The sequence below is a fragment of the Halorubrum rarum genome, assembly GCF_048380895.1.
In the GTDB taxonomy this organism is placed as follows: Archaea; Halobacteriota; Halobacteria; order Halobacteriales; family Haloferacaceae; genus Halorubrum.
On the sequence record NZ_JBLWMN010000002.1, the window covers coordinates 1 to 225724 of the forward strand.

The window sequence follows — 225724 nt, forward strand, 5'->3', positions numbered from 1 at the left end:
AACGGAGTGAGCGGGGGCTCGGGAGACGGAGTCTCCCGGTGGGGCGAAGCCCGCCGCAGCAAGCAGCGTGGCGCGACGCGCCACGGGCAGCCGGCGGCAGAGCCGCCGGCGACACCGCACCGGGCTGTGTGGAGAGGGGCGGCGCGCAGCAAGGCGCGCGAGTCGTCGTGGCTGGGGCTTTGCAGGTGTTCACCGCCAATCCGAGGAAGACCGCTTATAAGCGAGCGGCTGGGGCTTTGCAGGTGTTCACCGTCGATCCGAGCGAGACCACTTATAAACATCCGCCAGCAACACCCCAGTTCCACGTATAAACAACCGCGCCACCGATCTGCGTCACGTACTCCCGCTATCGATCACGAAGCACCGTTCAAACATCGGCTGTTGCATGCTGTCTCATGTCTGAATGATACGATCTCAACGAAGCCAAGCGACCGAGATCGAGACGGACGATGTTCTCCAGAACGCGATGCCGATGAACTCGTACGTTTCGGAGATCGCGTCCCGTTTCGTCGATGAAAAGTAACCCGTCACCCGACGACCGTGGACAGGGGTCAGCTGAAAGGGGGGATGGTGTCGATCCTCGGGTGCTCGGGCAGTAGTTCGAATGACCCCGACCCGTTTCGTTATCCACGTCCTACTCCGGAGAGTCCGTTCCGTTCGTTGCGTACCGGGACGGCTCGACTCGATCCGGACCCGCCCGCTGAGGTATCACCCGACTAACCAAACGGGTGTCCGCGAATCGAGGAGCCATGTCCGACCGACGGTACTCGACGGATCCGAACCGGCGATGTGAGCGCTGCGGCTCGGCAGTCAGTACGCAGTTCGTTCGCGTGTTCGGCACGGAAAACGCCGTCCATGGCTGTCTCGACTGTCTAACGCGACATCAACTCGCTATCGGCGAGGCGGCGATCCGGCCGGACGTCAACGCCGATACGGGGAACGAGACGGTCGGAACCTACCTGCAGTGGGACCGCGACGGGCGGTCATCGATGGAGGAGCGATAGCCGGGCAGCCGGTCCGAACGGCGGATCGAGACGGGACGGGACGGAACGGATCGTCGATCGATCGAATCGATCACTCAACGGTGACGCTTTTCGCGAGATTTCTCGGTTTGTCGATCGCCCGGTCGCGGATCTCCGCGGCGTGATACGCCAGCAGTTGGAGGTGCACGTTCGCCAGCATACCGGCGAGCTCCGGGTCCGTATCGGGAATCGGGAGGTACTCGTCGACCGCGTCACGGATCTCGGTCGCGGACTCCGGGCCGACACCGATGATCGGCGCGCCACGGCTCTGAGCCTCACGGACGTTGTGCAGCGTCCGGTCGTCGTCCTGCCCCGTGAACACCGCGACGATCACCGTCGAGGGAGTCACGAGCGCGAGCGGACCGTGTTTGAGTTCGCCGGCGGCGAATCCCTCCGCGTGTTCGTACGTGATCTCTTTGAACTTCAGCGCGCCTTCGAGCGCGACCGGATAGCCGACCCCGCGCCCGATGAAGAAGTACGAGTCGGCGTCGGCGTACTGTTTCGCCAGCCGCGCGGCGCGGCCATCGTTGACGACGGTTTCGACGTCGTCCGGCAGCGACCGTATCGTACCGGCGTCGACCCCGCCGTCGGTCGTACTCGCCCGTGCGGTGGCCTGTTTCGACCGGGGCTCGCGGCCGAACTCGATACCGGCTCCGTCCTCCTCGAAACGGTCCGCCAACAGCGCCAGCGCGGCGACTTGCGAGGAGAACGTCTTCGTCGCGGCGACGCCGACCTCGGGACCGGCACGGATGAACATCGCGTCGTCCGCCTCGCGCGCTGCGGTCGATCCGACGACGTTCGTGACGGCGAGCGTGCTCGCCGGTGACTCGTTGGCGACCCGAAGCGACGCCAGGGTATCGGCCGTCTCGCCGCTCTGCGTGACCGCGATCACCAGCGTCCGGTCGGACATCGGCATCGGGTCGTGTGCGAACTCGTTCGCGCGCATCGCCGTTGCGGGGACTCCCCGACGTCGAAGCAGCGTGCTCCCGTACATGGCTGCGTGATACGAGGTCCCACAGGCGACGAAGACGACGTTCTCGATCGATGCAAGCGATCCCGGCGGGAACGCGTCCAGGACGGTTCCCGTGGAGTCGGTACGGCCCTCGATCGTCTGTCTGAGCGAGGTCGGCTGCTCGTCGATCTCCTTGCGCATGAAGTGGCTGTACACGCCCTTCTGTGCGTCACCGGCGGCCCAGTCGACCGTCTCTGCCTCCCGATCAACCGGGTCGCCCGCGGTGGTCGTGATTCGATACCCGGCGTCGTCGAGGACGACGACGTCGTCGTCCTCCAAGTAGACGACGCGGTCCGTGAACTCCAAGAACGCGGGGACGTCGCTGGCGAGGTAGTTGGCGTCATCGCCGAGTCCGAGCACGAGCGGCGACCCGTGGCGGGTCGCGTAGACGGCGTCCTCGTCGGCAACGACCATCGCGAGGGCGTAACTCCCCTCGAGCCGGTCCGTTGCCGCCCGAAACGCGGTCTCGGCGTCGGCACCAGCGTCGAGCTCGCGAGCGACGAGATGGGGGACGACCTCCGTATCGGTCTCGCTGGTGAACCGATGACCGTCCTCGCGTAGCTCGCGTCGAAGGGATTCATAGTTCCGGATGATCCCGTTGTGGACGACGGCGACCCGTCCGTCGTCGTCCGTGTGTGGGTGTGCGTTGGCGTCGGAGGGCGGTCCGTGCGTGCTCCAGCGGGTGTGTCCGATACCGACGCTGCCCGGGAGGTGGCGCTCGACCAGCGCGGCGTCGAGCACGTCAGTTTCCCCTTCGCGCTTGCACACGTCGATCCCGTCTTCGCACCGGACCGCAACCCCCGCGGAGTCGTAGCCGCGGTACTCGAGGTTTCGGAGACCGGTCATGAGCTCCGCGAGCGCGTCGCCGTCGCCGACGCGAGCGATGATCCCGCACATCTCACGACCTCGCTCGGTCGGTGCTCTCGCTGCGAAGCGATCGGGGGTCGTCTGCTTTCGTCTGTGGATTCATGAGTTGAGTCCGTCCGTTCCGATATCGTCGGAACGACGAGGCGAGATCCACGAGATCGATGCTTTGTTATGGAGTGACAACCGGCTGACGCCACCGGTAGGGACTCACTGTGGGACTCGAAGAAACGGAGGCGTCTCGATCGAACGGTGATCGACACTCGGCGTTATATCCGCTACTGCTCGACCGTACACGACCGGTGGTACGCCGCGAGGCTGGCGAGTGCGACGAGCGTCGCGAGGAAGACGATCGATATCAGCCCGCTGGACAGCGTTACTGCCGCAACGAGTGCAACCGACGAGACAGCCGTGAGACCGCCGTAGTATCGCGGCCACGACCGACGGGACTCGAACTCGCGTTCGAGATAGGTGTGGTACGTGTCGGCCATCGGTCCTCGCTCGACGGTCCCACGGTTCTTGTCGAACTCGACGGCACCGGCGTCGTTCATCTTGGGGAGGTGGCACTGGTAGAGCCCGACGTACACCCGCTTTCGCTCCTGCGCGTTGAGCGCGGCGGGAGGCTTGTCGTTTTCGATCCCACCGATGTGTTCGGCGAGGTCGCTGAGCGTAGTGGAGCCGTCGTGGTCCTCGATCGCCTTCAGTACCAGCCGCCGACGTTGGTTTCGAAGGACGTTGAACACGACGTCGAGGGACAGTTCGGACACCGATCGTCCATCGTCACCTCGTTCGTCGGGAGATGACTCTATGTCGGTACCGTCGGCCTGTGTGGTTTCGGGGGTGTGTTTGGCAGCACTCATGTTCGAGTTAGTTCGTTCGGAAGCTCGTTCGTCGTTTCGTACGCCTGAGAGAGATCATACTCCGTCGCGTCACGTGGGGACCGTTCAGTCCGTCCGACTGACGGACCGACCGTAACGCCCCTGAAAAGGTACGACCGAGCCCGATCGAGGTACCGGTCGTCGAACCGTTCCGACCGAAAACCGTCGATCTTTGGTAATGTGGTCGGCATTGTGACACCTCATCCATTCTGAAGGAACGTATTAAAACCCACAGACCCTTTCGGCCAATATCGGCCGGTAGGCGTCCATTACTGCGCACATACACGAGCCGATCTCCCCGTGGAACTGCAGGAATATCGTCCACGAACCGTTCACGCCCCCGGATATCGAGGCCCGTGGACCTCGGTCGCTGACTGAGTCGCGGTCCCAGCACCGCCGGCACCCGGTGTCGGATCCCACCTTCGGGCACGGTCGAGCGCAACGGGGTCCACCCCGATCGGATCGATCCCAGCCACATACACACGATCTGATAGCGTGGTTACCAGTCACGTACGTCACGCCGGATCGGCTGTGGTCGGTCGTCGATCGGAGACGACAGCACCGCTCGGGGCGGGGAGTTGAGCACCCGGTCCGGCGCTTTCGCTCGGCTTACTGCAGTGACGCGCCCGCATCCGACCGTACTCGATCCCGACGATCGAGGGCACCATCACTGAACCGCTTCGAGGAGCCAGTAAGCTCGGCATCGTCCGAGGTAATCCGATTAAACCGAATCGGCCGCGAGAGTAACCCTAGGCAATGTTTACGGCACTTTACGATCGCGACAAATAACAATACGACGAACTGTAGAAGGGACGTTTGGTCGGACAGGCGGACGGTCGGCGAACGACGCTTACCGAACGATCGGTCCGACGCCCGAGACAAACATGATTGAATCAGACACGATGCACGAACGTGCAGAGCGGATCGCGGAATCGATACAAACACGGATCGCGGACGACGAGAGCTCCCGCCGGAGCTTCTTGACGCAGTCCGCCGTCGCCGGCGGGGCGTTGCTGGCACTCAGCGGCGGGACGGCCGTCGCCCAGGAGGAAGAAGAGGAGGAAGCCGAAGAGGAGATGACGCCGTTCGCGGAGGATCGCGGTACCGACGTGGACGTGTTGAACTACGCGCTCACACTGGAGAACCTGGAGGACGCGTTCTATCGCGAGGCGCTCGAGGAGTTCGACACCGACGACTTCGTCGAGGCGGACGCCCTCGCAGACCTCGACGAGGATGACCGCGTGGAGGTGTACGAGTACGTCAACGTCGTCAGCGACCACGAGTCCGATCACGTCGACGTTCTCACCCAAGTCGTGGAAATTCTCGGGGGCGAGCCGCCCGCGGAGATGGAGTACGACTTCGGCATCGAGAGCGTCGGGGACGTCCTCGAACTCGCACAAGTGTTCGAGAACACGGGTGTCGCCGCCTACGCAGGCGCTGCACCGTACATCGAGAGTCCTGATCTCGTAAGCGCTGCCGTCTCCATTCACAGCGTCGAGGCCCGCCACGCAGCGGTGTTCAATCACATCAACGGCGAGTCGCCGTTCCCGGACGCCTTCGACCCATCGATGTCACAGGAAGAGGTCATCGATGCCGTCAGTGACTTCATCGTGGGTCCCGCTGACGAAGAGGAGGAAGAGGAGGAGGACGAAGAAGAAGAAGACGAGGAAGAGGAGGAGGAGGAGGAAGAAGACGAGGAAGAGGAGGAAGAAGTTAACGGCGATCCCGATGACGAGGTCAACGGCGACCCCGATGACGAGGTTAACGGCGACCCCGACGACGGTCTCAACGGAGACCCCGACGACGAGGTCAACGGCGAACCCGATGACGGTCTCAACGGAGACAACGGCAACGACACCGACACCGGTGACGATATCCTGAACGGCAACGACACCGACACGAACGGTGACGGTATCCTAAACGGCAACGACACCGACACGAACGGTGACGGTATCCTAAACGGCAACGACACCGACACGAACGGCAACTAAGTCGGTCACCGGCGAGGGAGACCCTCGTGGGGGGGAACGTGTCGAGTCGACGTCCGTATCGATGCCAGCGAACCTCTGCACGGACCGTGACGGAACCACCAGCGATACGATTTTTCGCCGACGCTCAGCAACGAGACGGTTCTCCACATTCATCTCACTGACTGCGTGCTGATTTTCGAGGCAACGACTCGCGTTCTGCCCTGATCAGCGACGCCATTCGTTCGACGGTTCCGTCGTCGAGTTCCTGGTGAGTCGGGAGCACGAGCAGCCGATCGCGAAGGGTTTCGGCTCCCGACGACGACCGAACTTCGTCGTGGCGATACACCGCCGGCCACGTGAACGCCTCACAGGGGAGTCCCCGGCTCCGAAGCGCTCGGAGGTAGCGCTGGCGGGACTCGGGATCCGGGGCCAGTGCCGCGACACCGTACGGCGACGCGCCGACGGGGGCGGGCGGAGTGACGACTCGGAGAGCGGGGTCGTCGACGAGCAGTGACCGGAGCGTACGGTATCGGTCGTATCGAGCCGACTGAACGGACTCGGGCCGACAGCGAGCAAGCCCCCGATCGGTGAGTGAGCCGGGCGATCGTCCCGAATCCTCGGGGGCGACCGACTCGACGGTCGCCTCGGTCACCCGTTCGATCGTCGGTTCCGGGTCCAGCGGAACTCTCAACCGGTGTGCGACCGCCAGCGCTGCGACCCGGGGGATAGTCCCCCGTTCGCGGCGGCGACCGTCGGGGCGAGGAACCGGCGCGTGACGGGCGACTATCAGCCCGCCGTTCGGAACCGGGAGCGTCTTGTGGAGACAGAACAGCGCGACGTCGCCCGTCGACCCCAACAGTCGCCCGTCGTGGTCACGGCCGAACGCCGCACGCGCGCAGTCCTCGATGACGAGTGTGTCCCGTGAGCGGGCGAGCGAAGCCAAGCCGTCGAATCCCTCGTCCGCGAAGCCGAAGTAATGGATGAAGAGGATCGCGGCGGGATCGACCTCGTCGATGCGATCGGCGACGTCCGTCACGGGGAGGGAGAGGTCGGGATTCACGGGGTAGTACCGTACGTCGAACCCGCCGTCGAGGACCGCCCACGTCACGCCTCCGGGTACGTACGCCGGAAGCAACACCGTCCCCTCGCGGTCCGCCGCCCGGAGCATCGCAGACAGACCGTGTTTCACACGGGCGTACAGCGCCCTGTCCCCGGGCGGAACGAGCTCCTCGTCGTCGAACCACGCCGGCGTGCTCCCGCCGCTCCGACTGTGACCCCGATCGAACAGCCAGCGGAGCCGAAATCGGGGGTGATCGACCGCGTGAGCGTCACGCATCGTCGTCGGATCGGGGCCCCCGCGTTATCGGTCCCGGCGTGCTCCCGGATGCCGAGCCGTCTCGTCCGTTGATCAGGTCCACGAGACCCGCTCGGAGCGAAACGCGTGTCTCGAACCCCAGCATATCCCGTGCCCGTTCGGTCGCCGCCCGACTGTGTCGAACGTCACCCTGTCGGGCGGCTTCGTGGCGGACGTCGACGTCGGTCGCGGTCTCCTCGCGAACGATCGCGGCGAGCTCGTTCACGGTGACGCTCTCGCCGGTCCCGACGTTGTACGCGGTGCCGGTGTGCTCGGTCGTCGCCGCCGCGAGGTTCGCCCGAACGACGTCCGAGACGTGGACGAAATCGCGCGTCTGTTCCCCGTCTCCGTGTACGGTGAGCGGCTCGCCCGCGATCGCCCGCCGGAGGAACGCCTCGATCACGCCGCTGTACGGGCCGCGTTGACCGGGTCCGTACGCATTGAAATAGCGCAGGGCGACGACCGGGATCCCGTACGACGCCTCGTAAGCGCGGGCGTACGCGTCGGCGGCGACCTTATCCGCCCCGTAGGGCGACTGCGGCGTCATCGGCTCGTCGATCGTGACGGGCAACGAGTCCGGATCGCCGTAGACGGCGGCGCTCGACGCGAGGACGACCCGCGCCTCGGCATCGCGGGCGGCCTCCAACACGGCGAGGGTTCCGTCGACGTTCACCCGGTGGGACCGCGACGGGTCCGCGACCGACTCCTCGACGCTGACGACCGCGGCCTGGTGAAAGACGACGTCGACGTCCGACATCGCTCGTTCCACCGTCGCCCGGTCCGTGACGTCCCCCTCGATCAGGGTCGCGTCGTCGGGAACCGCAGTCGAGCTCCCGGTCGTGAGATCGTCGAGGACGCGCACCTCGTTGTTCGCAGCGAGTCGCCGGGCGAGGTGGCTTCCGATGAAGCCCGCACCACCCGTCACGAGGACCGTCCGACCGCGGAGACGCGCGTCGGAGGTGTCGAGAGCGTCGGCCTCGTCACTCCTCTGTACGTCCGTCCCGCCGTCCATCCGCACGTTCGTCCCACCGTCCATCCGCACGTTCGTCCCGCCGTCCGCCCGCACGTCCGATCCGCGACGAAACCCCGTCATCGTCGGAAGCGCGGGACGTCGTGGCATTGCACCGATCGTCGTACCGTTGCTGACGGGATCACAGATCGCCGTGTATCCAGGAGGACTCGACCGCTCGGGCGTCGATCCAGTGTCGCGCGTCGCCGGCGTCGACGTGGATCAGTCGTTCGTCCTCGAGGATCATCGGTTCGTCCCCGAAGCGCACGTTGTGTACGTGACGCTCGTACGTGGCACCCGACGCGATTCATATCAGCAGCTCGCCGTTCTCCGCCAGCGTCGTTCGGATCCGTTCGTACATGTACTCGCAACACGGTCGGGAAGCGGTATTGTTACGCACCGGATACGGGGCGGTCTCCGTGGACAGCGGGCGGCCTCTCCGCTCACTTCACCAGCTCGTACAGGCGCTCCGCGATAGTCATCCGATAGCCGGCCGTCCCGACGCTATAGTATGGGACGAGCTCCGCGCCGAACTTGCTTTTGTACCGGCAGAGCCGTTCCGTGTTCGCACCGTACAGATCGTACGCAGTGACGGTGTCACGCGGCGGATCGGTCGCGATCTCCTCGAGGATCCGCCAGTGGATGAGACTGTTGACGGCGACGCCGTCGTGGACCGTTCGTCCGCCACCCTGCCAGAAGTACGCCGCGTCGGGCGAGTAAAACACCGTGACGCCGGTGAGGAACTCGCCGTCGTCCGACCGCGCCACGTACACGCGTGCCATCTCGCCGAGCGCGCGGTAGAGGTCACGGACGTAGGACCACTCTTGGGAAAACGGCCGGTCCTGTTCCGCGTATCGGTCCCGCGTCTGTTCGAACACGTGGCGGGCGGCGTCGATCCCTTCGCGTGTGACCGTCACATCGAGTTCGGTGGCGTCGCGTACCTCCCTGCGGAGGCTCTTGCTGGCCTGCCGGAGCAGGTCGTCGGGATCGCTCTCCGACACGTCGAGGCGGTACGTGAATTTGGTGTCGAGCGAGAGATCCTTCCAGACGTACGGTCTCGGGTCCTCGAACCCCGTCCGACAAGTTATCTTGGACAGGGTTCCGTAGCCGTCGAGCCCGAACTCATCGACGACGAGGTTCGTGAACGTCCGAAACACCTTCTCCCGTTTTCGCTGTTTGGGACTCGCGGGCATCATGACCGGCCCCAATCGCGGGACGCCCATCCCGGGCGGCGGCGACGTGACCACGGTTCCGATCGGCAGCGACTGGACGAACACCGGCAGCAGCGCGACCGGTCTCTCGCCTTTGAACCCGCCGACGAGCTGGAGGTCGCTCGCGGTGTGATCGTCGAGAACGGATAGCGCGTCCGGCGTGTGAAACGCCTCGATCCCCGTCTCCGGAAGGGCGTCGTCCCACTCCCTGAGGGAGAGTTGTCGAAGCTCCATTGATACCCGGTGGTCGGGATCCAATCTGCTTTGTTAATCCTGCCATACCACTCGCCGGAACGACGATCACGGAGACGATGTCGAACGTGTCTGAGGATGCAGAAAACCGTCTCGTCTCCGAGACCCGTCCACCGAGAAGCGCCGTCGACGAGCTACCGTCGCCCGTTGATGAGTCACCGTCCCACGCAGATGAGCCACCGTCTCACAGCGAACGGACGGGAGAAGGCGCATCCTTACAAAGGGATTACTCCGCTCAGACTGGTACGAAACGGGACTTGACGCTCATGATCTCGACTCATCACCACGTCACTGACGACCGCCGAGAGCCGATGCGCGTCTCGCCCCAAGAATGTCGATAGCCGATCGTATCTCGAGGGGCGTCAGCGCTTCGCTCGGTGCGAACCTGATCGACACGCTCGCCAACGCGCTTCTCATCGTCGTGCTCGCGCGCTACCTGTTGACCCCCGAGGAGTACGGCCTGCTGTTTTACGCGCTCTCGATCGTCGGTGCGGTCGCCATTCTAGGCACGCTCGGGATCCCGTCGTCGGCCGGTCGATACGTGACCGAGTACGGGGAGGTGAACCGCGATCAGGTGCGCTACGTGATCCGGTCCTCGCTCGGGTACCTGCTCGCGCTCTCGGCGGTCGTCGGAGCCGCCATCTCGCTGGGAAGCCCGCTCATTGCGGCGCTACTCGACGAGCCGGGACTCGCACCGATCCTGGCGTTGGGGGCCGGCTACGTCGTGTTTCAGTCGCTCCGGAAACTGATCTCGAGCGTGTTTCAGGGACTGAACCGGGTCGATCTGAGCGCACTCGTCGCCGCCGTGTCGGCGGTCGCCCGGTTCGTCTTCGTGGTCGTCCTCGTGTCGATCGGTCTCGGGGCCGTCGGCGCATTCCTCGGGTACGTCCTCGGGTTCGCGGTGTCGGCCGCGCTCGGCGGGACGCTGTTGTATCGGCGGTTCTACCGGACGTACGACGCGACGGTCGACCGCGCGGACGACCTCGTCCGGCGGCTGCTCGAGTACAGCATTCCACTCACTGCGACGCGGGGTGCGACCGTGCTCGACAAGCGCGTGGACACGATCCTCGTCGGGTTCCTGGTCGGCCCGCTCGGCGTCGCGTACTACACGGTCGGCAAGCAGGTGTCGCAGGTCGCGGTCGCACCGGCGACGTCGCTCGGAACCACCATCTCGCCGACCGTCGGCGAACAGAAGGCGGGCAAACGAACGGACCGGGCTGCACGAATATACGAACGCTCCTTCGAGGCGATCGTGATCCTGTACGTGCCCGCAGCCGTCGGGCTCCTCCTCGTTGCGGGACCGCTCGTTCGGGAGGTGTTCGGCCCCGACTACGGGGGTGCCGTGATCGTCGTCCAGATATTCTCGCTGTACGTCCTCGTCAACGCGGTGTCCCGGATCACCAGCGACGCGCTCGACTTCCTCGGGCGGGCTCGCGAACGGGCGATCGTCAAAACGACGATGGCCGTCGCGAACGTCGGATTGAACCTGCTTTTGATCCCGATCGTCGGCGTCGCTGGTGCCGCCATCGCGACCGTCATCACCCATTCCGTGTACGTGGGTGCGAACGTGGTCATCATCTCCCGCGAGCTCCCGCTCTCGTTCGAGCGGATCGTTCGCTCGGTCGTCGGCGTCACGGCCGTCTCGGTCGTGATGGGGGTCGGCGTCGCAGCGCTCGTCCCGTACGTGTCCGGGATCCCCTCTCTCCTCGGCGTCGTCGGTCTCGGCGTGGCTATTTGGGGACTGCTGTCCGTGCGAACCGGCCTCGTCGACGTCGCGGAACTCCGCGGGTACTTCGCGTGAACCACCGTTTCGCGGCGTACGGAGGGCATAACAAACCGTACTACGGAAGTTCCTTCGAGTATCGATGATTAGCAACGCCGACGTACGGGGAGGGACGTACGGCCGCCGGTCGAACGACCGCCGAGTGAACTGCGGAGAGTCGAACGACCGCCGAGTGAAGCGGGGGGAACCGATGACGCAACGAACGGAATCGATCTCCACAGAGGGTTTATAACGGTGATTCCGTTCATCGAGGCGACTCATCGAGGGAACCGCTTCCAGACGACCGATTCGCCGCCGACCGTATCCTCGCCGATCTCCGTTCTAACAGTCGGCGGACCGCATCCGGACCGATTCGGCCCGAAGGTGGGCTGGTGACGATGCGAGTCCTCAACCTCGTCACGAGCGACGAGGCCCGATTTTTTAACCAGCAGGTCGAGATCCTGGAGGGTCGAGGAGTCGAACAGACCACCATCTCGCTTCCGACGTCGTCCGTCGAGGGGAACGGACGCCGATCGGTCGTCGACTATCTCCGGCTGTTGCCCCCGACGATCTATCGCTCGATGGGCGAGTACGACCTGCTACACGCCAACAGCGGGCTCACCGCACCCGCCGCCGTGCTCCAGTGCCGACTGCCGACCGTCGTTTCGCTGTGGGGAACGGACCTGATGGGACGATACGGACCGATCACGAAGCAATTCACGAAGCGGTGTGACTCCGTGATCGTGATGTCCGAGGAGATGGAAGAGCAGTACGGTCACGACTGTCACGTCATCCCACACGGCATCGATCTCGAACGGTTTACGCCACAACCGCGGGAGGAATCGGCCGAACGGCTCGAATGGGACCCCGACACCAAGCACGTACTGTTCCCGTACCCGCGAGAGCGCGCGGTGAAGGACTTCCCGCGCGCAAAGCGGATCGTCTCCGAGGCGAGTTGCCGGATCGACGACGACGTCGAGCTTCACACGGTGACCGGCGTCCCCCACGAGTCGATGTCGCTGTACATGAACGCGGCGGACGTGCTGCTTTTAACCTCCGAACGGGAGGGCTCGCCGAACTCGGTGAAGGAGGCGATGGCGTGTAACCTCCCGGTCGTTTCGACGCCGGTCGGAGACGTCCCCGAGCGACTCGTCGGCGTCTCGCCGTCCGTCGTCAGCGACGACGATGCGACGCTCGTCTCCGGCGTCACCGACGTGCTCGCGAGCGGACGTCGCTCGAACGGACGCGAGAAGGCACACGAGGTCAGCATCACTCGGATGGCGGATCAGCTGATGGACGTGTATCGAGACGTCGCGACGAGCTAGCCTCGTCCGGCGGTCGGAGACGTGTGAGCCACGAACGGTGACGGGAGCGACCGGGAGATCGGTCACTGTCAGTCGTTAGTTGTCGGTCGTCGTCTCGTCAGTGATCGTCTCGGTGGTCGTTCGTCACGTCAGCCATCTCGTCAGTAGTCGTCTCGTCAGTGGTCTCCCCCGTCTCAACCGGTTTCCCGCCATCCCCGAGCACGGCGTCCTCGGAGTCGACGACTTCCTGTATCGCCTCCACGAGATTCACCTCTCTCCCCTTGAACGCTTCGACGAGACGGAAGCAAACGACGTAGCCGGGCACGGCGGCAACGACGGCGAGTATCAGGTTGCCCACCAACAGACGGGCGACGATCTCCGGACCGGCCGAAAGGGATATCTCTGTTGCGCTTGCGCCCGGAACGGGTCCGAGGATCGCCACCCCGAGCGTGAAGCTCGCCGCGTACACGCCCCACTTCACGACCGGATTGAACACGACGACGGACGCGAACAGTGCGACCTTGTTGATCCGATCGAAGAGCCACGCGAGCAGAACGAAGAGGATCAGCCCCGTGCCGAGCGTCGGCAGCATCGTAATGAACACGCCGATCGCGAAGCTCCCCGCGGTCTCACGGGAGCTGTACTCCTCCGCGAACGAGCGCTGAAGCTCCGTCTTCATTCGCCCGCCCCACGCCTCCAACCGAGCCACGATCATCTCCCGACGGTAACGTCCCGCGAGGAAAGTAGCTGTCGGCGAGCCGCTCGGCGTCGAGCGACGAGATGAACCCGGTCCGGGTTCACTTGAACAGCCAGTAGAACGGTCGTACCAGCAGGAAGTGGTAGTCTTCGTCGGGCGTCCAGCGCCGGAACGCGAGGCTGTTCGTCATCACGGACACCGAGGAGCCGGCCATCGCGAGCCCGGCCAGCGCGGGGTTGAGAAGCCCCAGTGAGGCGATGGGGATCAACGTCACGTTGTACGCGAACGCCCAGAAGAGGTTCTGTCGCACCTTCGCGATGGTCGCCTCGGAGATACGTAGCGCCTTCAAGACGTCTCGCGGGTCGTCGCGCATCAGCGTCACGTCCGCGGACTCGATGGCGACGTCGGTGCCCGAGCCGATCGCGATGCCGACGTGGGCGGTCGTGAGCGCGGGCGCGTCGTTGACCCCGTCGCCGACCATCACCGCGCGGCTCCCGTCGGCCTGGATCGCGTCGATGGCGTCCGCCTTGTCCTCGGGCAGCACCTCCGCGCGCACGCGGTCGGGATCGACCCCGACCCGCTCGGCGACCGCGCGGGCGGTACGCTCGTTGTCCCCGGTGAGCATCGACACCGCGATCCCTCGGTCACGGAGCGTCGTGACGGTCTCGCGGGCGCTCTCGCGGACCGTGTCCGCGGTCGCGACGACGCCCAACAGCTCGCCGTCGAGCGCGACGAGCATCGCCGTCTTCCCTTCGGACTCCAGACGCTCCATCGTCGCCGCCGCCGGTTCGGGATCGACCCCGGCGTCCCGTAGGAGCTTCCGGTTCCCGACGAGCGTCTCGCCGACGGGCGTGTCCGCGCGGACCCCGTGGCCCGGCACGTTCTCGAAGTCGGACGGCTCCGCGACGTCGACGCCGCGCTCGCGTGCGCCCTCGACTATCGCCTGCCCGAGCGGGTGTTCACTGCCGGACTCCGCGGCGGCGGCCGCGCGCAGGAGCCGGGATTCACGCTCCTCGGCCGCCGAGGCCGCTGCCGGTTCGACGGCAACGCCGCCGTCCGAAACGCTCCCGCCGTCGGCGGTCGGGGTCCCATCACCGCCGTCGGCGATCGGTGTTCCATCGCCGCCATCGACAGGTCGACCGTCGACGAACGCCACCACGTCGGTCAGTTCCATCTCGCCGTGGGTGAGCGTCCCGGTCTTATCGAACACGACCACGTCGACGTCGCGGACGCGTTCGAGGATGTCCGCTCCTTTAAACAGCACGCCGTTGGTCGCCGCGATGGTCGATCCGACCATCGTCGCCGCCGGGGTCGCGAGCCCGAGCGCGCAGGGACACGCGATGAGCACCGCCGAGGCGAACACGACCATCGAGAACTCCAAGACGCTCACGCCGCCCACGACGGGGCCGCCACCGACGGGCGTCCACAGCGGCAGCCAGTTCACGAACGCGGCGAGCGTCTCGGGAAACAGCGCCCAGACGATCGCCCAGAGCATCGCGTTCGCGATCACGAGCGGGACGAAGATCCCCGACACCCGATCGACGAGCCGCTGGATGTCGGGCTGACGCGACTGCGCCTCCCGCACGCGTTCGACGATCTGCTGGATCGCGGTGTCCTTGCCGACCTTGGTCGCCTCGACGAGCAACACGCCGTTCTCGTTGACCGTCGACCCGACGACCTCGTCGCCGGGGGCCTTCTCGACGGGGACCGACTCACCGGTGAGCATCGATTCGTCGACCGCGCTTTCCCCGTCGATCACGACGCCGTCGGTCGGTATCTTCTCGCCGGGTCGGACCTTCATCGTGTCGCTGACCTCGATCGCCTCGATATCGATCGTGCGTTCCTCGCCGTCGACGACGATCGTCGCCTCGTCGGCGCTCATTCGGAGCAGTTTCCGGAGCGCGTCGCTCGCTTGCGCCTTCGAGCGGACCTCCAGCCAGTTGCCGATCGTGATGAACCAGAGGATGTACGCGACCGCCTCGAAGTAGAGGTCACCGACCAGCGGATAGCCGAACAGCGGGCCGACGAGAACGGCCGTACTGAACAGGTAGCCGGCGGACGTGCCGGTCGCGACGAGCGTGTCCATGTTGACGTCGCGAGCGTTCGACCACGCGCGCCACGCCCCGGCGAGGAACTCTCGGCCGAGCGTCGCCATCAGGACCGTCGCGACGGCGAACTCGATCCAGCCGACGTCGATCCCGACGACCGTCTCGGGGACGCCGTACAGTCCGAACATCCCACCCATCAGGTACCAGAAGGGGAGCGTCAGGATCCCCCCGCCGATCACGAGTCGACGCTGTCGTGCGAGTTCGCGTTCCGCGGCGCTCCGACGCCGTTCGCCGCCCGTCCCGGTGGCGTCGGGATCCGAGCCACGGGACCCGGCTCCGTCGGAACCGCTCCCGGCCGTCCCGTCGCCCGACTCCCGAACCGGCTCGAAGCCGGCATCCTCGACGGCCGCGTACACGTCCGCGAGGTCGGCGTCGACGGGGTTGTACTCGACGCGCGCCTCGTCGGTGGCGGCGTTGACGTTCACCTCGATGACGCCGTCGACTGCCCCGATCGCCTCCTCGTTGGTCGCGGCGCAGGTCGAACAGCTCATACCCGCGATCCCGACAGTCGCCGTCTCGGAGACCGGATCGTAGCCCGCCTCCCGGATCGCGTCGTAGATCGCCGCCAGTTTGACGTGTGCGGGATCGTACGACACCGTCCCCTCGTCGGTCGCAAAGTTGACGGACGCCTCCTCGACCCCCGGAAGCGCCTCCAGCGCCTCCTGAACCGTCCCGGAGCAGGTCGAACAGGACATCCCGCCGATCTCGAGATGTGCGCGGCGAGTACTCATACGTGTACACGTACGGGGTCCGTGTTCATTCAGCTTGTGATTGTGAACACACCGAATATTCCCTTCGAAAGATTCAGATCCGAAGCACAGTTGCTCCCGGACTTAGCTATCTAAATCGGCACGGTTCGGTGATCGACGCGAGCGTGTCCGGAACGGGACGGAACAGGACGGCTCCGTTAAATATTCAATTTCTAATGTATGCGGATCCGATCGCGGCCAGTATCGGGAATACGTGAATCAGATCGATGGCGCGGGTGTTTATACGTGAAGCTGGGGTGTTGCTGGCGGGTGTTTATAGGTGATCGACGACTCTGCGATGACCGCCTGCAAAGCCCCAGCCGCGACGGCTCGCGCGCCTTGCTGCGCGCCTCGCTCAGTCGCTGCCGCTCCCTCGCTGCGGTGTCGCCGGCGGCTCTGCCGCCGGCTGCCCGTGGCGCGTCGCGCCACGCTGCTTACTGCGGCGGGCTTCGCCCCACCGGGGGACTCCGTCTCCCGAGCCCCCGCTCACTCCGTTCGCGGGGATCACGGCTGCCCCGTTGAGTCCCACCCCGCACGGCACCGCAGCCGCACAGCACCCGCACCTCACGCCTCCCCAGCCACGTCAGGGGCGGTCGCCGGAACCGCTCGGTGACCGCCCCTGACTCCCTCGCACGCGCTCCTCGCGCCCGTCGGGCGCTCGGAGGCGCGCAGGGCGAGAGCGAGGCTCTCGCGTGCAGCCGGCGCGTCGTGCCGGCGACGCCACCGCGTCGTTCGTTTATAAGCGTCCGTCGCCGCTACTCACGGTCGTTTAACTACTATATCGCGACCGACGACCTCCAACACCCACTCCCGTCATCGATCAAGGAGCACTCCCCAACAACCGACCGTTTCATGTTGCATCGTGTCTGAAGGGTGGGATCTCGACGGAGCCGTTCACTCCTGTGCCGCGCCCGCGTCGGTCACGCGTCCGAAGAAGAGCACGGCGTCGGTCGGTCGGTCACGGATACAGAAGAGGAACGGCCGATCGAGCGTCAGATCGAACGACTCGGCGGGCGCGCTCTCGATCATGTCGACGGCGGTCGCGGCCGCGGCCTCCGTGCCCTCCTCGTCGACGCTCACGAACGCCTCGTGGAACACGTCGTCGATGCCGGGACCACCGCCGCTCTCGACCATGTTCGAGAAGTCGGCTCCGGGGCCGAACGCCGCCGCCATCCCCAGGTCCTCGAGCGCCTCGCTCAGCTCGGCGTCGAACTCGTACTCGAACCGAGGCATTCGGAGGTCGCCGCTGGCGTCGCCGAGCGCCTCGAAGACTCCGAACAGCGTCGGCCCCGATAGCTGCGCCTCTATCGCCTCGAACTCTCCGGCGTCGGGGACGACGAGGACCATCGACACCTCGCCGCCCACGTACGGGAGTTCGATCGCCTGCGCACCGGGGAGATCCGCGTAGTCCGTCCGGAGGTTCTGTGCCATCATGGGGACGGTCGACTCCGTCCCGTCGAGCGCGGTGAACGTCGCGTCCGCCGTGTCGTCCGGGTCGAACTCCCGTTCCCAGCCGGCCATGAAGTAGATCGCGTTCGTCAACACGAGCACCGTCGACGACGACAGTCCGTTCTCCGGAATCAGCTCCTCGATCCGCTGTTCCGTCGCGTCGGCGACCCACTCGTTGATCCGCTCACGTTCCGCCTCGTGGTCGTTCGCGAAGTCGGCCTCGTTGAATCCGCCGCCGTAGTGCTCGTCGACGAGATCGAGGTAGTCGGCGGCGAAGGGATAGCCGGCGTCGCCCCACAGCGCGTTCGCGACGTCGAGCCGGAACGCGTCGACCTCGTCGTCCTCGTCGTCGCCGGACCCGCCGCCGGGTCCCGCGTCGGTCGTCGCACGGTCGTCGAGTTCCCCCTGTAGCTCGGCGAACGCCGGGTGCGTCTCCTCGCCGAGCGAGAACCCGAGGGTCTCGCGCATCGCTGCCTCGGCGGAGCCGGCCGCGCCGGCATACGTCATCGCGAGCGCCATCGAGACGCTGTACGGGGAGACGAACACGTTGTCCGCGTCCTCGTCTGCGACGAGTCGGTCGTGCAGATCGAGCGCGAACCCCGCGTTCCCCGCGACGAGTTGGCGCAGCCGATCCGTCGGCGACGAGGGCGACCCCTCCGGGAGCGATCCGTTCGGCTCCGGCGGCGGCGTCTCCGTCGGCTCGTCGGTGGGGGTGTCGGTCGGCTCCGCCGTGCCGTCCCCGTCATTCGGTGCGTCGTCGCTGCATCCGGCGAGCGCGGCGGCCGCGGCCATCCCCGTCGCGGCGAGAAGAGCGCGACGGTTCATCGGTCGCCGGTCGCGAGCGGAGGGTCGCGGGTTGTCCGTGATGGATCGGTCGTTCATACTCGACGGGACGTCAAGCGCGTATAAGTGTCTTGTAGAGGCACAAACGGCTCTTTGTGGTATCTCGGCGCGACGTCGTCGATGTCGGGCGACGGGGTGGACGCCGAGCGTCACGGTCGGCGGCGCGACCGACCGGAAGGGCAAGAGTCAGGCCGTCGGGCGACGACGTTCGACCATGAGCGACGACACACCGGACGCGCCGGACGACTATCGGATCGAGACGCGGGCGATCCACGCCGGACAGGAGCCGGACCCGGAGACCGGCGCGCTGATGACGCCGATCCACGCCAACTCAACGTACGAGCAGGACGCGCCCGGCGAGCATCGCGGGTACGAGTACTCCCGGACGGGGAACCCGACCCGGTCGGACCTCGAAGCGAACCTCGCCGCCCTCGAGTCCGGGAGCCACGCCCGGTGTTTCTCCTCGGGGATGGGCGCGATAAACACCGTCCTCAACCTGCTCGATGCGGGCGACCACGTCGTCGCCGGCGACGACGTGTACGGCGGCACGCACCGGATCTTAACGCAGGTGTACGAGCAGTACGACCTGGAGACGTCGTTCGTCGACACGACCGACCTCGACGCGGTCCGCGAGGCGATGCGCGAGGAGACGGAGCTCCTGTGGGTGGAGACCCCGACGAACCCCTTGCTGAACGTCAACGACATCGGTGCGCTCGCCGACGTCGCCCACGAGCACGACGCGCTGTGCGCCGTCGACAACACGTTCGCGACGCCGTACCTCCAGCGACCGCTCGAGCACGGTGCCGATATCGTCACCCAATCGCTGACGAAGTACCTCGGCGGGCACTCGGATACGATCGGTGGCGCGCTGATCGTCGATGACGCGGCGCTCGACGAGCGGATCGGCTTCTACCAGAACGCCGTCGGCGCGACGCCCGGCCCGTTCGACTGCTTCCTCGTGCTCCGGGGAACGAAGACGCTCCCCGTGCGGATGGACCGACACTGCGAGAACGCCGCCGAACTGGCCGCGTGGCTCGACGACCACGCGGACGTCGAACGCGTCTACTATCCCGGACTGACGTCGCATCCGCAACACGAACTGGCGGCCGAACAGATGGACGATTTCGGCGGAATGTTGTCGTTCGAGTTCGACGGCAGCCTCGAGGAGGCGTCGACGGTCGTCTCCGAGACGGACGTGTTCACGCTCGCGGAGTCGCTCGGCGGAGTCGAGAGCCTCATCGAGCAGCCGGCGGCGATGACCCACGCCGCCATTCCGCGCGAGGAACGGCTCGCGGCCGGCCTGACCGACGGGCTGATACGCGTCTCCGTCGGCGTCGAGCACGTCGACGACCTGAAAGCGGACCTGCAAGCGGCGTTCGAGACGGCCCGGAACGACTGATTGCCCAGTTGTGACGGCGAGTCGGCAGCCGGAAACGGTTACCTTCCGTCGCCCGAACGACGAGGTATGACCGAGAGCCCGGCGGTCGAGGACGCGACACACGTCGACCGTGCGATCGAACTCGCCCGCGAGGCCGTCGACGACGGTAACACTCCGTTCGGCTCGCTGCTCGTCGTCGACGGCGACGTCGTCAGGGAGTCGCGGAACACCACGCGGAGCGACGACGACATCACCGCCCACCCGGAACTGAAGCTGGCTCGGTGGGCGGCACGCGAACTCGACGCGGACGAACGGGAGAACTGCACGATGTACACGAGTACGGAGCCGTGCTCGATGTGTGCGAGCGCGATCGTCTACGCGGGGCTCGATCGGGTGGTGTTCTCCGTCCGAGGCCGCTCGCTCGCGACGCTCTCCGACGGCGTGATCGATATCCCGTGTGAGGAGGTGGTCCGGCGAGGGGACGGCGATACGACGGTTGACGGGCCGGTGAACGAGGCGGCGGGCCTCCGGGTCCACGAGACGTTTTTCGGGGACTGAGTCACTATTTCCGGGGACTGGGCCACTATTTCAGGGGACTGAGTCACGACGGAGCCGGCGGGAACCGCGGGTAGCTTCCGGCACCCTCGGTGTGCCAGCCGCGGAGCGTGACCCACTCGCCGGCGGGGTCGACCGGGGCCTGGTTCCCCGCGACCGACGTCTCGTAGGTGTTCCAGTTCCAGCCGAACGTCCACCACTCGTTTATGCCCTCATAGCGGACGATGAACCCGAAATCGACGTCGTCGTCACCGCCGTGTTCGACGTACGCCGCACTCGTGGCGTCGAAGTTCCGTCGATCCGGCCGCCGGTCGGCTCCCGACTCGTCTTCGGGGTCGGGTTCGGAGAGCTCGAGCGGCGAGAGCACCGGCTCGGTCCCGCGCGGCGTCCTCGTTTCGACGGTTCGGTCCGATTCGATCCGTGCGTCGATCCAGAGGTCGTCGCTGCCCGCCCGTATCTCGTCGACCTCGACCCGCACCATCGGTCCGCGTTCCGTCTCCACGACCTCGTGTGTCACGCCGTGGAACCGGTCGCTGTCCGCGACGTACACGTCCTCGAGAACGGCTCGGTCGTCGTGGACGCCCACCGGGAGCAGGAACACGGCGTCCTCCGTCTCGCCGTCGACGTCGATGCTCACGTCGTAGTGGTACGACGAGGCGTACGAGTCGTAGAACAACACCGTTCCCAGCGCGTACACGCCGCCGAGAACGATCAGCCCGACGACGAGCAGTGCGATGACGACGATCGCAAGCGTGACCACGAGACGCCGGCGCGTGAGCGAGGTGCGTCCGTTTTCGGCGACCATGCTCCGTATTCGTCCATCACGCTGATAAAACCGACCCGCTCCCCGCAGCGGTTTATATGTCGGTCGAGGATCTACGGGACGGTATGACCGAGGTTCCAGTCGACGTCACGCCGAGCGTGACGATCCCGCGCGACGAGATCCCCGATGAGGTCCCGGGCGAGTCGCGTATCATCGAGACGAACGGGGTGCGCCTCCACGTCGTCGAGGCGGGCCCGGAGGACGGGAAGCTGCTCGTCCTGCTTCACGGTTTTCCCGAGTTCTGGTACGGCTGGCACGAGACGATCGCTCCCCTGGCGAACGCGGGCTACCGCGTCGTCGTCCCGGACCAGCGCGGCTACAACCTCTCGGAGAAACCCCCGCGCGTGAGCGACTATCGAATCGACGAACTCGTCCGCGACGTCCTCGGACTGATCGACGCGTACGACCGGGAGACGGCGGCGGTCGCCGGTCACGACTGGGGCGCGGCGGTCGGCTGGTGGCTCGCGATCCACCACGCCGATCGGCTCTCGGAGCTCGTCGCCGTCAACGTCCCTCATCCGACCGTCTTCGAGCGCACGCTCCGAACCTCGTGGGACCAGCGGCTGAAGAGCTGGTACGTGCTGGCGTTCCAGCTTCCGCTGCTCCCGGAGGCGGTCGCTCGCGCCGGCAACTGGCGGCTCGCGGTTCGCGGGCTCCGGGACACCAGCCGCCCCGGAACCTTCGACGAGGAGGACGTTCGACGGTACCGTCGGGCGTGGGATCGAGACCAGGCGTTCGAGTCGATGGTGAACTGGTACCGTTCGATCGTTCGCGACCGGCCGACCCCCGAGACGCCCCGCGTCGAGGTGCCGACGCTCGTGATCTGGGGCGCGAACGACCGGTTCCTCCGGAAACCGATGGCGAGCGAGAGCGTCGCCCACTGCGTCGACGGACGCCTCCACACTGTCGAGGACGCGACTCATTGGGTGATCCACGAGGAGCCGCACCGCGTCGCCGACGCGATCGACGACCACGTCGACCCGCTCCCGCCGGGCGCACGAGAATGAGACAGGATGGGTCCCACCGGTCCGTGGATCGCTCCAGGGGAACATGTTCCCGGAAACGCTCACCCTCGTCCACGCCGTCGCTCCGGTCGCATGAGCACCTCTGAATCCGTCCTCGACGCCCGTGACCTCGACGAACCGCCGTTCGCGGCCATCAGCGATGCACTCGGGGATCTCGACGACGGTTCGACGCTCACCCTGATAAACGCCTTCGAGCCGCGGCCGCTGTACGACGTGTTGGAGGACCGTGGGTTCACCTACGAAACGGAGCGGGTCGCGGACGACGAGTGGCGCGTCGAGATAGCACACGCCTGATCCGACGCTCGGTTTATATACTCCGCCCGAACCGGTTCGGTGTTCCGCCCGAGTTGACGGGAATCGTCGGAGGGGGTATCTCTCCGTGTCGCCTACCGACGTCCGTATGACCCGATACACCCTCGACCGACGAACGTTCATCGAAACCACCGCCGCACTCGGGACGACGGTGCTGCTCGCCGGCTGTGCGGGTGGCGGGGACGGCGGCGACGAGTTCCTCGCGGACGAGCCGAACTACGACGGCTGGCTCGACGACGTGGAGAACTACGAGGGAACCGTCGACCGGACCGACGCCGACGAGGCTCGCGTCGACGTCGGCTCCGAGGGCGGGCTGGCGTTCACCCCGCCCGCGGTGGCCGTCTCGCCGGGAACGACCGTCGTGTGGGAGTGGACCGGCGAGGGTGGCGACCACGACGTCACCGCGGAGGACGGGCCGTTCCAGTCCGACCAGTCCGCCGACGAGGGCCACACGTTCGAACACACGTTCGAGGAATCGGGCACCTTCAGGTACGTCTGTACGCCCCACGAGGCGGTCGGAATGAAAGGTGTTGTGTACGTGGAGTGAGACGCGTTCAATGATGCCGATACGCATCGTTCAGCCGTCGACTACTGCGCACGACCGATCGCCCGTCGCGGGTGCCTGAGCCATGGCACAGGCACGCCTTCTCGTCGATCTCCCGGACGGACCGTGGGTCGCGGACGTCTCGCGGGCGTTCCCGGACACGAGGTTTCAGGTTCTCACGGCGACGCCCGGGGACGATGCGGGGTTCGCGCTCGTCAGGATCACGTCGTCCGACCTCGATGCCGTTCTGACGGCGATGCGAGCCCACGAGACGCTCGCCGAGGTGTCGGTGATGGCGAACGACGGCGACGTGGCGACCGTCCAGATCGAGGCGGGTACGCCGCTGCTGCTGGTCGCCGCCCAGCGCTCGGGCGTCCCGATCGAGATGCCCGTCGCGATCGAACGCGGCGTGGCACGGATCGACATCACCGGCGACCACGAGCGCGTCGCCGAGTTCGGCCGCCAGCTCCGAGCGATCGGGCTGGAGTTCGACGTGGAGTACGTCCAACAGCGCATCAATCCCGGCGGGTCGCTCACGGAGCGCCAGCGCGAACTCCTCTTTGCGGCCGTCGATCGGGGGTACTACGACGTCCCGCGCCGAACCACCCTGACGGAGCTCGCCGACCACGTCGGGATCGCGAAATCGACGTGTAGCGAGACGCTCCAGCGCGTGGAGCGAACCATCGTTCGCGAGTTCGTCTCGGATCTCCCCCGCCAGCCCCTCGAGACGGACGCCGACGCGACGGACTCATAGTCGCCACGTACGTTCTTGTCGCTATGTCGACCGCATCGTCCCGCTGGTCGCGCCGGTTCGTTCTCGTCGGCGTGGCGTCGCTGTGCCTCTGGCAGGTAGCCACGCTCGCGGGCGCTCCCCGACGAACGGTCGTGACGCTGGGACTGTTCGGCTTCGCGTTCCACGTCGTGTTCGGGAAGGCGTACACGCTCCTTCCGGCGTATTTCGGCACCGATCTCGCGTTCGATCGAGCACCGGCCGTCCAGTTCCCCCTCGTCGTCGTCGGGACCGCGTGTCTCGCGGTCGATCCCCTGCTGCCGGGTTCCGTCCTCAGTGGCCGTTCGGCTGCTGTCGGGGGACCGCTCCACGGAACCATCGACCTCGCCGCCGTCGGGAGCGTCCTCTGGCTGTTCGGGGTCGTCGTGTTCGTCGGCACGCTCGTCGCGACGGTCGCCGGACCGCTCCGACGCGGGGAGACGGGAACGGGAGACCACAACGCCGATCGCCGACCCCTCGATCGCTTCGCGAACGCGTTCGTCCCCGTCGTACTCGGGTACCTGCTCGTCGGTTCCGCCGAAACCGCTGCGATCCGGATCGACGCGGTTCCAGCCCTGATCGGTGTTCCGGCCGCCGCGACGCATCTCCTCGCGGTCGGCGCGGCGGCGCTGCTCGTGTTCGTGCTCGGCTTCCGGTTGCTCCCACGGTTCTTCGGTGCGCACCCGACTCGCCGGTCGGCCGTGGTCGTCCTCCCGGCGGGTGCCGTCGCACCGCTCCTCCTCGCCGTCGGGTTTCTGGACGGCCGGCTCCTCGCCGCGGGAGCGGCCCTGCTGTCGCTCGCCGTCGTCGCGTTCGCCGTCGTCGTCGTTCGGATCGGAGTCGCGGCGAAACGACGCCGTGTCGGCGTGATCGCCGTGATCGCCGGTGTGGCGTTCGGGATCGTCGGCGTCGCGCTCGGCGTCTTCTTCGCGTTCGCGGGCGGCTCCCTCTCGCTGGTCGAAACACACCTGCGAGTCAACCTCCTCGGGTTCCTCGGGCTACTGATCGTCGGCGTCTCCTTCCAGTTCAACCCGCCGTCGGTCGGTGTGTTCCCCGGATCGTCCGATCGCCTCGCGACGCTCGTCGTCCTCGCGATCGTAGCGGGGCTCGCGATCGAGACGCTCGCGTCCCTCGCGATCGCGAGCCCGTCATCGACGGTGACGGGCTCCGCCGCGAGCGTGCGGACCGTCGGCCACTGGCTCGCCCTCGTCGGCGCGGTCGGTTACGGCTATCTCGTCGCGAGCACGTTCGCGGCGCGATCGTATTGAACTCGGTCGAGAGCGGTCGCGATGCGGTGCTCGAAGGGGCCGACGCGTCACATGAAGTCGGTGAGTCCCGACTGGCCGTCGTCCTCGTCGTCGGCCGAAGTGCTCTCCGACCCGCCGCCTCCGTCCGGGGCTGACCCCTCCGAGGCCGCCGTCGAGCCGTCTCCCGCTGCCGAACCGCCTCCCGCCGACGAGGACGTTCCGCCGACGGATGCGTCTCCGTCATCCCCGGAGACAGCGGCATCGCGAACGCCGCCCGCGAACGCTCCGTCCGCGTTGTCCTCGACGAGCTGTTCGCGGCGTTCGCGTGCGTCCTCGACTATCGACTCGACCTTGTTGGTCGACTCGCCGGATCCGGTAACGAAGGCGACGCCGGCCGCGTCGAGGTCGTACGCCGCCGCCATCGAGACGGTCAGTTCGCGCGGCTTGCAGTGATGGGTGACGGCCGAGAGGAACGGCAACACCTCGCGGCGGGCCGTCTTCATGCTGCAGCCGCTCGCGTCCGCGATCCGGCGAACGACCTCGTCGGCGGTGGCGTCCGACGACGGCCAGAACTGCGGTCGCCCGTACCGTGTCCATCCACCCTTCGTCCCGTCGCGGGCGGCGGCGACGCCGGCCGCGGCGTTGTCGGTCGCGTACCGCCAGTACGAGTAGTTCTGCGTGGCGCGTACTCGGCCGAGCCACCGGTCGGCGTTCGCGAGGAAGTCGTACGCCCGGGTCGCCTCCATCGGGTCGTACACGTCGAGCATGTTGTCCTCTATCCATTTCGTCAGGTCGTCCGGCGTCTCGTCGACGGCGTACGCCGACCGAAGCGCCTCCTCCGCCGACTCCTCTTTGAGGACCGCATCGAGGAACGGGAAGATCCCCATCGCCTTGTCGCGGTCCGCGGTGACCACGTCCTCGACGGCGATCGAGTCTCGTCCCTCCGTGGCCGCCTGCAGGTCGTTGATCGCTCCCCTGAGATCGCCGCGGTTGCGCTCGGCGATCCGATCGAGCGCGTCCGACTCGAACTCGATCCCCTCCTTCCGACAGATGTCCCGGAGGACGGGAACGATCGATCGCGCGGAGACGTCCCGGAACTCGATGTCCTGACAGGCGCTCCGGAGCCCTCGCGAGATGTCGTAGAACTCGTTGGCGATCAACACGATCGGCTGACCGGACTCCGCGACGAGCGTCGTGATCGCCGACGCGCCGCCGCGGTCGTAGTTGCCGTGGATGTTGTCCGCCTCGTCCAGGATCACGAGCTGGCGGGACGCCGTGTCCCCGCCGGTCGCACCGCCGCCGGCCGCGCTGCCGCCGAGCGTCGCGTTGCGTGCCGCGCGTCCGGCGAACCGCTCGATGACGTCGGCGGTCCGCTGGTCGGAGGCGTTCAGCTCGACGGTTTCCCAGTCCATGTCGTTCGCGAGCGCGTGGGCCGCGCTCGTCTTCCCGACGCCCGGGCTGCCGTGGAGGATGACGGCCTCGTGATGCTCGTCCCACGAGCGAGCCCACTCCGCGAACGCGTCGCGGGCCTTGTCGTTGCCGCGGACCTCCGAGAGCGTGCTCGGGCGGTATCGCTCCGTCCAATCGGCCATTACCCGCGATTGGCGCGTCCGGCGTTTAGTGGTTCCGGAGCGTTACGCCTCGACGCGCTCGGCGGGGGCGAACAAGGACTCGGCGAGGTCGAGTAAGGGCTCGGCGGGATCGGTCAAGGACTCTCGGACCGGCGATGTCGTCCGAACGACCGGATTCCGTCGGCGTCCCGAAGCCGTAGCTCCCTTATATACCGCCGTCCCAGTGGCGCGTATGAGCGACTCGTGGTACGACCGGTACGGGCGGCACGTGATCGGCGGACTGATCCTCGCGTTGGCGCTGCTGTCGGTCGTCGGTGGCTACATCCAGATCGACCGGTACGGCCGCACGGCGCTCGGTGACGTCGGCGTGAGCGTGTACATCGCGGGGCTCGTGCTCTGGGGCTTTTTCCGTGAGGGGTTCGACACCATCCGATTCCGGATCCTGTTGTACCTCGGGCTCGTGCTGTGGGGAACCGTCGATTACCTCTCCGGCTCCGACTCGCCGTTCACGTTCGTGCTGCTGATCGGTGGGTCACTGCTGCTGGCACGGGCCGCGTACAACTACTCCGAAACGCAGCGAAAGCCGGTGTACGACCGCTGAGTCACCCGCACACGGCTCACAGCTCCGTCCGTCGACCGACGATCGTATCGACGTCGAGTTCGAACAGAACGAGTTCGATCTCCTCGATCGGCTCGTCGAACACGCGGAGCGGACCGAACCGCTCGGCGATGGCCGCGTCGTCGAATCCCCGCGCGTGCGGGTCCGACACCGCTCGCAGCGTCCCTCTCACGAGGACGCTCCACGACTCCTCGTCCTCGACGTCGAAGACCACGAAACAGGCCTCGTCGGTCGACTCGACGAACGCCATCTTCCGGCTCTCGTCGCCGCCCTCGCCGAGCCGGACGAAGACGGACGTCCCGTCGTAGAAATACGAGACCGGGACCGCGTACGCGTCGTCGTCGGACGCGAGCGACAGCACGCCCGCCTGCCGACCGCGCAGATAGCTCTCGACCTCCGCTGCGGTCATCCCGACGGTGTACACGTGATCGGTTGCGTCCACGGCCGATCGTTCGGCCTCATCCGTGGTAACTGTTCGCTCAGTCTCGTTGGCTCGGCCCGGGTATCACGACGCCGTTCGGCGGACTCCGTTCGGCCGTTCATCCGGGCCCGGTTCGGCCGCTCACCCGGGCCCGGTTCGGCCGTTCATCCGGGCGGATCGCTCGGGCCCGCTCGGATCGCCAGAACACCTTTTATCTCACACGCGGTCGGTAGTCGTACGCGTCATGTCATCGATCGTACGGACCGACGATATTCCGACCTGGGGATGGCGGTATCGGATAGGGGTCCTGCTGTCCGTCGGGATCGCGGCGATCAACCTGTACGTCGGGTACGTCGCGGCCGGGCCACCGATGTTCGCGGTCGGCTGTAGCTTCCTCGTCGGGGTCGGACTGTTCTTCACGCGATTCTGGAACCCGGTGTTGTACCTCCTCGGTGTGCTTCACATCGGGGTCCTCGGCGTGATCTGGATCCTCTCCGGACTGCAGTTTCTCGCGATCGGACTCGTCAACGGTGTGCTCAGTCTCGGACTCGCTGCGATCGCGCTGTCGCTGTTCTTCGAGGAGGAGCGATCGATCCAGCGGTGACCGATACGCTCATGGGTGTGGGTTTATAAGTAACGACCGTCATGCGCGTTCGAGACTGGCAGGATATCCTCGCGGACGTCGCGAGCGACTCGACCGATCCCGACGGCTGGCGTGCCGTCGCCGGCTCCCGTCGCGAGGGACTCGGAGAGGACCTGTACTTCGGGCACCCGAACGTCGGCGTGTACCACTTGAAAACGTACGCGAAGAACCCTCGGGAGCTCCGCGGCGTCGGTGCACGCGTCGCGCGCACGGTCGACGACGGACTCGATCCGCTCCTCCCGGACACCGAGTCGTCCGGACGGTTCGCGGTTCGAACGCCGCCCGAGAGCGAGGACGCCGCCGAGGAGATGGCGACCCGGCTGGCGGAGACGCTGAAAGTACACGCGGATGCTCCAACGGAGCCCGACCACCTCTTCGAGGACGTGATGGACGCGCTCGACTCGCCTGCGTTCGGACCGATGTCCTACGAGTTCGACGGTCGCCCCGACGAGCTCGACGAGCTGACGGACACCTTCGAGGAGGCCGAGGAACTGCTCTCAACGGAGCTCGACGAACTGATCGAGGCCGACGACGTCGACCGTGGCTTCCACTGAGCGGCTCTGTTGACGTCCTCAATGAGGCCCGTATCAGCCGTTAGAATGTGTCTGCTTCTTGATCGATGACTCTGCGATGAACACCTGCAACGCCTCGTCGCTCACTCCGTTCGCGACTCCCTCGCACGCGCTCCTCGCGCCCGGTGGGCGCTCGGTGGCGCGCACGGCGAGAGCGAGGCTCTCGATTGCATCCGGCGCATCGCGCCGGCGACGCCACCGCACCGTTCTTTATAAGCGACTGTCGCCGCCGTTCACGGCCATTTAAACACCCTGATACACACGACGTACCGCACCGTCGTCACGTCCACTCGAAGCGGGCTCAAAAGGGGTTCGTCGGGTCCGTCAGCTCCGTCCCAGTCGGACTGAGCCCCTCGTCGATATCGACGTCGTCCGATTCGAGCCGTGCGAGGCGATCGTTGACCGCCGCGCTCCCGTTGAGCGTCGGATCGACTCGGACGCGGACCAGCTCGTACCCGTGTGCGTCGACCGCGTTGAGCGCGCGGAAGGCACCGACGGCGAGCGGCTCCGCTTGGGGACAGAAGGCGGTCGTCGGCGTGAACGCCGCGCGCAGCGTCGTCGGGTCGCCCGCCTCCTCGGCGTAGCGGAACCCGGCATCGGGGTGTCTCGGATCGCGGTTGAGCCGGGCGAGGTTGTACCCGAAGGTGGCGTCGTACACGCCGTGCTCCTCGAACGCGGTCGCGGCGTGGCGGTGCACGACGAGGTGGTCGTCGCCGACGAGGACGTCGTGGTCCCGGAGGAAGATCCCGGGGCTCGGAACGTGATCCGAGACGAACTCGTCGGCCGGATCGAACTCGGGGGCGCTCCCGCCGAACGGATTCATTCTCTCGCCTCCGTCCAGACGACCGTCCACGTCGCGTCGTCGTCCTCGACGGTCTCATAGGCGTAGCCGCGCTCGTCGAGCTTCGGGTAGAGGAACTGCGGTGCGCGGTCGTTCCGCTGGGCGAGGACGACCTCGTCCGACAGCTCGGCCAGCAGTTCGAGGGTGCGCTGTAACGGCTCCGGCGGCCCGAGTTCGCGGACGTCCAGCGTTTCGACCGGTCGGTCCGCGGGAGCGTCCGTCTCGGCGAGCACCGTCGCGTCGTGGGACATACGAGAGGCTACGGTCCCGATCCCCCCGTGATTTGTTCCGAACGTGTTCGGACACAGCCTCAGGGGCGGGCAGCGACAACGGTGACGCATGCGAAACGTCTCCGACGAACTCACGACTGCGACGCGTCCGCCGACGACGATCCCGCTCCGTCACTTCCTCGTGGCGCTCGCGTTCCTCGTCGGCGGGGTCACCCTCGGCCTCTTACACCTCGCGGGCGGACCGCTCTCGGGATCGGCGCTCGGCGGGATCGCGATCGCACACCTGCTTTTGATCGGGTGGGTGTGTCTCACCGTCCTCGGCGCGATGACGCAGTTCGTCCCCGTCTGGGCCGGCGTCGAACTGCACTCCGAGCGGCTCGCGACCCTGCAACTGCTCCTCGTCTCGGTCGGCCTCGCGGGATTCGCGGGGGCGCTCTGGCTCGGTCGCCCCGTCGCCGGAAGCGGCTTCGCGGCGCTCGTCGTCACGGGCTTTGCCGTCTTCGTCTACACGCTCTCCCGGACCTTGCACCGAGCGCGTCCCTTCGACGTCACCGAGCGGCACTTCGCGCTCGCGCTGGCGTTCTTCGCGCTCGCAGTCGTCCTCGGCGGAACCCTCGCCGCGGACTACCGATGGAACGTGCTCGGGACCGTCGGGATCGCTCGACTCGAGGTCGTGGACGCACACGTCACCCTCGCCGTCCTCGGCGGGGTGTGTACGACCGTCATCGGCGCGCTGTATCAGCTCGGCCCGATGTTCACGCAGAGCGACCCGACCCCCTTCGACGACCGGATCGCGGGGATCGAGACGGTGGCGTACCCCGTCGGAGTGCTGGCGCTGGCCGCGGGACGATTGTTCGGACACGCGCTCCTCGCGTCGGGCGGCGGGGTGCTCGTTGCCGCGGGGATGCTGGCGGCGGGCATCGTCCTCCTGCGACGGCTTCGGGACGCGACCGCGACGGGAACGCCGATGCTCTCGCGGTACGCGGTCGTGGCGGTGGCAGCCGTCGCGTGGAGCCTGACGGCGGGTGCGACGTGGGTCGTTCAACCGCTCGGCACGGCCGTACGGTTCGGCCACCCGATCGTCGGAAGCGTCCTGCTCGGAGCCGTCATCGGTTTCGTCGTGATCGGAACGCTGTACCACGTCGTTCCGTTCGTCGTCTGGCTCGACCGCTACAGCGATCGCGTCGGCCTCGAACGAGTGCCGGCGATCGACGACCTCTACGACGGCCGCGTCGCCGCCGCGGACTTCACCGCGACCGTCGCCGCCGGCGTCCTCGTGCTCGCCGCCGCCGTCGCCCCGCTCGGCGGATACGCCGGCGGCGTACGACTCGCGGGCGGTGGACTGCTTCTCGTCGGCGTCGCGCTGTTCACCGGTAACGTCGTCTCGACGGTCGCTCGTCACGCCGGCTCGTCGATACTCGGTCGGTTGGAGAAGTGACCGGTCGGGGACGCAGTCGGTCGGTGGTTCTTCGCGAGCGCTACACGCGTTTCACGCGGAGCGCGACCGCGGCGGCGACGGCGGCGACGGCGATCCACGCCAGGAGGACCCCGACGAGCGAGCCGACCGTGAGCCCGCTCCCGTCGAGCGCCGCAGCGAGCCCGGCACCGCCCGCGTCGGTCGGCGCGAGCGCGAGCAGGCGATACGTCGCCACCGGGTTGGCGGCGACGGCGACGGCGACGAGACCGCTGGCACCGTCGACGGCCGCGAGGACGCCCAGCGCGAGCAGGTCGTGAACGAGCGCGACCCACACCCACACGAGCAGCGCCCCCGCGAGCGCGAACGTCGACGTGGGCGCGATCGCGGAGATCGCCACGCCGATACCCAACAGCGCGACCGCCACGGCGACGGTCGCGAACAGGAACCACGCGAACGTCGGCCAGCCGGCGAGCCCGAACTCCCGGAAGAGCAGCAGCCCCGGGAGACCGAATCCGAGGACGACCGCGCTCGCGATCACGACAGCTCGCCCGACGAACACGCCCACCGCCGTCTCCGCGCGCGAGACTGGCAGCGTCAGGAGGACGCCGAGCCGCCCGCGCTCGGCCGCGCCGACGATCGCACCGTGGCCGAACGCCAGCGCCGCCAGCGGAACGAGGAACGTCGCGAGTTCGACGTAGCTCGCGACAACCGGCTCGTAGCCGTCCGGCGCGACGCTCGCCCCGCTGAACGTCGCCAGCAGGACTCCGAAGACGGCGAACAGGACCGTCAGGCCGGTCCCCCACCCCCGCCGGACCGTCAAGCGCGCTTCGCGCCGGGCGAGCCGCACGACGATTCCAGGGCGCGGCAGGTGGCCGGCAACGCGGGCGATCGGCGATCCCGTCGCGGTCGCCGTCGTCGCGGTCGCCGTCGTCGCATCCGCCGTCTCCGTGGTCGGACTCGCCGCCGCCTCCGCGGCGGCGTCCTCGACGGCGACCCCGCCGTCCGGAACGCCCTCCACAGCGTCCGTCCCGGAGCGCTCAGGCATCTCGACCACCGCCGGTGAGCGAGACGAACGCCCCTTCGAGTCCGTCCTCGTGGTCCGCACCGAGTCCGTCGGGCGTCCCCTCCGTGACCAGCCGACCCCCGTCGATGACGCCGACCCGGTCGCACACCCGATCGACCTCCCGGAGCGCGTGCGACGCCATGAGCACGGTCACGTCGGTTTCATCGCGAACGCGCGTCAGGACCGATCGCAGCGCGGCGACGCCGTTCGGATCGAGGCCGGCGGTCGGTTCGTCCAGCAGGAGGACGGAGGGGTTCGAGAGCAGCGCGGCGGCCAGCCCGAGCCGTCGACGCATCCCCTTCGAGTAGCCGTCGATGTGGCGGTCTGCGGCGTCCGCGAGGCCGACGGTCGCGAGGGCGTTATCGATGCGATCGGTGGGGTCGTCGTCGGGACCGGACCCGACTCCGCGGATATCGGCGTGGAACGCGAGCGTCTCGCGTCCCGTCTCCCCCGGCGGGAACCCCGGCCGCTCCGGGAGGAACCCGATCTCCTCGCGGATACGCCAGCCGGCCGCCGAGACCGCTCTTTCCCCGACCACGACGCGTCCCGCGTCGGGTCGCTCGTGGCCGGCGATCAGGCGGAACAGCGTGGACTTCCCCGCGCCGTTTGTCCCGACGAGACCGTACGCGTCGCCGGGTTCGACCGTGAGATCGACCCCAGCGAGGGCCGCAACGTCGCCGTACCGTTTGTGAACGTCCGTGATGTCGATGTGCATGGTTAGTGGTGGTCGTCCTCGTGGTCGTCGCCAGCGTGGCCATCGTCTCCAGCGTGGTCATCGTCTCCAGCGTGGCCATCGTCGCCAGCGTGGTCGTTGCCCCCGGCGTGGTGGTCATCTCCGGGGTCGTCATCGTACTCGACGGTCGGGTCGACCGCCGTCGCGTACGTCCGATACGGCTCGATGTCGTGGGTCGGGTCCGTGAGCGGCTTCTCGTCGACGATCCCCGCGGTTTCGACGAGGGGGAACCGGCTCTCGACGAGTCGGATCGCGTCGAACGCCGGGCTGTCCGCGAACACGGCGACGGTCGGGTGTTCCTGGACCAGCCGCTCGGCCGCGCCGGCGGGTCGATGGCGAGTGTCGCTCAGGCCGTCCCCGTCGGTGTCCGCCACCTGCGCGTCCGACCAGTAGTTCCCACGCTCCGTGTCGTTCCACGACACCAACTCGCGGGTCGTCGTCAGCACCTGCTCGTCGTTGTCGACGAAGTCGTTGCCCGAGACGACCGTCCCCTCGGTGCCCGCGCTGTGGTGGACGCCGACGCCGTTGGCGTACACGAGGTTGTCGGTCACCGCGTTGTCCTGTGCGTTGTACAGGAAGATGCCGCGGTCGTTGGCGACGAGGTGGTTTCCGCGGACGACGGTGTCATCGATCTCCTTCAACAGGATCCCGTGACCGCTGCCGCCGCGGTTGGCGACCGCGGTGTTGTTCACGACTTCGATCCCCTCGCTCACCATCAGCGCGTACCCCACGTCGTTCTCGAAGGCGACGTTGTCCGCGAGGCGGTTGTCGTCGGAGTACATGTAGTGAACGCCGTACCGCAGGTCCCACATCGTGTTCCCCGTCGCCTCGACGTCCTCGGCCCACGAGTAGTAGATCCCGTCGCGCGTCCGGGTGATCTCCGTGTCGCGGATCGTCGTCCCGGTCGTCTCCCAGAGGTGGATCCCGTTGCCGCGATCGGCGAACCGCGGGGCGTCAGCGCCCTCGATCCGCGAGTCGCGGACGGCCACCTCGTCGGCACCGTTCACCCAGACGCCGAAGGCCACGTCGGTGAGGTACAGGTTCGCGAGCGTCGTCTCGTCGGCGTTTTCACCGACGAACACGCCCGCGTCCTCCGATTCGAGATCGTTCCCGCTCTCTGCGATCCACACGTCCTCAACCGTAACGTTCGACGCCTCGACGGCGAGAACGGTGCCCTCGCCGCCGCCGTCGATCAGTGCGCCGTGTGGCTCCGCGGCCCGGACCCGCACGTCCGGCACGTCGACGACGACCGCCTCCTCGGGCTCGAAGACGCCCGACAGCTCGACGACGTCTCCGGGCTCCGCCGCGTCGACGGCGATCGACGGATCGTCGTATTCGACGCGTTCGCCGTCGCGTATCAGCGTCGCGGTCCCCGGCTCGGTCGGCGGTTCCGGATCGTACGCCGGCGGCTCGACGACGCGATCAGCGTCGCCGTCCGTGGCGGCCGCGCCGACCTCCGACTCCGCGACCGCGACGCCGCCGATAACGACGGCGAGGACGAGCAGCGCGGCGACGAGGTATCCTCTCGTCGAGACGAGCCGAGCAGCCGACGGACCGCGGATCATCGCTTCGCCTCCGTCGGGGACTCGGTGGTCCCACCGTCACCCGTGAGACGTGCGCCGACGGCGTCGACCACGTCGCGGATCGTGACCCGTGATCCCCGCAGCAGGAACGCGGCCACGAGCAGCAGGAAGCCGACCCCGGCGAGGTAGCCGCCCGGGCCGAACCACGCGACGCCGCTGATGTTGGCGATCTCGTAGCCGCCCAAAAGCGGCGGAGTGAACTCGTCGACGCCGACGAGCGGCGCGCCCGGGTCGAGCGCGTGGCCGGCCTGGTGCAGCCGGTACTGGACGATCGCGAACGTTCCCACGAACGCCAGCCCGGCCCCGGCCAGTTGACAGAGCAGCCCCAGCCGAAGTTTTCGCTCGGTCGGTGCGAGCGCGACGAACACGCCCGCCGCCGCCACAGCGAGGAACACGACGGGACCGAGGATCCACTCGGGGGCCGCGATCGCGTTCGGGTGGACGGCGTAGTTCGGGTCGACGTACACCGGATCGGGATAGTAGAAGCCGACGTACTGGTTGAGCGCCTGTACCTCCGCGTAGTCGCCGCCGAGCCGGGGATACGCGTACAGCTCGACGAGCAGCCCCTCCGGGTACTGCGGTGCCTCGAAGGCGATCCGCCACACGGGCACGAACAGCGCGAGGACGAACGACGCGGCCGCCGCTATGGGAAGCGCCCGACGGAGCTCCGTCAGTCGATCGAGTGGGATCGTCATGGTGTGGTCTCCGGTTCGGTGGCGATCAACGGTCTCAGTCCCTCGGTTCCACGAGGATCCGGGAGCGCATCTCGAGGTGAAGCGCGCTACAGAAGTACGCACAGTACGCCCAGAAGACGCCCGGCTTGTCGGCCGTGAACGTCACCTCCCGAGTGTCCTGTGGGGCCAACGCGAGGTTGATGTCGTACTCCGGGATCGCCATCGAGTGGATGATGTCGCTGGTCTCCTCCACGTTCGTGATCCGGATCGTCACCTCGTCGCCCTCGCGAACCGTGACCTCCGGAAACGCGTACTCGTTGCGGCGCGTCCACATCTCGATCTCCACGGTCTCGTCGTCGATCCGCTCGAACGACTCCTCGCCCTCGGCGACGTACTCGTGATCGTAGTCGTCCCGATCCCACACCTTCGCGGGATCGATCTTGTCGCGGTGGACGATCGTCGCGTCGTGCGGCTCCGGATACGACGGTTTGTCCTTCAACAGCTGCATGCCCCCCTCGTCGTCGCCGATGTGGAACAGCTGGTCGTTCTCGGGGTGGATCGGACCGACCGGGAGGAACCGGTCTTTCGACAGCTTGTTCAGCGAGACGAGGTAGTCGCCCTGCGGCGACGCCGTGTACGACTCCGCGGCGATGAGGTGGCCGGGATTGTAGTGGACGTCGTGTTTCTCGATCACCGGCTCCTCGGAGCCGGGTTCGGCCTCGACGGCCGCCTCGTAGTCCCACTTGACGACCTGTGAGTCGATGAACGTCGTCGTGTAGGCGTGGCCCCGACCGTCGTACGCGGTGTGAAGCGGACCCATTCCGATCCGGGGCTGGCCGACGATCGCGTCCTGCGGGTCGTCGACCTCGGCGATCGCCTCGACGTCGATGACCGTACAGGTCGGATCGAGCTTGCCGGACGCGATCGCGTAGCTTCCGTCCGGCGTCACGCTGATCCCGTGCGGGCTCTTCGGCGTCGCGACGTACCGGACGATCGGACGCTCCGCGTCGTTGAGGCTGCTGTCCATGGTGCCGTCGACGACGGGGACGCCGCTGATCTCCTCGTACTCGCCGGCCTCGACCGCGTCCCAGATCGCGGGGATGTCGAACGCCTTCACGTAGTCGCGATCGGGTCGAGCCATCTCCCCTTCCGTGACGCCCTCCTCGCTGTTGTAGCCGGTCGCGAAGAACCAGCGGCCCTCCTTGCCGCCGTCCCCGTTGTCGAGGTTGCCGTCGATCTGGACTTGCCACTCGACGTCCATCGTCTCGGGATCGAGCGCCGTGAGCACGGATCCGTACGAGTCGGGGTCGTCGACGTCGCGGCCGTCGTTCGGTATCGGGACGCGGAACTCTCCGACGCCGAACACGAGCTGCGTATCCGGCAGCTGCATACACGCACCGTGGACACCCTGGCAGTTCGGAATGTTCGTGACGGCGTCCGTCTCGAAATACTCCAGATCGACGCGAGCCATCCGACCGTTCGCCTTGTCGTTGACGAACAGCCACCGGCCGTCGTAGTCGTTGTCCGTCTGGGACACGCGCGGGTGATGGGTGTCCCCCCACGTGTAGCCGCCCGACTCCGCCAACAGCTCGCTGGAGCGGGCGTCGTAGCCGAATCCCTTCGCGCTCTCCGTGTTGAACACCGGGATCCGCATGATCTCCCGCATCGACGGGATCCCGACGACGCGAATCTCGCCGGTGTGGCCGCCGCTGAGGAAGCCGTAGTACTCGTCGTGTTCACCCGGCGGGACACGGTGGTCTGCGTCGCCACTCGCCGTGACCGTGTCGTCACCGTCACCCGAAAGCAGTTCCGTACAGCCGGCGAGACCACTCATCGCGCCGACCGCCGCACCCGCCTTCATGAAGTTGCGTCGACCGATCTCCAGCCGAGGGAGATCGAGGTTCGGACGCCGTGCGGCGGTCGCGTCCGTCCCCTCCGCGGTCGCCGCGATGTCGCGTTCGTGGTCGGTCAACAGGTGTTCTATCGACCGACCGTCGACGATCTCGGGACTGTCGTCGGTCGGCTCATTCGCGGCCGACTGCTCGTCCGCGGTCGACTTCGCGGCCGACTGCTCGTCCGCGGTCGACTTCGCGGCCGACTGCTCGTCCGCGGTCGTCTGTTCGTCCGTCCGTTCCGTCGTGTCGTCGGTCGTGTTCGGATCAGTAGTCATCGTCGTGAGATTGGTCGCCGCCACGGGTGGCGTCAGTCGAGTCGTCCTCCGCACAGCGGGCGGTACTCCCATCACTCTCGGTTCGGACCGTCCGTGCGAGTCGCTCAACCGCCGGGTCGCCGAGTATCGTCCGGAGTTCGTCGGCGAACTCCGGAACGAGCCGGTCACGGGCGCGTTCGACGTCGAAGCGGTAGCGGTGACGCGTCGTCCCGCGATGTCGCTCGGTGTCGCGCTCGACGAGTCCCTTCTCGACCAGTCGGTCGACCGTCCGCTTGACCGTCGTGTACGCGACCGCATCGCCGCGACGCCGCACCGCGTCGAGCAGGTCGCGGGCCGTCAGGGAATCGTCGGCACGTCGCAGGACGGCGAGGAGCTCGCGTTCTCGCGGTCCGAGCTGTGTCCACTGGGTCATGATCGGAGAGGCCGAACGGTCGTTCGACCCCGCTACTGATCACTCCGGTCGAAGGCGACAGGTATCTGCTGCCGGACTGTTCGGGGGTTTAACTACCGTCGTCCGCGAACAGCTGCGAGAAGAGGGTGGCCGTCACCAGCCGGAGGTGCTCGGAGACGGTCGACTTCGCGAGATCGAGATCGGCGGCGATCTCCTCCGCGGAGGCACCGTCCGGCTCGAAGTACCCCCGTTCGGCCGCCACGGCGGCCACCTCGGCCTGTCGATCCGTCACGGCGGCGAGATCGACGGGGACGACGTCAGCCCGCTCGTCGTCGCCGCCGCGGTCGACGAGGAGCCGACGGAGTTCGACGCAGAGCCCGGCGTCCTCGAACCCGTCGACGATCGCTTCGAGCTCCTCGTGACCCGTCAACACGAACGAGACGATCAGCTCTCCGTCACTCATGTGCGCTTCGCGCGGGGAAACCGGAAACGCCGCGAACGCCGCCGAAAGCCCTCCACACGAGCAGTCACCGCACGTGCTGTCGGCATCGGCCGTCCGTTGGTTAGCTACCCGTTGGTCGGCTGTCCGTTGGTCGACGGAGTCATGAGCCATCCGCACGCCGCCGTCGGTCGCCGCCGCCTCCCGTGGGAGGTCGTATCGCCCGTGAGCCTGCCCCGCGAACTCGACTATCTCCAGCGTTGTCGGCGGGTCGGTAGGCGGATCCGCGGCGACGAACTCGACCGTCTGGTCGACGGGATCGACGCGGAGATCCTCTACCGCGGTCCCCTTCGAGAGCGTCGCTACCGGACAGCGATCGCAGGCGGACACGGCCAGTTGAACGTGGATCCCGTCGGTCATTACGGGCGGACGTACCATCTCCCGACACAAGTACCTGGTAGGCGTTTCCTACCGGATGAAAACGGATCAAACGGCACGCACCGCTAGCGACGGGCCGCGACGCGCTCGACGAGAGGTGATCGCGCTCGGTCCGGACGGGATCGCGCTCGGTCCGGATGGGGTTCGCGTTCGATCCGGATGGGGGGATCGCGTTCGGTCTCGACCGGCGTTAGCGCTCGACCCGGTAGACGTACCCGCCACAGCCACACTGATCGACGAGCTCCGTGGTGGCCTCCGAGTGACTGTCCCGGATCGGCTTCCGGAGGTACTCCTCGGGGTTCCCGTGGTTCGGGTGGGTGACCAGGTTCACGTGGTGTCCGGCCGCCGTCCGGTCCACCGCGACGAGCGCGTGATCGACGAGGCGCTCCCGGTCGTCGGCGTACTGGTCGAGTTCGAGGTTCGCCGACCACGACCCGGCGTGTTCCGCGTCGAGGAACGCCGGGCGCTCGCCGGCGGTCGTCTCGGTTGCGTCGCGTCCGTCCATGAGCGACGCTTCGCTGCCGACAGCCCTGTCTCTCACGCCGAACGTGTTCGGGATCGCTCTCGCATGACGACGATCGGCTCCGCACGGAAGCGGAGTCAGATCCCGGATCCCCGATACACGGCCGCGACGACGACCGACGCGGCGGCGACGAGCAGGCCCCCTACGAGGACGAACGCCGCCGACACGGACCACGCATCGATGACGGCACCGAGGAGGACGGGGCTGATAACGGCACCCAACGACAGTCCCGTGAAGAAGAACCCGAAGCTCTTCCCGACCGCTTCGGGGTCGGCCACGCTGTTCGCGAACTTGTCCCGCGACGGGAGCGCGAGTCCGAACAGCAGCCCGATCAGCGCGACCAGCGCGACCGCGACCGTCAGCGAACCGCCGGGGACCGCCACCACGAGAAACCCGACTCCGACGGCCGACAGCACGAACGTTCCGACCACGATCCACCGGAACGAGGTGCGGTCGGCGAGCGGGCCGCCGGCGACGACGCCAACCGCCGTAGAGGCGAGATGAACCGTCAAGAGCGTGTTCGCCGTCGATTCGGTGAATCCGAACCCGTTGACGGCCAGCACCGTCGTGAACGACTGTAGCCCGACCAGTGCCATCATGCTGACCAGATAGAACGCGAACACGAGCAGCAGGTCGGCCCGCTTGACGAACGCGGCCATCTGCCGGATCGTGCCGCCCGCATCACCGTCGGCGCTCGGCTCGACGCGCCGAGCGTGAACCGGCTCGGTCGTCGCCGCGATCCCGACCGCGGTGAGGACGCCGATCGCGCCGGCGGCGACCAGCGCGGTCTGCCACCCGTACGCGATGCCGACCGTTCCGATCCCGAGCGGTGCCGCCGCGAAGCCGGCGTAGCCGCCGAAGGTGTGGACGCTGAACCCGGTTCCTTCGTTGTCCGGCGTGGTTACGGCTTCGAGAAGCGCGTAGTCGGCCGGGTGGAACACCGACTGGCCGATGCCGGACGCGAACGCGAAGCCGAGAAGCATCCAGTACGACGTCGACAGTCCCGACCCGCCGATGCTGAGGGACGTGAGCAGGAGCCCGGCGACGAGCACCCACTTCGCGCCGATCCGATCGACGACCTCGCCCAGGGGAACCTGTAAGAGGAGCTGTGGAACGTAGATCGCCGTCACGAGCAGTCCGAGCCGGGTCGTCGAGACGCCGAACTCCGTCGCGAGCAGCGGAAACAACGGCGGATACGCCAACAGGAACACGTGCGAGAGGAAATGTGCGATCGACACGATGCCGACGACGAACGATGCGCTTCCTCGTCGGTATCCGGCCATGGGCGGCGTACGAAAGCGGGCCGTTTAATTCTAGCTACAGCGATAGCGCTTCGTCCCATCAGTTAAACCCCTCCGCTTTTTTCGGTGGGTATGGAGTACGCCGACCACACGATCCGCGAGTTCCTCTCGAGTGTCGCCTCGGAGCACGTCGCCCCCGCCGGCGGGACGGTAGCGGCCGTTGGCGGCGCGTTCGGAACGGCGCTCTGTGAGATGGCCTGTATCCACACGATCGAGACGGACGGGTACGCAGACGTCGTGCCGGAACTGGACGGGATCGAGACCGATCTCCGTCGACAGCGGTCCCATCTGTTGACGCTCGCGGAGGCGGACGCGAGCGTCGTCGCGGACTCGTTCGCGTCGACGGCGGACGTCCCGGGCGAGACCGGCATGAAACGCTCGGTCGGAGTGCCGCTCACGATCGCGGAGGCCTGCTCGACCGTGCTCGAACTGGGGGCGACAGTCACGGAGCGCTGTGCCCGTAGCGTCGTCGCCGACGCCCGGGTCGGACTCGTGCTCGTTCACGCAGCGATTCGCGCCGCCGTACTCGTCGTCCGAACCAATCTGGAGCGGGTCTCCGACGCGGAGTTCGCCCGCCGGATCGACGCCCGACTCTCGGCGGTGACGGCGTCGTCGGAAGCCGCCTTCCAGCGAGTGGATCTCCACCACGGCTGACGTCGTGTGAGCCGCTTTTCGATCGGACGGTCACCGAGCGCGAAGCGGGAGGTGGCGGGCATCGTCATCGATCGTCTCCGTTCTCTGCGCCGATCGAGCACCGAACGACCACCGAACGACCACCAACCGATCTCCTCGACGTCGCGATCGACAGGGCGCGGAACGGTCGACACCATCCAGTTCGCCGTTCGACGCAGAGCGGTATTGACGCGTTCCGATGAAGAGATACATAAAAGAAGAAGTATACTATGAAATAGTATATATAAATATTGGGCTAGAGTTGTACAGATCGTTGTCGTCGGATATGCCTTATCGATATCTTATATACTATATTTTATACGGAATATACAACCGATATCCGTACAAAATCGGCGTGTTATTATATATTTATTAAGATCTTTCATCACCCGCGGGACGCAGCGACCGTGACAGCGTCGATCAAATAATGGGATAAAATTTATCGGTGCGAGTTAAAAACAATATACCGACATGTACTTCGGTAGCGCGCTCTCGCCGACGTCGGGACCGGGAATCCGCGTCCGTTACCGTTTCCGGCCCTTCAGCAGTCCGATCGTCGCGAGTAGCGCGACGAGCGCGACGACGGCTCCGAATCCGGGGACGGAATCGTCGGTCGGTCCTGCGGCCTGTTCGGCGGGTGCCTCCGTGGTAGCGTCCTCGGTCGTTTCAGTCGTCGTCGATCCGGTTTCCGTCTCGGTCTCGGTCGGCTCCGGCGTCTTCTCGTCGACCGTCGCCACGAACGTCTCGCGATCGTCGCCCATCGCGACCGAGAGGTTCAACTCGCCCGTCACCCACTCGTTGGTCCGGTACGTGAGGGTGACCGTGCTCGATTCGTTGGCCGCCACGGTCACGTTTCGCGTGTCCATTCGCTGGTCATCGAGGAACAGCGTGACCGCCTGCTCGTCGCTGATGTCGCCGGTGTTGTTCACCGTGACCGTCACGTTGAGCCACTCGTCCGCGGTCACCGGGCCGTTGGTCTCGACGTCGTCGATCGTGAGGTTGCTCCGCAGCGGCATGACCTCGACCGACCGATCGACCCGGTCGTCGGGCGTCTGTGCCGAGAGGTTCCACTCCCCGGACCGGTTCGCGGTCGTGTTGTGAGCGTACGAGAGCGTCGTCTCCGCGTTCATGTCGAGATCGACGACCGTTTCGTTGATCGTGTGATCCTCGACGGTGAACCAGACGAGCCGCTCGCCGCCGGCGGTTCCGGTGTTCGTAACGGTGGCGTTCATCCGGAGCGTTTCGCCGGCCTTGATCGGCCCGTCGACCTCGAACTCGTCTATCCGGAACTCGGGCTGGCCGACCGTGTACGTCGAACCGCCACTGCTCGAACTGCTCGATCCGCTCGATCCGCTACTCCCCGAGTCTCTCGACGGCTCCTCGACCGTAACCGTCCGCGTATCGTCGTCATCCGGGGTTTCGACCGTCAACGCCCAGTCTTTCGCGTCACCGCTTTTGGTGACGTACGTGAGGGTTACCGACTTCGTCTCGCCGGCGTTCATTTGCACGTCCATCTCGTCTTTGAGGTACTCGTCCAGACTGAATCGGACCTCCTTCGTTGCCGATTCATCCCCCGTGTTCTCCAGTCCGACCGTCACCTCGACCGTCTCACCGACCGTGGTTGGGGTGTTCGTCTCGACGTTCGTGATCATGAACTCCGCGGGCGCGGGCTCGGGCTCGGACGTCCCCGTGTCATCGGAGTCGTCCGAGTCGCCCGTGTCCGAATCATCAGTATCCGAGTCGTCCGTGTCCGAATCATCAGTGTCCGAATCATCAGTGTCCGAATCATCAGTGTCCGAATCATCAGTGTCCGAATCATCAGTATCCGAGTCGTCCGTGTCCGAATCATCAGTGTCCGAATCATCAGTGTCCGTGTCATCGGTGTCCGAATCGTCCGTGTTGAAAACGATCTGATCGGCATCGGCCGCGGTCGCTCCCGCGACGGAGCCGCTTGCGACACCGACGACGGCGATAACCAGTATCAACGCGAGTGCCCACCGCTGTAATCGTGGCATAGTCCACGTGGGGAGAGCTTACTTCAAAAGTATGGAGCCGTTACATGTGTTACGAGTTTACTACTCCGTCAGGAGCCCGGTTCACCCGTCCTTTGGAGTGTCGCGGCCTCGAATCCGAGCCCGACGAAGGACGTTCACTCACGAGACCGATCCAACGACGGTCACGTGGAAATCAACGGCAGAGAGGAGACAAAAGAAGACGGAGCGGACGCGCTCGTCCGTGCGGTCCATGCGGCTCCCGATGCCCCGAACGTCGACGTGTACGTCGATGACGACCCGGTGTTGGAGGACGTACCGTTCCGAGCGGTCAGCGACTATCTGTCGCTGCCCGAAGGACGTACGACGCGACCATCACCGCAGTGGGGGACGCGGACACGGTCGTCTTCGACGACGCGATCGACGTGGCGGGCGACACGGCGACCTCGTTGGTCGCGCTCGGCCAGCTGGACGACGACTCCTTCGAGGTGCGTGCACTCGAGGACGACGTCTCTCCAGTTGGTGGCGACGAGTCACGGATCAAGGCCGTCCACGCTTCCCCGGACGCACCGGCCGTCGACATCGTCCCGGAGGGTGCCGACGAACCGTTGGATCTCACGGCCGCCGTCGACACCGACGCTGCGTGATCGCGGTCGGCACCGACGGAGACCGATTCCTCCGGACGTCGGTCCGCCCCGACGTCACCGGAGCTCGTGGACGGTACAGAACGATCCTTTTTCGGCGGAGATCCACGCAGTCAGTTCCTCGTCGTCGTCGGGATCGACCGGATGGAGCGTACAGACGTCGACCTCGCCGTCGTACCGCTCGACCGTCGCCGTCACCTGCTCGGCATCCGTCTCCTCTTGACGTGCGTTTCTCATCGTCTCGCAGGAACGCGTGGGGTGAGTATTGTTATTACGCGGATACTCCGGCCGCGTTTCCCTCGGTACCGGACGGGATCGACGCCGATCGACCGTGTACTTCCGCAACACACGCTCTCAGCCTCGTTCCGCCGGTCCGCTCGCGTCGAGTCGCTCGAACCGATCCGACGTTCGCCGTAGTAGGTGTATACTAAACCCGGCTGACGGGCGAGTGACGGAGCATGCAAGTCGTCATCCTCGCGGCAGGACGTGGCACGCGAATGGGGCCGCTCACGGAAACGATCCCGAAACCGATGCTCCCCGTCGCGGACCGACCGCTCGTCGCACACGTCGCGGACGCCGCGGTCGACGCCGGGGCCGAGGAGCTCGTCCTAACCGTCGGCTACGGCGGGGATCAGGTCCGGGAGTACTTCGGCGAGCGGTACGCTGGCGTCCCGGTCCACTACGCGGAACAGTCCGACCAGCTCGGCACCGCGGACGCCCTGCGGGTCGCAGTCGATCACGTCGACGGCCCGTTCGCGGTCCTGAACGGGGACAACCTCTGTCGTGCCGCGGATCTCGACACGCTGTTCGACGCGGTCCCCGCGGTCGGCGCGTACCGCGTCGACGATCCGTCTTCGTACGGCGTACTCCGGACGGAGAACGGCGTCGTTACCGAGGTGGTCGAGAAGCCCGACAACCCCGAGACGAACACGATCAACGCGGGGGCGTACGCCTTTCCCGCGGACGTGGTCGATCTCCTCGACGTGCCGCGAAGCGAGCGCGGGGAGCGAGAACTGACGGACGTCCTCGATCGGGTCATCGAACGGGACACCGTCAGCGCCGTCGACTTCGAGGAGTGGATGGACGTCGGTCACCCGTGGGAGCTCCTGGCCGCGAACGAACGACGGCTCCCCACACCCGACAGGGGTCGCGCGGACGGAGGGACCGAGACGACGACGACCGGCGGGATCCGCTCGCACAAACTCGTCGACTTCGGAGCGCCCGACGGCGACGTCCATCCGGATGCGACGATTCGCGGTGACGTCGTCCGCGAGTCGGGGGTTCAGGTCGGCCCGGGCGTGGTGATCGAAGGCCCCGTCCTCCTCCGTTCGGGATGCTCGATCGGACCGAACGCGTACGTACGCGGTCCGACCCTCGTCGGTCCGGGCGCGCGGATCGGCCACGCCGTCGAAGTCAAAAACAGCGTCGTCATGGCGGACGCCAGCATCGGGCACCTGTCGTACGTCGGAGACAGCATCGTCGGCCCCCGCGTGAACCTCGGCGCGGGGACGAACGTCGCGAACCTCCGCCACGACGGCGAACCGGTGTCGGTCACCGTCGGCGACCGCCGGGTGTCGACGGGTCGACGCAAGTTCGGAACGGTGCTCGGTCCGGACGTGAAAACCGGGATCCAGACCGGGATACATCCGGGAGTCACGCTCTCGGCGGGTGTGCGGACGACGCCCGGCGAGATCGTGAGCCGTGACCGCTGACTGGGACGTCAGTCGTATCGTCCCCGCTGACTGAGACGTCAGTCGTATCGTCCCCGCTGACGCCGTGTTCTCCACGACTCCCCCGCTGACGCCGAACCGCGACCGTTTTCGTGCCACCGTCCCAGGCCCACCGACCCCTCCCCCTCTCGATCGGTCGGTTCGTACGGATTAGTTGTGGATTACAAAATTATAGTTGTAATACTATTGGATGACGTTCCGACCCGATCGTCCGGAGGCGATTACCGTACTGGAGGTCGAGCCGATCGGAACGGCTCACATCGATGGAGATATCGCGGAAAACGAGAACTGAAATCGAACCGTTCGGACCGTCAAAAAATACGTCGTGGAGTCGAATCAGTACGTTACTCGAGGTGGATGCCCCGGTCGTCTATCTCTTTGACGGACTCGTGGGGGAGCTCGTATACGTCCTGTTCTTCGGCCGTCCAGCCGAGCTTCTGACGGATCGCGCCGTCGAGATCGTTTTCAGGTGTCACGTGTGCCACGTCGCCGGCAACCGCCTGTACGTGGCCGATCACGGTTCCGTCCGCAGTCATTACGCCTCGTCCCTTGTCGCTGTCTTCGAACTCTCTGACCATTGTTTCACACGGGTACTCCCCGTGGTCGGATCCAGACGTGCGATGGGCTTTGTTATACCCTCCGATGACCGTGGAACGGACAGCCAACCGGATGCAAGGGGAACCGTTCCAGCGGATGCGACTGGCTACGACCGCGACCGGTCGTCTCCGAGTCGCTCGGCGATCGGGTCCAGATGGGCGTACCCGACCACCGCGACCACGTCGGCTCCGTCCCGACGGTGGGTGCACAGCTCGTCCGCCATCGCCGCCTCGCGTGCGCGGTCGAACGCCTCCATCGCCGGCGGACGACTGAACGCGCGGAGCAGGGTCGTTCCGGCGGCGACGGCGTCGTCCTCCTCGACCGCTTGGTCGTCCGGCGACGCCGTCCGGGTGTACGTGTCTCGTCGGGCGTCGAGTCCGGGGTCGACGTCGATTCCGATCCGCGACGCCGCGTGCGAGATACGGCACTGAACGGCGTGAAGGGTCTGGATCCCGAACGCGTACCCGGCGCGAACGGCACCGTGGACGGAAAGCGACTCGGTGCGGACCGAATCGATCGTCGTTCGGAGGACTGACGAGTTCGGGAGGTCGATCCCGACGGCGCGAGCGTCGCCCGCGGCGCTGATCGCCGCGCTCATTTCGCCACCGTCGTGGAACGCCGACGCGATGAGTTCTGGATCGGAACCGTGTTCTCGTGCGTAGCGACGGAACAGCGGTACGGCGATCGGCGCGATCTCTAGTGCGACCACGTCCGGGTCGAGTGCGGCTACGGTCTCGACGACCCGAAACACGCTCGCCGGGTGGTCGTGGACGACGCCGACGAGCGTCACCCGTCCGTCGTCGTCAGTCGCGGGGAGATGTCGAAAGTCGCTGCGGGAGATCCGTGGATCATCGAGCGCCGTGACGAGATGTTTGATCGGCTGCGTCATTCACAAATCGCTTCGTTTGTCGAAGCTTACCGAACGGTAGCAGTCGTATAATATATAAACGTTCTCGTACGACCGGTCGTTTCGGTCGACAACGTCTGACGTACCTCGGCTATCGAGTCCATAATAAAGAGCCTCCGGACGACCGTTGGAAACGATGTCCGCACACTGGGACACGATCGGGTATCTCATCAGCTCGAAGTACCGGCTCGCAGTGATCCACCGACTCGCGAACGCCCCGGCGACACCGACGCAGATCGCGACCGACGAGAACCTCTCGCCGTCCCACGTCTCGCGGGCCATCCAACGGCTCGCCGATCGTTCGATCGTCGAGTTGGCCGTCCCCGAAACACAGCGGAAGAACCGGTTGTACGAACTCACGCCGAAGGGAACGACGCTCTGGTCGGAGATACGGACGGCCGGGCTGGATCGGTGAGGTGGGAGCCGTTCGCCCACGCGATCGAGAATCGATCGTGTTTTGGGCCTCGGTCCGAGACGAGTGCGTATGCCATCGGAGTGGAACGTCATCGGATACGTGATCAGCTCCAAGTACCGGCTGTCGGTTCTCCGTCACCTGTCCGGTGACGCGTCGACGCCGACGCAGCTCGCCGCGACGATAGCGACCTCGACCACGCACGTCTCTCGGGCGCTTCGACAGCTTCGCGAGTGGGGGCTCGTCTCCTTGGCCGTCCCGGACGATCGACGGAAGAACCGGGTGTACGAGCTCACGGGTCGCGGGGAGTCGGTGTGGGAGACGATCCGTGCCAACGACCTGTCCGCCTGAGGTTCGTCGGGTGGTCCAAAAGCGTCGAATCGGCGTGGTAACGTTTTCATTACAAAGCCTACGCTGACCGATCGGTACGCTACGAATGCACCGACGCTCGTTTCTCAAGCGGACCTCCATCGGCGTCGCCGGGATCGCGGCACTCGCGGGATGCAGTGATGACCCTGGCTCGGAAACGGATCCAGAGCCGGAAGACGTCCCCGACATCGACGGTCCGGACCCGGACGAGGAGCCCGAGGAGCCGTCGCTCCCTGAGGGGTTCGACCGTATCGAGAACGTGATCGACCACGGGGCGGACCCCTCCGGTGAGGAGTCGCTCGTCCCGGTTCTCGACTCGATCGATCCCGACGGGGCGATCGTGTACCTTCCGCCCGGACAGTACCGCATGGACGACTCGTGGAAAGCCGAGGAGTTCGAACGCATCGGAGTGGTCGGTGTGGACGCGACGATCGTCCCCGATCCGGGCACGGAGACCTTCCTGTTCAGTCTCGACGGTCGGGCGCATAGCACGGCGATCCGGATCGAGGGACTCACCTTCGATTATAGCCACTCGGATGCCGGTAGCCGAATGTTACACTTGATGGCGCGCGACGACCTGCTCGTCAGGGACGTCACGGCGACCGGGACCGTCAAGCACGGACCGGGCCTGGTTCGCGTCGACGTGATCGAGCCCGACGGCGAGGGGCTCGTCGATCGGCTCCGTCTTCCGGACGGGGCTGCGGTCGGCAGCGGTATCACCGGCTGCTACGTCGGGAACGACAACCGCGGCAACATCACCTTCCGCGACTGCCGAATCGAGGGGTTCCCGGACAACGGCCTGTACGCCGACCCGCCGGAGGGTAGCATCACCGTCGACGGCGGCTACTTCGCGAACTGCGGGATCTCCAACGTGCGAGTCCGCGGGGACTCGGTCGTCCGAAACGTGTACGTTCGATGCGACGACGACCGTCGGGACTTCGACAACATGCGAGGGATCAGGCTCACCGACTACGAGCCACAGGACACACCGGAGCCGGCGGTCGTGGAGAACTGTCGCGTCGACATGCTCGATGTAACCCACAGTGACGGCGCGATCGAGTTATCCGGACAGTTGGCACGGGGGACCGTTCGCGACACGCACGTCCGGATCAACGCGGACGACGTCCCCGCGTTCAACGCCAAGCGGCCGGACCCGGTGTTCGAGGAGCTCGGTATCCAACCGAACGTCGACATGGAGAACGTGACCATCGAGGGATCGGCCGCGGACGGCGAGGCGATAGCGATCGTCGGACGGAACGAGTGCGTGTTCGAGGGACTCGATATCCATCAAACCGGTCAAAACCGGGGTGGAATCACGTTCAACGAGTCGACGGACAACGTCGTTCGGAACACGCGTATCGACGTCACCGGTGAAGCGATCGTCCTGGACGACAGCGAAACGGAGACGTTCGACGTCGACGTGATCGGGGGAAACGGTCGGATCGACGCCCAGTAACGTCCCCATAACAAAGCCCGATTCCGCCCCTGCATTCGGTGTTCCATCTCCGGGTGGCGATCACGATTCATGACGAACACTTCTGGGAAACTCGTACATAAAGCCGCACTGACCGTCGGATTTCTCTCGTTCACCGTCGCGATCGTCTCCGGGCACCTGACGCCGGCAACGGGCTATGAGATCGACATCTACCGCTCGACTCCCCTCTCGTTTTGGGTCGGCATCGGGATCGGGTTCGTCGTCGCCATCGGGACGCTGTTCGGGACCGATTCCGAGCGACTCACCGACGGCGCGGCGCTCCTTGCGGGCGGTTGTCTGCTCGCCGTGGTCGCGCTGCCGCTCGTCCGCTCGTACGCGTTCTACGGCTCCGGGGACGCGCTGACCCACCTCGGCTGGGTTCGCGAGATGCAGTCCGGTGTGATCGGGGCGGACGAGATACTGTATCCGGCGATCCATCTGATGGGTGCCGAGCTCTCCGCGCTCTCCGGGCTGGAGCTCACCACGACGCTTCAGTTCGCGCCGGCGCTGCTGTTTCCGGCGTTGTACCTGATCTCGATGCCGCTGTGTGTCGGGCTGCTTACCGGGTCGCGGTGGGCGCTCCCGGTCGGCCTCGGCGCTGCGGTGCTTCTGATCCCGATCAACAAGATCAGCGTCCACGTGCTCGCACACCCGTCGAGCCAGGCGATCCTCTTCGCACCGTTCGTCCTGTATCTGCTGTTTCTCCACCTCGGATCGAGCGGGGACGGACCGTCCCTGACGTCCGCAACCGGAGTCGCGTTCGGTCTCGCCGCGATCGGGATGGTGTTCGTCCATCCACAGGAGACGATGGCGCTCGTCTCGGTTCTCGTCGCCGTCGTGGCTGTGCAGTTGGTCATTCGGCGCTATCGATCGGACCATCCGATCGCGAACCACCGACCGATCGGAATACACACGTTCGCCGTCGGGACGCTGTTGATCGCGTGGCTGCTTCGACACGAGCGAGCGACGAGTCGATTCGAGGGCGTCGTGTCCAGTCTCGCGACGTCTGGAGCGACGACGGGCGGGGAAACGGCGGAGCGAGGGGCGTCTCTCGCCACGCTCGGCGGGAGCTTCGAGGAGCTGTTCGTGAAGCTGTTCGCCGTGTCGCTCGTCTTCTGCGTATTGGCCGGCGGACTGGTGGTACTCCACCTCTCCGGGAGGCTCGATCGGAAGCGAGTCTGGCGGAACACCGCCGTAACGTATCTGGCGTTCGGGCTGCTCCCACCGTTGGCCATTTTCACCGTGGTGTTTCTCGCCAATCAGGACGACCACTACTTCCGGTTCCACGGGTTCATCATGGCGATCGTGACGATACTGGGTGCGGTCGGGCTCGTCGCGCTCCTCGGGTGGCTCCACGACGTGAGCACGCGTCGGAACGTGTCGATCACGCGCTCGCAGGTGTTGGGCGTCGTCGTCGTCGTGTTCGTGGTACTGGTCGCCGCCCAACTGCTCGTCGTCCACCAGTCACCGTACATGTACCAGCCGAACCAGCAGGTGACGGACGCCGACTTCACCGGCCACGAGATCGCCTTCGAGCACCACGACGGGGACACGACGCTCGTCGGACTCCGACGGGGCCAGGGACGACACATCGACGCACACTTCGGGCGCGAAACCGCACGCGGACCATTGGAGTTCCCCGGCTATCGAGCCGACGATGCGGGGGTGACCGGAGAAGTGTTCAGCACGAACCTCACCACCCATTACGAGGACGATCGCTATCTGGTGATCGGCGACCGCAACGAGCAACAGGAGATCGGCCTGTACGACGAGCTCCGGTTCACGCGCGCCGGGTTCGACCGGCTCGAGACGGACCACCGGGTCAGCCGAGTCCAGGACAACGGCAGCTTCCGGCTCTATCGGATCGACGGTACGGAGTCGTAGCGGCCGTACGCGCACGGAGCGCGAGACGGGTCCCGAACGACGGTAGCCCGTCAGTATGAATTCCATAACAATACGACCGAGCGGGGGATCTATCCATATGGTACGAACCGGAACCTCCCGAAACGCCGCCGTGATCCCCGTGGGGTTCGAACCCGCAGCGTACTCGTGCGTCCGATCGCTGTCACGACGCGGCGTGGACACGATCGTCGCGTCCGAGTACGACGACACGCTGGCGGCCGCCTCGCGCTTTTGCGACGAGTTCGTCTCGATCCCGTCCCCGTACGAGGACCTCATCGCGTACCGGGACGCGCTCGTCGGGCTCGCCGCCCGCGACGATGTCGAAACGATATACCCGCTCCGAGCGCAGGACGCGTACGTGTTCACTCGGTACGCCGACGCGTTCGCGCCGTACGTCTCGCTGGTTACGCCCTCGGCGGATCTCCTCGGGACTGTGTTCGACAGAGTCGAACTCGTCGCGGCCGCCGAGGAAGCCGGCGTTCCCGCGCCGGAGACGCGCCTCCTCACCGACGTCGACGAGTGGGACCGCGACCTGATAATCAAATCGCGGTACAACCTGCTCACCGACGAGTACTGTCCGGAGTTCTCACCCCGCGACGTCGCGACGGCGAAAAGCGTCACGCACGTCGCTCCCGGCGAGGACGTCGACGTCGAGGCGTTCGAGTCGGAGATGCACCACATGCCCATCGTGCAGGAGTACGTTCCCTCCTCCGACGAGTACCTCTTCGGCGCGCTGTACGACGACGGCGAGCCGGTGACGACGTTCCAACACCGCCAGGTCCGTGGCGACTCCTACACCGGCGGCGGTGGCGTCTACCGCGAGGCGACGCGGGACCCGGAACTCGAACGAGTCGGACGGACGCTTCTCGATCACCTCGAGTTCGACGGGCTCGCCTGTATCGAGTACATGAAACACGCCGAGACCGGCGAGTACGTTCTCACGGAGATCAACCCTCGGCTATGGCAGTCGTTGCCGAGCGCGGTGCAGGCCGGTGCGGACTTCCCGGCCAGCTACTGGGAGGTGGCGACCGGCGCGCCCGTTCGGAGCGACTTCCAGTACGAGGTCGGCGTCGGAACCCACCTGCTGTACGGTGAGTTGGGCCACCTCATAAGTATCGTTCGGGACGAGTCACCGTTCGTGGACCCGCCGTCGCTCCCGCGAACGGCGTGGGAGATCGCGGCATCGTGCGTCAAGAACCCCTACTTCGACGTGCTCCGTGCGGACGACCCGAAACCGTTCGTTCAGGGACTCGTGCACGTTCTCAAGACGTAGTCGTCGACACCGCCACGGACGCTGGTGTCGACACCGCCACTACCTGCGATCGATACGTCCGCTACTGTAACGTCTCGTTGAGCGCCCGGTTGATCGTCGCGTCGACGACCATTCCACAGATCAACAGCAGAACGCCGACGACGCCGACGACTCCCCCTGTGACCGTGCGCTCGGGTCGTCCGCCGTCGGTGAGGGCGTCGTCTCCCGTTCGTCCCGCGGTCCCGCCGTCGTCGAGGGCGTCGCCCCCCGTTCGTCCCGCGGTCCCGCCGTCGTCGACGGAGACCGATTCGTCACCGGAGCCGCCCACGGCCGTTCGCAGCGACCGCAGGGACGAAGCGACGCCGACGAGGACGCCGATCGCACCGCCGACGTACAGCCCCGAGCGTGCGGCCTCGGCTCTCGTCTCCCGGCGGACGACCAGCCGCCAGAGGAACGCTCGAAGCAGCATCAGGGAGACGATCGGTACGTACGTCCGGTAGTCGATGTGGCTCTCCTCGTCGCGGTACCGAGCGGAGATGGGGACGTCGACGACGCGGAACCCGTAGGTGCTGAGCCGAACCAGCAGATCGTTACAGTAGCCGTAGAACTCGAACATCTCCTCGATCTTCGCGCCGGCGAGCGCCGCCGCGGAGATGGCTGTGTACCCGTTTTGCGGGTCGCCGATGCGCCAGTAGCCGCTGGCGATCCGCGTGAGGTACGTGAGGATCACGTTGCCGACGTATCGGTGTCCGGGCATCTCCTTCCGATCGTCGGCGCTGAGCAGCCGGTTGCCCTTGACGTAGTCCGCCTCCCCGTCGACGATCGGATCGATCACCGTCGTGAGCTCGTCGGGGTCCATCTGGCCGTCCCCGCCCATCACGGCGGTGACGCCGATACCCTCACGTCTGGCGCGGAGATACCCGGTCTTGATGGCTCCGCCGACGCCACGGTTCTCCTCGTGACGGATCGGGACGACCTGCCGGTCGAACGCCTCGGTTTCGCCGCCGTCGCTGGCGTACGTGTCGTGTTCGCGGCGCTCGGTCTCCTCCCGTGAACGGCCGTTGACGCGATCGGCTGTCGTCCGTATCTCGTCCCACGTCCCGTCGGTGGAGCAGTCGTCGACGACGTACGCTCTGTCGACGTACGCCGGAAGCGTCTCGATCACCTCGCCGACGAACCCTTCCTCGTTGTATGCCGGTACGACGACGCCGACCGTTGTCTCCTCGTACATGGGTTGTGGCCGAGCCCGGTCCGGACTCGGCGGTCGTCCGTTAGCTTCGCTCACCGTACCATTGTTATAAAGCGACTGTCGGGGGATCCCGTCCATCCGGAGCGGCGTCATGAGAGCGCGTTCCCGTTCCGCACACCTCGCCGTCGGGTAGCGTCCGTATAACAACCCCGTCGAGGCGGATCCGTACCGACATGAGCCGACCGAACGAGCCAGAATCGGCGGCAGAGACGACCTCGAACCGGTTCCGCGAGCCACCGATCGCGGTCCGCGACGGGATCGCGAGTTGGACGACGACCGTCGACCCGCCGGGCGGCATCGACGCGGACACGCTGTCGACGCTGCGAGCGGCCATGGCCGACGAGCCGCTCAGGGACGCGCTCGCGACAACGTTCTCCGGATCGGCGGCATCGGAGGGAACGGATGGAGGCGAGAGTGGAACGGAAGGAGGCGAGAGTGGAACGGATGGAACGAAGCGCTTGGGCGGGGCCCTATCCAGGTCGGCCCTGGCGGCCGAGTACGCCGCCCGCGACACGCTGTTCGTCGATCCTGCGGACGCGTGGCGGATCCCCGTCGCCGACTCGATCGGCGGCCGCTGTCTCGACGTCAACGCCGGGTTCGGCACCCGGTCGCTGCTGCTCGCCGAGCTCGCAACCACCGTCGACGCGGTCGACACCGAGCTCGCGTCCCTCTCGTTTCTCGCCGCGCGCGACGACTACGCCAGCGCGGACCGGGTGACTCCGATCCACGCGGAACCGACATCGCTTCCGGCCCCGTCGACACCGTACGACACGGTCGTCGCCGATCTGGCGGGGCGACACCGCCCGGACTCGCTGGCGGCGACGGTGGACGGCCTGACGGATCACCTCTCCCCGAGCGGCGCACTCCTGTTGCTGCTCGACGGATGGCCCCGTCTGGGTGGCGTCACGGACGCCATCGATCTCGGGGAACCGACCCGAGGAGCTCCCGACGGGCGATCGATCTCACAGGCGCTCCGGACCGGCGTCCGTGGCTACGAACGCCGTCTCTCGAGGATGGGGTTTGACGAGGTAGACCTGTACGCGTTGGTTCCCGACTCGACCGATCCCTCCTCCGTGATCCCGGTCGACGACCCCGGTGCGATCCGGCGACTGCTCGACACGGGGCTATCCGACGGGACAACAGTCCAACGGCTGATCACACTGGCCGCGAGCGGGGCGCACGGTACGGGCGTCCTCGACCGATGCTGGCCGGCGTACCTCGCCGTCTGCCACGTCGACGGGGACGCGGACGGGTCCGATCGCCACGGGATCGATCGCGACGAAATCGTTCGGCATCGGAGCGACGGTGGGTCGGCTGACGACGGTCTCGCCGTTCCCGACACGAACGGATTGGTGACCCGCGGGGGCGGTCGATCGACGGTTCTCGTCGAGGACGCCGACGGATCGCTCGCCGGCGTCACGAAGGTCCCGCACCGCCGCGCACATGCGGAGTTCACGCTCGATGAGGTCCGAACGATGCGCGAACTGCGAGAGAGCGAGCGGGACGCTCCCGACTCACAGGGGATCCTCGACGAGGCGACGTCGATCCCGGTTCCCCGGACGATCCCGGAGGGTTCGCTGACGATGACCCGGTTCGGTCCGACGTACTCGGAGACTCCTGCCCGGGGAGCACCCCTTTCGGGGGCTCTTTCGCGGGACCCCGAGCGGTTCCGTCGCGTTCTCGAGCTCGGGTTCGACTGGCTGGTGCGGCTGCAGTCGCGGTACGGAACCGAACCCGCCAACTGGTCGCCGGCGGTCGTCCGTGACGAGCTCCGGTTTCCTGAGTTCGGACTGGAGCCCCCGTCGATCGACGACCCGATACGGCTGTTCAAAACGCCGTGTCACGGGGACTTCCATCCGAAGAACGTGTTCGTCGACGGGAACGCCGACGGCGGGTCCGACGAGATCGGTCCGGTCACTGCGGTGATCGACTGGGAGCTCGGCGACACCGCGGGCAACCCGATCGCCGATCCGGGATTCTTCGTGCTCCAGACGGCGCGGCTCGTGTTCGGGGGGCTCGAGGCCGGGATCGACGCCGCGTTCACGACCCCCGGCCCGTACGCTGACGCGGTTCGAGACGTCGTCGGCGACTACTGTGACGCGGTCGGGATCGAACGCAGAGCGTTCGTCACGTGTCTTCCGGTCGTGTGGATCCACCGGCTCCGCCGCTGTGCGGCCCGCGGGGCGACTGCCAGCTACAGCGCCCGCGCGGTCCGTCGAGCGAACGACGTGCGGGTGATCCGGGACCACCAATCGGCGATCGCGACCGCGCTCGGTGTCGAATAGGTCCGGTGCCGTGGGTACGAACCGAGTATCCGGCGTATACCTTAGTTCCCGTCCGTGGCACGTCCGCGTATGGCCCGAACCAACGAACCGGCCGAGCTGCCCCGCGTCGTCGACGACTGTGAGATCGGTGCGGGAACCGAGATCGCTCCGTTCACCGTGCTCTCCGACTGCGAGTTCGGTCGAGACTGCCGCGTGTGGCGGTTCGTCAACTGCTACGGCGCGACGTTCGGTGACGACGTCATGATCGGCACCTTCGCGGAGGTGCAGTCGGACGTCGTCGTCGGCGACCGCACCCGCATCCAGTCGCACGCGTTCGTCCCGTCGCTGACGCGGATCGGCGACGACGTCTTCGTCAGCCACGGCGCGAAGTTCGTCAACGACCTGTACCCGCCGAGCGGCGATCCGGGCGCGTGGGAGCCGACGATCATCGGGGACCGCGCGTCGATCGGAACGAACGCGACGCTGCTGCCCGTCGAGATCGGCGAGAACGCGACCGTCGGTGCCGGCGCGGTCGTCGTCGACGACGTCCCTGACGACGCGATCGTCGCGGGGAACCCCGCGGAGATCGTCGGCTACCACGACGAGTGATCGGCGGGGGATCGTCGACGGTACGTCGTCAATGACGCCACGTCGACGGCGCGTCACCGATGACGCCACGTCGACGATGCGGAGCGGGGACGAAGAAGGGGGGAACGAAGAAGGGGGGACGAAGAAGGAATGCGAGGGACACGGAAGGAGCGTCAGGGGACGAACATGAGACGTCCGAAGGCGAAGAGGGAGCGTCAGCGGCGACCGAACTACTGCGGATCGTCGGGGCCGGAGCCGTCGGATTCGAGCCGTCGCGGCTCATCCGTCTCGACCGACGGTCCGGAACGGTCCGACCGGGCGACTGCGACGGTGTTTCTCGTCTCGGCAGAGCGCTTGGCGTCCTCCAGCAGTTCGACCGCCCGAGCGCCGACGCGGCCGGGCGAACGAAGCGTGGTCTCCCCTCGGCTCGCGGCGATGAACTCCTCGATCTCCGCGCGAAGCGGCTCCCGGTTCGGTGCCTCGTGGACCTGTTTCCCCTCGTCGCGGACGCTCATCGACCCGTTCCGCTCCACGACCCGGCTGTCGTACAGCTCGATCACGTTGTCCTCGAGGTAGTCGACGTACGCCGCCTTCTCCGATCCGACCACGACGAGATCGCGCCGCTTCCCGAACACCGGCACCTGCCAGGACTCGTTGATGACGCTCGTCGCGCCGTCGTACTCCATGACGACGGTTGCGGTCTCGTCTATCCCCTCGCGGACGACGTCGTCGAGCGAACAGTACACCCGCTCCGGGCGTTCGCCGAGCAGGTAGTTCGAGACGTCGACGTCGTGAACGGCGAGCGAGTACAGTGCACCGGTCGTTTCCCGCGGCGCGCGAAAGGAGAACCGGGCGGTCGAGAGGTACTTGATCCGCCCGAGCTCCCCGCGGTCGATCCGTCGCTTGAGGTCGACGAGCGCCGGGTGGTGTCTGAAGATGTGCCCGACCGCGAGCGTTCGGTCGTGCTCGTTCGCGACGTCGACGATGTCCCACGCGTCGTCGCTGTCGAGCGCCAGCGGCTTCTCGACCAGCACGTCGACGCCCGCCGTGAGCAGGTCCGTCGCGATCCGATGGTGGGTCGGCGACGGCGTCGATATCGTCGCCGCCTCGACGCCGAGCTCCGGCAGGCGCTCGTAGTCGGTCACGCCGCGGACGCCGTAGCTCGACGCGAGGTCGTCGAGCCGGTCCTCGTCGACGTCACACAGGATCACGTCGTCGATGCGCCCGTCCTCAGCCAGCTCCGTGGCGACGCGGACGTGGTTGCTTCCCCAGTATCCCGTCCCGATGACCGCGTAGTTCACCGGTAGTACTCCGTGATGGTGCGCGCGACGTACTCGACCTCGGACTCCGATATCCCCGGATGCATCGGGAGCGACACGATGCGATCGGTGAGTCGCTCGCTCCGCGGGAGGTCGACGTCGCCGACGCGCTCCTCGATCGCCGGATGCTCGTGGAGCGGCGTGTCGTAGTGGATCCCGGTGTCGATCCCGTTGTCCGCGAGGTGGTCCCGTAGGTCGTCGCGGTCGGGGACCTGTATCACGTAGAGGTGGTACACGTGGAACCCGTTTTCGGACTCGGTGGGCGTCGTCACCTCGGGGACGTCCGCGAGGCGTTCGGTGTATCGACCGGCCGCGACGTTCCGGTTCTCGTTCCACTGCTCGACGTTCGCGAGCTGGCCGAGCCCGACGGCCGCACTCGTCTCGTCGAGCCGGTAGTTGAGCCCGAGCGCGGTGTGGACGCCGTCGTCGCCGCGACCGTGGTTTCGGAACTTCCGCATCCGCTCGGCGAGCTCGGCATCGTCGGTCGTCACCATGCCGCCGTCGCCGGCGACGGTCATGTTCTTCGACGGGTAGAAGCTGAACGCGCCGGCGTCGCCCGCGGCCCCGGCTCGCTCGCCGTCGCGGCTCGCGAAGTGCGCCTGACAGGAGTCCGCCAACACGAACATGTCGTGTTCGTCCGCGACCGTATTGACGGCGTTCATGTCGGCCATCCCCCCGTAGATATGAACGGGAACGACCGCTGACGGGTTCTCGGCGGTCTCGGCGGCATCCGCGAGCGCGTCGGGGTCCATCGTGTACGTGTCGGGGTCGACGTCGACGAAGACCGGGTTGGCCCCGAGCGAGAGGACCGGGCTGGCCGTCGCGAAGAACGTGTGTCCCGGTACGAACACGTCGTCGCCCGGGCCGATCCCGGCGGCCTGAAGCGCGAGGAGGATCGCGGCGGTGCCGCTGGAGACGCCGACCGCGTGGTCGACGCCGGTCTTCTCGGCGAACCGGTCCTCGAAGCGTTCCAGAACCGGTCCTTTCACGTATCGGCCGCTTTCGAGCACGTCGACCACGTCGTCGATGGTGTCGTCGTCGACGCTGATCTCGGTGAAGTCGACGCTGGGTTCGGTTAGGTCGGCGCTGTCTGTCATCGGTCGAGACTGCGACCCGATCGGGTTTGTTATGCGTTTGGTACCGGGATATCCTGATGAAAACAGTCGCGGGCGTCGACGAGCGCGCCCCGAGTAGGAGACCGATACGGATTCGCGGTCGCGGATAAGCCGCGCATAACAAACCCCTCGTGGCCCCGGGTACCGATGATGCAAGCAGTTGTACTCGCCGCCGGCCAAGGGACCCGTCTCCGCCCGCTCACGGAGGAGAAACCGAAGGGGCTCGTCGAGGTCGACGGGCGTCCCATTCTCACGCACTGTTTCGAACAGCTCGCGGCGCTCGACGCCGAGGAGCTGATCGTCGTCGTCGGGTACCGCGCCGGCGATATCGTCGATCACTACGGCGAGGCGTTCCGTGACATCCCGATCACGTACACCAGACAGGAGGAGCAGCTCGGACTCGCGCACGCGCTCAACACCGTCGAGGAGCACGTCGACGGGGAGTTCATGCTCATGCTCGGCGACAACGTGTTCGAGGCGAACCTCGAGGACGTCGTCCGTCGTCAGCGGGAGAGCCGCGTCGACGCCGCCTTCCTCGTGGAGGAGGTTCCCTACGAGGAGGCGTCCCGCTACGGCGTCTGTGACACGAACGGCTACGGCGAGATCACCGACGTGATCGAGAAGCCCGACGACCCGCCCTCTAACCTGGTGATGACCGGCTTCTACACGTTCTCGCCCGCGATATTCCATGCGACCCAGTTGGTCGAGCCGTCCGACCGCGGCGAGTACGAACTCTCCGACGCCATCGATCTCCTCATCCAGTCCGGCAGGACCATCGACGCGATCGGACTCGACGGGTGGCGGATCGACGTCGGCTACCCCGAGGACCGAGACGAGGCGGAGCGCCGTCTCCAGGAGATCGCCGGAAACGAACCGTCGACCGAAGCCGTCCACGGAACGAACGACGACTGATGTCCGAACACACGCCGCGCGTCATCGACGCATCCGCGCGCTCGGAGTGGTTGGCTGACCAACACTCTCACGCCGCAGATGGAAAGTATATATATTGGGAGCTATCAGAAACAGACGATCGAGTCGTATGGAATGTGTATCCGATCCGACAGACCGTGAACGCGAGCGAGCGACACACCGTAACGGAGACCAGGCGAGCGACGGTGGAGGCGGCGAACCGGTCGTCCGAAGCCGAGACGAGGCGATCGGCGAGCCTGCCGTCTTCGAGTACGCGAACCACGAGCGGATCGGCGTCGCGGTCGTCGACGCGGTCTCGACGGTCGCGGGCGTGGACCCGTTACAGCTGGACACGCGCCTGTACGACGTCATCGACCCTGACGCGCTCGAACGGACCATCCGAAACGGGAACGCGGACGTCGAGATCTCGTTTCGTTTCGAGGCGTATCGAGTGTCCGTCTTCGGCGACGGCGGGATCACTGTCACCGGCCCAGCGGGAGCCGACAGGTCCTAGCGGTCGAACGAGCGGGCCACACGCGGAGGGATCGGCGTGAGCGAGTGGTTCTCCGATGAGGAACTCGACCGCATCGCCCGCTTCGCCGAATCCCCCGGCTACTCGCGGGACCCGACGATGCTCCTTCCCGAGGACGTCGCGGACGAAGACGTGACGAGCGACGACGGCGCGCCGGACGGAGACGGCGGAACGAGCGGGGAAGACGAACCGACCGAGGAGTGACCGCGAGAGTCGGCTCCTTCGCGTCGTCTCCCCAAACACACCCTTCGTGTCGTTTCTCCACTCAGACGTCTTGTGAGTCGTCGAGCAGTCCCTTGGTCGTGATCTCCGTCCATAGCGCCTCGCCGGACTCCGTGATCCCGTAGACGCGCCCCTTCCGTCGGTCCTCGGACACGAGGAGTTCGACGAGGTCGCGGTCCCGGAGGCTGGACAGCGCGTGTGAGACCGCGGCGATCTCGATGTCCTTGTCGTCCGCGATCCCGGACGGCGTCGCCGGTCCCTCCGAGAGGCGTTCCAGCACCGACACGCGGTACTGGGAGCTGATGACGAATCCGATCCGATCCCATTTATCAGTCATATTAACACCTCACTCCTCGTCGACGGGGACGAGCCCGTCGTTCCCGTGGACACGGTTGACGTACTGATAGTGCATCAGACTCAATACGACGAACACGATGAAAAAGAAGAGCCCCACGTGGACCGCGTTGATGAACGCGGGATCGATCAGCGCGATCAGCAGGTATACGGCGATCCCGAGGACGGCCACGGCCCCATACGCCAGCGCCCACGGCGGCATCTCGGGCGTGGAGTAGAAGTACGAGGCCAGCTCGTCGACGTGGTCCGTCGACGAAACCGTCCCCGCGTCGCGGTCGTACTCGATGACTCCCGCTTCCACCATCTTGGGGATATGAGTCTGATACAACGAGACGTACGTACGCTTACGTTGTTGTGCCGTCAGCTCATCGACGGGAACCCCGTTCTCCTTCGCAGCAAGCGCTCCTGCGAGATCACCGAGCTCGACCGGGTCGGACTCCTCCTGTAGCTGTCGGAGCACGAACCGTCTGCGGGCGTTGCTCAACAGGTCGAATGCGATGTCCTGGGAGAGCGTAGTGTTGTCTGTATCTGACATTCGGAGTACCGTCTTCTTTCGATCGCGATAGTTTCGGATTCCGGGTATTACTCTTTGTTATCAGGAGACTAGCGTTCGGTAGGAACCGGTTGTTCCACGGGCCGCAGAGTAATCGACCCATAACAATGTCGACGAACCGCGACGCCACACACATGCTCACGCGTTTCGTCACCCACGCCGAGCAGGTGACCATCGATCGCGTTCGTCACAGTCCGTCGAGGGAGACATGAACCCACGGTCTCGCTCCACCCACGAGAACATCGGATTCGAACGGAGGCTGCCCCTCGATCTCGTTGCGGTCGGGACGTTCCTCGTGGCCACCTACGTCGCACTGTTCCTCGAGGCAGGCGCGTTCATTCGGGTCGCAGCGAGCGTCGTCACGATCTGTTTCTTTCCGGGCTACGTCACGACGGCGGCGCTATTCCCGTTGACCGACCAATCGGAGTCGTTCCGACGGCGAGTCGAGGGAACGCGGATCACGCTCCGCGAGCGCGGCGCGCTGTCGTTCGGGCTGAGCATCGCGCTCGTCCCACTCATCGCGCTCACCGCGGGTCGGTTCTCGACGGGATTCACGACGCGCGGAACGTTCGCGATGATCGCCGGCTACGTCGCGGTCGTCGGGGTCATCGCGGCGTATCGCCGACTCCGCCTACCTATGGAGGACCGACTGTACCTTCCCGTCCACGCGTGGGGAGATGAGCTGGCCGACGGCCTCACCTCCGGATCGCGTATCAACCGCGTGCTCACGGTCGGGCTCGTCTGTAGCGTCCTGCTCGCGGGCGGTACCTTCGCGTTCGCCGCCGCCACGCCCGTCGACGGCGAGAGGTACACCGATTTCCACCTGCTCACGACGAACGACGACGGCGAGTACGTCTCGGCGGGGTATCCCGAGGAACTCACGAGAGGCGAGTCCGCCGCGCTCTCGTGGGGGATCAAGAGCTACGAGGCCGAGACGACCGAGTACACCGTGGTCTCGACGATCGAACGCGTCGCCGAGGATGACGGCCAGCTCAGGCGGATCGAGACCGCGGAGCTGGATCGGACGACGACGACCGTCGCTCCCGGCGAACACGAGATCGTCGATCACGAGATATCGCCGCCGCTCGTCGGCGAGAACCTCCGTGTGAGCTACTACCTGTATCGGGGTGATGCTCCCGGCACGCCGACGGAGGACACCGCGTACCGACACGTTCACGTCTGGGTGAACGTCACCGGGGGCGCGTAACCGTGTGGCCGTGGGAACACGCGGTTATCGGCTACCTGACGTACTCGCTTGCCGTCCATCTGTTTCGGCGGCGGTCGCCCACCGGTCCGGAGGCGGTCACCGTCGTCTCCGCCTCCGTCGCCCCCGACCTGATCGACAAGCCGCTCGCGTGGGAGTTCGGCGTGTTCCCGTCGGGATTCGGGATCGCACACTCGGTGTTCTTCGCGGTTCCAATGGCCGTTGCCGTCTTCGTGCTGGCCGCGGCCTCCGGACGCCGCGGGGTCGGAGCCGCGTTCGCGACCGGGTACCTGCTGCATCTGCCCGCCGACGTCGTCCCGCACTACGTCCTCGACGGGCGGCTCCCCGTCCACCGCCTGCTCTGGCCGGTCGCGACGACGGAGGCGTCGTACCCTGACGGGTTCTCCGGGACCTTCCGAACCTACCTCTCCGATTCGATCGCCGAACTCCTCTCCGGGCCGCCGAGCGCCTACGTGTTCGCCGTCGGCGGGGTGATGGCGTTCTGTGCGCTACTGTGGGCGTACGACGGTATGCCCGGCGTCAGGGAGCCGGCGATCTACCTCCGCGAGCACGTTCGGAGCCGGGAGCGGTGAGGTCGTTCAGTTTCGCGCCTCTCGAAACGCCGATTCCAGTTTCTCCGCTTCGTCCGCGACGTTGAACTCGGTGACGACTTTCCGCCGGGCGCGGGTGGCGTACTCCGCCCAGGACGAATCGGTTCGGAGCAGTTCTACCAGTGCCTGGGCCGTCGATTCCGGCGATCGTGGTTGGGTCAGTATACCGTTTCGCCGATGATCGACGAGTTCCGGGATCCCCGAAACGGTCGTGGATACCGGCGGCGTCTTCATCGCCATTGCTTCCATCAGGGCGACGGGAATGCCGTCCCGATTCCCCGATCGTCCGACTACGCAAGGGAGGAGAAAGCAACGAGCTTCGTCGAGTTCGGTGATCAACCGCCGGTCGCTAACCTCATTGAGAAACGTGACGTTGTCCTCGATCCCCAACCGATCGACGCTTCGGACGAGCTCCGGTTTCAGCTCGCCGGACCCGATGATGTGATATTCGAGTTCGGGTATCTGCTCGGCCGCGATCCGTACCGCTTCAAGGGCATACGATAGCCCTTTGATCTCCACGAGTCGAGAGGTAGTCAACACCCTGTTTTCGACCGTCTTCTCCGTCGGTGAGAACTTCTCGGGTCTGATACCTGCTCGGACGACGTCGATCGGGGTGTCCTGGGTGAACTGGCTACGGATGTGTGCTTCGTTGTATTCGGAGATGGTGATAACGCGATCGGCACTCCCGAGTAAGCGACTCGTGTATCCCCCTACCGGTTGCTTGTAGAGGTCCGCGGCGTGTGCCGTGATCGTGAACGGGACGTTGTACCGGTCTGCAGCGTATCTCGCAGGGAACTTCGAGGCGTACGCGAAGTGAGAGTGAACGTGGTCCGGCTCCCACTCGATCGAGTCGACGAACTCGATACAGTGCTTTGCCCGGAAGAGGTTCGCGGCATGCTGTCTCAGCGACGGATAGTAGAGCATGTCGATCAGGACGCGGAAGTGTACTGCGTTCGTCGAGAAGAGCTCGGTGAGCTCCGAGTACGTCGGACGAGGAACGTAGCGTATCGGCACGTCCAGTTCCTCGAACTCCTCGTGTACGACCCGGTCCTCGGGATTCTCCAGGGCGCACACGGCGACGTTGTGGCCGTTCCGTTCCAGCTCGTAGATCTCATTGAGAACGAAACTCTCCGAGAGCTTTGGAAAATAGCTGAGAAAATAGACGATGTTCATGCGTCTTCGATCACTGTACGTCCGTTACCCTCTCGAACGTGTCGTACGGCGAGACACGGATATGAACCTCCCTCGGGCGGACGAGACGGACGCCGTGTTTCCCCTGCCGATAGATGACCGACTGACGTCGTCATTTTGGATCGGTCGCTGGTGACTCGTGGGACTCGTTCGACAGGTTCTCGAACGGAAAGCGATCGCGTCCGCACACGTAATATTCCATGACTGTGTCGGTCTCTCTCACACACAATGTAATATTGGTATTAACCGAATAGATGACTGTTACCGCGGACAACGGACTACTTAACAATGGACGTGCCGACTCGCTCCCATCGTACGCACCGGACACGACCATGTTCACCCGAACCTTATCGGACGACCGCGAACGGATCGCTCATGACACCTCCAGTCGGGTCTCACGATGACCGTCGGAATGGCCGACCCACGGATCGGCGTGCCCGAACTGGACCGCCTCGTCGACACCGCCATCAGCGGTCGGATCGCGGACGGTCCCGAGGTCCGCGCGTTCGAGTCCGCGTTCGCGGACTACTGTGACGCCCGCCACGGCGTCGCGACGTCGAACGGAACGACGGCGCTGCACGCCGCGTTACAAGGACTGGCGATCGGTCCCGGAGACCGCGTCGTCACGACCCCCTTCTCGTTCGTCGCGACCGCGAACGCGGTTCGGCTCTGCGGTGCCACGCCCGTGTTTGCCGACGTCGACCCGACGACCTTGAATCTCGATCCGGACGCCGTTCGAGCGGCCGTGACGGACCACGACGGCGACGTCGACGCGATCATCGCCGTTCATCTGTACGGGTTACCGGCAGCAATGAACGAGCTGCGGGCGATCGCCGACGAGTACGACGTCGCGCTCGTCGAGGACGCCGCACAGGCGCACGGCGCGACCCTCGACGGTCGACCGGTCGGGTCGCTCGGCGACGTGGCCTGTTTCTCGTTTTACCCGACGAAGAACATGACGACCGGTGAGGGCGGCATGGTCCTCACTGACGACGCCGAGCTCGCCGACCGCGTCGGGCGGTTCGTCAACCACGGTCGCACGGGATCGTACGAGCACAGCGAGGTCGGTCACAACTTCCGGCTCACCAGCCTCGGGGCGGGACTCGGACGGGCACAGCTGGATCGCCTTCCGGATTTCGTCGATATCCGACGACGGAACGCCGCCCGGTACGACGAGGCGCTCGCGGCGCAGCCCGCGGTGACCGCACCGCCCGATCCGCCGAACGCCGGGCACGCGTATCACCAGTACACCGTCCGAACCGAGCACCGCGACGACCTACGGGATCACCTCGCGGACAACGGGATCGACACCGGGGTCTACTACCCGACGCCGATCCACCGGCAGCCGGCGTACGCCGACGTCGAGGCGTCCGCGCCGGTCGCCGAGCGCGCGGCCGAAACGGTGCTGTCCGTTCCGGTGCATCCGTCGCTCGACCGGAGCGAGGTCGATGCCGTCGCGGACGCGCTGGAGGTGTACAGCCCATGACCGTCCCCGTCGGCGTCCTCGGCGTCGGAAGCATGGGTCGACACCACGCCCGCGTGTACGCGGAGTCGGCGGACGCCGACCTCGTCGGCGTGAGCGACGTCGACGAGGAGAGCGCCGCCGACGTCGCGGCGGCGTACGGAACGCGGGCGATGTCGACCGAGGAGCTGCTCGACGCCGTGGAGGCGGTTTCCGTCGCCGTTCCCAGCCGCTATCACCTGCCGGTCGCGCTGGAGGCACTGGAGGCGGGAGTACACGCGCTCGTCGAGAAGCCGCTCGCGACGACGACGGCGGACGCCGAGGAGCTCGTCGCGGCGGCGAACGCAGCCGGCGTGGTCCTCCAGGTGGGACATATCGAGCGGTTCAACCCCGCGGTTCGCACGCTGAGCGAGTTCGTCGACGACCTCGATCTCATCGCAGTGGACGCGCGCCGGCTCGGTCCGCCGGTCGACGGCGGACGCGACGTCGGCGACGGGGTCGTCCTCGATCTGATGATCCACGATATCGACGTGATCCGGTCGCTTGTCGGATCGCCGGTGGTCGACGTGAGCGCGGCCGGCAGTCCCGACGACCAGTACGTCGCGGCGACGCTCGGGTTCGAGAACGACGTCGTCGGATCGCTCACCGCGAGCCGAGTCACGCAACGAAAGGTGCGGGAACTGACATTGACGGCCAGGGACTGTCAGGTAACGGTCGATTACATCGACCGCTCGATCCGGATCCACCGCCGCACTCGTCCGGAGTTCCTCGTGAGCGACGGCGACCTCCGATACCGGAGCGAGCAGGTCGTCGAACGCCCCACCGTGGACAACGGGGAACCCTTAAAAAAGGAGCTCGGCGCGTTCCTCGATGCGGTTCGGAACGGAACCGACCCCGTCGTGAGCGGACGGGACGGCGTGAAGGCCCTCGCGCTCGCCCATCGCGTGCGGGCAGCGCTGCGGCCGTCCACGAAGCGGTACGACGGGATCGACGCGATCCAGTGAGTTCCGAGGGATCGACGCGTGGCGGATACGAACCGTATAACAATACGGCGACGCCGTGACCGACCAGGTAGAGTCGAGCATGGAACTCAACGAACTCCCGGAGGTCGTCGAAACCGCGTTCGAGTATCCGGTCGCCACAACCACGGTGGCCGAAACCATCGGCGCTCGGACGATCAAAGCGCCGACCGTGACGAAGTCGGAGCGGCTGACGGCGGTTCTCGATCGCACCGGAGTGAAGACGTACGAGAGTCCCGAAGCGCTGATGACGGCGATCCGCGGCAACCTGAGCGACGAGTACGTCGGTCGGAAGTACTACGACGACCGCGGGACGATCCCTGCGGACCCCGACGACGACTACGGATCGTCGGACTCCTTTTAAACGGGTCGTTGGACCCCTTTTAATCGAGTCGTTGGACTCCTTGTACTCGGATCGGGATCGAACACCGGGTGAGCGCCGTCGTCCGTCGTGGCACCGGACATCGGGCTCCCGAACGTGTGGTCGGTGACCAGTGATCGACGAGGGTGCCACAGAACCCTTATCACGGTGGTTTATGTCATAATTCGACAACTGAGTCAGCTATGAGAGTCTGATTGCATATTCAGCACGACGATTATTTCCACATAACATGTCTGTCGTAAAGATCAACCAGATGTCGTAACCACCAGAAGTTCAGCACGACGGTCAGAATGGTTCCAAGAGCAGTCTTCAGCGGGTGCTGACGCCACGCAGCATGCAGCGTGTAGATGCTTGTCAGCACAGCTGCCGTGCTGAAAATGTTTGGCTTGGATACCCCGAGGATACCGTGGCCTTCTTCTCGAACCCACCACTGTTGAGCGAGAACGCCCCGCGTCATCCATGCTTCTTCATCCTTGGGAGGGGAGAATGAGATCGGGTTGACTACTCCCCACAGTATCGAGAGTAACAAGAGACGCCAAGAACGCCGGTAAATAGCATACGCAACAGCAGGAGCAATCGGAATTCGCGTCCAGACGCTTTTTGGGTTCGAATGGCGCCTCCAAAACCACTCCTCAACCCCATCAGAATCACCGGAAGCCATAGCTAACAGTACGAGTTTCTCGAGAATAAACGTTGTCGGTAGTGAACACAGATGATGACTACAGTCTCTGAACTGACTCCGGGCGATCCGCGGCCGACGTGTGGTCACGCCGACCGCTCGGCCGCCGATGTGGAGTCACACCGATCACCCGGCCGCCGGCGTGATCCGGTACAGTTCGAGCTCCCCGTTGTCCTGGATCCGGTTCGCCTCCGGAGCGGTTTCGACGATCCGGAACCCCTCTCTCGTGTAGCGGATCTCCTGATACAGTTCCACTTCTATCCGCTTGTACCCCTCCAACAACACCAGATAGCGGTCCGAATCGTAGTGTGTCGTCGGTGATTCGGAGAACACCTCGCCGGGGATCCCGTCCCGATAGCCGGGGAAGTCGAGTCCGGACCGGGCGGTGTGACTCCCGTGGTGGGCGTCGATGTACCGGCGGGAGCCCGAGCGGAACCCGAGCAGCGGCGTCTCACCGTCGTGATACGTGAGCGCGACGTCGTACCCGTCCATCTCCGCAGCCGTCACCTGCTGGCTCGATTTGTACATATACGGTGATTGGTGGATCACTATCGCTTGCGCGGAGACGAGTACGACGAGCGTGATGACGAGGGCGGCACGAACGTGTGATCGCGTCACGACGACTGAGGAGTCCTGAACCAGTTGTTTCGTTCGATCGACGACGTCGACGAGCCCGATCGTTCCGACCAGCGTCACCGTGACCATGATCGTTCCGAGGAACCGGAAGTAGTGGTCGCCCTGGTCTGCGGCGAACACGAAGAGAAACCCCACCGACGCCGGGACGAGCCCGACCGCGAGATAGCTCAGTATCGCGGTTCGCTCCCCGCCGCTCCCGTCGACCGCGCGGAGCGCGGTCGCGACGAACACGCCCCCGGCGAGCAGACAGAAGAGGAGGGAGACGGCGAACAGCTTCACGAGCAGCTCCTCGAAGCTCCCGCCGAGCGCCCCGAGCGAACTCTCGCGGGTGGCCGTCTCGCTCAACTGCTCGTGGCTCTGCAAGATGAGACTCTCGACGAGGTACGCTGCCCGGCTCCGAGCCCGTTCGTACCGGACGGTCCAGAGCGCGAACACGGCCCCGAGGAGTATCGTGTGTGCGTACAGCGAGCGCTTCGTCGCGATCGTTCCTTCGGGGCGATATCGACGTGCGAGAGACTGGAGCGCCGACATCGCCACCAGCATCGAGAGCAGCAGCATCGACTCCTGCGGGTGGAGCACGACGAGCCCGATGTAGCTCGTCGCGAACGCCGCACCGATCGGCGTCGTCAGCGGGAAGCCGACCCGATCGTCACGGAGGTGTCGGATCAGGAGGTACAACACGAACGGCAACAGGAGGATCGCCTGGCTCGACGGGTGGGCGATGATGTGAACGCTCACCTTGTTGATCGGGACGAAACACAGCGCGGAGACGACGGCAACGATCGGGGCGTTCGTCGAATCGGTGAGTGCGGTCACACAGAGTACGGACCCGAGAACGAACACGGTCGGATACACGACCATCGGGAGGAGCTGTAGCGTCTGGACGAGTTCGAGCCCGGTGAGATTCGAGAGCACGATCGAGAACGTGTGGAGCGCCGGATACAGGATCGCGTCCGGAGTGATACTCCCGACGTCCATCTCACGGGCCCAGCCCAAATGCGTCAGCGAGTCCCCGGCGCCGTAGTAGTGATACGACCGAAGCAGCGGGAGCGCAACGATCGAGAGGACGGCCACGGAGCCGAGCAGTCCCGCGGCATCGACCGCCCGCCTCGACGCCCGACCTGTGGTCCCCACGACGACGGCGATCAGTCCGCCGACGGCGATCCCGACCCAGTACCCGGCGGGCGTCGACCGATAGATATCGATCTCGTAGCCGGGCTCCGGGTGGCCGTGAGCGACCGAGATACCGACTGCGACCGCGACGAACCCAACCGTGAGCGCCGCCAACTGTCCGGTGCTCGTTGGCGCTCGACTCTCCCGACCCGCCGGATTCTCCGGATCGGTTCGGGCGTGACGACCCATTATCGACGCTCCGACCGGGCGGTTCGATCGATCCAGTTCGTGGCCGATCTCCCCCACTGGTACCCCCGTTTGAGGAGATCGGTGAGGGGCCCCGATCGTTCGAGCACGTAGTAGGTCGCGAGACGCGAGTTGTACTTGGCTTTGTACCGACAGAGCCGTGGGGCGTTCGCGCCGACGAGGTCGTATCGATCGAGGCCGCGTGAGCGAGCGTCCCGTATCGCGTGCCAGTCGAGGAGATCGTTGACCGGGAGTCCGTGGTCGTGGTCGCCGACCCCCTGCCAGGCCAACATCGCCGATTCGTTCTCGAGGATCAGTTGTCCCCCGACGAACTCGTCGTCGCTACGGCAGACGTACACGCGCATGTCACCGTCCGGAAGCGCGTCGTACAGGTCCCGAGCGAACGCTTGGGTGAGAGGAAACGCCACCCCTTGCTCGTCGTGACGGGCCTGCAGCCGGTCGATTATCCGGTCGATGTCGTTCGGGGACCCCTCGGTCACGTCGTAGGCATCGTCGTCAGCCCCGCGGACGTTCTCACGGAGGTCGCCGCTGAACGACATGAACAGGTCATCGACTGACGGCGTCAGGTCGATCACGTACGTGTACCGCGGCATCGGTCGGTAGTCGTTCCACACGAGCGGGCGTGGGTCGTCGTACTCCGGTGCCGCACGGACGTGAACGTACCGCGGATCGACGAACTCGTCGACGAACTCGGTCACCGCGTCAATGAATCCGGATCGGAGCCGTTTGTGAGTCCCGTCCGATCCGAGTCCGTCGGGGATGTACGCGGGGCCGAGATAACTCACCTTCAGAGCTGGAGGCGGCGAAAACGCGACTGTCATCGGGCCGATCGACTCGGAGAACACCGGGAACAACCCGACCGGGCCGTGTCGGGAGCGACCGACGAGCGGATACAGTTCCGCCTCGGAGTGGTCCGCCATCGTCCGAAGCGCCTCGAAGCGGTGGAACGGCGTCGCAGTCGGCGCTTTCTCGACCAACTCGTTCCATCGCGAGGCGTTATCCACTCGTTCTACGTATACGGTCACGGATCACTCCACGATCGACGGATCCAGATCGGCATCCGGGCCATGGTAGTCGAGGTCGATTCGGTATCTGAATCATGGTAGTCGAGGTCGATTCGTCGTCGATATCTCGGTTGCGTTGTCGGAATCATCGTAATCTGGCGTACAGGCTCGCGATCGTTCCCATCGTGATACCGCTCCGTTGCAGCCGGTAGTAGGGCTCCACTTCGGGTGCGAACTTTGCCTTGTACTCGCTGAGTCGTCGGTCGTTCGCCCCGACCAGATCATACGTCTCGAGCCCGTCGGCGCTCGCTTCGCTGATCACGTGCCAGTCGAGTAAGTCCTGTACCGGAACCGGTGCGTCGAACCGCGCGACGGTCTGCCACCGGTAGACGGTGTCGTCGTCGACCGCAACGATCGTTCCGCCGACGAACACGTCGTCGACGGTACAGAGGTACGAGGTGAACGCGTCGGGTACCCTCCGAGAGAGGTCCCGAATGAGTCCGGGGCTCACGTCGTACGATATCCCCTGCTCCTCGTGGCGACGACGGACGTTTTCGAGCACCTGTTCCATTCCGGCACGACCGCCGGTCGTGATCTCGAAGGCGTCGTCGTCGGTGTTGTGTACGTTCGAACGGAGATCGCTGCTCGCTCTCGAGAGCACCTCCTCGGGACCGCAGGTCAAGTCGACGTAGTACGTGTACCGGGGCGTCGACGAGAACCCGTTCCAGAGGAACGGTCGTGGATCGTCGTATCCGACGCCGGTACGAACGTTGATGAATCGGGGACCGATCTCCTCGTCGACGTACGTCAACGCGGACTCGACGAACCGGCGGTGGCGGCGCTCGCGCTTTCGACGTTTCATGTTGGGGTCGGCGAACACCGCCGGACCCAGATACGGGACCTTTTCGTCGGGCGGCGGGGAGAAGACCGCGCTCATCGGACCGAACCGCCGCTCGAAGACGGGAAACAGTCCGGCGGGCTCCTGGCCGACGTAGCCGACGAGCGGGTGGAGTTCACAATCGGTGTACTCCGCGATGACGTCGAGTGAATCGTATCGATGAAACGGCGTCGTCGTCGCTGAGCGGTCGACGAGCGCGTCCCACGCGCCCGCATCGTCGATGCGATCGACGTCGACACTCATTCCAAGTACCCCAGATTCGACAGTCGGTCCTCCATCTCATCGTCGAGCGTTCGGTCGGACACGGCGGCGTCCGCGTCCGTGTATGCCGGATACGTCGTCCGATCGCTCTCCTCGATCACCGGCAGCGCCGAGCCGTCCATACGGTCGCTGACGGGGGACCCGAGCAGCGACAACACCGACGGGGCGACGTCCAAGGTGTGTGCACCGTACAGTTCGGTCGCCGGGATCCCCGGCCCGGTAACCGCGACGATCCCGTGGAGCTTGTGGTTCCACGCCTCCCGCGGGGTGCCGAACGGTTCGTCGAGAACCGACGCCGAGAGGAACACGTCGAAGGACCTCGGGACGGTCACGATATCCGGCGCGTCGTCGACGTACGGTCCGGAGAACACGTCCTCTCGTGGCAAGACCGCATCGAAGACCGGCTCGCCGTCTGGCGATCGGAGATCGGACAGCATCGTGATCAGCTCCGATCGAACGTGCTCGTACGCTCCCGTCGAGACCGTGCCGTCCGGCTCCCGTCCCTCGAGGTTGATCCGGATCCCCAACTCGATTCGGTCGCGCATGTACGCCTGCGAGCGCGGAAAGTCGACGTGTTCGGACCCCGCCCGAACGAGCTCGGTCGGAACGATCCGCAACACCGCGTCGTCCAGTCGGAGCGTCTCGAGAACCGTTCCGATCCGCTGGCTGGTGAGGCCGACGCTCGCGGCCGCGGACAGTACGCGTTCGGCCGTGGACGGCGGGTCGTCATCGGCCGGCGTGCCGTCGCCCCCGTTTCGGAGCGTCCTCGTTGCCAACTGCGACCACGAGGGCTTCTCCGCGCCGGCCGACGTCTCGACGAGTCCGTTGTCGCGAAACATCGTGTTCGGCCGGAACTCGACGCCGTCGCAGGGTCCGATGCCGTGATCGCTCACGAGCACGACGTTCGTCGGGTCGTGTTCGGACAGGATCTGCTCGATCTCGTCATCGATCGCGGCGTACACGCGTCTCGGGGCCTGCTCGTCATCGGGGAACTCGTGTAACACGGTGTCGCTCTGCTGGAACTGGACGAACCCGAAGTCCGGGTTCTCACGGTCGAGCAGGTACCGGAACGCCGCGCCACGCATTCGCGTCAGCTCCTCGTACCCGTCTATCCGCTCCTCGCGGGTCGCCCCCTCGCTCAGCTGGGTGTTATACAGTCGATACTCGCCGATCGCGTCGCGGATCTCCGCGAGGAGCCCGTGCGGGTGGCAATCGGGGTCCTCGGGGGCGGTGTAGCCGGGAACGAGCGCCCCGTCGAACTCGGCGGGCGGGTACGTGACGGGGACGTTGACGACGACGCTCCGATACCCCGCCTCCGAGAGCAGTTCCCAGAGCGCGTGTTCGCGGACGTCGGTTCCGTCGACGATCCGCCAGTCGTACCCGTCGAACCGGAGGAACCCGTACACGCCGTGTTTCCCCGGATTAACGCCAGTGTATATCGACGGCCACGTGCTCGGGGTCCACGGCGGGAGCTGTGCCTCCAGTTTCCCGCTCGCCCCCTCGGCGATCACCGAGTCGATGGTCGGCGTCGTCCCCTCGGGGAGCCACGAGAGCACGTCGTGACTCAGCGCGTCGACTCCGATCACGAGCGTGTCGACGGTCGATTGCGTGGTGTCAGACATATATCATTCGATCGCCTGTTTCGGGCTTTGTTATGGTCGGCCTGCGACCGGTTCGTCTCACGTTCGCATGGCCGGCCGCGTCCGAGAGACGGTCCGTTGGCTCACGTCGCGCATCGTTCGGACGTCGAGCCCGCTGAGTTCGCGACGGCGGGCCACGTACGCGAGAACCGTCTGTAGACGTTCGACATCTGCATCGGTCATCAGGTCGTTGGGCCGCAACCAGACGTGGAACACGCCGTCGCCCTTGGTCGCGGCGTCGATGCCGCGACGAACGACTGCGAGGATCGGATCCTCCCAGAGCCGTTCACAGACGCGGCGAGCGGGCCCGGACAGCCCGTACAGGTGGATCGACGCCGGAACGTTCACGAGACCGAACTCGTCGACGGTCGGTTCGACGAGGGGTGGCGTCCCGACGGTGGCGTTACCGATCGTTCGGAGCGCCGACGTCGGCTCGCCGTTCGGGCCGACGCCCCGATAGCACGTGAACCCCCACTCCGCGAGGACGTCGCGGTGGCCGACGTTGTTGTGTGGAAAGACGACCGACGTCATCGCCGCTGGAACCGACGAGGACCCCGCGGCCTCCAGTGAGGCAACGAGTTCCGCACGGGCGATCTCCGGCGTCGTCGCGTCGTTGCCGAAGTCGACGTGTGAGAAGGTATGACACCCAATATCGTGGTCCACATCGGCGTCGTGGATCGCCCGGACGAGATCCGGGGCGAACCGGAGGTCTGGCCGCTCGTCCCACTCGGTACGCTCCCGTTCGAACCACTCGTCGGCGATGGGGTGGGTCGCGTGAGCGCGGTCACACTCCTCCAGGAAGAGGTGGCCGACGACGGCCCACGTCGCCGGGATCCGATACGTGTCGAGCAGTTCGAGCAGCGTCGCCCATCCGTCCCGCCCCGATTCGAGTCGAGCAGCCGGGGGGGAGGTGAGGTCGTGGTGGCCCCATCCCAGCTCCGCGTCGATCGATAAGACGACGGTTCCCACGGTCAGGGCCCTCCGGAGCGGGCTCCTGCGGATCGATCGGTCTGTGGGCGCACACACATGGTCTCCACTCTGGAGGTTTGCGGCTTTGTTATAGTTCGCCAAATACCGGGAGAACTCACGTACGGCCGGCTTAGTCGCCGATCGCAACGACGTCCGTGCTCGACTGCGACCGTCGTGTGCTCCTCGAGACTGTGCGCCCGCGGAAAGCATGGCATAACAAAGCCACCAGTACGGATGGACCTATCTACAGCTCGCCACACCGCGAGTAATAAACTCATGTCCGGAACGAACCCCGTACCGTCTCCGATCGAACCAGCGATGGCCGCACGCCATCGAGAACGTACTTCGTCGTCCTCGGGAGGTCACCCGTGAGCGAGTCATCCGACGCCGAGACGGAACGGGCGTCCGATGACCGACCGACGACCGACGAACGGTCGGCCGAGACTGGCCGAAACGAGAACGGCGACGCGAACGGTGAACACGGGTCCGCGTCCGCCGAGACGGGCGACGGGTCGCCAGCACGTCTCGGAGACGACTGCCGGCTCGACGACGGCGTCAGGCTCACACCCGCCGGGACCGGCGAGAAGCCGATTCGCATCGGCGATCGTGCCCGGATCCGGTCCGGAAGCGTCGTCTATGCGGGCGTCGAGGTCGGTGACGACTTCACGACCGGACACGACGCCGTCATCCGCGAGCGGACGGTGATCGGCGACGACGTCGTCGTCGGGACGAAGACCGTCATCGACGGCAACACGGTGATCGGCGACCGATCGAGCCTCCAGACGGGCGTGTACGTCCCCACGGGAACGACCATCGGGAGCGACGTGTTCATCGGCCCGAACACCGTGATGACGAACGATCCGTATCCGGTCCGAACCGAGACGGCGCTCGTCGGACCGACGATAGAGAAGCACGCCTCCATCGGCGCGAACGCGACGATCCTCCCCGACGTCACCGTCGGGGAGGGGGCGTTCGTCGCTGCCGGCGCGGTCGTCACCGAGGACGTCCCGCCGAGGACGCTCGCGATCGGTGCACCCGCCACCACGCGACCGCTGTCCGAGCAGCTGGCGGGTCGAAACGACCTCCCGTGACGGCCCCCGCGAGGAACTCATATATATGGAATACACTCACGACTCATCGAGCAACGAACCGACGGAATCGACGGGACCCGACACTGCGGAATCGACGGGACCCGACACTGCGGAATCGACGGGACCCGACACTGCGGAATCGACACTGACGGACCCGGACGAATCGACGACGGTCGACCGCCTGTACGGCTCCACGGCGTCCCACGACGACCAGCGACGAGCGCTCGTGACCGGCGACGTCCCGGTCGCCGTCTACGGACTCGGAAAGATGGGGCTGCCCATCGCGTCCGTGCTCGCGTCCGTCACCGGCAACGTCGTCGGCGCGGACGTGGATCCCGAGGTCGTCGAGCGCGTGAACGCCGGCGACTCGCACGTCGACGGGGAGCCCGGCCTCGACGAACTCGTCGCAGACTGCGTCGCGAGCGGCTCGCTCACCGCGGTGTCGGATCCCGACCGTGCGGCCGAGACGGCGTCGATCCACGTCGTCATCGTCCCGACGCTGCTCACCGATTCGAAGGGTGCCGATCTCGCGGTCGTCGACGCGGTCGTCGACTCCATCGCGACCGGACTCACACGGGGCGATGTCGTGTTCGTGGAGTCGACGGTCCCGCCCGGAACGTGTGCCGATCGGATCGTCCCGCGGCTCGCGGAGCGAAGCGGACTCGATCCGGAGACGTTCGGGGTCGCGTTCTGTCCGGAGCGGACCGCAAGCGGGCGGGCGCTCCGGGACATTCGCGAGGCGTACCCGAAGGTCGTCGGCGGGGTAGACGCTGAGAGCACGCGGGTCGCCGAGCTCGTGTACGACGAAGTGACCGACAACGACGTGATACCGGTCCGGGACGCGACGACCGCGGAGGCGACGAAGGTGTTCGGTGGCGTCTACCGCGACGTCAACATCGCGCTCGCCAACGAGTTCGCCCGATACGCGGCGTCGATGGGGATCGACGTCAGGGAGGCGATCGACGCCTCGAACACGCAGCCGTTCAGCCGGATCCTCTCGCCGGGTCCCGGCGTCGGCGGTCACTGTATCCCCGTCTACCCGTACTTCCTGTTGGAGGAGTTCTCGGTCGACAGCCCGCTCGTCCGGATCGCCCGGGCGGTCAACGACGAGATGCCGGCGTACACGGTCGAGACGGTCCGAGCGATGCTCGCCGCGAAAGCCGGATCCGGGGCGAACCCGGCGGGGGGAGAACTCGACGGTGCCCGCGTCCTGGTGCTCGGCGTCACGTATCGTCCCGGGGTCGACGAACTTCGAAACAGTCCGGCCCACGGCGTGATCGAGGGACTGGCCCGACGCGGTGCGACCGTCGACGCCTGTGACCCCGTGGCGGACGACGTCTCCGAGTTCGCAGCGACCCCGGTGTCGATGTCGGCGGCGGCGGACGCCACCTACGACGCCGTCGTCGTCGTAACGCCTCACGAGGCGTTCTCGACGTTCGACTGGGACCGACTGGACCCCACGGTCGTGCTCGACTGTCACGACGCGGTCGACCTCGACGATACCCCCCACAGAACGTACACCCTTGGTCGGGCGATGGCGCTTGACGGATCGGGCTCGGCCAGCGAGCGTTCGGATACGAACCGATGAGCCGAATCCACTTCGACGTGACGCATCCGGCCCACGTCCACCTGTTCAGACACGCGATCCGCGAGCTCGTCGACGACGGCCATCACGTCGCCGTCAGCTCCCGGGACAAGGAGCTGACGACGGAGCTCCTCGACGCGTTCGAGATACCGCATACGGTGTTGTCGACGATGGGGACCCACAAGGCCGAACTCGTGTCCGAGTGGGTCGGCCGGAGCGTTCGGACCCTCCAGTACGACTACCGGTTCGACCCCGACGTCGTCGTGAGCAGACTGAGTCCGTCCGCCGTCGCGGCGGCCACCGCGACGGGTGCCGCGGGCGTCGCGTTCCACGATCACGAGGGAACGAACCGGCTTGCCAGCCTGCTCGCACCGTTTCTCGACCGGATCTGTACTCCAGCGTCGTTCGAGGCGGAGTTCGGTGCGTCCCACCGACGTCACGAGGGCGTCCAGGAGCTGGCGTACCTCCATCCCGACCGGTTCACGCCGGATCGCGACCGGCTCCGCGACCACGGCGTCGAGCCGGACGAGCCCTACACGGTGTTGCGGTTCGTCTCCATGGGTGCCCACCACGACGTGGGGCTACAGGGTATCTCCGAGTCGGCACAGCGACGGCTCGTACAGGAGCTCTCGGTTCACGGGCCCGTGTACGTCTCCGCCGAGGGATCGATCCCCGAGGACCTCCCGGGCGAGCAGATGCCGGTGCCGCCGGCGCTGATGCACGACCTGCTGGGCGAGGCCTCGCTGCTCGTCACCGACTCGAACACGATGGCGACGGAGGCGGGGCTCCTCGGGACGCCGGTGGTTCGGTCGGGAGCGTACGCCGCTACCGACGAGTTCAGCAACTTCGCCGTGCTCGGCGACGCGGGACTGGTCGAGTCGATCGCTGACGAGACCGCGGCGGTCGATCGAGCGATCGAGCTCGCGACGGATCCCGACGCCGGCGACCGCTGGCAGCGTCGGCGAGAGGCGTACCTCGACGATGCGATCGACGTCACGCAGTACATCGTCGACACCGTTCTGGAGGTCGCCGATGAGTAACGTCGGTGAGGTCTCCGAGACCGTCGAACGAGACCCGGCGATCCGCCGACGGAAGGTGATCCCCGACGACCACTCGTTCGCGCTGTGTCTCACGCACGACGTCGACCGACCGTACAAGACGTATCAGTCGCCGTACTACGCGATTCGAGACCGATCGCTCTCACAGCTCCGGGACATGATCTTCGGCCGGAACCCGTACTGGTCGTTCGACCGGATCCGCTCGATCGAGGCCGAGCTCGGCGTCCGGTCGGCCTTCTACTTCCTCGACGAGGAGTCGCTGTTCACCGAGCGCCCGCGCCGTGAGCTGCTCGATCCCCAAGCCTGGTCGCTGTACACCGGCCGATACGACATCGCCGACCCGAAGATCGTCGACCTGATCCACGAACTCGACGACGGTGGGTGGGAGATCGGTCTTCACGGGTCCTACAACTCCTTTCACGACCGAGAGCGACTGCGCGAACAGAAGCGACGGCTGGAGTCGATCCTCGGTCGGGCCGTGACCGGCGGTCGTCAGCATCACCTCAACCTCTCCGTTCCGGACACGTGGGAACACCACGCCGCGATCGGGCTGCAGTACGACGCGTCTCTCGGGTCGTCGACCGAGTACGGATTCACCCACGGCTACGGCGTTCACCGCCCGTTCGACGACGAGTTCGTCGTCTTCCCGCTGACCGCGATGGAGATCGCCTTACCGATCGAGGAGGATCCCGATCGAGCGTGGGAGGCCTGCGAGGAACTCCTCGCGGACGCGTACGAGAACGCCGCCGTGATGACCGTTCTCTGGCATCCTCGCTTCTTCTGTTCGGACACCCCGAACTACGCCCCGATATACCGACGGCTGATCGAACGGGCACTCGAGCTGGGCGCGTGGGTCGGACCGCCGGGCGAACTGTACGACCGGCTCGACCATCCCGATACGTCCATAGCGACGTCCCCGCTGCAACCGGAGTTACGGACGGGACCACGCGGAACGAACCGCAACTGAGTCCCACCCGCTTCTCGCCGCCTTCGTGGTTCCGTGTCGCAGAGCGCGTCCGTTTGTGTTACTCACGGTCGGGTCCGGGACGGAGGTCGTCGAGGTCGGGATGGTTCCGCACCTGCTCCGGAAGCGCCCGCCACCGCGACGGGTCGACCGCCAGCCGGTCGCGCGTCCGTTGCCACCCCTCGTGTCGCACCATGATCCAGACCGGGATCCTGTCGATATCGAGGATCTTGGCGATCGACAGTCGGTTTCGCCCGTCCATGAACAGGAGTTCGCCGTCGCGGCCGACACACACCGTTATCTCGTCGGTGACCGTCTCGATGGCGCTCGGATCGTCCCCGAGTGCGTCGGACGACGCCGTCGCCAGCTCCGACTGTGACCGGTACCCGTCGTCAGCGATCGAGCCGTACAGCGACTCCACGAACTCGCATCGCCGCTCGAAATCGCGTTCGGACGTACACCCCCACAGCTCTATCCCGTCCTCGATGTACGCCACCGACGTCCGATAGAACTCCGTCTCGTGCCACGGGACGCCCCGCTCGAACCGCGCCTCGAACCCGCGATACACGTCCGTGGCCTCGAACCGGTGATCCGTGTCGTCCCAGTCGCCGCCGACGACGCGCCCCGCGTGTTTGAACTTCGGCGGGGAGAACACGCTCTCCCGGCGGATCTGGTTGGGATAGCCGTCGTCCTCGACGAGGTACTCGATCCGGTCCGGGTCGACGGAGACGACCGTGAACGGCTCGACCGGTGCTCGGTGACCGCCACGGAGTTCGGTCGCTCGGGCCTGGGACGCACCGTACGTCAGCATGTAGCGGCTCCAGAGCTGCATAACGGGACTCCGAAGGCCGGGATATCGAGTGATAACCCCGTTTCCGAAGCGCCTGATCGCGAGCTCGGCTCTCGAAAACCCCGATCGGATCGCTCCGAGGGGATCGAGTGAGTGGCGGTCCATGGATACGTGTTCTCCCGGCGGGAGCGGTATTTAGTACCCGCACGGATGCCATCAACGCTGTCCCCGATCACGGACGCCGAAGTGGTCGGGGCGGATCGGTCCCCCTTGAGTCCGAAAAACGGCATGTAGGGCATCGACACGGCTGTATCCGCGTTTTCACGACGAGAAAACGGTGAGACGTCCCCGGCTCGTCTGTCGGTATTCGATCAATAACAATACTCGTTCCGGCAGATCCGTCTCGGAGAACGGACCATGGGCGACAAAGAGTGGGAGCCCGCGAACGTCTTCGACGTGTTCGGCGATCCCATCGTGCGACGTATCCTCGTTTTGACCAGCGAAACACCCCGGTCGGCCGGAGCGCTCGCCGAGGCACTCGACGTGTCGCTCCCGACCGTGTATCGTCGGACCAACCGGCTCGTCGAGACCGACCTGATGACCTACCATCGCCGTGCGGACGAGCAGAAGAACCGGTACAAGGTGTTCGAGACGACGCTGAAGGAGATCTCGTACGAGATCGATGACGGCGAGTTCCGGGTCGAGACGCGGACGAGGCGACGCGTCGGCGACGACTTCGACGCGTGCTGGTCGGAACGCGATCGATCCGACACCGGATCCACTGACGACGCATCCTCGCCGTCCAGCACGGACCCGGACGTCGACGAGGAGTCGGGAGACGGATCGAGGCAACACGGCGTCTCCCTGTGAGGACACGGTCGTTGGCCGCGCGGACGACTCGGTCGGACCGGACCGTCGTCAGCTCGGCAACCCGTCCCGTCCTCCATGTGCCTCCGGCTCGATCCAGCACTCCGCGCGCGCACTCCGGGAGCGAGTTCACATGGTCGCAAGCGGTTCTCCCCGACATCACGGAAAACGGAGACCGCGTTAGAACCCCGTTACTCGTGGTAATTGCGTCCTACTCGGCCGTAAATGCGGAGTACGGGCCGACGTGTTCCGAACGGAACGCCGGGTCTCCGTTCGGATCGACCGGTTCGGTAGTACGACGATACTACCCGTAGTAGGCATATCCTTCTAAGATCCGCTTCGGGATACGTTGAACTATATGTATCCATTACCGAAACATGAGTAGAGCAAACGAGACGATCAGTATCGACGAGTAACTCGGAATCGATCCGAACGAAGCGGTCGATAGCTACACGATTATAAGGGCATCCTACTCGTGTATGGCAGACCGCCATACGAACGACGACGCGAGTAATGAGGGACAAACCAACGGCGCTGCACGGAACGGTGGCCCTACCGAGCTCGGTGACGGGCTCGGTCGGCGGTCCTTTATGAAGCTGACCGGTGCCGGAGCAGCCATCGCGGCGACGGGGGCGGTCGGCGCGGCGTCGGCACTGGACGGCGTCGACGCGGACACGGTCGTTGACCTGGGCGAGGAGGGACTCTCCGAGGGCGACCGTATCGACCCCTATCTCGACGAGTACTTCAACGACGGCGTCGAGGTACACGTTCCCGCCGGCGAGTACGACTGGGGCGGCCGCGGCTTCAACCGCGCGGCCTCGCGGAACGCCGCCGTCATCGGTCAGGGCGAGGTCATCCTGAACGCCGTTGACGGCCAGTACCGGAACACGATCGTCGCGGAGGAGGGAACCGTCGCGATCAAGAACTTCACCGTGCGCGGGATAGTCGAGTCGTCACGGAACCGGCTCGAAGCCGTGGACGGTGCTCGAGTCGTCGTCGAGAACTGGAACTTCCCGGACGGATCCGAGGCCGGATCGAGCGGTCGAGCGTTCTACTGCCCGGGCGACCACGCCGGCGAGGCCGTGATCCGCAACTGCTACATCAGGGGCTTCGACGACAACGGTATCTACGCCAGCTCGCCGGGCCGAGACGAGGGAGGCCGAGTCGTCGTCGAGAACTGTTTCACGCACAACAACAACGTCGCGGGGATCCGTATCGGCGGTCGCGAAAGCGTCGTCCGTAACTGTGTGGTCCTCAACGACGGCCCCGCCCCGGTCGCCGCGTCCGGTCACCGGAACCAGCGCGGGATCCGCATCGCGAACTACGAGCACTCCGAGGACATGGTGATCGAGGACGTCGACGTCATCCACTCCGGCGAGAACCTCGGCGGGGGCGGCCCGATCCGATGGTCGAAGGACTCGCCGCTGAGTACGGGACACATGGAGAACGTTCGCGTGTACAACACCAACTCCAACGTCGCCGCGATCGGCGACAAGCGGTACCGTGCGGAGGGATGGACCGGGAACGACATCACCGTCGCCGGCGATGGCGACCTCGACGTCCCCGACTGGTTCACGAACGTCAACGTCGGCGACGAGTTCGACGTGTCGGACCCGACGGACGATTCCACGGACGATTCCACGGGCGACTCCACGGACGATTCCACGGACGATTCCACGGACGACTCCACGGACGACTCCACGAGCGGTGAAACGGAGCTCGTACTGGTGACCACCGACTCCGGTGGTATCGAGTACACGTTCACCACGACGGGACCGATCACCCCGCTGTACGACCGTGATTCGTACCGCGCGAACCGTTCGGAGCCCACGGATTACGCCGAGGAGAACGACGACGGCACGTGGACTGCGTTCGGAGAGACGGGCGGCGGGAGCGCGGAAAGCGGCGACTCGTTCCTGTTCGAGGGCGACGTCATCGACTTCTCCGCGACGGGCGACGTCGAGTCGCTCACGATGTACGCCGACGACGACGAGATCACCGTCGACGAGCTGATGGACGAGTACGGTGGATCCGTCGACGACGAGGCGGACGAATCGGACGAGACCGACGACGGAACGGACGAATCGGACGGGACCGACGACGGAGCGGACGAATCGGACGGGACCGACGACGGAGTGGACGAATCGGACGACGAGACGGACGCCGCCGACGATCTGTCGAACCGCATCATCGTCGACGGGACGCGCGTCGACTCCATCGCGACCTACACCTTCCACGTCAGCGGTGACGTCGAGCTCGACGAAGCGATCAGCTCCGAGGGCAACACCCGATGGGACGACATGGACGATGTCGTCGAGGACGGCTCCGTCAGCGGCGTCGTCGCGAAGGGTATCGACGGGTTCCGTTACTCCGGCGAGATCACCTCGATCAGCGTCGACGGCGTCGTCGACCTGTCCATCGAAAGTACGGACCTGTAGCCATGAACAGGATGTCACTGGACGATTGGGAACGGCTCGCCCCCGATCCCGATCCGGTCCGTGACCTCGGCTACGCGGAGAGCGAATGGTCCGTCTCGGAGACGGATCAGTACGGTCACCGCCACGTGGTGTTCGTCTCGAACCGCGAGGAGGACCGCGACCGCGAGGCGTTCATCATCGCGGACGACGATGCGGTTCGCGACCTCATCGACGTCCGCTGACACGGACTCTCGTTCCGTGCGGCGGTTTCTCCGTCTTCGCTCGTTCCGCGTTCTTGCGAGGCACTACGTCCCGAGCACGAAGCGTATAATATAATTTTACAATAGTATTTTTTATACTGATATATTTGGTGTATATGCGGAATTGACACTCCTTCACAACACGATTGATACCGTCGAGCGACAGCCGGAAGGCGGTCACAGATCCAATCACGTCGCGGGGAAGGTAAGCGTACGTCAACTCGACGATCACCGATTCTGTCCGTACGTGGCGATCGATCTCGAAACGAACGTTCCGCCGTTTACGGTGTTTACCGTGTTTAAATCCCCGAGAAGACGTTTCCACGAGCCCGCCTTTCTGCCGTCTCTCCACGACGATCACGACGCTGACGATGAAACCACCCTCGTTGGAATCGGTATCGATTCGGAACGGGGAATGCGACTGCGATATCCGAGAGAAGCCGTACGGAAATCACAACGGCAGTATTTATATTTATATTTATATTTATATGGTGTGTTTAATATCTTCTAATATATCTGAATCGTCTCCCGCCGTCCACCCCACCCCTTAAACCCGATGCCGAGCCATCGACGGTCGTGATCGCTGTTGCCGGCGGCAAAGGTGGAAGCGGCAAGACGACCACGACGCTGGGGCTCGCGCGGGCACTCGCTGGGCTGGACGGCTCCGGTCCCGTCGTCGCGGCGGACGCTGACTGGGACCTGCCGAACCTCGCGTCGCTCGCAAGCGCCGTGGATCGGTGCGAGAACGCGAGACGGGGTCCGGACCGGAAACGGAGAGTGAACCCGGACCGGGAGCCGACACGCGGCGACGAGGTGCCGACCGTCGTCGAGGCGGCTCGCGGGTCACACCAGGAGTCGACAGCGCGCGTGGAGCCGTCGGCGCCGACGGTGCTGGCCGCTCCGGACGATCCGACCGCTCACGACGCCTGCGAGCTGCTCTCATCGCTCGACGACACGGTCAGCACCGATTCGACGGTCCTCGTCGACTGTCCGGCAGGTGCCGCTCCGGACGTGGCCGCTCCGCTCCGTGTCGCCGACGGCACCGTCCTCGTGACGCAGTTGCGACCGGCCGCCCTGCGTGACACCGCCAAGACCGCGGCGATGGCGCGGGCGCTCGACTGTCCGCCGGTCGGCGTCGTCGCCGTTCGAGCGGAATCACCGCCGGACGGGTTGGACGACTTGCTCGGCTGTCCGACCCTCGGCGCGGTCCCGTCCCGTCCACCGACGCCGCTTGCGGCCGACGACGTACGGTCGGCGTACGACCGGGTCGCCCGCACGCTCGTCTCGTCGAAGCGGCTCACGGACTCGCAGTATCGACAGACCCAAGCGTACACGGCCAACAGGTGAGCGTATGGACCGGCTTGCGACCGGTGTTTCGGTACTCGACCGACAGCTCGACGGCGGTCTCCCGATCGGGAGCGTCGTCGTTTTGAAAGCCGAGCCTGCGAGCCAGTCGGAGCTGTTCTTGAACACGTTTACCTCCGTCCGCGAGACGCTGTACCTCACGACGGTCCGGTCCGCGGACGCCGTCGCGGACGGCTTCGAGCGCTCGACCACCCGGGTCGGAGAGCCGACCATCCGATCGATCGCCGGCGATGTCTCCCTCGACAACGCGGCCGAGACCGTTTCCTCGCTGTCCGAACGGTCGACGCTGGTCGTCGACTCGCTGGCCCCGCTCGAGGGGTCGGACCCCGTTCGATACCGTCGGTTCCTCGAGGAGCTTCGGAGTCACGTTCGAGAGACGGAGAGCATTGCGGTGTTACACGCGCTGAAACGCGGGACTCCGTCGGGCAACCGAGTCGTCTCCCAACAAATCGCCGACGTCGTGTTCGATCTCCGAACGACGAAATCCGGCACGGAGATCGTCAACCGGCTCGGGGTCCCGAAGTTTCGCGGGGGCGCAGCGCTGGAGGAGACGATGAAACTGAAGCTTTCCGACACGGTCGCCGTGGACACGAGCCGAGACATCGCCTGACGCCTCTCCTCGGTTCCCCACCTCTCGGTTCCCCACCTCTCGGTTCCCCACCTCTCGGTTCGCCGCCTCTCAATTCTTCGTCCCTCGGTTTTCCGCCTCCACCGGGAGCCACTTCTCGTCGGTCGTGCCCTACAGCAGCGGCGAGACGAGTACCCCGACTCCGACGATGAGGGATGCGAGCATCCAGTTTCGCGGGACGTCCCACGTGCCGTACGGACCGCCCTTTCGCGTGAAGCGGTACACGAAGTAGACGAACAACGGCGCGAGCGTCGCCAGCGAACCGACGGTGGCGACGAGTCCGAACCCGGACAGCAGCGCGATCGCAACGGTCGTGCCCGCGGCGGCTCCGGCGACGAGAACGTCCTCGCGGGCCCGGTGTATCTCCATACCTGCCGGTGGGCACGCGACGGTTCAAAAGGGATCGGTTCCGTCCGGCGTGGATCCCCACGCCGCGGACGACGGTGTGGCCGGTCCGCCAGGACGGGCTACTCCTCGTCGAGCTCGTCGACGATCTCGTCGGCGTCGATGTCGACGTCCTCGAGCGCCTCCTCGATGTCTGCCGCACCCGCACCGCCCATGCCGCCCATCATACCGCCCATGCCACCCATCCCACCGCCGTCGATGACCTCCTCGACGACGACGCGATCGAGATCGAGTCGGCCCATGAGGTCCTGAGCGATCTGCTGTTTCTGGAACATCCACTGCTGGTTCATCTGCATGCCGGGCGTCGCCGTGATGTAGAGGACCTCCTTTTCGACGTCCTCGGTCTCGACGACCTCCTCGCCGTCGTCGTCCTCGGTGACGGTCTCTTCCGCTTCAGTAACCGTCTCGATACGGACGTCCGGGGCCTCCTGGAGGTACATGCCGAGCATGCCGGCCGCCTTCTCCTCACGGTCCTCGATGGCGTCGAGGATCTCGTACTCGTACTCGAGGTCCTCGCCCGCGAGCGGGTGGTTGAAGTCGACGCGTGCGCGGCCGCCGATGATCGTTTCGAGGTGACCCTGCCGGTTGTCGATCTGTATCTGTGCGCCGGGGTAGCGGCTGTCCTCGGGGATCTTGTCGGCCTTGACGGTCTCGACCTCCTCGGGGTCGTACGCGCCGAACGCGTCCTCGGCCGGGACGTCGATCGTGTCCTCGTCGCCGACCTCCGCGCCGATGAGCGCCTCGTCGACGGACGGGAACACGTGGCCGGCACCGAGCGCGATGACGCGCGGCTCGAACTCGTACTCGTCGGTGTCGATCTCGGACTCCTCGGCGGTCTCCTCGTCGGTCGTGTCGATGACTCGACCGTCGTCGGCCGTTCGGATCGTGTACGCGATGCGGACGAAATCCCCGTCCTGCAGGCCGGTCGTCTCCGATTCAGTCGCGTCTTCGGTTTCGGCCTGTTCGGCGTCGTCTGCCGCGTCGGCCTGCTCCTGGTCGCTCATGCGCAAAACATCTCCCGTTGCACCCTTAAGGAGCACGGTTCGACTCGACCCGCATGCCAGATACTGACACGTGGGAGCGGAGACACGGTCCGATACCGTCCGGGAGCGTCCCGACGGGCTTTTTCCGCCGGCACCGAGACGACGGAGCATGTACGAAGTCGAGATCAAGGTCCCGGCCGACGTCGACGCCGTCCGGCGACGGCTCCGAGCGTCGGGCGGTGAGCGGGTCGACGCGCGACGCCAGCGGGACGTGTACTACGACGCGCCGCATCGGGAGTTCGCCGAGACCGACGAGGCGCTCCGGCTCCGCAACGAGACCGCGCTTCGGTCCGGGCTCGACTCGGACGTCGTCGGCGGATCGACCACGAAGCTCACGTATAAGGGACCGCTCCTCGACGCCGCCTCGAAGACTCGGTCTGAACACGAGACGATGGTCGACGACCGCGACGCCGCCGAGGGGATCCTGTCGGGGCTCGGGTTCGATCCGGCCGCGACGGTCCGGAAGCGTCGAGAGTTCTGGGCGCTCGACGGTTATACCGTCACGCTCGACGTCGTCGACGGGGTCGGCGAGTTCGTCGAGATCGAACGGGAGGTGGCCGCCGAGGACGCGATCGATGCGACCCGCGAGGAGGCGGTCACGGTTCTCGACCGGCTCGGGCTCGACGCGGACGCACAGGTCCGAACGTCGTATCTCGGACTGCTGCTGGCGGCACGCGAAACCGAGGGTACCGAGGACGGACGAGACGACCTCACGGGCGAAACCGATGTCGACGGCGACTACTGACGGTTCGGGTGTTTGAGCGAGAGGACTGTGCGATCGAACTCGCAGACGAGGGTATCGACGTCGGCGTCCTCGTCGTCTCGGGTCGCGCCCGTAGCGTCCTCGTCGTCTCGGGTCGTGCCCGTAGCGTCCTCGTCGTCGTTCACGACGAACGCCTCGACGTGCATGGTGACGACGCCGCGGTCGCCGTCGCTGGTCTCGCGTTTATCCGTGACGGTCGAACGCGCGCGGATCGTGTCCCCGTGAACGACCGGATTCGGATGTTCGACGTCGTCGTACGAGAGGTTCGCGACGATCGTCCCGTCGGTCGTCTCCGGGATCGACACGCCGACCGCCAGAGACATCGTGTACAGTCCGTTGACGAGACGCTCGCCGAACCGCGTCCCGGCCGCGAACGACTCGTCGAGATGGAGCGGCTGCTGGTTCATCGTCAGGTCACAGAAACGCTGGTTGTCCGACTCGCTGACCGTTCGACGTCGCGCGTGTTCGATCGGCTCCCCGACCTCGAACTCCTCGTAGTACAGCCCAGTCACGTCAGGGAGTCCCGGAGCCGAAGCAAAAAGGTGTCGCCGGGGCGGACGTTCGTCGACGTCGAAGCGGTGTCGGAACTGTGTCGGGTCGAGGCGACTTTTAAGTCATGGCCACGACAGTGGTCGATATGGCGCGACGAAGTCTGCTGTTCTCGCCCGGAGACCGCCCGGAACTGATGCGGAAAGCTCCCGAATCGGGTCCCGACGTCGTCTGCTTCGATCTGGAGGACGCGGTCGCCCCATCCCGGAAGACGGAGGCCCGATCGGCGGTCGTCGGGGTTCTCACTGATCCCGAGTTCACCCCGGACGCGGAGGTGTGCGTCCGGCTCACTGTGGGCGAGACGGCCGCGGATCTCGATGCCCTCTCGGATTCGAGGGCAGTTGCGGGCGCGCTCGACGCCGTCATGCTCCCGAAAGTCGAGACCGCGAAGCGAGTCGAGACGGTCGCGGCGATGTGTGCCGAGCGTGACCTCGACGTCGACGTGTTCGCGATCGTCGAAACCGCCACGGGAGTGCTGTCCGCCGACGAAATCGCGGACGCGGACCCCACGTCCGCGGTGCTTTTCGGGGCAGAAGATCTCGCGGCCGACGTCGGTGCAGTGCGAAGCGCGGGCGGCTCCGAACTCTCCTACGCCAGACAACACGTCGTGCTCGCCGCGAGCGCCGCGGGCGTCGACGCCATTGACACGGTGTTTACGGATTTCTCCGATGAGCAAGGGCTCCGCGAGGCAACCGTGACCGCGGTTTCACTCGGCTATGACGGAAAGATGGCGATCCATCCCGCACAGGTTCCGGTTATCAACGACGCGTACACGCCCGAGGCGGAACGGATCGAGTGGGCGACCGCGGTGCTCGACGCCCGCGAGGCCGCCGACGATGACGGGCGCGGCGTGTTCGAGGTCGACGGGGAGATGATCGACGCACCGCTCATCACACAGGCCGAGCGAGTGATGGACCGGGCACGAGCCGCCGGGATCGACCCGTAGCTGAGTCGAACGTCCGTCGTTTCGACACAGTTAACCAACCGGCCGAAGCGATACAGGGTATGTCGGGCGAGACCAATCCGTTTGAAAGCCTCCAAGAACAGATCGACGACGCGTCGGCGCATCTCGACGTCGACACCGACGTGATCGAGCGTCTCAAGAACCCTGAACGGGTGTTGGAAACGAATCTCACGTTCGAGCTCGACGACGGCTCACTGGAGACCATCCGCGCGTATCGATCACAGTTCAACGGGGACCGTGGGCCGTATAAAGGCGGGATCCGGTATCATCCGGCCGTCAGCCGGGACGAGGTGAAGGCGCTGTCCGGGTGGATGGTGTACAAGTGTGCGGTCGTCGACATCCCCTACGGTGGCGGAAAGGGAGGTATCGTCGTGGATCCGACCGACTACTCCGAGGAGGAACTCGAACGACTCACCCGTGCGTTCGCGAAGGAGCTCCGACCGCTCATCGGCGAGGACAGAGACATCCCCGCACCGGACGTAAACACGGGGCAGCGGGAGATGAACTGGATCAAAGACACCTACGAGACGCTGGAGAACACGACGGCCCCCGGCGTCATCACGGGGAAGGCGCTCGACTCCGGCGGCAGCGAGGGACGCGTCGAGGCGACCGGTCGGTCGACGGCGCTCGCGGCCCGCGAGACGTTCGACTGGCTCGGCGATTCGATCGAGGGAAAAACCGTCGCGGTACAGGGATACGGCAACGCCGGCTCCGTCACCGCCTATCTGCTCGGTGACCTCGGAGCGGAGGTGGTCGCGGTGTCGGACTCCTCGGGCGGGATCCACGATCCCCACGGGCTCGACGCACGCGCCGTCAAGCGTCACAAGGCCGAAACGGGGTCGGTTTCGGGGTACGGTGACTGCGAGGCGCTCACCAACGAGGAGCTGTTGACCCTCGACGTCGACCTGCTCGTGCCCGCCGCACTCGAGAACGCGATCGACGCCGACCTCGCCACGGAGGTCAAAGCCGACGTGATCGCCGAGGCAGCGAACGGCCCGCTCACCCCCGATGCCGATGACGTACTCGCCGACCGCGACGTCTGGATCGTCCCCGACATCTTCGCGAACTCCGGCGGCGTCACCGTGTCGTACTTCGAGTGGGTCCAGAACAGACAGCGGTTCCACTGGACGGAAGAGCGGGTCAACGAGGAACTCGAACGCGTGATCACCGAGTCGTTCGACGGCATCGTCGACGCCTACGAGACCCACGACCTGCCGAACCTCCGGACGGCCGCATACGTCGTCGCCATCGAACGCGTCGCCGACGCCTACGAGCAGGCCGGTAACTGGCCCTGACTCGGCAGGGGTTCCACCCACACGAGATGGATCCGTCGGGATCGACCGGTACGACTCGTTAAGAGGCGCGGTAGTACTTAACATGGAGAGGGGTACTACTGCGGTGTAGGAGCCGTCAGTCGGTGCGGGGTGGTCCGATCACGCGGTCGCTCGTCCGATCACGCGGTCGCTCGTCCGATCACGCAGTCACTTCGACGTCGGCGAGTTGCCGCGCGAGGAACGTGGCGATCGGAACGTCCGCCTCCTCGACGAACCGGGCTACCTCTCCGCCGTCAGCGTCCTCGACGACGACCGTCGGGATCAGGTCGATTCCGTACGCCTCGACGCCGGTTCCCTCCTTGCCGTCCGGTCCTTTCGTGACGGGATAGTGTTCGATCCGGTCGTCGGGGACGTCGGCGGCCGCAAGCGCCGCACCGAACGTCGGGAGCTGCTCTTGACAGTCGATACACCAGTCGCCGCCCCACACCTTGAACACGTAGTCGCCGTCCAGCGCCGCGAGGACGTCGTCGTCGAACTCCTCGTCCGCGTTCGGGTCGGGGGACAGCGTTTCGAGCGTCATGCGCTCGGATACGTCACCGTCCCTTTTAAACGACGCGTCGGTGACAACGGATACCGGCATCGGGCGGCGCGGGCGGCGCGGGCGGGCAGGTCGTGTCGCAACCGCTTTGCACGTCCCCCCAGTAGCCGGGGTATGAGCGAGATCGAGGTCCTCGCGGACCTGCGGACCGGAGCCGACTACCAGTTCGGGGCTGGCGCGGGCGAGGCGCTGTTTCCCCCCGACGAGCCCGTCACCGTTCGCACGTCGAGCGGCGGCCGCCCTCGGCAGGTGATCGCCGGCGACGTCGACGACACGCCCGGAAGCTCGGAAGGTGACCGCATCGTCTCGTACGGTACCGACGGACGATTCACCCTCGGGGTCACCGGCGGTCACCGCCTTCGGACAACGGTTCCGGCGCTGACGCATCGGATCGTGGTCGGCGAGGAGAGCGAGCCGTTCGTCCGTGAGGGACGAAACGCGTTCGCAAAGTTCGTCACCGCAGCCGACGACGGGATCCGTCCCGGTGACGAGGTGCTGGTGGTGAACGACGAGGACGTGCTGTTCGGCGTCGGACGCGCCGAGCTCTCGGGTGCGGAGGCGCTCGCGTTCGCCTCCGGTGTCGCCGTGAAAATCAGAAGCGGCGTCGGGACGGACGAGTGAGAACGTCGGAGACGCGCCGAGCGTCACTGCTCCCGCGTCTACTCCCGACGCCGCCGTCTGTGCCACAGGTAGTGGAGGCCGGCACCGGCGGCGACGCCACCGCCGGCGGATGCGGCAGCGATCGGTAGCCGCCCGAACCGACGGTCGAACGGCTCGAACGTCCCGGTCTCGTCTGCGGTTTCCGGAACCGTCGCGATGAACGTCTTCGTTTCCGAGTTCCCGATCCGATCCGCGTGAGCCACGGACAACCGCGTCCCGTTCGGGCCGGCGATGTGAACTCGCAGTTCGTACGGCGTCGATCGGCGTCCGTGAAGGTCGATCCGGTACTCGCCGGCATCGACTCCGTACGCCGATCTGACGCGCGCAACCGGTCCCCGGGATCGGTCCATGAAGTCGCTTCTGAGCCGACCGAGTCGGCCACCGTTCGGGTCGGAGATGGTGAGCTCGACGTCGGGCGTGTCCACGGTGACGAGGGCGGTCGGGAATATCTCGTCGCGGAACCGTGCCGGGGAGATATCGACGTGGTCGAGCGGGGTCGCGGTCGCGCGCCCGGTCGCCTCCTCGATCCGGTCGTATCGATTGAACAGCAGCCACTCGTAGTTCCCGTACGGCACCATCTCGATCCCGTCGGTGGTCGCCTCGAACTCGAGGACTCGTGGCCTGTGTCCGTACGTCGATGCCGAATGGTTCGGATCGTATACGTACACCGAGATCCCGTCGCGGTGCTCCTCGTAGTCGTACGCCAGCATCTGATGTCCGCTGGTCCGGCTATCGAACACCGACACCTGCGCGCTCCCGAAGACGTCGATCACGGCGCGGACGTCATCGAGCTGTGTCTCGAGGTCGATCCGATCGGGCCACAGGATCGCCCGTCGTCCGAGCCACGTACGAAACCGGAGGAACTGCTCGGCCTGGAGCCGGGTGATCTCGTGATACACCGGCGCGTCGGGCTCCGAGAGCGGCTCCGTGGGATGACGGATCGCGGCCGCCGACTCTCGATCGAGCGGTAGCGTTTCGGGGCTCTCGAAGTACGCCTGTGCGGCTAACGCCATCCCGTAGCAGTGACCGTTCGTGCCCGCGCGCTGGAGTATCGCGCTCCGAAGCTGCGTCGTGATGACGTCGAGGAGTCCCGAACTCTCTCCACCCAGATCCACGTCTAAGAGGTCGGACGCCGGACCCCTCCACTCGGTCGCGATGCGATCCCGGATCGCCGCCGAGGACGGGTCCGTTTCGTCCTCGGACGGTTCGAACGGCCGATGTCTCGAGTTCCAGTTCCGGAACCCGAAGCCGTGCCGCATGGGTGTGAACCGTCGATCGTCCGACCGCCCCTGCGACGTCGTCACCGGAACCGCCGAGAGGGTTGCGACTCCGAGTGCTCCGCGAAGTACGTCGCGACGGAGATGTCGCCGTCTCACGGCATCACCGTCCACCCGCGAGCTAATAAATCCGGGAGACGACACCGGTGAAGACCGTCGGCGACGAGACGTTCGGACCGGGCATCCTCGGAAGCACGACCGTAGCGACGTTTCCCTGTGGGGAGTTCTCTGCGACGGAGAGCTTCCCGCCGAGGGAATCGACGCACCATTGTATCACCCACAGCCCGACCCCGGTCCCGTGGTACGTGCTGGTCTTCTCGACGTCCGCTCTCAGGATGCCGATCTCGTCGTCGATCGAGGTCCTGATCCTGTGGCGCACCCGATCGGGACGTTCGTTTTGTTGCGGAGGTTGTGTCGAACGATCCGGCTCAAAAAACGCAACCGGTGCTCTCGGATGCGATGTTCGCTACTGTCCTCGATCTGGGCCAACCCACAGTGGATGTCGTTGACCGTCTCGACGTGAGGTGGATCCGGGCCCACCGGAGCTCGCAGCTTTCCCGTTCGATCAGCCACTCGAAGACCTACGGATCGCCGGCAGCGGCCGCACGGCTCCGCTCAATGGCTCCCGCTTCAGTGAACCTCGCCAACGGCGCGGTGTACTCCGTGACGGGTCGTGTACGAAGATTGGGGTAGAATGACCGTACGACTCCGCCCCGGATAAGTACCATAACTCAATAACCAATATATTCTTATAATCAGCTATTTTTTATGGGTTAATATAAGAGATATTACGAAGAGCAGAGAATAGTACGTTCGGTAGAGCTACACATGTATCTATTAGAACTTAATATCATACATACGCACACTATTAGAGGATAGATGCGACGAGATCTAAATATCGACATTCGTGGACTGCGTGCGAAATGGTTTAATCGCCGTTATGCTCCTTATCGCCGCTATAACACCGTTTTGATCGACACAATCCCCGGTCTATCCATCCATTCTCGTTCCTCATATACTATAAAATATTATACCCATATACAAACCTTCTATTTTATTTATATAATTCCAGCGTGAGGCGCGACGGGCCACCGCGAGGCACGCGCAATCGCGACAAATAGTCACACGATCTCGGAGAGAAGGTACTCTTTACCCGACAACATCTGATCGGGCGTTCCGTACGAAAGGATGTATCGGCCGTCGTATTCGGGCTCAAGCAGATCGAACAGCTCTTTGAAGTCGATCGTCCCGTCGCCTGGAGGAAGGTGTTCCTCCATGTGGCCGCGATTATCGTTCAGCCGGATCTCGCCGATCCGATCCGTTCCTAACGCCGACACGAACTCGGGGATCCCCGCATCGCTCAAATAGGCGTGAGCGGGATTGAACGCCCACCCGATGCTTTCAGCCGAAAGTTCCGAGAGATATCGCTCGCATTCCTTCGGGGTCGTCGGAAGGTAATGAACCTCTGCAGTGTCAGGTTCCGGGTTATGATTCTCTAAGAGGAGCTTCACGCCCGTGCCGTTCGCGTACTCCACCGCACGAGAGAGCCGGGAAACACTCGCCCGAAACCGGTCGTCTACGTCCGAGCTAAAGTGATACCCGCCGTGGACGATGACCCAGTGCGCACCGATCCGTCGCGCCGTGTCGATGTGACTGAAGAGGTACTCGTCTGTTGCCTCGCCCACGAACGGATGGTTTTCTGCCATGTTAACTGACGACGACGTGTGGACTCCGAGCCGGATGTCGTATGTGTCACATCGATTCTTGATATCTTCTGCTTCCGAGTCCGAGAAGCCGTCCGGGAGGTATCGCTGGAGTTTGATATCGAGGTGATGTACATCGTTGGACCGAGCCCATTCGAGCGCGTCTTGGATGGATAACTGGTCGCCGACGTCGAAACCCATGCGTTCACGTAGCGTCATGATCGTTCTGGTGCTAACGAGCAGGCGTGCCGTCACAAGCAACGAGGTTAACTCTGCTGGTGAGGCGAACCCGGCGAACTGCACGTTCCCGCTATCGGGACGTCATGCCATCTCGGAGTTGCCCCGACGTCCACGGACCGATCGAGCGGAGAAACCTCCCGTTTTTACCGGCTGCAAACGAGCGTTCGATACATGAAACAGGTGGAAGTATCGTACACGTTGGATGCTTCTCGAGAGTCGATAGCTGGCCGCCTATCTCCGGAGGCGATAGTCGAGTACGAGGGTACCTACGAGGTCATCTCCGTAAAGGAGACTGACGGTGAATGTCGGATCAGCGTCTCGAACGATACGATAGAAGGCGATCACGACATGGTACTCACATTTACCGAGACCGAAACCGGATACGTCTACCGGCAGGTAGGCGACGGTCTATTCGAGACACTCTCGACGGAGATCGTGCTCGAGGGCGATGAGCACGCACTGGTTACCGTTCGATCGGAGTTCACGTTCGGTGGTCCGCTTGCGTTCGTGAAAGACTGGCTCGCTGCGGGATATCGACGGGCGGAACTCGAAAAGCTGGTTCGAAACGTGTCTCGGGATCACGAGGCGAGCGAATCTGCCGTTCCGAACGGTTCTTCGGTGGAGGAGCCATCCGACGGGTGAGCCGATCCATCCCCAGAGGATCCGGAGCGATGCTGAGTCGTTTCGAGGAAGGGGTGGTCCCGTCGTTTATCGGGACGAACAACGGATGGGCCGGGGCTACGGTTCTACGGAGAAACTGACCGGCCGCTTGGGGTCCGACCGGCTCCGCGCGCTCTCCGAACCATGGGTTCCCGAGGGCTCATACGCTATCCGGCCGCGGAGAACGAGCTCGACCGGAACGGGACACGCGATCCGCGGCTTCCCGACGGAAGCAAGCGATGAGTGTGCATCCCTCCCTCCGGGATACCAAATGATAGATCGACATAGTATGTGTCCTGCCGGGAGAAGAGCTCGGAGCCGCCCGTTTCATGCTGCTCTCGAATCGGATACATTCGACGTATTCGACGCGGTGCCGTTCGAAATTACAGTCATATAGCAGTAATCATATTGAACGATTATCATGAAATTCGTTTCCACGATTCGATATCGCGGGATAGCACCGTGTATCCGCTCTCGAGGGTTATTGGGTGAGGACGCCGCCACACCGGGTGTCACTTCCGAGGCGAACACAGCCACGTGCTGTGCCGTATCGTTCGCGGTACGGCGCTCCGACTCAGCGATGCCCGTCGGTCTCTCGTACCGTCTTGGTGCTTGGTCTCGTCTCCCACAATGCGGGACGATCACACGATACAACGCTAACGACTATCGATCGCAGTCGGTGTCTCAAGCAATGAGCGCAGTGAGGCCGAACGGCCACCGAGAAAGACTCGAAACACCGACGTCCGTAATAGACGAAAAGAGGCGTTACTAACACGCTACCGGAGACGTTCCAATCCGTCGACGTACCGATAATACGCGGATCCGTGCATGATCGGCCGCTGCGTTCGACCGATCGAGACGCGGTCGATGGTCGGTTGGGTACCGTTGTCGTGAACGATCGCACCGACCGACATCGTCCCTTTCGGGTGTCCCAGCGTCGTCCACTCGTCATCGGGGTTCCGGACGACCTCGCTAACCAGTGTTCCAGGGATGTTGGCGGCGGCACCGAGACAGAGACCGCTCGTCATCGCGTACGCGTGGTGGGGATCCTGCATGCTGATCACCCGTGCAGTGATGTCGATGTCTTCGGCTTCGACCCGGGTGTCGCCCCCCGTCCCGACGTACGACTGGGGCTCGGAGACGATCGACAGATGAGGGAATATCGGATACTCCAGTTCCGCGTCCGCCGGATCGTCCACGAGACCGAGCTCGACGCAGATCGCACCCCGGATCCGTTCGAGTCGGTCCATCAGATCCGGATCGGTCCGGAGATCCTCCGGGAGCTCTCGACCCGTGAGCCCGATCTCGTCCGCGCGGACGTGAGCAACGACGTTCGTGACGTCGACGACGGACGTGCGGATCGCCTCTCCGTCGACCTCGACCGTATCGACCGGATTACCGGTCGGAAGCGCGGCACCGAGCACGCCTCCCGCGGGATCGATGAAGTGAGAGTCGACGCGTGCGCCCGTCCCCGGAACACCGTCGATATGGTAGTCGCCGTAGATCCTCGGAACGCCGTCTTCGGTCACGGGAACCTCCTGTTCGACGATCGCATCTGCGTTCGTATTGTATAGGGTGACCACCGTCTCAGGTGCCGTGACGTCGACGAGATCCTCAAGGACGGCGAACGCACCGACGGCAGCTGTGAGGTTGCCGCAGTTTCCACCCCACTCGATGACGGGATTCTCGACGCCGACGCCACCGAACGTGTATTCGACGTCGGCATCCGATCGCTCCGTCGGAGAAATGATCATGATCTTGCTCGTATGGGAGTGGGATCCGCCGATACCGTCGATCTGTAGCGGATCGGGTGATCCATACAGTTCGAGCAGGAACTCCTCGAACAGCTCGTGATCCGGGTCGATCGGCAGATCCGCCTTCCGAACGAAGAACCCCTTGCTCGTCCCGCCACGCATCAATAGTCCGTCTACCTGTCCTTGGAGATCGCTTTCACTGTTCATCTCTATCACTCTTCGATTGCGAAACGAGGAACATAAAGATACCTCATGCGTCAACCGGTAGATCGCCGTGATCGACGGTTCTATTCCGGGCTTCCGTGTCTCGATGGGTTCACGGATCGAGTAGTACAACACGAACGTTTATCCGGTGACCGAGCGATCTCACACCGATGACTGAACTCCCGAAGCCGTTCGATTTCGAGTACGTTCCGACTCGTGTCGTGTACGGTCGAGGCTGTGTCGATCGTCTAGCAGCGGTGCTCGATGAGATCGGAGCGCAGCGCGCGCTGGTAGTCTGCGGATCGAACGTCGCTGCGAACGACGCCGTGATCGATCCGATCGAGGCCGGACTCGGTGAGAAGCTCGTCGGTGTCTTCGATGAGACTACCCCTAAAAAGCGCTTTCGGACAGTTCTCGACGGTGCAGAACGGGTTCGAGAAGAGGACGTCGATATCGTGATCGGGGTCGGCGGTGGGAGTTCGCTCAACGTTGCACGCGCGATCTGCTCAGTCGCACCGCTGACGCAGTCCGAGGAAGCGATCGTCGAAACGACCGTCGAAGCCGGAGCGGTTCCGTCCCCCGAGCCACCGGGAGAGCCGCTCCCGAACGTCGCCGTCCCGACGACGATGCCCGGTGCCGATCTCTCCGCAGGTGGCAGCGTTTCGGTGAAATCTCCCGAACGCTCGGTTACCGAATCGGGGTACGTCAGTGCGAACGTCGGTGATTCCCGCTTGATGGCAGTCGCTAACTTCTACGATCCGAACCTCTACGCGACGACGCCGATGGGCGTACTCGCTTCGTCCGCAATGAACGGGTTCGATAAAGGGATCGAGACGCTCTACTCTCGAGAGGCCACCCCCATCGCGAAGGCTCATGCGACGCTGGGGCTTGAACACTACTACGCCGGCATCACCGAGCTGGTCGACGCCGAGAGTAGCGACGAGGCATACGATCACGCGGTTCTCGGAACGATACTCGTTCAGTACGGGCGGAAGACGAACGTCATTCATACGTTCGGAAACGGCGTTTCGTTACACCACGACGTTCAACAGGGCGTCGTTCATGGGATCGTCGCACCACACGTTCTCGAGTACGTGTTCGACACCGTTCAGGCACAACGGTATCGGATAGCGGACGCCCTCGGGATCGACGCTACCGGACTGAACGACGACGAAGTTGCGGACGAAATCATCACCGCAGTGATTCGAGTCCGCGATGCGCTCGGTCTACCGACTCGACTTCGCGACGTGGGTGGGATCCGACAAGAGCGATTCCCCGAAATCGCGACGGAGATCCATAATAACTACAAACACGAGCGAAACCCGCCCGGTCTCGATCCGACCCGTGAGGACGTCCTTTCGGTGTTGGAGGCGGCGTGGTAACGGTCGGACCGAGCTGTGATCGGCGTTCGCTTATCGGCGTTGACGGGTACACCCTCGTCAGGGCCGGCCGGAACATCTCCGACAGAGCAGGTGGTGGCTACGTTCGAGACATCGAAACGAGGACGGGACAATCCGCGTTCAACAGCACTTCTTGTGAGACGCTCCCGAACAGCACCTTCCCGGCCGGCGTCTTCTTTCGCGGCCCGACGACGACGTATCGAGCGTTTTCATTGTCGGCGTACTCGAGGATCTGATCGGCCGCGTCACCGACGAGACCAACGTACTCGATGGCGACGTCCTGATCGACGTCCTCAGCGGCCTCTTCGGCTACCGTGGCCCCGTACTCTCGAATCCGATCCATCTCGACTGCGCGCCCGCTCTTTTTGACCTCCGTCCGTTCGAGCTCAACGAAGTCCGACTGACTCAAAACGTGGACGACGTGGACGGGTTCGTCGAATGCTTCCGCAAGTTTCACCGCCTCCGTGACGGCGTTCTTGGCTCGGTCCGTTCGATCAACCGCAGCGATTACTACCATATTAGTGGCTTTCTGAGCCACGAATCTTGTACTTTTCCCCTCGTACCCACGAGTCGGCGAGCACCGCGGCGATCGTGACGGTCGTCGTTATTCGACGACTAACTCCGCGACGAGGTCCTCGACGTCGTGGTCCTCCACGTTTCGAACGACGTCGACGATCCGGTCGCGTTGGGCCTCCGTGTAGACTCCCTCGGCGAGTAGATCGAACTTCCTGTCGAGCCGATCCCACGACATGGGGGTCTCGGGATGCCCCTCGAAGTACGGCTTCTCGATCTCGTACTCCTCTCCGTCGGTCGTCTCGAGTCGGATGACCGCTGGCATCTCGCCGTTCTCGTAGCGACGAGTGAGTTCGGGGTCCTCGTGGATATGGATGCGCTTGAGAAGGTCCTGGGTGTCGTCAGCGCGGATCCGTGCGCGATCGTACTGATCGTCTCCGAGCTCGCCGTCGAGGGCGAGTGCGGCCATCGTGTACGGTAGGCTGTGGTCAGCTTGCTCGCGGTTAAACACTCGATGGCGGTCACCCGCTTCGTTCTCTTTCCCGGTTCCGCCCATGATGACCTTCGCTCGTTTGTACGTATCGACGTCGATCCGCTCGATATCCTCACCGGCGATCGATTCGCGTTCTAAGAGCTCGTCGAGCCCGTCGAGTTGCGTCTGCGCGACGGTTCCGGCCATGTACTTTTTCGTCATGGTCTTCGTGACGGCTTCACACGGCGTGTACTCGACGGAGAACTCACCGGACACTATCTCTTTCCACCCCTTTTGCCCCTCGAACACGTCGGTCGGCCCTTCCATCCCGTTCCGTGCGAGCATAACCGAGTAAACCGCGTTACGGGCCGCGTTCGATCCGGATAATCCCTTCCACATCGTGATGTCGCCCGTCCTGGTAACACGAAGCGCGTTGTGGCCGGCACCCGCAACACCGATCGCGTTCATCAGTTGTCGCTTGTCGAGATCGAAGAGGACGCCGGCTCCGACCGCGGACGCGAAACACACGTACGTCCCGTGGTCCCATCCGCGGTCCATCAGCGGAGCGTTCTTGCCGAGCTGGTAGTGGACCTCGTACGCGAGACCGATGGACCTGATCAGTTCCTCACCGGTGGATCCGTTGTACTCTCCGGCGACGATCGACGGTGCGACGTTGTTGCTGGGATGGGGGACCTCACCGCTGAGGAGATACGCGTCCATGAAATCGAGGTACCGGACCATTCCGCCGTTGAGAGCCGCCGCCAGCGGCGGCGAGGTCCGTTCGTCGGACCCCCAGACGCTCGTCGACCCCGACTCGTCGAGTTCGAGTACGGTGTCGCGGAGGATCTCTACGGGTTCCGCCCCAACTGCACCGGCAGCGATCGCGATCGAGTCCAGGAGGCGTTTCTTGCACTCATCGATTACTTCGTCGGATAGATCGTCGAACGACGTCGCGACTGCGAACTCCGCCATCTCCTGTGCGGTCGTCATACACGAGAGACTCGGCAATAGCAGTAAAGGATTACGGCATCGGCGGTCCCCGTCGTGATGACGTCAGAAGAGCCGTATTCCCAACCCTCAAGTACCGGTTGCTCGTTTTATACCGATAATTGTGTCCCGCTTCGAGTCGAAACTTGCGGAGCAAGCACGGGATGTGTGGAGCGATCTGTGGGCCGGTGGGAGAGGCTGGATCCTCCTCACGGTTAGTGCCGGCTGGTTCCTCTCCATCGGAGTTCGATACATCTACCCCTCCGTTTTGCCCTTTCTCCGAGAGACGTTTGCGATGGATTTCACGACTGCGGGGCTCTTACTGAGTACGCTGTGGCTTGCGTACGCGTTGGGCCAGTTCCCTGGCGGCGTTCTCGGCGATAGGATCGGAGAGGGGAACATACTGGTCGCGAGTACGGCCGTGTCGACGATCGCGATCCTACTGGTTGCGACGTCCGTGAACGTCGTGATGTTGTTCGTCGCAACCGCAGGGTTCGGCTTTGCAACGGGGTTATACGGTCCTCACCGGTTCACGATATTCACGGACATCTACTCGGCCCGATCCGGAACCGCAGTCGGGATCACGATGGCAGCGGGAAGTATCGGCAACACGGTCCTTCCCGCGGTGGCGGCCGTGATCGCGGGATACACCACGTGGCGGCTCGGTTTCGGCGCGCTGATACCCGTCTTCGTCGCCGTTTTCGTTGCCATCTACCTCGTCGTTCCCGCCCGGACGTCGAACAGCACCGCGGACACCGAGACGTTTTCTCGGAACACGCTCCGACGCGTCGCGGGATCGATCGCTGGCCGGGGAATCCCCGTCGTCGTCTCGGTTCACATCGTCCTAGCGTTCGTCAGCAACGGGTTCCTCGGTTTCTATCCGACGTACTTGATAGAGGTCAAGGGATTCTCGCCGCAGATGGCCGCTATCCTCTTCGGATCGTATTTCGCGTTCGGAGTCGCCATCCAGCCGCTAACGGGACTGCTCCGCGATCGGTTCGGCTCTCGATGGTCCCTCACGCTCGTCGCCGGCATGCTGTTCATCGGTCTCGCGCTGCTCCAGATCGGCGACACCGTCGTTCACATCCTTCTTTTAACCGTCCTGATCAGCCACCGAAACGGGGTCGGAGTCGTCACCAACACCTACATCGCCGATACCCTCGACGACGACATTAAGGGATCCGGGCTCGGTCTGCTTCGCACCTCGTGGATCCTGGTCGGTGCGTTGAGCCCTCTCTTCGTCGGGTTTCTCGGTGATTTCGGGCAACTCAACCTTGCGTTTCTCGTGTTAACCGGTGTCGCCGGCGTCGCGGTCGCGTTGGCACTACTGATTCCGAGCGAGTGACTCCCTCGAGCGGATCTGAACCGCTTTCGGGACGGCCGTATGTGCCACTAAGCGATCCGTCTCCCGTCCGCTGGGGTCACACCCCGTCAAATAATGCTGCAAAGAACAATGTATTTATGTTGTTGATCCATGTCTCAGATGGTTACTATGGAGATAACTAACGTAACTGCGACGACTCACGAGATTCCGGTAGACGTCCCCCTCCGCGACGAGGTCCGGCACCGCTACGTACCGTTCGTAGTGGTCGAGACTGACGAGGGGATCACCGGCTACGGTCAGACGGGTGACCACTGGTGGCGCGGCGTCCGGGAACTGATCAACGAGGACATGGGTCCGACCATCGAAGGAATGAGCGCGGTGAACACGGAGCGAGTACATAACACGCTCCAGCGCGAATACAACCCGCGGGCACAGACCGGTGCGTGGAGTTCCGCGATGAGCGCGATCGACCTCGCGCTATGGGATGCCAAGGGGAAGTACTACGACGAGCCGGTGTGGCGGTTGCTCGGCGGTGCGCGAAACCCCGCCGAGGCATACATCACGTTCGGTTTGAAGACGTTCACGAAAGACCAACTCGTTGAGGTGGCGAAGCGGTACGTCGACGAGGGGCACGACCGTCTCAAAATGAAGGTCGCCGTCGACAACTCTCCGAAGAAGGACGCGGAACGGGTCAAGGCGGTTCGAGAGGCGGTGGGAGAGGACGTACGACTGATGGTCGACGCGAACTACGAGTATTCCTTCCCGAAGGCGCTCGAACTCTGTAATCGGATCGAGCAGTACAACATCAGCTGGTTCGAAGAGCCAGTGTACGGAAACGACGTCCATCTCCTCTCGAAGCTGAACCAGCGTACTCGGATCCCCATCTGTGCGGGACAAAACGAAGGAGACCGATTCCAGCACCGTGACATGATCGAGTCGGGAGCGATCGACATCTGTCAGCCGAACGTGTTCTACGTCGGCGGATACACCGAGGCGAAGAAGGTGGCCGCATTGGCCGAATCGTACAACCTCGAGATCGCGAACGGTGCGGGATGGCCGTTCCAGAACATGCACCTCCATGCAGGAGTCGCGAACGGCTGGCTCGTAGAGTTCCACTACGTCCACTGGAACGTCTCGAAGAAGATGTTCAAAGACACGCCCGAGCCCGAAAACAGCACGATCACGATCCCGGACCGTCCCGGAATCGGACTCGAACCGGACTGGGACGTGCTCGACGAGTTCGAGATCGAATAACCGACGAGCGCGGCGTTCCGCTCTCGCCTCAACCGTTCCGTAGAAGACGTGTCCTCGAGATCGAAGTACGCGCGGGGATGGGAGAGTACGCGACGTCCTGCTAGTACGCGAGGTCAACGAAGGCGTTGAGGTTCACGACGCTCTCAGGGAGCTCCCCGTTGTACACCGCTCTCACGTTATCCGCGGCACGGACGCTCTTTTCACGGGAAGACTGCTCGCTCGTCCCGGCGATGTGTGGCGTCGTGATCACGGCCGGATGACTGAACAGTTCTCGATCGAGATCCGGTGGCTCCTCACTGAACACGTCGAGCCCCGCACCAGCAATTTCGCCGGCGTTCAGTACATCCACTAGGTCGTCTTCGTCGACGATACCTCCGCGTGCGGCGTTGACGAGGAGCCCGTCGGGACCTAGTTCCCTCAGTCTCGTCGCTGTGACCGTACCTCGCGTCTCGTCGGTGAGCGGCGTGTGGATCGAGACGACATCGGACCGCTCGAACAGTTCGTCGAGCGATCCGACCAGGTCCACCTCGGGCGGGGTCTGATTGTCGGTGAGATACGGGTCGTATGCCAGACACCGCATCCCTAACCCGGCAGTGAAGCGGGCGACTCGGCTCCCGATATCACCGCAGCCGTAAATACCGATGGTCGCGCCGCGTAGTTGTGGAGCGCTGTATCCGTATCGGCTCCATTTCCCGTTGGCGAGGTCTCTATCCGCGTCGAACATATTCTTTCGCGTCGCAATGAGAAGGCCGAGCGAGTGCTCCGCGACCGATTGCGCGTTCGCACCGGGCGTGTTAGCAACGAGGACACCGTGCTCCGATGCGGCGTCCACGTCGATGTTGTCGACTCCGGTCCCGTGCTTCGAGATCACTTTCAGGTTCTCTGCACGAGCGATCAGATCCGATGGAATCTCGAAGGATCCCCTCGCGATGATCGCGTGGTACTCGGAGATCGTGTCGTGTATCTCTCGATCGGTGCAGTCCTCAGGAAAGACGACGTCGGCGATATCAGTGAGCGATTCGGGGCCAGTACGGTCCATTTTTCGTGGAACTAAAACTCTCATGAGTGGTGCTAATAGCAAGTAGTGGGCGTAATAAAACGGGATCGTTCCGTTATTCGTCGAAGATCTCGTGCAGGACGTCCTCGTACTCGTTGAGGATATTCACTTTGTCCTCGACGAACTGCGTGATCTCTTCCATCGACCCTTCGTGGTACATCAGATCCGCATCCTCTCCGAACCGAGTCTGGATGTCCTCGAACACCTCATCGGAGCGTTCCTCGTAGATATTATTAAACGCGTCGTCGAACCGCTGAACGATTTCGTCGGGGGTGTCCGGCGGAAGCATGAAGCCGACGGCGTCGATGGTGACGTCGACCAGCTGTTCGAGCGCGTCCTGGGGATATCCGATCTCCCCGAGGGTAACGGAGTCGTCGCTGTACCCCTGAACCATGTCCATCATGCTCGGGTACCGCTCGTCCGTGACGCCCCACTGGGTCCGGTAGATCTCCTGACGATCGGGTGAGAGATTACTCATGAACCCGCCCATGTACCCGTCCAGGTCACCGCGCTGGACGGCAGCACGAACGTCGCTCCCGGAACCGAACCGGACCGACTGGATGTCATCGTGATCGAGGTCGTCGGCGAACTCCGCAATGAAGTGGTGAGTCAGTGCGTGATGGACGCCGGAGTCGCCGATCGTGTACGGTGCGTTAGCGACGAACTCGTCCCAGTCAGTATCGAAGTGGTCCTCGACGTGCGTCGTTTCCGGGCTCAGTTGACACGCCCGGATCCGATGATACAGCGCCTTGACGTGATGGAACTCGTTGGACTCGTAGTTCGCAGCGTCTCGAGCGATCCCGTTCGGAACGAGCGTGTTGTAGACGGCGACACCGATAACGCTTCCGTCCCCATCGGCGCTCCACGTCGAGTTGTTGGCAAGCAGACCGCCTGCCCCGGCGTTATTCGTGTACGAGAAGTTAACGTCAAGTTCGTCTTCCAAGTAGGACCCCCAGATCCGTCCGAGATCGTCGACCGAGTCGCCGACGTCCGTCGGGAGGATCATGTCGATGGTTCCACCCGCCGGGGGCCACTCGACGTCGTCGGATCCTCCGGAGTCCGAACCACCGCTATCCGAACCACCGCTATCCGAGTCACCGTTATTCGAACCACCCGTATCACCGTTGGAATCGTCGTCAGCGCAACCAGCGACACCGACACCGACGGCGGTACCCGACACAGTCGTAAGGAATTTTCTACGTTCCATGAGATCATTGATCACCTAGGGGTATATATAATTAATGATCGGGACACCGCCGAAAGGAGCGCTCCGCAAGTAAAGTTAATATAGTATGCCGGTAACCTCGTCATGTGAAAGCAGTCCAATTCACTGACTTCCAAGAGAGCGAGATCGTCGAGATCGAACGAGAAGACCCTGGACCGAGCGAGGTCGAGATAAAGATCGACCGGGTTCAACTGAGTGTCACGGAGTGTGACCTCATTATGGGGGTTCAAAAGAAGCACTACGAGCAGGTCAAACACCGTATCGAGTCAGGGGACTCCCGTCTATTCGGACACGAGTTCTGTGGACATATCACCGAGATCGGCACCGGAGTAACGGATTTCGAGGTCGGAGACCGCGTATACGCGCCCGGCAAGATTTCGTGTGGTGAATGCGTGTACTGTGACCGGCAGTATCCCGAGCTGTGTAAGTCGAAACAGGGCATCGGGTACGAACGACCGGGAGCACTCGCCGAGTACCTCCTACTGCCGACGGAACCGTTAGCGAAGTTACCCGACGACGTCTCGGACGCCGCAGGGGCAGCGATGCAACCCCTCGCGAGTACCATCCTCTGTGTCGATGACTCGGGGCTCTCCAGCGGCGACGTCGCCGTCATATATGGGGCGGGCGTGATGGGGCTCCAATGCGGGCAGATCGCGATGCTGAAGGGAGCGAAAGACGTGTTCGCGGTCGACATCGACGAACGGAAACTCGACCTCGCGGCTTCGATGGGGATGGACCCGATCGACGGAACAGAGGGATCCGTCTCCGAACGGATCAAAACACGTACCGACGGAATCGGTGCGGACGTGGTCTTCGAGTGCGTGGGAGGGCCGCAGGAATCCGCGACGGACGAGCGGTCACCGCTCGGGTCCGCCTTCCAGTCCGTCAGAGAGGGTGGAACGATCGTACAAGTCGGACACATCGCGGGTGACGTCTCACTTACCCCGCGTGAGTACGGCTCCAAGATGGTCAGTTGGGTCAACCCACAGAAAGGTGTCATCTCCCTCGGTCCGAACAGCGACAACGGACGGTTTGCGCCGGAACTGGTCGCCGACGGACGCGTGTCGATAGAGGAGTTCACCACACACGAACTACACGGTCTGGAGAAGCTGGACGAGCTGGTCGACATCACACTGAACAAGCCCGAGCACGACGCGTTGGGGCCCGCACAGCTGATCCTGTAGCGGAACACCGACGTCGACCCGATTTTCAGCGCCGTTCCGCTCAGTTGCCGACGTAGTGTGAGAACCGATCGACGAGGTAGTCCGCTTCGTCGTCGGTGAGGCATTTGGGACTTATCGTGGTTTCGTTGCGGTGCAGCCGTCGGTCACCGATCCAGACGCGTGGGTTCTCGTTTCGAAGCTTCCGGACGACCGTCGCGGCGTCACCGACCACAGCCGGGTCCATCGACACCACGACTTTCGGCGGATATCGTTCGAACTCGTGTGAGAGGTGAGCATCGATTCCCTCTATCGGATCCAAACGATCAACGATCCGCTCGGACCGCGATCGCAGCTCGGAGAGTCGCTGGGCGTGGTCCTCCGCGTGGAAGCGTTCGAGTGCCGTGATGATCCCGACGATTTCCTCTTTAGAGACCTTCATCGGCCGGCCGATCCCGTTCGGGGGAACCCCATTCAGTTGGTCGGGATCGATGTACTCCTGTGGCGGAGACCACACCCGATCGTCGTAGCCATCGGGGAGCATCTGCAGCGCGGCGGACCGGACCAAATCGGCGTTTCCTGCCAAGATTCCCGTCGACTGTGGACCGCCGATCGACTTCCCGCCACTGAAACTCACGAGGTCCGCTCCCTTCTCGAACAGCGATCGCATGCGTTCGGGCGGATGGACGTCGTCGGCGGCGTCAACGATCAGCGGAATCTCGTGTTCGTGAGCGACCTCCGCGGCCGACTCGATACTGAGAACGTTGTACGGACGGGAGAGATACGCTATCGCGGCGGTGTCTTCCGTCACTGCAGCTTCCAAATGCCATTGTTCGACACGATCCGTCCCACCGTTAACGGGGTGGTGAGACACGGGCCCGACGCCAACGAGCTCCGCACCGGACGCCCGGAGTGAGATCTGGTATTTACATCGGTGTGACCGTGGGATTATGATCTCGCTGGGAACACCGTCGGTGTCGGGCAGTCGCTCCATGACTCCGTAGTCGTCGCCCGCAAGACACGCAGCCGACGCGAGAGCCAGTCCCGACGCCGCTCCGGCGGTGATCAATCCCGCCTCAGCGCCGGTAACGGTGCGTATCACCTTCGAGGCCGCCGCTTGGAGATCCGAAACGTACACGGATTCCGTCGCGGCATCGGACATCGCTTCTCGCGCTTCCGGCCTCACCGTTGCGCCGCTTACCTGTGAACGCGTTCCAACGCCGTTGATCACGGTCGGAACGTCTAATTCGTCGTAGATCCCGGGTTCTTCGGTCATTACGTATTCACATTCATGCGATACAATAACAATGTATCGAAGCGCCGAACGTTCAGATGAAGCGACCGACCCGGAGGATCGCACCGGAGTTCATGATCGTGATGAACAGGAAGTAGAGGAACGCGTTCAACGAGACACTGACGAGCAGGGCGAAAGCGACCGACCGAGGCGATATCTCGTCGAAGTGCGTGAGTCCGTAGAGAAACACGAAAATCAGTGTGACGGTGAAGAATCCGACGTAATAGACGGTCGCGATATATCCGATGATCCAACTGGTCTCCTTGAGCAGGGAGACCACGCTGTACTCATCGTCGCTCGCACGTTCCTCCAACAGTTCGTCGGCGACGGACTTCGATTCGGAACCGCGTATCTCCTCGATCTGATCGTTAAACGCAATGACGAGAATATTCAGCACGACAGTGGTGATTCCCAGCCCGAGAACGATCCGTGGAAGGAACGACGTCTGTGGCTGTGAGAAATCGAGGGTGAGGTAGTAGTAGTATCCGAAGAACACTAACATTCCGGCTAGGAGACCGAGGAACTGTCGCTCCTCCCAGAGGTTCCGTTTTACCTCCTTCAACTCGATCCGGAAACGTCCGTTATTCGTGGACATGCCTCTCGATTACGGGGGAGTGTAAATATATGTATGGGTCTTTCGAGACGACAGTCGATGTGACCCGCGCCTCGGCTTCAGCACGGAGACACCACCGGCACCGATCGTCGATCGTGGTACGCGAGACGTACTCCGTCGCGTTCATCGAATGTTTTATGTGAGAACGAGATGCTTGCTAACTCATGGTACACTTAGAGCTGAGTAGGCCCATGCGCGTGCTCGTCGAGGAGATATCGAACGTTCGATCCGACGACGACGTCGTGATACTGACGGACGATACACGGTATCCGATGGCGAAAGCGCTGGCCAGTGCGGCACGAGCCGTCGATGCGACGACGGGGATCCTCAGCCTCCCGATGGAAACGAGGGGTGGAGTTGAACTTCCGAAAATGGCCGGAGCAGTGATGAAAAGCGCGGATTACGTGTTCATTATGACCTCGAATAACGTCACGCATACGGACGCCCACAGGGACGCCCAGGCGGCGGGTACCCAGATCGCTTCGATGTGGGGGGCAAACGAGGACCTGTTCATCAACGGGCCGTCTCCCGAGAACTACCAAGCCGTAGACGACATGGTGTCGTCGGTCAAAGAGACCCTGCAGGGGGTCTCTGAGATCCGCATCACGACCGATTCCGGAACGGATCTACGCTTTAGCGTCGAGGAACGGCCAGTGATCGCGCTCGGAATAAAGGTCAACGACAAAAGCGATGGTGCGGCGGACTTCCCCCAAGGCGAGGTCGCAATCGCTCCCGTAGAGGGTACCGCTACGGGTCGGATACGCATCGACGCCGCCATGGATAACATCGGGTTGGTGAATACGCCGATCGACTTGACCTTCGAGGACGGCTATCTGACGAAGATCGAGGGCGGAGAAGAAGCGAACCAACTGCGCCGGATGGTCGAGGACTCCGACGACAACGCTGGAAACCTCGCGGAATTCGCCATCGGGACGAACGAGGGCGCGCGTCTCGTGGACAACATGCGTGAGACGAAAAAGAAGTACGGAACGATCCACATCGCTATCGGGGACAGCAACACTATCGGGGGCAAAGTGAAAAGCGATCTTCACCTAGACGGCGTCGTCCTCGATCCCACGGTCTTCGCGGACGGTGAGAAGATCATGGACTCCGGCGAACTGCTGTAAGACCCGAACCCAGCGGAACGAATCGGAACCGTCTGCCGTCTCGCTTTATCTTCGGTGTTCCACGTTACGATTCGTTCACCCCACTACTTGTCGGACACCGTGATGATCGAAATCGAGTCGCGGACAGCGTGACTACGGATCAACGAGACGCAGACGCTGTCGACGTCGTATCGATGCCGTCGACGGTTTTCCGGAGCAACCGGTCCACGGGAGAGACCGAAGCGATGAGGATTCTTCGATACGACTTGGATCGCGAGCGATGCGATCGCTGATAGCGGATGCGCCTCTTGAAGAGTCGTTCCGTCGGGAGGGTGAGCGGCATTCGAGTTCTGAGAGTGCCGACGGAGCCGATCGAAGCTACACCGGTAGCCGGGTCTCGAGGGCCCGGCGTATCTGACCGTAAAACGGGAACAGGATCGTAACGATGAGGAGGACGACCAGGATCTGATTGAGGGTTCCGACGAAGAACGCTTGGAACCAGTCGCCCTGTGCCAACTGCAGAGAGATGTAGAAGTTGTTCTCGAAGATCCCGCCGAGGACGAGTGCGAGGATGATTGGGATCCGACTCACGCTGAAATACATGAGTGCGATACCCAACAGTCCGAAGAACAGGGCGACGAACAGATCCGGGAAGTGATTACGAGAGATGAACACCGCCATCAGGCTCAAAACGATGATCGAGGGAGACAGGACGGCGATGGGCAGGTCCGCGATCTGCACGAGCTGGTTCGAGAAGATGACTCCGATCACGGAGGTGAGCACGTTCGAGGCGATGAGGGAGAAGACGATGACCAACATGAGGGTTAGTTCCTCCGACAGCATTCCCGGTCCCGGCTGGATCCCGTGAACGAGGAATCCGGTCAGAAGCACCGCCATCGATCCGCTACCGGGGATCCCGAGACTGAGCGTCGGGAACAGCTGTCCGCCGTCTTTGGAGTCGTTCGCCGCCTCCGATGCGATCACGCCCTCAATGCGCCCGGTACCGAACTCCTGTGGGTTCTTGGACGTTTGTACCGCATGACCGTAGGAGACGAAGTTCGCCACGGAACCTCCTGCACCCGGGATCGTACCGATGAGTAGGCCGATGAGGGTACACCGAAACCACAACCAGCGATGTCGGATCGTCTCTTTAACTCCTTTGACGATGCTTCCACCGATCTCGTGTTTCTCTTTGATTATGTCCTGGTTCTGCGATGCGAGTTTAACCATCTCTGCGATAGCAAACAGCCCGACGATCGCGGGAACGAGCCCGATCCCGTCGAAAAGGAACGCGAACCCGTGAGAGAAGCGCATCTCTCCCGTTCGTAGCGCCGGGCCAGTGAACGCGAATATCAGGCCCAAAGCACCCACGGCTAACCCGGCCAGCATGCGGTCACCCGCAACGAGGGGAAGCACCGTGAGGCCGATGAGGACCAACCAGAACACCTCCGAGTTTCCGAACAGGAGCGCGATCTCGATTATGAACGGGATCAACGCCAAAAAGAACACGAGGGACAACACTGCACCGGTCGCCGAGGAGAACGCCGACGCACCTATCGCTGTCTTTGCTTCACCCTGTCTCGTCAACGGATACCCGTCAAGTAGGGTCGCCGCGTTGGAGCCGGAACCAGGTGTGTTAACGAGGATCGCGGTGAGGGACCCCGCGAACGTCGTTGCTCCGAGCGCACCGCCGAACAGGACGAACGCGGAGGTCGGATCGAGACGGATCGAAAACGGGAGCAGGACGGTGAGCGTCACGGCACCACCCATTCCTGGGATCACACCCAATATCATGCCTGCCAAGATTCCCAGTAGTAGATATTGCCACTGTGAAATGACGATCCAGAGCGCCTCAGCAGCATGCTCAAATAATCCTCCAAACTCAATTACCATGCCATCGAATCCCACTTCTCGTGAGCTCTTAAACCTTTCCTATGGTACGATCTCTCGATTTTCTTATAGTACGATCTCTCGAGGACGATCCGCTTGCCGTCGACGACTGAGGGCGAGCTGTCGTCCCCGGAGCTTGTCGAACGACGAGAGAACGACGACCGTGAGGACGTGAAGGGATGTGCGGGATCACGAGAATATATATAATAGATGCTGTGATATGTTACCGATGCAATCCGTAGAAGAAATGCACGGTGCGAGCCGAGTCGTCGACGTCTGCGTGGGCGTACAAGCGGACGAGACGGTGGTCGTCGCGACCGACTGGCGGTGCTCGGAGGTCGGCGAACGGATCGCCGCGGCGGCGAAGCAACGGGGTGCAGAAGTGATCCTGACGGTCATGACTCCCCGCGAACACGATGGAAACGAACCACCCGAACCGGTGAAAGCAGCGATGCTCGAGGCCGACGTCGTAATAACGCCGGTTACCAGATCCGTAACCCACTCGACGGTCATGCCTGAGGCGATGGAACGGGGTGCCCGCTTCATCAGTATGGTTGGATTTACACCCGAACAACTCGTTACCGGCGGTCTGTATGCTGATTACGAGTCGATGCGGCCGATGTGTGAACGGATGGCTGAAAAGTTCTCCGAGGCGTCCGAAGCACGTGTCACGTCACCCCAGGGAACCGATGTCACCGTTGGATTGGAGGGTCGTCCCGGGAACGCTCACCCCGGAATCGCGACCGAGCCGGGGACTCATACCGGACTCGTCCACATCGAGTCGAACATCGCTCCGAAGGAAGGAACGACTAACGGTACAGTCGTTTTCGACGGTGCGATACCCAACCTCGGTATCGGTGAGCTCGACGAAGACGTCGTCATGGAGATCGAGGACGGCTACGTCACGGACGTCGCCGGCGGAAAAGCCGCAAAGCGGATCGAACAGGTTTGGGCCGAGTACGACGTTCCCGCAGTATACAATATCGCGCAGCTGGCGGTCGGTATGAATCCCGAATGTGAGGAGTTCAACGACTGGTTCTCGCATAATCACGGACGGTACGGTAACGTTCATTTCGGGATCGGAACCAGCACGAACCTCGGGGGAGAGACCCGTGCACCGGTGCATTTCGATGCGATGATGGCGGAGGCGACGCTCAAACTGGACGGAGAAACGGTGCTCGAAGGAGGTTCCGAGTTCCAGGTCTGATCGACGCGATCGTCCGATGATCCCGTCAGGGATACCCGATCACTCGAGGCCCGTTTACCGAGTGAATCCGCTCGTCCTGGTGTCCTACCACCGGGCAGGAGACCGTCCGTGATACGCTGAAGACGGTATCCACTCGTGGTTGACGGGAAGGGATGGTCCAACAGTAGCGGACGCTTCGAACGGTTCGTGATGACGGATCCGTCGCCGGCGGATCGAACTGTTATCCTCCATTGCGGGATATTCCGCCAACGTTGATGCGTCCTCTCGAACCATCGAATCACGGCTCGACGACGGGGTCACTCCCGAAACGCTGATCGCCGGCAGTGCTCCATGTTTTAATCTTCTTTATAAATCCCGTCACACCGTATATAACCAACGTAGTAACTACGACGATATCGGTCCATTTGTCAAAATACAAAATGCAGGGCTGTGGAGTGACACTCGTCCCACGGTGCGGGATAATAGATCATGATATAACTACGGGTCTCCTATTCGATCTTCCACTACCAACCGAAACGATCGGTACGGTTCCGATCAGATATCCGGAGCACTCATCATAATATACAAAGAAGTCATAAGACGATCGACGTATTGGATCCCACATTGCGGAACAATTGAATGGATTATTATGATAGATCATCGTTCACACCAAACAAACCGTGAGCGAGCAAGGAATTACATCCATACAATAGTAATTAATTCTGAGCGATCCCGGTCCCGCTTTCCGGAGGTAGAACTTCGGGAAATAGGACACGTCTCCTCACATTGAGACGATATGATTAATAGATAGTATAGAAAGAATATCATCATTACTAAAAGGTGGGTATTCCCATATACTGGCTCTATCAGTTATACGAATCAACTTATGATAGCGTCCATCTTAATGTCGTGTGAATCATTATTTGGCTGAATATCCTCTAAACGTAGATATAGTTACATCTATGGATCATATATCACTTTTTCATACGGTTTATGTAGTCTTTGATCTCTATTTAGTCTGTAAGTTCATAGACATCGATAGTGATATGATATCTCTCTTTACGACTACTTCGCGAACTCCTCAGATAGATCTAAATAAATACAATAGTTACATATTGACCCATACATAATATGTTTTATGAGAGCGTGCTTGCATAGAGTATAAGAGAAAACCCACGACCTTCGCCGTGGATGAACCCGTCACGACCGGAGGACCCGAAGATGAAGCTCAGGCAGTCGTCAACGAAAACCGCTCCGAGTTCTCGGCCACGAGGAGTCGAACGGTGTGATCCGTTATCCAGCGGACACGCCAACGGGACTACCGCTCATCGAAGCCGTTGACCGACGGGTCGCGTTCGGGACCGAAGCACGCGTCCGTCCGAGTGAGCGGCTTCGAGAAAATATGGCGCGACTCGCCGTCGCTCAGAAGTCGTCTTTGAGTCGGATCTCGTCGTCGGTCACCGATTCGATCCGGTTCGCCTCCAGCCCGAAGTCCTCCGTATCCGTTTTCCCCCACCCGAGCTTGGATCGGATCGAGTCCGTGATCCCCGGATCCGGATCCACGTACGCCATTCCCCCTTTGACCTCGGTGACCATCCCGATCTCATCGCCGGTCGCGTTGACTACGCGTTTCCCCTCGTCGTCCTCGGTAACTGTCGTTCGTGCCATTGCACGTGGACGTACCGTCGTTCCGGGCATTGTAATACGGATAGTACCTGCGGCCCGGCACGAACATGGCCGCCTTACTTCGACGACGGGCGCGGTTCGGTTCCGGTATCACTGGGAGCGGTCGTTCCCACGCTCGGTTTATTGGAGGACGAACGGTCCGATCGCCAGCGTTCGCTTCGCGACGGTCATGATCCGAAGCACGAATGCGGTGAAGACGGCGAAGGGGGAGATGCCGACGACGAACCCCGCGCTCGTTATCCACACGAGGTTGTCGATGCCGAGGACCGTCCCGTGAAGCGATGCGGCGTCGACGTACATGATCAGACCCCCCATCCCGGTCAGCGCGGGCACGGAGACGTACAGGAGCGCTCGAGAGAGGTTTATCAGCTCCCATTGGAAGTACAGGGTCTTGAGGTGTTCGCGTACCGGTGCGAACAGCAGCAGGATCTCGATCGTGTCGTCGAGCGCGTCGGTGGCCTCGACAGGGAGGGTATCGCCGAACTCGGAACGGATCCGACGACCGGTGTGGATCCGTGGGGAGTAGTCGAACGCGAGTGCGTGCCGGATCACCTCGAAGGTGCCGAACTCGGCGTCCGAGAGCCCGTCGATCAGGACGGTCGTCTCTGCTGTGAGGTCGTCGACGTACTCGGCCACGTCCCGGCGGATCTCCGCGTCGTCGGCATCGATCTCGTCATCGATCGCCTCACCGAGCGCGTTCGCGCGCTCACGAGCGGCCGCCGCGAGTTCGCTGAGAAACGCCGCGGGATCGGTCGGGCTCGCACCGCGGCCGATCGCCGACTCGACGTCCCGACGGACGTCCATGGAACCCTGCATCCGTTCGTGTTGGTCCCCAAGCGTGCCGAGCTCCTGGGAGAGCACGAGCTGATTGATCGTGACGACGATCGCCGTACCAGTGACTATCGTCCCGATGAACGCTACAAAGAGGAACGCGACGCCGTCGTGGTTCTCGACGACGGTTCGCAGCGGCGTGAGCCCGACCCGACTGAGCGAGACGAGCGTGACGAACACGGCAAGCAGTATCGCTCCGGTCAGTAGCCACCGATCCGTCCGAAGCAGCACCCGGTACGCGAGCCCGGATCCGGGACCTCGGTCGCGAGCCGCTCCGTTCACGTCGTTGTTCATACGTGGCTACACGACCGGCCCACAACACGGCCGATCGACGACCGACACGTCGCGCGACCGTTCGCCGGATCGGTCCTCCGTACCTGTGTAAATTGATGCCACGATCGGGCCGCTAACGCCGATCACAGTAGCATCGAGATGATCGCCAGCACGATGAAGATGATGATGAACCACTTCGCGATCTGCATACTGATCCCTGCGACGCCGCTCGCCCCGAGGACGGCGGCGACGATCGCGAGGACGAAGAACAGTATTGCCAGCTCGATGAAGCCCCCCGAGAGCTGTGTGGGGACCTGCGAGAGCACCGCCGATACGACGTCAAAGTTGCCGACCGCCGTCGATCCTATCGTGACCATGCTCGGAAAACCGCCTTCGCACGTATTGTTATAAACCATGTATTGATCGAGGACCGGAGCGTGATCGAGGAGAAAACCCCGCCGTGCACGGCGGGGATACATCCATCAATGGGGTGACGATCTCCGGAATGAGGCCGTCTGACGGCGGGTAGTATGGTCGCACAACGGGCACAAACTGGCGATCGGATCGGGGTCCGCCCGGACGATGAAGGCTCTTATACCGTTCGCGAGAAGGCGTCTCCGAGGTCGTGGCGAGACGGGAGACAGAACGCGACCCTCTCGCCCACGTGTGCCTGTCCACCGTCTCTCCGTATCGCCTCGTCGGACCGCATCCGACGGACGAGACGGTGCCAGCGGTGACAGGGGAACGGCCGGCTGTCCCGCACCGGGATTCTCGCGCTCCAGCGCGGAGTGGACGTCAACGCTTGCTATCGGTGAGGGTCAACGCTTGCCGTCGGTGAGGGTCAACGCTTGCCGTCGGTGAGGGTTCGCTGGAACCGATCGAGACCGAGGGTCACGACGAACAGGACGGTCCCCACGTACAGCAGCGACCGCGGCTCGACGACGAGCCGTCCGATCACGCTGTTCCCGTACCCGATCACTGAGATCGCGTATCCGAGCAGCGATGCGGTCCAACCGAGCCCGGTGATGCCGGCGATCTGATCGACGAGTTCGGTGTCCGGTGCGGACACCTGTGTTAGTAACATGAGTCTACCACCCTGTTAGGTAGATCCTACTTGTACGAGGGTATGAGTGTATGTACCGTGTGATTACGGTGTCGTTATCGATTGGATGTACATAGTTATCATCGGTTGTCGATACTCGTGTCTCACTCGTCCCGTTGGAGGTTGAGGCTCGCGACGAGGCGAGCGGTGATGACCTGCTCGACGATCGCTACGAGACCCGGATCGTCGCTGGCGTAGTCGGCGAAGATCCCGAGCGGGACCTCGCCACCCGCCATCTCGCGGTGTCCGCCGGCGCTTCCGACGTTCTCGAACGCCTCGTTGAGAACGTCCCCAATGTGGAGCCGCGAGTCGGTCGAGCGCGCGCTCAGGTGGATGCTGTCGTCCACGATCCCGAAGACGATGGCGGTCTCGACGCCCTCCAGCGTTGCGAGGTAGTCCGCGGCCTGCGGAAGGGAGTCCCGTTCGTTCGTCCGACCGACGTGCGTTATCAACACCGACCCGGTGACGTGCCGATTCGCGATCGCGTCCGCGATCGCATCGACCGTCGCGCCGGTTACTGACGGCGTCGAGAGCCGTCGTAGCAGGTCCATATCCGCCGACTCGTGGAGTCGTCCGGCCGCGGCGTACTCATCGCGAGTCGCTCCACGGAGGAACCCGAGCGTTTCACGGCGGATCGCGAACAGGAGGGCGGTCGCCAGCGTGGCGTCGAGGTCGACGTCGAACGCGTCGATGTACTCGGCGAGGATCGTCGCCGTGGCACCGATCTCCTCCCGGTGATCGACGAACCGAGCCTCGATGTCCTCCGCCGGATGATGGTCGATGACGATGTCGATCGGGGTTCCCTCGGGGACCCGATTGTTCGCACCGGGGATCGCGTGGTCGACGAACGCGAGCAACGAGCCCTCGGGTCGGTTCTGGACGCGGTCCGGCTCGAACTGGGTGAGGTTCATCCCGAGGAGGTTGATGAACGCCCGGTTCTGCTGGTGGGAGATGTCGCCGCTGTAGAGGATCCGCCGCTCGTCGATACCCACGGAGGCGGCGAGACGGCCGAGCGCCAGCGCGCTCGCGAGACAGTCCGGATCCGGGTTGTTGTGACAGACGATCGTGAGCTCGTCGGCCGGCGTGAGGACGTCCCGAAGCGCCTGCGCGTTACCCATACCGTCTCCGTCGGTGGGGAGCCATACAAACGTACTGGCGCTGCTGCCCGGGACCGTCTCCGATGTGCGCCAGACGTAAGCCGGACATAACTATACTCCCGTTCGTCGACGGTCACGACAGATGGCAGTAACCGTCCCCGCCCGGACCCCCGGCGACGCGGCGAGTCACACGGACGGGATTCGATCGTTCGAGGACCGGTCCGTTGTGGTCCGGAACGGATCGGCCACGATCCGTGACGGATCGACCGCGAAACCGCGGGTGTGAGCGGTGGAGAGCTCCCGATACGCGCTGGCGGCGGTCGCCCTCCTGTGTGTGCTCGCCATCGGGACGTCCGCCACGTCGCTCGAATCGACGGTAACGACGGATCCCGCCGACGAGATCGATATCGACTGGGACCGATTGCCCATCGGACAGAGCACTGCCGCCGACATCCGCGACGACATTCAAGACGGCCACGAGGACGGGGACGGCGGTGTCGACGCCACGGACAGCGGCGTCGAGCGGGAAGCCGAGACGGGGTCCGGAACGGGCCAGGGGAGCGGGGTCGACGAGCTCGACGGAGCGGAACGGGACGGGGGGACGAGCCAGGACGGAGACGCTGGCCGGGACGGTGGTGCAGGCTCGGACGCGGACGGGCCGGGGACGACGACCGCGCTCCCGACGGTGTGGGACCTGTTGTGGTCGCTTCTCGCCGCGCTGCTCCGGGTACTGATTCCGGTCGTCGTCCTGCTGGCACTGGCGGCGCTCGCGTACCGCTACCGACGGCGGATCTCGAGCCTGCTCGGCCGGACGGCGACCCCCGACGTTCGCGGACCAGAGTCGGTCGATCGGTGGCCGGACCGCGAGCCGTCGACCGCCGTCGATCAGGCGTGGGTGCGGATGGTTCGGCGTGTCGATCCCGCACGGCCGGCGACGATGACGACCACGGAGTGTGCGGTGGCCGCACGCGAGGCCGGTCTCGACGCGGACGCGGTCGAGCTCATCACGAGCGCGTTCGAGCGCGTCCACTACGGCGGCGAGCCGCCGGCTGCGGTCGCCGACTCCGCACGAACGGGGCTGCAACGCCTCGGCGAGCACGGGGAGACGACCGGAGACGCACGGACCGACGGCTCGTTCCGGGAGGACGACCGATGAGCGAGGCGATCGCGGAACGATCGATCCTCGGCCGAGTCGTGCGCGGGTCGTTGTTGGTTGCGGGGGGGACGGTGTTCCTCGTCGGACTGCTCGCCGTGTTCGTTCCGGACGCCACGGAATCACTCCCGGTCGGCGCGCTCATCGAGACGCTCGGAAGCGACTACCTCGTCGTCGCGGTCGTCGGTCTGGTGGCCGTGTGGCTCGCGCTCGTCGTCGTCCTGTGGCGTCGACTCAGCGGCGTCGACGAGGCGACGCCGCCGGCCGCCGAGCGAGTCCAGTCGGCACCGCATCCCGGCACGTCGTTCGACCGCTCGAGCGGCGGGCTTCTCGGCCGTTCGGCGACGTCGACGCGCGAACGCCTCCGGGAGGCGGCGGTTCGGTCCCTCATGCGGACACAGCACCGTCCACGCGACGCCGCCGAGCGTCGGATCGACGACGGGACGTGGACGGACGACCCGGTTGCGGCCCGGTTTCTGGTCGACGGTGCGGGCGTATTCTCCCGTCTCGAACCGCTCGGCTTCGGAACCGGGCCGGTCGAGCGGACGATCGACGCCATCGCCAGGGTCGACGCCGGGGTCGACGCCGACGGGTCCGCGGGCGAACGGGCGAGGGACCGTGATCGATCCGAGGGAGGTGACCGATGACGACGGTGCGTCGGACGCGTCGCTGGCGGGGCGTCGTCGCCGTCGTGCTCGTCGCGCTCGCGGTCGGCGTGCTCGCGAAGCGGCCGTCCCTGCTGCTCGTGGCCGCGACCGGCATCGTGTTCGCCGCCTACCCGGAGATCACGACGCCCCCCACCGTCGATCTCTCCGTCGAACGGGAGATGACCCCCGAATCGCCCGGCGTCGGCGACGTCGTCACGGTCACGACGACGCTCCGAAACGAGGGGTCCGAGACGCTCCCCGACGTCCGGTTCGTCGACGGCGTCCCGCCGATGCTCTCCGTCGTCGACGGGTCGCCGCGGGCGGGGACGGCACTACGGCCGGCGGCGGAAACGACGATCGAGTACGACGTTCGGGCCGATCAGGGTATCCATCGGTTCGGTCCGGCGACGGTCATCGCGCGGGACGTCAGCGGAGCCACCGAGGTCGAGACGACGGTCGCGACGGAGACGGTCATCGAGTGCGGCGCGCGGATCCCGGCGGTTCCGCTCCGGGCGCAGAGTCGAAATCGAACCGGCCAACTCGTCACGGACCGGGGTGGGAGCGGGCTCGAGTTCCACCGGGTCACGGAGTACGAGCGCGGCGATCCGGTGGGGCGCATCGATTGGCGACGGTTCGCCCGGACCCGCGAGCTCACCACCGTCGAGTTCCGGGAGGAGCGCCTCGCCGAGGTCGTGTTGTGCGTCGACGCGCGAGCGACCGCGTATCGGGCTGCATCCCCCGATGACCCGCACGCGGTCGCGTACGCCGTCGACGCCGCCGGGCGGATCGCCGAAACCCTCTTCGCGGCCGACCATCGCGTCGGACTGGCGACGCTCGGCAGCGAGCCCTGCTGGCTGCCGGCCGGATCGGGACCGAACCACGAGGCCCGATTCCGTACGCACCTGTCGACGCACCCGTCGCTCTCGATGCGCCCGCCTGAACCGACCGGGACCGCCAGCGCGGTCGACGATCCCGACCGACGGCTGTCGACGCTCCGTGAGCGCCTCGGCGGCGGCGTTCAGGTGTTCCTGGTAACGCCGCTGTGTGACGACGGGTCGACCCGTGCCGCACGGACGCTCGAGGAGTCCGGGTGCGCCGTGACGGTCGTCAGTCCGGACGTGACCGCGGACTCGACTACGGGTGGGAGACTGGCACGTATCGAACGGGAGAACCGACTCCGAACGCTCCGAAGCGCGGGTATCCCGGCAGTCGACTGGCACACCACCGACCGGCTCGGAACGGCCCTGGCGGCCATCGAGCGGTGGGACCCGTGACGGACGCCGGACGGTCGCGGGCGACGGCGACCGACGACTCGGCGTTCCGCCGTCTCCCGGCCCGGTTCAGCGGCGTGATCGCCGTCGCACTCGCGGCCGGAGCCGTGGTGCTCGTCGCGGCGGAGCCGGTACAGCGTTGGGTCCTCGCGGTCGCGCTCGTCGGGGTCGCCGTCTTCGCCGGCGGCGGGATGCTGTGGCGGCGCGACCGGTCCGTCGCCATCGGCGTCGTCGGCGTCGCCATCGGCGTCGTCGGCACCCTCCTCGTCGCCGCCGCGCTCGGGCTCGCTCTCACGCGGCCGCCCCGGTACGTCGACCGGGTCGAGCTCCTCCCCGGCCTCGTGGGGCTGTGGGTGCTTGCCGCCGGACTCGTTCCCCTCCGACTCGGCTCGGAGCGAACGCTCGTGGACGCCGGCACCGGACTGGTGTTCCTCACGGTGCTTGCCGGCGGCGTGATCCAGTCGACGCCGCTGCGTGCGGTGCTGCTCGCCGGCGTGCTGACGATGGTGGCGTGGGACGTCGCGGAGAACGCGGTCTCGCTCGGCGGTCAGCTCGGCGTCGCGGCCGACGCGGGTCGGTCGGAGATCGTCCACGTCGGCGGGAGCGTCGCCGTCGGTGCCGTCGCCGTCGTACTCGTGGCGCTCGTCAACGAACTGGACGTCGACGGGCTCCCGTTCGCGGGACTGATTGCACTGCTCGTCGCCGGCGTGATCCTGACGCTGTTTTATAACCGATAGGCGGAGCCGTCTCCGACCCACCGACGTTCGCCCCCGAGCACATCGCGGCCGCGGACGGGCACTACGAGGCGGCTATGGACGGGCACTACGAGGCGGCCAGCTGTGGGACCTGCACGCGTTCGAGGATGTCCTCGATCACGGTCGTCCCGTCGACTCGATCGACCCGAGCGTCGGTCGTCAGGATGAGGCGATGGGAAAGCGCCCGCGGCGCGAGGGTTTTCACGTCGTCCGGTCGTGCGTACGACCGACCTCGAACGGCGGCCAGCGTTCGAACCGCCTCGAAGAAGCGCTGGACGCCGCGCGGAGAGACGCCGGACTCGACGCGCTCGTCGAGGCGGGTCTCGCGGGCGACGGTCAGCAGATAGCGTCGGACGGGGACCTCGACGCTGACTCGCTCGGGCGACGCCCGGAGCTCGTCGACGACCTCCGGGGTACACACCCGGTCGACCGACGGGGACTTGTCGGTGCGCGACGCCCGTCGATCGAGCAGTTCCATCTCGCCGTCGAAGTCGGGGTAGCCGAGGCTCGTTTTGATCATGAACCGGTCCTTCTGTGCCGCCGGCAGCTCGAACGTCCCGTCCATCTCGACGGGGTTCTGCGTCGCCAACACGACGAACGGCTCCGGCAGCTCGCGGGTCGTCCCGTCGACGGTCACCTGTCCCTCCTCCATCGCCTCCAGCAGGGCGGCTTGGGTCTTCGGCGGGGCGCGATTGATCTCGTCGGCGAGCACGACGTTGGCGAACACGGGACCGGGCTGGAACGCGAACTCGCCGGAGCGCTCGTCGAAGACGTTCGATCCCGTGACGTCGCTCGGCAGCAGGTCCGGCGTGAACTGGATCCGTGAGAACGAGAGGCCGAGCGCGTCGGCGATCGATCCGGCCGTCAGCGTCTTTCCGGTGCCCGGCACGTCCTCGAGGAGGACGTGACCGTCCGCGAGGGCTCCGACGAGCATCGTCCGCAACACCGACCGGTCGACGATGACGGCGCTACGTATCTCGTCGAGTATCGACTCACATCGCACGCTGACGTCGTTCGGATCCATGCCAACGTCACACGGCGGTCGCTCCGATAGTTATCTCCCCGTTACCCTGACGGGTCGCGAACGGAAAGCAGTCCCTGCGCCATGAGACGACGGGCGATCACGACGAGCCCGTTGCCGAATCCCTCGCCGAAGATCGCCTGTTCCTCCTTGCTGTCCGGCATGATCGAACTCACCAGTATCGTGGACCGATCGATCAGGAGGAGCCGGCCGATCGCCGTTTCCTCCGCCATGACTCCCTCACCATGTAGCCACTCGAGTCCCGACACGAACGTCTTGGCCCGAGGCACGGCCTCCCGGATCCGGTCTTGACCCGACTCGGTCAACACGCCCACGAGGAGGTCGATGTCGTCGTCGATATCGTTCAGGACGTCCACGAGCTCCGGTGTCAGGAGGGAGTCGTCGCCGATGACGATGACGACCTCGTCGGTCGCCTTCCCGATGAGTTGCGTCGCCCTGTTCTCGATCGCGTCCCGTCCGGACATCGCCCACACCTCCTGGACCGTCGAATCCGCCGTCTCCTCGACGGCGTCGACCGCTTCGAGGGCAACTCGGAGGCGGTCGACCAGACGTTCGTACTGGTTGCGGAACGTCTCCGTCGCCTCGTCCAGCGGCACGGCCCGGAACCGCTGCGGGCTCGAGTGTTGTATCTCCACGAGTCCGTGCGCTTCGAGCACGCGGATCGCGTCGTACACCCGGGTTCGCGGGACCTCAGTCATCTCGCTGAGCGTCTTCGCCGTCCCCGTGGACAGCCGAGACAGTCCGACGAAACACCGTGCCTCGTACTCCTTCAATCCGAGTTGCTGGAGGATCTCGATCGCTTCCTCCGCGTTTTCAGTCGTATCCATGTGTCCCAACCTCCCCAAACCTTCGAGGATTCAATGTTGATTGACGGGGGAGACGGATAGGTATTGTCACTCTTGTTGTGACGGCGAGTGACTGCTCGCGACGAGTGGATCCCCCCTCGCGATGAGCACTCGTTCGACTGAAGGGTACGTCGAAACGGACCGTATCAGCACCGGTACGTCGAAACGGACCGTATCGTCACCGTGACCACGTGGTCGGTGTGTTTCCGAGCGTCGTCTCCGGGCGGATCACGTGATATGTGCTGTAACCCGTTTAATCACAACAACTATATCCCGGTGTAGTTCGACAGTGCAGTTAGCACGCAGTTCAGCTCGTGTCCCAACCACTTTGCTGCTGTGTGCTGCCCGGCCACTTCACGTGGCGGGGTTCGAGACGAAGTAGTCCCCGCGAGAAGCATGCGTTCCGACTCAACCGAGAACCATGAGTTCCGACCCAACCGAGAACCCGACGTCCGCCGCCATCGAGCAGCTCGAACGGTTCGGACTGAGTACCTACGCCGCCCGAACGTTCGTGGCGCTGGCCGGCCTCGGGGAGGGGACGGCGAGAGACGTGAGCCAGGTCGCCGACGTGCCACGAACTCGGGTGTACGACGCGGTCGACGAACTGCACGAACGGGGGCTCGTCGACGTCCAACGGTCGTCGCCGAGGCGGTTCTGGTCGACCTCCACCGAGACGGCGAGTCGGACGTTCGAGCGAGAGTTTCGACGCCGAACGGACGTCCTGCGGACGGCGCTCGCCGAACTCGAACCCGCCGAGCGCCGCGCCGAACAGCGCGGGGTCTGGTCGGTCGGAAGCGAATCGGCGGTCACCGATCGCGTGCTGGAGTTCTTCGCCACGGCCGACGAGGAGATCGTGTACATGACCGTCGACGACCTCCTCACTCCCGAGTTGATCGAGGCCCTGCAGGAGGCTGCAGAGCGGGACGTCTCGATCAAGCTGGGGGGCGTGTCAGCCGACGTCCGGGAGCGGATCCGGAGCGAGGTCACCGACGTCACGACGTTCGAGTCGATGTGGGTGTGGTCGGACACGTCCGCCGGCCGCCTCATGATGGTCGACGGACGGAAGACCCTCGTGAGCGCGCTCGTGAACGGGGAGGACGCGGACCCCTCCGATCCGCGATCCGAAACCGGCATCTGGGGCGAGGGCGAGACGAACAGTCTGGTCGTGGTCCTGAAAGCGATCTTCACCTGGCGGCTCGACGAGACGGACGCCGAGTAGCGGGAGTCCTCACGAGGCGAATCGGCGGCGATTTGACGCTCCCCCGAAGACGGACGGGAAGCGACGTGGGACCGATCCGTGCTCGCGCTCGTCCGGCCTCAACGCAGTGCGAGCGCCGCGTTTTCGGGGAGCGAGTCCAACACCGCCTCGACCCGTTCGTCCGGCAGATATCGGACCGTACCGGTGTCGCGGTCGTAGTCGACGACGCCGTGTTCAGCGAACTTCGGGAGATGGGTGTGAGACAGTTACACGGCGAGCCGACGCCGATCGAGCGCCGGTCCGGGTTCGTCGGCTCCGCTCGTGTCGGCGCGGCTCACCGCGTCAACGAGTTCGTCGACGGTCACCGTTTCAGCCGGGTCGTCTCGGACGTACCGAAGGACACGCCGACGCCGACGGTTGGCAACCAACTGGAGACACGCATCGAGGTCGGTAGTTGTCATACCGTTTCACACGCATCGAATCCGTATGTAAGTGCGATATTTTTCACTAGATAATTGTTTTGAGTAACTGAGTGACACGGGGTACGGTGGGCGTGTTGAGAGACATCATGTGAGAGATATCATGTGAGAAACATCATATGAGAGACATCATGTGTGATATCACGTGTGGAACGTAGCGTACTCCCGATCGAGATACGACATCGTGTACTACCCGTGCGGTTCGTCGCTCGGCCGGGCGTGGTCGCGAATCCCCGGTCGAGGGTCCGTAGGTCGCCAGTCCGACGGCAGTTCCTCTCTGTGCTGGTCGAGTCGTTCGACGAACGGTTTGAGCTCCGAGAAGGCGGTTCCCCGCTCGACTGCGTCGTCCTCCTCGTCCCACGAGATGACGTCCTCCGCCGCGAGCCGCGGCAGGTGGTTGTGGTACAGTTCGACTGCCAACCGATCGAAAGCGCGGTCGACGTCGTCGGTCCCGCCGTCCGACGGCAGTTCGTTCGTATCGACACGCGAGTCGTCCGCGTCCGGTCGGATCCGAACGGAATCGTCCGGCTCCCGCTCCATCAGTTCGATCAGGAGTCGGCGGCGACAGCCATCCGCGAGCAGCGTGAGCGCCTCGTCGGTGCCGATCCGGGGAGACGACCCCACCGTGTCGGACCCCTCGTCCGTCGTGTCGCTCACAGTGCCTCCCCCACGAGCTCGCGGGCAGTTTCGAGCAGTCGGTCGGCGTTCGCGTCCGTTCGGCCCTCGGCAGTCAGCCGGATCAGCGGCTGCGTCCCGCTCGCCCGGACGAGGATCCAGCCGTCGTCCGTCTCCGCTCGCACGCCGTCGAGCGTGCTCACCTCCCCGTACCGATCCGACAGCCGCCCCGCCACCTCGGAGACGATCCGGGTGGCGCTCCGGCTCCCGCCGGCCGTGGCGCTCCCGGCCGTGCCGGCGTCGACTCGGACCGCGTCGCGTCGGATCGGGTACGCGGGGAGATCGTCCACGAGGGTCGACAGCGGGCCGCGGTTCGCGACGAGATCGACGAGTTTGCAGGCCGCGAAGGGGCCGTCGGGACACAGCGTTTCCGCCGGCCAGATCCATGCACCGCTGGGCTCGCCGCCGAAGACGGCGTTCTCCGCCGTGGCGCGTTCCGCCACGTGGACGTCGCCGACCCGAGTCCTGACGAGTTCGGCACCGACCTCCGCGAGCGCCTCGTCGACGGCGAGGCTCGTGTTGACGGGTGCGACGACGACGTCACCCGCGCGTGCGGCCTCACGGCCGAACAGTGCGAGCAGCGCGTCTCCCGGAACGAACCGCCCGCGGTCGTCGACGGCGAGCGTTCGGTCCGCATCGCCGTCGTGAGCGATCCCGACGTCCGCACCGGTGGCGACGAGCGACCGCAACGAGGAACACGACTCCGCGGTCGGCTCGCTCTCCCGTCCGGGGAACCGCCCGTCTGGCTGGGCGTTCAGCGTCTCGACGGAACAGCCGGCGTCGTGGAGCACGTCGGCCGTGATCCGTCCCGTTCCGTTCCCGATGTCGACGACGACGGCGGGAGGCTCGCTGGCCCCGTCCGTGGAGGACTCGTTGTCCTGTGCGACGTCGATCGCCGCCAGCAGCCGGTCCCGGTGACGACGGAGCGCACGGTCGCGACCGTCGCGGCGGCCGCCGACTTCCTCCCAGTCGGCGAGCGCGTACGCCCCGGCGTCGATGGCGCGTTCGACGTCGGTTCGCCGTCGGTCGTCGAACGCCTGTCCGCCGGGGGTCCACAGCTTGATCCCGTTGTCCGCGGGCGGGTTGTGCGAGGCGGTGACGACGATGCCGGCGTCCGCCCGCTCCCACCCGACGCTGCGGGCGACGGTGGGCGTCGAGACCACGCCGAGATCGATGACGGTGGCACCGCACTCGGCCGCCCCGGCGGCGACGGCGTCCAGCAGCATCCGGCCGCTCTCGCGCGTGTCGCGACCGACGACGATCCGCGACGCTCCGTCCGTTCCGACGGCGCGACCGATCGCCAACGCCGTCTCGGCGGTGACGTCGACGCCGACGCGACCGCGAACCCCGCTCGTTCCGAACAGCGTCGGGGTCTCGAGGGACGTCTCGTGTGTCGTTCCGACCATCTCAGAGCGACCCCTGTTGATCGAGCTGTTCCGTGAGCTCAGCGTCCTCTCGTCCCCGACCGACCCGCCGTGCCGTTCCCTGCGAGTCCTGCGTCGTTTCGTGCGACGCCTGGGTCCACGCGGGCGTATCGCCGGGTCGCGACGTCGGCACCTCGTTCCCGACCGATCGGAATCCGTCGAAGTACAGCGACGGGACCGGAACGGATGCCGGTTCGATCCCGTCCGGAAGGTCCTCGGGAGAGTCCGGAACGTGGCCGACTGGATAGCCGTCGACGACGTCCGGAAACACGTGCGTGAAGAACGAACCCCACACGTCCTGTTCCGTGAACGGGAGGAGCGGATGGATCCGGTCGTGTGGCGGGAAGCGGTCCGAGTCGTGGCGCGGCGAGAAGAACCGCTCGTCGCCGTGCCCGTTCGCTTCGTCCGAGGTCCGTTCTTCACCCTGCGTCCGCTCTTCGTCCGGCGTCGTACCGTTGTCCCGCGTCACGTCGTCGCCCCGTATCCCTCCGTCGTCCCAGCGAGTCCCCGTGATGAGGCCGTCGATATCGTGTTCGTCCAGGACGTCGTTGATCGGAAGTTCCGTCAGGAGATGGTCGGCGACGGTGGTTCCGAGCAGGAACGGAAACGTCTCCTCTTCGAACCCGAGTATCCGCCGAACGTGCCACTTGTTTCGATCGGTCAGGTCATCGATCGGGACCGATTCGCCCGGTTTGAGGCCCCGATCCCGAACGACGCTTGCCACACTGTCGTTTCGAGCGACGACGAGGTCGAGTCCCCACTCGTCCGCCCAACACTCGACGAACGTACGGATCTCGGTGAACTGCTGGAGGTGATCGAGAAACACCGCAGTCGGCGGATCGACACCGTCCTCGTCGGCGATACGGACCGCGATGGACAGCGCGAGCGTGGAGTCCTTGCCACCGGTCCACAACAGCGCCGGGTTCCGGTACCGGTCAAGGGCGGTTCGGGTGACGTCGGTCGCCCGCCGGACCTTCGATTCGAGCGTCGGGTACGAGTCGACGCTCTCGTCGAAGCCGGCGTCGTAGTCGACGCCAACGTAGTCAGGGAACTGGTCGTCCATACGCGATCGGTTACCTCGTTGGCACGTATTAGTAGGAGCCATGTACCCACCCCGGAACGAGTAGCGGCTTCATACTCCCCCCGGAGCCGTCCGCTCGTCGATCTATTGGGTGTGATTAACAAAGCGGACACTGTCGGTAGGGTCGCGTCTATGATCCCTCGCTTGACCGTCCCCGCTCCGACGACGACGGAACCGACCTCGAACCGGACCGCCTCCCGTTCGGGCCGGCTTACCACTCCACGAAACACCGCGATCCGTTCGGACCCATGACGGGACTCACCGAGATCAGGAACGGACGCGTCGTCACGCCGACGGAGGTCATCGACGACGGTCGAGTCGTTCTCATCGACGACCGCATTGCGGACGTGAGCGAGACGGGACGAACCTCGTTGCCCCGCTCGAAGACCATCGACGCGGACGGACGCGTGGTGATGCCCGGCCTCGTCGACCTTCACGGCGACGACATCGAACAACACCTCTATCCCCGGTCGAACGCCCGGGTAGACGTCCGGCAGGCGCTCTCAATGGCGGATCGCGTGAACGTACTGACCGGCGTGACGACGAAGTTCCACGCCATTGCGTTCGAGGACTCGCCGGACGACGGCCGAACGTTCGCGGACGCGAACGAACTCGCTCGAGAGGTCGCGACCGCGACCGATTGCCTCGGGGACAACCGGCTGCACGCTCGGTGCGAGCTGTCCGAGGCGAGCGTCGACGCGGTCGAGCGGGTGCGGAGCGACGTGGACGTCGATCTCGTTTCGGTGATGCATCACGCGCCGGGAGACGGCCAGTTCGACCGCGATGAGTTCGAGCGACACTACGTCGAGGACCGGAACTGGCCCACGGAGCGCGTCGCGGAGGCGGCCGCCGAACGCGAACTGCTCTCGGCGTCGGACCGCGAGTCGTTGTCGGCGCGGATCGCCGGTCTGGCCGCGACCGCCGGCGTCCCGCTCGCCTCGCACGACGACGAGACGCCCGCTGACGTCGACCGCATGCTCGGACACGGGGCGTCGATCAGTGAGTATCCACTCACGCACGACGCGGCCGGACACGCGACCGAGCGAGGGATGACGACCGCGATGGGCGCACCGAACCTCGTCAGAGGCGGGAGTCTGTGGGACAACCTCTCAGTTCGGTCGGCGATCGACGACGGACTCGTCGACGTGCTGTGCTCGGACTACCACCCGCCGTCACTGCTCACGGCTCCGTTCGTCGACACCGGCGAGCCGCTTCCGGTTCGAATCAACCGCGTCACGCGGAACCCCGCGGAGGCGGTCGGTCTCCACGACAGGGGACGGATCGAGGTCGGCGCACGCGCGGACGTGCTCCTCGTGGATCCGGACCCGGTACCGACCGTCGAGCGCGTGTTCGTCGAGGGCACCGAATCGCTTACCGCGAGTCCCGAAACGCCACGGAGGACGCGAACGCCGATCACGCGCGGTCCCGGATCCTGACGCCCTGTTCGTCGGGACGTGTCTCGACCCACGGATCTTGCAGAGCGGGCGAGCACGACGAACCAGAACTTAAAAGTCGGTCCTCGAACAACGGAGGATATCAGATGATCGTTGCCTCCCACACCGTCGTACAGTCCGATGGTCACCGTCCCGAATCACTCGCTCCGGGACAGGGAGTGCCGGCATGAACGAGGTCTCCGATCCGACGATCCGTCGCTATGATTGGTCAGTGGTGCCACCGTCAGTTGCGGTCGTCGAGACGCTGAGCGATGCGACCGGTCGTGACCCGATCGACCTGCCAACGCTGAACGACACGATCGACACCGACGGGCTCGACGCCCTCTGTACGGGCGGCAAGCCGGACTCCGAGGCGATCACGGTCTCGTTCGTTCATGCCGACTACGAGGTCACCGTGCTCGGGGACGGAACGGTCATCGTCGAACCGATCAACGACGAGCAGTAATCACGATCCCGTCCGGCCAGTACGGACACAGCGACGATCGATAGCGGGAGTGAGTATTGTAGTTTGCCGGTCGCGATCTACTATTTAAATGGCCGTAGTGACGGCGATGGCTACTTATAAAGAGCTGATGCGGTGGCGCGCGCCTCCGAGCGCCCACCGGGCGCGAGGAGCGCGTGCGAGGGAGTCAGGGGCGGTCGCCGAGCGGTTCCGGCGACCGCCCCTGACGAGGCTGGGGAGGCGTGAGGCGCGGGTGCGGTGCTGTGTGGGGGGGACTCAAAGGGGCAGCCGTGATCCCCGCGAACGGAGTGAGCGGGGGCTCGGGAGACGGAGTCTCCCGGTGGGGCGAAGCTCGCCGCAGCAAGCACCACAGCGAGCCACGCGAGCGAGGCGCGCAGCAAGGCGCGCGAGCCGTCGCGGCTGGGGCTTTGCAGGTGTGTACCGTCGATCTGAGTAGGACCGCTTATAAGCGATCGGCTGGGGCTTTGCAGGCGTTCATCGTCGATCCGAGCGAGATTCTTTATAAATAGTCGACAGCAAAACCGCATTTCCACGTATAAATACTCGCGCCACCGATCTGGTACACCCACTCCCGCTATCGATCAAGAAAGCTGAAGTACGGATCGCTCAGTACAGGTAGAGACGGGAAAGTAGACGTGAAATATAGTACAATCACGGGAATATTTTTGAATCTTCCCGTACAACACGATAGTACACCATGTCAAAATCGACGGACGAACGAGGGCGGATTTACCTCCCAAAAGACGTCCGAGAAAGGTTCGGTAACCAGTACCGCATCGTCGAACTCCCGAGTCATGTCGCTCTCTTCCCTGTCGACGAGGACCCGATAGCGGGGCTCCGAGCTGCCGTTGGCGATGCGTTCGTAGAGACGGAAGCCGCCGATCTGAAAACAGACGCGCGTGAGGCGATCTCTCGAGAAGTTCGTGAGGAAGCAGAAGCCCGGTCACAGGCCGGTGAGGAGTGACCTGTGTACGTCGAAACTGATTTTCTCACAGCGTTGGTAAAGGATGATGACTGGCTTCAGGAGCCCGCAATCCGCGCCCTCGACGAGCGCGATGACATTCACACATCGATACTTGCATATGCCGAGGTGCTGGTGCTGTTCTACGACCGTGAAACTGCCGAGTATGAGATCGACGCACCACGGGCGATCACCAACCTGCTCGAACTAGTTCCGATCGTCCCGAAAGAACACGAGGACGCGGTTCTGGCCGCCGCAGCGTTCCTCGATGAGTACGATCTCACACCATTTGACGCACTTCATGCCGGACTCGTCACGACCGGCGAGGAGTGTGTTCTTTCGACCGAGCAGGACTACGACACTGTCGGCCTCGACCGCACACCCTTGGAATCCGGATTTTCGGAGTGACTCTGTCAATACGTAGTTCGAAGAGCACAGGCGATTCGGTAGATCAGAGCCGGAATGAACGTGATCGCTGTGCTGCATACATCCTCCATATTCAGCACACCGGCGAGAGCATATCAGCAGTTGAGGATTTCAACAGAGCCGTCGTGGGAGAAGTCACTCCTCGGGCGAGTACGCCGCCCGCCACGCCGCGGCTCGGTCCGCGGCGGCCTCGCGGGTGTCGTAGCGCTCGCGCTCGTACACGCGACCGTCGACGGCCTGCTCCATCACGTCGAGTCGGACGACGAACGTCCCGTCCCCGCGCTCGCGGAGTCGAACCGTCGCGTACCCGTCCGATCGCTCCCATTCCGTCACGACGTCGTCCTCCCGCGAGAGCGTCCAGTCCATACACGAGAGGGCCGTCGCCGCGGGTAAAAGAGCGCGGTTCCGACCGTGAGAAAAGAGCCCGGTTCCGACCGCGACGGTTCGCACCCGCTCAGCGGTCGTCCGCGGGCCCCGACACGAACGCACAGATCGGACAGACGGCGTACCCGAGCGTGTCGTACGGGACCGACGCCGACGGAGCCGTCGTTCCACAGTTCGGACAGTCGAACGTCGAGGATTCCTCGATGGCCATGAGACGAAGTAGCAGGCGTCCACATATAGTTAAGCGCCGCCTGTCGGCCACCGTCGACACCTCGATTTATATATCGGTCCCGCCCCGACGCCGCGTATGAGCGATGACGTCCACGAGCGCCGACGCGACCGCACGGCGGACCGGCTCCGTGCGCTCGGGGCGGACGCCGCCGTCTGCGTCCCGAGCCGGAACCTCCAGTATCTGACGGGGATCGTCGAGGAGCCGAGCGAACGACACTTCCTGTTCGTCGTGCCTGCCGACGGGGATCCGTGTTTCCTGGTCCCGGAACTGTCCGGGGCGCAGGTGCGCGAGACGACGTCGGTCGCCGACGTCCGAACGTGGGGAGACGGTGACGACCCGATCGCCTCCGTTCGCGAACTGCTCGAGGACCGCGGCGTCCGCGACGGACGCCTCCTCGTCGACGACACGATGTGGGCGCGGTTTACCCACGACCTCCGTGCCGCCGCGCCGGACGCGACGTGGGGACTGGCGAGCGAGGCGCTCGCGGAACTCCGGATCCGGAAGGACGATACCGAGCTCGCCGCCCTGCGGGCGGCCGCCGCGATCGCGGACGCCGTCGTCGAGGACCTCCGCGAGTTGGGGGCCGATGCGGTCGGGAGAACCGAGGCGGAGCTCGCGGGGTGGATCGACGACCGGCTGGCCGACCGCGGCGGCGACGGCGTCGCCTTCGAGACGATCGTCGCCGCGGGCGCGAACGGCGCGAAGCCTCACCATCACCCGAGCGACCGGACGGTCCGTGCAGGCGATCCGGTCGTGCTCGACTTCGGAACGCGCGTCGACGGCTACCCCTCGGATCAGACCCGAACGCTCGTGTTCGACGGGGAACCGTCCGCGGGATACGAGCGGATCCACGGGGTCGTGCGAGACGCCCACGCCGCCGCGGTCGACGCGGTCGAACCCGGCACGCCGGTCGAGGCGGTCGACCGCGCCGCCCGCGAGGTGATCGAGGACGCGGGCTACGGCGAGGCGTTCGTCCACCGCACCGGACACGGTGTCGGACTCGACGTCCACGAGGAACCGTACGTCGTCGCCGGCAACGACCGCGATCTGGAGCCGGGAATGGTGTTCTCCGTCGAGCCGGGAATCTACCTCGACGGCGAGTACGGCTGCCGGATCGAGGACCTCCTCGTCGTCACCGAGGACGGCTCGACGCGGCTCAACACGACCGATCACGGCTGGCGATAGCCGTCGGTCGGCCCGGTGGCGATGTCGGAGTACAGCGAGCGATCGAACCGCTTCGCCGGGAGGGAAACGGATAGGTGGGTGGCGTCGGACGAACCTGCATGGACTTCACACGGGAGCTCCGCGGCGTTACACCGCCGCTCGTGACACCGTTTACGGGGACCGAGGGGGAGACCGTCGACCACGACGCGCTGGCCGACGTCGTCGCGCACGCGGTCGAGGGGGGCGTCGTCGGACTCTTTCCCAACGGAACCACCGGCGAGTTCGCGAGCCTGACCGCGGCGGAACGCGAGGCGGTCGTCGAGACGACCGTCGCGAACGCCGACGGACGCCCGGTGCTCGCCGGAGTCGCCGACACCGCCGTTCCGGACGTGCTGTCGCACGCGGACCGCGCCGCCGACGCCGGTGCCGACGCGGTCGTCGCGACCCCGCCGTACTTCCACGCCGAGTCCGGAGCGGGCGGCAATCGGGCGTTCCTCGAACGGGTCGCCGACGGCTCCCCGCTGCCGGTGTTCGTGTACGACATCCCCTCGTGTACGGGAAACCCCCTCTCGGTCGACACCGTCGCGGCGCTCGCCGAGCATCCGAACGTCGTCGGTGCGAAGGACTCCAGCGGCGACTTCACCGGCTTCTGCCGGCTCCTCCGTGAAACGCCCGAGGAGTTCGTCCTCCTCCAGGGGTTCGACGCCCTCCTCTTACCGTCGCTCCGGATGGGCGCGACGGGTGGCGTCCACGCCCTCTCGAACGTCGTTCCGGAGGCGTTCGCGGAGCTCTACCGGGCCGTAGACGAGGACGCCACCGAACGGGCGGACGGGATCCACGAGGCCATCGGTGGGCTGTTCGACGCCTGCCTCGACCACGGGTTCGCGCCGGCGACGAAGGCCGCGCTGTGTGAGCGTGACGTGATCGGCGACGGTCGGGTTCGACCGCCGTTACGCGAGGTCGACCCGGAGACGATAGCGCCGGCGCTGTCGGACGTGACTCGCCAGTAGCGAACGCGAAGCGACCGCGCCGGTCGAAACGAACCCGTTGGTCGGCGATCGACAGCAACGCGCCGTCGTCGTGTCGACGACGCTCGCACTGGATGCCGTGTGCCTCGGCCCCATCGGGACCTACTCGAAACGTCCGGATAAGAATACCCCCAAATATTTCCGCAACACGCCGTCGGAGGGGTGTCGACGTCGATCGCCACGGCGTATGGAGGCGGACCCGCAGAGGGCCGCGTTGGACCCTCAGGAGTCACATCGAACCCTCAGAGGATCGCGTCGATGTCGACGTGGTCGGCGAGCAGTCCGGACATCGTCTCGACGGTCCGTGCGTCGCGGGTCCGGCCGCCGCTGACGACGGCCTCGGCGCGGTCGATCGTGGTGACCGTATCGGTGTTCACCGCGAGGACGGGTTTCCCCGCCTCCGCGGCCTTGCCCAGCACCGCGCCGGACGGTCGGTGTCCGCCGGTTAACACGAGACATTTCACGCCGGAGGCGTCGATCGCGGCGGCCTGGACGTCCGCGCGGTCGCCGCCGGTGATCACGGCGGCGTCACGGGCTCGACGGAAGTGGCGAAGCGCCTCGTCGCCGCCCATCGCACCGACGAGGAACCGCTCGATGAACGCGTCGGTCGGCGCGTCCGTGAGGAGGTCCGCACCGAGCTCGTCGGCGAGGTCACCGACGGAGACGCCCGCAAGCTCCTGTTGGCGCGGGATCGCACCGAGCACGGGGATGCCGTGCGATTCGAGAAACGGGATCCCGTCCTGATCGAGGGAGTCGAACGCGGTCTCGGTGACCTTGTTGAACACGACGCCCGCGAGGCGGTCGCCGAACGCCTCGGCGGCCGCGATGACCTCGTCGAGGTCGCTCGGGGTCTCGTAGCCGGCGACGAGCACGACCCGCGCGTCGAGCAGTTCGGCCACGTCGACGTCGGTCAGGTCGACGACCCCGCCCGTGGTCCAGTCGCCACCGCCCTCCAAGAACATGTGGTCGCGGTCGGCGGCCAGCCCGTCGAACTCCTCGCGGACCCGGTCGTGGAGCGCGGCGCTGTCCTCGGTGCCGCGGATCGCGCCCTCGATGAACGTCGGGGAGTAGACGACGGGTTCCATCTGGTGCATCTCGGCGTCGAGCCCGAGCACCTCGCGCGCGAGCATCGGGTCCTGATCGAGCGTCTTCCCGACGTTCGACTGCAGGCGCGTGCCCTTCGGCTTCATGTAGCCGACGGATTCGTCGCGCTCGGCGGCGAGGCGCGCGAGCGCGAGCGTGATGGCGGTCTTTCCGGCGTGTTCTCCGGTCGCGGTGACGAGCGTGGTAGTGGTGTCAGTCATTGGTCTGGATGGGATCGGTGTCGGGAGTCGGCGATTCCTCGTCGAGTCGTTCGGGGTCGACGGTGAGTCTCACGTCGACGGCGGCGGCGTTCGCTCCGTCGGCGTCGGGCAGTGCGACGAGCGGATTGATGTCGAGTTCCAGGATCGCCGGGAAGTCGGTGACGAGCTGTGAGAGGCGGCCGATCGTCTCGATGACGGCGTCGATGTCGACCGGGTCGCGGCCGCGAGCGCCGCGCAACAGCGGCGCGGACTGGATCTCCTCGGTCATCTCGCGGGCCTCGGGCTCGGAGACGGGCGCGACGCGGAACGTGGTGTCCTCCATCACCTCCACGAAGATGCCGCCCAGCCCGAACATCAGGAGCGGGCCGAACTGCGGGTCGCGGTTCATCCCGACGATCGTCTCGACGCCGGCGTCGAGATCGACCATCTCCTGGACCTGCACGCCCAGAAGCGTCGCGTCAGGCTGGTAGTTTCGGGCGCGCGTGACCAGGTCCTCGTAGGTGTCCGCGACGTCCTCGTCGGAAACGCCGACCGCGACGCCGCCGATGTCCGACTTGTGGAGGATGTCCGGCGAGACGATCTTCATCACGACGTCGCCGTCGATCCCCGCAGCGACCTCGCTGGCGCGGTCGGGCGAGTCGACGATCGCCCCCGCCGGCGTCGGGATGCCGTAGGCGTCGAGCAGCTCCATCGCCTCGACGCCGAGGCGGTTGTCGTCGCGGTCGCGGACCGCGGAGAGGATCTCGTGGGCGCGCTCGCGGTCGACGTCGAACGACATCGGCTCCGCGTACTCGCGGTCGCGGATATCGCGATAGCGCCCCAGCGTCGCGAGGCTCTCGATCCCGCGTGCGGGATCGAAGTAACAGGGGATCCCCTGCGCCTGCAGCTGCTGTTTCGGCTTCCGGGTCCGGTCGCCGCCCATCAGACAGGCGGCGACCGGCGCGTCCATCTCCTCGCTGACCTCGCTGATGGCATCGGCGAGGTCGTCGAAATCGATCGTGGCCGTCGGCGCGGCGAGCACGAGGGCCGCCCCGACGTTCTCGTCCGCGACGGTGATCTCCAGCGCCTCGCGGAACCGTTCGACGTCGGCGTCGCCGATGACGTCGACGGGGTTGTGAACGTTCGCCTCGTCCGGCATCGACTCGCGGAGCGCGTCGGTCGTCTCCGCGGAGAACGACGCCATGTCGAGGGCCGCGTCGCCGACGGCGTCGGTTGCCATCACGCCGGGGCCGCCGGCGTTCGTGACGATCGCCACGCTGTCGGTGTCGGGCAGCGGCTGGCTCCCCAGGATGCCGGCGGCGTCGAATAGTTCGTCGACTGACTCCGCGCGGATGACGCCCGCCTGATCGAGGCCGGCCTCGTACGCCTTCTCGGAGCCGGCGAGCGTGCCGGTGTGCGAGGAGGCCGCCTGCGCGCCGGCGCTCGTGCGGCCAGATTTCACGGCGACGATCGGCGTGTCACGGGTCGTCTCGCGGGCGGTCTCGATGAACTCGCGACCGTTCTCGATCCCCTCGAGGTAGCCGATTATCACCTCGGTGCCGTCGTCCGATCCCCAGTGGTCGACGAAGTCGGTCTCGTCGAGGACGGCCTTGTTGCCGAGCGAGACGACGTCCTTGAACCCGACGCCGTTGTCGTTCGCCCAGTCGAGGACGGCGGTGACGAACGCGCCAGACTGACTCATAAAGGAGAGGCCGCCGGGGAGCGCGTTCTCCGGGCCGAACGTGGCGTTCATGCCCGACGGGGTCGACATGATGCCGAGGCTGTTGGGGCCGACGAGGTTCAGATCGTACTCGTCGGCTATCTCGGCGAGCCGCTGCTCGCGGGTCGCTCCCTCCTCGCCGGTCTCGCCGAACCCGGCCGTGATCACGACGACGTTCTCGACGCCCGCCTCGCCGGACGCCTCGATGGCGTCCAACACGATCGACGGCGGAACGACGATGACCGCCACGTCGGCGTCGGCCTCGTCGATCGAGTCGACGCACGGCGTTCCGAGCACCTCGTCGTAGTTCGGGTTGACTGGAACCGTGTCGCCGTCGAAGTCGTCGAGCAGGTTCGACGTGACGGCGCGACCGACGGCCCCCTCTCTGGCCGTTGCGCCGACGACTGCGACCCGGTCCGGGTCGAACATCTCGTTGAGCGTACCCATCAACGTTCGACTACGCGCGGTGATGGTTTAAATACGAATGGGACGGTCTTCAGTAGTCGAGTCAATCGTGAGAGTAGGTGACGGCAGTCATGTATCTGTGTGTTTATATACTCCACCGATCCGTCCGTCCACCCCGACGATCCCCGCCGGGTGCGATCGAGGGGTATGAACACATCGTATCGGTTGGCCACCATATCGAGGAAGACACCCGGCGGAACGGCCACCGGTCCGTTACGCCTAAGCGATGCCGTGCCGACCCACGCCGTATGCACTATCACGAGGCGGCGAGGTTCCTGTTCGACCTCCGCCGCTTCTCCGTCAGTCCGGGGACCGAGGGAATCGAGGCGCTGCTCGATCACCTCGGGAACCCCGAGGACGACCTCCCGTTCGTGCAGGTCGCCGGCTCGAACGGAAAGGGGAGCACCGCGCGCATGGTCGAGTCGATCCTCCGGGAGTCGGGGCTGTCGGTCGGGCTGTACACCTCCCCGCACCTCGAATCGCTCGCGGAGCGGATCCGGGTGGACGGACGGCCGATACCCGACGAGGCGGTCGCGTCGTTCGTCGCGGAGACGAAGCCGTGGCTCATCGACAGGGCCGCCGAGGGCGACCCGCTCACCTTCTTCGAGGTCGTCACCGCCATGGCGATCCGAGACTTCGCACGGCGCGAGGCCGACGTCGCCGTCCTCGAAGTCGGTCTCGGCGGCGAGTACGACGCCACGAGCGCGGTCGACCCCGTCGCGACCGCGGTGACGAACGTCTCGCTCGAGCACACCGCCGTCCTCGGCGACTCGATCGCAGAGATCGCCCGCACGAAGTCGCGGATCACCGCGGGCGGCGCACCGCTCGTCACCGCCTGCGACGGCGAGGCGCTGGACGTCGTCCGCGAGGTCGCCGCGTCGTTCGACGCCCCCGTGACGACCGTCGCCGGGCCGGGCGTCGAGCGCGCCGCCAGCGACGATCGCCCGCGACCGGACCTCATCGCGACCTACGAGGGACGAGTGAGCCCGACCGACGCGGCTGTGGGGTTCTCCGGAGCGCGCGAGGGGACCTACCGGATCCCACTGGTCGGCGAGCATCAGGCGACCAACGCCGCGGTCGCGACCGCGCTGGCGGACCGGACCGCCGAGTCGCTGCACGGCGACCGCCTCGACGATCGCGCGGTCGCCGACGGACTCGCGCGGGCGACGTGGCCGGGTCGCTTCGAGGTGATGGGCACGGAGCCGCTCGTCGTCCTCGACGGCGCACACAACCCCGCCGCCTGCGAGACGCTCGCCGGGACGCTCGCCGAGTACGACTACGAGGACCTCCATCTCGTGTATGCGGCGATGCACGACAAGGACCACGCGGGAGCGCTCGACGCGCTCCCCGACGCCGCCACCGCGATCACCTGTCGTCCCGACCTCGACCGCGCGGAGGACCCGGAGGTGTTGGCCGCGGCGGCCCGTCGCGTGGGTATCGACGACGTGCTTGCCGGCGACGACGTCGCGGACGCGTTCACGAGCGCGTTCTCCCGCGCCGCGGCCGAGGACTGCGTGCTCCTCGTCGGGTCGCTGTTCTCCGTCGCCGAGGCCCGGGCGACGTACACCCGAACCGTGACGCCGAAGTCGATCGGCGACGACGGCGACGCCGCACGCGTCCTCGACGCCGCACGCGTCGATCCGGAGACGGCAGCCGACCTCCGCGACGGCGTGGACCACCGGGTCGTGACGCTTCGGCTCCGAGCCGGTACGGCCCGCCGCGTCGAATCGATGACGCGGGCCGTCGGGGGCGAGTGCGCGGTCGGCGGCGCGGGCGTCGAGAGCGGCGAGCTCGTCCCGGTGACGCTCGCCGGGACGGTCGCGGAGTACCGGGCGCTCGGGGACCGGCTATCGGCCGCGGGCGACGGCCTCCACAGGGTCGCCGACGATCTCGCGGACCGAATCGGGATCGCGGGGCCGGATGCCGAGAGCGCCGAGAGCGACGACGAGAGCGCCGAGAGCAACGACGAGCCGGACGAGTACCCCTGGACGAGCGGGACCGCCGTGATGGGCGTGCTCAACGTGACCCCCGATTCGTTCCACGACGGCGGCCGCCACGAGGCGTTCGCGGACGCCGTCTCGGGCGCGGAACGGATGGTCGAGGCCGGCGTCGACGTCATCGACGTCGGGGGCGAGTCGACGCGGCCGGGCGCGGAGACGGTTCCGGTCGACGAGGAGATCGACCGCGTCGTTCCGGTCGTCGAGGCGGTCAACGAGGTCCCGGCGGTCGCCGCGGGCGACGTGCTCGTCTCGATCGACACGCGGAAGGCGGCCGTCGCGGCGGCCGCCCTCGACGCGGGCGCGGACGTGATCAACGACGTGACCGGGCTCGAGGACCCGCGGATGCGGGAGGTCGTCGCGGCGGCCGGCTGTCCCGTCGTCGTCATGCACAGCGTCGACGCGCCGGTCGATCCCGACAACGAGCCCGAGTACGGCGACGTGGTCACCGACGTGATCGCCGACCTCCAAGAGCGACTGTTGCTCGCCGAGAAGGCCGGTATCGATCGCGAACGCGTGATCGTCGATCCCGGTCTCGGCTTCGGGAAGTCGGCGGCGGAGAGCTTCGAGCTGCTCGGGCGAACCGGGGAGTTCGCGGCGCTCGACTGCCCCGTCCTGATCGGCCACTCCTACAAGTCGCTGTTCGGCGCGGTCGGGTGTGGCCCCGACGAGCGGGAGCACGCGACGGTCGCGGGAACCGCCGTCGCGACCGCCAACGGTGCGGACATCGTGCGGGTCCACGACGTCGCCGAGAACCGCGCCGCGATCGACGTCGTCGCGGCCGCACGCGACCCCTCGTCGATCGACTGAAGCAGACGGCAGCGTTTTGAGTCGTCGTCCCGCAGGTGACCGCATGGTGCGACGCCTGCTCCTCGGCTGTAGCTCGGTCGGGTACACGCTCGTCGAGCGGGCACGCGAGGGGCGCGGCGAACTGTACGCGATCACCGACGACTCCGGCTGGGCGTCGGCGCTCCGCGACGGCAACGTCTCGACCGTGGAAGGCGATCCGACGGACCCGTCCTCGTATCCGGACGAGACGTCGGTCGTGCTGGTCGCAAGCGACGACCCCGAGTGTAACGCCGCCGCCGCCCGAGCGGCACGGGAGCGCTATCCGGACGCGATGATCGTTGCCCACGTCGGCGAGGACCCGACCGACGACCAGCGGACGGTCCTCGACGCCGCCGCGGACCGCGTCGTTGACCCGATCCGGGCGATCGCGGGACGCGCGATGGAGGCGGTCGGGGCGGACGCACAGGAGCGGCCGGTTCGGCTGCTCCGCACCGTCAGACGGCTCACCGGGCCGCTCTTGGTCGTCACACACGACAATCCGGACCCCGACGCCATCGCGAGCGCGCTCGGAATCGTCCGCGTCGCGGAGCTCGTCGGCGTCCCCGCGGACGTCTGTTACGGCGGCGAGATCGCTCATCAGGAGAACCGTGCGCTGGTGAACCTCCTCGAGTTGCGGCTCCGGACGTTCGAGGAGACCGACGTCGAGGAGTACGCCGGCGTCGCCCTCGTCGATCACTCCAGGGCGGGGATCAACGACAGCCTCCCCGAGGGCCACACGGTCGATATCGTCGTCGACCACCATCCGCCGCGAGGACCGGTGCAGGGGGAGTTCGTCGACATCAGGCCGGAGATCGGCGCGACGAGCACGCTGATCGAGGAGTACCTCTCACGGCTCGGCATCCAACCGGACCGGACGCTGGCGACCGCGTTGTTGTACGGGATCCGGATCGACACGCGGGACTTCACGCGGGAGGTGTCGATCCCCGACTTCGAGGCCGCGGCGTCGCTGACACCGCACGCCGACGAGACCGTCCTCGAACGGATCGAGAGCCCGAGCGTGAGTCCGGAGACGTTGCGCGTGCTCGCCCGCGCGATCGAGAACCGTGACGTGCGGGGATCGACGGTCGCGTCCTGCGTCGGAGAGATAACCGACAGGGACGCGCTCGCACAGGCCGCGGAGCAGCTGCTCGACTCCGAGGAGGTCACCGTCACGTTCGTGTACGGCTACATGGACGGTGTCATCTACGCCTCCGCGAGATCGCGAGGGACCGACGTCGACATCGGGGAGCTGCTCCGGGAGGCGTTAGACGCCGTCGGCTCCGCCGGCGGACACGCGAACATGGCCGGCGCACAGGTACCGCTGGGGATCCTCACGACGGTGTCCGACGACGAGTCGCTGTCGGACGTCGTCGAGGAGTTCGTCTCCGGTCGCTTCTTCGAGGCGGTTCGGGACCCGCCGTCGCTCCCGACGGGAGCGACGACGGAGTTCCCGACGGATTGAACGGGGAGTTCGGCGACTTCGCAGGAGCCGGCCGCCCGCTGCGACGCTACTTGATCGATAACGGGAGTACGTGACGCAGATCGGTGGTCTGGTTGTTTATACGTGGGAATGCGGTGTTGCTGTCGACTATTTATAAGTGGTCTCGATCGGATCGACGATGACCGCCTGCAAAGCCCCAGCCGCGACGACTCGCGCGCCTTGCTGCGCGCCGCCCCTCTCCACACAGCCCGGTGCGGTGCTTGCTGCGGCGGGCTTCGTCCTCGCGGCTGCCCCTTTGAGTCCCACCCCGCACAGCACCGCGACCGCACCTCACGCCTCCCCAGCCTCGTCAGGGGCGGTCGCCGGAACCGCTCGGCGACCGCCTCTGACTCCCTCGCGCGACGCCGTTCGCGGCCTGACGGCCGCTCACGGGCGCACGCCACCGCATGCGTTCTTTATAAATAACCATCAACGTCGCTCACGGTCGTTTAAATACCGCAGCACGACCGGCGGACTGCAATACTCACTCCCGAAGTGGATCGTCACGGCCGTTCTACGGGGATGTCGGCGAGACGGACGGACTGCGATCACGTGCGAAGCGATCGGTAACACCGCAGAAAGCGTGTCTCCCGACGAGCGGATGGCGGACGGCTACTCCGCAGCGATGACGTCGTCGATACGGAGGAGCATCGTCGCCGCCTCGGTCGCGGAGTCGATCGCTTCGCGTTTGACCGCGGCGGGGTCGACGATCCCGGCCGCCAGCGGGTCGCCGACTCGTGCGGACCGGCCCTCGGCGATGACGCCCGCGATCCCCTCGCGGTCGTGTCGCGAGCGGAGGTCGACGAGCGTGTCGATCGGGTCCGCGCCCGTGTTCTCCGCGAGGGTGCGCGGGAGGGCGTCGACGGCGTCCGCGAACGCCTCGATAGCGAGCTGTTTTCGCCCCTCGACGCCCGCGGACGCCCCGCGGACGTGCGAGGCGATGGCGATCTCCGTCGCGCCCGCACCGGGGACGACTCCGCCGGCGTCGAGTGCCGCGACGACGACGTCGACGGCGTCGTGCATCGCGCGCTCCAACTCGTCGACGACGTGGTCCGTGGAACCGCGGACGAGGAGCGTCACCGCACGCGAGGCGTCGCCGCCGCGGACGAACGCGAGGTCGTCGTCGCCGTACGTCTCCACGTCGATCGACTCGACGTGCCCGAGGTCGTCGGCCTCGATGTCGTCGAGCGTTCCGAGCCGCTTCGCGCCGGTGACGTCCGCGACGTCGCTCGCGTCCGCGGAGCTGACGCTCTCGAAGGCGACGATTCCGGCGTCCGCGAGGAACCCGGCGACGCGGTCGTCGATCGATTTCCGACAGAAGAGAACGTCGACGCCCGCCGCAGCAAGCGTCTCCGCGTAGCCGCGGAGCTCAGCGTCCTCCGCCTCGATCGCGGCGTTGAGTCCCTCCACCGAGGTGATGGAGTACTCGGCGTCGACGTCGCCCTGGCGAACCTCCAGTTTCGTATCGAGGATCGCGACGGTAGCGTCATCGACGCTCCGGGGCATGCCGTCGTGGGCGGGCTCCTCGTCGACGATCACGCCCTCGACGAGTTCGGTCGCCGAGGAGGCGGCCCCCGTCCGCGGGTGGACGTGGATACGGTCACGGTCGACGGTCGCCTCCCCGTCCGCCTCGTCGACGACGCGTTCGACCGCCTCGACGACCAGTGCGGCGAGGTCGCGAGCCGCCACGTCGCCGGTTCCCTTGCCGGTCATTGAGGACTCGGCGACCGCGGCGAGCAGGTCCGCGTCGAGGTCGTCGTCGACCAGCAGTTCGTCGATCGCCTCGTTCGCGAGTCGCGCCGCCTCGGCGTATCCCTCGACGATGACGGTCGGATGGACGTCGTCGTCGATGAGGTCCTCGGCGCGTGCGAGGAGTTCGCCGACGAGCACCGCCGCGGTGGTCGTTCCGTCCCCGACGACGTCCTCCTGTGACTCCGCGACCTCCACTATCATCTGTGCCGCGGGGTGGTCGATGTCCATCTCCTGGAGGATCGTCGCGCCGTCGTTCGTGATCACGACGTCGCCGGTGGAGTCGACCAGCATCTTGTCCATTCCTCGGGGACCGAGCGTGGTGCGTACCGCCTCGGCGACGGCCTTGCCGGCGGCCACGTTCGAGTCCTGCGCGGCCCGACCGCGCGTTCGGGTGCTGTCCTCCGAGAGAACGTACATGGGTTGTTGCATACGAGACGACATGCTCAATCGGAGAGATAGTTTGCGGTTCTATATATTTGTTCCGATCCGTATCGACGAAATCAGCCGAAAGCGAAGCGGTCACCAGTAAATCAAACCGCGGCACCGTATTCCGTTCGGGGTGATCGATCGCGTGTCTCGGACCGACAGGCACATGCGTGATGGACTGGACGAACGAGTCAATGCTGGGGTTGGAACACGACTTCCGGATCGTCGACGTGCACACCGCTCTCGACCCCGACGAGGCGTCCGTCGCCGCCCACGGACGTGACATCACCCCGGAGCGGTTGGAACGGGAGATGCACCAGGCGGGCGTCGTCCGCGCGATCGCGAGCCCCGGTCGGCGCGCGTCGGGGCGGAGCTACCTGCGCGCGAACAACGCCGTCGCGCGCCTCTCGGTGGACCGTCCGTTTCTCGCGTTCGCCCGACTCAACGGACCGCGCGATCCGCGTGACCACCCCCTCGCCAGGCTCCGGAACCTGCGTGCGGAGCGCGGCGACCACCACACGCGTCCCGACGACGTCGAACAGTACTCCTACGACGACCGGTACCACGGGTTCACCCTGGTGCCGCCGTACGACGGTCTCCCGAACGAGGACGTTCTCGAACGGCTGGAGACCGCGGACCTCCCCGTCCTCGTCCACGCAGGCAAGCGGTTTCCGCCGAGCATGGTCGAGCAGGAACTGCTCGTGTACGATTTCCCCGTCGTGCTCGCGAGCTTCGGCGGCTATCCGCTGGACGCGGAGCTGATGAATCGCACGCTCGACTTACTCGAGGAACACGACCGACTGTACGTCGACACGAGCGCCGTCCGGTACCGCGAGGTGTTGGAACGCGGCGTGTTGGAACATCCCGACCGGGTGCTGTTCGGCTCCGGTGCGCCCGACGTCCACCCGAACGTCGGCGTGATGGAGGTGCTGACCCTCGACGTCTCCGAGGACCTGATGCGGCGGGTGTTCACCAAGAACCCCTCCAGGCTCATCACCGGGCTCGCCGAGGGCGCTGACACCTGAACGCGCCGAGAGCCACATTCCGAACGCCCCCGACGCATCCCTCGTGTTCTCCGACTTCATCCCCCGACAACCCGACGATGAGCGCCCGCGGCTATCGACGCGACCCGGAGCGGCTCCGGTCGTCGGAATCCCTCCCGCGTGAGCCGCCGAACGACGTCGCGCGCGCGGTCGTCGTCGATCCCGACCGACCGGACGAACAGGGGGGCACGCTCGGGCGATCCGTCGTTCTCGGCGGAGTCGTCTTCGGCAGGACCGTCCCGACGGACACGACGACGTGGCGGAAGCGACCGGTACGCGGTGAGCCGATCGAAGAGCGCCTCGCCGTCGAACTCGCGACGGAGGGCGGGTTCGAGCCCGGGGCTGGCCTCGTAGCTCACGGAGAGGACGGGACGGTCCAGCTCCGCGTGGAGTCGGTGGAGGTCGACGACGTTGAACCACGCGGGAGCGATCCCCGCACACACCACGCGACGGACGTCCTCACGTCCGAGACCGTCGAAAAGGGCCAGTATCGCGTCCGTCGCGTCCGTCCCGCCGATCGTACAGGAGTCGAACGCCAACCCGTCGAGCGTGCCGTCGGTCCGGACGACCGCGCCGGCGACGTAGCTCGTCGATTCGGCGTCCGAAAAGGCGATCCCCAGCGTTCGACTCCCCGAGCGCACTACGTCTCCTCTGTTTTGATCTCCTGGAGGCGATCGAGCAGCTCGTCGTTCGACGCGCCGGGCTCGTACTCGACGGACCCGTGATGGGTCTCCTGAGCAGCGCGGACGCCGTCCTCGTCGTCGAAGTCCGCGTCGAGGTCCTGATTCTCCTGTTCGGATTCATCGTAGCTCCCGAAGCCCATAGTCGTCTGCGCATTAGGGATCGTGACGGATAAAGCTACGGACGAGTGCGTTTCTCACACCATTCGTTCTCACGGGACGATGATGTATCGTTCTTTCTCACGGGACGATGATGCCGGCCCTCCCCACGTTAGTCCCGTTCGGCGGGTGACTCCACCTTTTTCACCGGCGACGGCGTGAGGGACCATATGGAGCCGATCAACGTCACCGCGGACGCCGAGGCGTTCACCTGCAACGCGTACCTCGCCGACGGCGAGGCGACGACGCTCGTCGACGTCGGAACGATGCCGGGCGTCGAGGACGTCGTCGGCGACCACGTCGAGGAGCTGGACCGGGTCGTCCTGACGCACCAACACGGCGACCACGTCGCGGAGCTCGACGCCGTGCTCGACCGCTTCGACGCGACCCTGTTCGCGTACGCGGACCACCCCCGCCGAGACGTCGCGATCGAGGACGGCGACGAGATCCTCGTCGGCGACGAGTCGTGTGAGGTCGTGTACACGCCCGGCCACGCGCCCGATCACGTCTCGCTGCTCGGCGGGGAGCGACTGTACAGCGGGGACGTCGTCGTGTACAACGACGGCGCGTTCGAGGACGGCTCGTTCGGCCGTACCGACATGGCCGGACAGTCCCGCGAGCGAGTGATCGAGAGCCTTCACGAGATCCTCGACCGGCTCCCCGACGCCATCTCCGCGATGTACCCGGGCCACGGCGACGTGTATCGTGAGGCCGACGGCGGCGAGACGGTCCGTCAGGTCATCGAGCGCGCGACCGAACGCGCGGAGCGTCGGGAACCGAAGTACCCGGACGAGTGAGCCGCCTTGCGTGTCCGTCGGCCCGTTTGGCCCCGGATCGCCGGACGCGACGACAAGAACACCCTTAAGAGGGGCGACGGCGACCCCACGAACGGGAACAGCACAGCTGCAGATCCGACTCGCCGGGGCGCTCGCCCACGGCTTGGGAATGTAGCAGTGCACCGACGCCTCCGGCGTCGCGGCCGCTCGGACCGCCGACAGGCGGTTCGCTCGGGAGCCGCGTCGCGCGGAGTCGCGGTCACGTTTTGCGGTTGTGCCGTTCCAATTTCAGACAATGGCACGAATGCACACGCGCCGTCGCGGTTCGTCCGGTTCGGACAAGCCGGCGACGGACGAGAACCCGGAGTGGAGCGACGTCGACGCCGAGGACATCGAGTCCCGCGTCGTCGAACTTGCGGAACAGGGTCACGACCCCAGCGTCATCGGACTCAAACTCCGTGACGAGGGCGTCAAAGGGACCCCGATCCCGGACGTCAAACTGGCGACCGGAAAGAAGCTCACCGAGATCCTCGCGGAGAACGACGCCGACTCGGATCTCCCCGAGGACCTGCGGAACCTCATGGCCCGCGCGGTTCGCCTGCGCGAGCACATGGAGGAGAACGGACAGGACTACCAGAACAAGCGAGCGCTCCAGAACACGGAGTCGAAGATCCGCCGCCTCGTGAACTACTACCGCGGCGACGCGATCGACGAGGAGTTCACGTACACCTACGAGAACGCGGCCGAGCTGCTCGAAGCGTAGCGACCAGGACCCGCGACCGACAGGACACACGACCGATCGCCACGAGACGACCCACAAACGACCCACAAACGACCCGACCCGTGACCGAAACCGCCACCGCCACGCCCGCTCCCGACGCGCTCGCCAGCGTCGTCGCCGACGCGTCGTTCGTTCGACTCGTCGCGACCGACGACGGCGACGCGCTGGCAGCCGCGGGACTGCTCGCACGAGCGCTCCGGACCGTCGGAACCCCGTTCCAGGTCCGCGTCGCGCGCGATCCGGTCCCCGACGACGAGGCGGACGCAGTGACGGTGACGCTCGGCGCGTCGACGGGCGAACACGCCGTGCCCGGAACCGAGCGCCCGGCGAGCACGACCGCGTTCGCGGTCGCACGCGAGCTCGGGGATGACCCCGATCCGGTGCTCGCGCTGGCCGGCGTCGTCGCCGCGGGCTCGGTGCCCGGCACCGACGGCTCCGGCGATGCACTGGCGGCCGCCGAGCGGACGGAACGAGTCCGACGACGGCCCGGCGTCGCGATCCCGACAGCGGACCTCGCGGACGGCCTCTCGGCGTCGACGCTGATCCGTGCCCCGTACTCGGGCGACCCGGAAGCGGCGCGCGCCGCGCTCGCGGCACTCGACCTTCCGATGGAACTCGACGACGACGATCACCGGCGGCTCGCGTCGCTGGTCGCCGTCGACGTCGCCGCCGCCGAGTCGGCGAGCGAGCGGGCCGCCGCATCGGTGGAACGCGCGCTCCGGCCGTACGCCACGGACGACACCGCGGCGGCGTTCGAGACGGTCGGCGGCTACGCCGACGTCCTCGACGCGCTCGCACGCGAGCAGCCCGGAACGGGCGTCGCGCTCGCGCTCACCGACGAGCCGAGCGAGCCCGTTCGGACCGCGGCGCTGGACGTCTGGCGAACCCACGGGCTCGCCGTCCATCGCGCGCTCGATGTGGCGACGACCGGCCGATACGACGGCTGCGTCGTCGCTCGCGTCGACGCGCCCGAGAGCACGCTTCCGACGATCGCCCGGCTCGTCCGCGACTTCCGGTCGCCCGAGCCGGTCGCGATCGCCGTCGACGAGGCGGCGGGAGCGATCGCCGCCGCCGCGACCGAATCGGTCGGGCTCGGAGCCGCCTGCCGGGACGTCGCCGTCGAGTTCGACGGGGACGGCTGGGGCTCCGCGGCGCGCGGCGGCGTCAGCGTGGACGGCGGGACGACGGATGCGCTCGCAGCGCTCCGGGGGGCGCTATGAGCGGCGATCCCGACGCGATCGGGCCTGACGCCGGGCGCTTCGACGGGAAGACGTACCGGACGGCGACCGTCCGGACGACTCACGCCGACGCCGAACTCGTGGCCGCCGCGCTCGGACCCGACGACACCGACTCGATGGTGACTCGCGTCGACGGCGACGCGATCGAGTGTACCGTCGAGCGGGAGACGACGGGCGGGCTCCGATCGACGGTGGACGACTACGTCGTGAACCTGCAGGTCGCGGACCGCGTCATCGAACGGACACGAGCGTATCGCGACACGACCACGTCCCGCGGGGATCGGCTCCGCGCGGACGACGACGATCGGTCCCGAACGGATTCCGGGACCCGATCCGATACGAATCACGGGGATCGACCCCACACGGACGAATCCGACATCAACACATGAGCGAACGATCAGTATCCAAGAGTAGAGGAGAGAAGCGCTGGTACGACGTACTGGCACCGGAACAGTTCGACCGTGCGGTTCTCGGCGAGACGCTCGCCGAGGAGCCCGATCAGGTGATCGGCCGCACGATCACGACCACGCTCGGCGATCTCACCGGTGACTCCGGCGCGAACAACACGAAGCTCACCTTCAAGATCACCGACGTCGGCAGCGACACGGCGTACACCGAGTTCGTCAAGTACGAGCTGACGCGCGATTACCTGCGCTCGCTCGTCCGCCGCGGCGCGTCGAAGGTCGAGGCGTCGATCACCGTGCTGACGACGGACGACTACCGCATCCGCGTCCAGCCGGTCGCGCTGACGACGAAGAAGGCGGACCGCTCCCAGGAGAAGGCGATCCGCCGCGTCATGATCGATAAGGTCCACGCCGCCGCCGAGGACCGCACGTTCGAGGCGTTCGTCGACGCGATCGTCGACGGGAACCTCTCGTCGGCCATCTACGGCGAGGCGAAGACCATCTACCCGCTGCGCCGCGTCGAGGTCCAGAAGCTGACCCTCGAGGCGCGTCCCGCGGAGGTCGCCGCCGAGGAGGAGGCCGCCGTCGACGTCGACGCCGACGAAGTGGCCATCGACGAGTAGCCGAGACGAGCACCGACCGTCCGCTTTTTCACAGGCCCTCGAGCCGCCGGACCGTCTCGTGGACGCTCGCGGGAGTCGCGTACGGACCGCCCTGCACCCGATGCTCCGGGATCAGGATCGGGATCGGGTTCCCGCGGAGCGACCGACTCACGAGTTCGAGGTCGTCCGGGTCGTTGTCGTCGAGCGCGGCCAGTCGCGTCAACCGGCTCACCGACACCTCCTCGCCGTATCGGACCTCGCGAAGCGCCTCCAGCACCCCGCGTCGATCCGTCGGCACCGTCAGTCCGACGGCGACGTCGGCGAAATCGTCGGGCTCGCCGCGGAGGTACTCCCCGATCCGGTCGAGCAGCGCGTGGTCGTCGTCCGCGTCCTCGGGGACGCGCTCCGGGAACGACACCGCGATCACCCGTCCCCCGGCGAAGCCGACCTCGACGGCGAGGTCCAGTTCGTCGTACGCCCGTGCGAACACGCCTGACGTACCCATGCTCACCATGCTTCGACTGCGGTACGATGAGGGTTAAAAGGGACGACCCGCGTGAGCGCCCCGACCCCGCAAGCCTTATGAACAGATACGTACATTAGTGTACAGTAATGGACGATCCAGACGAGCTGGCCCCGGCGGTTCGGTCCATCCTGTCCGCGGCTCGGGAGCGGTCCGGGCGGCGCGGGGAGGCCGAGAGCGGAGTCGAGGCGGCCGAGAGCAAATCCGAAGTCGGCGACGACGCGGAGATCGGGGTCGACGACGGAGCGGAGCCCGAGTCGGTCGACGTCGACCCGCGCGATCTGACGGCCGCGTTCGACCGTGCGGAGTCCGACGGTCGCGTCCCGATCGTCGCCGAGGTGAAGCCGACGAGTCCGACGACGGAGGGGACCCGCGAGGACGACCCGGTCGAACTCGCCGAGGCGATGGTCGCGGGCGGTGCGGCCGCACTGAGCGTGCTCACCGAGCCGGCGCATTTCGGCGGAAGCGTGGACACGCTCGAACGCGTCCGGGAGGCGGTCGACGTCCCCGTCCTCCGAAAGGACTTCCTCCTCCGCGAGGAGCAGCTCGACGCCGTCGAGAGCGACGTCGTCCTGCTGATCGCACGGTTCGTGGGCGACGACCTCGCCGAGTTGCTCGCGGCCGCCCGCGACCGCGGCTTCCAGGTGCTCGTGGAGGTTCACGACCGCGAGGAGCTGGACCGCGCGATCGACGCCGGCGCGGACGTGATCGGCGTGAACAACCGCGACCTGTCGAAACTGCAGGTCGACCTCGGAACCTTCGAGTCGGTCGCGCCCCACGTCCCGGACGAGGTCACGCTGATCGCCGAAAGCGGCGTGTCGACGCCGGCCGACGTCCGCCGGATGCGCGCGGCGGGCGCGGACGCGCTGCTCGTCGGCTCGGCGATCATGGCCGGCGACGTCGAGGCGAACACGAGGGAGCTGACCCGAGCCGCCGACGATGAGGGACCGACGGACGAGACGCCCACGGACGACGCACCAACACGAGACACCACACCCACATGAGCGAAACCGAACCCACGACGACGGACACGACGACGCGACCGGGCCGGAAGCGCGGCCGCGAGGACGGGAAGTTCGGCCGCTACGGCGGCCAGTACGTCCCGGAGGCGCTGATGCCTGCGATCGAGGAGCTGACCGACGCCTACGAGCGCTACGTCCTCGCCAACGAGGACGGATTCATGGACGAGTTCCGCGAGCGGCTCGCCGACTTCGGCGGCCGTCCGACGCCGCTCCAGCGCGCGGACCGGCTCTCCGAGCGCTACGACCGCGACGTCTACCTCAAACGCGAGGACCTGCTCCACGGCGGCGCACACAAGCTGAACAACGCCCTCGGCCAGGTGCTGTTAGCGAAGTACATGGGCAAAGAGCGGATCATCGCGGAGACCGGGGCCGGACAGCACGGCACCGCGACCGCGATGGCGGCCGCCCACCTCGATATGCCCTGTACGATCTACATGGGCGAGCGCGACATCAACCGCCAGCGACCCAACGTGTTCCGGATGAAGCTCAACGGCTCGGACGTCAAGCCGGTTACCGCGGGCCGCGGCACGCTGAAGGAGGCCATCTCGGAGACGATGCGCGACTGGGCCGCCACGGTGGAGGACACCCACTACGTCATCGGATCGGTCGTCGGCCCGCACCCGTTCCCGGTGATGGTCCGGGACTTTCAGGCGGTCATCTCCGAGGAGGCCCGCGAGCAGTCGATCGAGAGATTCGGGCAGCTCCCGACCGACGTCGTCGCCTGCGCGGGCGGCGGCTCCAACACGATGGGGTCGTTCGCGGCGTTCGTCGACGACGAATCGGTGGCGCTCCACGCCGTCGAGGCCGGCGGCACCACGCTGGAGGTCGACGAGGAGGCGGGCGTCGCGCCGAACTCCGCGTCCCTCTATGCGGGCGAGGAGGGCGTCCTCCACGGCGCGCGCACGAAGCTACTCCAGGACTCACACGGCCAGATCATGGAGAGCCACTCGATCTCCTCCGGGCTCGACTACGCCGGCGTCGGTCCCGAGCTCGCGTACCTCGTCGACGAGGGGCGGGTGAGTCCGGTCGCCGTCGACGACGACGACGCACTGGAGGGGTTCCATCGCCTCTCCGCGACGGAGGGGATCATCCCCGCGCTGGAGTCCGCACACGCGTTCGGGTTCCTGGAGGAACACGCCGACGATCTCGGCGAGCGCGTGGTCGTGACGGTGTCGGGCCGCGGGGACAAGGACCTCGACGCCGCCATCGAGGAGACGGACGCGCGCGACATCGAGGAAGCGCCGGACATGTCGATGTTCACGGAGGGGATCTGAGATGACGTCGACCGGCAACTCGGACGCGATCGCCGAGGCGTTCGCCGACGGCCCCGCGTACATCCCGTACCTCGCGGTCGGCGACCCCGACTACGAGTCGTCGATCGCGTACGTCGAGGCGCTCGACCGCGGCGGCGCGGACGTCATCGAGCTCGGTTTGCCCTTCTCGGAGCCGATCGCGGAGGGACCGACCATTCAGGGCGCGGTCGTCCGCGCGCTGGAGGGAGGGATGACCCCGGACCGCTTCTTCGAGTTCGTCGAGGACGTCGACGTCGACGCACCGCTCGTCTGTATGACCTACTACAACCTGATCTACCAGTGGGGAGACAGCGACGGTCCCCGGTCGTTCGTCGAGCGCGCCGCCGAGGTCGGGCTGGAAGGGTTCGTCGTCCCCGATCTGCCCGCCGAAGAGGCCGACCCCCTGCGCGAGGCGTGCGACGAGTTCGGGCTCGATCTCGTGTTCATCGTCGCGCCGACGACGGAGGGGGACCGCCTCGATCGGATCATGAGCCGCGTGTCCGGATACGTGTACGTGCAGGCGCGCCTCGGCACGACCGGCGCGAAGTCGGACGTCTCCGACCAGACGACGACGAGTCTCGATCGACTCCGCGAGTACGACGTGCCCAAGGCGGTCGGATTCGGGATCTCGACGGGCGAGCACGCCGAGCGCATCGTGTCGGCCGGAGCGGACGGGATCATCGTCGGCTCGGCGCTCGTCGACATCGTGGCCGACGGCGTCGACGAGGGGCGATCGGCGGCCGACGTCGCCGACGACCTCGAAGCGCTCTCGCGCGAGTTGAAGGCGGGGGCCGAGCGCGGGTACGCGACCCGGGCGAGCGCCGGCGACGCCCGGTAGCTCACTCCCGGAGCGACCGGTCACCGCCGGTCCGAGTCAATACGTCCCCGAACGAAACCCACTTACCGTTGATTGCCACACTCTCACACAACGAGCCATTCCACATGACAGCAGGACTCGCCGCACGACTCGACCGCATCTCCACGAACGACCGCTACCTCATCGTCCCGATGGACCACGGGATCACGATGGGTGCCGTGAAGGGACTCGTCGACATCGAGTCGACCATCGACGGCGTCACGAACGGCGGTGCCGACGCCGTCCTCACGCAGAAAGGGGTCGCGCCTCGCGTTCACGACAACAAGAACGGCGCGGGCTACATCGTCCACGTCAACGCCTCGACGACGATCGGACCGGACGAGAACGACAAACGCGTCACCGCCACCGCGGAGGAGGCGATCCGGGCGGGCGCTGACGCCGTCTCCTTCCACATCAACGTCGGCTCCGATCACGAGCCCGACCAGATCGAGGAGCTCGCGGAGCTGACCGACGACGCGACGCGACTCGGGCTCCCGGTCCTCGCGATGGCGTACGCGCGCGGCCCGGGCGTCGACTCCACGGACCCCGAATCGCTCGGTCACGCCGTCCGACTCGCCGAGGAGCTCGGTGCGGACGTCGTGAAGACGGGGTACTCCGGCGACGGCGACTCCTTTACGCGCGTCACCGAGTCGACCCGGCTCCCGGTCGTCATCGCCGGCGGCTCGAAGGGAACCGACCGCGAGACCGTCGAGATGGTCCGCGGCGCGATGGACGGCGGCGCGGCCGGCGTCTCGATGGGGCGATCGATCTTCCAGCACGACGACCCCGAGGGGATCGCGAGCGCCGTCTCCGCCATCGTCCACGACGACGCCGACGTCGATTCGGCGCTCCGCGCCGGCGGGTTCCTTGAGGCGTAACGCGTTTCTCGTCGGCTCGGACCGCGTTTCTCGTCGGCTCGGACCGTCCGACGTCGCCGACGTGTAGGGTAGGGTAGTTCACATCCGTCCGTCGAGATGGCTCCCGACCAGCGCAGCCTCGGCCTTCCGGAGGTGTTCGCCGGCGGCGCTCGTCGAAAGGCCCAGCTCGGCGGCGACCGCCGCGACTGACCCCTCCCGCGGCACCTCGTAGTACCCGACGCGGTCGGCCGCGCGCAGCGCCTCGCGCTGTCGTTTCGTGAGGGCCCCGCGACGGTCCGGCGGCCCCATCCCGGTGACCGTCCGTAATTCGACGTCGTAGCCGTCGGGAAGCGCGGACAGCGCCGCGTCGACGTCGGCGGTGCGCCCGAGGAACCGCACCGTCACGCGCCGGTCCGGAAGGTAGGTGACCGGCGGCACCGCGATCAGGTCGGTGTCGGAGAACGGGTCGACGAACGCCCGATGGCTCGGGGTTGCAGCCTCGCGGACGTATAAATAAAGCTCGCCCGGATCGCCGTCGACGAGCTCGTATTCGTCGATCGTGTCCGTGCCGTGGAGGGCGGCCTCGTACGGCTCCCTCGCGGCGAGGACGCGAAAGAGGACCGCCACCGACGTCGGGTCGGCCGTGTTCCACTGGAGCATCTCGCTCCGATGGACCGCCGGATGTTCGTCGATGAGCGCGTGCATGGGGTGCTGGTCCGTAGACGGGATCGTGATCGTCAACGTGAACGACCGCATGGTCCCGCCTACGAACCGACTATATAAATAGCCGGACGCATCCGGCCAAACGGCGATTCCACGTCTCCCCGTACGATCCGTCATGAGGGACGATTCGCCATGAGACGGGACACGCGGGCGTCGACGGTCGACCGGTCGGGGGTCCCGCTTCTCGGGAGCGTTCATCGGATCGCGCACGACCCCCTCGAGTTCCTCGGGGAGGCGCGCGAGTACGGGGACCTGATGGGCTATCGCGTCCTCCGCGATCGCGCCCACGTCGTCGTTCACCCCGACGCGGTTCGAACGGTGCTCGTCGACCGCGACGACGCCTTCCGCAAGGGGTCGATGATCCGCCGACAGACCGGAACGCTGCTCGGGAAGGGGATCTTCCTCGCCGAGGGCGACGACTGGCGAGGTCAGCGGACGACGATGCAGCCCGCCTTCTACCGCGAGCAGGTGGCCGCCTACGGCGACGTCATGGTCGACCACGCCGCGTCGACGGCGGCCGGCTGGGAGGACGGCGAGGTCGTCGACGTCGCGGCCGCAGCGCGGGACCTCACCCTGGGCGTGCTCGTGGAGGCCCTGTTCGGGTTGTCGCCCGGCGAGGACCGCGAGCTCGTCGCCCGCGCGGCGGAGGCGATCGCGACTCGATTCGACTCCCGCCGGGTCGCCTCCTTTCTCCCCGACTGGCTCCCGACGCCGACGAACGTGCGCTACCGTCGGGCGATGGGTGACCTCCGGGCGCGGCTGGACGAGATCATCGCGGAGCGTCGCGCGGCGGTCGAGGCCGGCGAACTCCCCGGAACCGACCTCCTCTCCATCCTCGTGACCGCGACCGACGAGGGAGGGATGGACGACGACACGCTCCGGGACAACCTCGTCACCTTCCTGTTCGCCGGCCACGAGACCTCCGCGATCGCCCTCGCGTGCGCGCTCCACGCTCTGGCGACGCATCCCGACGAGCAGGCGACGGCGGCCGATCGCGTTGCGGCGTTCGGCGATCCGGCCGCCGATCCCGCGGCCGCGAGCGAACGCGACGCCCTCGAGGCGATCGACCGCGTCATCGACGAGGCGCTCCGGCTGTACCCGCCCGTTTACATCTTCTTTCGCGAGCCGGTCGAGGACGTCGAGATACGCGGCCACCGGATTCCCGCCGGGAGCACGCTCTCGCTGTCGCCCTGGACGTGCCAGCGCGACCCGCGCTGGTGGGACGAGCCCGACGCGTTCCGCCCCGGGCGCTGGGTCGGTGGGTCGGACCGCCCCGAGTACGCGTACTTCCCGTTCGGGGGCGGACCGCGCGCCTGCATCGGAGCTCGATTCGCGCGGCTGGAGCTTCGACTCGTCCTGGCAACCCTGCTCTCGCGGTATCGGTTCGAACCCGTGACCGGGGAGCTCTCGTTCGCGCCGAGCGCGAACCTCCGGCCCGACGGGTCGGTGCGGCTGCGCGTTCACGGGCGGTAGGTGAGCGATCGCGGCGAGTGGCGGCCGGCGAACTCGGTCCCTGCGGCTTTCGCAGTTTTCAAGCCGCGTCGCCGCAACCGTCGGGTAATGACACGCACGGTCTGGATCAAAGCCGACGCGAGCGTCGGCGACTGGGAGACGCGGAAGCGACGGGTCACGACGGCGATCGAGGCCGGAGCCGACTGGGTACTCGTCGACGAGGGCGACGTCGGACGGGTCCGCGAACTGGGAGACGTGAACGTCGCCGCGTTCCGCTCGGAGGCGGACGTCGTCGACGGCGACGGCGAGGACGCCGAGGCGGACGCCTACTTCGTCGGCAAGGACGGCGAGGGGGACGGTACGATCGACATGCCGGACGACCTGTCCGGCTCCGCGGACCTCACCACGCTCCGCCGACGCGACGACCGCGCACAGGGCGCGTACGTCCGCGTGCTCGGGACGGAGTACGAGGCGTTCGCGGAGGCGGCCGCGGAGGACGCCGACTACACCGTGATCGTCGGCGAGGACTGGTCGATCATCCCCTTGGAGAACCTCATCGCGCGCGTCGGCGACGAGACGCACCTGATCGCGGGTGCGACGACGGCGGCGGAGGCCCGGACGGCGTTCGAAACGCTGGAGATCGGCGCGGACGGCGTGCTGCTCGACGCCGACGACCCCGACGAGATCCGCGGTGCGGTCGACGCGCGCGACGCCGCCGACCGGGAGACGCTCGATCTCCGCCACGCGGAGGTAACGGCGGTCGAACGGACCGGGATGGCCGACCGCGTCTGTATCGACACCGGCTCGCTGATGGACGACGACGAGGGGATGCTCGTCGGATCGATGTCGCGCGGGCTCTTTTTCGTCCACGCCGAGACCGCCGAGTCGCCGTACGTCGAGTCGCGGCCGTTCCGCGTGAACGCGGGCGCGGTTCACGCGTACGTCCGCAACGCCGAGGGCGGGACGAACTACCTCGCGGAGCTGTCGAGCGGCGACGAGGTGCAGATCGTCGACACCGCGGGACACACCCGCGAGGCGATCGTCGGTCGCGTGAAGATCGAGAAGCGCCCGATGTTCCGGCTCCAGGCCGAGGTGGAGACGGACGACGGGATCGACCGCATCGAGACGCTCATCCAGAACGCCGAGACGGTGAAGGTCGCGACCAGCGAGGGACGCACCGCCGTCACCGACCTCAACGTCGGCGACGAGGTGCTCGTCTACTACGAGGACGTGGCGCGACACTTCGGCGAGGCCGTCGAGGAGAGCATCATCGAGAAGTGAGACGACCCGGCGCGTCGTGACGTCGACGCGGACGTCGACGCCGTCCGCTTACCGTTTCCCGCCCGCTTATCGCTCCTCACCCGCTTATCGCTCCTCACCCGCTTACCGCTCCTCACCCGCTTACCGCTCCTCACCCGCTTACCGCTCATCGCCCGCTTACCGCTCATCGCCCGCTTACCGCTCATCGCCCGCTTACCACTCCTCGCCGCTCGCGAGGTCGACCGCGGAGTCGAGCTTCGAGGAGGGACACAGGTCCTCCAACACGCAGTCGGAACAGTCCGGGTTGATCGCGGTACACGTCGCGCGGCCGTGGTCGATGAACAGGTGGGTGTACTGCTGCCAGTCGTCCTCGGGGACGATATCGAGAAGGTCCGTCTCGATCGCCTTCGGGCGCGTCTCCTCGGTGATCCCGAGTCGGCGCGAGATGCGCTGGACGTGCGTGTCGACGACGATCCCCTCTACGACGTCGTGTCCGTGCTGGAGGACGACGTTCGCGGTCTTTCGGCCGACTCCCGCCAGATCGGTGAGTTCGGACATCGTGTCCGGGACGTCGCCGTCGTGTTTCTCGGCGATGTCGGCACACGCCGAGCGGATGTACGTCGCCTTGTTGTTGTAGTAGGTGATGGAGTTTATCGCCTCCGCGAGCTCCTCCTGTGGTGCGTTCGCGTACTCCTCGGGCGTGCGATACGTCTCGAACAGCTCCGCACAGACCGAGTTCACGCGCTCGTCGGTGCACTGCGCCGAGAGGATCACGGCGATCAGCAGTTCGAGGCGGTTCGAGTAGTTCAGCGAGATCGTCGAATCGGGGTACTCCTCGTACAGTCGGTCGAGGACCTCGGCGACCTGTGCCTCCCGGTCGGCGTGCGGCGTTCCCATGTGCGGAACTGCGCGTCGCCCGCATTGAACGGTTCGGAACCGTTCGGCCGACGACGGAGGAACCGCCCGGCCGACGACGGAGGAACCGCCCGGCCGACGACGGAGGAACCGCCCGGCCGACGACGGGAGACGACCGACGACGCACGTCTGACGGCCGGGACAAAGGCACAAAGTTCACGTCACCGCGCCTGTGAGTTGTGGAGGATGGAACGACGAGGGCAGATAGGACTGCTGGAGGCGCTACTTCTCGACGTCGTCCGTCTCCACGAAACGTGGATGGAGCTCGTCTTCCCGAGACAGCTCGATCCGAGCACGGTGTTGGGGAAATGGCGGCCGGAGACGACGCCAGAAACGATCGCGTACTACCTGTGGGCCGCACTCGGGGCCCCGCTAGTGGCAGTCACGTATCCGCTTTTGCTCGTCGGATTCGCCACCCGTTTTTACGCCGCGAAGCTCGACTCCGCGGTCGCGCGCTTCGGCGTCGTCGGCGCAGTGCTCGTCGCGACCGTTCTGTGGGGCTCGCTCACCCTGGTGACGCACCTGCAACTCCCGTTCGACGACGTGATCGCGGTCGGCGCTGCAAGCGTCGTGGCGATCGTCTCCGCGGCGCTCGCGGCGGGCTTCTCGAAGGTCGGTGGGCGCTTCGTGAGCGTCCTGTTCGCGTACCCGTTCGCGATGACCGCGATCTTCCTCCCGCCGGTCGTCGCCGCGCTGGTGACCCCGTCGCTCGAACAGCTCATCCTCCCGCCGAGCTACGATCTCGCCCGCTGGATCCTCGACACGTTCCTCGCCGTCGGAGGGATCAACGACACGCTCCGCGGCGCGTTCGATCTGGAGACGTTCGGCGAGCAGTGGGGACTGCCCGGGCTGGGGTACGTGCTGATGTGGGTCGGCATCTCCGTCCCGCTCGGCTGGTTCCTCGGCGTACTCGTGGCGCTGGCGGACCTCGTCCGTCCGAAACCCGACGACTAGGGACCGGTCCCGGCCCGTCCCGTTCTCGCTCGGGAAACACCTTGCAGACGCCGTCGGACCACGTCGTCGACGCAGTCGAGCGGCGTCGGTCGGGAGAGTTATGCCGACGGCGACCGACGGCGGAGACGTGCAGAAGACGGTACTCATCACCGGCTGTTCGTCCGGTATCGGCCGCGCCGCCGCCCGCGCGTTCAACGACGAAGGGTGGACGGTGTACGCCACCGCCCGCAATCCGGCGGACATCCAGACGCTCGGCGAGCAGGGCTGTGAGCTGGCGACGCTCGACGTCACCGATCCCGACGACGTCGATCGAGTCGTCGACCGGATCCTCGACGAGGAGGGCGCGATCGACGCTCTCGTCAACAACGCCGGGTACGGCCAGTTCGGCCCGATGGAGGACGTGACGACCGATCGAGTCCACGAGCAGTTCGACGTCAACGTGTACGGCCCTCATCGCCTTATCAGGGCGGTTCTCCCGGGGATGCGCCGCGAGCGCGACGGAACGATCATCAACGTCTCGTCCGTCGCCGGACGGGTGTCGTTCCCCGGCGGCGGCGTCTACTGTGGCTCGAAGTTCGCGATCGAGGCGATGTCCGACGCGCTCCGCAACGAGGTCCGGGAGTTCGGGATCGACGTGGTCGTCGTCCAGCCGGGACCGGTGAAAACGAACTTCTCGACGCGGGCGGAGCGGGCGACGGATCCCGGGGAGGTGGACGGGATCGAGCGGTCCGGCGCGTACGACGACTTCTACGCGCTGTTCGAGGACACGCAGACGGTCGGCGGTGACGGTCCCGGATCCGTCGAACCGGAGCTGGTCGCCGAGGAGATCCTCAACGCGGCGAGCGCGACGAAACCGCCCGCCCGCGTGCAGCCGGGAACGGTCGCCCGGGTCGGCGTGCTCGCGCGGTTCCTCCCGGACTCGGTTCGCGACGCGCTGTTCGACGCCGTCGGGAAGTTCATCCGCTGAGGGTCCGGTCCGGATCGACCGCGAACGGACTCTCTCCCTCCCGCCAGTCCCACCCGGGGAGGCGCGTCTGGAACCCGGCGGCGAGCGCCGCGTCGAGGTCGTCGGCACCCGCCGTCCCGGCTCCCTCGGCGGTCGCGTCGCCGTCGACGTGGACGTCCGCGACGTGAAAGGTCGCCTGTGCGAGCAGCGAGAGGGGCTGTCCCCCCGCGATCGTCGCGGCGAGCTCGCGGCCGAGGACCTCGTCGACGACGAACCCGGGGTAGTCGTTCTCGACGTCGAGCTCACGGAGCAGACGAGCGTATCCGGCCACGTTGACGGCGACCTCGCCGTCCGCGAAGACGACATCGACCTCCCGGCGATACGTCTCCGCGTCGACGGCGTCGACCTCCGTGTCGAACAGGTCTCCGAGCCGAGACCGGGTGTCGTTGAGGATCGGGACGACGACGGCGGCTCGGTCGCGGACCCATCCGTGTTCCTCGGCGACGACGTCGGGGGTGACGTGCATGCGGCCGAGTTGGGAGCGCCGAGGCTTGCGTTTTGCGAAGGCTTTTATAACAACCGGGGATTACGTTCATCCAAGCGGGTTTTCGCTGGCTGTTCCCGCACGGCATCAACTACGGACAGTACTTCCACTATGCCTACTCCGTCACGGTCGACCGTTCGACGACGAGTCCCGGATCGTCACGCGAATCGGCGCTTCGCCGTCGACGTCGGCATCCACGGCCCGCAGTGAGATATGAGTCAAGTCGATAAGCAACTCGAGAATCTGAAAGACGAGATCGAACAGGAGATCCCGAACGACATCACGGTTACGGACGTCAAGTACGAGGGTCCGGAGCTGGTCGTATACACCCGCGATCCCAAGCGGTTCGCCGGCGACGGCGACCTGATCCGGCGGCTCGCGTCCAAGCTCCGGAAACGGATCACGATCCGCCCGGACCCGGCCTCGCTGTCCCCGCCGAACCAGGCGGAAGCGCAGGTTCGGTCCGTGATCCCCGAGGAGGCGGGCGTGACCGACCTCGACTTCCACGAGGACACCGGCGAGGTCGTCATCGAGGCCCAGAAGCCGGGGATGGTGATCGGCCGACGCGGCTCAACGCTCCGGGAGATCACGAAGAAAGTCGGATGGACCCCGGAGGTCGTGCGGACGCCGCCGATCGAGTCGTCGACCGTCTCGAACGTCCGGAGCTTCCTGAAAAACGAGCGCGAGGAGCGCCGCGATATCCTCGAACGCGTCGGTCGTCAGATCCACCGCGAGGAGATGTCCGACGACGAGTGGGTCCGGATCACGACGCTCGGCTGCTGTCGCGAGGTCGGACGCGCCGCGTTCATCCTCTCGACGCCGGAAACTCGGATCCTCATCGACTGCGGGGACAAGCCCGGAGCCGAAGGAGAGGTGCCGTACCTCCAAGTCCCCGAAGCGCTCGGCGCGGGCGCGGCCACGCTCGACGCCGTCGTGTTGACCCACGCCCACCTCGATCACTCCGCGCTCCTGCCGCTCATCTTCAAGTACGGCTACGACGGGCCGGTGTACACGACCGAGCCGAGCCGCGACCTGATGGGACTGCTCACGCTCGATTACCTCGACGTCGCCGCCAAGGAGGGGCGGACGCCACCGTACGAGTCCGCACAGGTCCGGGAGACGATCAAACACACGATCCCGCTGGAGTACGGCGACGTGACGGACATCGCGCCGGACATCAAGCTCACCTTCCACAACGCGGGGCATATCCTCGGTAGCGCGGTGACGCATTTCCACATCGGCGACGGCCTCTACAACGTCGCCTTCTCCGGCGACATTCACTACGAGGACACGCGGCTGTTCAACGGCGCAGTCAACGACTTCCCGCGCGTCGAGACGCTCGTGTTGGAGTCCACGTACGGCGGCCGAAACGACTACCAGACCGACCAGGACGACTCCGAGGAGGCGCTCAAACGCGTCATCAACGAGACGTACGAGCAGGGCGGCAAGGTCCTCATACCCGCGTTCGCGGTCGGCCGCTCACAGGAGATCATGCTCGTGTTGGAGGAGGCGATGCGAAACGGCGACATCCCGTCGATGCCCGTCCACCTCGACGGGATGATATGGGAGGCGACGGCGATCCACACGACGTACCCCGAGTACCTTCGTGACGACCTGCAAGAGCGGATCTTCCACGAGGACGAGAACCCGTTCCTCGCCGACGAGTTCAACCACATCGACGCCGGCGAGGACGAACGGCAGGAGGTCGCCGACGGCGACCAGTGTATCGTCCTCTCGACGTCCGGGATGATCGAGGGCGGCCCGATCATGTCGTGGCTCCGTCACATCGGCCCCGACCCGAAGTCGAACCTCGTGTTCGTCGGCTACCAGGCACAGGGGACGCTCGGTCGTCGGATCCAGAACGGGTGGGACGAGATCCCGATCTCCGACTGGGGCAACGGCGGCCGCGGCGACACCCTCCAGCTTGAGATGGGCACGGAGACCGTCGACGGCTTCTCCGGTCACGCCGACCGACAGGGGCTCGAGAACTTCGTGAAGACGATGAACCCCCGCCCCGAGAAGGTGCTGTGTGTCCACGGCGACGAACGCTCCGTCCAGGACCTCTCGTCCGCGCTGTACCACGACTACAACATGCGGACGTTCGCCCCGAAGAACCTGGAGACGTTCCGGTTTAAATAAGCACGGCCGCGTGACCTTTTAAGCGCCGTCGCCGGGATAGCCGTGTATGCGCATCGCGCTCATCGCACACGACGAGTTGAAAGACGAGATGGTCGAGTTCGTGGAGACGTACGCCGACGTCCTCGAGGAGTGTGAGCTGATCACGACCGGGACGACGGGAACGCGTATCGCCGACGAGACGGGACTGACGGTGAACCGGCAGTCGTCGGGACCGCTCGGCGGTGACCTCCAGATCGGCGCGATGATCGCGAACGACCGAATACACGGCGTTGTGTTCCTGCGTGATCCCCTGACTGCACAGCCGCACGAACCGGACATCTCCGCGCTGTTGCGCGTCTGTGACGTGAAGGACGTCCCGCTGGCGACGAACGAGGCGTCCGCGGAGCTGCTCGTCGAGGGCCTTCTCGTGGAGAGGCTCCTCGACGACGAGTGAACGAACGAGGCGTGCGCGCATCGCTCCCGCGTGAACGTCGCGTTGCCGCCGCGTATCAGAACGGAGAACCCGCCCGCCGGAGTTATGTTACCGACCCGCCTCGGTCGAGTCGATGACGCAGTCGTCGCGGGGGCGCTGGATCGCGATCGGCCTCGCCGGAGTCCTGCTGATGGCAGGAGTCGTAAGCGGCGTTGCGGTCGCGAGCGACCCGGCCACCGTCGCCGGAAGCGACCCGGGCGACGAGGGCGACGGAGCGACGGTCGAGCCGATCACGCAGTGTTTCGCGGGCGAGGGGTATCCGCTCGTGATCGGCGACCCACCGGCCACGATCGATTCGGTCGTCCATCTCTCCGTGGTGACCGATCCCGACAACGGCGGCGAGTTCGGCGTCGAACTGGCCGGCACGCTCGGCGACGACCGGATCGTGACGCTCGCCGCGGGCGTCCGGCTGAGCCGAGCGGGACTGGTCGCGACCGGCGTGAACCCGTTCGCCGCGTTCGACCTCCTGTACACCTACGAACTCCGGCTTCCGATGTTCGACGGCGCGATCGACGAGTCGAGCTACGCCGAGGACCGCCCGCCGGTGTCGGCGGCGGCCGGGACAGTCCCGTGTTGAGCGGCGTCAGGCCGCCGTCGGCCGCGCGGTGACGGTCACCGCCGGAGCGACCCACACCGCCCCGAAGACACTTCCCCGAAGACACTTGGTCGTGGCTCCGACACCGAGGATCGTGTACCGACGTCGTTTGCTCGGTCTCCTCGGCGGGACTTTCCCCGTCGTGTCCGGTTGTATCGGGCCGACCGGAGACCGAACCGAGGCGGTGCTCGTCGTGGAGAGCCGATACGACGCCGAACGAACCTTCGTCGTCCGGTTCGAGGAGGGAGACATCGTCTCCTTTCAGGAACGGGTGACGCTCGATCCGGACGAGAGCGTTCGGGTCGAGGACGACCTCTTTCGTGGAGCCGACCGCGCGGACGTGTTCGTCGAGGTGTTGGTCGGCACCGAACAGGAGACGGTCCACGAGACCGCCGTCGAGGCCGGCAGAGACGAGTACCGTCTCCTCGTGGGACCGGACGGGATCGACGTGGTCAATGGCGACCCGTGAGGGCGGCCGACTCAGTCCATCGCGGGATCGACGAACTCGCCGTCGATCTCGTCGATCCCGACGCGGTCACACAGATCGTATAGGGGACACGCCTCGGGTCCGTCGAGGCAGGCCGGCTTCCGGGCAGTGCAGTACTCGCGACCGAACTGGATCATCGCGGTGTGGCCGAAGCCGCACTTCTCCGGCGGAACCGCGGCCTCGATCGCCTCGCGGACCGTCTCGTGGTCGGCGTCGGCCGGCGCGAGACCCATCCGCCGGGCGATCCGATGGACGTGGGTGTCGACGGGAAAGACGCCGCCGCGGCCGCCGGCGAACAGCAGGACGCAGTCGGCGGTCTTCGGCCCGACGCCGTCGACCGACAGCAGCGTCTCGCGCACCTCGATCGGGTCCGACTCGGTGACGTAACCGTCGAACGCGCTCGTCGAACCGAACTCGTCGAGCGCCCACTCGGCGGCGTTCCCGATCACCTCTGACTTCCGGTTGTACAGGCCGGCCGAGGCGATCGTCTCCGCCAGTTCGTCGCGGTCGGCGTCGGCGAGCGACTCGGCGAGCCCCGCGGCGGGTCCGTAACGCGCCATCAGCGAGTCGTGTGCGGGCTGGCTCGCCGTATCCGAGGTGTTCTGTGAGAGGATCGTCCGGACGAGACATTCGAAGCCGTCCTGTCCGCCGTACGCCTTCTGCCAGTACGTCTCGCCGAGCCGATCGACCACCGCCTCCGCGCGGGTGTCGCTCTCGCCGGGGGCGAACTCGTCGAACTCGCCGCCGCCGTCCGTGCCGCCGCTGATGTTCTCCGCGGGCTCGTCGGCCATACGATCGGTTGGAACCGCAGCGTACAAAGATGATCGGCGGGCCGCGATCGACCGGAAACGTGTGGGACACGTCCTCGCTCGGAGGACCGTAACGCACGATTTATAACTGCGGCAGCGGAATGGGGTCACACGACTATGCCGAGTTCCAATGGGCCCCAGAAGGCGACCCGCGACAAGCTGTCCAACAAGCCACGAGACCGCGGTACGTCGCCGCCGCAGCGTGCGATCCAGGAGTTCGACGAGGGGACGCAGGTCCACCTCAAGATCGACCCGAGCGTGCAGGACGGTCGGTTCCACCCCCGTTTCGACGGCCGGACCGGTACCGTTGTCGGGAAACAGGGGGCGGCGTTCAAAGTAGAGATCGGTGACGGCGGCAAGACGAAGACGCTCATCGTCCGTGCCGCTCACATGAGCGCACAGCAGAACTGAGATGACGATATTCAAGGAAAAAATCGACGAGGAGTACATAACGACCTCCGAGGCGAAGGAGGTCCTCGTCGAGATCGAGGACGCGCGTGCGGCCGACGAGGAGCGCGAGTTGCGCTACGAACTGGCCCGCGCCATCGAACACGTCAACCGCTTCGCATTCCTCGACGCCGAGGAGTCGCGAGAGCTGGTCGAGGAGCTCGCCGAGTTCGACCAGATAGACGTACCGACCGCGATCAAGATCACGGACTTGCTTCCGGAGGACCGCACGGAGCTCCGGGCCGTCTTCGCCCAGGAACGGTACTCGCTGTCCGGCGACGAGCTCGACGACGTGTTGAACGTCGTCGCCAAATACGCCTGACGACGCCGAACCGTCGCCGGATCGACGGCGACGTGGCGTCTCGGCGACGGCGTGTCGGCACTGTTCGCGGCATCGGTTTTTAACCGTCGAGACGCGTACACGAGAGTATGAGCGATAACGAGGCCGACGCGACCGCGGAGGGGCCCGACGACGTGGACGAGTCGGGTTCGACCGACGACTCGGCGGCCGCCGGTGACGAGCGGTCCTCGGTCGTCTTACTCGACGTGCTCCCGAACGGGCGACCGGACGACGATCGGCCGAACTACCAGAAGTCCCCGATCGCGTACGGGCTCGAAACCGACTCGTTTCTCCTGTACGAACTCGCGCTCTCCGACGAGGCTGACCTCGCCGTGAGCGACCGGATCCCGCTCGACGACAACGACGACGTGACCCGGTACCGGGCGGTCGAGTTCGACGACCTTACCCGGAACGCGGCCGCCGAGATCGAGTACGCGGTCAGCGATATCGTCGACGCCGAGGAGCGGCGCTTCGTCGACTTCTATAACGAGGCGGGGCCGATGACCCTTCGGCTCCACCAGCTCAACCTCCTGCCGGGGATCGGCAAGAAGCTCCGGAACAACGTTCTCGACGAGCGCAAGCGGGGCCCCTTCGAGAGCTTCGAGGCCCTCTCCGACCGCGTCTCCGGACTCCATCGTCCACGCGAGGTGATAGTCGAGCGGATCGTCGAGGAGATCCGCGAGGACGACCTGAAGTACCAGACGTTCGTCGACCGCAACGCCTAGGTCGCTGCCAGTTACGGGAGATCGACTTCGAGCCGGAGCGTCGCGGCCGCACCGTCGGCGAGCGCAGCGACGAGGTCACGGTCGAGATCGACCGCGGCCGCATCGGCGTCGACGAGGATCGTCCGCTCGTCGTCGGTGTACTCGCTGGTGCGGCCGACCATCGTCCGATCGTCGAGGAGCGTCAGGTCGGGATCGCCACGGCCGGCGATCGTCGCCTCGTGGGTCCCGTCAGTCCCCTCGACGACGATCGTCGCCGTGATCGTCGCGTCCGCGTTCCGGCACGCCGCCTTGAACGCCGGATCGAACTCGCGGGGCGTCCGGTCGGCGTCGACCGCGAGAATGCAGTCGCCGGCCGGCGTGAGCCAGTCGTCGGTCGTGAACTCGAACGTGCTCGCGTGCTCGGCCGTGACGTTCTCGTGGCCCCGCGCGTGAACCGTCTCGACGAGCGTGTCGACGGTGTCGACGTCGGAATCGTCGGTCATACCCGTCGGTCCGCGACGGCGAGTCAAATCGCTGGCGTTCGGCGATCGCGGCTCAGCCGCTGGCGTTCGGCGGGGCGCTCACAGGAACGTCGTGTCGTCGGCTACCAGCCGCTCGACGATCCGGTCGATCTCCGCTTGGACGCGCTCCAGTTCGTCGATCGTGGTCCCGTTGTAGGCCCGCTTGCTCGTGTCCGTGTGTTCGGGGACGATCCCGTGGGCTCGCACGGAGAGCTCCGCGAGCCGCCTGGCGTCCGCCGTCTCCCGCCATTCCGGGAGTCGGAGTTCGGAGACGACCGCCTTCGAGAGGCTGGCTTTCCCGTCCGACGCGATCGCGGTCAGGGACCGCTGGTAGACCGCGGAGTTCAACAGCGCACAGAGGAAGTGCGCCTCCCGCTCGTCGTCCGTCGCGATGAACATGAAGTGGTCGCCGGGCACGACCTGCTTCGTGCCGAGGTCCTCGTCGTCGACGGTCGATACGACCGCGAAGTGCGGTTTGAACCCGAGCCGGCACCACACGACCTTGTAGTCGGCCCACGTGTACTCACCGAGCCCGAACACGTTGTAGAACGGCCCCTGTTGGAGCCACGACGACGACCGAGCCGCGAGCGCCTCTCGGCGATCGGAGAGGTACTCGTACGTGTTCGGGAATCCGGCCCGCAGCTCGGCCTCGTTGTCCTCGTCGACCTTCCGGATCGGAACGAGCCGAAGCTCGTGACCGAACAGGCCGTACTTCACGACGTGTCGCGATTTGATGTACGGATATACGAGGTCCGGCTCCAGCTCCGAGAGCGTCTCGCGGTCGATCGAGAACACGTCCTGTGCGTCGTCTTTCACGCCGTGTCGCACGTCGTGGTCACACGCGCCGAGCGCGGCGCGCTCCGCGTCCCGTCTGACCCACGTGGAGGCGTCGTCGTCCGGATCGAGCGGCAGGAGCTCGGTGTCCGCCGCGGTCAGCGTCGCCCGAACGGCCGACGCGTCCGAGAAGTCGGGGACGGTCTTGTCGGGGGCGGTCTCGTCGGGGGCGGTCTCGTCGGGGGCGGTCTCGTCGGGGGCGGCCTTGTCGGGGGCGGTCTCGCCGGAAGAGACAGTGCATTCGGGACGTCCGCCGCTCTCCGCGAGGTTCGGACACGCCGGCGTCCACGAGGTCGTGTCGATCGGAAACGTCGAGTGAGCGTCCGCAGCCAGCGTGTACACGGCGGCGTTCGCGTTGACCTGGTCGCCGAACGGGTGGAGATCGTTGAAGTCGTGGACGTGCGTCACGTCGAGCGAGCGGTCGCCGACCGCGAGCGTTCGGAACAGAGTGCCAGCCGGCCCCTTCGAGAGGTTGCGTTTCAACACGAAGCTGGCCTGCCCGCCCTCGCGCAGATAGCGGTCGATGCAGACCCAGACGAACGGCACGGAGACGTCGTCGTTGGCGTGTCCCAGCCGCGACTCGATCCCGTCGTGCGGAAACAGGTCCAGTCGGTCGACGTATGTCTCGCGCCACCGACGCTTGACCGCGTCCGGGAGCCGTCCCCACGTGATCCACGGCGGGTTACCGACGAGATGGGTCACCGACGGCTCGAACGGCTCGCCGCGGAACGTCATCGGTTCCTCGCACGTGATCCCGAGCGCGTCGGTCAGGAACACCGGAATCTCGACGGCGTCAGCGTCCGCCCGTTTGAGGGCCGGCAGCAGCGCCAGCACGTAGGCGAGCTTCGCGCTCGTCACCGCGACCGGGTTCAGATCGATACCGGCCACCGACGACGTGATCCGGGACACGACGTCGGCCGGATCGGTCGACTCCGGCGTCGCGGCGAGCAGGCGATCGATACAGACCGAGAGGAACACGCCGGAGCCACAGCCGGGATCGAGAAACGAGACGCCGGTCGTGGCAGTGTGGTCCTCGACCGTCGCGCCGGCGTCCGCCCCGCCATCGAACGCGCCGGCGTCCGCCCCCAGTGAAAAGGTATCGACGTCCATCGCACCGACGGCGAGCTCGGCGACTCCCCGAGGCGTGTAGTACTCGCCGAGTTCGAGCCGGATCTCTCGCGGGACGATCGACTCGTAAAGGGACCGGATAGCGTCGGCGTCGGCCGCACGGAGCGCATCCGCAGAGAGGTGCGCCTCGAGCTCCTCCGTGACCGCGTCGAGGTCGACGACGCGCTCGTGGAGCGGCCGGAACCGAACGGAGAGCGCGTCGGTGTTGGCGCGCGGCTCCCGGTTGGCGAGCGCGAACCCGAACGTCCGCTCCGCGAACTCGAGAAGCCGGTCGACGACGAGATCGAAATACAGCGAGTCGACGAACAGTTCGACCTCCGGAGCCTCGCCCGGAAGATCCGTGAGGACGTCCCCATGGCTCGCGACGAAGAACCGGAGCCACTTCTCGTGGGCTCGTCGCACCGCCTCGTCGGTTTCGAGCAGCGTCGTCGCGTTCTCGGTGTAGCGACGGTACAGCCGGCTTCCACGGCCCCATCTCTCGAAGGTCGGACGGTCACTCATGCGGGTGTTCGGGGATGGTTCGGGGATGGTTCGGGGATGGTTCGGACGCGAAGTGGAGTTACGCCAGCGCGTCGAGGTGGAACTCGAAGGCGGCGACCGGCAGTTCGAGGTCGTGTTCGACGAGCACCGCCGGATGGAGTTCGCCGATGACTCCCACCGACTCGCCCTCGATGACCACGCTCGCAGCGCGCCCCTCGATGAACGACGGATGCTCGGTCCGTGGCGTCTCCAGTTCAACGCCGAAGGCGTTACACAGCGCCTGGAGCCGCCCCTTCGCAGCCTCGTAGGAGGCGTCACGGCGGGCGAGCGCGGCGGCGACGTGCCGGCGTTCGGCGACGTTCGTGTTCTCCGCGTCGTCGCGCTCGGCGACGAATCCGACCTCGGCGACGTCCTGCGGGTACGCGTTGTGGGTGTTGCGTTCGAGCAGCATCGTCAGCGAGGGCAGCGCCCACGTCCGCAGTTGGGTGTAATCCTCGCTGTACGGCTCCGTGATCTCGACGGGGTCGCCCCCGCCGAGGACGTCGGTCCCGGCCTCGATCCGCATCCGGTCGTAGTTCTCCACACCGGATATCATATGGAAGTTCAACAGGTCCTCGGATCCGAGCCCGATCAGGCTCGTCCGAACCGCGTCCTCCAGGCGGGAGCGCTCGTGTCGGCCGCCGACCGTCCCGACGTCGGGGTAGCGCGGCTCCAGGCGGTCGAAACCGTACGCGCGGCCGACGTCGTCGATCAGATCCAGCGGGTGAAGCACGTCGACGCGGTACGGCGGAATCGTCACCTCGTAGGTCGTCTCCTCGTCGAGCGCGTAGCTCGCGTCGAGCCCGGAGCGCTCGAAGCAGTCGACGACCTCCTCGCGGTCGAGGTCGACGCCGAGCAGCGTCTCGATCCGGTCGTGGGTCACCGACTTCTCGACGGTGTCGAGGTTCGGGCGGACGAGTTCGGCCCCGTACTCCGAGGGGTGTGTCGCGCCGTCGGCGTACGCCACGTCGACCTCCTCGATCGTCGCGCCGCGGGCCGAGAGCGCGTAACAGATGATCGTACACATCTTGTCGATCGTCCACTGGTCGGTGCCGGTGAGCTCGACGAACAGCTCCCGAGAGCCCGTCGTCACCTCGGTTCGCTTGCCGTTGATAACGGGCGGGAACGAGAACAGTCCCAGCTCGTCGTAGATCGCCGGGTAGCGGTCGTACTCGCTCACGAGGTCGGCGTACGTCGTCCCGGTGTCGTGCTCGACGAGGACGTCCGCCGGCGTCAACTCGTCGTTCGAGTCGAGCGGGACGAACGTGTCTCCCTCGGGATCGACGCCGCGGTAGGTGATCGATCGCTCCGTCCCCTCCTGCATGGGCGCACCCTTGATCATCGCGAGGTCGTGGATCCCGATCGCGCCCTTCGCGCGGCCGCGGCCCATCGTCGCGTGGAGCTTCTCCTGGAGCTGGATCAGCGAATCGAGCGCGTTCTCGTCCAGATCGACGCCGCGGATCACCGCGCCGGTGACGTACGGTCGCTCGTCGGGCACCGACTCGTCGACCTCGATAGTCCACTCGGCGTCGTTCGTCTCGGGGACGTACACGCCGCGGGCGTCGCCGTAGTGGTACCGGAGCGAGCGGGCGACCCCCTCGACGCTCAGACGGTCGAGGCGGTCGGGAGCGAACTCGAACTGGAGGTCGCCGTCGTCCGTCTCGCCCTCGAACTCCAGTCCGAGTCCGAACAGGTCCGCTTTCAGCTCCGCGTCGTCCTTCTCGTCGTGACCGACCAGCTGGCGCAGCTCGTCGGGGTCGATGTCGACGACGGGCATCAGTACGTCACCTCCGCGTTCCGCAGGAAGTCGATGTCGGCCAGCGTCCCGTGGAGGTCGCGGATGTCCTCCGCGCCCGTCGTGAGCATCGCGAGCCGTTCGAGAGCGAGCCCCCACGCCATCACGTCGCAGTCGACGCCGAGCGGGCCGGTCACCTCCTCGCGGAAGATGCCGGAGTTGCCGATCTCTATCTCCTCGCCCGTCTCCGGGTGTTCGCCGAACAGCTCGAAGGACGGCTCAGTATACGGGTTGTAGTGCGGTTTAAATCGGATCCCCTCGATGCCGAACTGACGGTAGAACTCCTCGAAGGTGCCCATCAGGTCGCGCACGGAGAGGTCCTCCGCCATCACCCATCCCTCGATCTGGAAGAACTCGAGGAGGTGCGTCGGGTCCAGCGTGTCGTTTCGGTACACCTTCTCGACGGAGAAGTAGCGCTGGGGCGGCTCCAGTTCGGCTCCGGCGATACCGGAGAGGTACCGCATCGACAGCGACGTCGTGTGGCCGCGCAAGGCGATCTCGCGTGCGAACTCCTCGGACCACGGCGAGTGGTAGCCGTCGCCGTCGATCCCCCACCCGTCGCGGTGGGCCGCCTCGACCCGCCGGATCAGCTCGTCCGGGATCGACTCCATCGGATCGACGTCCAGCGCGAACCGGTCCCAGTGGGTCCGCGCCGGGTGGTCCTGCGGCATGAACAGGCAGTCGTTGATCCAGAAGTCGCTGTCGGCGTGCGGGCCCTCCATCTCCTGGAAGCCCATACCGACCAGCACGTCTTTCACGCGATCCGCGGTTCCCCGGAGGACGTGTTTCCGCCCGCCCTGCGCGGCCGGGGCATCGGCCTCGACGTTGTACTCGGAGAAGTCGACGTCGCGCCACTCGCCGCTGGCGAGCAGCTCCGGCGTCAGCTCGCCGACCGTTTCGGCGGCTTCGACGCCCGCCATCAGCGCGTCGACGCCCGCGTCGGTGAGCGTGACCGATCGGGTCGTTCGCTCGGCGAGGTCGACGAGCCCCCGAGAGGCGAGCCGGTCGATCGTCCCCTCCTCGACGTCCGCGAGCGCCGCCGTGCCGTCGTCGTCACCGGCCGCGAGCGCCGCGAGCGCCGCGGCCTCCGGGTCGGCGTCCGGATCGGCGTCGGGATCGATCGAGAGCTCGCCGGAGTCGATCGCGCCGAATCCCTTGCGCGGGAAGTTCGAGAGCGCGATGTCGACCTCGGGACCCTCCAGGTCGGCTCCGCCGATGACCTGCCCCATGGGGGCGGGGTCGTCGTCCGCTCCGGCGGCGAGCGCGGCGCGGTACAGCCGCGTCTCCGGGAGCTCGTCGTCGACGTAGCGTCGCCCCTCCTCGGTGAGCTCGGCGCGCTCGTCGGTCGCCTCGGTGACCGCGAGCAGTCCCTCGTCACGCAGATCGAAGACGGCACCCGTCACCGTCTCGGGTTTGAGCCCGGTCTCTGCGGCGATCGCTGCTATCGTCCGTTCGTCCGTCGCGCTCGCGGCTTCGAGGACCGCGAGCTGTCGTTCCGGGAGTCGCATTCGAGTTGTCTCAATACGTGTGGGGACGGTTGGTAACGGTTCCGGCACGCGTCGACCGTGAGTCAGGGGATCCACCGCACCTGCGGAAGTCAGGGTGATCCACCGCACCTGCGGAAGTCAGGGTGATCCACCGGAAACGCAGCGTCCGCGTTCTCCACTCCTGCTCAGAAGTCAGATCTGGTCCGGCCGACCCGGAGGTCGAGCCCGATTCGTCCGACTCCGTGAGCGAGAACGCGCCGGTCGGGTCGCCCCCGTTTGTTTGTGTTTTTTGAAACTACGCGGAGGGAGAAGTAAACCCTTAAACCCGATCGCGAGACAACCCGGGTTGACGCCGAGTGACCTGACGTGACCGACGGACCTACCTTGCGGATCGGCGACGGAACGAGCGAACGGGACGGATCGGTGCCGGCTCCGGTGCCGCCCGACGACCCGGAGGCGTGGTACGCCCCGCGGACGCGCGCGCAGTACACGCCCGAGCCGGGGGTCGTCGCGACGGTCCGCGAGTACGATGACGGACGGTTCGCGTACGACATCCGGGAACCCCCGCTGTCGGCGGCGGACGATCGGGCACTCGACACCGTCCGTGACCACTTCTCGACGGTGCGACACCGACGACCGCTGACGCGAGCCGGGGTCGTCGAGCGCGCCGAAGCGGGATTCGAGCCGAAGTACGAACGCGCGCTCGACCGACTGCTGGAGGTAACGCCCGCCGCACGCCGCCGGATCAGCTACCACGCGCTGAGCGAGCTTCGGCTGTTGGACGATCTCACGCCGATCGCGCTCGACGACCGGATCGAGGTGGCCGACGTCGGCGACGACGAACAGCTCATCGTCCACACGGAGTCGTTCGCGCCGCTCGAAACGGGGATCGACACCAACGCACCGTACGTCGAACACGTCGCCGGCGAGCGGGTGACCCGACACACCGTCGAGTTCGCCGGGTTCGAGGTCGAGATCGTTGTGTACCGCGAGCGACTGCTCGGCTCCGATCAGTTCACGACCAAGTACGCCGTACGCGAGCCCGATCTGCTCCCCGGCGACGAGGAGCTGATCCGCGAGTGCAAAGAGCGGATCTGGGAGAGCACGGTCGACGACGTGGTCGACGACCGCGAGGCGTTCGTCGACGACCGAGCGCGGCGGTTCCTCTCGCGGCGGCTCACCGCCCGGAACACGCGGGCGTGGCTGGACGCCACCCGCGTCCGTGCCCGGTCCCTGCTCTCCGAGTACGATCTGGCGGTTCCCCCCGTCGATTCCCGGTACGCCCGCGACCGGCTCGACGACTTGGTGTACTACGTCCTCCGCGACCTCGTCGGCGAGGGCATACTCACGGTTCCGATCCGGGATCCGCACTTGGAGGACATCGAGGCGAACCGCGTCGGCGAGCGCGTGAAAGTCGTTCCCCGAGCGTCGATCCTCGAAAGCGACGGCGAGCAGCGTCGATCGGAGACCGACGGCGCGGTCGGTGGCCTCGGCGGTATCGACGAACGGGTACCGACCAACCTCACGTTCGACGACGAGACGTCGTTTATCAACGTCGTGACGCAGCTGGCCGCACACGACGGGACCGAGCTCAACGCGTCGACGCCGTCCGCGAAGGTGAACCTCGACGTCGACGGCGTCGCCGAGACGATCCGGTGTGCGGTCGCGCTCCCGGTCATCTCCGAGGGCGGACCGCACGTCTCCATCCGAAAGCAGGCCCCCGACGCGATGACGCCCGTCGACCTGATCGAGCGGAATGCGCTCTCGACGGAGCTCGTCACGCTGCTGTGGCTGCTGTACGAACACCACGGCGTCGTCCTCTTCTCGGGACCGACCGGGGTCGGGAAGACCACGCTGATGAACGCCCACATGCCATTCATCCCGTTCGACGACCGGCCGATTTCGATCGACGAGGGGTCACGGGAGGTGCGACTCCCGCACGAGACCGGCGTCTCGCTCACGACTCGCGAGCACGAAAACGAGTACAAAGCCGTAACGATGGCTGAGCTGATGACGGAGACGAACTACCTCAATCCCGACGTCGAGGTGATAGCGGAGATCAACACTCCCGCCAGCTTCGAGACGTTCGGCGAAAGTCTGAACACGGGCCACGGGATCGTGGGAACGACGCACGCAGAGGACGTCGAGACCCTCGTCAACCGCGTGATCGAACAGGGACTACCGCCGTATCTCCTCCGAGAACTCGATCTCGTGGTCTTCCCGCACCACGTCGGCGGCGAGCGGTACGTCGCACAGGTCATCGAACTGCTCTCGGCGAGCGAGTACGAGTCGCTCGCGCCGGAGGCGAAGCGGAGCGCCACGGGGAACCCGAAACACGGCGGAGCCGGTGTCGTGGAGAAAGGTGGCGCGTCCGTGCACTACAACACGGTCGCGTGGCGTGACACGGACGGGACGTTCCGCCTGGCCGGACGGCTGTCCGACGATGCATCCACGAGGGGGACCGCAGAGGCGACAGGGGGAGCAAACGGCGACCGTCCCGATCGGCTACACACGCTCGCTCGCCTCGCCGATCGGACCGATCGGGACGTCTCCGACGTCGAGACGGAGTTCGACCGGAAACACCGGTACGTACAGTACCTCGTCCGTGACGGCGTCACCGACTTCGACGAGCTGTTCGAGTTCCTCGCGGACCTCCGGACGGACGAGGCCGCGACCGTCGAACGCGCCGCGCGGACGATGAACGCGGAGGGGCAACGGTGACCACCGGATCGGGAGCGACGACGGCCGGATCGTCGTCCGGGTCATCGCCCGGGTCGTCGTCCCGAAACGCGACCGCCGGCGTTTTCGGCGGGAACGACGACCTCTCAGTGCTCGATCGGGGGCTGTACGCGCTGTTCGCTCGCCACGCCGACGAACGGCGTCACGCGGCCGACCGAAAGCGGTACCGCGGGACGGATCTCCGGATGAGCTTCGACGTGTTCCTCGCGCGGACGTACGGCGTCTCGTGGGTGGTGTATCTGGTCGTGTTCGTCCCGGCGCTCCTCGTCGTGTCCGCGCTCTCGCCGAGCGTCGTCGCGTTCGTCGACGCCGCCCTCGCCGCGGCGCTCCCGGTTCGTACGGTCGGCCTCGACGAGGTCCCCCGGCTCTGGGTCGGGGCCGCCGTCGGCGGCGTCGCCGCGATCGCCGCCAAACACGCGACGGTCCGGTTGGGCGGGATCTACCTCCGATGGCTCGCATCGGCGCGTCGGACAGCGATCGAGCGGACGCTTCCCGGCGCGGTTCGATATCTCAACGCCCTCTCGTCGGGCAGCGACGACGCCCGCGAGATGATAGCGAAGACCGCCGCAAGCGACGCGTACGGAGCGACTGCGGTGTCGCTCCGGAAGGCGCTCAACACGGCTCGACTCACGGGGAGCCTCGACGAGGGACTCCGTCGGGTCGCCCGCGACACGCCCTCTCGGAACCTGCTTGCACCGTTCCTGTTGAAGTTCCGCGAACACGCCAATCAGGGGGAAGACGCCCTCTCGAACTACCTCCGTATGGAGGGTCGGATGCTTCGCTACCGACAGGAGCGCGCACGCAAGCGGGCGGAGGGGTACCTCGAACTGCTCGCAGAGCTGTTCATCGTCGTGTTGGTTCTCCCGGCGCTGTTAGTGATCGTGTTGACCGTGATGAGCGTGCTCGCACCGGGACTATCCCGCCCGGTGACGACGCCGCTCGGATCCGTCTCGACGCGGGTCATCGTCGTATACGGGTCGGCAGCGTTCGTCGTCGTCGTCGGGGTTGCGGGAGCGATGACGGTGGAGAACCTGCGTCCGGCCGACCAGCGCGTCGGATACGACCTCCCGGACACCGTCGTCGAGGTGGTGACGTCGGTCCCATCCAACCCGGCGAGTGCGGGGGTCGTGCTCGCGGTGCCGGCGCTCGCCGTCGGCGTCGGACTCGCGCTCGCCGACGTCTCGCCCGTGAACGCCGGACTGCTCGCGTACGTCGCGTTCACGGTTCCGGTCGGGAGCGTCGCCGTCCGACGGGCGAGGATCGACGACGCGAAGGACCGAGAGATCAAAGACTTCGTCCACGCCGTCTCCGAGCACGTCTCGCTCGGTCGCCCGTTCCCGGAGGCGGTCGACGCGGTCGCTCGGGACGTCGACCTCGGCGCGCTGAACGACGACGTCGCCGATCTCGCCTTCAACCTCTCGTTGACGACGGCGGCAGAGCCTCGTTCGGACCCCGCCGAGAACGGGGCCGTCTCGGGGCCCGTCAGCGGGTCGAACGGGACGAATACCGCCGCCGATCTGCGGACGGCCGCTCTCGATCGCTTCGTCGAGCGGGTCGGGACGCCGCTGGCGGAGCAGTCGGTCGGACTGGTGACCGGTGCGTTGAACGCCGGAAGCGACGCCGAGCCCGTCTTCGAGACGCTCCAGACCGAGATCGGGCGGCTGTATCACGAGAAGCAGGCGCTTCGATCGGCGATGCTCGTGTACGTCGCGGTGGGGTGGACGACCGCCCTGCTGGTCGTCGGGATCGTCGTCGCCGTCAACACGCAGGTGATCGACGGGTTCGCACAGCTGTCGGAGCTCTCTGAGACGTCGGGATTCGCGCTCGATGCGGGTGCCGTCCAGCCCGACCGGGAACGATTCCGGTTTTACGTCGTGACGCAGGCGACGATGCTCGCGTCCGGCTGGTTCGCCGGAACCGCCTCCCGCGGCCCGTACGAGGCGCTGTTACACTCGGGGCTGCTCGTCGCGACCTGTTACGTGGTGTTCGTGGGGAGTGGGATGGTATGACGGGCGGCAACGTCGCTCGGGGGCAGTCACACGTCATCGGCGTCGCGCTGCTGATCGGACTGACGATGGTGAGTCTCGGTGCGCTCACCGCCACGGTCGGCACGGTCGTCGACAGCAACGCGGCGGTCGGCGACGTCGATCGCGTCGCGACGGACCTCGACGATGCGATCGAGCAGGTCGAGGGGACGGGGACCCACACTGGCCACGTCACGTACACCGACGGGACGCTGCGAGCGGAGACGCGAACGATCCGCGTCTTCCACGGGGACGATCTCGCCGTGAGCCGGGTGACGGACGCGCTCGTGTATGACCGTGGCGAGTACAGCGTCACCGCGGTCGGCGGTGCGATCGTCCGCGATCACGCCGGAAGCCGATCGATAGCGAGCGGTCCATCGGTGTCGGCGTCCGACGACATCGTCGTGCTCGGCGTCGTCGACCTCGCCGTCGAGCCGCGTTCCGTCGGTGGGTCGGGGCCGAACACGCACACGCTCGTCAGCGACGTGAGCCACGAACGAGTCATCGAGGATCGGACGGGCGAATGGACGATGGCCGTCGAAACACCGCTCCCGGATCCGTGGGTCCGTGCGTTCGAGGAGGCCGGAGCGACCGTCGAGACGGGACGGTTCGACGGCGACGACCACCCGAGCGTCGTCGCGACGTTCGAGGGGGAACGCACGGCACACGTCGTCGTCCATCGGATCGACACGGAGGTCCGAGATGGGTGATCGAGGGCGAGCAGGCGGGCGGTCGACGGAGCGCGCAGTGACGCCGATGATAGCCAAAACCCTCGAGGCCGGCATCGTCGTGCTGTTTATCGGCGTCATCACCACCGGACTGTACGCGGGCGTCGTCCCGGACTACCGCTCCGCGACGGCGGCCGACATCGGAGATCGAACCGTCGTCGCCGCCGGAAACGAGATCGAAAGCGCGATCCCGCCCGACGCCGAGCGCGTCCACGTGCAAGCACGCGTCGATCTGCCGACGGCGATCCGGTCCGAGCGCTATCGGATCGTCGCCACGGGACCCGAGATCGGACCGGGAACGACGAATGCGACACGGGATCGGCCCCGGATCGAACTCGATCATCCGCACTCGGCCGTCGGCGGGTCGTACGCGCTCGCGCTCCCGGAGTACGTGGTCGACGTACGAGGCGAGTGGTCCGGGGGTGACGGACGTATCGTGGTTCGGACGGCGTCCGACGGGGACGGAGTGATCGTCAGATTGGAGGACGACGAATGAACGGAACCGATGGCGGACGAACGACCGGGACGCGAGAACGACGAACGACGGAAAGAGCGACCGGGTCCCGAGGGCAGACGAACCTTCCGGTGCTCGCGGTCGCGCTCGTCGTCCTCACGGCGGTCACGGGAATGACGCTCGCGATGGCCGAGGGAGCGTATCTGAGCGCCGAACGGGACGCGAACGAGCGTGGGGTGACCGTCTCGGCCGCCGATCGATTCGTCGCGGCCGACGCGGATCACACGCGCCGTGGGAACGTGCTGGACGCGGCGGCGCTCGCCGAGTTCACGCCCGCGGACGTGACGACGCTCGCACCGGAAACGGACGGTGCCGACGTGCGAATCCGCGTCGGCGACGAGACGGTCGTCGAACGGGGGAACCCCGACGGTGGAACCACGGTCCGTCGGATCGCACTCGTCGCCGAGACCGACACGTGGCGGGGAACGACGAGCACGGAACCAGACGACGAACTGACGATACCGAGACGGACCGGATCCCTCCGGATCGATATCGACGGCGACGTACGGACGGTCCGCGTCAACGACCGAGTCGTCGTCCACGACCCGAACGGAATCGACGACGACGCGGTGCCGGTGAGAGTCGAGACGAGCCGGTACGAGACGCTCACGGCGGCGGCCGACGGGAACGGAGGCACCGTCGCCGTCCACGCGTTCCCGGAGACCACGGAGAAGGCCATCGTGGCGGTGACCGTCGATGTCTGACCGAGCGGCGTCGACGTCTGACCGAACGGCGTCGACGTCTGACCGAACGGGGCCGACGTCTGACCGAACGGCGTCGACATCCGGACGGATGCCGTCGGCGTTGGCAGCGGATGCGGGCGGTTCCAGCTCGGAGCGCGCACAGCTGTCGCTCTCGCTGGTCGAAGCCGCCGTCGGGGTCGTGTTCGTGTTAACCGTCGCCGCGAGCTTCGGGATCGCGCTTCCGGATCCGGGGACGACCGAGGCACAGCTCGACGCCTACGCGTCCGACACGACGACGGTGATGGCGAACGAACCGCCCAGACACGGTGATGCGACACGGGTAGTGGAGGTGGCCGACGCGGAGGCGTTCGATCGCGAGCGGGACGCGCTCGACCGGCGCGTCGATCGGATCCTACCGGATAACCTGCTGTATCGCGTCACGACGCCGGGTGGGAGCGTCGGCTTCGATCCCCCACGCGGCACGACGATCGGTCGTGCGACGGTCGTCACGCCGGCCGGAGAGGTGATAGTGGAGGTGTGGTACGCGTGAGCCACCGCTTCGAGTTCGGGGGCGACGACGATCGAGGCCAGTTGGTGCTCGTCGCCGCCGCGGCGATCGCACTGGCGCTGTTCCCGCTCGTCCTGGCGTACTTACAGCTCGGCTATGCGGGCGACGTCGCCGCGGAGCCGACCGGTCCCGCGCCCGGGAGCGAGATCGATCTCGCGATCGAACAGTCCGTTCAATCCGCCGCGAGCGACGTGGCGCACGGCGGACACGCGAGTCCGGAGGCGGCCGCAACGACGTTCCGACGATCGATCCGCGACGACGTCGATCGGGTGGAAACTGCGCGGGTCGAGGAGGGAAGAGCCGCCACGATCGAATACGCACCCGACGTGGCGAACGAGTGGGTCGTCGAGGGGGACTGGCGGACGGGAGTCACCGCCGACTTCGACGAACCGACCGTACACGGCGGCGTCGTAATACAGGAACGGGCGGGAGAACCGACCGTCGTCGCCGTCGCGTTCGACGTCCAACTGGTCGAACCGGACCGAACCGTCCGTCGGAGCGTCGTGATCGTCGTTCCCGGCTGAGCACGCGACACCGCCGACCGCGATCGCAACGTCGATTCCAGGTATCTTCGGTTCGGGAACGACCGCGGGACACCGATCGGTTAACCTATTTATACGCCCCTATCGACGTATCGGAGCATGGGAATCAGCGACCTCCTCAGCGGTCAGGATCTCACGACCCGTCAGATCGGGATCATCATCGTCGGCTGGCTGGTGTTCGTCTCGCTCGTGTCGGTGCTGCTGCTGCTGTACACACGAATGATCACGTAGCTTGGAGGCGCGCTCGTCGATACGGCCCGGTCGCTCAGTACTCCGGCGCGTCGTCCTCGACGTCGCGTTTCAGCGAGTCCCGACGGGACTTCGCGTCTCGGCCCGTCGCCTCCAGGAGGAACTCGTTTTTCGCGTCGACGGCGTCGGCGGCGGCGTCCGCGTTCCCCTCCGCGATGACGTCCTCCGCCGGGCGCTCCTCGAAGTGGACGGCGAGCTTGTCCTTCTTGCCGCCGTACTCGGCGGCTCCTGCGAGAATGCGCTCGAACACGGGATTGTCGGGGTCGCCCACGACGTACAGCTCGTGGCCGTTCCACTCCTCGGTTCCCGTGATCTCGCCGAAGTACTCCTCGATCGAGCCCTTCAGGTCCGGCATGCGATCGTCCAGATGCTCGCCGCGGCGCATCTTGTACTCTTTCATGCCGCGACCGTTCGATAGGGGTGCGTAAACCAGTTTCGTCACGGATCAACGGCCGCAGTTGGGTGACACGTCGCCGTTCGTGGCGGCCTCGCAGACGGAGCAGGGCTCGTGAGAGTCCCGACCGTCAGATGGGTCGCTCGTCGACGTAGCCGCGCTTGCACTCGGGGCAGATGTCGCCCGCACGCATCGAGTTTCCGTCCGCGCTCCGCGTCATCTCACAGGCCGGACAGTAGTACTCGGTCGTCTCCTCCTCCGTCGACGTTTGAAGCTCAGGGCTCTCGCCGCGGGCGATCCCCGTGTCCATCGTCGCCGATCCGTCTCTCTCGGTCCCCGCGTCGATCCGCCCCTCGGATGCACCGGCGTCCGGTGCCTCGATGAACTCCGCGTCGTCCTCGGGAGCCGCATCGCCCTCGGGAACCGCGTCGCTCGACTCCGGAGTCAGCCCGCCGCCGAACTCGACGCCGCTGTCTCCCCCGGTGCCGACCTCGGCGTCGTACCCCTCGTCCTCGGCGTGATGTTCGGGCCACGGCGTCGGCTCGTCGTCCCGAGCGTCGTCCGCCTCGACCGACGGCCACGCACCGTGGTCTCGGTCCGGCTCGTCGGAGGAATCGTCGTCGTCGAGGATCACGCCGTCGTCCGGCTCCGCGGTCTCCTCGACGCTCGCGTCAGTCGACGCTCCGGGAGATCGGGCAGTCGCGGGACCGGAACCGTCGTCGCTCGCAGTGCCGTCATCGATCACGCTGGACGCCGTGTCGTCATCGGGGCGTCCCTCGGCGACGTCGACATCCTCGTCGATCGTGACCGAGCCGTCATCGGCGACCCCATCCGTATCGTCCGCGTTGGCCCCGTCGTCCGCGGCACCCGCGTCGCCCGCATCGCCCGCATCGTCCGTCCCCGCGTCGATGATCTCCGCACCGTCGTCGGAACCGCTCCCGATCGATGCGTCGGACACCGCCGTCTCGTCACCGGTCGCGTCCTCGGGTCGCCCGACCTCCTCGTCTCCGGATCCGTGCGCGGAGCCGGTCGAGGCGGTGGTCGAGACCGCCGAGTCAACGGCTTCGGCGGTGTCGGTGGCCTCGGCGCTCGCGGCGGAATCGACGGATGCTGGCTCCGGCTCGTCCGGGTCGGCTGCGGACGCCTGATCGGCGAGCTGCTCGATAGTCGTGACCTCCGTGTTCTCGCTCACGATCTGCGTCTCGCCGCAGCGAGCGCAGGTTTTCACCTCCCGGACAGTGGTGACGACCTCGTTGCCGTCCTCCTCGCGTTCGCGCTCGAGCGCGGGCTCGTCGAAATCGTGCCCGAGCAGACACCTAAGTCCCATTATCACCCCCTCCGGCGTCCGAACGTAAAAAACGACCCGTCGGCGACAACGACGAGACACCGGCACCTATGGTGTTCGGACACCAGCACCTATGGTGTTCGGACACCAGCACCTATGGTGTTCGGTCGTGTACGTTCACACGACTCATGCCGACCGTGTACTATCAGGGCGAGGAGATCGAGTGTGAGGAGGGTGACGTGTTGCGCGACGTGCTCCGGGACGCGGGTCTCTCCGTGTACAACGGCAAGGCCGAGCAGTTCAACTGTCGAGGAATGGGGTCCTGTGGAACCTGCGCCGTCACGGTCGACGGCGAGGTGAGCGACCCGAGTCGAAAGGAGGCGGCCCGGCTGTGGTTCCCGCCACACCATCCGAGCCACGACGTTCGGCTCGCGTGTCAGACCCGCGTCGAGGGCGACGTCGAGGTCACCAAGGGCCGTGGTCTCTGGGGACAGCATATGTGACGGCTTCGAGAGCGTGAGCACCGTCTCGACGCCGTCGCTCGTCGAGTTGATACCGTCCCCGCGTCGGACGTGAGTCCGACGGGGTCGAAGATTCGCGCTTTCGTGTGTCAGAGCCGCAAACGGCGTAACGCCGGTCGACCCGCTACCGCGAAACGGTGTTACGGAAAATTCGAGGCGAAAGCCTCGCCCTTCAGGGCGGGGATGAAGCCGACTAACAGTATTCAACCGCCGTCGATGGCATAGACGGGGTTCCAACGCAACCTTTAACGCATCTGACCGTGATAGTATGCACAGATGGTGAAGAGTACCCGTCACGCGAAATACGAACTCTACTACCACATAGTGTTCGTGCCGAAATATCGGCGTTCGCACCTGACGGGGAAGACGAAGGAACGTCTCGAAACCATCTTCGCGGAAATCTGTGAGGACAAAGACCTCGAACTGGCCGAGGCCGAGGTCATGCCCGACCACGTACACCTGTTCATCGGGAGTCCACCGAAGAACGCCCCGTCACTCATCGTCAATTGGGTCAAGGGCATCTCCGCCCGCAAGTACAACCAACGCTACGACGACCGCGTGAAGTGGACTCGCTCGTACTACGTCGGTACGGCAGGTAGTGCCTCGAAGGGCGCTGTCGAACAGTACATCGCTGAACAGGAAGGGGACGACGAATGAAGCGCGTCAACACCTTCGAGGTGGTTCCACAGACCGAGAAAGACAAAGAGTGCCTTCTACGGCTACTCGACGCCTCCGCCTCCCTGTGGAACGAACTGACCTACGAACGTCGTCAGAACTACTTCGGTGACGGCGACGTGTGGGACACCTCCGAGTACCGAGGGCGCTACAACGGCGTCATCGGAAGCGCGACCGTCCAACAGGTCACGCGCAAGAACAGCGAAGCGTGGCGGTCGTTCTTCGCCCTCAAGGAGAAAGGCGAGTACGCCAACCCACCATCGTACTGGGGCAACGAGGAGGACGGACGAGAACTCCGTACCTACATCCGATGCAACCAGTACACGATTCAGTGGGGCAAGCGTAGCCGCCTCGAAATCCCTGTCGGGCAAGAACTGAAAGACGAATACGGACTCGGCTACCACGAACGACTCCGCCTCGAACTCCGAGGCAATCCGAAGTGGGACGGCAAACAGGGTCGTCTGGAACTCGAATACGACGAGGTTAGCGACACGTTTAGGGCTTTCCAACCAGTCACCGTACCTGATTCTCGACTGGATTCACCACTGGCTTCTCACGAAGCCGCCCTCGACGTTGGCGCGAACAACCTCGTCGCCTGTTCCACGACTACTGGGAACCAGTACCTCTACGACGGTCGAGAGTTGTTCGGACGGTTCCGCGAGACGACCGGCGAAATCGCCCGCCTACAGTCGAAACTCCGAGAGGGGCGATACTCCTCGAATCGGATTCGACGGCTGTACCGACAGCGGACGAAACGCCGTGACCACGCACAGAACACGCTCGTGCGCGACCTCGTTGAACGGCTGTACAACGAAGGTGTTGCGACGGTGTACGTGGGCGATTTAACCGACGTGCTGGAAACGCACTGGTCGGTCAGGGTGAACGAGAAGACGCACAACTTCTGGGCGTTCAAGAAGTTCATCCACCGTCTAGCATGCGTCTGTGAGGAATACGGAATCAGCCTCGAAGCCGAGTCGGAGGTGTGGACGAGTCAGACGTGTCCCGAGTGTGGCGACCACGAGAAGACGGTTCGCCACGGGGATACGCTGACGTGTCCGTGTGGATTCGAGGGGCACGCCGACCTCACGGCGTCAGAGACGTTCCTTCGAGTAAACAGCGATTGCGAAATCAGGCCGATGGCACGGCCCGTGCGATTCGAGTGGGACGACCACGATTGGTCGGGGAAACCAGACCCTCATGAAAGTCCCAAAGAAGTGCGCACGAACCCGCAAGTTGCCTCCGTGGGCCGGTAGCCGAACCCCCAACGGAGGAATCCTCGCGCTTTAGCACGGGGAGGATGTCAATGTCGAACGACGTTGGTCGCCCGCGGGCCCTTGGGCGAGGACTCGATATCGAATTCGAGTTCCTGACCCTCTTCGAGGTCCGGACCGCCGACGTCTTCCATGTGGAAGAACACGTCATCGTCCGCGTCGTCAGTCGAAATGAAACCGTAGCCGCCAGTGTCGTTGAAGAAGTCAACTTCGCCTTCTGCCATTGCGTGTTTCCGAACGATCGTGTGGTGGATAAGGGTTGTGAGTCCGGCTCAAACAACGGCGAGCGTGACCGAGGAACGTGCGTCATCGCCGACGGTCCACGGCCGGCGGCACTTATTGGAATCGGCTGTGACCACCGACCATGGCGCGAATCGAGTACGCCGATCCGGAGGATCTACCGCCCGAGAAACGTCCGCTTCTCGACACGCTCTCGGAGGACGACGACCACGACGGGAGAGACGACGTCGACGACCACGACGGTGAACGCAGCCACTCGCTCGAAGGAGGCACCCTGAACGTGTATCGGACGATGGGTCGGAACGTCGCGCTCCTCGAGGCGTTCCGGGAGTACGGTACCTCGGTCTGGGCGGACGGCGGGCTCTCCCCGCATCAGCGGGAGACGGTCATTCTGGCGACGGCGGTCCACGCCGGAACGGAGTACGAGTGGCAACAACACGTCCGCGTCGCACTCGACGAGGGAATGTCCACGGAGCATATCGTCGCGATATCGAACGGGGAGACGGATCGGCTCGCGCCGGAGTACGCGGTACTCGTCGAGTACGCCGAAGCGTTCGTCAACGGAACGGTCGACGACGCCACACACGAGTCGCTGGCCGACTACTACGACGAGGAGACGATACTCGGGATCGGAATGCTCACGGGGTGTTACCTCGGTCTCGCCCGATTGCTACAGGCGCTGTCGGTCGACCTCGAAGCGGAGTTCGTCGGGTGGGATCTGGCGGATCTCTGAGACAGTGAACGGTGGATATCGGTGGGGAATGGTATTACTATGGGGTGGAACCGCATCGATAGTTCCGTGGTAAGCCGATCCAAAATCGATGGGACCATCACGCGTGACTGCTACGGAGTTTATACTTTTGCGTGCGGTTTCCATGGTCCGATTCGCCAGCAAGGAACTACGTATGTCCAAATTCAATCAATCGGACGAGTTCGGTATCTCCCGACGCCGTCTCCTGTGTGGATCCGGCGGCGCACTCGGTCTCCTCGGACTGGGATCGACTTCGGTCACAGCCCACGGTTCGGACCGCGACGATGGCGACGACGGCGGCGGGGGGCGCTGTCCGAAGCCGACCCTCGAACCGGGGATGGTCCACTACGACGACTCGATGCACGCGGTGTGTTCCGACGACCATCCGGCGACCCAGGCGCTACAGGCGGACGTACGGGCGGCCGTCGAGGAGCAGTTTCCGACCGTCGGGGCGCTGATCGATGCGGGGTTCGTTCCCTACTTCGATTTCTTCGCCGAAGGGAATTGGTCCCACTGGATCAATCCGGAGTTCATCCGCGACGACTCGGTACTGGATCCCGAACGCCCCGAGTCGGTGCTCGTCGACCACACGTGGTGGCGACCGATCGGCGTGATGTTCGTCGCCACCGACGACGGCGAGCCCGTGGACCCGCCGCCGTCGAGCTACGTGGACGACGGCGACGGCGGTGCGTGTACGCCGTGGCACGCACACGTCGGGTTCCCCGGTCGGTACTCGTGGTGGAAGTATCGGAAGGCGTACCACGGAAGGGCGGAGTTCCCGTGCCGAACACCGTGGATGATGCACGTCTGGCTTTATCCCCACCGAGAGAGCATTTTCGCGCACGCAGCGCCCGAAGACCGCGGCGGTCCGCCCGCCGAGCCGGCCGAGTTCGACACCGATGCCGATCCCAACGAGGTCGAGCTTGGCCCCGAACACCTCCCGGACGCGGTTCTCGGGAAACTTCGAGGACGGTAGCGGTCCTCGCCTCCGTTCCGAGGCGACCGACGGAACCGGCCACGACGCACGACTTGGCGAGTGACGGCGACGACCGCGATGACGGTATCGGCGGTCGGGCCGACGAGCGGCCGTACAGTGTCGACGTGATGGAAGTAGCGGTCGATACGGTCACTGTACCGGGTGACGACCCCCTATTTCGGGCGAACACTGTTCTCGCCGAAAGCGTCCCGTTATCGATCGGTACGGACGGCCGTCGATCGGCACGTGGAGCATTACAATATTCGACGGCGTCGACGGGGATCTCGTATGAGAGACGGACAACGTTCGACGGCGACCGGATCGTACAGACGCGACGTGATGAAGGTCCTCGGGGTCGGTGCCGCAGCCGGAATGTTCGGTGGAGTGGCCAGCGCCGAGGGACACGAGGAGGACGAGACGTCCGACGACGGCGAGTACCCCGATGACGAAGGGGACCCCTCGATGGAGGGGACCGGGACCGTTCACGTCGTACGAACGCTCATCAGGGAGTCCACGAGTCCGGAGCGACCGGCGGACTTCTTCTTCCAGCCGACCGGGCTCCACGTCGAACCGGGAGACGTGATCAAGTTCGTCTTCGAGACGCCCGACCACACGGTGACGTCGTACCACCCCGCGTTCGGCATGCAGCGGCGGGTGCCGCCGGGCGTCGACCCGTTCTCGTCCCCGATCCTGGGGTGGGATCCGCGATCGTTGCCCGACGACATCGACATGCCTCCCGCCGAGCACGGTGGTGACGAGGCGGCCGAGAACGGCGATGGCGACGACGCGGACGCGATGAGCGCTCCGACACCGAGCACGTGGCTCTACGCGTTCGAGACGCCCGGCGTATACGACCTCGAGTGTGCTCCACACGAAGGGTTCGGCATGGCGATGCGCGTCGTCGTCGGCACGAAGTCCGAGACGGCCTTCGAGACGTCGGCGGCCGAGGATCTACCACCGCCGCGAACTGGCCCGGTCGGTTTCTCGCGAGTGGTGTTGACCGATCCGAACCTGGAACCCGAATCGATCCTCGATACAGGCCGCGTCGAGTGGGCGGGACTCGAGGCGAATCAGGATCCAGAAAACGGCAGCGATGCCGACGGCGACACCGACAGTAGTGAGGGCGGGGACGAAAACGGAGACGAGTAGACCCACCGAAATCGGGCCGGTACGAGTGCGGGACACGGAGCGCCGGTACGACGATGGCGAACACACCCGTTCGATCAGTTCGGGTATCACCGAGAGGCCGAACGAGTCGCCCGTGATGCCGCCGAGTCGGATTCCTCCCACGACAAAGCCGTGGGCTTCCTCCTCGTATCTCTGTAAACTGCTCCGGGATCACTCCCCGGAGCTTCCCGTAGAACGGGAACAGGGATGTCCGCCTTCGGTCCGTACCGCAGGGAACCAGACGACCTGCCGGTCCTGATAACCACTCTATACTCTTAACCCGTCCCCCACTTGGCAAAAGCGACGAGAAACCGGGGGAAAACCAACTGTTCAATTCTATGCTCGAAGAATATCGATCATCCCTTGACGAATGGGCGACGGACACGTTGTGGCGGTTCGGCGAGCGGTTGCATCGAAGACCCGTCTCGAACACGCCGTCGGAAATCGACCACTCACGGGACGAACAAACGGAGAGCGACCGCGCACCGTGCAACCGATCGAGGAGTCACGGCGACTCCGGTTCCGGTTGGTCGGTCCCGTTCGACCGACCGACGGTTCCGTCGTACCCGTACGACGAGACCTCCTCGGAACTGACGGGAGTTCGTCCGCGGGAAAACACGGGTAATCCCGTCCTAACGGTCGACGACGTGACCGACTTCGGGAACGCTCACTTCGTCGCTGACCCGTTCCTAATGGGCGATCCAGGCGGTACCCTGCACATGTTCTTCGAGGTGTTCAACCGGAACCGCACGCCGACCGCTGCCATCGGTCACGCGACGAGCACGGATGAGGGATGCACCTGGTCGTACGACGGAATCGTGCTTGAGGAATCGGACCATCTCTCCTTTCCATACGTCTTCCGGTATGCGGGCGAGTACTACATGATCCCCGATAAGTGGGACCGCGAGGGCATAGCTCCGATCGACCTCTACCGGGCGGACTCCTTTCCGGAGGAGTGGACCCGGGTCGCCCGACTCGTTGCCCCCGACCGCCCCCTTCACGACTTCGTCGCGTTTCGATGGCGGGACCGATGGTGGGGGGTCGCCGGTGACGGCTCCGATATGACCGTCTTCCACGCCGACGAACTCGAACGCGACCGCTGGGAGCCACACCCGGAGAATCCGGTCGTGACTGACCGACCGAGAGGAGCCCGGCCGGCCGGTAGGCCACTCGTCCGTCGCGACCACGTTGAGCTGTTCGTCCAGGATTGTACGTCCCAGTACGGAAAGCGAGTCCGCGCCTTCCGGATCCGACGACTCTCCCGGTCCGAATACGACGACGTCGAACTCGAGGACTCGCCCCTTCTCGAGCCGACCGAGGAACGGTTCGGATGGAACTCGGGTCGGATGCATCACGTCGATGCCTGGTACACCGGAGAGGAATGGGTGTGTGCGGTCGACGGGAACGTCAACTTCAGGCTGGGTTCCTTCGGGAAGTACCACTGGTCCATCGGCCTGTACACCGGTACCGAATCGTCGCCAAACGAGTCCGACCCGTCCGTCACATGAGCCGGATCACGGCTAGGGACAAACGAGGGGGTCGAACGGTCCTCCGCTTCATCGCGACCGTCGGCGTCGCGTGGCTGGTCGGGGGCACGCCGACGAGCGACCTCCACATCCGGATCGAACGGAGGTTCAAGAGACCCTCGAGACGATGGGCGGGGATATATCGAGAACGACGAAACAGGACCGGTACGCGGAGCAGCCCGAACACGACTGACCGGCGGCCGGCGTCCCTTCACCCTAGTCCGGATCAGCCGAGCTCGGAGACGTGGACGGTTAGCGAGTGAAGGATTATCGCGGTGAAACAAGCGAGGACGCCGATCAGCGTGGAGAAGCCCGCCAGAAGGGCGATACCTCCCGGAAACGTGGCCGTCGAGAGATAGTTCACGATCGAGAAATACCCCAGTCCGAGCCCAACCAACGCCAGCATGAACCCGGGGATACCGATGATGGTGATCGGGCGTTCCCGTTCGACGGTTCTGAGGATGTTGCTGACGAGCGTCAGACCGTGTCGGACCGGGTCGCGGCTGCTGGGGTTCTCGACCGCGTAGTCGACGGTCACGGCTACCTCCTCGATGCCATAGTCGTGCTGGTGTGCATGGTGGAGAAGGTCGGTACTAGCGCCCATGTGATAGGAGATATCGTTACTCTCGGCGACCGATTCGATCGCCGACGGCCCGTAGGCCCGAAAGCCGCTTTGGGTGTCCCCGATCCACGAACGACGCCGAACCACGCCCATGCTCAGGTTCGTGAGCACGTTGATAACGAAGAGCCCGAACCGTCGATACTGCGGAATATCGGTTCCTCCCTCGAACCGGTTTCCGATCACGAGCTCCGCGTCCGAGCCGTCCAGACGCTCAAGCAGTGTCGGGATCTCGGCGGGGTCGTGTTGTCCGTCGGCATCGAGACACACTAGGGCCGCTGCATCGCGAGCGGCCGCCTCCGCGAAGGATGATTGTAGCGCGCTCCCGTATCCACGGTTCGTTCCGTGTTCGACGACCGTCGCACCGGCCTCACGGGCCGCCACCTCGGTACCGTCGTTGCTTCCGTCGTCGACGACCAGCACCTCGTCGACGTGAGGGGTCGCTTCGCGGACCACGTCGCCGATGGTCGAGACCTCGTTGTATGCGGGGATGGCTACGACTCTGGGGGACGACCGCCCCTTCCCCGACCGCCGGACCGAATCAACGCAGAACGCGTCGCTCTCGGCGAGCTTCTCCGCGCTCCGCCTGTAGTCGATCGGGGAGGTCTCGGGCGGAACGAGGACGATTCCGGGGTGGGACAGCGCGCGTGCGGCGCCAACCAGTTCCTCCCGTCGCGAGTGCCGATCCGAGTCCAAGGGCCCCACGATGGTCGCACCGAGGTCCTCCGCGAGCGAGACGGCCTCGTCCGCCTCTCGGTCTGAATACGCCACCAAGCAATCGTAGTCGTCCTGCACCGCCCGAACCACCTCTCGGACGACGGCGTCGGCGTTTTTCGTCGTTGCGACGAACCCTACCGCTGGCGTCTCCTCAACGGATTCTCCGAGGCCATCGTCGGAGTTGGAGCCGGAGTTGGAGTTGGAGCCGGAGTTGGAGTTGGAGCCGGAGTTGGAGCCGGAGTCGGAGTTGGAGTCGGGGCCGGAGCCGGAGTTGGAATCGGGGCCGGAGCCGGAGTTGGAATCGGGGTCGACACTATTCATGAGATGAGGTGCTAACGGTGATCTCGCTCGTCGATTCGGGGTGGTCGATGAGCGTGGACAGCTCGTCGCTCACCGCCTCCGCGATCACCCGGCGGTCGTACCGCTCCGCGACGTACTCGTGGCCGGCCCTGGCAAGGGAGGATCGTCGCTCGGGGGTTTGCGCCAGTTCGTCGAGAGTTCGTGCTATCTCGACCGGATCGCTCTCGACGAGGACGCCTCCCTCGGACCGCTCCAAGAACGACTCGATCGCTCCGTTTCCGACGGCGACGACCGGGACCCGACAGGCCAGATACTCGTAGGCCTTCGTTGGAACCGCGTACTGGAGGTTTTCCGTCGGCTTGATGGGAGCGAGCCCCGCGATCGCGTCGGCAAGCTGCTCGGAGACTTCCTCCCGGTCGACGAGGCCGGTGAACTCGACGACGTCATCGACACCGACACGTTCGGCGAGCTCCTCGAGCTCGGGGCGCACGTCTCCTTCGCCGACGATCCGGAGCTGGAGCCCGGAGTTGACGTGGGACATGGCTCGAATACACGGCTCGAGGTCCTGCGCGTGGCCGAGGTTACCGGTGTAGACGACCGCGTTGCCGGGCCGTCGATCCGGGTCGAACGAGGAGGGATCAACCCCGTTGGGGACGATCCTGACATCGTCCTCCGCGACCGGGTAGCGATCGAGGATGCGGTCACGCATCACCGTCGTCGTGACGAACAGACGATCGGCATCCGTGAACGCCCAGTGCTGGAAGCGCTCGGTTACCCGCGTGACGAAGCCGTCCGGCGAGAGGAGCTCGAGATCGATGGCAGCCTCGATCCAGAGGTCCCGGATGTCGACCACCCCCGAGACGCGCCAGCGGCGGCGCGCGACCCACCCGGGTATCGACGTGAAAACGGGTGGGGTGGACGTGATCACGACGTCGTACCGCCGATCAGTCAGGAGGACCCACAGGGAGGCATGAACGGCGAATAACAGGTAATAGAGACCTCGTGAGAGCGCCGACGGATCCGCCGAGGTCGGCTGCCACGTCCAGAGACGGTGGACCGCCACACCGTCGTCGGTGTCGACGGAGCTGCGCGTCCAGTCGCGGTCGAACTGTCCGTGTGGGTACGACAGGTGGGGGGCCAGAACCGTCACGTCCCACCCCTCGTCATCCAGGTGTCGCGTCGTGTCGCCGATCCGCGACGCGTTCCCACCCTGTTCGGGAGGGAAGGCCTGTGAGATCACCAAGACGCGGCGGTCATCGCTCATCGTTAGATCCTCGCGACTTCGAACCCGACCTCCCGCCACGACGAGGCGTCGAGAACGTCCTTCGTATCGACCGCGACCAGCGTTCGCATACCCTCCCGGACCGGTCCGGGATGGAGATCGCGATACTCGTCGTGGTCCGTGGTGACGACGATCGCGTCCGACCCCGCCACGAACTCCGGAACCGAGCCGTTCTCGATGGTCCAGTCCATGTTCGGGCTGCTCACGTGCGGGTCGTGGAGGCGCACCTTCGCGCCGTAACGATCCCGCAGCTCGTCGGCAAGCCGGATCCCCGGACTGTTCCGCGCGTCCGCGACGCCCCCTTTGTACGCAGCGCCGAGGACGGATATCCGACGGTCGGCCAGCTCCTCGAACCGTTCGCCGACGAGCTCGCAAACGTACGAAACCATCTCGTCGTTCAGCTGCCGGGCGTACTCGATGAGCGTTTCTCGGGAAGTCCCTTCACAGAGGAACCACGGGTCGACGGGCACGCAGTGGCCTCCCGGCCCCGGTCCGGGCGTGTGGATGTCGACCCTGGGGTTGGTGTTCCCCAGCTCGATGACCCGGCGAGGGTCGACGTCGTGCTCCCGCGTCAGCTTCGCGAACTCGTTGGCCAGCGCGATGTTCACGTCGCGGTACGTGTTCTGTGCCAGCTTGGCGAACTCCGCGGTCGTCGCGTCGGTCGTGTGGAGTCGACCCTCCACGAACGACTCGTATAGGTCGACGCCGGCCTTCGTTGCGGCAGCGTCGACGCCGCCGACGAGCCGGTCGTTCTCCCGTACCTCCGTCAGGATCCTTCCCGGCAACACGGTTTCGGGCGCGTAAACGAGCCCGAACTCATCCGGTCCATCGGCCTCAAGCAGTGGCAGGACCCGCTTGACGGTCGTTCCGGGCGGAACCGTCGATTCGAGGACAACCACGTCGCCGGGACGGAGGTTGCTCGTGGCCGTCTCTGCCGCCTCGGTGACCGCGGAGAGGTCGGCCCTGCGGTCCACGACCGGAGTCGGCACACACAGGAGGTGATAGTCGGCTGCTCGACACTCCCGGACCGGCGTCAACGTCCCCTCATCCATGGCTTCGACGACGAGCCGTTCCATTCCCGGCTCATCAAGCGAGACGGTTCGGTGTTCGAGCTCGCGGAGCAGGGACTCGTCGGTGTCATACCCGTACACCTGGTTGTCGCTATGGGCGAGGACCGTCGCCGTCGAGAGTCCGATATACCCGAGGCCGTGGACGCAGACCGTCTTGCCGCTCATACGGTCCTCTCCTGGGGGGATTCCTCCCGTCGAGGACCTTCGAGGAGGTACTCTGCTATCGCGTCGACGATCCGCTCGGCGGCGTTTCCGTCCCCGAACGGACAGGGCCACTCCGGAGTCGCCTCCAGCTGTGCACGTCCGGCAGCCACGATGCCCCCCGGGGACGTTCCAGCGACCACGTTCGCCCCCACCTCGACCGACTCGGGTCTCTCAGTGTTCTCTCTGACCGTAACACATGGAACCTGGAGGATACACGTTTCCTCCTGGACCCCGCCCGAGTCGGTGAAGACGATCGCGGCGTCGCTCTCGAGTGCGAGAAAATCGAGGTAGTCGAGCGGATCAACCAGCGTGACCGGGTCGGGAACCGTGAGATTCTTCGAGACGAGCTGTTCTCTCGCACGCGGGTGGACGGGATAGATACATTCGAGACCGGTCCGCTCCGCGAACTCCGCGACCCCGGTCAGGATATCCGCGAACCTGTCCGCGGCGTCGACGTTCTCCTCCCGGTGGGCGGTGAAAAGAACGTATTCACCGGGTGTGAGTCCGAGCTCGTCCAGCATCGCACTCTTCTCCGCTGCCACCAACTCGTTCTGGCGGACCGCGTCCACGATAGTGTTCCCGGTGACGAAACACCGCTGGTCGAGGTCTTCCCGGGCTAGGCGCGCGCGCGCCTCATCAGTAGGAGGGAACAACACCTCCGCGGCGTGATCGATGAGCACCCGGTTGACCTCCTCCGGCATCCTGCGGTCATCGCTGCGCAACCCCGCCTCAACGTGTCCCTGCGGGACGTCCGCCTTCGCCGCTACCAGTGATCCGGCGAGCGCGGAGTTCGTGTCGCCCTGGACGAGGAGAAACGAGGGATCGACCGAGTGTACCAGTGGTTCGAGTCGAATCATCATCTCCCCAGTCTGGTGACCGTGGGGACGAGAACCGACACCGAGATGGTGATCAGGCTCCGAGATCGCGAGCTGATCGAAGAAGACCCCGTCCAGCGAATCGGAGTAGTGTTGACCGGTATGAACGAGCGTGTACGGCCAGTCACGGTCCTCGAACTCGCGAACGACCGGCGAGAGCTTGATTATTTCAGGCCTCGTGCCTAAGACGATCATGATCGGGTTTTGTGGTCTTGTCATACGATCCGGGCAGATCCGTACACATCACGTCCACCGCTTTTAGGATAGTTATGAAGTCTACACTCACCGTCGAAATCAGTAAGTAAAATATAATTTATGTAAATTCGAGGGGAGTTCTCCGAGGCGGTACCTGCTGACGAGCGTGTGAACCCCTTTGCTCTCGGTAGTGGTCGAAAGACCGGATGTCGGCTATCTACGCCTTCGAGGAGTTGTCAACCAGCACAACGGATCAGTCAAAATAGTTTCGAAACCGATAGAAAGTAGTCCGAGACGTACGACTCACGATCGAAGTGAGTCTCGCATCTACACTCGGGGATCGGTTCAAGGCTGCGTTCGCCGGTCGGGTCGTCTCCGTCATCTCAGGGGCGATCCTTGCTGTTGCCTTAGCTCGACTCCTCGATCCCGACGAATACGGACTCTTGTTCCTCTCGATCTCCGTGTTCGGTACGATAATGCTCTTTAGTAAGCTCGGGATCGCAAAATCCACAGCCAGGTACATCGCCGAATACAAGGAGACTAACCCCGGTCAGCTCCGGCACGTTCTTCGGTTCGGGTTTCTGCTCAATCTCGTGGCGATCACGGTGGTCTGTGCGCTGGTTTTGGTGACGTACGAGTGGATCGCCCAGTTGCTCCGTGAACCGGATCTCGCTCCGTTTCTCCTCATCGGTGTGTTTTTCATCGCGTTTGGAACGGTTCTGACGTTCGTGCGTGTCACACTCCAAGGATTCGAGGCGATCAAAGCGACGGCCGGCTTACGCGTTATCGACACCGTCTCTCGGCTGATCCTTACGTTGGGACTCCTCGTGCTCGGTTACGGCGCGATCGGTGCACTCGTCGGATACATCCTCGCATACCTGCTTGCGATGATCGTTGGACTGGCCTATCTGTATCGACGATACTACCCACGTTCCACGACGGAGGCGTTCGAACCGGGACTGAAACGACGTATCGCGGAGTACGCTGTCCCATTGACAGCGACGAACACTGCAAACGTACTGGATAAGCGAATCGATACGATTCTGGTCGGCTTTTTCATCGGTCCGGTTGCAGTGGCGTATTACACGATCGGGAAACAGGTCATCGAGTTCATCGAAACGCCGATGTCTGCACTCGGGTTCACGCTTTCGCCGACGTACGAAGCCCAACAAGCGAAGGGAAATCCCGAGACAGCGGCACGGATATACGAAGAAGCGCTGTCACATGGCCTACTGTTCTATATTCCTGCGGCGGCTGGACTGATCCTCGTAGCGGAGCCGGTGGTCGAACTGGTTTTCGGGACCGAATATTTCGGTGCCATTCCGGTTGTCCAAGTGCTGGCAATATATGCAGTGCTGCAGTCTGTAACCAAGCTCACGAGTAACGGTCTCGATTATCTTGGTCGTGCACGAGAGCGAGCGATCGTGAAAGGAGTTTCGGCAGTGCTAAACGTGGTATTGAACGTCGTTCTCATCCCGTTGATAGGAGTTGTCGGGGCTGCAATCGCCACCGTCGTTACATACTCCATGTACACCTTGGCGAACGTGTATATTATTCACACGGAGTTCGATCTCCGTGTCAGGTTTATTCTCAAACACATTGGAAGTGTGCTTGTAATTGCGGGCGTAATGTCGTTCGTCGTGTCGTTGCTGCTTGGTTATATCACTGGATTTCTGACGCTGTTTGGCGTCGTCGCTGTGGGCGTTGTCGTGTGGGCCGTGCTCTCGATCGGAGCCGGGCTAATCGATTTTGAACGGATCTATTCAGTGTTATTTTAACTAATTATGCGAGAATCAACGAAAGCGCAACGTCCGTTCCGCTGTCCGGATCGCTCGTACCCGCTCTCTCCTCAGGAACCGGTCTCGTCGGGACGATCGGAGGAATCTCCGACCCCAGACGACGTGAGAACGGGCGATCCGCGTCGAGTTAGGTAACCACGATACGTGGAATCCGGCGCATTATTTTATACTTCGGGCCGAACTCGAAGGCTATGTCACCTGAACGTGCCTCCGAGAACGCGTCCAGGGACCTGCTCTGGGGACTGCTCGACCTGTGGGTCGTCGTCCTCGTCGCCCTAACCGGCGTCTCACTCTTTCATCTCGATCCGGGCGTCCTTCCCACCGTGAGCCTCCTATTGGTGCTCCTGTTCATGTTTCTCCTTCCTGGGTACGCGTTGATTTCGGCGCTCCAGCCCCGACGTCCCCAGCGATCACGCTCCGCAGGGAGGGACCGGTACGAGCCGACCGTTGCCTCCGAGGGAGGAATGGCGCTGACCGAACGGCTGGTCCTTGCTACCGGGGCGAGCGTCGGCATCGTGACGGCCACGGGGTTCGCTTCACATCTCACGGGGATCGGTATCGAGCCCGGACCGACGAGTGTGGTTCTGACCGCGATCACGCTGATCGGGTGTGTAGTCGCGGCCGTCCGACGCTACCGACTCCATCCGGACGTGCGGTTCGACGGCCGGGAGGTGATTCGCTCTTCGGCCCCGATCCGCGGACTGTTCGTACGTCGATCCACCATCGACCGAGCGATCACATCGCTGATCGTTGTCAGCGTCGTGGTCGCAGTCGCTGGGGGCGCCTTCATCGCGGTCTCCGTCGACGACCGGGAGTCGTACACCGAACTGTACGTCCTCTCCGCGAACGAGACAGGCGAACCGGTGGCGGCGGAGTATCCATCAGACGAGGAGGGGACCGAAGAGATCCTGATCGGGGTCACGAATCGGGAGGACCGGACGATGAACTACACGCTCATCGTGCACCACCAGTTGGTCGATGGCGACGCGGAGGTCCGATCCGAAGAGCGCGACCGGTACGACATCGACCTTCCACGGGACGACGAGTGGCGCACGGAGTATCCGGTTCCGACCGACGACGACCGCACGGGGGAGCGACTGGTGTTCCTCCTTTACGAAGGTTCTCCCCCGGACGATCCGGATCGCGAGAGCGCCTACCGCGCCGTCCACGTCTGGCTCGACGACCCCGACGATACCGCGTAGGAGTCGGTACACCTGCGATCGGAGGTCTGTAACTAAATACGGGTCTCGATAAGACGTCGCCATGGTCGAGAGTTCTAAACGCCGCCCGGACGCGGTGGTAGTTCCGGGAATCGAAGCACCAAGCACCGTCGCGTGTCTCCGATCGCTGGGGCCCCGCGACGTCCGGACGATCGTCGTCTCGGAGGACGAGACCACACCGGGATTCGCATCGCGCTACTGTGACGAGACCGTTCTCGCTCCGGATCCCGCCGACGACCTGGAGGGGTACGGTGACCTCTTGCTCGACCTCGCCCATCGGCCCGCTGTCCGGACGATCGTGCCCGTTCGGGAGCCGGACGTATACCTTCTCGCGAAGCACAAGGACGCTTTCGCGGAACACGTCGGAACTCCGTGGCCGGACTTCGACCAGCTCCGGACCGTTCAGGACCGGAAGCGACTTTTCGACGTCGCTAGGGAGGTCGGCGTCGGGGTCCCCGAGACGCGACTGTTGAACGAGTGGGACGACTGGGATCGGGAGGCAGTGATCAAGTCCCGGTACACGATCGTCGTCTCGGACGATGACGATGGCGCCTCGTATCCAACCGTGAGATATCACACCCCGGGAGAGGCTCCGGACGCCGAGACAGTCATCGAGGAGATGGGTCACGAACCGCTGGTCCAGGAGTACATGTCCGATCCCGCCGAGTACGCGTTCTTCGCGCTGTTCGATCACGGGTCTCCCGTCGCGACGTTCCAGCACCGCCAGATCCGGGGGTATAAGTACTCCGGGGGACCGAGCGCGTTCCGGGAGGCGGTAGACATCCCGGACCTCGAAGACGCGGGACTCCGACTCTTGGATCGGCTGGACTGGCACGGGTTGGCGATGGTCGAGTTCAAGCGCCACGACGGCGAGTTCAAGCTCATGGAGATCAACCCACGGTTCTGGTCCTCGCTGCCGTTCTCCGTCGCCGCCGGCGTCGACTTCCCCTACCAGTACCACCGTCTGTCGACGGGAGAGCCGGTCGAAGACCAGTCGTACGACGTGGGGGCTGCGGGTCACCTGCTTCGCGGCGAGGTCGGGTACCTGTACAGCCTCCTCACCCACGACTCTCCGCTCGCCGAGCGACCGGACGCGGTCCGCTCGGCGGGGACCGTGCTTGCGTCCATCGCGATGCACCCGAGGTTCGACTATTTAACACGTGATGACCCTCGCCCGTTCGTCAGGGACGTTCGACGGACGATCGGACTGGGTGTCCAACGGCGGGTCTGAGGGACCCGCTACTCCATGTAGCCCAGACCCTGTAGGCGCTCGTACACGTCCGAATAGTCCTCGTCCCCGTCGCTTCCGATGGCGTCCACCGCGTAGGATCTCCGCGCGGGTTCGCGATCGGAAACTGCGTCCTCGAGGACTTCCACGAGCACCCGACCATCCGTCTCCGCCGGGATCGGCTCGCCCATCGCGTGCAGGAGTGTCGGCGCCACGTCGTAGACGGTGGCGTCCTCGACGGTCGATCCGGCCTCGATGGGTTCCCCCCACGCGGCGAACAGACCGGTCGATCGGTGGTTCCCGGCCTTGTTCTTCCCCGGATCACGGAACACGCGATCGTCGAGTCCGGTCTTGCACTCGTAGCCGTTCACCTTGTCGACGACCAAGTCCGGCGCGGCCTCGTCGGTCGGGAAGAGTTCATCACCGTCGTGAACCGTCACCGGCGAGACACCGGTCTCCGGGTCCTCGAGTCCTTCGAGCACGCTCCGAACCGCGGCCGTGATCTCGTCCCGATTCTCCGGTTCGACACAGCCACCCTCGAAGCGCTCGGTGTCGTTCACGTAGACGTTCCCCGGCCCGAACACGAAGGCCTGCGTTCGACTGAAGTCGGTGTCGTAGAGGAGACTCTCTCCCGACAGCCTCGAAGTCATCTTCCGGTACAGCACCTCCGGCACGATAGACCTGATGTCGTCGGCGTCGATCCCGATGGCCTCGATCAGTCGCTCCACGGTCGTGCGGTTCGGTACCAATCCCAGCCCGTCGGATGCCGACTCGCCCTCCGCCCGTACGAGAAGTCCGCCCTCTTCGAGAGCGCGGTTGACCGAGACGAACTTCGATATCGGTCCGAATCCGTGGTCGGAAACGACGTACAGCGTCGCGTCGTTCTCGGCGACGTACTCCATCACCTCGCCCAGGATCTCATCGAGCTGTCGGTAGTGTTCGATCAGGGTTTGATCGTCCCAGATCAGGTGCTGGAGGCGATCGGGGGCGGTGTAGACGAAAAAGAAGAGCCGCCACGGCCCGGCGTCCATCAGGAGTCGCATGGCCTCTCGACGGCACTCGACCATCTCCGAGAGATCCGCCACGAGCTCGTCAGGGGAGTCGGTGTAGTCGTTCCAGTCGAGCCCGATCCGGTAGTCGGGAACGCGGTCAAGGAGCGCCTCCCGTAACTCGGGAGGGTGGGTCGATCTCTCGTCGAGTTCCGGAGTCGTCATCCCGGTTATCATCTTCCCGTCGAACGGGGTGGCGGGATAGGTCATCGGGACGTTCCCGACCAGCGCCGGAGAGAGGATCTCCCAGAGCGGCGACTGTCGGAGGTCACCGCTCGTGTACATCTCCTGTCGGTACTCCCCGATCAGCTTCTGGAATCCGTATATGCCGTGTGTCCCCGGCCGGACCCCGGTCGCAATGGAGGGCCAGGCCAGAGGCGTCGTCGCTGGCGTCGTGCTTTCGAGGGGACCAGTGGCCCCCTCCTCGAACAGGCGGGCGAAGTTCGGAAGCGTGTCTGGGTCGGCACGGTCGCGGATGAACTCCCAAGGGACCCCGTCGAGACCGAGTACGAACGCTCGGGACGTGATGTCGTCGGTAGACATAGTAGCGATATGTCCCTCGGAGAGGTCATCAGCGGATAGTTATATCTTGCCTAGGCGCCTTGACGGGGGTTTTGGACATCATTACTAATTGTGACAACGCGGACGTTGGATCCGATGGTGGTACGAGTACGATTATCTTCCCTCGGGCGGCGACTGTCCCGTCCGGGGATCGAACCGACGATCGTGACCGGTCCATGAACCGTATCCTCGGGTTCACGGCGCTTCGACCACGCGAGCTGACCGAGCCTCTCGAGGCAGCCGGCTACGAGGGGACGATCGTCGACGTCGACGCCCAGCGGTCCTTACCTGTCCGCGTGTTCGAACAGATACAGCGAGGACTGCGCGACCCCGTGGACGATCCTGACGTCGTCCTCGTCTACAACGGCACGGGGGTGCTCGGGATCGTCTCGTTACTCTTCGGGTGGTACTACTCGGCAGCGGTGCTAGTCAGGGTGAACGGGGACGTGTTCCGCCAGCACCGCGAGAAAGTCGAAGAGTTCAGCGACGGTGATCGGTACGTCGCTGCCCTCCTGTACTCGCTGCTTGGAACGGCGACTCGTCTGACCTACTCGCGCGCGGACGCCTTCCTCGTCGTTTCGGAGGAGCTCGGCCGCATCGTCCGGTCCGAGACGAACTGTCCGGAGTCGCGTATCGCTGTCGTCCATAATCCGGTACCGGACGTGGCGCCACCGAACGACGCGGAACTCCCGATCGACGTGTCCGAACACGACCGGATCCTCCTAACTGTCACGAACCTGAATTACGAAGGGAAGTTCGAGGGCGTCAAGCGGATCATCGACGGTATCGGGACGGTGCTCCCGGAGGGGGTCGGATACATCGTCGCCGGTGGCGGTGTTTACCTCCAGGAGTTACGGTCCTATATAAACGAGACCGTCCCGGAAGCGCGCGATCGCATCCACGTCCCGGGATACGTCGACGACGTCGAGCTCCTCTACGACGTCGCTGACGTCTTCGTGTACGTCTCCCACATCGACGGGTACCCGAACGCCGTTCTCGAAGCCCAGGCTGCCGAGCTGCCGGTCGTCGCGAACGAGGCTCACGGGATGGTCGAGCAGATCGATGACGGGAGGTCCGGACTCCTCGTCGACCTCGACGAGAACGCGGCGATCGTCGCCGCTGTCCAGCGGTTGCTCGCGGAGCCCGATCTCCGACGGCGGCTCGGAACCGAGGCCCGCCGACGGGTCGAACACGAGAACGCACCCGAGCGGATCGGGGCCGAGATGCTCGCCTCGATCGACGCCGTCCTCGCCGACGAACGACGCCGTTCACCACCTACACCGACTCCATGAACCTCGACATACTCCATCTCCATCGCGAGTCGGTGTACCCGCCGTCCGATGGTGGCGAGGTCCGTACCTGGAAAACCGCCGACCGGTTGACCGACAACGGCACGGTCTGGTTCGCACATCCGTGCGTAAACGACTACGTGTACGAAAACGGCCTCCGGGCGATCGACATCGGCAACCCGTACCTGCGGACGAAAGCCACCAGGATCTATCTCTGGAACGCCTGGCTGGCCGTCGGGAGCGGTTTCGATGAGCACCAGACCGAGTGGACGGTCGACACCCTCGTGCAGCACCCGACGACGTTCGACCTCGTGGTCTGCGAGAGCCCCCAGATGATTCGTGCGAGCCGCCGGCTGGCGGACCATAACGACGCGAAGCTTCTCGTGAACTTCCACAACTCGATGTACGAGCTGTTGGACCAGCAACTACGGTCGCGACGGGTGCCCGGGTTCCTCCGACGACGCGCGGTCGACCGTCTCCGACGCCTCGAACAGTCCGCCATCGACGCCGCGGACGCCGCCGTCTTCCAGTCCGAGGACGACGTGAACTACTACGATCTCCCCGAGGACACGGTCGTCGACGTGATTCCGAACGGCTGCGAATACGACTGGATCGCCGACGGTGGCGATCCGGAACGGGTCGCCGAAACGATCGGACTGCCGACGGACGGGACGGTCTGCCTGTTCGTGGGCGCATACGATTACGAACCGAACGGACAGGCCGCCACCTACATCTGTGAGGAGATCGCACCGAAGCTTCCCGACGTCACGTTCGTCCTCGCCGGGCGGAACCCACCGGGTTCGACCCCAGAGAACGTCCAGACCCCCGGATACGTCTCCGACCTGCCCGGACTACTCTCGGCCGCGGACGTCGCACTGTGTCCGCTGACGATGGGCTCGGGCACGAAGCTCAAGATGATGGACTACCTCGCGGCCGGATTGCCGATCGTTACGACGCCCGTCGGGACCCAGGGCATCCCCATCGAGGACGAGCGGGACGCCCTCGTGGTCGAGAGGGTCTCCGGGTTTCCCCGGGCGATCCGACGGCTCACGGGGGACGCTGACCTCCGACAGTCGATAGGCGAGAACGCGGCGAAAACCGGGAAATCGTTCGACTGGGATCGACTCCTCGCCGGTTACGACCGCCTCCTCGAATCGCTATACGAGCGGAAGGTCGAGACAGTATGAAAATCGCGACCGGGTTCGAGACAATATGAAGACCGCGACCGGGTCATTGTATCGCGTGCGAACCGGACGGGAGTTACCGCAATGGGCACGAGCGACGTTCGCCGTCGGTCTGGCCCTTGTCGCCTTTTGTGTCGTGACGATCGCCGCGAACCCGACCGCACCCGGGTACGAGATCTCCTTCTTCCAAGCGTATCCCCTCCGTTTCTGGGCCGGCCTCGTCACCGCTTTGGCGCTCGGACAGCTACTGATCCTCCGTAACGCGTTCGATCCGGAAGCGGAGTACTGGAAGCTCGGCGTCGTACTCGCCGGGATCGTCAACATCGTGCTCCTCACGCACCCGCACGTCCGGTATACACTGTACGGTCGCGGCGACGTCCTCACGCACATCGGGTACGTCCGTCACGTCATCGCGACGGGCACGATCATGGAGACGAACTGGTATCCGGTCATACACTTCCAGGCCGCGATGGTGGCCGAGCTCACTGGGATGGCGCCCAAGGACGCGATCAGCCTGTTTCCGATCGTCTTCTCCGTGATCTACCTGGCCTCGTTCGTCTACTTGCTCGCCCGACTCTCACCCTCACCTGCTTCGTTTCTGTTTGCGCTCTCTGTCGGGGTGCTCCTGCTTTTCGGAACGGCCCACATCTACGCCGCTCCTTCCGCAGCGGCTTTCTTCCTCGTCCCGTTGGTCGTCTACCTGTTCTTCAGGCTCCACGACGCAGAGCGGTTCCGGACCTATGCGGCCATCTTCGTGTTGGTCACGTTGACGTTGATACCGTTCCACCCCCTCACCTTCCTGTACCTGTTATCCATCCTCCTTTCACTGCGGGTCGTGTACTCCGGTGCGACCCGCGTCGGGTCGCTCTCGTTGGACGTCCCGGGCCCGGTCCGATCCCCTACGTTGCTGCTCGCGACGGTCCTGTTCCTCTGGTGGTACAGTTCGTTCTCGTCGGTGGCCAGGACCGGCTTCAACATCCTGGCCACACTCCTCGGCCGCAGCGAGGGCGGCCAGTTCGATCACCTCGCCGGCGTGGCGGCGGCGTACTCACCGGACATCGTGGACGTCCTCACCATCGGCATCGTGCGGTTCGGACTACTCGGGTTCCTCTGTGGCGGCGCTACGTTCCTGACGGGCTGGTACCTCCTGGGATCGCTACGGGATGGAGACCCGATCGATTCGCGCGTTGTCGCTTTTACCGCCATCTTCGTGACCTTCACCACCGTGGCGGCAGCCGCGTTCTTCGTTGATCTCGTGTTCAGGTACCACCGCTTCGCCCGACCGGTGTACCTGACCGCACCGATCCTGATCGGTGTCGGTCTCGCATTCGTCGACCAGCGTATTGACCGTCCCGCACTACGGCGGTTCGCGTTCGCGATCGTCGTCATCTGTCTCCTCTCGCTGGCCGTACTCAGCGTGTTTGGCCTCCACCTCTCGCCGATAACGACGGACTCCAACGCCCAAGTGACGAGCATGGAGATAGAGGGGTCCGACTGGTTCTACGAGCATCGGGACCGGGAGCTTCTCACCGACGAGATCGGGTTCAAGCAGTTCCGGTTTTACAGCGTCATCGCCGAAGAGATCACCCGAGATGAGGCCTACAACATCGTCGTTCTCACCGGGGAACGGAACATCCGTCAGAGTGGGACTGCACCACCCGATCACTTCGGCTACGACGAGAACGACTCGGCAGCCGCCGCGTACGACGACGACCGATACCTGATCCTTACCGAATTGGGAAGGGAGGAGTTCCCGGAGCTGTATCCAGAGTACGAGCCGTTCTGGCGGTTCACCCCTGAAGACTTCCAGCGGCTGGAGCGCGACCCTGCGATCGATCACGTCTACGACAACGGAGAGTTCGACGTCTACTACGTCCACGGTTCCTGAGAACCGACGCGAGTCACTGTCCGTCGTACTGTGAACAGACTCGCTGGATACCCTCACCGAGGTCGATCTCCGGTTCCCAGCCGGTCTCAGTGCGGATCCTGCGTGAGTCCGCGCACGTGTCGTGGACGTACACGTCCGCAGGAATCGGGTTCTCGACGTACTCGGGCTCGATGTCGGTCCCGAGCTCGTCGTTGATCATCTCCACGACGGTATCGAAGTCGTACGCCTCGCCGGTCCCCAGGTTGTAGATCCCGTCCAGCTCGTGATCGGCGGCCAACACCAGGCCGCGGACGATATCGTCGACGTAGGTGAAATCACGGGTTTGACTTCCGTCGCCGTAGATTTTCGGCGATCGACCCGCTGCGATGTCGTCAGCGAACTGTGCGATCACGTTGGCGTACTCGCCCTTGTGTTCCTCGGCGCCGCCGTAACCTTGGTAAACGGAAAAGAAGCGCATCCCCGCGATCGATAGGTCGTAGTGGTTCGAGAAGTACTCCCCATAGCTTTCGCGGGCGAGCTTTGAGGCCTCGTATCCGGTGTTCGCGACGACGTCCATGGTTTCCGGTGAGGGATCCGTCCGGCTTCCATAGATCGATGACGTCGAAGCGTAGACGACGGTGTCGCATCCGTCTCGACGGGCCTGTTCGACGACGTTCACGAACCCCTCGACGTTCACTCGAGTACCCTCCTGTGGGTCCTGCTCGTGCATAGCGTACGATGACAGCGCCGCGAAGTGGTAGACCACGTCTACTTCCGTCGGGAGGTCATCCTCGAGGACGTTCCGCTCGTGGAACTCGACGTCGCCGGTGAGGTTCTCGGTCGTACCGAGGTAGCCGTTGTCGACGACGACGACATCGTTCGTCTCCGCCAGTTCGTTGGCGAGGTTCGATCCGATGAATCCGGATCCTCCCGTTATCAGGATTTGTTGGTTTTCCATGAGGAACACAGACCGGGAGCAGGGGACAAAAGTAATCACACCGTTCCGCTGCGTTTCGGCCACTGCTCCTCGAAAGGAGACCATACCACTCCGTCCATGAGCGCTCGTCCGGCCGTCAGGCCCGCCGAACGGTGTGGACGCCGATCGGAGTTCGAGAGTACCGAGCACCGAGACACCGCCGTATTGGCCTTGATACTCGGCCACCTTTGGGTCAAGGGTAGCACGCGTATACTAAAGTCGAAAATGACCGGATCCGGCCACACGTGCGCCATCTACCCCTACTGCGACGGGCGATCAGGAATCCGGGACGGATACTGACGGAGCTGAACCGGCGGTACCATACCCGCGGCTCCGCGTACAACACTGACGGTGTCGATGTCTTCGCGGAGGACTGGGACACGCTCGTCCTCCTCGATGCGTGCCGGTTCGATGAATTCAAGCGACAGTCCGAGCTCTCGGGTACGCTACGGCGTCGGACCTCCCGGGGAGCGACGAGCGCCGAGTTCGTTCGGGGGAACTTCGCGAACAGACGGCTCCACGACGTAGTGTACGTCTCAGCTAACGGGTGGTTTCCGAAGCTGCAAGACGAGATCAACGCGGAAGTCCACGAGTTCGTTCTCGTCGAGCGCGACGCGGTACAGGGTCTGACGAGCAAGCCCGAGACGGTCACAGACAGGGCGATCGAGGCGATCGACGAGTACCCGACCAAGCGCCATATCGTCCATTACATGCAGCCACACCAGCCGTACCTCGGACCGCTGGGAGAGAAACTCACGTTCGGGTCGACCCTTGCCGAGACGGTCGAGCGAAACGGGCTCTCACGACGGGACGTGATCCGGGCATACCGAGAGAACCTCCAGCTCGCGCTCGATGCCGTCGAGCGACTCGCGGACACCATCGACGGGAAAACCGTGATCTCGGCGGACCACGGGGAACACCTCGGCGAGCGTGAGCGCCCGCTCCCCGTCCGGTTCTACGGACACATGGAGGGTCTCTACACGAGCGAACTCGTCGACGTACCGTGGCACGTCCTCGAGTTCGACCGCCGTCGACGAATCATCGCGGAGGAACCTGACGAGGGCCGTACGTCGATCGATATCGAGGCCGTCGAACGGAACCTCCGAGACCTCGGATACAAGGTCTGATCGTGACGGCTGTGAGTTGGTCCCCGTCGGTTCCGTGACCGTCGATCCCGATGACGTGATTTCGGTGACGTTCGTGGGGTGGAGGTGGAACACTCGTCGGATCCCGTCCTGTCAACGAGCGTCGTCGTGGCGGTCCCCTCGTCGTCTCCGATTCCCCGTCTTCGTCCGCCTACTCTCCCGTCTTCGTCCGCCCGCTCCCCCGTCTTCGTCCGCCCGCTCCCCCGTCTTCGTCCGCCTACTCTCCCGTTTTCCCGTCCACCGAGGTGTGTTCCACGAGCTGTTCGGGCGTGACCTCCTCGCCGTCGAGTTCGATCCACATGTCATCCGGGACGTCGAGCGTGACCTCGTGGATCGGTCCCTCGACGAGGAAGGCGTCGCCGTACCCTTCTCCGGTCCCGCCGCCTGCCGTCCAGCGGTCGCCGTCCTCTTCGACGTAGTCCACGCCCGACCACGTCCCTCCCTCGATCGGTCGTCCCGACGGGGTTTCGTACGGCGCGGTCGTGAACTCGACCGGCCCCTCCGCGGTGAAGTCGTAGGTCACCGCCGAGCCGTCTTCCTCGGAGATGAACGCTACCAGGCGGCTCTCGGGAGTGTGTTCCACGGGCTGTTCGGTGGTGCGTTCGACGAGCTGTTCGGGCGTGACCTCCTCGCCGTCGAGTTCGATCCACATGTCATCCGGGGCGTCGAGCGTGACTTCGTGGATCGGTCCCTCGACGAGGAAGGCGTCGCCGTACCCTTCTCCGGTCCCGCCGCCTGCCGTCCAGCGGTCGCCGTCCTCTTCGACGTAGTCCACGCCCGACCACGTCCCTCCCTCGATCGGTCGTCCCGACGGGGTTTCGTACGGCGCGGTCGTGAACTCGACCGGTCCCTCCGCGGTGAAGTCGTAGGTCACCGCCGAGCTGTCTTCCTCGGAGATGAATGCAACCAGGCGTTTCTCGGGAGTGTGTTCCACGAGCTGTTCGGGCGTGACCTCCTCGCCGTCGAGCTCGATCCACATGTCCTCGGGAGCGTCGAGCGTGACGTCGTGAATCGGTCCCTCGAACAGGAAGGCGTCGCCGTACCCTTCGCCGGTCCCGCCGCCTGCCGTCCAGCGGTCGCCGTCCTCTTCGACGTAGTCCACGCCCGACCACGTCCCCCCTTCGATCGGTCGTCCCGAGGGAGTGTCGTACGGCGCAGTCGTGAACTCGATCGGTCCCTCCGCGGTGAAGTCGTAGGTCACCGCCGAGCTGTCCTCCTCGGAGATGAACGCGAGGAGATTCTCGTCACCCGTTAGCTCAGTGTGTTCTTTGGACCCCGAGTCGGAGTCGAACTCGTCGGGGTCGGTCACCAGCTGCAGGTCATCGAAGCGAATCTCGTTGTCGGACGGGGACGACCAGGAGCCGCCGTAGTAGGCGTTAAACCAGAAGCCCTGGACCTTCAGGTCGGTCGTGTCTCGGAACCGGATGTCGGTCTTCTCGAACGCGAGATCACCGTTGGCCCAGCCTCGAAGTACGCCGTCGTTTTCGCCGGGGGTGTTCATGGTCACCTCGCCGGTGATCCGGTGCCACTCGCCTTTCGACAGGTCCCCTGCATCGTCGTTCGACCAGTCCCAGTTGCTACCCCAAGAACCCATATCGGCGTGATAGCAGTACCATCCGACCTGGACGTGGTCGGAGTCAGAGCCGGGGGTGAAGGACATGCGTGCCGACCACCCGTTCGTTCCGTCGGACTCGCGGGCACCCCATCCCGCGGTATCGTACGTCCCGGCGGGACCGGGAAGCTTCCCGCCGTTCCTGACGACCTCGAAGTCGGTCGGGAAGTAGACGTAGTACCGGAAGTGGAGCGTCTCGGGCTCCTCGTATCCCTCCTCGTAGAACCGATAGCGCATGGAGGTTCCGTAGTGGTCGCCGCTGTCGAACCGTGCTGCCAGCGACGCGTCGCTGTCCGCGCGATCCGACTCGACGAGTGAGTTGTTTTCCGTTGTGGACAGTCGAGAGAACCGATCGGCGTACGACGAGTCGTCGAACCCGATTGTGACGTCGATATCGGGGTCCGATGATTCGGCCGCCGCGGTGCCGGTCGAAGCTATCCCCAGGCCGCTCGCCGCTGCCGCCACAGCCGTCCCGGTCGTTCGGAGCATCGAACGGCGAGTAAGTAGATCATTACCGTCCAGTTTCTCGGTAACGGTGTCTTTCCGTCCAGTACGGTCTTCATTCCCTTCAGCATCTTCGGAGTAGCCTGATGCCATCGTCCCGGTAGGAGTGACTTACTTTAAAAAGTCTAATTACCTGGTAATCGTTCGATACGGATGAATGATTGTTCGATAGCTGTGTATAGCCAGCAACTGTTTAGTATCTGATAATATATTCGCCTACAATAGCCGTGGATTTTTGGCACGTGCACCTGGTTTATGGTACTCCTACCGACGGATAACGAGCTATTACCGACAGTAGAGGGCTATTACCGACCGTCCAAGAATCATCCGCGCGCCAGCGTCTCCACCCCTCTGTGCTTCGGCATCACCACGATCCTTCCGGCCCGAGACGAACGACTTCCAAAGATCCGCATATCGCAGGGTCGGATTCGGCCCCGTTTCGCCGGTAGTCATAGTGTGTTACTACCGAGACAGGGCTACGGATACGGCGGTTATACTAATAAATGGGCCGGAAGATCGGTATGTCGATGTGATCACTGCTCTACCACGGACGACGTCAGGGGGGAGACGATGGTGACTCCCGCGGACCACGGATCGCTCCTGGTCGTGGCGCTGGCGACGTGCATGATCGTATCGCAGTTCTACTTCCCACCCCACGTGGAGACGAGGTGGCGAGCCCGGCTCCGTCGGCTGTTCTATCTCGGTGCGGCAGCCGTGGCCGTCCTCGCCCTAAGGCAAGTGTATGAAGTTTACAAGATCGTTGGTCTTTGATATCCTCCCCGCGCTGAAGCACGAGGATTCCCACGGCACCGTACCGCTGAGTTGGGATATTGTGGTTTAGGACAGTACCCGTTCTTGAGGCGCGAACGCACCAGTTTCCGTGTCAAACAGGAACGTCGATGGCTGTGCCAACCAGCCGTTACTCCTATTCACCGACACACTCGGTGAACTCGGAGATACTTTTTGTCGGATGTTCTCGGCTCCGTTCACGTCTGCGTTCGCCGTCGTCTCGCAGTCGTCGCAGACGTACAGTCCGCGCTCGACACGGTTTCCATCCCGCTTGCGACCACAGCACGAACACGACTTCGACGTGTCACGTTCGGACACCTCCTCGACGACGATACCCTCCATCTCGGCTTTGTAGGTGAGCCGCTCTGTGAAGCGGTCGAATGCTCACGAGTGCAAGTCGAGATTGCCGTGCGTGCCCCAGTTCTTCGACTTATCGGTCTCGTCGTCCTCACGGATGCCGGAGAGATCCCCGATCACGATCGTTCCAACGTCCTCCTCAACACACCGCTGAACGATGTGTTTCGAGAGCGTGTGGAAGTAGTGCGTGCGCCGTCCCGATTTCTTCTGATTCAGCCGCGTGGCTTGTTCACAGCTTGAGTCGTCACACTGAGCGAGCCGCTTGCTGAAGTAGTAGTCGTCCTGCTTCAGACAGTTCAACGGGTACAGCTCGCTGTGGCCGTCTTCGTATGCCAACGCGGCAAAGTTATTGATGCCGAGGTCGATGCCGACACTCTGATCGCCGGGCGACTCAGCTACCTCAATCTCAACCTTACAGACGAAGTGAAGCTCCCACGTATCGCCTGTCCAAACCGCCTTCACTTGTTGGACGTTCTCCACGCCAGAGAGGTCAACGTCGGGACGAGTTTGGAATGTACAGAGAATGAAGTCCGACCAATACTCTTTGAGGTTCGATCCTTTCGAGAGTCGGACGCGGTTGTACTGGGTGTCGAGTGTGAAGCCAGCGGCTTTGAACGTCACCGTCGAACGCGGGTGTTCGTCGTTGCGTTTGCGGTAGCCGGGCGGCTTCGCAGTCGAGTCTCCGTTTCGTCGTTTGCCGTACCACCCGTTGAACGCCTCAGCGAGTTCTTGAAGGACTCGCTGTGCTCAATGAGCGGAGCTCATTGGCATCACGAGACGGCTTCGCCGTCTCGAACGAACTTGACTGAGAATGCAGGTCATCATAGCGTTCGTGGTTTTTGAGATACGCGGTGGGTTCGATGTGGTTTGGGATGTGTCCGATCTCGCCCCAAATCCGGCTGCATGTCCACCGTCCGACGTTCCAGAGTTTTGAGGCTGCGAACCCGAGGGCATCAAGATCGTCGGACACCTGTGACTGATTCCGAATGGAAGCAGTATAGGTGCGCGTAACGACCTGTTTTGCCATACGTAACCTATGTAGACAAACTTACTTGATGGTGTGGATTACGCAGCGTGAAATATCCTGCCGTCCCATCGAACGGTAGAGTAGCGAAGAGTTGTCGGATTCATCCCCGCGCTGAAGCGCGAGGCGTTTTCCTTGACTCTCCGTCATCGAGTGCGTCGCATCCGACCGATCTCGTGAGTCGCCGTTCTCCGTGTCTTTAGTGTGCGATACAGGCTACGGACTCCCGAATACAACGGATACGGTGTGTTCCGTAACATCGTATGGACCACCTGTTCGCGCTTTGGCATCCCCGTGATCGACTCGAAATCGGCATCCTGCAGCCAACGAACGAATCTATCGGATCCAGACACTGGGAGGTCCTGATCAGGGTCGATCTGCTGCTGATAGTACTGCCAGTAGTACGGGGCGTGTTGGGTGATGAGCCATGCGCCCCTTTCGAACTGTTCGATGGCATGATCGAACGCCGTCCGATCGAGGTCGAACCCGTGGTCGTTCGGGTCGAGACCGGCCAACGCGATGCCGAGTCCCGTCCGGATGCATTTCTCACACCGATTGCAGTTCCCGCCGACCTGCGAGTGCGAGCACGACCGAACCGGGAGATCGAATCCGTTCCTTTGTACGTAGTCCGCGATGACCTCGATTCGTTCCTGTCGGTTGCGATCGAACCCGACGTGGGCTGCCCGCGTACGCCCCCATGCGACGTTTCCGTCGATGTCGGGATGTGACCCCCACGGAAACGCACGACCGTCCCAGTGGTCGACCACGTCGGGAGCTGGCGCGTGTTCCCAGAACGTTGCCCCGATGTAGAGCCGCCCCATGTCCTGTGCGACGGTCAGGGGGGCACAGAGCCCGAGCAGTCCGAGACCTCCCCCGACGGCGCTGTACCACTGTCCGTCGAGATGGGGCCCGAAGGTAGCGTTCAACATCGACGTATCCAGACATTCGAGCATGTTCGAGCGCACCTGCTGCGTGTCGACGCCGAATCGAGCGGCGTAGTCGTCCATCCGACGTTGAACACGTCTCCAGCGGTCCGTTTCGTCGATTCCCACGACCCACCCTTGGACGTTAATGAGTGTCGGGTTCTCGTCGCGGTGAGTGATGTACGTCGATAGGGAGTCGACGCCGCCCGTGAACAGCACCCCCGCGTTCGATGCCTCATCGTAGGCGGGGGTTGTGTCGACGACGTTTTCGGGGACGACGTCTCCGCCCTCCATGAACGTCGGGTACATCTCGCACAGCACCGACTTCACGGCCGTGATCGATTCCAGAAACCGCTCGTCGAGGACGGGTACGGTGACGTCGGCACCCGTCGCCCAAGCAACCGGACAGAGGTGAGCAAGGACTGGAATCGAAAGGATCCCCTCCGGGACATCGGAAACCGGTACGTCGTACTCGACGTAAAACGGTTCCTCGTCGAAGTACTGTCGGAGTTCTCGTGAATACGTAAAGGAGGATTGAAGGCTTGACCCGCTGGCGAAGACGTCTTGAACGGTGATTTCGGGCATACGTACTCGAGTTCAAACCCGGTAGTCGACTGCTTGGCACATGATAGGAAAACGGTAACGTAGTTATTCTAAATAGTACGACATAATAAGTATACACCAACTACCAGTAGGTTGTGTCTCATTACCCCCGCTACGTCGCGTGATTTGACGGACCCATCGGATAGGCTTCACCCTCGGGGTCACGCGGTTCGAGGATCGGAGATTCTCGTCATCACGGAAGACGGGGGTCCGGACGATCTCGGGGCGGTTGCCCTGGCTACCTGCCGGTCGTTCGATGCGGTCACGGACGAGTGCACCTCGGGCGTGATCTCGCTGCTTCGTCCGGCGGTCGTACAGTTGACGGATGCGGTGCCCACTGTATCGGCCTTTCTCCAACAGCGATTGAAAACGGGCAGTTTCTCGTGTCGTCTCACGAAACCTGTTGAACGGACCGCTCCCTTCGTATCGGCGTCGTGTGACAGTCCTGTTGTACACGCGACGAGGGTGTTTGCATCGATGTCCGGCGTTGGTCGTGAGCGCATCACGTGCCGTGAGCCCCGTTCGTCTCCGTGTCTGATCCGTCCGAATCGTTCAGGAGCATGAGGCCGATGAACAGGCCAAAGACAACCGATGAGACGCCCAAACCGCCGAGAAAGTGGGACTCGAAAACCATGTACACGTACACTGCACTAGCCGTACCGACGACGTACGCGTTCCATGGGGTCCAGCGCTTCCTGATTCCACACCCGAGCGTGTAAGCCAGCGAGGTAAGGTAGAGTAAACCAGCAAGTAACCCGGTGCTGAGAAGCGGATACACATAGGAGTTATGTGGACCACTACTCCTCCCGGTGTCGGAGCTGAGCGGTGGAAACAGTTCGGAGAAGCCGAACTCATCTCCGATTCCGATCGCCGAACCAACGTCCGCGAATCCAACACCCCACAACGGGTTCTCGGCGATGAGTTCCAGCGATCGCATCCATCGATCGACACGATCCATCAGCGTCGTCTGCATCACCGCCGAGACGTGACCGATTCGGATCATCCCGTACAACGCGATCACCCCGACACCGATACCCAGAAGTGAAAGGAACTCGTGTCGACCCGACAGTACGACGAGCGAGCCGGCGATGAAGCCGACGAGTGCGGCATCGCCTTCGCTCATCACCAATCCAAGCAGGCAGATTCCAAGCGCTGCGATCCAAACGAAGCCTCGACGAACGAGGACGGTATACAACGCGGCCAAACACCCGATCATCATAAAAAACCCATATGGGTTGGGGTTTATGAACACCGAGACGGTTCGGATCGCGTACAGACCCATGACTGGCTCCCCGACGTGATCAGGAACTCTCGTATCAGACGTTGTCGCTACCCAGAGTACCCAGACGCCGATTACGGCGAGAACGACGCCGACCGTTGTCAGCCCCATCGTGAACGTCCGTCGTCGCCCTTCGATGAACTGTGGTAAGACGACGACCGTTGCGACCACAGCGACGGGCGTGCTGAGAAGAAAAGACAACATCACTGTATGTGTATCATGAAACCAGTAATGGGCCATTACCCCCGCGTAGTACCCTCCAAAGAGTACGAAAAACGTTGGATCAGTCGAGATTCGAACGCTTGTGAACACGACGCCGTAAATGATAATCGTGGCGAGCGTTATGCCCGAAAGCAGATACCCGTAATCTATGGGGATAAACCACGTCGACGGAGCGATGCTCACGAGGATCGCTAACACGGCAATAAGCGGATAGTGGAGAGGAGCTGTTCGGGCCTCCGAGGATGATCGGCCCCACAAATAGTCGATGTACTGCCAAAAATTCATTCCGGCGTCAGTACCGTACAACGTCTATTAGTTAATCGCCCGTTGCACGGTTTGGAGACCGTGCGGGTTCGAAGGGCACGCTGATCTCACAGCTTCCGAATCGTTCCTCAGACAGCAGAACAACGAAGTCGGGTCGATGGCACGGCCTGTGTACCTCACGTGGAACAATCACAACTGGCGGGAAGACCATAATCCGTCGCCTTCGAGACGATATGCAGTTTGATAGCGACTCGGTCCATGTAGTCAATATCACCGGACCTCGCACGGAGACGGTCCCCAATCGTCGCGGAGACATCCCGAACGAACTGCTTTCCCTCAGCGTCGAGAGACTGGTGATAGTGGTACGGATCAGCGTTGAGAGCGTGGATCTGTGCGTTCTGGTATAAGAGCGAAGCGCCTGACTGCGTCGGGGCGCGAGTGGAACCATGGTCAAATCTAATCGGGAGATCAGCGGGAAAATCGCCGTAAGGCGTTGCCTGCGTGCGAATGAGAACCGACTAGAATCGGGATGCCGCCTCCCGGATTTGAACCGAGCCGAGACGTTCCTGCTCGCCTCCGGCTGCGACGGCGTGGACGTCGCTTTCAGTCCTGGGACAGCCACTCGAACAGACTCGGAGTTCTGCTCTCGACCTGTTCCGCGATTCCGTTGATCCGGATGGCGTTAGAGAATGCCAACAGTGTCGGTGCCCACAGGCCGATGAACAGTCCGTGCTCCTTGTTCCCGCGGACGTAGTACTGGAACCACGCCAGCAGTACCGATCCGACGGCTGCCATGATCATTGGATCACGACCAGTTCGCATTCCGACCTCCTTGGCTTCGTCTTTCTCTGTTTGGTCTGCCATCACCACTCGCTTGAGTGGACGGCTATTTTGTTATAGAGATGCAAGGAGAATTCCTGCGGCTGTAGCCGCAGGATGTATCCGACGATACGCTTCACCAATTACCGCTCGACGGTAGTAATGGGAGCCATCAACACCGAGTAACGGCGCTTCGGCACCGTCCCCAGAAATCATCGGTTTATGAGGACGTCTTCAGGCGTAGGTGGATGTCAAATAGCGAGAAATGTTCGTAGGGATCGATCTCTGTCCTTGGGATGGGCTTACCACAGATCTGCGACGCTTTCTCGTCGATTTTCTAAACGGGTAGCAATGATTTATATACACACCTCCTCTGTCTCGACGCAACGGAACAATGCTCGGACAAGTTGCCAAGGCTTACCAACAGTTTGACGACGCACGACCGTTCGTTCGACCGACCTACAACCAGCTCGAAGTGACGATACTCCCACCGTACGGTGACCCTGAAGTCCACATTCTCGGCGAAGTCGGTACGTACTTCGTCGCTGGCGTCTTGGCCAACGCCGTGGTCGAACGGCTCGTCGAGGAGTGAGAAACGCGAGACCGTTCTCCTGTTTCTGAACCGCTTCCACGAGAAGACGACGGAGAGTGTGCCCGCTTCTGGATCCGAACGTGCAACCGAGGTCGTTCGCTTCGATCGACCCCGCCCTGAAGGGCGAGGCTTGCGCTCGAAAATCACGTCATAGATCATAGACGATCGCGTAATGAACGACTCATTCGAACGAATAGGACCTATAGAGATGTCTCGATCGATATTCACCGATCCACCTTCGACTTCCCGCTCGCGGGAACGGGACAGTTCGATCGTCAGTCGGGTTGGTGGTATCAGGTATCCACCACGGAGTGGGACGCTCGAGGTGTTTGGGCGGTATACTGGCTGGGATCAGTCTCGGCATCGCGGAGGAATTACATTTCTGAGGAGCTGCTGGCGACGCTGTCGGTTTCGTCCGCCGCCTTCTCACCGGCTTCCTCCGTCCGTTCTGCTGCCTTCTCGCCGGCTTCCTCCGTCTGTTCTGCCGCCTTCTCGCCGGCTTCCTGAACCGCCTCGCCGGCCCGCTCTGAACCTGCCTCGATCCGTTCGGATGCGGTCTCGCTCCCCTCTTCGATAGTCTCTGCGGCCTGGTGGATCCGGTTGCCCGTCTTCTCTTTCACACTCTCGATAAGGTCGCCCGGCTTCCGAGAGTTCTGGGCCCAGTAGGCGAGAGCGATCGCACCCGCTCCCAACAGCAGGAGTCTTTTCAGTCCCATCCCTTTCGACCGTTTCGCGGGCCTGATTTCGATGACCTTGTCGTTCGACGAGAGGGCATCGGCTATCGCCTCCGTCATCTGATCGTCTATACGTGACTTGCCCTCTCCCAACTGGTCTTTGAGTGACGGGCGTTTCATTGTACTCGGGTGTTACTGCGTCGAGTTGCGTTCGAGCACAGCCGCGTCACCGGGAACCGAGATCCGGATCGCGATACGCTCGTAGTCTGGTCTTCCATCGACCACACGTTGCCCCCATTCGGATATTGTTATGTCCCGTGGAATCCGCCTGCCAGCGAACGCGCGTCCGTAACCCTGCCTTACTGGTGACGAACCCCGCTTGCTGGGCGCACACCCGAGAATGGGGGAGAGAGCGACTGACAGTTGGGAATTCACATGGAAGCGCCCGCTCCGCTCGCGGGAACGGGGACGGCTCGACCGTCAGTCGAGGGTCGTGTTCAGATACGCTGATTCCATGCGAAATCGAACGATCTCAGCCCCTCGATCCCAGATGGGACGCAATAATTTGCGTTGAGATAGAATTATTACATTTAAACGAGTGCTGTTGGATATGTCACCTGAGGAGGCGTCAAACGACGAATCCGCGTGGGGAGGAACGTGGAAGGAGCACGCGTCGGCGTTCGATCGGGTGAAGTCGGTCACGATGACGCTCTCGGAGCCGCAGCCCGCCCCGTGGATCGCCGAGGAGTCTTCCGTTTCCCCGAATACGGCGCGGGACCACCTACGCCGGCTCATCGATCTCGGCGTCGTGACGGCGACCGAAAAGGGCGGTGCCCGTCGCTACTATCCCGATCCGCTGTACACCCGGCTTCGGGACGTTCGAGAGTTACTCCGAGAGACGACGAAGCAAGGGCTCTCGGAACGGGCCGCTGATCTGAAAAGCGACATCGCGACCTGGAAGGCCGAGTACGACGTCGACTCGCCGGACGCGTTGCGCGAGCGAGCGGCTGCTGACGACGTTTCCGTCGAACGAGCCTACGAGTTCGTACGGATCGCAAGCGACTGGGAACTCGCCCGGTATCGACTCTCACTCGTGCAGGACGCCATCGAGAACTATGACACATGGACGTCTGATCCGTCGTCGCTCACGGTATGACCGGCGAGCGGGACGTACCCGGGAACCAACCCGACACCGGCTATCACCGAAGCCCTCGTCCTCTTTCTGAGTCCCGCAGGGAACGTGTCCGCTCCGATGGAGGTGCTAACTCGGGACGGGATCGCCACCGTATTTTGCGCGAACTGCGCGGCGAGTTAGCGCGACACCCCGCCGTCCAATCCGTCGAGGGGGAACCACCGAATGAGTACCGGAAACTCCGAGCCACGCTCGATCCGTCGTGGTTCGGTCGCGGAGTAGAGAGTGCGTCACTTCGGGTAACGTGGATTCCGAACCCGTCACCTGGCCCGGAGGCGTCCGGTCGGGCGAACGACACCTGGGAGCGGACGCCGATCCGGGCGTACTACGCTCTCCATTACAGCGAGCCGGACGGTCTGGACTGCGGGTTCCATTGCGAACCGAACCCGCACGTGGACGGCTTGCTCCACTACCAGGAACGGGATGGAACGAACGACGCCTACACGTACGATCCGGTCTCGGTCGGCACACGCTCTGCGACCGGACTCCTGTGGGAAATGATGGGCGCACTCGCCGATCGGCTTGGCGACCGCGATTGAAGCAAACGGAGGCTCGTCAGAATCCTGCGCTCTGAGAGGATCGCGTAACTGGCTGGCACCTGCTGCGCGTACGTCACGCTCGCAGGCATGTGAACGCGGAGTACCATGTCGCCTATGTCGCCTCCCGAATTTGACCCGGGGACAGCCCCTGAGGTGCGGCACAGACCACGAGCATCCGACCTCGGCCGATGGAGGTGGCCTGCACGGGGCACCCCCGATATGCGTCGAAATCGGTGACCGTTCAGGGCAACTCGGGTGCGTCGTTGCCGGGCGTTACCTCGAAGGCGTTCAGTACGCACGCGAGCATGCTGTAGTACCCGACCATGGCGGTCAGTTCCATCACGCCCTGGACCCCGAATTGGTTCTTCGCTGATTCGTACGTTGCCTTCGTGGTGCGGTTGTCGCGGAGTAGCTCACGGCCGTACAGGACGATGACCCTCTCCGTCTCCGTCAGTCCGTCCGCGGACGCCCGTGTCGCCACCGCCTCGATAGCCTCCGACCTGACTCCGGCCTTTCGGGCTATCGGTTCGTGCGCCGCCCATTCGTAGGCGCAGTCCCACTCGCGTGCCGTATTGATGATGGTCAGCTCCCGCTCGGCGTCCGGAAGCACGCTCTCGTACCGGAGGTACGCCCCGAGGTGTCCTATTCGGCCCGCAACCTCGGGACTATTCATGAGCACGCCGAACGGTCCCCTGACGCCCCCGCGGCTCTCCTCGATGGCGTCGTAGCGGTGTCGATGTCCCTCCGGAACGTCGTCTCTGTCGGTGATGTACGGAATCCGCGTCGATCCCGGTCCTGTCATGGCGTCCGCTCTTTCGATCTTCGGGCTCTTAATCGGGTGCCCCCGACGCGGGCCAGAATCGGAAGGGTGTGCTCTCGATTTGTCGAGGTTGCCACCGTTCGGTTTCTCTCGCCGTTCACTCTTCGGGCCGCATCGTAGAAGTGCCGCCTCCCGGATTGTGAACCACGTTCCACGGGAAAACCGATCACTTCGAACCGAACAGTTCGATGGACTACTCCACTATCAGGAGCGCGATGGTACGAACGACGCGTACACGTACGAGCCGATCTCGTTCGATACACGCTCGGTGTCCGGGTTCCTGTGGGAACTGATGGACGCGCTCGCCGACCGGCTTGACGACTCTGAGTGACGCACATACCGGTCCGGTTGCCGAAACGACGCACGGTTGGAACGGCCTCTGTTCAAAGCCTAGAAGAGCTGACCTGTTCCTGCTGTGCACACGCAACGCTCGCAGGGATTTGAACCGTGAGTATGATGCCGCCTCCCAGCATCTGAACAGCCTCCCACCGGAGGATAGGCGCGTACTATTTTAAATATTTGAGATGTACCAAATTATTTGACCTAGCAGACATAAGTACCAGTACGGATGACCGAACCGAGCTCGGAGTCGTGGAGAAATAACATGAGTGGTCGCGAGCGTGTCCGGCACGTCGTGGAACTGTTGAACGAGCCGACACCGGTCCAAGAAATTGCGGATCGGGCAGACGTCTCGCGCACGACAGCCGACGACGAACTCCAGCGCCTGCAGAGTGACGACTGGGTCACCGAGACAACGGTCGACGGAGCGAAAGCGTACGATCTGAAGCCCGTGCGGATGCTCTTCGACGAGGTGACTGACCTGATCGAGGCCCACTCGCGCGACGAACTGGAGAGTCAACTCACGGAGCTGAAGACGGAACAGGAAGAGCTGGCCACAGAGTACGACGTGAGTTCACTCAACGAGTTCCGGGAAGAATTCGCTGACGAGGAGCTTTCGGCTGCGGAGCTTCGTGAGCGCCGCAGCGTGATCGCTACGTGGGAGGCGATCAACACGGAACTCGGGCTCGTGAAGCACGCCCTCCAACTGTATGATGACGTCATTGAACTCTCTTCACCCCGGACTGACTCTCCCTCGACATTCGTCTGATGGTCGTTTTCCTCGCGAATCGGGCGAACTTGCAGAGCAAACGGCTCCACGACCGCATCCAGAATCGACTCAGCGGCGAGTTCGAGAACGTTCGACGACGGCGCGCTGAATCACGCGAACCGGGCCCGTACCGTGTCGTCGCCGAGGTAGACCCACGCCAGTTCCTCGGTGACGATACGTATCCGGCGACGACTGCGCGGATCGAGATCGGATTTCAACTGCAGACTGGCGAGCCTTACGAGTACTACTGGTTCAACTGGATTGAGCCGGACCGAAGTCTGCTGGTGGGCTGGCATCAGGACGATACGCACGATGATCTCGGGGCAGTTCATTTGCAGGTGAACGACGGCGCGACACCCGTCGCGCACGAACCAGCGCAGTTCATCGACTCACATCCGCTGGACGTCGTCGAGCGCAGACTCGGTTCGCTTCGAGACGCGGTCCTCGCCGTCGAGTGGGAGCAGGGACGACCCGTTCGACTCGATTCCACTGCCTCTGCAATCGAGTAGTCCCGTATTCTACCGGATTCCGAGCGACGTCAGAAGCCAGGTGTCAATCGTGTACCTATTGGTCCGAGAAATCTTGGAAAGTCGCCCACGCAGCACCGCAGGCATTTGAACTGTGAGTAGAATGCCGCCTCCCGGATTTGAACCGAAGACATCTCAGTGAAATAAAGTCGATCACCCTCCCGCCCTCCGGTGCTTCCGGAGCAAACAATGACCGACGAACTGGAACCCATCTCCCCGGCGGAAGCTAAGGAGATGTACCTCAACGCTCGGAAGCGCGAAGTATCGGAAAGTACCCTCAGTGGCTACCACTACCGACTGAAGCACTTCATTCGGTGGTGCGAAGACGTAGAGGGCTTAGACAACATGAACGACCTGACGGGCCGAAAAGTTCAGCAGTTCAAAACCTGGCGACGGGAAGATGGCGACCTGAAGCCCATCACTCTCGAAGGGAACCTCGATGCTCTTCGGGTCTTCGTTCGTTGGTGTGAGTCCGTCGATGCCGTCACACCGGGGCTTCATGAGAAATTTGAGGCCTTGATGCCAAGCCTCGACAAGAACGAAGAGCGAAGTAACGATATTCTCCCAGTAGACGAAGCAGAAAGCATTCTGAGCTATCTCAGACGCTTCGAATATGCGTCACGGGAACACGTTCTACTCGAACTATTCTGGCATACAGGGTGTCGTCTCGGGGCGGTTCACGCTCTCGATGTAGCCGATTATTACCCAGACTACGCTCGACTGGAATTGTGTCATCGGCCAGAATCCGGAACAGCACTCAAGAACGGAGAAGAAGGTGAGCGAATGGTCGCGCTGGACCCCGATGTCTGTAACGTCCTCGATGCCTGGATTGCTCACCAACGCCACGACATGACTGACGAGCATGGCCGGGAACCCTTCATCACGAGCGCCAGTGGGCGTATGGTGCGCTCAAATATCCGAGAGACGGTCTACAAGGTCACTCGGCCATGCTACTATTCCGACGAGTGTCCCGAAGGGCGTGAGATAGAAACCTGTGAAGGTGCCTGCTATACTGGCTACAGCAAGTGCCCATTGAACGTGAGTCCTCACGCAATTCGACGGGGCAGTATCACACACTTCCTATCCGAAGATGTTCCAGAACAGGTCGTGAGTGACCGGATGAACGTGGAGGCAGACACGTTGAATAAGCATTATGACAAGAGAAGTGAAGAACAGAAGGTAGAGCAACGACGGTCGTACATCGACGACGTATAGACGCTACTCATATTTTCTCTACTCTCATCGACTTTTCTGTTAGCATTGACCGCTCTTCTTTTGTCTGAAAACTTATCACACCTTCTGTCCAAGGGTGAGATTGATTGTTTATCGCTCAGGGACGGCCTCTGTGACTAACTCGAATACTGGTTGCAAATCTTCGAACGCGGTTACTGCTGTCTGTTTGAATCCTTCTCCGCCGTTAAACTCAAACTGGTAGTCTCCGTCAATGACACGCTCGTAAGTATTGTCACTCCAGTCTTGGGCACTCACTTCTTTGTTTGAATTGGTTCGGAGGTCGGTGAGTATGCGAGACAGTGACTGTTGGATAGTTTCATCATAGAAGTGGTTCCGGAACGTCTCTATGAGAGCGTCATTTTCACCAGTCACTACGAGTCGGTGATTAACTATACCTCGTCCAATATGACGTTCAGAAACCCTAAATTCCCAGTAGACGTGGATATCTGGGTCTGTGTTCGTTTCCCCATCTGATGGATAGATTATCCACTCATCGTGATAGACATTCATGTAACTGTTACTGCCTTCCTCAGCGTTCCAACTGGTGTTCCACCCCTCTGGATTCTGCTCTAAAAACCAATCTGGCCAACTGTCTTGGAGATTGTTGACGTAGCTTTCCAGGGCGTCTAACACCTCTATCATTGGTTCATAATGTTCGATACCCAAGGCCACTTTCTCTTGTTGGTTTTCTTGATAATCAGTCATGGTTAGTTCGCTTCGAATGGTATCAATGAAATCGTTCAGTTGGGCGTTTGTTCGCGTCGGGTGCTCACCATAACTGCTGGCAAGGAATGTCTGGAGTTCTGACGCCACCCATTCCCAAGAAACTGAGGCAAACTCTTCAGCACCCGGAGGTGATGCATTTTCCGGTGCAAGATATACATAGTAATGGTTCTCTTCGGGAACCTCGTTTTTGTCAAGGTTAATTTCATCAAAGAGGTCTACATCAACATATCGCTGAGTTTGGTCGTCTCCTTCGGTGGCACCCACCTTCATCTCGATACACAGGAACCAACTCTCTTGGGACCAAATGACCAAATCAGGGCGACCTTGGTCAGTTGAGACTTCTTGTTGAACCTGGATGTTATCGAGGTCCAGACGGGAATACGAAAAATCAAGATTTGAATGAGTTGATAGGCCATTCAAAAAGTGTTCCAGTATGGCAGTACCAAGACCATTAGGTTCCTTTGGTGACAAGAAATGGACAAGCAGTTGTTGCCAGAACCTCTCCCTTCGGCTACGGCCAAGGACCTGTAACGTTGTTGGAGGCGGTGCCTCAGCCTCGGGAAGAGCGTCGAATCTCCGCTCTAAGTCAATCAAATGCTCTTCAATACTATCTGTAATCACGTCTCTCCAGTTAATAGGAAATCGAGATTAAACTATCGAAATATAGGATAGTTCGGGTACTTCGCAAAGAGTGAGGCTTTACCAAACCACAGTGTAGCCAGTGCCATTTCTATTGTGCTTCCCGATACATTAACAATCGTTGTTGGCCACCTCTGCCGTTGTATAACCCTGAGTTGGAAG

210 protein-coding genes and 5 pseudogenes are annotated in these 225724 nt (G+C 64.9%); 117 read left to right on the forward strand and 98 right to left on the reverse strand.

Going from position 1 to position 225724, the window contains the following annotated elements; all coding sequences use genetic code 11:
- Positions 1–749 precede the first annotated feature (749 nt).
- Entirely contained in the window at positions 750–1004 is a 255-nt protein-coding gene (locus ACNSN7_RS01720) for a DUF7563 family protein (protein WP_418280215.1), read from the forward strand.
- Positions 1005–1074: 70 nt separating this feature from the next.
- On the opposite strand, the gene glmS is transcribed toward ACNSN7_RS01720, so the two are convergent.
- Positions 1075–2931: a glutamine--fructose-6-phosphate transaminase (isomerizing) gene (glmS, locus tag ACNSN7_RS01725; protein ID WP_418280216.1), complete on the reverse strand. Its 1857-nt coding sequence runs from the start codon at positions 2929–2931 to the stop codon at positions 1075–1077.
- 245 nt (positions 2932–3176) lie between these two features.
- Positions 3177–3665: a DUF7344 domain-containing protein gene (locus ACNSN7_RS01730; protein WP_418280218.1), complete on the reverse strand. Its 489-nt coding sequence runs from the start codon at positions 3663–3665 to the stop codon at positions 3177–3179.
- Positions 3666–4660: 995 nt separating this feature from the next.
- Here ACNSN7_RS01730 and ACNSN7_RS01735 point away from each other — a divergent pair.
- The gene (locus tag ACNSN7_RS01735) at positions 4661–5767 is read left to right on the forward strand and encodes a ferritin-like domain-containing protein (protein ID WP_418280219.1); all 1107 of its coding nucleotides are present in this window, start codon (positions 4661–4663) and stop codon (positions 5765–5767) included.
- A gap of 154 nt (positions 5768–5921) precedes the next feature.
- Here ACNSN7_RS01735 and ACNSN7_RS01740 read toward each other — a convergent pair whose 3' ends face one another.
- The 3 genes from ACNSN7_RS01740 to ACNSN7_RS01750 form a co-directional block, all read right to left on the reverse strand.
- Positions 5922–7082, reverse strand: coding sequence for a DegT/DnrJ/EryC1/StrS family aminotransferase (locus tag ACNSN7_RS01740; protein WP_418280221.1), 1161 nt, complete (start codon positions 7080–7082; stop codon positions 5922–5924).
- Positions 7075–8220: an NAD-dependent epimerase/dehydratase family protein gene (locus tag ACNSN7_RS01745; RefSeq protein ID WP_418280222.1), complete on the reverse strand. Its 1146-nt coding sequence runs from the start codon at positions 8218–8220 to the stop codon at positions 7075–7077. The genes ACNSN7_RS01740 and ACNSN7_RS01745 overlap by 8 nt, the downstream gene beginning before the upstream one ends.
- Before the next feature lie 332 nt (positions 8221–8552).
- Positions 8553–9554 (reverse strand): GNAT family N-acetyltransferase, encoded by a 1002-nt coding sequence (locus ACNSN7_RS01750; RefSeq protein WP_418280223.1) that lies wholly within the window; start codon positions 9552–9554, stop codon positions 8553–8555.
- A gap of 349 nt (positions 9555–9903) precedes the next feature.
- Here ACNSN7_RS01750 and ACNSN7_RS01755 point away from each other — a divergent pair, with 349 nt between their 5' ends.
- Together ACNSN7_RS01755 and ACNSN7_RS01760 are read left to right on the forward strand one after the other, a co-directional pair.
- The gene (locus ACNSN7_RS01755) at positions 9904–11373 is read left to right on the forward strand and encodes an oligosaccharide flippase family protein (protein ID WP_418280225.1); all 1470 of its coding nucleotides are present in this window, start codon (positions 9904–9906) and stop codon (positions 11371–11373) included.
- Between the two features lie 359 nt (positions 11374–11732).
- The gene (locus tag ACNSN7_RS01760) at positions 11733–12659 is read left to right on the forward strand and encodes a glycosyltransferase family 4 protein (protein ID WP_418280227.1); all 927 of its coding nucleotides are present in this window, start codon (positions 11733–11735) and stop codon (positions 12657–12659) included.
- A gap of 97 nt (positions 12660–12756) precedes the next feature.
- On the opposite strand, the gene ACNSN7_RS01765 is transcribed toward ACNSN7_RS01760, so the two are convergent.
- The 3 genes from ACNSN7_RS01765 to ACNSN7_RS01775 form a co-directional block, all read right to left on the reverse strand.
- The gene (locus ACNSN7_RS01765) at positions 12757–13353 is read right to left on the reverse strand and encodes a DUF2062 domain-containing protein (protein ID WP_418280228.1); all 597 of its coding nucleotides are present in this window, start codon (positions 13351–13353) and stop codon (positions 12757–12759) included.
- An 82-nt stretch (positions 13354–13435) separates the two neighbouring features.
- A complete protein-coding gene (locus tag ACNSN7_RS01770; protein ID WP_418280229.1) occupies positions 13436–16174 on the reverse strand; it encodes a heavy metal translocating P-type ATPase in 2739 nt (912 codons plus the stop codon).
- A gap of 912 nt (positions 16175–17086) precedes the next feature.
- A complete protein-coding gene (locus tag ACNSN7_RS01775; RefSeq protein ID WP_418280582.1) occupies positions 17087–18466 on the reverse strand; it encodes a serpin family protein in 1380 nt (459 codons plus the stop codon).
- 232 nt (positions 18467–18698) lie between these two features.
- Here ACNSN7_RS01775 and ACNSN7_RS01780 point away from each other — a divergent pair, with 232 nt between their 5' ends.
- Positions 18699–19883: a cystathionine gamma-synthase gene (locus ACNSN7_RS01780; protein ID WP_418280230.1), complete on the forward strand. Its 1185-nt coding sequence runs from the start codon at positions 18699–18701 to the stop codon at positions 19881–19883.
- Between the two features lie 66 nt (positions 19884–19949).
- The gene (locus ACNSN7_RS01785; RefSeq protein ID WP_418280231.1) at positions 19950–20420 is read left to right on the forward strand and encodes a nucleoside deaminase; all 471 of its coding nucleotides are present in this window, start codon (positions 19950–19952) and stop codon (positions 20418–20420) included.
- A 43-nt stretch (positions 20421–20463) separates the two neighbouring features.
- Here ACNSN7_RS01785 and ACNSN7_RS01790 read toward each other — a convergent pair whose 3' ends face one another.
- Positions 20464–21222 (reverse strand): hypothetical protein, encoded by a 759-nt coding sequence (locus tag ACNSN7_RS01790; RefSeq protein ID WP_418280232.1) that lies wholly within the window; start codon positions 21220–21222, stop codon positions 20464–20466.
- Positions 21223–21305: 83 nt separating this feature from the next.
- Here ACNSN7_RS01790 and ACNSN7_RS01795 point away from each other — a divergent pair, with 83 nt between their 5' ends.
- The 5 genes from ACNSN7_RS01795 (at position 21306) to ACNSN7_RS01815 (ending at position 25158) form a co-directional block, all read left to right on the forward strand.
- The gene (locus ACNSN7_RS01795) at positions 21306–22247 is read left to right on the forward strand and encodes an alpha/beta fold hydrolase (protein ID WP_418280233.1); all 942 of its coding nucleotides are present in this window, start codon (positions 21306–21308) and stop codon (positions 22245–22247) included.
- A 90-nt stretch (positions 22248–22337) separates the two neighbouring features.
- Positions 22338–22559 carry a DUF2249 domain-containing protein gene (locus ACNSN7_RS01800; RefSeq protein ID WP_418280234.1) on the forward strand — a complete coding sequence of 74 codons (222 nt, stop codon included), beginning with the start codon at positions 22338–22340 and terminating at the stop codon, positions 22557–22559.
- Positions 22560–22665: 106 nt separating this feature from the next.
- Entirely contained in the window at positions 22666–23124 is a 459-nt protein-coding gene (locus tag ACNSN7_RS01805) for a halocyanin domain-containing protein (RefSeq protein ID WP_418280235.1), read from the forward strand.
- Positions 23125–23206: 82 nt separating this feature from the next.
- On the forward strand, positions 23207–23875 hold the full coding sequence (locus ACNSN7_RS01810; RefSeq protein WP_418280236.1) for a helix-turn-helix domain-containing protein: 669 nt from the start codon (positions 23207–23209) through the stop codon (positions 23873–23875).
- Positions 23876–23898: 23 nt separating this feature from the next.
- Positions 23899–25158 carry a hypothetical protein gene (locus ACNSN7_RS01815; RefSeq protein ID WP_418280237.1) on the forward strand — a complete coding sequence of 420 codons (1260 nt, stop codon included), beginning with the start codon at positions 23899–23901 and terminating at the stop codon, positions 25156–25158.
- Positions 25159–25205: 47 nt separating this feature from the next.
- Here the strand turns inward: ACNSN7_RS01815 and ACNSN7_RS01820 are convergent, their stop codons facing one another.
- Positions 25206–26729 (reverse strand): replication factor C large subunit, encoded by a 1524-nt coding sequence (locus ACNSN7_RS01820; protein WP_418280239.1) that lies wholly within the window; start codon positions 26727–26729, stop codon positions 25206–25208.
- Positions 26730–26940: 211 nt separating this feature from the next.
- On the opposite strand from ACNSN7_RS01820, the gene ACNSN7_RS01825 reads away from it, so the two are divergent.
- Complete coding sequence (locus ACNSN7_RS01825; RefSeq protein ID WP_418280241.1) at positions 26941–27309, forward strand: hypothetical protein; 369 nt, start codon at positions 26941–26943, stop codon at positions 27307–27309.
- Positions 27310–27325: 16 nt separating this feature from the next.
- Here ACNSN7_RS01825 and ACNSN7_RS01830 read toward each other — a convergent pair whose 3' ends face one another.
- The gene (locus ACNSN7_RS01830; protein WP_418280242.1) at positions 27326–27769 is read right to left on the reverse strand and encodes a pyridoxamine 5'-phosphate oxidase family protein; all 444 of its coding nucleotides are present in this window, start codon (positions 27767–27769) and stop codon (positions 27326–27328) included.
- 223 nt (positions 27770–27992) lie between these two features.
- On the opposite strand from ACNSN7_RS01830, the gene ACNSN7_RS01835 reads away from it, so the two are divergent.
- Together ACNSN7_RS01835 and ACNSN7_RS01840 are read left to right on the forward strand one after the other, a co-directional pair.
- A complete protein-coding gene (locus ACNSN7_RS01835; protein ID WP_418280243.1) occupies positions 27993–28352 on the forward strand; it encodes a hypothetical protein in 360 nt (119 codons plus the stop codon).
- A gap of 41 nt (positions 28353–28393) precedes the next feature.
- Positions 28394–28945 carry a hypothetical protein gene (locus ACNSN7_RS01840; protein ID WP_418280244.1) on the forward strand — a complete coding sequence of 184 codons (552 nt, stop codon included), beginning with the start codon at positions 28394–28396 and terminating at the stop codon, positions 28943–28945.
- A 319-nt stretch (positions 28946–29264) separates the two neighbouring features.
- Here the strand turns inward: ACNSN7_RS01840 and ACNSN7_RS01845 are convergent, their stop codons facing one another.
- Together ACNSN7_RS01845 and ACNSN7_RS01850 are read right to left on the reverse strand one after the other, a co-directional pair.
- Positions 29265–29786, reverse strand: coding sequence for a DUF7998 family protein (locus ACNSN7_RS01845; RefSeq protein ID WP_418280245.1), 522 nt, complete (start codon positions 29784–29786; stop codon positions 29265–29267).
- Positions 29783–30055, reverse strand: a complete 273-nt coding sequence (locus ACNSN7_RS01850; RefSeq protein ID WP_418280246.1) for a DUF2249 domain-containing protein — start codon at positions 30053–30055, stop codon at positions 29783–29785. Before ACNSN7_RS01850 ends, ACNSN7_RS01845 begins: the two co-directional genes overlap by 4 nt.
- An 88-nt stretch (positions 30056–30143) precedes the next feature.
- Here ACNSN7_RS01850 and ACNSN7_RS01855 point away from each other — a divergent pair, with 88 nt between their 5' ends.
- Entirely contained in the window at positions 30144–31472 is a 1329-nt protein-coding gene (locus ACNSN7_RS01855) for a hypothetical protein (RefSeq protein WP_418280247.1), read from the forward strand.
- Between the two features lie 40 nt (positions 31473–31512).
- Here the strand turns inward: ACNSN7_RS01855 and ACNSN7_RS01860 are convergent, their stop codons facing one another.
- The 9 genes from ACNSN7_RS01860 to ACNSN7_RS01900 form a co-directional block, all read right to left on the reverse strand.
- Positions 31513–32496 (reverse strand): ABC transporter permease, encoded by a 984-nt coding sequence (locus ACNSN7_RS01860; RefSeq protein ID WP_418280248.1) that lies wholly within the window; start codon positions 32494–32496, stop codon positions 31513–31515.
- On the reverse strand, positions 32489–33229 hold the full coding sequence (locus tag ACNSN7_RS01865; RefSeq protein WP_418280250.1) for an ABC transporter ATP-binding protein: 741 nt from the start codon (positions 33227–33229) through the stop codon (positions 32489–32491). Before ACNSN7_RS01865 ends, ACNSN7_RS01860 begins: the two co-directional genes overlap by 8 nt.
- A gap of 2 nt (positions 33230–33231) precedes the next feature.
- Entirely contained in the window at positions 33232–34812 is a 1581-nt protein-coding gene (gene nosD / locus ACNSN7_RS01870; protein ID WP_418280252.1) for a nitrous oxide reductase family maturation protein NosD, read from the reverse strand.
- Positions 34809–35525, reverse strand: a complete 717-nt coding sequence (locus ACNSN7_RS01875) for a hypothetical protein (RefSeq protein WP_418280253.1) — start codon at positions 35523–35525, stop codon at positions 34809–34811. Before ACNSN7_RS01875 ends, nosD begins: the two co-directional genes overlap by 4 nt.
- A 34-nt stretch (positions 35526–35559) precedes the next feature.
- Positions 35560–37674, reverse strand: coding sequence for a TAT-dependent nitrous-oxide reductase (gene nosZ, locus ACNSN7_RS01880; RefSeq protein WP_418280255.1), 2115 nt, complete (start codon positions 37672–37674; stop codon positions 35560–35562).
- The gene (locus ACNSN7_RS01885; protein WP_418280256.1) at positions 37664–38086 is read right to left on the reverse strand and encodes a BlaI/MecI/CopY family transcriptional regulator; all 423 of its coding nucleotides are present in this window, start codon (positions 38084–38086) and stop codon (positions 37664–37666) included. The genes nosZ and ACNSN7_RS01885 overlap by 11 nt, the downstream gene beginning before the upstream one ends.
- Before the next feature lie 88 nt (positions 38087–38174).
- Positions 38175–38924, reverse strand: a complete 750-nt coding sequence (locus ACNSN7_RS01890; protein WP_418280257.1) for a helix-turn-helix domain-containing protein — start codon at positions 38922–38924, stop codon at positions 38175–38177.
- Positions 38925–39132: 208 nt separating this feature from the next.
- Positions 39133–39447, reverse strand: coding sequence for a CGCGG family putative rSAM-modified RiPP protein (locus ACNSN7_RS01895; RefSeq protein WP_418280258.1), 315 nt, complete (start codon positions 39445–39447; stop codon positions 39133–39135).
- Positions 39448–39542: 95 nt separating this feature from the next.
- Positions 39543–40748 carry an MFS transporter gene (locus ACNSN7_RS01900; RefSeq protein ID WP_418280259.1) on the reverse strand — a complete coding sequence of 402 codons (1206 nt, stop codon included), beginning with the start codon at positions 40746–40748 and terminating at the stop codon, positions 39543–39545.
- A 90-nt stretch (positions 40749–40838) separates the two neighbouring features.
- On the opposite strand from ACNSN7_RS01900, the gene ACNSN7_RS01905 reads away from it, so the two are divergent.
- The gene (locus ACNSN7_RS01905; RefSeq protein WP_418280260.1) at positions 40839–41420 is read left to right on the forward strand and encodes a cyclodeaminase/cyclohydrolase family protein; all 582 of its coding nucleotides are present in this window, start codon (positions 40839–40841) and stop codon (positions 41418–41420) included.
- A 542-nt stretch (positions 41421–41962) separates the two neighbouring features.
- Here the strand turns inward: ACNSN7_RS01905 and ACNSN7_RS01910 are convergent.
- Positions 41963–43453, reverse strand: coding sequence for a CARDB domain-containing protein (locus ACNSN7_RS01910; protein ID WP_418280261.1), 1491 nt, complete (start codon positions 43451–43453; stop codon positions 41963–41965).
- 258 nt (positions 43454–43711) lie between these two features.
- Here ACNSN7_RS01910 and ACNSN7_RS01915 point away from each other — a divergent pair.
- Positions 43712–44076 (forward strand): annotated as a pseudogene (locus ACNSN7_RS01915) (DUF4397 domain-containing protein).
- A 54-nt stretch (positions 44077–44130) separates the two neighbouring features.
- Here the strand turns inward: ACNSN7_RS01915 and ACNSN7_RS01920 are convergent.
- Positions 44131–44310: a DUF7511 domain-containing protein gene (locus ACNSN7_RS01920; RefSeq protein ID WP_418280262.1), complete on the reverse strand. Its 180-nt coding sequence runs from the start codon at positions 44308–44310 to the stop codon at positions 44131–44133.
- A gap of 221 nt (positions 44311–44531) precedes the next feature.
- Between ACNSN7_RS01920 and glmU the strand changes: the two genes are divergently transcribed.
- Positions 44532–45785: a bifunctional sugar-1-phosphate nucleotidylyltransferase/acetyltransferase gene (gene glmU, locus ACNSN7_RS01925; RefSeq protein WP_418280263.1), complete on the forward strand. Its 1254-nt coding sequence runs from the start codon at positions 44532–44534 to the stop codon at positions 45783–45785.
- 362 nt (positions 45786–46147) lie between these two features.
- Here the strand turns inward: glmU and ACNSN7_RS01930 are convergent, their stop codons facing one another.
- Both ACNSN7_RS01930 and ACNSN7_RS01935 read right to left on the reverse strand, forming a co-directional pair.
- Entirely contained in the window at positions 46148–46381 is a 234-nt protein-coding gene (locus ACNSN7_RS01930) for a DUF8593 domain-containing protein (protein ID WP_496923303.1), read from the reverse strand.
- A 125-nt stretch (positions 46382–46506) separates the two neighbouring features.
- The gene (locus ACNSN7_RS01935; RefSeq protein WP_418280265.1) at positions 46507–47289 is read right to left on the reverse strand and encodes a TraB/GumN family protein; all 783 of its coding nucleotides are present in this window, start codon (positions 47287–47289) and stop codon (positions 46507–46509) included.
- Positions 47290–47443: 154 nt separating this feature from the next.
- Here ACNSN7_RS01935 and ACNSN7_RS01940 point away from each other — a divergent pair, with 154 nt between their 5' ends.
- The 5 genes from ACNSN7_RS01940 to ACNSN7_RS01960 all read left to right on the forward strand — a co-directional run bounded on the left by ACNSN7_RS01940 (position 47444) and on the right by ACNSN7_RS01960 (position 52737).
- On the forward strand, positions 47444–47722 hold the full coding sequence (locus tag ACNSN7_RS01940) for a winged helix-turn-helix domain-containing protein (protein WP_418280266.1): 279 nt from the start codon (positions 47444–47446) through the stop codon (positions 47720–47722).
- Between the two features lie 69 nt (positions 47723–47791).
- Positions 47792–48070: a MarR family transcriptional regulator gene (locus ACNSN7_RS01945; RefSeq protein ID WP_418280267.1), complete on the forward strand. Its 279-nt coding sequence runs from the start codon at positions 47792–47794 to the stop codon at positions 48068–48070.
- A gap of 85 nt (positions 48071–48155) precedes the next feature.
- Positions 48156–49544 carry a hypothetical protein gene (locus ACNSN7_RS01950; protein ID WP_418280269.1) on the forward strand — a complete coding sequence of 463 codons (1389 nt, stop codon included), beginning with the start codon at positions 48156–48158 and terminating at the stop codon, positions 49542–49544.
- A gap of 69 nt (positions 49545–49613) precedes the next feature.
- A complete protein-coding gene (locus tag ACNSN7_RS01955) occupies positions 49614–51446 on the forward strand; it encodes a hypothetical protein (protein ID WP_418280270.1) in 1833 nt (610 codons plus the stop codon).
- A gap of 97 nt (positions 51447–51543) precedes the next feature.
- Entirely contained in the window at positions 51544–52737 is a 1194-nt protein-coding gene (locus ACNSN7_RS01960; protein WP_418280272.1) for a carboxylate--amine ligase, read from the forward strand.
- 61 nt (positions 52738–52798) lie between these two features.
- Here the strand turns inward: ACNSN7_RS01960 and ACNSN7_RS01965 are convergent, their stop codons facing one another.
- Positions 52799–53947 (reverse strand): glycosyltransferase family 2 protein, encoded by a 1149-nt coding sequence (locus ACNSN7_RS01965; protein WP_418280273.1) that lies wholly within the window; start codon positions 53945–53947, stop codon positions 52799–52801.
- A gap of 191 nt (positions 53948–54138) precedes the next feature.
- Between ACNSN7_RS01965 and ACNSN7_RS01970 the strand changes: the two genes are divergently transcribed.
- Together ACNSN7_RS01970 and ACNSN7_RS01975 are read left to right on the forward strand one after the other, a co-directional pair.
- Positions 54139–56250 (forward strand): hypothetical protein, encoded by a 2112-nt coding sequence (locus ACNSN7_RS01970; RefSeq protein ID WP_418280274.1) that lies wholly within the window; start codon positions 54139–54141, stop codon positions 56248–56250.
- Positions 56251–56319: 69 nt separating this feature from the next.
- Positions 56320–56838, forward strand: coding sequence for an acyltransferase (locus ACNSN7_RS01975; protein WP_418280276.1), 519 nt, complete (start codon positions 56320–56322; stop codon positions 56836–56838).
- A 209-nt stretch (positions 56839–57047) separates the two neighbouring features.
- Here the strand turns inward: ACNSN7_RS01975 and ACNSN7_RS01980 are convergent, their stop codons facing one another.
- Together ACNSN7_RS01980 and ACNSN7_RS01985 are read right to left on the reverse strand one after the other, a co-directional pair.
- Positions 57048–58118 carry a Gfo/Idh/MocA family protein gene (locus ACNSN7_RS01980; protein WP_418280278.1) on the reverse strand — a complete coding sequence of 357 codons (1071 nt, stop codon included), beginning with the start codon at positions 58116–58118 and terminating at the stop codon, positions 57048–57050.
- Complete coding sequence (locus tag ACNSN7_RS01985; protein ID WP_418280280.1) at positions 58115–59233, reverse strand: DegT/DnrJ/EryC1/StrS family aminotransferase; 1119 nt, start codon at positions 59231–59233, stop codon at positions 58115–58117. The genes ACNSN7_RS01980 and ACNSN7_RS01985 overlap by 4 nt, the downstream gene beginning before the upstream one ends.
- 168 nt (positions 59234–59401) lie before the next feature.
- On the opposite strand from ACNSN7_RS01985, the gene aglF reads away from it, so the two are divergent.
- The 3 genes from aglF (at position 59402) to ACNSN7_RS02000 (ending at position 60896) form a co-directional block, all read left to right on the forward strand.
- Positions 59402–60163, forward strand: coding sequence for a UTP--glucose-1-phosphate uridylyltransferase AglF (gene aglF / locus ACNSN7_RS01990; RefSeq protein ID WP_418280281.1), 762 nt, complete (start codon positions 59402–59404; stop codon positions 60161–60163).
- Positions 60164–60290: 127 nt separating this feature from the next.
- A complete protein-coding gene (locus ACNSN7_RS01995) occupies positions 60291–60674 on the forward strand; it encodes a HalOD1 output domain-containing protein (RefSeq protein WP_418280282.1) in 384 nt (127 codons plus the stop codon).
- Positions 60675–60710: 36 nt separating this feature from the next.
- Complete coding sequence (locus tag ACNSN7_RS02000) at positions 60711–60896, forward strand: hypothetical protein (RefSeq protein ID WP_418280283.1); 186 nt, start codon at positions 60711–60713, stop codon at positions 60894–60896.
- 61 nt (positions 60897–60957) lie between these two features.
- Here the strand turns inward: ACNSN7_RS02000 and ACNSN7_RS02005 are convergent, their stop codons facing one another.
- The gene (locus tag ACNSN7_RS02005; RefSeq protein ID WP_418280284.1) at positions 60958–61251 is read right to left on the reverse strand and encodes an ArsR family transcriptional regulator; all 294 of its coding nucleotides are present in this window, start codon (positions 61249–61251) and stop codon (positions 60958–60960) included.
- A gap of 9 nt (positions 61252–61260) precedes the next feature.
- Complete coding sequence (locus ACNSN7_RS02010; protein ID WP_418280285.1) at positions 61261–61803, reverse strand: DUF7344 domain-containing protein; 543 nt, start codon at positions 61801–61803, stop codon at positions 61261–61263.
- Between the two features lie 226 nt (positions 61804–62029).
- Here ACNSN7_RS02010 and ACNSN7_RS02015 point away from each other — a divergent pair, with 226 nt between their 5' ends.
- Both ACNSN7_RS02015 and ACNSN7_RS02020 read left to right on the forward strand, forming a co-directional pair.
- Positions 62030–63028, forward strand: coding sequence for a DUF1616 domain-containing protein (locus ACNSN7_RS02015; RefSeq protein WP_418280286.1), 999 nt, complete (start codon positions 62030–62032; stop codon positions 63026–63028).
- A gap of 2 nt (positions 63029–63030) precedes the next feature.
- A complete protein-coding gene (locus ACNSN7_RS02020; RefSeq protein WP_418280287.1) occupies positions 63031–63618 on the forward strand; it encodes a metal-dependent hydrolase in 588 nt (195 codons plus the stop codon).
- A gap of 6 nt (positions 63619–63624) precedes the next feature.
- On the opposite strand, the gene ACNSN7_RS02025 is transcribed toward ACNSN7_RS02020, so the two are convergent.
- Complete coding sequence (locus ACNSN7_RS02025; RefSeq protein WP_418280289.1) at positions 63625–64809, reverse strand: glycosyltransferase; 1185 nt, start codon at positions 64807–64809, stop codon at positions 63625–63627.
- A 418-nt stretch (positions 64810–65227) separates the two neighbouring features.
- Between ACNSN7_RS02025 and ACNSN7_RS02030 the strand changes: the two genes are divergently transcribed.
- The 3 genes from ACNSN7_RS02030 to ACNSN7_RS02040 are packed head-to-tail and all read left to right on the forward strand — an operon-like array spanning position 65228 to position 67672.
- Positions 65228–66313 carry a DegT/DnrJ/EryC1/StrS family aminotransferase gene (locus ACNSN7_RS02030; protein WP_418280290.1) on the forward strand — a complete coding sequence of 362 codons (1086 nt, stop codon included), beginning with the start codon at positions 65228–65230 and terminating at the stop codon, positions 66311–66313.
- Complete coding sequence (locus ACNSN7_RS02035; protein WP_418280292.1) at positions 66310–67293, forward strand: Gfo/Idh/MocA family oxidoreductase; 984 nt, start codon at positions 66310–66312, stop codon at positions 67291–67293. Before ACNSN7_RS02030 ends, ACNSN7_RS02035 begins: the two co-directional genes overlap by 4 nt.
- Positions 67294–67348: 55 nt before the next feature.
- Positions 67349–67672 (forward strand): DUF5789 family protein, encoded by a 324-nt coding sequence (locus tag ACNSN7_RS02040; RefSeq protein ID WP_418280293.1) that lies wholly within the window; start codon positions 67349–67351, stop codon positions 67670–67672.
- A gap of 232 nt (positions 67673–67904) precedes the next feature.
- Here the strand turns inward: ACNSN7_RS02040 and ACNSN7_RS02045 are convergent, their stop codons facing one another.
- The 6 genes from ACNSN7_RS02045 to ACNSN7_RS02070 form a co-directional block, all read right to left on the reverse strand.
- Entirely contained in the window at positions 67905–68351 is a 447-nt protein-coding gene (locus ACNSN7_RS02045; protein WP_418280295.1) for a DUF6653 family protein, read from the reverse strand.
- A 144-nt stretch (positions 68352–68495) separates the two neighbouring features.
- On the reverse strand, positions 68496–70367 hold the full coding sequence (locus ACNSN7_RS02050; RefSeq protein ID WP_418280297.1) for a hypothetical protein: 1872 nt from the start codon (positions 70365–70367) through the stop codon (positions 68496–68498).
- The gene (locus ACNSN7_RS02055; protein WP_418280298.1) at positions 70367–71410 is read right to left on the reverse strand and encodes a GNAT family N-acetyltransferase; all 1044 of its coding nucleotides are present in this window, start codon (positions 71408–71410) and stop codon (positions 70367–70369) included. Before ACNSN7_RS02055 ends, ACNSN7_RS02050 begins: the two co-directional genes overlap by 1 nt.
- 124 nt (positions 71411–71534) lie before the next feature.
- The gene (locus ACNSN7_RS02060; protein WP_418280299.1) at positions 71535–72530 is read right to left on the reverse strand and encodes a GNAT family N-acetyltransferase; all 996 of its coding nucleotides are present in this window, start codon (positions 72528–72530) and stop codon (positions 71535–71537) included.
- The gene (locus tag ACNSN7_RS02065) at positions 72527–74170 is read right to left on the reverse strand and encodes an alkaline phosphatase family protein (protein WP_418280301.1); all 1644 of its coding nucleotides are present in this window, start codon (positions 74168–74170) and stop codon (positions 72527–72529) included. The genes ACNSN7_RS02060 and ACNSN7_RS02065 overlap by 4 nt, the downstream gene beginning before the upstream one ends.
- Before the next feature lie 57 nt (positions 74171–74227).
- Entirely contained in the window at positions 74228–75157 is a 930-nt protein-coding gene (locus tag ACNSN7_RS02070; RefSeq protein ID WP_418280303.1) for a polysaccharide deacetylase family protein, read from the reverse strand.
- A 368-nt stretch (positions 75158–75525) separates the two neighbouring features.
- Between ACNSN7_RS02070 and ACNSN7_RS02075 the strand changes: the two genes are divergently transcribed.
- From ACNSN7_RS02075 to ACNSN7_RS02090, 4 genes are read left to right on the forward strand one after another with little or no spacing between them, the layout of a single operon-like run.
- Positions 75526–76248, forward strand: a complete 723-nt coding sequence (locus ACNSN7_RS02075) for an acyltransferase (protein WP_418280304.1) — start codon at positions 75526–75528, stop codon at positions 76246–76248.
- A gap of 25 nt (positions 76249–76273) precedes the next feature.
- Positions 76274–77836 carry a nucleotide sugar dehydrogenase gene (locus ACNSN7_RS02080; protein WP_418280305.1) on the forward strand — a complete coding sequence of 521 codons (1563 nt, stop codon included), beginning with the start codon at positions 76274–76276 and terminating at the stop codon, positions 77834–77836.
- Positions 77833–78873, forward strand: coding sequence for a DUF354 domain-containing protein (locus tag ACNSN7_RS02085; RefSeq protein WP_418280307.1), 1041 nt, complete (start codon positions 77833–77835; stop codon positions 78871–78873). The genes ACNSN7_RS02080 and ACNSN7_RS02085 overlap by 4 nt, the downstream gene beginning before the upstream one ends.
- Positions 78866–79858, forward strand: coding sequence for a polysaccharide deacetylase family protein (locus tag ACNSN7_RS02090; RefSeq protein ID WP_418280308.1), 993 nt, complete (start codon positions 78866–78868; stop codon positions 79856–79858). Before ACNSN7_RS02085 ends, ACNSN7_RS02090 begins: the two co-directional genes overlap by 8 nt.
- Before the next feature lie 58 nt (positions 79859–79916).
- Here ACNSN7_RS02090 and ACNSN7_RS02095 read toward each other — a convergent pair whose 3' ends face one another.
- Positions 79917–80687, reverse strand: coding sequence for a hypothetical protein (locus ACNSN7_RS02095; RefSeq protein WP_418280309.1), 771 nt, complete (start codon positions 80685–80687; stop codon positions 79917–79919).
- A gap of 375 nt (positions 80688–81062) precedes the next feature.
- Here ACNSN7_RS02095 and ACNSN7_RS02100 point away from each other — a divergent pair, with 375 nt between their 5' ends.
- From ACNSN7_RS02100 to ACNSN7_RS02120, 5 genes are all read left to right on the forward strand, one after another.
- On the forward strand, positions 81063–81515 hold the full coding sequence (locus tag ACNSN7_RS02100; RefSeq protein ID WP_418280310.1) for a winged helix-turn-helix domain-containing protein: 453 nt from the start codon (positions 81063–81065) through the stop codon (positions 81513–81515).
- Positions 81516–81991: 476 nt separating this feature from the next.
- The gene (locus tag ACNSN7_RS02105) at positions 81992–83950 is read left to right on the forward strand and encodes a right-handed parallel beta-helix repeat-containing protein (protein WP_418280311.1); all 1959 of its coding nucleotides are present in this window, start codon (positions 81992–81994) and stop codon (positions 83948–83950) included.
- A gap of 2 nt (positions 83951–83952) precedes the next feature.
- Complete coding sequence (locus tag ACNSN7_RS02110; RefSeq protein ID WP_418280313.1) at positions 83953–84171, forward strand: hypothetical protein; 219 nt, start codon at positions 83953–83955, stop codon at positions 84169–84171.
- Between the two features lie 594 nt (positions 84172–84765).
- A complete protein-coding gene (locus ACNSN7_RS02115) occupies positions 84766–85536 on the forward strand; it encodes a MinD/ParA family ATP-binding protein (protein WP_418280315.1) in 771 nt (256 codons plus the stop codon).
- Positions 85537–85540: 4 nt separating this feature from the next.
- Positions 85541–86164 carry an RAD55 family ATPase gene (locus ACNSN7_RS02120; RefSeq protein ID WP_418280316.1) on the forward strand — a complete coding sequence of 208 codons (624 nt, stop codon included), beginning with the start codon at positions 85541–85543 and terminating at the stop codon, positions 86162–86164.
- Positions 86165–86293: 129 nt separating this feature from the next.
- Here the strand turns inward: ACNSN7_RS02120 and ACNSN7_RS02125 are convergent, their stop codons facing one another.
- Together ACNSN7_RS02125 and ACNSN7_RS02130 are read right to left on the reverse strand one after the other, a co-directional pair.
- On the reverse strand, positions 86294–86551 hold the full coding sequence (locus tag ACNSN7_RS02125; RefSeq protein ID WP_418280318.1) for a DUF8049 family protein: 258 nt from the start codon (positions 86549–86551) through the stop codon (positions 86294–86296).
- 98 nt (positions 86552–86649) lie between these two features.
- On the reverse strand, positions 86650–87591 hold the full coding sequence (locus ACNSN7_RS02130) for an FKBP-type peptidyl-prolyl cis-trans isomerase (protein WP_418280319.1): 942 nt from the start codon (positions 87589–87591) through the stop codon (positions 86650–86652).
- Between the two features lie 148 nt (positions 87592–87739).
- Between ACNSN7_RS02130 and cyaB the strand changes: the two genes are divergently transcribed.
- Positions 87740–88375, forward strand: a complete 636-nt coding sequence (gene cyaB / locus ACNSN7_RS02135; protein ID WP_418280320.1) for a class IV adenylate cyclase — start codon at positions 87740–87742, stop codon at positions 88373–88375.
- Here the strand turns inward: cyaB and ACNSN7_RS02140 are convergent.
- Complete coding sequence (locus ACNSN7_RS02140) at positions 88369–88905, reverse strand: MaoC family dehydratase (RefSeq protein WP_418280321.1); 537 nt, start codon at positions 88903–88905, stop codon at positions 88369–88371. The two genes, cyaB and ACNSN7_RS02140, sit on opposite strands and share 7 nt — an antisense overlap.
- Before the next feature lie 125 nt (positions 88906–89030).
- Between ACNSN7_RS02140 and ACNSN7_RS02145 the strand changes: the two genes are divergently transcribed.
- Both ACNSN7_RS02145 and ACNSN7_RS02150 read left to right on the forward strand, forming a co-directional pair.
- Positions 89031–89888, forward strand: coding sequence for an HpcH/HpaI aldolase/citrate lyase family protein (locus tag ACNSN7_RS02145; protein ID WP_418280323.1), 858 nt, complete (start codon positions 89031–89033; stop codon positions 89886–89888).
- Positions 89889–89947: 59 nt separating this feature from the next.
- A complete protein-coding gene (locus ACNSN7_RS02150) occupies positions 89948–91201 on the forward strand; it encodes a Glu/Leu/Phe/Val family dehydrogenase (RefSeq protein WP_418280324.1) in 1254 nt (417 codons plus the stop codon).
- 178 nt (positions 91202–91379) lie between these two features.
- On the opposite strand, the gene ACNSN7_RS02155 is transcribed toward ACNSN7_RS02150, so the two are convergent.
- Complete coding sequence (locus tag ACNSN7_RS02155; RefSeq protein WP_418280325.1) at positions 91380–91760, reverse strand: TlpA family protein disulfide reductase; 381 nt, start codon at positions 91758–91760, stop codon at positions 91380–91382.
- Positions 91761–91892: 132 nt separating this feature from the next.
- Between ACNSN7_RS02155 and ACNSN7_RS02160 the strand changes: the two genes are divergently transcribed.
- On the forward strand, positions 91893–92399 hold the full coding sequence (locus tag ACNSN7_RS02160) for a PUA domain-containing protein (RefSeq protein WP_418280326.1): 507 nt from the start codon (positions 91893–91895) through the stop codon (positions 92397–92399).
- A gap of 38 nt (positions 92400–92437) precedes the next feature.
- On the opposite strand, the gene ACNSN7_RS02165 is transcribed toward ACNSN7_RS02160, so the two are convergent.
- Positions 92438–93697: a hypothetical protein gene (locus tag ACNSN7_RS02165; protein ID WP_418280328.1), complete on the reverse strand. Its 1260-nt coding sequence runs from the start codon at positions 93695–93697 to the stop codon at positions 92438–92440.
- A 1139-nt stretch (positions 93698–94836) separates the two neighbouring features.
- A complete protein-coding gene (locus tag ACNSN7_RS02170) occupies positions 94837–95721 on the reverse strand; it encodes a sugar phosphate isomerase/epimerase family protein (protein ID WP_418280329.1) in 885 nt (294 codons plus the stop codon).
- Positions 95722–95829: 108 nt separating this feature from the next.
- On the opposite strand from ACNSN7_RS02170, the gene ACNSN7_RS02175 reads away from it, so the two are divergent.
- A complete protein-coding gene (locus tag ACNSN7_RS02175) occupies positions 95830–96300 on the forward strand; it encodes a hypothetical protein (protein ID WP_418280330.1) in 471 nt (156 codons plus the stop codon).
- Positions 96301–97094: 794 nt separating this feature from the next.
- Here the strand turns inward: ACNSN7_RS02175 and ACNSN7_RS02180 are convergent.
- Complete coding sequence (locus ACNSN7_RS02180; protein ID WP_418280332.1) at positions 97095–98279, reverse strand: PrpF domain-containing protein; 1185 nt, start codon at positions 98277–98279, stop codon at positions 97095–97097.
- Between the two features lie 167 nt (positions 98280–98446).
- Between ACNSN7_RS02180 and ACNSN7_RS02185 the strand changes: the two genes are divergently transcribed.
- On the forward strand, positions 98447–99658 hold the full coding sequence (locus ACNSN7_RS02185) for an iron-containing alcohol dehydrogenase family protein (protein ID WP_418280333.1): 1212 nt from the start codon (positions 98447–98449) through the stop codon (positions 99656–99658).
- A gap of 97 nt (positions 99659–99755) precedes the next feature.
- Here the strand turns inward: ACNSN7_RS02185 and ACNSN7_RS02190 are convergent, their stop codons facing one another.
- Both ACNSN7_RS02190 and ACNSN7_RS02195 read right to left on the reverse strand, forming a co-directional pair.
- On the reverse strand, positions 99756–100193 hold the full coding sequence (locus tag ACNSN7_RS02190) for a universal stress protein (protein ID WP_418280335.1): 438 nt from the start codon (positions 100191–100193) through the stop codon (positions 99756–99758).
- An 87-nt stretch (positions 100194–100280) separates the two neighbouring features.
- Positions 100281–101651 (reverse strand): MmgE/PrpD family protein, encoded by a 1371-nt coding sequence (locus tag ACNSN7_RS02195; protein ID WP_418280336.1) that lies wholly within the window; start codon positions 101649–101651, stop codon positions 100281–100283.
- Positions 101652–101814: 163 nt separating this feature from the next.
- On the opposite strand from ACNSN7_RS02195, the gene ACNSN7_RS02200 reads away from it, so the two are divergent.
- Complete coding sequence (locus ACNSN7_RS02200) at positions 101815–102993, forward strand: MFS transporter (RefSeq protein ID WP_418280583.1); 1179 nt, start codon at positions 101815–101817, stop codon at positions 102991–102993.
- A 147-nt stretch (positions 102994–103140) separates the two neighbouring features.
- Positions 103141–104226 (forward strand): mandelate racemase/muconate lactonizing enzyme family protein, encoded by a 1086-nt coding sequence (locus ACNSN7_RS02205; RefSeq protein WP_418280337.1) that lies wholly within the window; start codon positions 103141–103143, stop codon positions 104224–104226.
- A gap of 100 nt (positions 104227–104326) precedes the next feature.
- On the opposite strand, the gene ACNSN7_RS02210 is transcribed toward ACNSN7_RS02205, so the two are convergent.
- Together ACNSN7_RS02210 and ACNSN7_RS02215 are read right to left on the reverse strand one after the other, a co-directional pair.
- Positions 104327–105265, reverse strand: a complete 939-nt coding sequence (locus tag ACNSN7_RS02210; protein WP_418280339.1) for a hydroxyacid dehydrogenase — start codon at positions 105263–105265, stop codon at positions 104327–104329.
- 73 nt (positions 105266–105338) lie between these two features.
- Positions 105339–106289, reverse strand: a complete 951-nt coding sequence (locus ACNSN7_RS02215) for a type 2 periplasmic-binding domain-containing protein (RefSeq protein ID WP_418280340.1) — start codon at positions 106287–106289, stop codon at positions 105339–105341.
- A gap of 305 nt (positions 106290–106594) precedes the next feature.
- Between ACNSN7_RS02215 and ACNSN7_RS02220 the strand changes: the two genes are divergently transcribed.
- Entirely contained in the window at positions 106595–107692 is a 1098-nt protein-coding gene (locus ACNSN7_RS02220; protein WP_418280341.1) for a zinc-dependent alcohol dehydrogenase, read from the forward strand.
- A 40-nt stretch (positions 107693–107732) separates the two neighbouring features.
- Here the strand turns inward: ACNSN7_RS02220 and ACNSN7_RS02225 are convergent, their stop codons facing one another.
- Positions 107733–108944, reverse strand: a complete 1212-nt coding sequence (locus ACNSN7_RS02225) for an L-seryl-tRNA selenium transferase (protein WP_418280342.1) — start codon at positions 108942–108944, stop codon at positions 107733–107735.
- A gap of 52 nt (positions 108945–108996) precedes the next feature.
- Complete coding sequence (locus tag ACNSN7_RS02230) at positions 108997–109557, reverse strand: tripartite tricarboxylate transporter TctB family protein (RefSeq protein ID WP_418280343.1); 561 nt, start codon at positions 109555–109557, stop codon at positions 108997–108999.
- Positions 109558–109739: 182 nt separating this feature from the next.
- Between ACNSN7_RS02230 and ACNSN7_RS02235 the strand changes: the two genes are divergently transcribed.
- Positions 109740–110702 (forward strand): aminopeptidase, encoded by a 963-nt coding sequence (locus ACNSN7_RS02235; RefSeq protein WP_418280344.1) that lies wholly within the window; start codon positions 109740–109742, stop codon positions 110700–110702.
- 357 nt (positions 110703–111059) lie between these two features.
- Here the strand turns inward: ACNSN7_RS02235 and ACNSN7_RS02240 are convergent, their stop codons facing one another.
- On the reverse strand, positions 111060–112574 hold the full coding sequence (locus tag ACNSN7_RS02240) for a tripartite tricarboxylate transporter permease (RefSeq protein ID WP_418280345.1): 1515 nt from the start codon (positions 112572–112574) through the stop codon (positions 111060–111062).
- A gap of 226 nt (positions 112575–112800) precedes the next feature.
- Here ACNSN7_RS02240 and ACNSN7_RS02245 point away from each other — a divergent pair, with 226 nt between their 5' ends.
- Complete coding sequence (locus ACNSN7_RS02245) at positions 112801–113778, forward strand: aminopeptidase (RefSeq protein ID WP_418280346.1); 978 nt, start codon at positions 112801–112803, stop codon at positions 113776–113778.
- A gap of 1401 nt (positions 113779–115179) precedes the next feature.
- Here the strand turns inward: ACNSN7_RS02245 and ACNSN7_RS02250 are convergent.
- The 5 genes from ACNSN7_RS02250 to ACNSN7_RS02270 form a co-directional block, all read right to left on the reverse strand.
- Positions 115180–115425 (reverse strand): DUF8593 domain-containing protein, encoded by a 246-nt coding sequence (locus ACNSN7_RS02250; RefSeq protein ID WP_418280347.1) that lies wholly within the window; start codon positions 115423–115425, stop codon positions 115180–115182.
- Positions 115426–115563: 138 nt separating this feature from the next.
- The gene (locus tag ACNSN7_RS02255) at positions 115564–116568 is read right to left on the reverse strand and encodes a DUF7972 family membrane protein (RefSeq protein WP_418280348.1); all 1005 of its coding nucleotides are present in this window, start codon (positions 116566–116568) and stop codon (positions 115564–115566) included.
- Positions 116569–116690: 122 nt separating this feature from the next.
- Positions 116691–116924, reverse strand: a complete 234-nt coding sequence (locus tag ACNSN7_RS02260) for a DUF1328 domain-containing protein (protein ID WP_418280349.1) — start codon at positions 116922–116924, stop codon at positions 116691–116693.
- A 464-nt stretch (positions 116925–117388) separates the two neighbouring features.
- Positions 117389–117631 carry a hypothetical protein gene (locus tag ACNSN7_RS02265; RefSeq protein ID WP_418280351.1) on the reverse strand — a complete coding sequence of 81 codons (243 nt, stop codon included), beginning with the start codon at positions 117629–117631 and terminating at the stop codon, positions 117389–117391.
- 122 nt (positions 117632–117753) lie between these two features.
- On the reverse strand, positions 117754–118767 hold the full coding sequence (locus ACNSN7_RS02270; protein ID WP_418280352.1) for a DHH family phosphoesterase: 1014 nt from the start codon (positions 118765–118767) through the stop codon (positions 117754–117756).
- 268 nt (positions 118768–119035) lie between these two features.
- On the opposite strand from ACNSN7_RS02270, the gene ACNSN7_RS02275 reads away from it, so the two are divergent.
- The 4 genes from ACNSN7_RS02275 to ACNSN7_RS02290 are packed head-to-tail and all read left to right on the forward strand — an operon-like array spanning position 119036 to position 122554.
- A complete protein-coding gene (locus ACNSN7_RS02275; protein ID WP_418280353.1) occupies positions 119036–119902 on the forward strand; it encodes a DUF4129 domain-containing protein in 867 nt (288 codons plus the stop codon).
- Positions 119899–120546 (forward strand): DUF7269 family protein, encoded by a 648-nt coding sequence (locus ACNSN7_RS02280; protein WP_418280354.1) that lies wholly within the window; start codon positions 119899–119901, stop codon positions 120544–120546. Before ACNSN7_RS02275 ends, ACNSN7_RS02280 begins: the two co-directional genes overlap by 4 nt.
- On the forward strand, positions 120543–121820 hold the full coding sequence (locus ACNSN7_RS02285) for a DUF58 domain-containing protein (protein WP_418280356.1): 1278 nt from the start codon (positions 120543–120545) through the stop codon (positions 121818–121820). The genes ACNSN7_RS02280 and ACNSN7_RS02285 overlap by 4 nt, the downstream gene beginning before the upstream one ends.
- Complete coding sequence (locus ACNSN7_RS02290; RefSeq protein ID WP_418280357.1) at positions 121817–122554, forward strand: DUF7519 family protein; 738 nt, start codon at positions 121817–121819, stop codon at positions 122552–122554. Before ACNSN7_RS02285 ends, ACNSN7_RS02290 begins: the two co-directional genes overlap by 4 nt.
- Before the next feature lie 85 nt (positions 122555–122639).
- Here the strand turns inward: ACNSN7_RS02290 and ACNSN7_RS02295 are convergent, their stop codons facing one another.
- Together ACNSN7_RS02295 and ACNSN7_RS02300 are read right to left on the reverse strand one after the other, a co-directional pair.
- Positions 122640–123596, reverse strand: coding sequence for an AAA family ATPase (locus ACNSN7_RS02295; RefSeq protein WP_418280358.1), 957 nt, complete (start codon positions 123594–123596; stop codon positions 122640–122642).
- 41 nt (positions 123597–123637) lie between these two features.
- Positions 123638–124441: a TrmB family transcriptional regulator gene (locus tag ACNSN7_RS02300; RefSeq protein WP_418280360.1), complete on the reverse strand. Its 804-nt coding sequence runs from the start codon at positions 124439–124441 to the stop codon at positions 123638–123640.
- Between the two features lie 439 nt (positions 124442–124880).
- Here ACNSN7_RS02300 and ACNSN7_RS02305 point away from each other — a divergent pair, with 439 nt between their 5' ends.
- Positions 124881–125678: a TrmB family transcriptional regulator gene (locus tag ACNSN7_RS02305; protein WP_418280361.1), complete on the forward strand. Its 798-nt coding sequence runs from the start codon at positions 124881–124883 to the stop codon at positions 125676–125678.
- A gap of 98 nt (positions 125679–125776) precedes the next feature.
- Here the strand turns inward: ACNSN7_RS02305 and ACNSN7_RS02310 are convergent.
- The 4 genes and pseudogenes from ACNSN7_RS02310 to ACNSN7_RS02325 all read right to left on the reverse strand — a co-directional run bounded on the left by ACNSN7_RS02310 (position 125777) and on the right by ACNSN7_RS02325 (position 129298).
- A pseudogene (locus ACNSN7_RS02310) lies at positions 125777–126118 on the reverse strand (DUF7344 domain-containing protein).
- Positions 126119–126325: 207 nt separating this feature from the next.
- Positions 126326–126793 carry a DUF7344 domain-containing protein gene (locus ACNSN7_RS02315; protein WP_418280362.1) on the reverse strand — a complete coding sequence of 156 codons (468 nt, stop codon included), beginning with the start codon at positions 126791–126793 and terminating at the stop codon, positions 126326–126328.
- Positions 126790–128175, reverse strand: coding sequence for a phosphoglucosamine mutase (gene glmM / locus ACNSN7_RS02320; RefSeq protein WP_418280584.1), 1386 nt, complete (start codon positions 128173–128175; stop codon positions 126790–126792). Before glmM ends, ACNSN7_RS02315 begins: the two co-directional genes overlap by 4 nt.
- Before the next feature lie 43 nt (positions 128176–128218).
- On the reverse strand, positions 128219–129298 hold the full coding sequence (locus ACNSN7_RS02325) for a phosphoadenosine phosphosulfate reductase family protein (protein ID WP_418280364.1): 1080 nt from the start codon (positions 129296–129298) through the stop codon (positions 128219–128221).
- Positions 129299–129564: 266 nt separating this feature from the next.
- On the opposite strand from ACNSN7_RS02325, the gene ACNSN7_RS02330 reads away from it, so the two are divergent.
- From ACNSN7_RS02330 to ACNSN7_RS02345, 4 genes are all read left to right on the forward strand, one after another.
- Complete coding sequence (locus tag ACNSN7_RS02330) at positions 129565–130752, forward strand: alpha-D-ribose 1-methylphosphonate 5-triphosphate diphosphatase (RefSeq protein ID WP_418280366.1); 1188 nt, start codon at positions 129565–129567, stop codon at positions 130750–130752.
- Positions 130753–130936: 184 nt separating this feature from the next.
- Complete coding sequence (locus ACNSN7_RS02335) at positions 130937–131215, forward strand: HalOD1 output domain-containing protein (RefSeq protein WP_418280367.1); 279 nt, start codon at positions 130937–130939, stop codon at positions 131213–131215.
- A gap of 715 nt (positions 131216–131930) precedes the next feature.
- Positions 131931–132197: an AbrB/MazE/SpoVT family DNA-binding domain-containing protein gene (locus ACNSN7_RS02340; RefSeq protein WP_209486781.1), complete on the forward strand. Its 267-nt coding sequence runs from the start codon at positions 131931–131933 to the stop codon at positions 132195–132197.
- A 3-nt stretch (positions 132198–132200) separates the two neighbouring features.
- On the forward strand, positions 132201–132602 hold the full coding sequence (locus tag ACNSN7_RS02345) for a PIN domain-containing protein (RefSeq protein ID WP_418280369.1): 402 nt from the start codon (positions 132201–132203) through the stop codon (positions 132600–132602).
- 153 nt (positions 132603–132755) lie between these two features.
- Here ACNSN7_RS02345 and ACNSN7_RS02350 read toward each other — a convergent pair whose 3' ends face one another.
- Both ACNSN7_RS02350 and ACNSN7_RS02355 read right to left on the reverse strand, forming a co-directional pair.
- Entirely contained in the window at positions 132756–132986 is a 231-nt protein-coding gene (locus ACNSN7_RS02350) for a DUF7543 family protein (RefSeq protein ID WP_418280370.1), read from the reverse strand.
- An 88-nt stretch (positions 132987–133074) separates the two neighbouring features.
- On the reverse strand, positions 133075–133215 hold the full coding sequence (locus tag ACNSN7_RS02355; protein ID WP_418280372.1) for a hypothetical protein: 141 nt from the start codon (positions 133213–133215) through the stop codon (positions 133075–133077).
- A 96-nt stretch (positions 133216–133311) separates the two neighbouring features.
- Here ACNSN7_RS02355 and ACNSN7_RS02360 point away from each other — a divergent pair, with 96 nt between their 5' ends.
- Positions 133312–134421, forward strand: coding sequence for an aminopeptidase P family protein (locus ACNSN7_RS02360; RefSeq protein WP_418280374.1), 1110 nt, complete (start codon positions 133312–133314; stop codon positions 134419–134421).
- Positions 134422–134519: 98 nt separating this feature from the next.
- Complete coding sequence (locus ACNSN7_RS02365) at positions 134520–135410, forward strand: dihydrodipicolinate synthase family protein (protein WP_418280375.1); 891 nt, start codon at positions 134520–134522, stop codon at positions 135408–135410.
- Positions 135411–135670: 260 nt separating this feature from the next.
- On the opposite strand, the gene ACNSN7_RS02370 is transcribed toward ACNSN7_RS02365, so the two are convergent.
- On the reverse strand, positions 135671–136732 hold the full coding sequence (locus ACNSN7_RS02370; RefSeq protein ID WP_418280377.1) for a phosphotransacetylase family protein: 1062 nt from the start codon (positions 136730–136732) through the stop codon (positions 135671–135673).
- On the reverse strand, positions 136725–138878 hold the full coding sequence (locus ACNSN7_RS02375) for an acetate--CoA ligase family protein (RefSeq protein WP_418280379.1): 2154 nt from the start codon (positions 138876–138878) through the stop codon (positions 136725–136727). Before ACNSN7_RS02375 ends, ACNSN7_RS02370 begins: the two co-directional genes overlap by 8 nt.
- A gap of 266 nt (positions 138879–139144) precedes the next feature.
- On the opposite strand from ACNSN7_RS02375, the gene folP reads away from it, so the two are divergent.
- Both folP and ACNSN7_RS02385 read left to right on the forward strand, forming a co-directional pair.
- Entirely contained in the window at positions 139145–141703 is a 2559-nt protein-coding gene (gene folP / locus ACNSN7_RS02380; RefSeq protein ID WP_418280380.1) for a dihydropteroate synthase, read from the forward strand.
- Positions 141704–141746: 43 nt separating this feature from the next.
- Positions 141747–143183 (forward strand): DHH family phosphoesterase, encoded by a 1437-nt coding sequence (locus tag ACNSN7_RS02385; RefSeq protein WP_418280381.1) that lies wholly within the window; start codon positions 141747–141749, stop codon positions 143181–143183.
- Between the two features lie 630 nt (positions 143184–143813).
- Here the strand turns inward: ACNSN7_RS02385 and thsA are convergent.
- Positions 143814–145382, reverse strand: a complete 1569-nt coding sequence (thsA, locus tag ACNSN7_RS02390) for a thermosome subunit alpha (RefSeq protein WP_418280382.1) — start codon at positions 145380–145382, stop codon at positions 143814–143816.
- A 191-nt stretch (positions 145383–145573) separates the two neighbouring features.
- Between thsA and ACNSN7_RS02395 the strand changes: the two genes are divergently transcribed.
- Positions 145574–146404 carry an amidohydrolase family protein gene (locus tag ACNSN7_RS02395; protein WP_418280586.1) on the forward strand — a complete coding sequence of 277 codons (831 nt, stop codon included), beginning with the start codon at positions 145574–145576 and terminating at the stop codon, positions 146402–146404.
- Between the two features lie 56 nt (positions 146405–146460).
- Here the strand turns inward: ACNSN7_RS02395 and ACNSN7_RS02400 are convergent, their stop codons facing one another.
- Positions 146461–147063, reverse strand: a complete 603-nt coding sequence (locus ACNSN7_RS02400) for an endonuclease dU (RefSeq protein ID WP_418280383.1) — start codon at positions 147061–147063, stop codon at positions 146461–146463.
- Complete coding sequence (locus ACNSN7_RS02405; protein WP_418280384.1) at positions 147063–147245, reverse strand: DUF5786 family protein; 183 nt, start codon at positions 147243–147245, stop codon at positions 147063–147065. The genes ACNSN7_RS02400 and ACNSN7_RS02405 overlap by 1 nt, the downstream gene beginning before the upstream one ends.
- Before the next feature lie 186 nt (positions 147246–147431).
- Here ACNSN7_RS02405 and ACNSN7_RS02410 point away from each other — a divergent pair, with 186 nt between their 5' ends.
- From ACNSN7_RS02410 to ACNSN7_RS02430, 5 genes are all read left to right on the forward strand, one after another.
- Positions 147432–148058 carry an MBL fold metallo-hydrolase gene (locus ACNSN7_RS02410; RefSeq protein WP_418280385.1) on the forward strand — a complete coding sequence of 209 codons (627 nt, stop codon included), beginning with the start codon at positions 147432–147434 and terminating at the stop codon, positions 148056–148058.
- Between the two features lie 274 nt (positions 148059–148332).
- On the forward strand, positions 148333–148800 hold the full coding sequence (locus tag ACNSN7_RS02415; RefSeq protein ID WP_418280387.1) for a 30S ribosomal protein S15: 468 nt from the start codon (positions 148333–148335) through the stop codon (positions 148798–148800).
- Between the two features lie 80 nt (positions 148801–148880).
- Positions 148881–150038 (forward strand): exonuclease RecJ, encoded by a 1158-nt coding sequence (locus ACNSN7_RS02420; RefSeq protein WP_418280388.1) that lies wholly within the window; start codon positions 148881–148883, stop codon positions 150036–150038.
- On the forward strand, positions 150035–150445 hold the full coding sequence (locus ACNSN7_RS02425; RefSeq protein WP_418280389.1) for a KEOPS complex subunit Pcc1: 411 nt from the start codon (positions 150035–150037) through the stop codon (positions 150443–150445). Before ACNSN7_RS02420 ends, ACNSN7_RS02425 begins: the two co-directional genes overlap by 4 nt.
- A complete protein-coding gene (locus ACNSN7_RS02430) occupies positions 150442–151083 on the forward strand; it encodes a 30S ribosomal protein S3ae (protein ID WP_418280391.1) in 642 nt (213 codons plus the stop codon). Before ACNSN7_RS02425 ends, ACNSN7_RS02430 begins: the two co-directional genes overlap by 4 nt.
- Positions 151084–151111: 28 nt before the next feature.
- Here the strand turns inward: ACNSN7_RS02430 and ACNSN7_RS02435 are convergent, their stop codons facing one another.
- A complete protein-coding gene (locus tag ACNSN7_RS02435; protein ID WP_418280392.1) occupies positions 151112–151576 on the reverse strand; it encodes an MGMT family protein in 465 nt (154 codons plus the stop codon).
- Between the two features lie 98 nt (positions 151577–151674).
- On the opposite strand from ACNSN7_RS02435, the gene trpC reads away from it, so the two are divergent.
- From trpC to ACNSN7_RS02455, 4 genes are all read left to right on the forward strand, one after another.
- Positions 151675–152589: an indole-3-glycerol phosphate synthase gene (trpC, locus tag ACNSN7_RS02440; RefSeq protein ID WP_418280394.1), complete on the forward strand. Its 915-nt coding sequence runs from the start codon at positions 151675–151677 to the stop codon at positions 152587–152589.
- Positions 152586–153881 (forward strand): tryptophan synthase subunit beta, encoded by a 1296-nt coding sequence (gene trpB / locus ACNSN7_RS02445; protein ID WP_418280395.1) that lies wholly within the window; start codon positions 152586–152588, stop codon positions 153879–153881. The genes trpC and trpB overlap by 4 nt, the downstream gene beginning before the upstream one ends.
- Position 153882: 1 nt before the next feature.
- On the forward strand, positions 153883–154737 hold the full coding sequence (gene trpA / locus ACNSN7_RS02450; RefSeq protein WP_418280396.1) for a tryptophan synthase subunit alpha: 855 nt from the start codon (positions 153883–153885) through the stop codon (positions 154735–154737).
- A gap of 104 nt (positions 154738–154841) precedes the next feature.
- The gene (locus ACNSN7_RS02455) at positions 154842–155633 is read left to right on the forward strand and encodes a 2-amino-3,7-dideoxy-D-threo-hept-6-ulosonate synthase (protein WP_418280397.1); all 792 of its coding nucleotides are present in this window, start codon (positions 154842–154844) and stop codon (positions 155631–155633) included.
- Between the two features lie 78 nt (positions 155634–155711).
- Here ACNSN7_RS02455 and ACNSN7_RS02460 read toward each other — a convergent pair whose 3' ends face one another.
- Positions 155712–156368, reverse strand: coding sequence for a helix-turn-helix domain-containing protein (locus ACNSN7_RS02460; RefSeq protein ID WP_418280398.1), 657 nt, complete (start codon positions 156366–156368; stop codon positions 155712–155714).
- Between the two features lie 99 nt (positions 156369–156467).
- Between ACNSN7_RS02460 and ACNSN7_RS02465 the strand changes: the two genes are divergently transcribed.
- The gene (locus ACNSN7_RS02465; protein WP_418280400.1) at positions 156468–157808 is read left to right on the forward strand and encodes a cytochrome P450; all 1341 of its coding nucleotides are present in this window, start codon (positions 156468–156470) and stop codon (positions 157806–157808) included.
- An 87-nt stretch (positions 157809–157895) separates the two neighbouring features.
- Positions 157896–159068 (forward strand): 3-dehydroquinate synthase II, encoded by a 1173-nt coding sequence (locus ACNSN7_RS02470; RefSeq protein ID WP_418280401.1) that lies wholly within the window; start codon positions 157896–157898, stop codon positions 159066–159068.
- 192 nt (positions 159069–159260) lie between these two features.
- On the opposite strand, the gene nth is transcribed toward ACNSN7_RS02470, so the two are convergent.
- Positions 159261–159944 carry an endonuclease III gene (nth, locus tag ACNSN7_RS02475; RefSeq protein ID WP_418280402.1) on the reverse strand — a complete coding sequence of 228 codons (684 nt, stop codon included), beginning with the start codon at positions 159942–159944 and terminating at the stop codon, positions 159261–159263.
- A gap of 231 nt (positions 159945–160175) precedes the next feature.
- Between nth and ACNSN7_RS02480 the strand changes: the two genes are divergently transcribed.
- Both ACNSN7_RS02480 and ACNSN7_RS02485 read left to right on the forward strand, forming a co-directional pair.
- Entirely contained in the window at positions 160176–160916 is a 741-nt protein-coding gene (locus ACNSN7_RS02480; RefSeq protein ID WP_418280587.1) for a hypothetical protein, read from the forward strand.
- 100 nt (positions 160917–161016) lie between these two features.
- A complete protein-coding gene (locus tag ACNSN7_RS02485; protein ID WP_418280403.1) occupies positions 161017–161883 on the forward strand; it encodes an SDR family oxidoreductase in 867 nt (288 codons plus the stop codon).
- Here ACNSN7_RS02485 and ACNSN7_RS02490 read toward each other — a convergent pair.
- Positions 161873–162388, reverse strand: coding sequence for a DUF7984 family protein (locus ACNSN7_RS02490; protein ID WP_418280404.1), 516 nt, complete (start codon positions 162386–162388; stop codon positions 161873–161875). The genes ACNSN7_RS02485 and ACNSN7_RS02490 overlap by 11 nt on opposite strands.
- Positions 162389–162619: 231 nt before the next feature.
- Here ACNSN7_RS02490 and ACNSN7_RS02495 point away from each other — a divergent pair, with 231 nt between their 5' ends.
- The 4 genes from ACNSN7_RS02495 to ACNSN7_RS02510 all read left to right on the forward strand — a co-directional run bounded on the left by ACNSN7_RS02495 (position 162620) and on the right by ACNSN7_RS02510 (position 166081).
- Complete coding sequence (locus ACNSN7_RS02495; protein WP_418280406.1) at positions 162620–164545, forward strand: beta-CASP ribonuclease aCPSF1; 1926 nt, start codon at positions 162620–162622, stop codon at positions 164543–164545.
- Between the two features lie 46 nt (positions 164546–164591).
- Complete coding sequence (locus ACNSN7_RS02500) at positions 164592–164978, forward strand: methylglyoxal synthase (protein WP_418280407.1); 387 nt, start codon at positions 164592–164594, stop codon at positions 164976–164978.
- A 112-nt stretch (positions 164979–165090) separates the two neighbouring features.
- Positions 165091–165594: a DUF7332 family protein gene (locus tag ACNSN7_RS02505; protein WP_418280409.1), complete on the forward strand. Its 504-nt coding sequence runs from the start codon at positions 165091–165093 to the stop codon at positions 165592–165594.
- A 160-nt stretch (positions 165595–165754) separates the two neighbouring features.
- Positions 165755–166081 carry a hypothetical protein gene (locus ACNSN7_RS02510; RefSeq protein ID WP_418280410.1) on the forward strand — a complete coding sequence of 109 codons (327 nt, stop codon included), beginning with the start codon at positions 165755–165757 and terminating at the stop codon, positions 166079–166081.
- An 11-nt stretch (positions 166082–166092) separates the two neighbouring features.
- On the opposite strand, the gene ACNSN7_RS02515 is transcribed toward ACNSN7_RS02510, so the two are convergent.
- Positions 166093–166890, reverse strand: a complete 798-nt coding sequence (locus ACNSN7_RS02515) for an endonuclease III domain-containing protein (protein ID WP_418280411.1) — start codon at positions 166888–166890, stop codon at positions 166093–166095.
- 135 nt (positions 166891–167025) lie between these two features.
- Between ACNSN7_RS02515 and ACNSN7_RS02520 the strand changes: the two genes are divergently transcribed.
- The 3 genes from ACNSN7_RS02520 (at position 167026) to ACNSN7_RS02530 (ending at position 168420) form a co-directional block, all read left to right on the forward strand.
- On the forward strand, positions 167026–167319 hold the full coding sequence (locus tag ACNSN7_RS02520; RefSeq protein WP_418280412.1) for a 50S ribosomal protein L21e: 294 nt from the start codon (positions 167026–167028) through the stop codon (positions 167317–167319).
- A 1-nt stretch (position 167320) separates the two neighbouring features.
- Positions 167321–167677, forward strand: coding sequence for an RNA polymerase Rpb4 family protein (locus ACNSN7_RS02525; protein WP_418280414.1), 357 nt, complete (start codon positions 167321–167323; stop codon positions 167675–167677).
- Positions 167678–167784: 107 nt separating this feature from the next.
- Positions 167785–168420, forward strand: a complete 636-nt coding sequence (locus ACNSN7_RS02530) for a DUF655 domain-containing protein (RefSeq protein ID WP_418280416.1) — start codon at positions 167785–167787, stop codon at positions 168418–168420.
- Positions 168421–168431: 11 nt separating this feature from the next.
- On the opposite strand, the gene ACNSN7_RS02535 is transcribed toward ACNSN7_RS02530, so the two are convergent.
- From ACNSN7_RS02535 to pheS, 4 genes are all read right to left on the reverse strand, one after another.
- Positions 168432–168902 carry a DUF371 domain-containing protein gene (locus tag ACNSN7_RS02535; RefSeq protein ID WP_418280417.1) on the reverse strand — a complete coding sequence of 157 codons (471 nt, stop codon included), beginning with the start codon at positions 168900–168902 and terminating at the stop codon, positions 168432–168434.
- 78 nt (positions 168903–168980) lie between these two features.
- Entirely contained in the window at positions 168981–171383 is a 2403-nt protein-coding gene (locus ACNSN7_RS02540; RefSeq protein WP_418280418.1) for a DNA methyltransferase family protein, read from the reverse strand.
- 58 nt (positions 171384–171441) lie between these two features.
- Positions 171442–173178: a phenylalanine--tRNA ligase subunit beta gene (gene pheT, locus ACNSN7_RS02545; RefSeq protein WP_418280420.1), complete on the reverse strand. Its 1737-nt coding sequence runs from the start codon at positions 173176–173178 to the stop codon at positions 171442–171444.
- On the reverse strand, positions 173178–174704 hold the full coding sequence (gene pheS / locus ACNSN7_RS02550) for a phenylalanine--tRNA ligase subunit alpha (RefSeq protein WP_418280421.1): 1527 nt from the start codon (positions 174702–174704) through the stop codon (positions 173178–173180). The genes pheT and pheS overlap by 1 nt, the downstream gene beginning before the upstream one ends.
- A gap of 345 nt (positions 174705–175049) precedes the next feature.
- Here pheS and ACNSN7_RS02555 point away from each other — a divergent pair, with 345 nt between their 5' ends.
- The 8 genes from ACNSN7_RS02555 (at position 175050) to ACNSN7_RS02590 (ending at position 182712) form a co-directional block, all read left to right on the forward strand.
- Positions 175050–177404: a type II/IV secretion system ATPase subunit gene (locus ACNSN7_RS02555; RefSeq protein WP_418280423.1), complete on the forward strand. Its 2355-nt coding sequence runs from the start codon at positions 175050–175052 to the stop codon at positions 177402–177404.
- A gap of 107 nt (positions 177405–177511) precedes the next feature.
- The gene (locus tag ACNSN7_RS02560; RefSeq protein ID WP_418280589.1) at positions 177512–179431 is read left to right on the forward strand and encodes a type II secretion system F family protein; all 1920 of its coding nucleotides are present in this window, start codon (positions 177512–177514) and stop codon (positions 179429–179431) included.
- The gene (locus ACNSN7_RS02565; protein WP_418280425.1) at positions 179428–180156 is read left to right on the forward strand and encodes a DUF7289 family protein; all 729 of its coding nucleotides are present in this window, start codon (positions 179428–179430) and stop codon (positions 180154–180156) included. The genes ACNSN7_RS02560 and ACNSN7_RS02565 overlap by 4 nt, the downstream gene beginning before the upstream one ends.
- On the forward strand, positions 180149–180670 hold the full coding sequence (locus ACNSN7_RS02570) for a DUF7266 family protein (RefSeq protein WP_418280426.1): 522 nt from the start codon (positions 180149–180151) through the stop codon (positions 180668–180670). Before ACNSN7_RS02565 ends, ACNSN7_RS02570 begins: the two co-directional genes overlap by 8 nt.
- Entirely contained in the window at positions 180667–181392 is a 726-nt protein-coding gene (locus tag ACNSN7_RS02575; protein ID WP_418280427.1) for a DUF7263 family protein, read from the forward strand. Before ACNSN7_RS02570 ends, ACNSN7_RS02575 begins: the two co-directional genes overlap by 4 nt.
- 88 nt (positions 181393–181480) lie before the next feature.
- Positions 181481–181921 carry a DUF7262 family protein gene (locus ACNSN7_RS02580; RefSeq protein ID WP_418280429.1) on the forward strand — a complete coding sequence of 147 codons (441 nt, stop codon included), beginning with the start codon at positions 181481–181483 and terminating at the stop codon, positions 181919–181921.
- A complete protein-coding gene (locus tag ACNSN7_RS02585; RefSeq protein WP_418280431.1) occupies positions 181918–182463 on the forward strand; it encodes a DUF7261 family protein in 546 nt (181 codons plus the stop codon). The genes ACNSN7_RS02580 and ACNSN7_RS02585 overlap by 4 nt, the downstream gene beginning before the upstream one ends.
- A gap of 117 nt (positions 182464–182580) precedes the next feature.
- Positions 182581–182712, forward strand: coding sequence for a hypothetical protein (locus ACNSN7_RS02590; protein ID WP_418280432.1), 132 nt, complete (start codon positions 182581–182583; stop codon positions 182710–182712).
- A 34-nt stretch (positions 182713–182746) separates the two neighbouring features.
- On the opposite strand, the gene ACNSN7_RS02595 is transcribed toward ACNSN7_RS02590, so the two are convergent.
- A complete protein-coding gene (locus ACNSN7_RS02595; RefSeq protein WP_418280433.1) occupies positions 182747–183130 on the reverse strand; it encodes a DUF5611 family protein in 384 nt (127 codons plus the stop codon).
- A 124-nt stretch (positions 183131–183254) separates the two neighbouring features.
- Entirely contained in the window at positions 183255–184451 is a 1197-nt protein-coding gene (locus tag ACNSN7_RS02600) for a DUF7093 family protein (RefSeq protein ID WP_418280435.1), read from the reverse strand.
- A 146-nt stretch (positions 184452–184597) separates the two neighbouring features.
- Here ACNSN7_RS02600 and ACNSN7_RS02605 point away from each other — a divergent pair, with 146 nt between their 5' ends.
- The 3 genes from ACNSN7_RS02605 to ACNSN7_RS02615 all read left to right on the forward strand — a co-directional run bounded on the left by ACNSN7_RS02605 (position 184598) and on the right by ACNSN7_RS02615 (position 186858).
- Positions 184598–184912 (forward strand): 2Fe-2S iron-sulfur cluster-binding protein, encoded by a 315-nt coding sequence (locus tag ACNSN7_RS02605; protein WP_418280436.1) that lies wholly within the window; start codon positions 184598–184600, stop codon positions 184910–184912.
- 294 nt (positions 184913–185206) lie between these two features.
- Positions 185207–185587: an IS200/IS605 family transposase gene (tnpA, locus tag ACNSN7_RS02610; RefSeq protein WP_418280438.1), complete on the forward strand. Its 381-nt coding sequence runs from the start codon at positions 185207–185209 to the stop codon at positions 185585–185587.
- Positions 185584–186858: an RNA-guided endonuclease InsQ/TnpB family protein gene (locus ACNSN7_RS02615; protein WP_418280439.1), complete on the forward strand. Its 1275-nt coding sequence runs from the start codon at positions 185584–185586 to the stop codon at positions 186856–186858. The genes tnpA and ACNSN7_RS02615 overlap by 4 nt, the downstream gene beginning before the upstream one ends.
- A gap of 47 nt (positions 186859–186905) precedes the next feature.
- Here ACNSN7_RS02615 and ACNSN7_RS02620 read toward each other — a convergent pair whose 3' ends face one another.
- On the reverse strand, positions 186906–187100 hold the full coding sequence (locus tag ACNSN7_RS02620) for a cold-shock protein (RefSeq protein ID WP_418280440.1): 195 nt from the start codon (positions 187098–187100) through the stop codon (positions 186906–186908).
- Positions 187101–187240: 140 nt separating this feature from the next.
- Between ACNSN7_RS02620 and ACNSN7_RS02625 the strand changes: the two genes are divergently transcribed.
- The 4 genes from ACNSN7_RS02625 to ACNSN7_RS02640 all read left to right on the forward strand — a co-directional run bounded on the left by ACNSN7_RS02625 (position 187241) and on the right by ACNSN7_RS02640 (position 191518).
- Positions 187241–187849, forward strand: coding sequence for a carboxymuconolactone decarboxylase family protein (locus ACNSN7_RS02625; protein WP_418280441.1), 609 nt, complete (start codon positions 187241–187243; stop codon positions 187847–187849).
- Positions 187850–188021: 172 nt separating this feature from the next.
- The gene (locus tag ACNSN7_RS02630; protein WP_418280442.1) at positions 188022–188843 is read left to right on the forward strand and encodes a hypothetical protein; all 822 of its coding nucleotides are present in this window, start codon (positions 188022–188024) and stop codon (positions 188841–188843) included.
- A 288-nt stretch (positions 188844–189131) separates the two neighbouring features.
- The gene (locus ACNSN7_RS02635) at positions 189132–189992 is read left to right on the forward strand and encodes a plastocyanin/azurin family copper-binding protein (protein ID WP_418280443.1); all 861 of its coding nucleotides are present in this window, start codon (positions 189132–189134) and stop codon (positions 189990–189992) included.
- Between the two features lie 356 nt (positions 189993–190348).
- Entirely contained in the window at positions 190349–191518 is a 1170-nt protein-coding gene (locus ACNSN7_RS02640; protein WP_418280445.1) for a glucosamine inositolphosphorylceramide transferase family protein, read from the forward strand.
- Between the two features lie 244 nt (positions 191519–191762).
- Here the strand turns inward: ACNSN7_RS02640 and ACNSN7_RS02645 are convergent, their stop codons facing one another.
- The 4 genes from ACNSN7_RS02645 to wecB are packed head-to-tail and all read right to left on the reverse strand — an operon-like array spanning position 191763 to position 196822.
- Positions 191763–193193, reverse strand: a complete 1431-nt coding sequence (locus tag ACNSN7_RS02645) for a glycosyltransferase family 2 protein (protein WP_418280446.1) — start codon at positions 193191–193193, stop codon at positions 191763–191765.
- Positions 193186–194436: a glycosyltransferase family 4 protein gene (locus tag ACNSN7_RS02650; RefSeq protein ID WP_418280448.1), complete on the reverse strand. Its 1251-nt coding sequence runs from the start codon at positions 194434–194436 to the stop codon at positions 193186–193188. Before ACNSN7_RS02650 ends, ACNSN7_RS02645 begins: the two co-directional genes overlap by 8 nt.
- A 2-nt stretch (positions 194437–194438) precedes the next feature.
- Positions 194439–195689, reverse strand: coding sequence for a nucleotide sugar dehydrogenase (locus ACNSN7_RS02655; protein WP_418280449.1), 1251 nt, complete (start codon positions 195687–195689; stop codon positions 194439–194441).
- The gene (gene wecB, locus ACNSN7_RS02660; RefSeq protein ID WP_418280451.1) at positions 195686–196822 is read right to left on the reverse strand and encodes a non-hydrolyzing UDP-N-acetylglucosamine 2-epimerase; all 1137 of its coding nucleotides are present in this window, start codon (positions 196820–196822) and stop codon (positions 195686–195688) included. The genes ACNSN7_RS02655 and wecB overlap by 4 nt, the downstream gene beginning before the upstream one ends.
- Positions 196823–197112: 290 nt before the next feature.
- Between wecB and ACNSN7_RS02665 the strand changes: the two genes are divergently transcribed.
- The 3 genes from ACNSN7_RS02665 to ACNSN7_RS02675 all read left to right on the forward strand — a co-directional run bounded on the left by ACNSN7_RS02665 (position 197113) and on the right by ACNSN7_RS02675 (position 201048).
- Positions 197113–198576 (forward strand): flippase, encoded by a 1464-nt coding sequence (locus ACNSN7_RS02665; RefSeq protein WP_418280452.1) that lies wholly within the window; start codon positions 197113–197115, stop codon positions 198574–198576.
- Positions 198577–198788: 212 nt separating this feature from the next.
- The gene (locus ACNSN7_RS02670; RefSeq protein WP_418280454.1) at positions 198789–199799 is read left to right on the forward strand and encodes a DUF1616 domain-containing protein; all 1011 of its coding nucleotides are present in this window, start codon (positions 198789–198791) and stop codon (positions 199797–199799) included.
- A 61-nt stretch (positions 199800–199860) separates the two neighbouring features.
- Positions 199861–201048 carry a carboxylate--amine ligase gene (locus ACNSN7_RS02675; protein WP_418280455.1) on the forward strand — a complete coding sequence of 396 codons (1188 nt, stop codon included), beginning with the start codon at positions 199861–199863 and terminating at the stop codon, positions 201046–201048.
- A gap of 8 nt (positions 201049–201056) precedes the next feature.
- On the opposite strand, the gene ACNSN7_RS02680 is transcribed toward ACNSN7_RS02675, so the two are convergent.
- Positions 201057–202637 (reverse strand): alkaline phosphatase family protein, encoded by a 1581-nt coding sequence (locus ACNSN7_RS02680; RefSeq protein ID WP_418280456.1) that lies wholly within the window; start codon positions 202635–202637, stop codon positions 201057–201059.
- Positions 202638–202831: 194 nt separating this feature from the next.
- Between ACNSN7_RS02680 and ACNSN7_RS02685 the strand changes: the two genes are divergently transcribed.
- The 3 genes from ACNSN7_RS02685 to ACNSN7_RS02695 are packed head-to-tail and all read left to right on the forward strand — an operon-like array spanning position 202832 to position 207016.
- Positions 202832–203947 carry a glycosyltransferase family 4 protein gene (locus ACNSN7_RS02685; protein WP_418280458.1) on the forward strand — a complete coding sequence of 372 codons (1116 nt, stop codon included), beginning with the start codon at positions 202832–202834 and terminating at the stop codon, positions 203945–203947.
- Entirely contained in the window at positions 203944–205131 is a 1188-nt protein-coding gene (locus tag ACNSN7_RS02690) for a glycosyltransferase family 4 protein (protein ID WP_418280460.1), read from the forward strand. Before ACNSN7_RS02685 ends, ACNSN7_RS02690 begins: the two co-directional genes overlap by 4 nt.
- 25 nt (positions 205132–205156) lie before the next feature.
- Positions 205157–207016 (forward strand): hypothetical protein, encoded by a 1860-nt coding sequence (locus ACNSN7_RS02695; RefSeq protein WP_418280462.1) that lies wholly within the window; start codon positions 205157–205159, stop codon positions 207014–207016.
- A gap of 13 nt (positions 207017–207029) precedes the next feature.
- Here the strand turns inward: ACNSN7_RS02695 and ACNSN7_RS02700 are convergent, their stop codons facing one another.
- The gene (locus tag ACNSN7_RS02700) at positions 207030–207953 is read right to left on the reverse strand and encodes an NAD-dependent epimerase/dehydratase family protein (protein WP_418280464.1); all 924 of its coding nucleotides are present in this window, start codon (positions 207951–207953) and stop codon (positions 207030–207032) included.
- Positions 207954–208216: 263 nt separating this feature from the next.
- Here ACNSN7_RS02700 and ACNSN7_RS02705 point away from each other — a divergent pair, with 263 nt between their 5' ends.
- Positions 208217–209098 (forward strand): alkaline phosphatase family protein, encoded by an 882-nt coding sequence (locus ACNSN7_RS02705; protein WP_418280465.1) that lies wholly within the window; start codon positions 208217–208219, stop codon positions 209096–209098.
- A 235-nt stretch (positions 209099–209333) separates the two neighbouring features.
- On the opposite strand, the gene ACNSN7_RS02710 is transcribed toward ACNSN7_RS02705, so the two are convergent.
- Positions 209334–211217, reverse strand: coding sequence for a polysaccharide lyase (locus tag ACNSN7_RS02710; RefSeq protein WP_418280467.1), 1884 nt, complete (start codon positions 211215–211217; stop codon positions 209334–209336).
- 585 nt (positions 211218–211802) lie between these two features.
- Here ACNSN7_RS02710 and ACNSN7_RS15545 point away from each other — a divergent pair.
- A complete protein-coding gene (locus ACNSN7_RS15545; protein ID WP_496923304.1) occupies positions 211803–212003 on the forward strand; it encodes a DUF8044 family membrane protein in 201 nt (66 codons plus the stop codon).
- A gap of 66 nt (positions 212004–212069) precedes the next feature.
- On the opposite strand, the pseudogene ACNSN7_RS02715 reads toward ACNSN7_RS15545, so the two are convergent.
- The 4 genes and pseudogenes from ACNSN7_RS02715 to ACNSN7_RS02730 all read right to left on the reverse strand — a co-directional run bounded on the left by ACNSN7_RS02715 (position 212070) and on the right by ACNSN7_RS02730 (position 216627).
- Positions 212070–213405, reverse strand: a pseudogene (locus ACNSN7_RS02715) (RNA-guided endonuclease InsQ/TnpB family protein).
- A gap of 143 nt (positions 213406–213548) precedes the next feature.
- Positions 213549–214910: a hypothetical protein gene (locus ACNSN7_RS02720; protein ID WP_418280468.1), complete on the reverse strand. Its 1362-nt coding sequence runs from the start codon at positions 214908–214910 to the stop codon at positions 213549–213551.
- 267 nt (positions 214911–215177) lie between these two features.
- A pseudogene (locus ACNSN7_RS02725) lies at positions 215178–215410 on the reverse strand (transposase); the annotation flags it as partial.
- A gap of 20 nt (positions 215411–215430) precedes the next feature.
- Positions 215431–216627 carry an O-antigen ligase family protein gene (locus ACNSN7_RS02730; RefSeq protein ID WP_418280469.1) on the reverse strand — a complete coding sequence of 399 codons (1197 nt, stop codon included), beginning with the start codon at positions 216625–216627 and terminating at the stop codon, positions 215431–215433.
- Between the two features lie 145 nt (positions 216628–216772).
- On the opposite strand from ACNSN7_RS02730, the pseudogene ACNSN7_RS02735 reads away from it, so the two are divergent.
- Positions 216773–216937, forward strand: a pseudogene (locus ACNSN7_RS02735) (IS200/IS605 family transposon protein TnpB); the annotation flags it as partial.
- Between the two features lie 359 nt (positions 216938–217296).
- Here ACNSN7_RS02735 and ACNSN7_RS02740 read toward each other — a convergent pair.
- Positions 217297–217494, reverse strand: coding sequence for a hypothetical protein (locus tag ACNSN7_RS02740; protein ID WP_418280471.1), 198 nt, complete (start codon positions 217492–217494; stop codon positions 217297–217299).
- Between the two features lie 412 nt (positions 217495–217906).
- Between ACNSN7_RS02740 and ACNSN7_RS02745 the strand changes: the two genes are divergently transcribed.
- Positions 217907–218104 carry a hypothetical protein gene (locus ACNSN7_RS02745; RefSeq protein ID WP_418280472.1) on the forward strand — a complete coding sequence of 66 codons (198 nt, stop codon included), beginning with the start codon at positions 217907–217909 and terminating at the stop codon, positions 218102–218104.
- Between the two features lie 374 nt (positions 218105–218478).
- Here ACNSN7_RS02745 and ACNSN7_RS02750 read toward each other — a convergent pair whose 3' ends face one another.
- Positions 218479–218898, reverse strand: coding sequence for a hypothetical protein (locus tag ACNSN7_RS02750; RefSeq protein ID WP_418280473.1), 420 nt, complete (start codon positions 218896–218898; stop codon positions 218479–218481).
- A 490-nt stretch (positions 218899–219388) separates the two neighbouring features.
- Between ACNSN7_RS02750 and ACNSN7_RS02755 the strand changes: the two genes are divergently transcribed.
- Positions 219389–219934 carry a helix-turn-helix domain-containing protein gene (locus tag ACNSN7_RS02755; protein WP_418280475.1) on the forward strand — a complete coding sequence of 182 codons (546 nt, stop codon included), beginning with the start codon at positions 219389–219391 and terminating at the stop codon, positions 219932–219934.
- A gap of 134 nt (positions 219935–220068) precedes the next feature.
- Positions 220069–220509 (forward strand): hypothetical protein, encoded by a 441-nt coding sequence (locus ACNSN7_RS02760; RefSeq protein ID WP_418280477.1) that lies wholly within the window; start codon positions 220069–220071, stop codon positions 220507–220509.
- 241 nt (positions 220510–220750) lie between these two features.
- Here the strand turns inward: ACNSN7_RS02760 and ACNSN7_RS02765 are convergent, their stop codons facing one another.
- A complete protein-coding gene (locus tag ACNSN7_RS02765; protein WP_418280479.1) occupies positions 220751–221311 on the reverse strand; it encodes a carboxymuconolactone decarboxylase family protein in 561 nt (186 codons plus the stop codon).
- Between the two features lie 622 nt (positions 221312–221933).
- Between ACNSN7_RS02765 and ACNSN7_RS02770 the strand changes: the two genes are divergently transcribed.
- From ACNSN7_RS02770 to ACNSN7_RS02780, 3 genes are all read left to right on the forward strand, one after another.
- Entirely contained in the window at positions 221934–222437 is a 504-nt protein-coding gene (locus tag ACNSN7_RS02770) for a DUF7342 family protein (RefSeq protein WP_418280480.1), read from the forward strand.
- Entirely contained in the window at positions 222437–222946 is a 510-nt protein-coding gene (locus ACNSN7_RS02775; RefSeq protein WP_418280482.1) for a hypothetical protein, read from the forward strand. The genes ACNSN7_RS02770 and ACNSN7_RS02775 overlap by 1 nt, the downstream gene beginning before the upstream one ends.
- 207 nt (positions 222947–223153) lie before the next feature.
- A complete protein-coding gene (locus tag ACNSN7_RS02780) occupies positions 223154–224179 on the forward strand; it encodes a tyrosine-type recombinase/integrase (protein ID WP_418280484.1) in 1026 nt (341 codons plus the stop codon).
- A 108-nt stretch (positions 224180–224287) separates the two neighbouring features.
- Here the strand turns inward: ACNSN7_RS02780 and ACNSN7_RS02785 are convergent, their stop codons facing one another.
- On the reverse strand, positions 224288–225544 hold the full coding sequence (locus tag ACNSN7_RS02785) for a PD-(D/E)XK nuclease family protein (protein WP_418280486.1): 1257 nt from the start codon (positions 225542–225544) through the stop codon (positions 224288–224290).
- Positions 225545–225724: the final 180 nt, after the last annotated feature.

Bases quoted from the DNA above. Each gene is read 5' to 3' on its own strand.
- ACNSN7_RS01720 (WP_418280215.1), top strand. From the start codon at position 750: ATGTCCGACCGACGGTACTCGACGGATCCGAACCGGCGATGTGAGCGC.
- glmS (WP_418280216.1), bottom strand. From the start codon at position 2,931: ATGTGCGGGATCATCGCTCGCGTCGGCGACGGCGACGCGCTCGCGGAG.
- ACNSN7_RS01735 (WP_418280219.1), top strand. From the start codon at position 4,661: ATGATTGAATCAGACACGATGCACGAACGTGCAGAGCGGATCGCGGAA.
- ACNSN7_RS01740 (WP_418280221.1), bottom strand. From the start codon at position 7,082: ATGCGTGACGCTCACGCGGTCGATCACCCCCGATTTCGGCTCCGCTGG.
- ACNSN7_RS01745 (WP_418280222.1), bottom strand. From the start codon at position 8,220: ATGCCACGACGTCCCGCGCTTCCGACGATGACGGGGTTTCGTCGCGGA.
- ACNSN7_RS01750 (WP_418280223.1), bottom strand. From the start codon at position 9,554: ATGGAGCTTCGACAACTCTCCCTCAGGGAGTGGGACGACGCCCTTCCG.
- ACNSN7_RS01755 (WP_418280225.1), top strand. From the start codon at position 9,904: ATGTCGATAGCCGATCGTATCTCGAGGGGCGTCAGCGCTTCGCTCGGT.
- ACNSN7_RS01760 (WP_418280227.1), top strand. From the start codon at position 11,733: ATGCGAGTCCTCAACCTCGTCACGAGCGACGAGGCCCGATTTTTTAAC.
- ACNSN7_RS01765 (WP_418280228.1), bottom strand. From the start codon at position 13,353: ATGATCGTGGCTCGGTTGGAGGCGTGGGGCGGGCGAATGAAGACGGAG.
- ACNSN7_RS01770 (WP_418280229.1), bottom strand. From the start codon at position 16,174: ATGAGTACTCGCCGCGCACATCTCGAGATCGGCGGGATGTCCTGTTCG.
- ACNSN7_RS01775 (WP_418280582.1), bottom strand. From the start codon at position 18,466: ATGAACCGTCGCGCTCTTCTCGCCGCGACGGGGATGGCCGCGGCCGCC.
- ACNSN7_RS01780 (WP_418280230.1), top strand. From the start codon at position 18,699: ATGAGCGACGACACACCGGACGCGCCGGACGACTATCGGATCGAGACG.
- ACNSN7_RS01785 (WP_418280231.1), top strand. From the start codon at position 19,950: ATGACCGAGAGCCCGGCGGTCGAGGACGCGACACACGTCGACCGTGCG.
- ACNSN7_RS01790 (WP_418280232.1), bottom strand. From the start codon at position 21,222: ATGGTCGCCGAAAACGGACGCACCTCGCTCACGCGCCGGCGTCTCGTG.
- ACNSN7_RS01795 (WP_418280233.1), top strand. From the start codon at position 21,306: ATGACCGAGGTTCCAGTCGACGTCACGCCGAGCGTGACGATCCCGCGC.
- ACNSN7_RS01800 (WP_418280234.1), top strand. From the start codon at position 22,338: ATGAGCACCTCTGAATCCGTCCTCGACGCCCGTGACCTCGACGAACCG.
- ACNSN7_RS01805 (WP_418280235.1), top strand. From the start codon at position 22,666: ATGACCCGATACACCCTCGACCGACGAACGTTCATCGAAACCACCGCC.
- ACNSN7_RS01810 (WP_418280236.1), top strand. From the start codon at position 23,207: ATGGCACAGGCACGCCTTCTCGTCGATCTCCCGGACGGACCGTGGGTC.
- ACNSN7_RS01815 (WP_418280237.1), top strand. From the start codon at position 23,899: ATGTCGACCGCATCGTCCCGCTGGTCGCGCCGGTTCGTTCTCGTCGGC.
- ACNSN7_RS01820 (WP_418280239.1), bottom strand. From the start codon at position 26,729: ATGGCCGATTGGACGGAGCGATACCGCCCGAGCACGCTCTCGGAGGTC.
- ACNSN7_RS01825 (WP_418280241.1), top strand. From the start codon at position 26,941: ATGAGCGACTCGTGGTACGACCGGTACGGGCGGCACGTGATCGGCGGA.
- ACNSN7_RS01835 (WP_418280243.1), top strand. From the start codon at position 27,993: ATGTCATCGATCGTACGGACCGACGATATTCCGACCTGGGGATGGCGG.
- ACNSN7_RS01840 (WP_418280244.1), top strand. From the start codon at position 28,394: ATGCGCGTTCGAGACTGGCAGGATATCCTCGCGGACGTCGCGAGCGAC.
- ACNSN7_RS01845 (WP_418280245.1), bottom strand. From the start codon at position 29,786: ATGAATCCGTTCGGCGGGAGCGCCCCCGAGTTCGATCCGGCCGACGAG.
- ACNSN7_RS01850 (WP_418280246.1), bottom strand. From the start codon at position 30,055: ATGTCCCACGACGCGACGGTGCTCGCCGAGACGGACGCTCCCGCGGAC.
- ACNSN7_RS01855 (WP_418280247.1), top strand. From the start codon at position 30,144: ATGCGAAACGTCTCCGACGAACTCACGACTGCGACGCGTCCGCCGACG.
- ACNSN7_RS01860 (WP_418280248.1), bottom strand. From the start codon at position 32,496: ATGCCTGAGCGCTCCGGGACGGACGCTGTGGAGGGCGTTCCGGACGGC.
- ACNSN7_RS01865 (WP_418280250.1), bottom strand. From the start codon at position 33,229: ATGCACATCGACATCACGGACGTTCACAAACGGTACGGCGACGTTGCG.
- nosD (WP_418280252.1), bottom strand. From the start codon at position 34,812: ATGATCCGCGGTCCGTCGGCTGCTCGGCTCGTCTCGACGAGAGGATAC.
- ACNSN7_RS01875 (WP_418280253.1), bottom strand. From the start codon at position 35,525: ATGACGATCCCACTCGATCGACTGACGGAGCTCCGTCGGGCGCTTCCC.
- nosZ (WP_418280255.1), bottom strand. From the start codon at position 37,674: ATGACTACTGATCCGAACACGACCGACGACACGACGGAACGGACGGAC.
- ACNSN7_RS01885 (WP_418280256.1), bottom strand. From the start codon at position 38,086: ATGACCCAGTGGACACAGCTCGGACCGCGAGAACGCGAGCTCCTCGCC.
- ACNSN7_RS01890 (WP_418280257.1), bottom strand. From the start codon at position 38,924: ATGACCGACGGGATCCACGTTCAACTGGCCGTGTCCGCCTGCGATCGC.
- ACNSN7_RS01895 (WP_418280258.1), bottom strand. From the start codon at position 39,447: ATGGACGGACGCGACGCAACCGAGACGACCGCCGGCGAGCGCCCGGCG.
- ACNSN7_RS01900 (WP_418280259.1), bottom strand. From the start codon at position 40,748: ATGGCCGGATACCGACGAGGAAGCGCATCGTTCGTCGTCGGCATCGTG.
- ACNSN7_RS01905 (WP_418280260.1), top strand. From the start codon at position 40,839: ATGGAGTACGCCGACCACACGATCCGCGAGTTCCTCTCGAGTGTCGCC.
- ACNSN7_RS01910 (WP_418280261.1), bottom strand. From the start codon at position 43,453: ATGCCACGATTACAGCGGTGGGCACTCGCGTTGATACTGGTTATCGCC.
- ACNSN7_RS01920 (WP_418280262.1), bottom strand. From the start codon at position 44,310: ATGAGAAACGCACGTCAAGAGGAGACGGATGCCGAGCAGGTGACGGCG.
- glmU (WP_418280263.1), top strand. From the start codon at position 44,532: ATGCAAGTCGTCATCCTCGCGGCAGGACGTGGCACGCGAATGGGGCCG.
- ACNSN7_RS01930 (WP_496923303.1), bottom strand. From the start codon at position 46,381: ATGGTCAGAGAGTTCGAAGACAGCGACAAGGGACGAGGCGTAATGACT.
- ACNSN7_RS01935 (WP_418280265.1), bottom strand. From the start codon at position 47,289: ATGACGCAGCCGATCAAACATCTCGTCACGGCGCTCGATGATCCACGG.
- ACNSN7_RS01940 (WP_418280266.1), top strand. From the start codon at position 47,444: ATGTCCGCACACTGGGACACGATCGGGTATCTCATCAGCTCGAAGTAC.
- ACNSN7_RS01945 (WP_418280267.1), top strand. From the start codon at position 47,792: ATGCCATCGGAGTGGAACGTCATCGGATACGTGATCAGCTCCAAGTAC.
- ACNSN7_RS01950 (WP_418280269.1), top strand. From the start codon at position 48,156: ATGCACCGACGCTCGTTTCTCAAGCGGACCTCCATCGGCGTCGCCGGG.
- ACNSN7_RS01955 (WP_418280270.1), top strand. From the start codon at position 49,614: ATGACGAACACTTCTGGGAAACTCGTACATAAAGCCGCACTGACCGTC.
- ACNSN7_RS01960 (WP_418280272.1), top strand. From the start codon at position 51,544: ATGGTACGAACCGGAACCTCCCGAAACGCCGCCGTGATCCCCGTGGGG.
- ACNSN7_RS01965 (WP_418280273.1), bottom strand. From the start codon at position 53,947: ATGTACGAGGAGACAACGGTCGGCGTCGTCGTACCGGCATACAACGAG.
- ACNSN7_RS01970 (WP_418280274.1), top strand. From the start codon at position 54,139: ATGAGCCGACCGAACGAGCCAGAATCGGCGGCAGAGACGACCTCGAAC.
- ACNSN7_RS01975 (WP_418280276.1), top strand. From the start codon at position 56,320: ATGGCCCGAACCAACGAACCGGCCGAGCTGCCCCGCGTCGTCGACGAC.
- ACNSN7_RS01985 (WP_418280280.1), bottom strand. From the start codon at position 59,233: ATGACAGACAGCGCCGACCTAACCGAACCCAGCGTCGACTTCACCGAG.
- aglF (WP_418280281.1), top strand. From the start codon at position 59,402: ATGCAAGCAGTTGTACTCGCCGCCGGCCAAGGGACCCGTCTCCGCCCG.
- ACNSN7_RS01995 (WP_418280282.1), top strand. From the start codon at position 60,291: ATGGAATGTGTATCCGATCCGACAGACCGTGAACGCGAGCGAGCGACA.
- ACNSN7_RS02005 (WP_418280284.1), bottom strand. From the start codon at position 61,251: ATGACTGATAAATGGGATCGGATCGGATTCGTCATCAGCTCCCAGTAC.
- ACNSN7_RS02010 (WP_418280285.1), bottom strand. From the start codon at position 61,803: ATGTCAGATACAGACAACACTACGCTCTCCCAGGACATCGCATTCGAC.
- ACNSN7_RS02015 (WP_418280286.1), top strand. From the start codon at position 62,030: ATGAACCCACGGTCTCGCTCCACCCACGAGAACATCGGATTCGAACGG.
- ACNSN7_RS02025 (WP_418280289.1), bottom strand. From the start codon at position 64,809: ATGAACATCGTCTATTTTCTCAGCTATTTTCCAAAGCTCTCGGAGAGT.
- ACNSN7_RS02030 (WP_418280290.1), top strand. From the start codon at position 65,228: ATGACCGTCGGAATGGCCGACCCACGGATCGGCGTGCCCGAACTGGAC.
- ACNSN7_RS02035 (WP_418280292.1), top strand. From the start codon at position 66,310: ATGACCGTCCCCGTCGGCGTCCTCGGCGTCGGAAGCATGGGTCGACAC.
- ACNSN7_RS02045 (WP_418280295.1), bottom strand. From the start codon at position 68,351: ATGGCTTCCGGTGATTCTGATGGGGTTGAGGAGTGGTTTTGGAGGCGC.
- ACNSN7_RS02050 (WP_418280297.1), bottom strand. From the start codon at position 70,367: ATGGGTCGTCACGCCCGAACCGATCCGGAGAATCCGGCGGGTCGGGAG.
- ACNSN7_RS02060 (WP_418280299.1), bottom strand. From the start codon at position 72,530: ATGAGTGTCGACGTCGATCGCATCGACGATGCGGGCGCGTGGGACGCG.
- ACNSN7_RS02065 (WP_418280301.1), bottom strand. From the start codon at position 74,170: ATGTCTGACACCACGCAATCGACCGTCGACACGCTCGTGATCGGAGTC.
- ACNSN7_RS02080 (WP_418280305.1), top strand. From the start codon at position 76,274: ATGGAATACACTCACGACTCATCGAGCAACGAACCGACGGAATCGACG.
- ACNSN7_RS02085 (WP_418280307.1), top strand. From the start codon at position 77,833: ATGAGCCGAATCCACTTCGACGTGACGCATCCGGCCCACGTCCACCTG.
- ACNSN7_RS02090 (WP_418280308.1), top strand. From the start codon at position 78,866: ATGAGTAACGTCGGTGAGGTCTCCGAGACCGTCGAACGAGACCCGGCG.
- ACNSN7_RS02095 (WP_418280309.1), bottom strand. From the start codon at position 80,687: ATGCAGCTCTGGAGCCGCTACATGCTGACGTACGGTGCGTCCCAGGCC.
- ACNSN7_RS02100 (WP_418280310.1), top strand. From the start codon at position 81,063: ATGGGCGACAAAGAGTGGGAGCCCGCGAACGTCTTCGACGTGTTCGGC.
- ACNSN7_RS02105 (WP_418280311.1), top strand. From the start codon at position 81,992: ATGGCAGACCGCCATACGAACGACGACGCGAGTAATGAGGGACAAACC.
- ACNSN7_RS02110 (WP_418280313.1), top strand. From the start codon at position 83,953: ATGAACAGGATGTCACTGGACGATTGGGAACGGCTCGCCCCCGATCCC.
- ACNSN7_RS02120 (WP_418280316.1), top strand. From the start codon at position 85,541: ATGGACCGGCTTGCGACCGGTGTTTCGGTACTCGACCGACAGCTCGAC.
- ACNSN7_RS02125 (WP_418280318.1), bottom strand. From the start codon at position 86,551: ATGGAGATACACCGGGCCCGCGAGGACGTTCTCGTCGCCGGAGCCGCC.
- ACNSN7_RS02130 (WP_418280319.1), bottom strand. From the start codon at position 87,591: ATGAGCGACCAGGAGCAGGCCGACGCGGCAGACGACGCCGAACAGGCC.
- cyaB (WP_418280320.1), top strand. From the start codon at position 87,740: ATGTACGAAGTCGAGATCAAGGTCCCGGCCGACGTCGACGCCGTCCGG.
- ACNSN7_RS02145 (WP_418280323.1), top strand. From the start codon at position 89,031: ATGGCGCGACGAAGTCTGCTGTTCTCGCCCGGAGACCGCCCGGAACTG.
- ACNSN7_RS02150 (WP_418280324.1), top strand. From the start codon at position 89,948: ATGTCGGGCGAGACCAATCCGTTTGAAAGCCTCCAAGAACAGATCGAC.
- ACNSN7_RS02155 (WP_418280325.1), bottom strand. From the start codon at position 91,760: ATGACGCTCGAAACGCTGTCCCCCGACCCGAACGCGGACGAGGAGTTC.
- ACNSN7_RS02160 (WP_418280326.1), top strand. From the start codon at position 91,893: ATGAGCGAGATCGAGGTCCTCGCGGACCTGCGGACCGGAGCCGACTAC.
- ACNSN7_RS02165 (WP_418280328.1), bottom strand. From the start codon at position 93,697: ATGCGGCACGGCTTCGGGTTCCGGAACTGGAACTCGAGACATCGGCCG.
- ACNSN7_RS02175 (WP_418280330.1), top strand. From the start codon at position 95,830: ATGAAACAGGTGGAAGTATCGTACACGTTGGATGCTTCTCGAGAGTCG.
- ACNSN7_RS02180 (WP_418280332.1), bottom strand. From the start codon at position 98,279: ATGAACAGTGAAAGCGATCTCCAAGGACAGGTAGACGGACTATTGATG.
- ACNSN7_RS02185 (WP_418280333.1), top strand. From the start codon at position 98,447: ATGACTGAACTCCCGAAGCCGTTCGATTTCGAGTACGTTCCGACTCGT.
- ACNSN7_RS02190 (WP_418280335.1), bottom strand. From the start codon at position 100,193: ATGGTAGTAATCGCTGCGGTTGATCGAACGGACCGAGCCAAGAACGCC.
- ACNSN7_RS02195 (WP_418280336.1), bottom strand. From the start codon at position 101,651: ATGACGACCGCACAGGAGATGGCGGAGTTCGCAGTCGCGACGTCGTTC.
- ACNSN7_RS02205 (WP_418280337.1), top strand. From the start codon at position 103,141: ATGGAGATAACTAACGTAACTGCGACGACTCACGAGATTCCGGTAGAC.
- ACNSN7_RS02210 (WP_418280339.1), bottom strand. From the start codon at position 105,265: ATGGACCGTACTGGCCCCGAATCGCTCACTGATATCGCCGACGTCGTC.
- ACNSN7_RS02215 (WP_418280340.1), bottom strand. From the start codon at position 106,289: ATGATCCTCCCGACGGACGTCGGCGACTCGGTCGACGATCTCGGACGG.
- ACNSN7_RS02225 (WP_418280342.1), bottom strand. From the start codon at position 108,944: ATGACCGAAGAACCCGGGATCTACGACGAATTAGACGTTCCGACCGTG.
- ACNSN7_RS02230 (WP_418280343.1), bottom strand. From the start codon at position 109,557: ATGTCCACGAATAACGGACGTTTCCGGATCGAGTTGAAGGAGGTAAAA.
- ACNSN7_RS02235 (WP_418280344.1), top strand. From the start codon at position 109,740: ATGGTACACTTAGAGCTGAGTAGGCCCATGCGCGTGCTCGTCGAGGAG.
- ACNSN7_RS02240 (WP_418280345.1), bottom strand. From the start codon at position 112,574: ATGGTAATTGAGTTTGGAGGATTATTTGAGCATGCTGCTGAGGCGCTC.
- ACNSN7_RS02245 (WP_418280346.1), top strand. From the start codon at position 112,801: ATGCAATCCGTAGAAGAAATGCACGGTGCGAGCCGAGTCGTCGACGTC.
- ACNSN7_RS02250 (WP_418280347.1), bottom strand. From the start codon at position 115,425: ATGGCACGAACGACAGTTACCGAGGACGACGAGGGGAAACGCGTAGTC.
- ACNSN7_RS02255 (WP_418280348.1), bottom strand. From the start codon at position 116,568: ATGAACAACGACGTGAACGGAGCGGCTCGCGACCGAGGTCCCGGATCC.
- ACNSN7_RS02260 (WP_418280349.1), bottom strand. From the start codon at position 116,924: ATGGTCACGATAGGATCGACGGCGGTCGGCAACTTTGACGTCGTATCG.
- ACNSN7_RS02265 (WP_418280351.1), bottom strand. From the start codon at position 117,631: ATGTTACTAACACAGGTGTCCGCACCGGACACCGAACTCGTCGATCAG.
- ACNSN7_RS02270 (WP_418280352.1), bottom strand. From the start codon at position 118,767: ATGGGTAACGCGCAGGCGCTTCGGGACGTCCTCACGCCGGCCGACGAG.
- ACNSN7_RS02280 (WP_418280354.1), top strand. From the start codon at position 119,899: ATGAGCGAGGCGATCGCGGAACGATCGATCCTCGGCCGAGTCGTGCGC.
- ACNSN7_RS02285 (WP_418280356.1), top strand. From the start codon at position 120,543: ATGACGACGGTGCGTCGGACGCGTCGCTGGCGGGGCGTCGTCGCCGTC.
- ACNSN7_RS02295 (WP_418280358.1), bottom strand. From the start codon at position 123,596: ATGGATCCGAACGACGTCAGCGTGCGATGTGAGTCGATACTCGACGAG.
- ACNSN7_RS02300 (WP_418280360.1), bottom strand. From the start codon at position 124,441: ATGGATACGACTGAAAACGCGGAGGAAGCGATCGAGATCCTCCAGCAA.
- ACNSN7_RS02305 (WP_418280361.1), top strand. From the start codon at position 124,881: ATGAGTTCCGACCCAACCGAGAACCCGACGTCCGCCGCCATCGAGCAG.
- ACNSN7_RS02325 (WP_418280364.1), bottom strand. From the start codon at position 129,298: ATGGACGACCAGTTCCCTGACTACGTTGGCGTCGACTACGACGCCGGC.
- ACNSN7_RS02330 (WP_418280366.1), top strand. From the start codon at position 129,565: ATGACGGGACTCACCGAGATCAGGAACGGACGCGTCGTCACGCCGACG.
- ACNSN7_RS02335 (WP_418280367.1), top strand. From the start codon at position 130,937: ATGAACGAGGTCTCCGATCCGACGATCCGTCGCTATGATTGGTCAGTG.
- ACNSN7_RS02340 (WP_209486781.1), top strand. From the start codon at position 131,931: ATGTCAAAATCGACGGACGAACGAGGGCGGATTTACCTCCCAAAAGAC.
- ACNSN7_RS02350 (WP_418280370.1), bottom strand. From the start codon at position 132,986: ATGGACTGGACGCTCTCGCGGGAGGACGACGTCGTGACGGAATGGGAG.
- ACNSN7_RS02355 (WP_418280372.1), bottom strand. From the start codon at position 133,215: ATGGCCATCGAGGAATCCTCGACGTTCGACTGTCCGAACTGTGGAACG.
- ACNSN7_RS02360 (WP_418280374.1), top strand. From the start codon at position 133,312: ATGAGCGATGACGTCCACGAGCGCCGACGCGACCGCACGGCGGACCGG.
- ACNSN7_RS02365 (WP_418280375.1), top strand. From the start codon at position 134,520: ATGGACTTCACACGGGAGCTCCGCGGCGTTACACCGCCGCTCGTGACA.
- ACNSN7_RS02370 (WP_418280377.1), bottom strand. From the start codon at position 136,732: ATGACTGACACCACTACCACGCTCGTCACCGCGACCGGAGAACACGCC.
- ACNSN7_RS02375 (WP_418280379.1), bottom strand. From the start codon at position 138,878: ATGGGTACGCTCAACGAGATGTTCGACCCGGACCGGGTCGCAGTCGTC.
- folP (WP_418280380.1), top strand. From the start codon at position 139,145: ATGCACTATCACGAGGCGGCGAGGTTCCTGTTCGACCTCCGCCGCTTC.
- ACNSN7_RS02385 (WP_418280381.1), top strand. From the start codon at position 141,747: ATGGTGCGACGCCTGCTCCTCGGCTGTAGCTCGGTCGGGTACACGCTC.
- thsA (WP_418280382.1), bottom strand. From the start codon at position 145,382: ATGCAACAACCCATGTACGTTCTCTCGGAGGACAGCACCCGAACGCGC.
- ACNSN7_RS02395 (WP_418280586.1), top strand. From the start codon at position 145,574: ATGCTGGGGTTGGAACACGACTTCCGGATCGTCGACGTGCACACCGCT.
- ACNSN7_RS02405 (WP_418280384.1), bottom strand. From the start codon at position 147,245: ATGGGCTTCGGGAGCTACGATGAATCCGAACAGGAGAATCAGGACCTC.
- ACNSN7_RS02410 (WP_418280385.1), top strand. From the start codon at position 147,432: ATGGAGCCGATCAACGTCACCGCGGACGCCGAGGCGTTCACCTGCAAC.
- ACNSN7_RS02415 (WP_418280387.1), top strand. From the start codon at position 148,333: ATGGCACGAATGCACACGCGCCGTCGCGGTTCGTCCGGTTCGGACAAG.
- ACNSN7_RS02425 (WP_418280389.1), top strand. From the start codon at position 150,035: ATGAGCGGCGATCCCGACGCGATCGGGCCTGACGCCGGGCGCTTCGAC.
- ACNSN7_RS02430 (WP_418280391.1), top strand. From the start codon at position 150,442: ATGAGCGAACGATCAGTATCCAAGAGTAGAGGAGAGAAGCGCTGGTAC.
- ACNSN7_RS02435 (WP_418280392.1), bottom strand. From the start codon at position 151,576: ATGGTGAGCATGGGTACGTCAGGCGTGTTCGCACGGGCGTACGACGAA.
- trpC (WP_418280394.1), top strand. From the start codon at position 151,675: ATGGACGATCCAGACGAGCTGGCCCCGGCGGTTCGGTCCATCCTGTCC.
- trpB (WP_418280395.1), top strand. From the start codon at position 152,586: ATGAGCGAAACCGAACCCACGACGACGGACACGACGACGCGACCGGGC.
- trpA (WP_418280396.1), top strand. From the start codon at position 153,883: ATGACGTCGACCGGCAACTCGGACGCGATCGCCGAGGCGTTCGCCGAC.
- ACNSN7_RS02455 (WP_418280397.1), top strand. From the start codon at position 154,842: ATGACAGCAGGACTCGCCGCACGACTCGACCGCATCTCCACGAACGAC.
- ACNSN7_RS02460 (WP_418280398.1), bottom strand. From the start codon at position 156,368: ATGCGGTCGTTCACGTTGACGATCACGATCCCGTCTACGGACCAGCAC.
- ACNSN7_RS02465 (WP_418280400.1), top strand. From the start codon at position 156,468: ATGAGACGGGACACGCGGGCGTCGACGGTCGACCGGTCGGGGGTCCCG.
- ACNSN7_RS02470 (WP_418280401.1), top strand. From the start codon at position 157,896: ATGACACGCACGGTCTGGATCAAAGCCGACGCGAGCGTCGGCGACTGG.
- nth (WP_418280402.1), bottom strand. From the start codon at position 159,944: ATGGGAACGCCGCACGCCGACCGGGAGGCACAGGTCGCCGAGGTCCTC.
- ACNSN7_RS02485 (WP_418280403.1), top strand. From the start codon at position 161,017: ATGCCGACGGCGACCGACGGCGGAGACGTGCAGAAGACGGTACTCATC.
- ACNSN7_RS02490 (WP_418280404.1), bottom strand. From the start codon at position 162,388: ATGCACGTCACCCCCGACGTCGTCGCCGAGGAACACGGATGGGTCCGC.
- ACNSN7_RS02495 (WP_418280406.1), top strand. From the start codon at position 162,620: ATGAGTCAAGTCGATAAGCAACTCGAGAATCTGAAAGACGAGATCGAA.
- ACNSN7_RS02500 (WP_418280407.1), top strand. From the start codon at position 164,592: ATGCGCATCGCGCTCATCGCACACGACGAGTTGAAAGACGAGATGGTC.
- ACNSN7_RS02505 (WP_418280409.1), top strand. From the start codon at position 165,091: ATGACGCAGTCGTCGCGGGGGCGCTGGATCGCGATCGGCCTCGCCGGA.
- ACNSN7_RS02515 (WP_418280411.1), bottom strand. From the start codon at position 166,890: ATGGCCGACGAGCCCGCGGAGAACATCAGCGGCGGCACGGACGGCGGC.
- ACNSN7_RS02520 (WP_418280412.1), top strand. From the start codon at position 167,026: ATGCCGAGTTCCAATGGGCCCCAGAAGGCGACCCGCGACAAGCTGTCC.
- ACNSN7_RS02525 (WP_418280414.1), top strand. From the start codon at position 167,321: ATGACGATATTCAAGGAAAAAATCGACGAGGAGTACATAACGACCTCC.
- ACNSN7_RS02530 (WP_418280416.1), top strand. From the start codon at position 167,785: ATGAGCGATAACGAGGCCGACGCGACCGCGGAGGGGCCCGACGACGTG.
- ACNSN7_RS02535 (WP_418280417.1), bottom strand. From the start codon at position 168,902: ATGACCGACGATTCCGACGTCGACACCGTCGACACGCTCGTCGAGACG.
- ACNSN7_RS02540 (WP_418280418.1), bottom strand. From the start codon at position 171,383: ATGAGTGACCGTCCGACCTTCGAGAGATGGGGCCGTGGAAGCCGGCTG.
- pheT (WP_418280420.1), bottom strand. From the start codon at position 173,178: ATGCCCGTCGTCGACATCGACCCCGACGAGCTGCGCCAGCTGGTCGGT.
- pheS (WP_418280421.1), bottom strand. From the start codon at position 174,704: ATGCGACTCCCGGAACGACAGCTCGCGGTCCTCGAAGCCGCGAGCGCG.
- ACNSN7_RS02565 (WP_418280425.1), top strand. From the start codon at position 179,428: ATGACGGGCGGCAACGTCGCTCGGGGGCAGTCACACGTCATCGGCGTC.
- ACNSN7_RS02570 (WP_418280426.1), top strand. From the start codon at position 180,149: ATGGGTGATCGAGGGCGAGCAGGCGGGCGGTCGACGGAGCGCGCAGTG.
- ACNSN7_RS02575 (WP_418280427.1), top strand. From the start codon at position 180,667: ATGAACGGAACCGATGGCGGACGAACGACCGGGACGCGAGAACGACGA.
- ACNSN7_RS02580 (WP_418280429.1), top strand. From the start codon at position 181,481: ATGCCGTCGGCGTTGGCAGCGGATGCGGGCGGTTCCAGCTCGGAGCGC.
- ACNSN7_RS02590 (WP_418280432.1), top strand. From the start codon at position 182,581: ATGGGAATCAGCGACCTCCTCAGCGGTCAGGATCTCACGACCCGTCAG.
- ACNSN7_RS02595 (WP_418280433.1), bottom strand. From the start codon at position 183,130: ATGAAAGAGTACAAGATGCGCCGCGGCGAGCATCTGGACGATCGCATG.
- ACNSN7_RS02600 (WP_418280435.1), bottom strand. From the start codon at position 184,451: ATGGGACTTAGGTGTCTGCTCGGGCACGATTTCGACGAGCCCGCGCTC.
- ACNSN7_RS02605 (WP_418280436.1), top strand. From the start codon at position 184,598: ATGCCGACCGTGTACTATCAGGGCGAGGAGATCGAGTGTGAGGAGGGT.
- tnpA (WP_418280438.1), top strand. From the start codon at position 185,207: ATGGTGAAGAGTACCCGTCACGCGAAATACGAACTCTACTACCACATA.
- ACNSN7_RS02615 (WP_418280439.1), top strand. From the start codon at position 185,584: ATGAAGCGCGTCAACACCTTCGAGGTGGTTCCACAGACCGAGAAAGAC.
- ACNSN7_RS02620 (WP_418280440.1), bottom strand. From the start codon at position 187,100: ATGGCAGAAGGCGAAGTTGACTTCTTCAACGACACTGGCGGCTACGGT.
- ACNSN7_RS02625 (WP_418280441.1), top strand. From the start codon at position 187,241: ATGGCGCGAATCGAGTACGCCGATCCGGAGGATCTACCGCCCGAGAAA.
- ACNSN7_RS02630 (WP_418280442.1), top strand. From the start codon at position 188,022: ATGTCCAAATTCAATCAATCGGACGAGTTCGGTATCTCCCGACGCCGT.
- ACNSN7_RS02635 (WP_418280443.1), top strand. From the start codon at position 189,132: ATGAGAGACGGACAACGTTCGACGGCGACCGGATCGTACAGACGCGAC.
- ACNSN7_RS02640 (WP_418280445.1), top strand. From the start codon at position 190,349: ATGCTCGAAGAATATCGATCATCCCTTGACGAATGGGCGACGGACACG.
- ACNSN7_RS02645 (WP_418280446.1), bottom strand. From the start codon at position 193,193: ATGAATAGTGTCGACCCCGATTCCAACTCCGGCTCCGGCCCCGATTCC.
- ACNSN7_RS02650 (WP_418280448.1), bottom strand. From the start codon at position 194,436: ATGAGCGATGACCGCCGCGTCTTGGTGATCTCACAGGCCTTCCCTCCC.
- ACNSN7_RS02655 (WP_418280449.1), bottom strand. From the start codon at position 195,689: ATGAGCGGCAAGACGGTCTGCGTCCACGGCCTCGGGTATATCGGACTC.
- wecB (WP_418280451.1), bottom strand. From the start codon at position 196,822: ATGACAAGACCACAAAACCCGATCATGATCGTCTTAGGCACGAGGCCT.
- ACNSN7_RS02670 (WP_418280454.1), top strand. From the start codon at position 198,789: ATGTCACCTGAACGTGCCTCCGAGAACGCGTCCAGGGACCTGCTCTGG.
- ACNSN7_RS02675 (WP_418280455.1), top strand. From the start codon at position 199,861: ATGGTCGAGAGTTCTAAACGCCGCCCGGACGCGGTGGTAGTTCCGGGA.
- ACNSN7_RS02680 (WP_418280456.1), bottom strand. From the start codon at position 202,637: ATGTCTACCGACGACATCACGTCCCGAGCGTTCGTACTCGGTCTCGAC.
- ACNSN7_RS02685 (WP_418280458.1), top strand. From the start codon at position 202,832: ATGAACCGTATCCTCGGGTTCACGGCGCTTCGACCACGCGAGCTGACC.
- ACNSN7_RS02690 (WP_418280460.1), top strand. From the start codon at position 203,944: ATGAACCTCGACATACTCCATCTCCATCGCGAGTCGGTGTACCCGCCG.
- ACNSN7_RS02695 (WP_418280462.1), top strand. From the start codon at position 205,157: ATGAAGACCGCGACCGGGTCATTGTATCGCGTGCGAACCGGACGGGAG.
- ACNSN7_RS02700 (WP_418280464.1), bottom strand. From the start codon at position 207,953: ATGGAAAACCAACAAATCCTGATAACGGGAGGATCCGGATTCATCGGA.
- ACNSN7_RS02710 (WP_418280467.1), bottom strand. From the start codon at position 211,217: ATGCTCCGAACGACCGGGACGGCTGTGGCGGCAGCGGCGAGCGGCCTG.
- ACNSN7_RS15545 (WP_496923304.1), top strand. From the start codon at position 211,803: ATGGTGACTCCCGCGGACCACGGATCGCTCCTGGTCGTGGCGCTGGCG.
- ACNSN7_RS02720 (WP_418280468.1), bottom strand. From the start codon at position 214,910: ATGCCCGAAATCACCGTTCAAGACGTCTTCGCCAGCGGGTCAAGCCTT.
- ACNSN7_RS02740 (WP_418280471.1), bottom strand. From the start codon at position 217,494: ATGATCATGGCAGCCGTCGGATCGGTACTGCTGGCGTGGTTCCAGTAC.
- ACNSN7_RS02745 (WP_418280472.1), top strand. From the start codon at position 217,907: ATGCTCGGACAAGTTGCCAAGGCTTACCAACAGTTTGACGACGCACGA.
- ACNSN7_RS02750 (WP_418280473.1), bottom strand. From the start codon at position 218,898: ATGACGGAGGCGATAGCCGATGCCCTCTCGTCGAACGACAAGGTCATC.
- ACNSN7_RS02755 (WP_418280475.1), top strand. From the start codon at position 219,389: ATGTCACCTGAGGAGGCGTCAAACGACGAATCCGCGTGGGGAGGAACG.
- ACNSN7_RS02765 (WP_418280479.1), bottom strand. From the start codon at position 221,311: ATGACAGGACCGGGATCGACGCGGATTCCGTACATCACCGACAGAGAC.
- ACNSN7_RS02770 (WP_418280480.1), top strand. From the start codon at position 221,934: ATGAGTGGTCGCGAGCGTGTCCGGCACGTCGTGGAACTGTTGAACGAG.
- ACNSN7_RS02775 (WP_418280482.1), top strand. From the start codon at position 222,437: ATGGTCGTTTTCCTCGCGAATCGGGCGAACTTGCAGAGCAAACGGCTC.
- ACNSN7_RS02780 (WP_418280484.1), top strand. From the start codon at position 223,154: ATGACCGACGAACTGGAACCCATCTCCCCGGCGGAAGCTAAGGAGATG.